Origin of the sequence: Actinophytocola xinjiangensis (genome assembly GCF_001921215.1) — a bacterium.
Lineage (GTDB): Bacteria > Actinomycetota > Actinomycetes > Mycobacteriales > Pseudonocardiaceae > Actinophytocola > Actinophytocola xinjiangensis.
Map to the genome: position 1 here is coordinate 1 of NZ_MSIF01000018.1, position 168,913 is coordinate 168,913.

At 72.4% G+C, this 168,913-nt stretch carries 127 protein-coding genes, 3 tRNA genes and 1 riboswitch; of the genes, 66 read left to right on the forward strand and 64 right to left on the reverse strand.

Features of this window, described 5'->3' with window-relative positions; all coding sequences use genetic code 11:
* The 4 genes from BLA60_RS29115 to BLA60_RS29130 all read right to left on the reverse strand — a co-directional run.
* On the reverse strand, window positions 1-1,723 hold a 1,723-nt coding region (locus BLA60_RS29115), incomplete at its 3' end, for a xanthine dehydrogenase family protein molybdopterin-binding subunit (protein WP_075136226.1).
* Window positions 1,720-2,433 carry a GntR family transcriptional regulator gene (locus tag BLA60_RS29120; RefSeq protein ID WP_075136227.1) on the reverse strand — a complete coding sequence of 238 codons (714 nt, stop codon included), beginning with the start codon at window positions 2,431-2,433 and terminating at the stop codon, window positions 1,720-1,722. The genes BLA60_RS29115 and BLA60_RS29120, both read right to left, overlap by 4 nt.
* Window positions 2,434-2,504: 71 nt before the next feature.
* Entirely contained in the window at window positions 2,505-3,344 is an 840-nt protein-coding gene (locus BLA60_RS29125) for an ABC transporter permease (protein WP_075136228.1), read from the reverse strand.
* Window positions 3,341-4,162: an ABC transporter ATP-binding protein gene (locus BLA60_RS29130; RefSeq protein ID WP_075136229.1), complete on the reverse strand. Its 822-nt coding sequence runs from the start codon at window positions 4,160-4,162 to the stop codon at window positions 3,341-3,343. The genes BLA60_RS29125 and BLA60_RS29130 overlap by 4 nt, the downstream gene beginning before the upstream one ends.
* Before the next feature lie 226 nt (window positions 4,163-4,388).
* On the opposite strand from BLA60_RS29130, the gene BLA60_RS29135 reads away from it, so the two are divergent.
* The gene (locus BLA60_RS29135) at window positions 4,389-5,732 is read left to right on the forward strand and encodes an amidase family protein (RefSeq protein ID WP_075136230.1); all 1,344 of its coding nucleotides are present in this window, start codon (window positions 4,389-4,391) and stop codon (window positions 5,730-5,732) included.
* Window positions 5,733-5,786: 54 nt separating this feature from the next.
* Here BLA60_RS29135 and BLA60_RS29140 read toward each other — a convergent pair whose 3' ends face one another.
* Together BLA60_RS29140 and BLA60_RS29145 are read right to left on the reverse strand one after the other, a co-directional pair.
* The gene (locus BLA60_RS29140) at window positions 5,787-7,268 is read right to left on the reverse strand and encodes an MFS transporter (protein ID WP_075136231.1); all 1,482 of its coding nucleotides are present in this window, start codon (window positions 7,266-7,268) and stop codon (window positions 5,787-5,789) included.
* 59 nt (window positions 7,269-7,327) lie between these two features.
* A complete protein-coding gene (locus tag BLA60_RS29145) occupies window positions 7,328-8,224 on the reverse strand; it encodes an ABC transporter substrate-binding protein (protein ID WP_075136232.1) in 897 nt (298 codons plus the stop codon).
* 176 nt (window positions 8,225-8,400) lie between these two features.
* On the opposite strand from BLA60_RS29145, the gene BLA60_RS29150 reads away from it, so the two are divergent.
* Genes BLA60_RS29150 through BLA60_RS29165 form a run of 4 tightly spaced genes read left to right on the forward strand, consistent with a single transcriptional unit; the run spans window position 8,401 to window position 13,403 of the window.
* The gene (locus BLA60_RS29150) at window positions 8,401-9,984 is read left to right on the forward strand and encodes an ABC transporter substrate-binding protein (protein WP_075136233.1); all 1,584 of its coding nucleotides are present in this window, start codon (window positions 8,401-8,403) and stop codon (window positions 9,982-9,984) included.
* Window positions 9,981-10,955: an ABC transporter permease gene (locus BLA60_RS29155; protein WP_075136234.1), complete on the forward strand. Its 975-nt coding sequence runs from the start codon at window positions 9,981-9,983 to the stop codon at window positions 10,953-10,955. The genes BLA60_RS29150 and BLA60_RS29155 overlap by 4 nt, the downstream gene beginning before the upstream one ends.
* Window positions 10,948-11,811: an ABC transporter permease gene (locus BLA60_RS29160; protein ID WP_075136235.1), complete on the forward strand. Its 864-nt coding sequence runs from the start codon at window positions 10,948-10,950 to the stop codon at window positions 11,809-11,811. Before BLA60_RS29155 ends, BLA60_RS29160 begins: the two co-directional genes overlap by 8 nt.
* Window positions 11,808-13,403, forward strand: coding sequence for an ABC transporter ATP-binding protein (locus BLA60_RS29165; protein WP_075136236.1), 1,596 nt, complete (start codon window positions 11,808-11,810; stop codon window positions 13,401-13,403). Before BLA60_RS29160 ends, BLA60_RS29165 begins: the two co-directional genes overlap by 4 nt.
* Here the strand turns inward: BLA60_RS29165 and BLA60_RS29170 are convergent, their stop codons facing one another.
* From BLA60_RS29170 to BLA60_RS29215, 10 genes are all read right to left on the reverse strand, one after another.
* On the reverse strand, window positions 13,404-13,880 hold the full coding sequence (locus BLA60_RS29170; protein WP_075136237.1) for an OsmC family protein: 477 nt from the start codon (window positions 13,878-13,880) through the stop codon (window positions 13,404-13,406).
* A gap of 83 nt (window positions 13,881-13,963) precedes the next feature.
* Window positions 13,964-14,317 carry a transposase gene (locus BLA60_RS29175; protein WP_075136238.1) on the reverse strand — a complete coding sequence of 118 codons (354 nt, stop codon included), beginning with the start codon at window positions 14,315-14,317 and terminating at the stop codon, window positions 13,964-13,966.
* Window positions 14,318-14,345: 28 nt separating this feature from the next.
* Window positions 14,346-15,413, reverse strand: coding sequence for a ribonucleotide-diphosphate reductase subunit beta (locus BLA60_RS29180; protein ID WP_075136239.1), 1,068 nt, complete (start codon window positions 15,411-15,413; stop codon window positions 14,346-14,348).
* A gap of 26 nt (window positions 15,414-15,439) precedes the next feature.
* On the reverse strand, window positions 15,440-18,187 hold the full coding sequence (locus tag BLA60_RS29185) for a ribonucleoside-diphosphate reductase subunit alpha (RefSeq protein WP_075136240.1): 2,748 nt from the start codon (window positions 18,185-18,187) through the stop codon (window positions 15,440-15,442).
* A 63-nt stretch (window positions 18,188-18,250) separates the two neighbouring features.
* Window positions 18,251-18,467, reverse strand: a riboswitch (cobalamin riboswitch).
* Window positions 18,468-18,515: 48 nt separating this feature from the next.
* Window positions 18,516-18,731, reverse strand: a complete 216-nt coding sequence (locus tag BLA60_RS29190) for a hypothetical protein (protein ID WP_075136241.1) — start codon at window positions 18,729-18,731, stop codon at window positions 18,516-18,518.
* Window positions 18,732-18,986: 255 nt separating this feature from the next.
* Window positions 18,987-19,619, reverse strand: coding sequence for a potassium-transporting ATPase subunit C (locus BLA60_RS29195; RefSeq protein WP_075136242.1), 633 nt, complete (start codon window positions 19,617-19,619; stop codon window positions 18,987-18,989).
* A gap of 2 nt (window positions 19,620-19,621) precedes the next feature.
* Window positions 19,622-21,706, reverse strand: a complete 2,085-nt coding sequence (gene kdpB, locus BLA60_RS29200; RefSeq protein WP_075136243.1) for a potassium-transporting ATPase subunit KdpB — start codon at window positions 21,704-21,706, stop codon at window positions 19,622-19,624.
* The gene (gene kdpA, locus BLA60_RS29205) at window positions 21,703-23,352 is read right to left on the reverse strand and encodes a potassium-transporting ATPase subunit KdpA (protein ID WP_075136244.1); all 1,650 of its coding nucleotides are present in this window, start codon (window positions 23,350-23,352) and stop codon (window positions 21,703-21,705) included. Before kdpA ends, kdpB begins: the two co-directional genes overlap by 4 nt.
* Entirely contained in the window at window positions 23,352-23,453 is a 102-nt protein-coding gene (gene kdpF / locus BLA60_RS29210) for a K(+)-transporting ATPase subunit F (RefSeq protein ID WP_075136245.1), read from the reverse strand. Before kdpF ends, kdpA begins: the two co-directional genes overlap by 1 nt.
* An 848-nt stretch (window positions 23,454-24,301) precedes the next feature.
* Window positions 24,302-25,567 carry a phospholipase D-like domain-containing protein gene (locus BLA60_RS29215; protein WP_075136246.1) on the reverse strand — a complete coding sequence of 422 codons (1,266 nt, stop codon included), beginning with the start codon at window positions 25,565-25,567 and terminating at the stop codon, window positions 24,302-24,304.
* Between the two features lie 100 nt (window positions 25,568-25,667).
* Between BLA60_RS29215 and BLA60_RS29220 the strand changes: the two genes are divergently transcribed.
* Window positions 25,668-29,273 carry an nSTAND1 domain-containing NTPase gene (locus tag BLA60_RS29220; protein ID WP_075136247.1) on the forward strand — a complete coding sequence of 1,202 codons (3,606 nt, stop codon included), beginning with the start codon at window positions 25,668-25,670 and terminating at the stop codon, window positions 29,271-29,273.
* 51 nt (window positions 29,274-29,324) lie between these two features.
* Window positions 29,325-29,720 (forward strand): hypothetical protein, encoded by a 396-nt coding sequence (locus tag BLA60_RS29225; protein ID WP_075136248.1) that lies wholly within the window; start codon window positions 29,325-29,327, stop codon window positions 29,718-29,720.
* A gap of 49 nt (window positions 29,721-29,769) precedes the next feature.
* Here the strand turns inward: BLA60_RS29225 and BLA60_RS43720 are convergent, their stop codons facing one another.
* Genes BLA60_RS43720 through BLA60_RS29235 form a run of 3 tightly spaced genes read right to left on the reverse strand, consistent with a single transcriptional unit; the run spans window position 29,770 to window position 30,520 of the window.
* Window positions 29,770-29,946: a hypothetical protein gene (locus BLA60_RS43720; protein ID WP_154814694.1), complete on the reverse strand. Its 177-nt coding sequence runs from the start codon at window positions 29,944-29,946 to the stop codon at window positions 29,770-29,772.
* 3 nt (window positions 29,947-29,949) lie between these two features.
* On the reverse strand, window positions 29,950-30,300 hold the full coding sequence (locus BLA60_RS29230; RefSeq protein WP_075136249.1) for a hypothetical protein: 351 nt from the start codon (window positions 30,298-30,300) through the stop codon (window positions 29,950-29,952).
* Between the two features lie 16 nt (window positions 30,301-30,316).
* Window positions 30,317-30,520: a hypothetical protein gene (locus BLA60_RS29235; protein ID WP_075136250.1), complete on the reverse strand. Its 204-nt coding sequence runs from the start codon at window positions 30,518-30,520 to the stop codon at window positions 30,317-30,319.
* Between the two features lie 94 nt (window positions 30,521-30,614).
* Here BLA60_RS29235 and BLA60_RS29240 point away from each other — a divergent pair, with 94 nt between their 5' ends.
* Window positions 30,615-32,162: a tetratricopeptide repeat protein gene (locus BLA60_RS29240; RefSeq protein ID WP_075136251.1), complete on the forward strand. Its 1,548-nt coding sequence runs from the start codon at window positions 30,615-30,617 to the stop codon at window positions 32,160-32,162.
* Window positions 32,163-32,167: 5 nt separating this feature from the next.
* Here BLA60_RS29240 and BLA60_RS29245 read toward each other — a convergent pair whose 3' ends face one another.
* Both BLA60_RS29245 and BLA60_RS29250 read right to left on the reverse strand, forming a co-directional pair.
* Complete coding sequence (locus tag BLA60_RS29245; protein WP_075136252.1) at window positions 32,168-32,959, reverse strand: FHA domain-containing protein; 792 nt, start codon at window positions 32,957-32,959, stop codon at window positions 32,168-32,170.
* Between the two features lie 66 nt (window positions 32,960-33,025).
* Entirely contained in the window at window positions 33,026-34,864 is a 1,839-nt protein-coding gene (locus tag BLA60_RS29250) for a serine/threonine-protein kinase (protein WP_075136253.1), read from the reverse strand.
* A gap of 175 nt (window positions 34,865-35,039) precedes the next feature.
* Here BLA60_RS29250 and BLA60_RS29255 point away from each other — a divergent pair, with 175 nt between their 5' ends.
* From BLA60_RS29255 to BLA60_RS29275, 6 genes are all read left to right on the forward strand, one after another.
* Complete coding sequence (locus tag BLA60_RS29255) at window positions 35,040-35,792, forward strand: polysaccharide lyase family 7 protein (RefSeq protein ID WP_075136254.1); 753 nt, start codon at window positions 35,040-35,042, stop codon at window positions 35,790-35,792.
* A 106-nt stretch (window positions 35,793-35,898) separates the two neighbouring features.
* The gene (locus BLA60_RS29260; protein WP_245812198.1) at window positions 35,899-36,852 is read left to right on the forward strand and encodes a cyclase family protein; all 954 of its coding nucleotides are present in this window, start codon (window positions 35,899-35,901) and stop codon (window positions 36,850-36,852) included.
* A gap of 274 nt (window positions 36,853-37,126) precedes the next feature.
* Window positions 37,127-37,195, forward strand: a tRNA-Trp gene (locus BLA60_RS29265).
* Window positions 37,196-37,349: 154 nt separating this feature from the next.
* Window positions 37,350-37,421 (forward strand) — tRNA-Gln (locus BLA60_RS29270).
* A 123-nt stretch (window positions 37,422-37,544) separates the two neighbouring features.
* Window positions 37,545-37,619: transfer RNA gene (locus BLA60_RS43725), tRNA-Cys, on the forward strand.
* Between the two features lie 105 nt (window positions 37,620-37,724).
* Window positions 37,725-38,039, forward strand: a complete 315-nt coding sequence (locus BLA60_RS29275) for an ArsR/SmtB family transcription factor (RefSeq protein WP_075136256.1) — start codon at window positions 37,725-37,727, stop codon at window positions 38,037-38,039.
* Window positions 38,040-38,118: 79 nt separating this feature from the next.
* On the opposite strand, the gene BLA60_RS29280 is transcribed toward BLA60_RS29275, so the two are convergent.
* From BLA60_RS29280 to BLA60_RS29295, 4 genes are all read right to left on the reverse strand, one after another.
* Window positions 38,119-39,864, reverse strand: coding sequence for a S8 family peptidase (locus tag BLA60_RS29280; protein ID WP_245812199.1), 1,746 nt, complete (start codon window positions 39,862-39,864; stop codon window positions 38,119-38,121).
* 796 nt (window positions 39,865-40,660) lie between these two features.
* Entirely contained in the window at window positions 40,661-40,783 is a 123-nt protein-coding gene (locus tag BLA60_RS44330; RefSeq protein ID WP_162293025.1) for a helix-turn-helix domain-containing protein, read from the reverse strand.
* 47 nt (window positions 40,784-40,830) lie between these two features.
* Window positions 40,831-41,259 (reverse strand): PPOX class F420-dependent oxidoreductase, encoded by a 429-nt coding sequence (locus tag BLA60_RS29285; protein WP_075136258.1) that lies wholly within the window; start codon window positions 41,257-41,259, stop codon window positions 40,831-40,833.
* Between the two features lie 348 nt (window positions 41,260-41,607).
* Window positions 41,608-42,096, reverse strand: coding sequence for a hypothetical protein (locus tag BLA60_RS29295; RefSeq protein WP_154814695.1), 489 nt, complete (start codon window positions 42,094-42,096; stop codon window positions 41,608-41,610).
* Between the two features lie 246 nt (window positions 42,097-42,342).
* Here BLA60_RS29295 and BLA60_RS29300 point away from each other — a divergent pair, with 246 nt between their 5' ends.
* A complete protein-coding gene (locus BLA60_RS29300; protein WP_211288887.1) occupies window positions 42,343-43,437 on the forward strand; it encodes a DUF3103 family protein in 1,095 nt (364 codons plus the stop codon).
* A gap of 44 nt (window positions 43,438-43,481) precedes the next feature.
* On the opposite strand, the gene BLA60_RS29305 is transcribed toward BLA60_RS29300, so the two are convergent.
* On the reverse strand, window positions 43,482-44,381 hold the full coding sequence (locus BLA60_RS29305) for an RNA polymerase sigma-70 factor (protein WP_245812201.1): 900 nt from the start codon (window positions 44,379-44,381) through the stop codon (window positions 43,482-43,484).
* The gene (locus BLA60_RS29310) at window positions 44,378-45,535 is read right to left on the reverse strand and encodes an NAD(P)/FAD-dependent oxidoreductase (RefSeq protein WP_075136261.1); all 1,158 of its coding nucleotides are present in this window, start codon (window positions 45,533-45,535) and stop codon (window positions 44,378-44,380) included. Before BLA60_RS29310 ends, BLA60_RS29305 begins: the two co-directional genes overlap by 4 nt.
* A 193-nt stretch (window positions 45,536-45,728) precedes the next feature.
* On the opposite strand from BLA60_RS29310, the gene BLA60_RS44940 reads away from it, so the two are divergent.
* From BLA60_RS44940 to BLA60_RS29365, 11 genes are read left to right on the forward strand one after another with little or no spacing between them, the layout of a single operon-like run.
* Window positions 45,729-46,166 (forward strand): cobalamin B12-binding domain-containing protein, encoded by a 438-nt coding sequence (locus BLA60_RS44940; RefSeq protein WP_075136262.1) that lies wholly within the window; start codon window positions 45,729-45,731, stop codon window positions 46,164-46,166.
* Window positions 46,163-47,455, forward strand: a complete 1,293-nt coding sequence (locus tag BLA60_RS29320) for a methylaspartate mutase (RefSeq protein WP_075136263.1) — start codon at window positions 46,163-46,165, stop codon at window positions 47,453-47,455. Before BLA60_RS44940 ends, BLA60_RS29320 begins: the two co-directional genes overlap by 4 nt.
* Window positions 47,455-48,447: an asparagine synthetase A gene (locus BLA60_RS29325; RefSeq protein ID WP_075136264.1), complete on the forward strand. Its 993-nt coding sequence runs from the start codon at window positions 47,455-47,457 to the stop codon at window positions 48,445-48,447. The genes BLA60_RS29320 and BLA60_RS29325 overlap by 1 nt, the downstream gene beginning before the upstream one ends.
* Window positions 48,444-49,703, forward strand: a complete 1,260-nt coding sequence (locus BLA60_RS29330) for a glutamate synthase-related protein (RefSeq protein ID WP_075136265.1) — start codon at window positions 48,444-48,446, stop codon at window positions 49,701-49,703. The genes BLA60_RS29325 and BLA60_RS29330 overlap by 4 nt, the downstream gene beginning before the upstream one ends.
* Window positions 49,700-50,932 (forward strand): MFS transporter, encoded by a 1,233-nt coding sequence (locus tag BLA60_RS29335; protein WP_075136337.1) that lies wholly within the window; start codon window positions 49,700-49,702, stop codon window positions 50,930-50,932. Before BLA60_RS29330 ends, BLA60_RS29335 begins: the two co-directional genes overlap by 4 nt.
* Window positions 50,925-52,349, forward strand: a complete 1,425-nt coding sequence (locus BLA60_RS29340; RefSeq protein WP_084735358.1) for an amidase family protein — start codon at window positions 50,925-50,927, stop codon at window positions 52,347-52,349. Before BLA60_RS29335 ends, BLA60_RS29340 begins: the two co-directional genes overlap by 8 nt.
* A 36-nt stretch (window positions 52,350-52,385) precedes the next feature.
* On the forward strand, window positions 52,386-52,595 hold the full coding sequence (locus BLA60_RS29345; protein WP_075136267.1) for an MbtH family protein: 210 nt from the start codon (window positions 52,386-52,388) through the stop codon (window positions 52,593-52,595).
* Window positions 52,596-52,635: 40 nt separating this feature from the next.
* Window positions 52,636-66,591: a non-ribosomal peptide synthetase gene (locus tag BLA60_RS29350; RefSeq protein ID WP_075136268.1), complete on the forward strand. Its 13,956-nt coding sequence runs from the start codon at window positions 52,636-52,638 to the stop codon at window positions 66,589-66,591.
* Window positions 66,588-76,520, forward strand: coding sequence for a non-ribosomal peptide synthetase (locus BLA60_RS29355; RefSeq protein WP_075136269.1), 9,933 nt, complete (start codon window positions 66,588-66,590; stop codon window positions 76,518-76,520). The genes BLA60_RS29350 and BLA60_RS29355 overlap by 4 nt, the downstream gene beginning before the upstream one ends.
* Window positions 76,517-76,885, forward strand: coding sequence for a nuclear transport factor 2 family protein (locus BLA60_RS29360; RefSeq protein ID WP_075136270.1), 369 nt, complete (start codon window positions 76,517-76,519; stop codon window positions 76,883-76,885). Before BLA60_RS29355 ends, BLA60_RS29360 begins: the two co-directional genes overlap by 4 nt.
* A 29-nt stretch (window positions 76,886-76,914) precedes the next feature.
* Window positions 76,915-77,970 (forward strand): branched-chain amino acid aminotransferase, encoded by a 1,056-nt coding sequence (locus BLA60_RS29365; RefSeq protein ID WP_075136271.1) that lies wholly within the window; start codon window positions 76,915-76,917, stop codon window positions 77,968-77,970.
* An 8-nt stretch (window positions 77,971-77,978) separates the two neighbouring features.
* Here BLA60_RS29365 and BLA60_RS29370 read toward each other — a convergent pair whose 3' ends face one another.
* Both BLA60_RS29370 and BLA60_RS29375 read right to left on the reverse strand, forming a co-directional pair.
* Entirely contained in the window at window positions 77,979-78,389 is a 411-nt protein-coding gene (locus BLA60_RS29370) for a hypothetical protein (protein ID WP_154814696.1), read from the reverse strand.
* Between the two features lie 12 nt (window positions 78,390-78,401).
* Window positions 78,402-79,652: a helix-turn-helix domain-containing protein gene (locus tag BLA60_RS29375; protein ID WP_075136273.1), complete on the reverse strand. Its 1,251-nt coding sequence runs from the start codon at window positions 79,650-79,652 to the stop codon at window positions 78,402-78,404.
* A 215-nt stretch (window positions 79,653-79,867) separates the two neighbouring features.
* On the opposite strand from BLA60_RS29375, the gene BLA60_RS43730 reads away from it, so the two are divergent.
* Window positions 79,868-80,038, forward strand: coding sequence for a hypothetical protein (locus BLA60_RS43730; protein ID WP_154814697.1), 171 nt, complete (start codon window positions 79,868-79,870; stop codon window positions 80,036-80,038).
* Window positions 80,039-80,042: 4 nt separating this feature from the next.
* Here BLA60_RS43730 and BLA60_RS29380 read toward each other — a convergent pair whose 3' ends face one another.
* A complete protein-coding gene (locus tag BLA60_RS29380; RefSeq protein WP_245812202.1) occupies window positions 80,043-82,997 on the reverse strand; it encodes an AfsR/SARP family transcriptional regulator in 2,955 nt (984 codons plus the stop codon).
* A 299-nt stretch (window positions 82,998-83,296) separates the two neighbouring features.
* Between BLA60_RS29380 and BLA60_RS29385 the strand changes: the two genes are divergently transcribed.
* On the forward strand, window positions 83,297-83,674 hold the full coding sequence (locus BLA60_RS29385) for a nuclear transport factor 2 family protein (protein WP_075136274.1): 378 nt from the start codon (window positions 83,297-83,299) through the stop codon (window positions 83,672-83,674).
* On the opposite strand, the gene BLA60_RS29390 is transcribed toward BLA60_RS29385, so the two are convergent.
* From BLA60_RS29390 to BLA60_RS29400, 3 genes are all read right to left on the reverse strand, one after another.
* Window positions 83,607-84,830: an FAD-dependent monooxygenase gene (locus tag BLA60_RS29390; protein ID WP_075136275.1), complete on the reverse strand. Its 1,224-nt coding sequence runs from the start codon at window positions 84,828-84,830 to the stop codon at window positions 83,607-83,609. The two genes, BLA60_RS29385 and BLA60_RS29390, sit on opposite strands and share 68 nt — an antisense overlap.
* A complete protein-coding gene (locus tag BLA60_RS29395) occupies window positions 84,830-85,396 on the reverse strand; it encodes a TetR/AcrR family transcriptional regulator (RefSeq protein WP_425427102.1) in 567 nt (188 codons plus the stop codon). The genes BLA60_RS29390 and BLA60_RS29395 overlap by 1 nt, the downstream gene beginning before the upstream one ends.
* Before the next feature lie 308 nt (window positions 85,397-85,704).
* Window positions 85,705-86,964: an endonuclease/exonuclease/phosphatase family protein gene (locus BLA60_RS29400; protein WP_162293026.1), complete on the reverse strand. Its 1,260-nt coding sequence runs from the start codon at window positions 86,962-86,964 to the stop codon at window positions 85,705-85,707.
* 192 nt (window positions 86,965-87,156) lie between these two features.
* Here BLA60_RS29400 and BLA60_RS42465 point away from each other — a divergent pair, with 192 nt between their 5' ends.
* The 6 genes from BLA60_RS42465 to BLA60_RS29430 all read left to right on the forward strand — a co-directional run bounded on the left by BLA60_RS42465 (window position 87,157) and on the right by BLA60_RS29430 (window position 101,465).
* On the forward strand, window positions 87,157-89,346 hold the full coding sequence (locus tag BLA60_RS42465) for an RCC1 domain-containing protein (protein WP_084735362.1): 2,190 nt from the start codon (window positions 87,157-87,159) through the stop codon (window positions 89,344-89,346).
* A gap of 185 nt (window positions 89,347-89,531) precedes the next feature.
* A complete protein-coding gene (locus BLA60_RS29410; RefSeq protein WP_245812204.1) occupies window positions 89,532-90,332 on the forward strand; it encodes a DUF4132 domain-containing protein in 801 nt (266 codons plus the stop codon).
* A 1-nt stretch (window position 90,333) separates the two neighbouring features.
* Window positions 90,334-95,175, forward strand: a complete 4,842-nt coding sequence (locus tag BLA60_RS29415) for a hypothetical protein (RefSeq protein WP_075136278.1) — start codon at window positions 90,334-90,336, stop codon at window positions 95,173-95,175.
* Window positions 95,172-96,323: an ATP-binding protein gene (locus BLA60_RS29420; protein ID WP_075136279.1), complete on the forward strand. Its 1,152-nt coding sequence runs from the start codon at window positions 95,172-95,174 to the stop codon at window positions 96,321-96,323. Before BLA60_RS29415 ends, BLA60_RS29420 begins: the two co-directional genes overlap by 4 nt.
* The gene (locus BLA60_RS29425; RefSeq protein WP_245812205.1) at window positions 96,304-99,729 is read left to right on the forward strand and encodes a DUF5682 family protein; all 3,426 of its coding nucleotides are present in this window, start codon (window positions 96,304-96,306) and stop codon (window positions 99,727-99,729) included. Before BLA60_RS29420 ends, BLA60_RS29425 begins: the two co-directional genes overlap by 20 nt.
* On the forward strand, window positions 99,726-101,465 hold the full coding sequence (locus BLA60_RS29430; protein ID WP_075136280.1) for a hypothetical protein: 1,740 nt from the start codon (window positions 99,726-99,728) through the stop codon (window positions 101,463-101,465). Before BLA60_RS29425 ends, BLA60_RS29430 begins: the two co-directional genes overlap by 4 nt.
* 22 nt (window positions 101,466-101,487) lie before the next feature.
* Here the strand turns inward: BLA60_RS29430 and BLA60_RS29435 are convergent, their stop codons facing one another.
* Entirely contained in the window at window positions 101,488-102,123 is a 636-nt protein-coding gene (locus tag BLA60_RS29435) for an SRPBCC domain-containing protein (RefSeq protein WP_075136281.1), read from the reverse strand.
* 63 nt (window positions 102,124-102,186) lie between these two features.
* Window positions 102,187-103,332 carry a glycosyltransferase gene (locus BLA60_RS29440; RefSeq protein ID WP_075136282.1) on the reverse strand — a complete coding sequence of 382 codons (1,146 nt, stop codon included), beginning with the start codon at window positions 103,330-103,332 and terminating at the stop codon, window positions 102,187-102,189.
* A gap of 349 nt (window positions 103,333-103,681) precedes the next feature.
* Here BLA60_RS29440 and BLA60_RS29445 point away from each other — a divergent pair, with 349 nt between their 5' ends.
* Window positions 103,682-104,620, forward strand: coding sequence for a terpene synthase family protein (locus BLA60_RS29445; RefSeq protein WP_154814698.1), 939 nt, complete (start codon window positions 103,682-103,684; stop codon window positions 104,618-104,620).
* Window positions 104,621-104,631: 11 nt separating this feature from the next.
* On the opposite strand, the gene BLA60_RS29450 is transcribed toward BLA60_RS29445, so the two are convergent.
* Window positions 104,632-105,294: a TetR/AcrR family transcriptional regulator gene (locus tag BLA60_RS29450; RefSeq protein WP_245812207.1), complete on the reverse strand. Its 663-nt coding sequence runs from the start codon at window positions 105,292-105,294 to the stop codon at window positions 104,632-104,634.
* Between the two features lie 377 nt (window positions 105,295-105,671).
* Here BLA60_RS29450 and BLA60_RS29455 point away from each other — a divergent pair, with 377 nt between their 5' ends.
* A complete protein-coding gene (locus BLA60_RS29455) occupies window positions 105,672-107,252 on the forward strand; it encodes a PEP-utilizing enzyme (RefSeq protein WP_084735363.1) in 1,581 nt (526 codons plus the stop codon).
* A 52-nt stretch (window positions 107,253-107,304) separates the two neighbouring features.
* Here the strand turns inward: BLA60_RS29455 and BLA60_RS29460 are convergent, their stop codons facing one another.
* From BLA60_RS29460 to BLA60_RS29480, 5 genes are all read right to left on the reverse strand, one after another.
* Window positions 107,305-107,919: a GTP-binding protein gene (locus tag BLA60_RS29460; protein WP_075136286.1), complete on the reverse strand. Its 615-nt coding sequence runs from the start codon at window positions 107,917-107,919 to the stop codon at window positions 107,305-107,307.
* Window positions 107,900-108,280, reverse strand: a complete 381-nt coding sequence (locus BLA60_RS29465; RefSeq protein ID WP_075136287.1) for a DUF742 domain-containing protein — start codon at window positions 108,278-108,280, stop codon at window positions 107,900-107,902. The genes BLA60_RS29460 and BLA60_RS29465 overlap by 20 nt, the downstream gene beginning before the upstream one ends.
* Entirely contained in the window at window positions 108,277-108,714 is a 438-nt protein-coding gene (locus BLA60_RS29470; RefSeq protein ID WP_075136288.1) for a roadblock/LC7 domain-containing protein, read from the reverse strand. Before BLA60_RS29470 ends, BLA60_RS29465 begins: the two co-directional genes overlap by 4 nt.
* Window positions 108,715-108,731: 17 nt before the next feature.
* Entirely contained in the window at window positions 108,732-111,161 is a 2,430-nt protein-coding gene (locus BLA60_RS29475) for a sensor histidine kinase (RefSeq protein ID WP_162293027.1), read from the reverse strand.
* Between the two features lie 273 nt (window positions 111,162-111,434).
* Entirely contained in the window at window positions 111,435-113,045 is a 1,611-nt protein-coding gene (locus BLA60_RS29480) for a pyruvate, phosphate dikinase (RefSeq protein WP_075136289.1), read from the reverse strand.
* A 90-nt stretch (window positions 113,046-113,135) separates the two neighbouring features.
* On the opposite strand from BLA60_RS29480, the gene BLA60_RS29485 reads away from it, so the two are divergent.
* The 7 genes from BLA60_RS29485 to BLA60_RS29515 all read left to right on the forward strand — a co-directional run bounded on the left by BLA60_RS29485 (window position 113,136) and on the right by BLA60_RS29515 (window position 120,693).
* Entirely contained in the window at window positions 113,136-113,726 is a 591-nt protein-coding gene (locus BLA60_RS29485; RefSeq protein WP_075136290.1) for a hypothetical protein, read from the forward strand.
* 177 nt (window positions 113,727-113,903) lie between these two features.
* A complete protein-coding gene (locus tag BLA60_RS29490; RefSeq protein ID WP_154814699.1) occupies window positions 113,904-114,758 on the forward strand; it encodes a DUF4253 domain-containing protein in 855 nt (284 codons plus the stop codon).
* A 184-nt stretch (window positions 114,759-114,942) separates the two neighbouring features.
* Entirely contained in the window at window positions 114,943-115,203 is a 261-nt protein-coding gene (locus BLA60_RS29495; protein ID WP_075136292.1) for a hypothetical protein, read from the forward strand.
* 104 nt (window positions 115,204-115,307) lie between these two features.
* Window positions 115,308-116,291, forward strand: a complete 984-nt coding sequence (locus tag BLA60_RS29500) for a hypothetical protein (protein ID WP_075136293.1) — start codon at window positions 115,308-115,310, stop codon at window positions 116,289-116,291.
* Window positions 116,292-116,358: 67 nt separating this feature from the next.
* Window positions 116,359-118,692, forward strand: coding sequence for a penicillin acylase family protein (locus tag BLA60_RS29505; protein ID WP_245812209.1), 2,334 nt, complete (start codon window positions 116,359-116,361; stop codon window positions 118,690-118,692).
* Between the two features lie 90 nt (window positions 118,693-118,782).
* Window positions 118,783-119,787: a DUF3558 family protein gene (locus tag BLA60_RS29510; protein ID WP_084735365.1), complete on the forward strand. Its 1,005-nt coding sequence runs from the start codon at window positions 118,783-118,785 to the stop codon at window positions 119,785-119,787.
* An 84-nt stretch (window positions 119,788-119,871) separates the two neighbouring features.
* A complete protein-coding gene (locus BLA60_RS29515) occupies window positions 119,872-120,693 on the forward strand; it encodes an alpha/beta hydrolase (protein WP_075136296.1) in 822 nt (273 codons plus the stop codon).
* 104 nt (window positions 120,694-120,797) lie between these two features.
* Here BLA60_RS29515 and BLA60_RS29520 read toward each other — a convergent pair whose 3' ends face one another.
* Genes BLA60_RS29520 through BLA60_RS29540 form a run of 5 tightly spaced genes read right to left on the reverse strand, consistent with a single transcriptional unit; the run spans window position 120,798 to window position 125,640 of the window.
* Window positions 120,798-121,616, reverse strand: coding sequence for an NAD-dependent epimerase/dehydratase family protein (locus BLA60_RS29520; RefSeq protein ID WP_075136297.1), 819 nt, complete (start codon window positions 121,614-121,616; stop codon window positions 120,798-120,800).
* A gap of 15 nt (window positions 121,617-121,631) precedes the next feature.
* Window positions 121,632-122,666 (reverse strand): TRAP transporter substrate-binding protein, encoded by a 1,035-nt coding sequence (locus BLA60_RS29525; protein ID WP_084735367.1) that lies wholly within the window; start codon window positions 122,664-122,666, stop codon window positions 121,632-121,634.
* Between the two features lie 21 nt (window positions 122,667-122,687).
* Complete coding sequence (locus BLA60_RS29530) at window positions 122,688-123,980, reverse strand: TRAP transporter large permease (protein WP_075136299.1); 1,293 nt, start codon at window positions 123,978-123,980, stop codon at window positions 122,688-122,690.
* Window positions 123,977-124,498: a TRAP transporter small permease gene (locus BLA60_RS29535; RefSeq protein ID WP_075136300.1), complete on the reverse strand. Its 522-nt coding sequence runs from the start codon at window positions 124,496-124,498 to the stop codon at window positions 123,977-123,979. Before BLA60_RS29535 ends, BLA60_RS29530 begins: the two co-directional genes overlap by 4 nt.
* Complete coding sequence (locus BLA60_RS29540; protein WP_211288888.1) at window positions 124,495-125,640, reverse strand: hypothetical protein; 1,146 nt, start codon at window positions 125,638-125,640, stop codon at window positions 124,495-124,497. The genes BLA60_RS29535 and BLA60_RS29540 overlap by 4 nt, the downstream gene beginning before the upstream one ends.
* Window positions 125,641-125,768: 128 nt before the next feature.
* Between BLA60_RS29540 and BLA60_RS29545 the strand changes: the two genes are divergently transcribed.
* Window positions 125,769-126,707: a LysR family transcriptional regulator gene (locus BLA60_RS29545; protein ID WP_075136302.1), complete on the forward strand. Its 939-nt coding sequence runs from the start codon at window positions 125,769-125,771 to the stop codon at window positions 126,705-126,707.
* A gap of 186 nt (window positions 126,708-126,893) precedes the next feature.
* Here the strand turns inward: BLA60_RS29545 and BLA60_RS29550 are convergent, their stop codons facing one another.
* The 3 genes from BLA60_RS29550 to BLA60_RS29560 all read right to left on the reverse strand — a co-directional run bounded on the left by BLA60_RS29550 (window position 126,894) and on the right by BLA60_RS29560 (window position 129,135).
* Window positions 126,894-127,907 carry a CehA/McbA family metallohydrolase gene (locus BLA60_RS29550; RefSeq protein ID WP_211288889.1) on the reverse strand — a complete coding sequence of 338 codons (1,014 nt, stop codon included), beginning with the start codon at window positions 127,905-127,907 and terminating at the stop codon, window positions 126,894-126,896.
* A gap of 349 nt (window positions 127,908-128,256) precedes the next feature.
* Window positions 128,257-128,427, reverse strand: a complete 171-nt coding sequence (locus tag BLA60_RS29555) for a hypothetical protein (RefSeq protein WP_154814700.1) — start codon at window positions 128,425-128,427, stop codon at window positions 128,257-128,259.
* Between the two features lie 81 nt (window positions 128,428-128,508).
* Window positions 128,509-129,135: a nucleotidyltransferase domain-containing protein gene (locus BLA60_RS29560; RefSeq protein WP_075136305.1), complete on the reverse strand. Its 627-nt coding sequence runs from the start codon at window positions 129,133-129,135 to the stop codon at window positions 128,509-128,511.
* Between the two features lie 116 nt (window positions 129,136-129,251).
* Here BLA60_RS29560 and BLA60_RS29565 point away from each other — a divergent pair, with 116 nt between their 5' ends.
* The 9 genes from BLA60_RS29565 (at window position 129,252) to BLA60_RS29605 (ending at window position 136,888) form a co-directional block, all read left to right on the forward strand.
* Window positions 129,252-130,583: a hypothetical protein gene (locus BLA60_RS29565; protein ID WP_211288890.1), complete on the forward strand. Its 1,332-nt coding sequence runs from the start codon at window positions 129,252-129,254 to the stop codon at window positions 130,581-130,583.
* Between the two features lie 78 nt (window positions 130,584-130,661).
* Window positions 130,662-131,849 carry an AAA family ATPase gene (locus BLA60_RS29570; RefSeq protein ID WP_075136306.1) on the forward strand — a complete coding sequence of 396 codons (1,188 nt, stop codon included), beginning with the start codon at window positions 130,662-130,664 and terminating at the stop codon, window positions 131,847-131,849.
* Window positions 131,846-133,054 (forward strand): vWA domain-containing protein, encoded by a 1,209-nt coding sequence (locus BLA60_RS29575; protein ID WP_075136307.1) that lies wholly within the window; start codon window positions 131,846-131,848, stop codon window positions 133,052-133,054. Before BLA60_RS29570 ends, BLA60_RS29575 begins: the two co-directional genes overlap by 4 nt.
* Window positions 133,055-133,103: 49 nt before the next feature.
* Window positions 133,104-133,448 carry an aldo/keto reductase gene (locus tag BLA60_RS46595; RefSeq protein ID WP_425427103.1) on the forward strand — a complete coding sequence of 115 codons (345 nt, stop codon included), beginning with the start codon at window positions 133,104-133,106 and terminating at the stop codon, window positions 133,446-133,448.
* 114 nt (window positions 133,449-133,562) lie between these two features.
* Entirely contained in the window at window positions 133,563-134,378 is an 816-nt protein-coding gene (locus BLA60_RS29585; protein ID WP_075136308.1) for a hypothetical protein, read from the forward strand.
* A 93-nt stretch (window positions 134,379-134,471) separates the two neighbouring features.
* Entirely contained in the window at window positions 134,472-134,774 is a 303-nt protein-coding gene (locus BLA60_RS29590; RefSeq protein WP_154814701.1) for a hypothetical protein, read from the forward strand.
* Window positions 134,775-134,781: 7 nt separating this feature from the next.
* On the forward strand, window positions 134,782-136,119 hold the full coding sequence (locus BLA60_RS29595; RefSeq protein ID WP_154814702.1) for a putative T7SS-secreted protein: 1,338 nt from the start codon (window positions 134,782-134,784) through the stop codon (window positions 136,117-136,119).
* The gene (locus BLA60_RS29600; protein WP_075136311.1) at window positions 136,116-136,610 is read left to right on the forward strand and encodes a hypothetical protein; all 495 of its coding nucleotides are present in this window, start codon (window positions 136,116-136,118) and stop codon (window positions 136,608-136,610) included. Before BLA60_RS29595 ends, BLA60_RS29600 begins: the two co-directional genes overlap by 4 nt.
* Entirely contained in the window at window positions 136,607-136,888 is a 282-nt protein-coding gene (locus tag BLA60_RS29605; protein ID WP_075136312.1) for a hypothetical protein, read from the forward strand. The genes BLA60_RS29600 and BLA60_RS29605 overlap by 4 nt, the downstream gene beginning before the upstream one ends.
* Before the next feature lie 7 nt (window positions 136,889-136,895).
* Here BLA60_RS29605 and BLA60_RS45780 read toward each other — a convergent pair whose 3' ends face one another.
* The 10 genes from BLA60_RS45780 to BLA60_RS29655 all read right to left on the reverse strand — a co-directional run bounded on the left by BLA60_RS45780 (window position 136,896) and on the right by BLA60_RS29655 (window position 147,023).
* Entirely contained in the window at window positions 136,896-138,152 is a 1,257-nt protein-coding gene (locus BLA60_RS45780; protein WP_075136313.1) for a CHAP domain-containing protein, read from the reverse strand.
* A gap of 22 nt (window positions 138,153-138,174) precedes the next feature.
* Window positions 138,175-138,477, reverse strand: coding sequence for a hypothetical protein (locus BLA60_RS29615; RefSeq protein ID WP_075136314.1), 303 nt, complete (start codon window positions 138,475-138,477; stop codon window positions 138,175-138,177).
* A 15-nt stretch (window positions 138,478-138,492) separates the two neighbouring features.
* Window positions 138,493-139,938, reverse strand: coding sequence for a WXG100 family type VII secretion target (locus BLA60_RS29620; protein WP_075136315.1), 1,446 nt, complete (start codon window positions 139,936-139,938; stop codon window positions 138,493-138,495).
* On the reverse strand, window positions 139,935-140,264 hold the full coding sequence (locus tag BLA60_RS29625) for a type VII secretion target (protein WP_075136316.1): 330 nt from the start codon (window positions 140,262-140,264) through the stop codon (window positions 139,935-139,937). Before BLA60_RS29625 ends, BLA60_RS29620 begins: the two co-directional genes overlap by 4 nt.
* Window positions 140,261-140,665, reverse strand: a complete 405-nt coding sequence (locus tag BLA60_RS29630) for a YbaB/EbfC family nucleoid-associated protein (RefSeq protein WP_245812211.1) — start codon at window positions 140,663-140,665, stop codon at window positions 140,261-140,263. The genes BLA60_RS29625 and BLA60_RS29630 overlap by 4 nt, the downstream gene beginning before the upstream one ends.
* Window positions 140,652-141,395, reverse strand: a complete 744-nt coding sequence (locus BLA60_RS29635; RefSeq protein WP_245812213.1) for an ESX secretion-associated protein EspG — start codon at window positions 141,393-141,395, stop codon at window positions 140,652-140,654. Before BLA60_RS29635 ends, BLA60_RS29630 begins: the two co-directional genes overlap by 14 nt.
* On the reverse strand, window positions 141,392-141,736 hold the full coding sequence (locus BLA60_RS29640; protein WP_075136318.1) for a hypothetical protein: 345 nt from the start codon (window positions 141,734-141,736) through the stop codon (window positions 141,392-141,394). Before BLA60_RS29640 ends, BLA60_RS29635 begins: the two co-directional genes overlap by 4 nt.
* A complete protein-coding gene (locus BLA60_RS29645) occupies window positions 141,723-142,829 on the reverse strand; it encodes a WXG100 family type VII secretion target (protein ID WP_084735370.1) in 1,107 nt (368 codons plus the stop codon). The genes BLA60_RS29640 and BLA60_RS29645 overlap by 14 nt, the downstream gene beginning before the upstream one ends.
* Before the next feature lie 91 nt (window positions 142,830-142,920).
* Entirely contained in the window at window positions 142,921-145,137 is a 2,217-nt protein-coding gene (locus tag BLA60_RS29650; protein WP_075136319.1) for a helix-turn-helix domain-containing protein, read from the reverse strand.
* 86 nt (window positions 145,138-145,223) lie between these two features.
* Complete coding sequence (locus BLA60_RS29655) at window positions 145,224-147,023, reverse strand: eCIS core domain-containing protein (RefSeq protein WP_084735371.1); 1,800 nt, start codon at window positions 147,021-147,023, stop codon at window positions 145,224-145,226.
* A 472-nt stretch (window positions 147,024-147,495) separates the two neighbouring features.
* On the opposite strand from BLA60_RS29655, the gene BLA60_RS29660 reads away from it, so the two are divergent.
* From BLA60_RS29660 to BLA60_RS29700, 9 genes are read left to right on the forward strand one after another with little or no spacing between them, the layout of a single operon-like run.
* Window positions 147,496-148,350: an IclR family transcriptional regulator gene (locus tag BLA60_RS29660; RefSeq protein WP_084735373.1), complete on the forward strand. Its 855-nt coding sequence runs from the start codon at window positions 147,496-147,498 to the stop codon at window positions 148,348-148,350.
* Window positions 148,347-149,612 (forward strand): FAD-dependent oxidoreductase, encoded by a 1,266-nt coding sequence (locus BLA60_RS29665; RefSeq protein WP_154814703.1) that lies wholly within the window; start codon window positions 148,347-148,349, stop codon window positions 149,610-149,612. Before BLA60_RS29660 ends, BLA60_RS29665 begins: the two co-directional genes overlap by 4 nt.
* A gap of 44 nt (window positions 149,613-149,656) precedes the next feature.
* Complete coding sequence (locus tag BLA60_RS29670; RefSeq protein WP_075136322.1) at window positions 149,657-150,928, forward strand: ABC transporter substrate-binding protein; 1,272 nt, start codon at window positions 149,657-149,659, stop codon at window positions 150,926-150,928.
* Entirely contained in the window at window positions 150,925-151,806 is an 882-nt protein-coding gene (locus BLA60_RS29675) for a carbohydrate ABC transporter permease (RefSeq protein ID WP_075136323.1), read from the forward strand. The genes BLA60_RS29670 and BLA60_RS29675 overlap by 4 nt, the downstream gene beginning before the upstream one ends.
* A complete protein-coding gene (locus tag BLA60_RS29680) occupies window positions 151,803-152,636 on the forward strand; it encodes a carbohydrate ABC transporter permease (protein ID WP_075136324.1) in 834 nt (277 codons plus the stop codon). Before BLA60_RS29675 ends, BLA60_RS29680 begins: the two co-directional genes overlap by 4 nt.
* 3 nt (window positions 152,637-152,639) lie before the next feature.
* A complete protein-coding gene (locus tag BLA60_RS29685) occupies window positions 152,640-155,429 on the forward strand; it encodes a family 78 glycoside hydrolase catalytic domain (protein ID WP_084735374.1) in 2,790 nt (929 codons plus the stop codon).
* Between the two features lie 6 nt (window positions 155,430-155,435).
* Window positions 155,436-157,016, forward strand: coding sequence for an alkaline phosphatase D family protein (locus BLA60_RS29690; protein ID WP_075136325.1), 1,581 nt, complete (start codon window positions 155,436-155,438; stop codon window positions 157,014-157,016).
* The gene (locus tag BLA60_RS29695; protein WP_075136348.1) at window positions 157,016-158,488 is read left to right on the forward strand and encodes a mannitol dehydrogenase family protein; all 1,473 of its coding nucleotides are present in this window, start codon (window positions 157,016-157,018) and stop codon (window positions 158,486-158,488) included. The genes BLA60_RS29690 and BLA60_RS29695 overlap by 1 nt, the downstream gene beginning before the upstream one ends.
* A complete protein-coding gene (locus BLA60_RS29700) occupies window positions 158,485-158,790 on the forward strand; it encodes a hypothetical protein (RefSeq protein ID WP_075136326.1) in 306 nt (101 codons plus the stop codon). The genes BLA60_RS29695 and BLA60_RS29700 overlap by 4 nt, the downstream gene beginning before the upstream one ends.
* Before the next feature lie 155 nt (window positions 158,791-158,945).
* Here the strand turns inward: BLA60_RS29700 and BLA60_RS43740 are convergent, their stop codons facing one another.
* Complete coding sequence (locus BLA60_RS43740) at window positions 158,946-159,377, reverse strand: hypothetical protein (protein ID WP_154814704.1); 432 nt, start codon at window positions 159,375-159,377, stop codon at window positions 158,946-158,948.
* Between the two features lie 502 nt (window positions 159,378-159,879).
* Between BLA60_RS43740 and BLA60_RS29710 the strand changes: the two genes are divergently transcribed.
* From BLA60_RS29710 to BLA60_RS29725, 4 genes are all read left to right on the forward strand, one after another.
* Complete coding sequence (locus BLA60_RS29710; protein ID WP_075136328.1) at window positions 159,880-161,505, forward strand: PP2C family protein-serine/threonine phosphatase; 1,626 nt, start codon at window positions 159,880-159,882, stop codon at window positions 161,503-161,505.
* A complete protein-coding gene (locus BLA60_RS29715) occupies window positions 161,502-162,554 on the forward strand; it encodes a cobalamin B12-binding domain-containing protein (protein ID WP_075136329.1) in 1,053 nt (350 codons plus the stop codon). Before BLA60_RS29710 ends, BLA60_RS29715 begins: the two co-directional genes overlap by 4 nt.
* A 77-nt stretch (window positions 162,555-162,631) precedes the next feature.
* Window positions 162,632-163,303: a TetR/AcrR family transcriptional regulator gene (locus BLA60_RS29720; protein WP_075136330.1), complete on the forward strand. Its 672-nt coding sequence runs from the start codon at window positions 162,632-162,634 to the stop codon at window positions 163,301-163,303.
* 12 nt (window positions 163,304-163,315) lie between these two features.
* The gene (locus tag BLA60_RS29725) at window positions 163,316-164,506 is read left to right on the forward strand and encodes a cytochrome P450 (RefSeq protein WP_075136331.1); all 1,191 of its coding nucleotides are present in this window, start codon (window positions 163,316-163,318) and stop codon (window positions 164,504-164,506) included.
* A 54-nt stretch (window positions 164,507-164,560) separates the two neighbouring features.
* Here the strand turns inward: BLA60_RS29725 and BLA60_RS29730 are convergent, their stop codons facing one another.
* From BLA60_RS29730 to BLA60_RS29745, 4 genes are all read right to left on the reverse strand, one after another.
* A complete protein-coding gene (locus tag BLA60_RS29730) occupies window positions 164,561-165,271 on the reverse strand; it encodes a potassium channel family protein (RefSeq protein ID WP_084735375.1) in 711 nt (236 codons plus the stop codon).
* Window positions 165,264-166,631, reverse strand: coding sequence for a TrkH family potassium uptake protein (locus tag BLA60_RS29735; RefSeq protein WP_245812214.1), 1,368 nt, complete (start codon window positions 166,629-166,631; stop codon window positions 165,264-165,266). The genes BLA60_RS29730 and BLA60_RS29735 overlap by 8 nt, the downstream gene beginning before the upstream one ends.
* Before the next feature lie 123 nt (window positions 166,632-166,754).
* Entirely contained in the window at window positions 166,755-168,365 is a 1,611-nt protein-coding gene (locus BLA60_RS29740) for an ABC transporter permease (protein ID WP_075136334.1), read from the reverse strand.
* On the reverse strand, window positions 168,362-168,913 hold a 552-nt coding region (locus BLA60_RS29745), incomplete at its 5' end, for an AAA family ATPase (RefSeq protein WP_154814705.1). The genes BLA60_RS29740 and BLA60_RS29745, both read right to left, overlap by 4 nt.

The window sequence follows — 168,913 nt, forward strand, 5'->3', positions numbered from 1 at the left end:
CCGCGCCGAGCAGCTCGCGCAGTGCCGCGCGGCCGGCGTCGACGGCCTGCCCGACGGCCAGCCGCACGGCCGATCCGGCGACCACCGCGCTGCGGCTGGCGAAGCTGCCCAGGCCCTGCGGCACGGCGTCGGTGTCGGCGACGGTCACCTCGACACCGGCCAGCTCCACCCCGGCGGCGTCCGCCGCGACCTGCGCGAACACCGTCCGGTGGGCCTGGCCGGACGGCCCGGTACCGGTGGCCACGGCCAGCGTGCCCGTGGGGGTGAGCCGCACCCGCGCGGTCTCCGGCTCGGCCGGGCCTCGGGCGGTCGCCTCCATGTAGACGCCGACACCGAAGCCGACGCGCTCGTGTGGCAGCGCCGCGCGCTTGAGGTCGGCCAGGTCGTCCTCGCCGACCAGGTCCAGGGCGGCGGTGAGCACGCGGGCGTAGTCGCGGCCGTCGTAGACGACGTCCACGCCGTCGCGGTAGGGCACGCCCTGCGGGTGGGGCAGGTCGTCGGGCCCGAGGATGTTGAGCTGGCGCAGTTTGGCGGGTGTGACGCCCAGGCGCCGCGCGGCGTGGTCGAGGCTGCGCTCCAAGGCGAAGGACGCCTCCGGGCGGCCGGCGCCCCGGTACTGGGCGGTGGGCGTCTTGTTGCTGAACACCGCGCGCCCGGTGATCCGCACCGACGGGATCCGGTAGGCGCCGAGCAGGTGCATGGCGGTGTTCGCCACGACCCCGACCATCCAGAAGTTGTGCACCCCCAGATCGACCAGGAAGTCGTCCTCCCAGGACACGATCCGGCCGTCGCCGTCCACGGTCAGCCGGGTGCGGTGCAGGTTGTCCCTGGCCTGGGTGGCGGCGGTCAGGTTCTCGTAGCGGTCCTCCAGCCACACCACCGGCCGCCCGAGTTCGTGCGCCAGCCAGGGGACGACCACCTCCTCGGCGTAGACCGACGCCTTGGGGCCGAAGCCGCCGCCCACCTCGGGCGCGCGCACCCGCACCCGCTCCGGCTCCCAGCCGGTGGCCGCGCACAGCAGCTGGCGCAGGATGAACGGCACCTGGGTGGAGCTCCACACCGACAGCCGGCCGTCCTCGGGCTGGGCGAGCACGCCCCGGCACTCGATGGACAGCCCGGTCTGCCGGGCGATCCGGTACTCCCCCTCGACGACGACCAGGTCCTCGCCACGGGTGACCGGGTCGCCCTTGGCGAGGGTGAGCGAGACGGCCAGGTTGTCGTCCAGGTCGGCGTGGACCCGGGGCGCGTCCGGGGCGAGCGCGTCGTCGAGGCCGGCGACCGCCGCCCGCTGCTCGTAGTCGACCGACACGAGCGCGGCGGCGTCCTCCGCGAGGTAGCGGTCGGTGGCCACCACGGCGGCCACCGCCTCGCCGACGTAGCGCACCTCGTCGACCGCCAGGCACGGGATCTGCCGGGGGTGCGAGATCACCTGGTAGAAGTCGCGGAACCGTTGCGGCGCACGGCTGTTGGCTGGCGGGCGGATCGGCGCGACGTGGCGGGCCAGTTCGGCGCCGGTGAGCACCCGCACGACGCCTGGCGCGGCCTTGGCCTCGGCGGGGTCCACCGACACGATCCGCGCGGAGGCCAGGCCGCTGCGGACGAACGCGACGTGCAACGCGTCCGGCGGCACCAGGTCGGCGACGAACGCGGCGCTGCCGTCCAGCAGCCCGGCCACGTCGACCCGGTCGACGCCCTCGCCGACGAACCGCCCGCCGCCGCTCATGCCGGTGCTCTTCCCGGTACCCGCCCGGGCGAGAGCCAGTACTCGCCGGCGGTCTCGGCCCGTTCGGCCAGTCGCATCACCCGGCGCAGGGCGTCCAGCACGTGCAGGCGCATGGCCTCGGTGGCCGCCTCGCCGTCGCCGTCGGCGACCGCGTCGGCGACGGTCACGTGCTGGCCGGCGGAGATCGAGAGCTGGCCGGGCTGGCTGAGGTTGCGGAAGCGCAGCAGGCGAACCCGGCCGTCGATCACCGACAGGGTTTCGGCCAGCGGCGCGGACTCGGCCATGTCGAGCAGGATCGCCCGGCGCTCCTCCAGGCAGCCGATGTACTTCTCGACGTCGTCGGTGTGCGCGATCTCGACCAGTTCCTGGACCTTCTCCCGGTAGGCGGTGCGCCGGGCGGGGGTGGCGCGTTCGGCCGCCCAGCCGGCCATCAGGGGTTCGATGGCGACCTTGATCCGGTAGATGTCCTTGGCCTCGGCGGGGGTCACCCGCCGGACGAACGCGCCGACGCGGGGGCTGACGGTGACCAGCCCTTCCCCGGCCAGTTGCCAGAGGGCGTCGCGGATCGGGGTGCGGCTGACGCCCAGCTGCTCGGACAACGCGCCGATGGACAGTTTTCCGTCCTCGTCGAGGTCACCGGAGTGGATGATGGCGCGAATGTGTTTCACCGCGAACTCCTTCGCGGACAGCAGCTCACTGTGGCTCTCCATCCACCCAACCTAACATGTGATATTTCAGCGATCATGACCGTGCGCGTCCGGGCCGACCGGCCGCCGGGAGGTCAGTCGACGCTTCCCGACCAGAAGGTCAGCCGGCTCTCCAGCCACGCGACGCCCCGGGTCAGCAGCACGGCGATCACCGCGATCACGCCGATCGCGGCCATGGCGTGGTCCATCTGGAAGTTGGACGTCTCGGCCTGCACCACGTAGCCCAGCCCCTCGGTCCCCATGAACAGCTCGGCCACGATCGCACCGACCAGCGACCGGGCGACCGCCTGGCGGAACCCGGCGAGGATGTAGGGCATCGTCCCGGGCAGCGACACCGACCACAGCGTCTTGAGCCGCGACGAGCAGAACACCCGCGAGACCTGGAGGTAGTTGGCGTCGAGGTTGCGCGCCCCGGCGACCACGTTGATCAGCAGCGGGAAGACCGCCGCCCACACCACGATCACCAGCCGGGCGGTGTCGTCGATGCCGAACCAGAAGATGATGATCGGCAGGAACACCACGAACGGCACCGAGTACATGATGCTGATCAGCGGTTCGGCCAGGCCGTGCAGGACCGAGCTGCGGCCGATCACCAGCCCCAGCGGCACCCCGATGACGATGGAGATGAGGATCCCCAGCCCGACCGACGTCAGCGTCGAGAAGGTCGGCTCCCACAGCATGCCGGACTCGGCGAGGTAGCCGATGCCCTCGATCGCGCCGAGCGGGGAGCTGGCGAACTTGTCGTCGACGACCCCGACCCAGACCAGGGTCTGCCAGCTGGACAACACGATCAGCCCGCCGATCAGGCCGAGCAACAGGCTCTTGTGGCGGGCGAAGAAGGTCGGCCGGCGGTCCAGCTCGGTGAGCGGCCGACTCTCGATGACGGGCGCGCCGCGCTCCACGGTGTCGGTCACGACTCCACCTCCTGACGCAGGCCGGACTGCCGCATCACCAGGTCGAGCAGGTACTCGGTCTGGTCCATGAACTCCGGGGACCGCTTGACGTCACGGTTCCTCGGCCTCGGCAGGTCGATGGGGACCGACTCGACGAGACGGCCTGGCGAGGCGGAGAACACCAGCACCCGGTCGGCCAGGAACACCGCCTCCGGCACGTCGTGGGTGATGAACAGGGCGGTCTTGCCGGCGCCGGCCTCGTCGGCCTGCCAGATCCTGGTCAGCTCCTCCTGCATGACCTCGCGGGTCTGGGCGTCCAGGGCGGCGAACGGCTCGTCGAGCAGGAGCAGGTCGGGGTCGGTGGCCAGCGCGCGGGCCAGGTTGACCCGCTGGCTCATGCCGCCGGAGAGCTCCCGGGGGTACTTGCCCTCCTTGCCGGCCAGGCCGACCAGCTCGATCAGGTCGGCCACCCGCTGACGGCCGGCCGCGTCCAGCCGGCGCTGGGCCTCCAGCCCGTAGGCGATGTTGGCCGCGACCGTGCGCCACGGGAACAGCGACGCCTGCTGGAAGACCAGCGACCGGTCCTCGGCCGGGCCGGTGATCGGCGCGCCGTTGAGCTCCAGCGTGCCGTGGGCGATCGGCAGCAACCCGGCCACGGCCGAGAGGAAGGTCGTCTTCCCGCAACCGCTCGGGCCAACGATCGCGATGAACTCGTTCTCGTGGATCTGGAACCCGAGATCCTGCACCGCCGCGAAGAACGAGCCGCTGCGACGGTCGCGGTACCCGATGCACACGTCACTGACGTCGAGCTTGACCGGCCGTCCCGTGGCGTCGTCCACTGATCCAGTTCCTTCATCGGCACCGGCCGCGCCGCGGCCGCGCGATCCCACTGCAGACCTCAACGTTGAGCTCCATCCTTCGTCGGATTGCTCTTGTCAGCCGATCCAGAGAATCGGCTCTACTGTCGACACTTTTGGGTGGCCGTCAGTGAAACATCAGGATCCGTCGTTGTCTACCACAGACAGTGTCGACAACTGGTTCGATTCTAATATGTAATGTATCAGTATGAGCGTCCTGTCACCCCCAGCGCCGACGTCGTTCCAGACCGCGACCGCCCTGTTCACCACCGGTGCCGACACCCCCAGGGAGTTCCTCGAACGGGCCCTGGAACGGCTCGCCGAGACCGAACCCCGGCTGCGTGCCTTCGCCGCGCTGGACCTGCCCCGGGCCAGGATGGCGGCCGACGCCGCCACCGCGCGCTGGCGCGCCGGCCACCCCAGGTCCCCGGTCGACGGCATGCCGGTCGGCCTCAAGGACGTCATCGACGTGGCCGGCCTGCCCACCGGCGCCGGCTCACCGGCGCTGGAGGGCTTCCGCCCGTGGCACGACTCGGCCGCCGCGCACGCGCTGCGCCTGGCCGGCGCGGCGATCGTGGGCAAGACGACCACCACCGAGCTGGCCCTGACCTATCCCCCCGACACCCGCAACCCGCACGACCCGGCCCGCACCCCCGGCGGTTCCAGCTCCGGCTCGGCCGCCGCCGTCGGCGCCGGGATCCTGCCGGCGGCCCTGGGCACCCAGGCCATCGGCTCGGTCCTGCGCCCGGCGAGCTTCTGCGGCACGTACGGCTTCAAGCCGACCTTCGGCGCGCTCAACCGGGGCGGCACCCGGGACTTCCACAGCCAGAGCTGTCTGGGGGTGCTCGCCGCGAGCCTGGCCGACGTGTGGGCCACGGCGGGCGCCATCGCCACCCGCGCCGGCGGCGACCCCGGACACCGTGCCCTGCGCACCGGCGAGTTCCCCGCGCCGGCGGCCCCGCGCGCGGTGGCGTTGCTGGAGACCGAGGGCTGGCCGGCGGTGACCACCGAGGCCGGTGCCGCCCTGGACCAGTTCCTGTCCCGCACCGGTGTCCGCGTGCTGACCCGGCACAACCACCCGGCCCTGGCCGCTCTGGAGACGCTGCTCGCCGGCGCCCTGGACCGGGCCCGCCAGATCATCAACCACGAGTCCCGCTGGCTGGTCGACGCCCTCGCCGACCGCGACCCCCACGGCCTGAGCCCCACCCTGCTCGACCGCGTGGACCGGATCCGCTCCCTCACCGACGACGACTACGCCGCCCTGCTCGACTGGCGCACCAGCCTGCGCGCCGCCTACGAGCAGGTCCTCCGCGACGCCGACGTCGCGGTCACCCTCAGCGCCCCCGGCCCCGCCCCCGTCGGCCTGTCCACCACCGGCGACGCCGCGCTGACCGTGCCCGCCTCCCTGCTGGCCGTCCCGGCCCTGTCCCTGCCGGTGTTCACCGTGGACGGTCTCCCCCTCGGCCTGCAACTCCTGGGCACGCCCCACCGCGACCCCCACCTGGTCGCCATCGCCTCCTGGGCCGAGGAGGTGACTCGGCCCAACGCGTAGCCGCGCCCCGGCGCCAGCGACCCGGCCGGTCGTGTCGACACCGGCGCCGGGCCACTACCGTGCGGACGCCGGGGACGGCGCGGTCGTGGAGCGGGTCGCACGCCGGGACCTGGTCCGGCGACGCAGGTCGGCCAACGCCACCGCCAGGGCGGCGAGCAGGAACAGGCACGCGACCACGGTCGCCAGGTCGAGGGCGTCGCGGTGCAGGCCGGCGGGGGCGTCGGTCAGGGTGTGCCCGGTGGCGTAGACGGTCGAGTAGTAGGCCATCGACGCGCACGCCACCCCGACGCTGTTGCTGATCCGCTGGCCGAGCTGACCGATCGCGCTGGCCGCGCTGCCCTGCGCCGGCGGCACGTCCATCAGCATCATCGAGTGGTTGGGCGAGACGACCAGGCCGCCGCCGAGGCCATAACCCAGTTGCAGCAACGGGATCAGCGTCAGCACGGCCGGGGTCGGCAGCGCGGTGTGCAGCAGCACCACCGTCGCGAGCGTGCTGGCCAGCACCAGCAGCATGCCGGTCGCGGTCAGTACCCGACCGAGGCGGCGGACGTACCGGCCGCCCAGCCACGCGCCCAGCACCGAGGTCGCCGAGGACGGCAGCAGCACGACCCCCGCCAGGAACGGGCTGATCTCCCTGGCCTCCTGCAGGTACACGGTCAGCGCGAGCGCGATGCCCGGCCCGGCGGCGAACCAGGTCAGCGACACCAGGACACCGTTGCGGAACGAGCCGACGCGCAGCAGGCCGGGGTCGATCACCCCGGAGCGCCCGGCCGCCGCACGCCGCCGCGAGCGCACCACGAACAGTGCCGCCAGCCCGGCCGCCGGGACCAGCGCCAGCCAGCGGGCGTCGAGATCGTCGGGCCGGCCGGTGGTGAACACCAACGGTGTCAGCAGCGCCACCAGGGCCAGGCTGCCCAGTGCCAGGCCGAGCACGTCGATGTCCGGCCAGCGACGCTCGCCGGGGTCGGGCAGGCTGGCCAGCAGGGCGTGCGCGGCGACCAGGACCGCCACCCCGACCGGCACGTTCAGCACGAACACCCCGCGCCAGCCCAGCGGTGTGGAAACCAGCAGCCCGCCGGCGCTGGGGCCCAGCGCGGTCGCCAGGCTCACGCACATGCCGTACACGCCGAACGCCCGTCCCCGTTCGGCCGGCGCGAACAGTTGCTGGACGATGCCCATCAGCTGGGGCATCAGCAGTCCGGCGGCGACCCCGAGCACGGCCCGCCCGGCGATCACCGACCCGGCGCCGGGCGCGACCGCGCACAGCACGCTGGCGGCGAGGTAGAGGTACAGGCCGGTGAAGGTGAGCCGCCGGCGGCGGCCGGCGTCGCCGATCCGGCCGGCGGGTACCAGCGTGACCGCGAAGCACACCACGTAGGCGGCCTGGATGAGCTGGATGCCGGCCGGTCCGGGGTGCAGCGCGCGTTCGATGGCCGGCACGGCGATGGACACCTTGTGGATGTCGAGCAGCAGGAAGCCCGCCGTGGTGCCGCACAACAGGAGTACGGCCCGGCGGTTGGCTGGGTGACTGGACATGGCGGGGACCTCGGCGGGCGGCGCGACGCCCGCGCCGCGCCGCCGTTCGCCGGGGTCGCTCAGGCCTCCTGGAGGATCCGGGTGGAGTCGACGAGCGTGCCGAACTCGTTGTCGGACTCGATCAGGCCCCAGCTGGCGACCCAGTCGAGCGTGCGGTTGTACTGGTCCTCGGGGTAGGGGCCGGGGTGGATGTAGCGCAGCCGGCCGAGGGTGAAGTCCTCGGGCACCAGCGCCTGGACCGGCGCCGCCTGCTCGATGAAGTACTTCAGGTAGGGCCGGATGTCCTCGTGGATCCGGTCGACGCCCCGGGTGACCGCCCGGTTGATCTTCGTGAAGGTCTCGGCGTCGAGGGTGTCGTTGGCGATCTCCGCGCCGTAGTAGTGCGCCTCGGCCAGGATCCGGAAGCCCTGCTTCTGTGCGACGGTGATCCACGGCTCCATCACCGCGACCGCGTCGATGTCCTTGTCGCGCAACGCTTCCAGACGTTCCTTGCCCTTGATGCCGACCAGCTTGATGTCCGCGCGCGGCAGGAAGCCCTCCAGCGTCTGCAGCACGAGGTAGTGCGAGCCGTGGTGGAAGTTGACGCCCACGCGGACGCCGGCCAGGTCGCCGGGGACGTGGTAGGGCGAGTCGGGGCGGACGATGATCGCCTGGCTGGCGACGGCGGCCCGGCGGGCGACGACCTTCCCGTTGACCTGGCTGTCCTGCGAGCGCCGCAGCTGGCCCCACTCGCAGGCGTTGTACAGCTGGGACGCGCCGGCCTCGAAGAGCTTGAAGCTGCTGAACGAGGACACCCGGCGCGGGTCCTCGATGAACCGCAGTCCGGTCTCCTCGGCCGGCCGGTGGCGGATGAGCTCGACGTCGAGCCCCTCGTCGGTGAAGTAGCCCTCTTCCTCCGCCACGTAGTAGGGCAGGTAGAAGACGGCGCTGGTGGCCTCGATCTTGATCTTTGACATGCGGGGTCCCTCGGGCCGGCTGTTAGAAGTTGTACGTAGAGGTACGCGTTCACATTAGATTTTCGAGCCGGATCCTCGTAGAAGTTTCACATGGCGGGACGTTATCCCACATTAGCTTTCGCGGCCTTACCGTCGTCAGCGCCCCTGCGGGTCCGAGACGAGAGTGAGTCCTGACGATGAAACGCCATCCCCGTGTCCTGACCGCCGTGGTGGCGGCCTGCCTCGCGCTGTCCGGGTGCGCCGCCGGCGCCGCCGGCGGCGAGGACACCGAGAGCGGATCACCCGTGCGCGGCGGGGTGCTCAAGTACCGCGCCGCCGGTGGTGGCAAGTCCTTCGACCCCGCCACCACCACCGGCTACGGCCTGGCCGTCCCGGTACGCGGCCTGGTCGACTCGCTGGTGTTCAACGAGCAGGACGGCTCGTTCGCACCGTGGCTGGCCACCGACTGGGAGGTCAACGAGAACGCCACCCGCTACACCTTCACCCTGCGCCAGGACGTCACCTTCAGCAACGGCGAGAAGCTCGACGCCGCCGCCGTGAAGCTGAGCTACCAGGCACTGCGCGACGGCGGCGCCAAGTACGCCGTGGCCAACCAGTGGATCGGCGCGCTGACCTCGATCACCACCCCGGACGAGCACACCGTGGTGTTCGACCTCGCCAAGCCGAACTCCTCGTTCCTGCAGGCCGCCTCCAGCACCGTGCTGGGCATCGTCGCGCCGCGGACCTCGGCACTGCCCTTCGAACAGCGCCAGGAAGGCCTCGGCATCATCGGCTCCGGGCCGTTCGTCGCACAGGAGAGCCGGGGCGAGGAGGGCTACACGCTCGTGCGCCGCGAGGACTACGCCTGGGCGCCCGAGCCGGCGCGGAACCAGGGGCCCGCCTACCTGGACCGGATCGAGGTGCACAACATCCAGGACAACAGCATCGCCGCCGCCGAACTGCGCTCCGGCGGCCTGGACCTGCTGCACAACACCGAACCCGCCGACAAGACCGAGTTCGCCGCCAACCCCGACATCACCATCCGCCGCGAGCCGCTGCCCGGCTCCGCGCTCGGCTTCGCCGCCAATGTCGAGTTCCCGGGCCTCGACGACCCGGACGTGCGCCGAGCGCTGTCGCTGGCCATCGACCGGGACGCGGTGATCGCACGCGCGTCGGCGATCGACATCCCACCCAAGGGCGCCTACACGGCGAGCAACCCGTACTTCACCGACCAGTCCGACAAGATCCGCACCGACGTCGACGAGGCCACCCGACTGCTCGACGAGGCCGGCTGGGCGCCGGGGTCGGACGGTGTCCGCGCCAGGGACGGCGAGCGGCTGTCCTTCGAACTGGTCTACAGCCCCTCGACGATCTCCCACGAACCCAACATCGCCGTGGTGCAGTCGCAGTGGAAGGACATCGGCGTCGAACTCCGGTTCGGCAGCCTGACCCAGGCCGAGCTCAACCAGCGCCTCCAGTCCGGCGACTACGCCTTCTCCTGGGGCTCGGGCACCCGACCGGACGCCGACGTGCTGCGCTCCACCTATGGCGGGATCAACCCCGAACTGGACACGGTCTTCGAGCAGATCCTCGCCGAGCCCGACATCGCCGGGCGCAGGGCGCTGGCCGCCAGGGCCTCGGAGATCATCCTCGACGAGGCCTACTACCTGCCGCTCTACGACTTCATCCAGCCGCTGGCCTACCGCAACAGCACCCATCTGCCGCTGCTGGAGGCCACCCACATCCCGTGGCTGGGCGACGCCTGGGTCGACGGGCCGTGACCGAGGTCGTGCGGACGGTCGCCGCCAAGCTCGCCCGCGCCGTGGTGGTGATCCTCGCCGCCTACTCCGCGTCGTTCTTCCTGCTGTTCGTCCTGCCCGGCGACGCGGTGCTGGCCCGCATCGGCACCACCGACACCATCGGCTCGGCCGACGTCGCCGACCTCGACCTGGAACTGCTGCGGGCCGAGGTCGGCCTGTCCGACGACCTGTGGACCCAGTACACCAACGGGATCACCGGTCTGCTGCGCGGCGACCTCGGCCACTCGCTGATCACCGAACAGCCGGTCACCGAACTGCTCGGCGAGGTGCTGCCCAACACCATCACGCTGACCGCGCTGTCACTGGTGGTCTCGGTGCCGCTGGGGTTCGCGCTGGCCGTGCTGGCCGTCAACCCCCGGTCGCGGGCGCTGCGCTCGTTCGCCTCGCTGCTGCCCTCGGCGTACGTGAGCCTGCCGGTGTTCTGGGTCGGCATCCTGTTCGTCTACCTGTTCTCCATCACCCTGGGCTGGTTCCCGTCCAACGGCAGCCAGGGCGTGGCGTCGCTGGTGCTGCCGACGGCGGTGCTCTCCCTGCTGGGCGCGGCGCAGTTCGCCCAGGTGCTGATCAGCGGCCTGCGCACGGAGCTGGGCAGCACCTACGCGGCGGTCACCGCGCCGGCCAAGGGCGCCGGCCGGTTCCACACGCTCTACCGGCACTGCCTGCGCAACGCCTCGTTCCCGTTCCTGGCGGTGTTCGGGCTGCGGATCGGGCAGCTGCTCGGCGGCGCGGTCGTGGTGGAGATGGTGTTCTCCCGCACCGGCCTCGGGCGGCTGATGGTCGACTCGGTCAAGGCAGTGGACCTGACCGTGGTGCTCGGCCTGGTCGTGGTGCTGGCCGGGGTGTACGTCGTGGTCAACGCCCTGGTCGACGTCGGCTACCTGCTGCTGGATCCCCGACTGCGCCGCCGGAACGTGGAGGTCGGCCATGACTGACACCGTCGAGCAGACCCTCGCCGTCGCCCCGCCGGTGGTCGGGACGCCGGCCCCGCGCCGACGGCGCCGGATCCGTGAGCTGCACGTCCACCTGGTACTGCTCGCGTTGCTGGTGCTGGTCGCGGCTGTCCCCGGTCTGGTGACCTGGCACGACCCCTACGAGCTGGACGGGCTGCCGTTCACCGCACCCGACGGCGAGTTCTGGTTCGGCACCGACGAGATCGGCCGCGACCTGTACTCCCGGGTGGTGCACGGGCTGCGGGTCTCGCTGTTCTCCGCGCTGCTCGCGGTGGCCGTGGCGCTGGTCGGCGGCGCGGTGGTCGGCGTGCTGTCCGGGCTGGCGCCCGGCGGGCCGGTCGACCGGGTGCTCGGCGTGCTCACCGAGGCGGTCATGGCGATCCCCGGGGTGCTGCTGGCGCTCGCGGTGATCACCACCTACGGGCGCGGCGCGTTCGTCGCGGCCGTGGCCATCGGCATCGGGGAGGCGACCGGGTTCGCCCGGCTGATCCGCGGCTGCGTGATCCGCGCCGGCACCCTGACCTATGTCGAGGCGGCCCGCACCTGCGGCGCCGGGCCGCTGCGGGTGGTCGTGCGGCACGTCGTGCCCAGCGTGTACCACCCGGTGCTGTCCTACACCGCGCTGCACTTCGGCCTGGCGATGCTGGCGATCGGGTCGCTGAGCTACCTCGGGTTCGGTGAGGCGCCACCGTCGGCGGAGTGGGGCGTGCTGATCGCCGGCGGCCAGAAGTACCTGGCGCACGCCTGGTGGGTCGCCATCATCCCCGGCCTGGCGCTGACCGCGGTGGTCGTGCTGCTCAGCCGGATCGCCTACCTGTCGCAGGAGGACCACTCATGACCCCGCTCGTGCGGATCGACGGCCTGACCGTCGCCTACGGCCACCGCGCTCCCGCGCTCTCGTCGGTGTCGCTGGACGTCCCCGCCGGTCAGGTGACCGCCGTGATCGGCGAGTCCGGCTCCGGCAAGAGCACGCTCGCGCACGCCGTCGTGCGGCTGCTGCCCCCGGCCGGCCGCGTGCTGGCCGGCCGGATCGAACTGTCCGGTGAGGACCTGGGTGGGCGCGGGGACAAGGCGTTCCGCGCGCTGCGCGGCCGGCACATCGGGTTCGTGCCGCAGGACCCGATCGCCTCGCTCAACCCGACCAAGACCGTCGGCGCGCAGCTGCGGGAGGCGTTCGCCCTGGCCGGCTCGCCGCTGACGGCCGCGCTGGTCGACGAGCGACTGCGCGCGGACCTGCGCGACGTCGGCTTCGCCGACCCGGACACGGTGCTGGCCGCCTACCCGCACCAGCTCTCCGGCGGCATGCGCCAGCGGGTCCTGGTGACCATGGCGTTCTCCCAGCGCCCGGAGCTGGTCATCGCCGACGAGCCGACCAGCGCGCTGGACGTGCTGGTCGGCCAGGAGGTGCTGCGCGCGATCCACACCGCCCGCGCCCGGCACGACACCACGGTCGTGCTGATCACCCACGACCTCGCCCTCGCCCGCCGCAACGCCGACCAGGTCGTGGTGCTCGACCGGGGAGAGGTGGTCGAGTCCGGCCCGATCGCCGAGGTGTTCGCCGACCCCCGGCACGCCTACACCAGGTCACTGCTGGCCAGCTCCCCCCGGATCGCCGCCGGTCGGGTGCGCTCGGTCGCCGAGACCTACCGACGCCGCGAGTCCCCGGCGGGTGACGCCGGGGAGCCGGTGATCGAGCTGACCGGGGTGTCCAAGCGGTTCGGGACGGCGCGGCGCGCGACGCTGGCCGTGGACGACGTGACGCTGAGTGTGCCGCGCGGCACGACCTTCGCGCTGGTCGGCGAGTCCGGGTCGGGCAAGACCACCACCAGCCGGCTGGTGCTCGGCCTGGAGCGGCCGGACCGGGGCGGGGTGCGGGTGCTCGGCCTGGATGTGCCGACGCTGCGCCGCCGGGGGCTGCGGGCGTTGCGCCGGCAGGCGCAGATCGTCTACCAGAGCCCGTTCGAGTCGCTCAACCCCCGGCTGTCGCTGCGCGGCATCGTCGGCGAGCCGCTGGAGGCCTACCGGATCGGCACCCGCGCCGAGCGCGCGGCCAGGGTGGCCGACCTGCTCGACCTGGTCCGGCTGCCACGGTCCTTCGTGGACCGGAAACCGGCCGAGCTGTCCGGCGGGCAGCGGCAGCGGGTGGCGATCGCCCGGGCGCTGGCGCTGGCGCCGAAGCTGCTGGTGCTCGACGAGCCGGTGTCCGCGTTGGACGCCACCATCCAGGCCGCCGTTCTGGGGCTGCTGGTCGAGCTCCAGCGTGAGCTGGGCCTCACGTACTTCCTGGTGACCCACGACCTCGCGGTGGTCGCCGAGGTCGCCGACCGGGTCGCGGTGATGCGCGCCGGGCGGATCCTCGAACAGGGCCCGGTCGAGGAGGTGATCCTGCGTCCGGGCCAGGACTACACCCGGGCGCTGCTGGCGGTGTGATCAGGCGGCGACCCCGGCGGGGGCGACCGCGCGGATGTCCACGTCCAGCACGGTCGACACGGCCGGCAGGACCCGGCACCCGGCCCGGTACCGCTCCAGCAGTGCGTCGGAGTCCTGCTCGGACAGTCCGTCGACCACCACCTCGACCAGCAGCCGGCCGACCTTGAGCCGGTTGGCCGGGTAGCGGGAGGTGCGGGCCCGCACCTGGACGACGCGATCGTGCTGACCGTCGGGCTGGTCGCCGGTCCCCGGGTCGCCGCCGGCGCGCAGCACGTTGAGCAGGTTGACCACCAGCGCGGAGACGAGCAGGTCCAGCGGCCCCGGCGCCCGGCCGGGCCCGCCGGAGGCGACCGACCCGTCGGCGAGCAGTTCGAAGGCCGGGCCCCGCACGGCGAACCGGCCACGGACCTCGGTGGTGCACCCGGTGATGGCGCTGACGTAGTCGTATCCGCTGTCGTATCCGCTGTATCCGGTCATCTGCACTCCAACAGGCTGGGACGGCGGGTCCCAGTGTGCGCCGAGGACGTTCGCGCGAACAGCGCGTCCGCCATCTGGACAGCTCAGCGCTTGGCCAGCTCCGCCGCGAAGATCGCCGAGGCCTTCTTCAGCACCTCGATCTCCTCCCCCATGACAGCGATCCGCTCGTGCGCGCCGGCCAGTTCGGCCTCCAGTTCGGCGATGCGCGCCAGCAGCCGCTCCCTCGGCGCCTGGCGCAACGCCGCGACCTTGCCGGCGCTGAACATCCCGTCGTCGAGCCGCTTCACCCAGATCCGCAGGGACTGCTCCCCGACCTCGAACTCCTCGGCGACCTCCCGCAGGATCGACCGGTTGCCCGGCTCCGCCTGCCGGCGCTCGACCACCCGGCGCACAGCGGCGTCCCGCACCTCGTCGCTGTACTTACGCTCGAACGCCATGCGCACAGCGTAACCACAGTGGGTCTGTTCAGTCCCAGGCGAGGGAGCCGCCGGACTGGTACTCGGTGACCCTGGTCTCGAAGAAGTTCTTCTCCTTGCGCAGGTCGACGGCCTCCGACAGCCACGGGAACGGGTTCTCGTCCTCGCCGAAGATCGGGTCGAGGCCGATCTGCTGGGCGCGGCGGTCGGTGATGAACCGCAGGTACTGCTCACACAGGGCCGCGGACAGGCCGAGCATGCCGCGCGGCATGGTGTCGTGGGCGTAGGCGACCTCCAGTGCGCACGCCTCGGTGAGCATCGTGGCTACCTCGGCCTGGAACCCCGGCGTCCACAGGTGCGGGTTCTCGATCTTGATCTGGTTGATGCAGTCGATGCCGAAGTTCAGGTGGATCGACTCGTCGCGCAGGATGTACTGGAACTGCTCGGCGATGCCGACCATCTTGTTGCGCCGGCCCAGCGACAGGATCTGCGCGAACCCCGTGTAGAACCACATGCCTTCGAAGATCACGTAGAACGCGACGAGGTCACGGAGGAAGTCCTGGTCGGTCTCGGTGGTGCCGGTGGCGAAGTCCGGGTTCTCCAGGTTGCGGGTGTAGCGCAGCGCCCAGGCGTCCTTCTCGGTGATCGAGGGCACCTCGCGGTACATGTTGAACAGCTCGCCCTCGACCAGGCCGAGGCTCTCGCAGATGTACTGGAAGGTGTGCGTGTGCACGGCCTCCTCGAACGCCTGGCGCAGCAGGTACTGGCGGCACTCCGGGTTGGTGATCTGCCGGTAGACCGCCAGCACCAGGTTGTTGGCCACCAGCGACTCCGCCGTCGCGAAGAAGCCGAGGTTGCGCCTGATCATCAGGCGCTCGTCGTCGGTCAGGCCGTCCGCCGAGTGCCACAGGGCGACGTCGGCCTGCATCGCGACCTCGGTGGGCATCCAGTGGTTCGCGCAGCCGGCGAGGTACTTGTCCCACGCCCAGTGGTACTTCAGCGGCAGCAGCTGGTTGACGTCGGCGCGGGCGTTGATCATGGACTTGTCGTCGACGCTGACCCGGTCGGCGCCACTGTCGATGGCGCCGAGGCCGGAGCCGTCGGAAACGGTGGTCATTCTGGTTCTCCTGGAAGGCAAGGGGTTCACTGGCAGGCTTCGCAGTCGGGGTCCTCGACGCGGCAGGCCGCGGGTTCGGCGACCGGCACGGCGTTGAGCCTGCCGTCGGTGCCGCGCAGGGTGCTCTTCTCCACCTGGGTGGCCGCCTTGGCACGCAGGTAGTACGTCGTCTTCAGGCCCCGGTGCCAGGCGTGGCGGTACAGCTCGTCGAGCACGCGGCCGCTTGGCTCGGCGACGTAGAGGTTGAGCGACTGCGCCTGGTCGATCCACTTCTGCCGGCGGGACGCGGCGTCGACCAGCCAGTGGCTGTCGATCTCGAAGGCGGTGGCGAACAGCCTCTTCAGGTCATCGGGGACGCGGTCGATCTCGGTCAGGCTGCCGTCGAAGTACTTCAGGTCGGCGACCATGACCTCGTCCCACAGGCCCCGCTCCTTCAGGTGCCGGACCAGGTGCTGGTTGGTCACGGTGAAGTCACCGGACATGTTGGACTTGACGTACAGGTTCTGGAACAGCGGCTCGATCGACTGGCCGACCCCGCAGATGTTGGAGATCGTCGCGGTCGGCGCGATCGCCAGCACGTTCGAGTTGCGCATCCCGGTGGTCCGCACCCGCTCACGCAACGCCGCCCAGTCCAGTGTGGACGACAGGTCGACGTCCAGGGCGTCGCCGGCGCGGGCCTCGGCGAGCAGGCCCAGCGAGTCGATCGGCAGTATTCCCTTGCTCCACAGGGATCCGGGGAACGACTCGTAGGCCCCACGCTCGGCCGCGAGGTCGACCGACGCGGCGATCGCGTGGTGGCTCAGGTGTTCCATGCTCCGGTCGGCGAACTCGACCGCCGCGTCCGAGGCCATCGGGATACCGAGGGTGAACAGCGCGTCCTGGTAGCCCATCAGCCCGAGCCCGACCGGGCGGTGGCGCAGGTTCGACCGCCGCGTCTGTGGGATCGTGTAGAAGTTGATGTCGATCACGTTGTCCAGCATCCGCACGGCGGTACGCACGGTGCGTTCGAGCCGGGCGGTGTCCAGGCCGTCCTCGGTGACGTGCCGGGCGAGGTTGACCGACCCGAGGTTGCACACCGCGACCTCGTCCGCGCTGGTGTTCAGGGTGATCTCGGTGCACAGGTTCGACGAGTGCACCACGCCGACGTGCTGTTGCGGGGACCGCAGGTTGCACGGATCCTTGAAGGTGATCCACGGGTGGCCGGTCTCGAACAGCATGGTGAGCATCCGCCGCCACAGGTCCACCGCGCGCACCGTGCGGAACACGGCGATCTCGCCCCGCGCGGCGGCGGCCTCGTGGTCGCGGTAGGCCCGGGCGAAGTCCGCGCCGTAGAGGTCGTGCAGGTCGGGGACCTCGTCCGGGGAGAACAACGTCCAGTCGGCGTCGGCCTCGACCCGGCGCAGGAACTCGTCCGGCACCCAGTTCGCGGTGTTCATGTCGTGCGTGCGGCGCCGGTCGTCGCCGGTGTTCCTGCGCAGGTCGAGGAACTGCTCGACGTCGATGTGCCAGGTCTCCAGGTAGGCGCACGCGGCGCCCTTGCGTTTGCCGCCCTGGTTGACCGCGACCGCGGTGTCGTTGGCGATCTTGAGGAACGGCACGACGCCCTGTGACCGGCCGTTGGTCCCCTTGATGTGCGCGCCGAGGCCACGTACCGGCGTCCAGTCGTTGCCCAGGCCGCCGGAGTACTTCGCCAGCAGCGCGTTGTTCCGGTACGACTGGAAGATCGCGTCGAGGCTGTCGGCCACCGTGGTCAGGAAGCACGACGAGAGCTGGGCGCGGGTGGTGCCCGAGTTGAACAGCGTCGGGGTGGAGGCCATGAAGTCGAACGTGGACAGCAGCTCGTAGAACTGGGCGGCGCGGGCCTCCCGGTCGTCCTCGCGGAGCGCGAGGCCCATGGCGACCCGCAGGAAGAACGCCTGCGGCAGTTCGAAGCGGGTGCCGTGCTCGTGCAGGAAGTAGCGGTCGTAGAGGGTCTGCAACCCGAGGAAGCCGAAGTCCAGGTCCCGCTCGGGGCGGATCGCCGAGGTGACCCGGTCCAGGTCGAACGTCGCCAGCTCGGGGTCGACCAGCTCCAGGTCGATGGCCCGGCGCAGGTAGTCGCGGAAGTAGCGGGGATAGTCCAGTTCGGACCGGCGGGCCTGGTGGTGGCCGGCGGACAGGTGGCTCAGGGCCTCGCCGCGCAGCTTGTCCAGCAGCAGCCGCGCGGTCACCGTCGAGTAGTTCGGCTCCTGCTCGACGAGCGTGCGCGCCGACATGACCAGCGCGGTCGCCAGCTCCTCGTCGGTGATCCCGGGGTACACGTTGCGCCGCGCCTCGGCGAGCACCCGCTCGGCCGAGACGTCCGCGACGCCCTCGACCGCGTCGGCGACCAGCCGCTCGACCCTGGTCCAGCCGGGTTCGGCCGGTTGTTCGGCCGGTACGGCTCGTGCGCGGGCGCGTTCCTCGCGGTACAGCACGTACGCGCGGGCGACCTTGTGGTGCCCGCCGCGCATCAGGGCCAGTTCCACCAGGTCCTGGACGTGCTCGATGTGCACGACGTCGGCCCGCGCGTGGCGGCGCAGCGACGACTCCACCTGGGCGGTCAGCTCGCCGACGACGTGGTGGCGGCGCGCGGACGTGGCGGCGCCGGCCCCCTCCACCGCCAGGAACGCCTTGCTCAACGCCACCGAGATCTTGTCCAGATCGAACGGCGACACGGTGCCGTCACGGCGGACGACACGCAGGGCCGTCCCGGTCGGCGCATGACTGTCTACAGTGGCCACAATGGGCGACACGACTCTCTCCTCGCGAGCTCGTACCACGCCCGGCCACCCGTCGCGGCCGGACGTCACCGCACCCGAGGGCGCGGGCTGGTGGCAGGTCTTCGGACTCGCGGGCACCTGCCGGACTCGGCAGACCTACTGGCCGTCGCTTCCCAGGCACACCGTGCCCAGTGCTTGATGACGGCTGTCGTTCCCACTTACCGCTGCGGGCCAGTCCCGGATTCACACCGGGTTCCCTCTTGCCTCGCGCCGACCGAACCGGCCGTCACGAACCACCAGCGCGCATGACACTACATGTTGTGCCAACCCCCGCAAACACCCCCACAACATGGGGCGTGTCTCAGTACCCGGGGGCCAGGTCGCGGCGCAGCAGGTCGTCCTCGGTCTCCCGGCGGACCAGCAGCGACGTCGCGCCGGCCCGAACGCCGACGATCGGCGGTCGCGGGACGGCCCAGCGCCACCCGCACCCGGGTGGCCAGCCCGGCGAGGTCGAACTCCGCGTCGCCCGGCCGGTAGGGCGCGGCGAACCCGCCGCCGAGGTCGAGCGGCGGGCCACAGTCCCGGGGTCACGCGTTCGTCCCTGGCCGCTGCGACACTGGGCAGTGTTTCCGACAACGTCACGGTTTCCTCCTCGACGAGACGTTCCTGGTTCGAGGAAAGCACTGCCACCACCCGATTTCCGCCATCCCTACCCGGAATTGACGCCCGGCACCGCGACCTTGTCGGGATCCCTACGCGTCGGGCGCGGGCCGGGCGCGGCCGCGGTTCTCCCACGGTCGCCCCGACCCGCGCCCGGCGGGTCGATCGGTCCTCACCCGGCGGCGGTGACCGCCAGGTTGAGCTTCAGGACGTTCACGCCCGGCTCACCGAGGACACCGAGGCCACGGCCGTCGGTGTTCTCCTCGACCAGTGCCCGGACCCGGTCCTCGGACAGGCCGGTCACCCGGGCGACCCGTGGCACCTGCAACTCGGCGTAGGCCGGGCTGATGTGCGGGTCCAGGCCGGACGCGGACGCGGTGACCGCGTCCGGCGGGACCTGGGACGGTTCCACGTCCTCGCGGTCGGCGATGGTGGCGCGGCGGTCCTCGACGGCCGCGACCAGGTCCTCGTCGAACGCGCCCTTGTTGGAGCCCATCGAGATCGACCCGTCGGCCGGGCCGAGGTTGTCGGCCGAGCCGTCGCCGTCGAGGTCCAGTGCCACGGCGGAGGGCCGGGTGTGGAACCACGGGTCGCGGGCGGGGTCCTCGGCCACCGGGTCGATGCCGATGAGGTCCGAGCCGACGGCCCGGCCGTCGACCTCGACCACCGAGCCCTCGGCGTTGGCCTGCAGACCGGGCAGCCGGCTGACCGCCCACACCCCGAGGGGGTAGAGGACACCGGTCAGCACGGTGAGCACCAGCAGGATCCGCAGGCCGGCGAGGCTTTGTTTCAGGAGTGCGTTCATGGTTATCCGATTCCGGGAATGAGACGGACCAGCAGGTCGATCAGCCAGATGCCGACGAACGGGGTGAGGATGCCGCCGAGGCCGTAAACGACCAGGTTGCGCCGCAGCAACGCGTTCGCGGTCGACGGGCGGTAGCGCACCCCGCGCAGCGCCAGCGGGATCAGCCCGATGATGACCAGCGCGTTGAAGATCACCGCCGAGAGGATCGCCGACTGCGGTGTCGCCAGGTTCATGATGTTCAGCTTGTCCAGCTGCGGGAAGATCCCGGCGAACATGGCCGGCAGGATCGCGAAGTACTTCGCCAGGTCGTTGGCGACGCTGAACGTGGTCAGCGCGCCCCGGGTGATCAGCAGCTGTTTGCCGATCTCGACGATCTCGATCAGCTTCGTCGGGTCCGAGTCGAGGTCGACCATGTTGCCGGCCTCCTTGGCCGCCATGGTGCCCGAGTTCATCGCGACCCCGACGTCGGACTGGGCCAGCGCCGGGGCGTCGTTGGTGCCGTCGCCGGTCATCGCGACCAGCCAGCCACCTTCCTGCTCGCGGCGGATGAGCGCCATCTTGTCCTCCGGTGTGGCCTCCGCGAGGAAGTCGTCCACACCGGACTCGTCGGCGATCGCCCTGGCGGTCAACGGGTTGTCGCCGGTGATCATGACCGTGCGGATGCCCATGGACCGCAGTTCGGCGAACCGGTCACGCATCCGTGGTTTGACCACGTCGGAGAGCCGGACCACGCCGTGCACCACGGGGGTGCCGGCCACCACCTCGGCGACCACCAGCGGCGTCGCGCCCTCGGCGCTGACCCGGTCGACGACCGCGCGGACCTCGTCGGCGGACTCGCCGCCCTGGTCGGTCACCCACGCCCGGACCGCGCTCGCGGCGCCCTTGCGCACCAGCCGCCCGTCCAGGTCGATGCCGCTCATCCTGGTCTGGGCGGTGAACGGCACGAACTCGCCGGCGGACTCGGCCTCGGTGGCCTCGGCGGGCAGGCCGTGGCGTCGCGCACACAGCTCGACGATGCTACGGCCCTCGGGGGTGCCGTCGGCGAGGCTGGACAGCCGGGCCGCCGCCGCCAGATCGTCCGCTGTGGACGTTCCGACGGGGATCAGCTCGGTGGCCCGGCGGTTGCCGAAGGTGATGGTGCCGGTCTTGTCCAGCAGCAGGGTCGACACGTCGCCGGCGGCCTCGACCGCGCGCCCGGAGGTCGCGAGCACGTTGCGCTGCACCAACCGGTCCATGCCGGCGATGCCGATCGCCGAGAGCAGCGCCCCGATCGTGGTCGGGATCAGGCACACCAGCAGCGCGGTCAGCACGATCACCGACTGGACGCTGCCGGAGTGGCGGGCGATGGGTTGGAGGGTGAGCACCGCCAGCAGGAAGATGATCGTCAGCGTGGACAGCAGGATCGTCAACGCGATCTCGTTCGGTGTCTTCTGCCGCCGCGCGCCTTCCACCAGCGCGATCATTCGGTCCACGAAGGACTCACCGGGTTTGGTGGAGATCCGCACGACGATCCGGTCCGACAGCACGGTGGTGCCGCCGGTGACCGAGGAGAAGTCGCCGCCGGACTCGCGGATCACCGGCGCGGACTCCCCGGTGATCGCCGACTCGTCGACCGTCGCGATGCCCTCGACGATCTCGCCGTCGCCGGGGATCACCTGTCCCGCTTCGACCACCACGAGGTCACCGATGCGCAACGACACCCCGGGTACCGTTTCCTCGGTGCCGTCGGGCGCCAGCCGCCGGGCGACGGTCTCCTTCTTGCCGCGACGCAGGGTTTCCGCCTGCGCCTTGCCCCGGCCCTCGGCGACGGCCTCGGCGAGGTTGGCGAACAGCACGGTGAACCAGAGCCACAGCGCCACCGCGATGGTGAACACGTCGGGGTCGCCGATCGCGAACACGGTGGAGAGCACCGAGCCGACCCACACCACGAACATGACCGGGTTGCGGACCTGGTGGCGCGGGTGGAGCTTGCGCAGCGCGTCGGGCAGCGAGGTGAGCAGCTGACGCGGGTTGAACACCCCCGCGCCGATCCGCCCGGTCCGTTCGGCGGTGTGCTGGGGGGCGGGCCGGTCTGTCGTGGTGGTCATGCGAGTGCCTCTGCGATGGGTCCCAGCGCGAGCGCCGGGATGAACGTCAACGCGGCGACCAGCACCACGGTGCCGGTCAACAGGGTGGGGAACAGTGCTCCCGTGGTCGGCAACGTGCCGGAGGTCGAGGGGACCTTCTTCTGCGCGGCGAGCGAGCCGGCCAGACACAGCACCGCCAGGATCGGGATCAACCGGCCGAACAGCATGCACAGCCCCAGCGAGGACTGGAACCACGGGCTGGTGACGGTGATGCCGGCGAACGCGGACCCGTTGTTGTTGGACGCGGAGGTGTAGGCGTAGAGCACCTCCGACCAGCCGTGCGGCCCGGAGTTGGCCAGATAGCCCGAGGTTCCGGGGAGCAGGATCGCGATCCCGGCGCCGAGCAGCAGCACGGTCGGCATCGCCAGGATGGTGACGGCGGCGGCGGTGACCTCGCGGCGCCCGAGCTTCTTGCCGAGGTACTCGGGGGTGCGGCCGACCATCAGACCGGCGAGGAACATGGCGATGATCGCCATCACCAGCATGCTGTACAGGCCGGTTCCGACGCCGCCGGGCGTCATCTCGCCGAACAGCATGTTCAGCATCGTGCCGCCCCCGCCGAGGCCGGAGTAGCTGTCGTGCATCGAGTTCACCGCGCCGGTCGAGGTGCCGGTGGTGGAGTTCGCGAACAGCGCCGAGCCGGCGATCCCGAACCGGACCTCCTTGCCCTCGGTGCCGGCGCCGGCCAGCAGTGCCGCCGGCCCGTTCGGGTGAGCCTCGGCCCACCAGATGACGGCGAGCATGGCGCCCCACAGCACGGTCATCACCGACAGCAGCGCGTAGCCCTGCCGGCGGTTGCCGACCAGGGTCCCGAACGTGCGAGTCAGCGAGACCGGGATGACCAGCAGCAGGAAGATCTCGATCAGGTTGGTCCAGCCGTTGGGGTTCTCGAACGGGTGCGCGGAGTTGGCGTTGAAGATGCCGCCGCCGTTGGTGCCCAGTTCCTTGATCACTTCCTGGCTGGCGGCCGGGGCGAGCGCGATGTGGTTGCTCCGCCCGTCGACGGAGGTGATGTCCACACCGGACCGCAGACTCTGCACCACGCCCAGCCCGACCAGCACGACGGCGAACAGGAAGGCCATCGGCAGCAGGATGCGGACGGTGCCGCGGGTGAGGTCGACCCAGAAGTTGCCGAGCCGGTCGGTCCTCGACCGGACGAACCCGCGCACGAGGGCCATGGCCACGGACAGCCCGACGGCGGCGGACAGGAAGTTCTGCACGGTCAGGCCGAGCATCTGCACGGTGTGTCCCATCACCGTTTCCGGCACGTAGGACTGCCAGTTCGTGTTGGCCACGAAACTGATCGCCGTGTTGAACGCGATCCCCGGCTCGACCGGGCCCCGCCCGAAGTCGAACGGCAGCACGGACTGCAACCGCTGTATCAGATACAGCAACACGATCGAGACGAACGAGAACCCGAGCACGCCGGCCGCGTAGGTCTTCCAGTGCTGTTCGCGGTCGGGGTCGACCCGCACGGCCCGGTAGACGACCCGTTCGACGGCCAGGTGCCGGGTGCTGGTGAACACCCGGGCCATGTAGTCGCCGAGCGGCTTGTGGACGGCGGCCAACGCCGCCAGCAGCACCCCGACCTGGAGCAGGCCGGCCATCAGAACTTCTCCGGCCTGGTCAGGGCCACGAACAGGTAGACGATCAGCAGCAGCGCGAGCACGCCACCGACCACGTTTGCCAGAACACCGGTGCCACTCACAGCTTCTCCAACCCCCGTAACGTCAACGCGAGCAGGAGAAAGCTGGCCACCAGCAGAGCGGCGAAGGCCAGATCGGCCATCGGCCCAGGCTCCTCACATCAGGGCCGCTCCGATGGCGGCCGTACGGGGTGAGTGTGGGCCCGGAGCAGGGACAACGTCCGCCACCATGACGGAACCTTGATACCGGCGGGGGTCACCTTTACGCGATCCTCACCCTCGGGTGATCCCTCCACTGTGGAGTTACAGGTGGGTCAGAGCCGGTGACGCACGGCGACCGGGGCCGGTGGTCGTGGGGTCGCCCGCCCGCCGCGTCGAGTCGACCGGCGGCCCTTGGAGACACCAACTACTGCGACCGGCGCCGCTTCTCCCTTGCTGCCCGACAGCACCGCCGCTACCCGACGCCACGATTCCCCATCGCCCGGCCTCACGGCCACCGCTCCCGACCTCGTCGCCGTGGCCTGACCCCAACCACGCTGCCCCTCCACGTCACCACAACCCCAACGCCACTACTCCACAACACGACCACTCCCAACAACACCGCCACACCCCGGCCCAGCGCGGCCAGTCCCCACAATGCCGCGGCAACCCGCCCTCAACACCACCGCTCCGCGGCATCGCCACGGCGACCTGGCCTCAACGCGATCGCTGTCCAAACCCCCGGCGTCGGGGATCCCCCCGATTTCCAGCCTAGTCGGGAAAAGGGAGGTTTTCGGTTTTGGTCTGGTGTCTGTGGACAACATCGATCGCGAACGGAAGTCCCGCCTTGGTGCGGCGGTCGTGTCGCGCGATGGTCGAAACGGGGTGCGCGGCCGCGTTGGCATGCGGCCGCGCACCAGCCCCCGGGGCAGCTAACTCTGTTGGCAGAAGGAACGCAGGTCGTAGAACCACGCCAGGTACTGGTCGTGCACGTCCCGACCCATGATCCGCAGGAACGAGTCGTCGGAGTTCTCCAGGTGGGAGAAGTTCGCGCTGCCGGTGTAGACGCGCGGCTCGATGTCGTCGTCGTAGAAGCCGTCGGTCATCATGACCTTGGTGTGGATGGTGACCGCGCGGCCGTCGACCGGCACCCGGCACGGGGTCACCTGCATGTACTTCCCGTTGCTGGCCTGGGTCGCCAGGACCTTGCGGACGTCGGCGTCGACGGACTTGACGGGGTCGTTGGCGGAGTCCTCGTAGTGCACGATGTCGATCCAGCAGTTCTCGCCGCGCAGCCTGAGCAGTTCCTTGGCGATCTGCAGGCGGTTCTTGTTGAAGATGGTCAGCGCTATCCGAACATCGGTCTGTCGCCGCACGCCATCGGTGTCCACATAGGAGCATTCGATGAGCCGCAGGATGTTCACGATGTGGTCACCGGTGCTGGTGGCCCGGGGCTGGTAGGTGGCCCGGTACTTCGAGCCGGTCGGCGTGCTCCAGAAGTAGCCGGGGTTGACCGCCGTCTTGCGGCCCGCCTGCAGGTCCCGGAAATAGGTCCGGAAGCCGGTGTAGATCGCGGCGTCGCTGACGGTGTAGGAGTCGTTGAACGAGTTGTACAGGTACCAGTCGGACAGGTTCGACGAGGTCTGGAAGACCACGTTGCTGTGCGTGACGCCGTTGACCACGACACTGGAGAACACGGCGAACTTGCTGTGCATGTAGTTCCGCGCGATGCAGCCCCGGTTCGCCGGGCAGCGCACGGCCCACGACCCGGCGGTCTCCACCGTCCCCAGCCCGGCGCTGAGCTGGGCGTGGATCGGGTCCCCGGAACCGTCCTCCAGGTAGTCGAGGATCACCTTGACCGCAACGCCGCGCTGGTGCGCCGCGACCAACTGGTCAGCCACCTCGGTGGACCGGACTCCCGGCACGAACGCGAACATCACGAAGTTGATTTCCGCGCCGGCCGGGGTGGCCTGGATGAGCCGGATCAGCTGGTTCATCACGGCCGCCTGGCGCTCGCTGGGCTCGGCGGTCCCCGACGCGACCGTGGGATCGTTGAACACCGGCGCGTTGATCACCGGCGGCCCGGTCACCGCCGCCGCCGAGACGTCGTCGTCGGCCCGGGCGGGCCCGCCGGTCAGCGACATGGCGAGCAGGCCGGCCAGTACCGCCGCCAGCGCGCGTCGTCCCTTGTCAGTCACATTCTCTCCCTCGCTCAGCGGTGCGACCAGCACGGTAACCAGCGGTCACATTGATAGGCAGCCACCGTTCGAGCTACCCAACAACTGCTTCAATGCAGGGATGGGGCGCACTGAGGGATCGTTGGACCCCGACGCGGGACCGGTGCAGCGGTTCGCGCACGAACTGCGGCTGTTGCGCCGCTCGGCCAACGGGATCACCTACCGCGCCATGGCCCGTCAGGCGGGGTACTCGGCGGTCGTGTTGTCCCAGGCCGCCGCCGGGGCGCGGCTGCCGACGCTGCCGGTGACCCTGGCCTACGTCACGGCCTGCGGCGGCGACCCCGACGAGTGGGAACGACGCTGGCGGCAGGCCAGCGCCGACGTCGCCGCGCTCGCCACCTCCCCGTACCTCGGGCTGGCGACGTTCGAGGAGACCGACCGGGACCGGTTCTTCGGCCGCGACAGGCTGATCGCCGAAATCCTGGCGCTGACCGCCCGGCACCGGTTCGTCGCCGTGGTCGGGGCGTCGGGCGCCGGGAAGTCCTCGCTGCTGCGCGCCGGGGTGCTGCCCCGGCTGCGGGAACGTGACCCCGCGACGGCCGTCGCGCTGTGCACCCCGGGCACGCTGACCGACCCCGGTGAGGGCACGGTGCTGGTGGTCGACCAGTTCGAGGAGCTGTTCACGCTGTGCGACGCCCGGGAGCGCGCGCGGGTGATCGCCGCGTTGATGGGGAGTCGGGCGCGGGTCATCGTCGCGTTGCGGGCCGACTTCTACGGCCGCTGCGCCGAACACCCCGCGCTCGCCGACGCCCTGTGCACGGCCCAGGTGCTGGTCGGGCCGATGACCGCCGACGAGCTGCGGGAGGCCATCGTCGCGCCGGCGACGGCCGCCGGGCTGGTCGTCCAGCGCGCGCTGACCACCCGGCTGGTCGACGAGGTGCTCGACGAGCCCGGTGGCCTGCCGATGGTGTCGCACGTGCTGCTGGAAACGTGGCGCCGGCGCAGGGGCCGGACGCTGACCGTGGCGGGCTACGAGGCCGCCGGCGGCGTGCACGGCGCACTCGCCCGCACCGCCGAACAGGTGTACGCCGCGCTGTCGCCCGGGCAGGCGACCACCGCCCGGCGGGTGCTGCTGCGGCTGGTCGTCGTGCCCACCGAGGACGCCCAGGCGACCCGCCGCCCGGCCCGCCGCGCCGAGTTCAGCGGCAGCGACGACACCAGCGAGGACACCGGCGACGACACCGGAACGGTGGTGGAGCGGCTGGCCGAGGCGCGGCTGGTCACCCTCGACGGCGACGCCGTGGACCTGGCCCACGAGGCGCTCATCACCGCGTGGCCCCGGCTGGCCGGCTGGATCCGCCAGGACCACCAGTGGCTGCGGGTGCACCGGAACCTGGGCGAGGCCACCCGTGCCTGGGAGGAGGTGCACCGCGACCCCGGCGCCCTGTACCGGGGCACCCGGCTGGCGATGGTCCGCGAATGGGTCACCGGCCACCGGGGCGAGGAGCTCAACGCCGCCGAGCGTGCCTTCGTCGCGGCCAGCGTCGACGCCGAGCGGACCGCGAGCAGCGCCGAGGCCCGGCGGCGGCGCCGGCTGCGGTGGCTGGCGGCGGGGCTCGCGACGGCGTTGCTGGTGGTCACGGCGCTGGCCGGGGTCACGCTGGCCCAGCACACCGAGGCGGTCGCGACCCGGCAGACCGCGATCTCCCGCCAGCTCGCCGCCGAAGCGCTGGCGCTGCGGGACACCGCGCCGGGCACGGCGATGCTGCTCGGGGTCGCCGCCTACCGCACCGCGTCGACCCCCGAAGCGCGCGGCGCGCTGCTGAGCCTGGCGTCCTACCAGGTCTACCAGGGCGAACTGTCCGGTCATGGCAACGCGGTCTCCGACGTCGCCTTCCGCCGGGACGGGGCGCGGCTGGCCAGCGTCGGCAAGGACGGCCGGCTCGTCGTGTGGGACACCCGGCGCCGCGCGCGGCTGGCCACACTGACCGCGCACCGGACCTGGCTGCGCGCGGTGGCCTACAGCCCCGACGGCCACACGCTGGCCACCGGCGGCGACGACGCCGATCTGGTGCTCTGGGACGCCGGCACCGGTGAGCGGGTGGCCGCGTTGTCCGGGCACACCGACCGGATCCGCGACGTCCGGTTCAGCCCCGACGGGCGGCTGGTCGCCACCGCCGGCAACGACCGGACGGCCGTCCTGTGGGACCGCGCCGCCGGGGTCGCGGCGCACCGGCTGACCGGGCACCGCGGCGTCGTGCAGGCCGTGGTGTTCAGCCCCGACGGGCAACGGGTCGCCACCGCTGGTGCCGACCGGACGATCCGCCTGTGGGACACCGCGACCGGGCGCGCGCTGGCCACCCTGACCGGCCACGCGGCGGCCGTGGACGGTCTGGCGTTCAGCCCCGACGGCCGGCTGCTGGCCAGCGCGAGCTCCGACCACACCGTCGGGCTGTGGGATCCGGTGACCGGGGCGCGGCTGGCGACGCTGTCCGGGCACACCGACGCGGCCAGGGCGGTGGCGTTCAGCCCGGACGGCCGCACGCTCGCCTCCGCCGGCCACGACGACACGGTGATCCTGTGGGACCTGCCGAGCCGGGCGGTGCGCGCGCGGCTCACCGGGCACACCAACAACGTCTACGCCCTGGCCTTCCACCCCCGGCTGCCGCTGCTGGCCTCCGGGGAGGAGCAGGGCCGCGTCCTGCTGTGGGACGTCGACCGCGCCCCGCTGCCCGGGCACGCCGGCACCGTCACCGCGACCGCGTTCAGCCGCGACGGGCGCACGGTCGCGACCGCCGGCACCGACGGGACGGTGGCGCTGTGGGACGTCGCCGGCCGGCACCCGGTGGCCACCGTCCGGTCGACCACTGGTCCGGTGAACGCCCTGACGTTCAGCCACGACGGCCGGACGCTGGCCGTCGCCACCGGATCGCCCCGCCGCACCACCGGGGTGGCCGACGGCGGTGTGCACCTGCTGGACGTCACCGACCGCGCCGCACCGGTGGTGCGGGCGACGCTCACCGGCCACACCGACGCCGTGCGCGACGCGGCGTTCACCCCCGACGACCGCACGCTGGCGACCGCGAGCAGCGACGGCACGGTCGCGGTCTGGGACGCGCGCCGGCACACCAGGCTCGACGTGCTGCCCGGCGACGAGTCGCTGAACTCCGTGGAGTTCAGCCCGGACGGGCGCGTTCTGGCCACCAGCAACGGAAACGCCCACCAGGTGGTCCTGTGGGACTTCCGCGCCAGGGCGCGGCTGGCGACCCTCACCCACACCGGGCTGCCCCGCGAGCTGGCGTTCAGCCCCGACGGCCGTACGCTCGCCACCGTCGCCGCGGGCCGGGCGGTGGTGCTGTGGGACGTCGAGCGCGGGACGCCGGTCCGCCGGTTCACCCACCACGACACGCTCAACAGCCTGGCCTTCAGCGCCGACGGGCGGCTGCTGGTGACCGGCGGCGCCGAGAACACCGTCGGCCTGTGGGACGCGGTCACCGGGGCGCGGCTGGCGACCCTGACCGGCCACACAGGACCGGTCGAGGCGGTGGCGATCGCCCCCGACGGCCGGACCGTCGCCAGCGCCGACAGCACCACGATCCTCTGGACCACCGACGAGAACCGGGCGATCCGGGAGATCTGCCGTGTCGTTGGCCGGGATCTGACCCGCGCGGAGCGCTCCCAGTTCCTCCCCGACGAGCATCCTCGGACCTGTCCGGCGTTCGCCTGACACCGGCCGGGCGGGCGTTTTCCTAGGTTTGAAGCGGAAAGGGGAACATCCATGCGTACGAAACTGAGAGTCACCGCGGCGTCGCTCGGCGCGCTGCTCACGCTCACCCTGATGCCGGGCACGGCGACCGCGTCAGTGTCCAACTGGTACAGCAACCCGGGGAACTGCACCAACGTCCGCACGGTCGCGGAGAACACGTCCGGCACCCGGTACGTCCAACTCCGCCGGGGCACGTGCGGAGGCGTCAGCTACGTCTGGGGCCGGGCGAACGACAACCGCGTCGTCTCGTTCGGCGTCTACACGAACTCGCCGTGGAAACTCATCGCCACGGACAAGACGCAGAACGGCAGCGGCAACACCCACTACACCAAGGGATACCGGGCTCAGGTCGGCAAGACCTACGTCGCCGACGCCGGCTCGGGTTTCGCCACGAGCTACTCGCCGTAAGGGTTTCCCGCCGTCCAGTTCGCGGTCCGCTCACCGCGAACTGGACACCTCACTCGGTGTCGAGGTCGAGAACGTCCAGGTCACCCTCGAACGCGACCACCACGATCCAGGTGCGGTCCCCGGCGAGGAAGTAGTGGTGCTCCGGCACCTCGAGCAGCGCGGCCGTCACCGCCACGGCCTGCTCCCCGGCGAACCGCACTCCGTAGGGCGACAGTCCGTCGCCCACGTGCTAGACCGTCGAGCCGGGTGTGACCCGCTCGCGGATCTCGGCGCAAGCACGCTCCACGAGCAGCTTCTCGTCCTCGATCCTCCAGTGCTGGTGCCGCCCGGTCACCCGATCCCAGGCGATCTTCCCGCCGGCCGAGGGGAAACGACGCCCCAGCCAGTCGAAGGCCACCAAGTCGGGTGTTCTCTCCAGGGACACCAGCGGCGGCCTGGAAAACACCTCCGCCTCCCAGTGGTCACCTGGGGACCGCTCCATCGCCTGGTGGTCGTCGGTCTGGGCGTGTTCGGACCGGACCTGGCCGCGTCGCGCGATCCACCGCCGCGCCGCCGCCATCAGTTCCGCGCCGCTGAGCACGCCGCACCTCCTTCACTCAGGGGTGGGCCTGTGCCAACCAGTCGAGAAATGCCGGAAGCCGGCGGTCAACGGTGAACGGATCGCATTCCGGGGGAATGTCGTCGAGCAGGCCCGGCCACATCATTCTGGCCGCGTTGACATAGGCCTGACCCTCCCGCTGGTCGGGGTGACGGCGGAGTGTCTCCGCGACGAGGTCGAGACAGTCGCTGAGCTCGTCCACCGAACCTCCCCGCCGAATCGTAGCGGGGACCCCTCCCGCGTTGTGGGGCAACACTGTGGTGCACCAGTGTTGGCCCGAGCCAAGGATGTCCGCGATGTACCTGCCGACGATCGCCGACGAGTCCGTGACGCCCACGCCGAGGGACCCGCTGGCGGTCGCCGTGGGGAACGCGTCGTTGTTGGGGGTCGGGTACCTGCTGCTCGGCCGGAGGGCGCTCGGTGTTCTCAGCGCGCTGGTCTCCCTCGCCCTGTTGGGAGTCGTGGGCGGTGTGGTGCACGCCGGCTGGGTGCAGTGGGTGCTGCTCGCCTGGTGGGCCGCCACCATCGTCCACGGCTGGGTCGCCGCGCGTCGGGGGGCGACCAGCACGATGGCCGGGCAGCGGGTCGGTGTCGCCGTGCTCGCGGTGGCGGTGCTCGGCACCCTCCTGGTCGTCCGGCTGGACCTCAACGGGCGCGCCGATGACGCGACCGCCGCCCACGAGCGCGGTGACTGCGACCGCACACTGTCGATCGCGGACGGTGTGGGGTTCTGGCAGCGGATCGGCGACGGGCCGGTCGCCGACGACCTGCTCGACAGCGCCGAGGCGTGCCGGCTCGTCCAACGCGCCCGCGGGCTCGCCAGGACCGACCGGCTGGCCGCCGCCGACACGATGGCCAGCTACGCGCTGCTGCCGGCCGCGCGCTGGAGCGGCGCGCGCCGCTACCACGAGGACCTGCTGCTCGACCAGGTCCGCGACGACCTGCGGACCGGCCTCGCCAACGCCGACCGGCCGGCCCTGGAACGCGGTTTCGACGTGCTCGCCACCGTCCGCACGGATTTCCCGAACCGCCAGCAGGACACCGACGCCGCACTGGAGGCGTTCCTCACCGGCCTGCCGACCGACGACGCGTGCCGCACCGTCGGCGTCACCGACTGGATCACCCAGCAGAAGACCGAGTCCGACGACCTCGACAGCGCGCGGACCGTCGCCGCCAAGGTCGCCCCGCTCGCCCTGCTGACCTGCGCGGACACCCGTCTCGCCGCGGGCGAGGCGGCCAATGCCCGCACCACCTACCAACAGTTCCTCGACACCTACCCCCACGACCCTGGCGCGCCGAGGGCCACCCGCGGCGTCACCCTGGCCACCTGGGCGATCCAACTGGCCGAGGTCCGGGGGCTGGTGACCACCAGCTACGCGGACGAGACACCGGCCTACTGCGACAACCCCAAGCCCTACGGCGCCGCCCGCCCCTACCGCGGGCGCGGCACCTTCCGCGCGATGATCTTCGGGCAGGACACGCAGCGCAAGGCCCTGCCGGGGAACTGGCGGGCCAGCGACCCGAAGAACGCGACGCTGATCATCTGCGCCGGCGAGGTCGAACACGGCGATGTCGCCCAGACCTGCACGTACTACAAGAACAGTGGCTACGGCGCGCCGGTCGCCGTCTCGTTCCACAAGCGCGAGACCCCGGTGCGGGTGTACGAGGTGCGCACCGGCCGGAAGCTGGCCGACTTCGGCCTCCAGATCGGCGGCGCGGCCTGCCGCCCGGAGTTCCTCAACTACCGCACGCCCGCCGGTGTCGACGTCGGCCCCGGCCCGCAGTACGTCCAGTCGTCCGATGAGGACATTCGGGCCGCCTACCGCACGATGCTCGTCCGCTGACCGGTTCAGGACTCCAGGTCGTCGAAGGCGCGGTCCAGTTCGTCGAGGTCCGGCGGGACCAGCGTGGTGGAGTCGACGAGCTCGCGCAGCAGGTTGTCCATCAGGGTGGCGTCGCAGGCGTCGTCGTCCTCGGCGCGCATCAGCTTGGCGCGCACCGAACCGCTCTCGTGCAGGCGACGGCGCACGGCCGCGACCCGGTCCTCGATCTTGCGCTTGGACCAGCCGAACTCGGGTTCCAGTACCCGCAGTTGCGCCACCGCCCGGCGGTACACCAGCGGCCGGGGCTCGGCGGCGTAACGCAGGTACTCCTGGCCCAGGATGATCAGCGCCAGCCGCTCGTCGTCGTGCAGCGGCCAGCGTTTCGGCGGGACGGTGAGGGCCGTTTCCTTCGGGTCGGGGCCGTTGTTGTCGTAGTCGGTGACGTACAGCTCGACCAGGTGCTCGCGGTAGCCCGAACCTCGGACGAACACCGGGGTGTAGCCGGCGGTCAGCGGCACGGGCTCGGTGGAGGTGTGCATCAGCTGGCCGCGTGGCAGCCGCAGCAGCTGCTGGCCGGTGTTGCGCAGCCACCAGCTCCGGTCCTGGTAGGTCAGCTCGCCGTGGCGGCGGCTGACCCGGGTGTCGTCGGCGCCGACCCGCAACTGGGTGTCGGGTTTGCCGCCCCGGCCGAAACGGACGGTGCGGCCGGGCTCGGGCACGACCTGGATGCCGCCCGCCAGGGACCGGGCGTGCAGCGTGCCCGGCCGCGACCGGGGGTCGGTCTCGTGGAGACGGGCGAGGCTGGGGGGACGGCTCATCACCGTGCTCCTTTCCGTGGGCGTCGATCCAGTCTTCGTCACCGCCCGGAGACCCCTCCCGGACCGTCAGAGCGGGGGCAGTTCCTCGGCGGCGGACGCGGCCAGCTCCCTGGCCATCACACACAACTCCGGCACGGGCCGCAGCCCGCCGACGTACACCCGCAGGATCTCGTAGGCGTTCGCGGAGGAGTTGCGGTCGCCGTAGCGCCGGTAGGGCAGGAACGCCGTGCAGGTACCCGCGTCGTTGCGTTCCGGCACGACGTACACGTCGTGGCCGCCGACGGACACCGGCTCCCTGTACTCCTCGGTGATCTCGTCGCGGTAGAACTTCAGCTCCGTCTCCAGGTCGTCGACGGTGCTGGACCACTTGCAGGTCCAGTTCGCCACCCCGACCTCCGGCGCGTTGACCATGATGCCCGGAACGGCCGCCAGCGAGTCGGCGTCGAGCAGCGCGCACGCGTCGGCCCACGCCAGCGACGTCTCCGGGTAGGGCGGGGACCGGCGCCGCATCGGGCCCCGGTCCAGGACCTCGGCCGCCGGCACGGCCGCCGCGTCGGCCATCGCGCACAGGGTCGCGGGGCCGGCGGCCAGCTCACCGTCCTCGACCTGGACGCGGATCCGGACGAGGATGCCGTCGTCGGTGCCGCCGTCGAGGGGCAGCAGGACCCGCCCGCACACCTCGTCGTCCTCCTCCTCCGGCTCCGGCAGCACACCGATGCCGCCGATGGTCCTGCTGGGGGTGGCGGTCTCGGGCGGCAGGCCGGGGCGGAACTGGATCTGCACGTCGATGCGGGTGTCGGCGTCCGGCTCGACGAGCACGTCGCAGCTGTCGAAGTTGCGGTACTCCGGGTCGACCTCGGCCTCGCCGAACGGGGCGAGGGCGTCGGCGTCGGCCAGGGCGCACAGGTCGGCGGTGCGGGGGTCACCGATCAGCGACCGGGTGTCCGGCGGGTCGGCCGGCGACCCGGTGTCCTGGGAGGCGTCGCCGTCGTCGCCCGAGATGACCAGGCTCAGCACCAGAGCGAGCGCGGCGGCGGCACCGACGGCCACCGGTAGCCACCGCCGGCGGTTCCCCGTCGCGGCCAGCGCCGGCCCCGGCCCGGCGGCGGCGGCGCGCAGCTGGCGGGCGGCCTCGGCGGCGTCCGGGCGTGTGCGGGGGTCGCGCTGGAGCATGGCGGTCAGCACCGGGTGCAGCGGGCCCACCGCGTCCCGGTCCAGCTCGACGAAACCCTGCTCGGCCTTCCAGTACGTCAGGCCCTCGTCGTCGTCCGGTTCGGTGCCGCGCGGCGGTGAGCCGGTGACCAGCGCGTGCAGGGTCGCGCCGAGACCGAACACGTCCGAGGCGGGCCGGGGGACCTGTCCCCGGGCGAGTTCGGGGGCGGCGTAGTCGGGGGTGAAGCTGAACGGGCCGTTGGCGGTGACGGTCTCGGCGCCGCCGACCCGGTAGGCGGCTCCGAAGTCGAGCAGTTTGGCGGTGCCGCGCCGGGTGAGCCCGGTGTTGGCCGGCTTGACGTCGCAGTGCACGACACCCGCCTCGTGCAGGGCGGCGAGCGCGTCGGCGAGCTGGGCGCCGATCTCGGCGGCCCGCTCGGGCGACATCGGTGGCTGGCGGTCCAGGCCCCGGCCGGGCACGTACTCCATCACGAACCAGTACCGGTCCCCCGGCGCCTCCACGACGTCGAACAGGGTGACGACGTGCGGGTGGTCGCGGAACTTGGCCATGGCGCGCGGTTCGCCGAGCAGCCGGCGCAGCGCGGTCTCCCGGTCGCCCTCGACGAGCTCCGGTTTGAGCGCGACGTCCTGGCCGACCACCGTGTCGTGGGCCAGCCACACGTCGCCGCCCCGCCCGGTGCCGACGACCTCCCTGAGGACGTAGCGGCCGACGAACGTGTCTCCGGGACGCACGGATCCCCCTCACCTGAGTCCGGAACGCGCAGGCAGGTCCAGGGTAACAAGATGCGACGCCCCGCATGCGTGCCGTCACGACCTGCTCCTACGCCGAGGACCAGGAGACCGGTCACGGCGGTTCCGCCTAGGTTTCGTCGTCGCCCCCGACCACGTTCGAAAGGACCGAAACCCCGTGGCACGTACCGTTGTCCTGGCCGCCGTCGCGCTGGTCGCCCTGGCCCTGCCGGCCCACGCCGACCACTCCCCCGCCACCGAGCGGTGCCCGTTCCCGGCGCGGGTCCTGGACCTCACCGGCTGGAAGATGACCCTGCCCACCGGCGGCGAGGAGGACCCCACCGAGATCACCCAGCCGGAACTGGACACCTTCAGTGCCAGGCCCTGGTTCCAGGCGACGAACAACTGCGAGGCGGTCCGGTTCCGGTCCCCCGTCAACGGCGTCACCACCGGCGGCTCCGCCTACCCCCGCGCCGAGTTACGCGAGATGACCGCCGACGGCTCGGACGAGGCAGCCTGGGACGCCACCGAAGGCACCCACACCCTGGTCGTCACCGAGGCGTTCATGGCTCTGCCCAACGACAAACCCCACCTCGTCGGCGCCCAGATCCACGACGGCGACGACGACGTGACGGTGTTCCGGTTGGAGGGCAACAACCTCTACATCACCTCCCCCGACGTCACCCACCACCACCTGGTCACCGACAACTACGTCCTGGGCACCGAGTTCGAGGCCAAGTTCGTCGTCGAGAACGGCGAGATCGACGTCTACCACAACGGCGAACTCCAGACCACCATCCCCCACACCCGCGACGGCAACTACTTCAAGGCCGGCGCCTACACCCAGGCCAACTGCACCAACTCCGCACCGTGCCACCACCGCAACTACGGCGAGGTCCACATCTCCGACCTCCAGGTGACCCATTCCTGACGGCCTGTCCCCACGAGGCGAGCGGACCACCCGGTCCCATCGGCCAGGAATCTCACGGGTGGACGTCCCGGCAGCGGTGTTCGGGCGGGCCGAATAACCTGTGGGGATGACGGCTGGGCGATCGGTGCCGACGCAGGAGGACGTGCTCGGGTACTTCGACACGTTGTCCAACTGGGGGCGGTGGGGTGCCGACGACGAGCGCGGCACGCTCAACCACGTCACCGACGAGGTGCGGGTGGCGGCGGCGCGGGCGGTGCGGCACGGCCGGAGCGTGTCGTGCGGGTGGGAGGTCGCCGTGCCGGCGGAGATGGAGCGGGCGACGACGACGTGCCCGTGTGCCGCCGACATGCCGGGGGCCGAGAACATGCCGCCGGCGTTCCACCGCGACCGGCGCTGGGGTTTCTCCAACGAGCGGCTCGGCCTCGACTACCACGGCAACACGATCACCCACGTCGACTCGCCGTGTCACCTCTTCTGGGACGGGCGGCTGTACAACGGGCGGTCGCACTCGTTGGTCGACGCCTCGACGGGGTCGGCGTGGGCGGCGGTCACCGCGGCGGCGGACGGTATCGTCACGCGCGGGGTGTTGTTGGACGTCGCGCGGGTGCGGGACGTGCCGTGGCTGGAACCGGGGCAGGGCGTGTTCCCGGACGACCTGGAGGAGGCGCAGCGGCGTCAGGGTGTGCGGGTGCGGCCCGGTGACGCGGTGCTCCTGCGGACCGGCCGGGGCCGGGTCCGGCACGAGGGCGGCGAGGCCGGCGGTGTCGAGCAGGCCGGCTGGCACGCGTCGTGCCTGCCGTGGCTGCACGAGCGGGAGGTCGCGCTGATCGGCGCCGACACCCCGCAGGACGTCCTCCCGTCGGGCTATGACGACGTGCTGATGCCGGTGCACGCCGTGAGCCTGGTCGCGATGGGACTGTGGCTGCTGGACAACTGCGACCTGGAGGCGTGCGCGTCGACGGCCGTAGAACTCGGCCAGTGGGAATTCCAGCTCGCGGTCGCTCCGGTGCGTTTCGCCGGAACGTCCGGGAGCCCGGTCAATCCGATCGCCACATTCTGACGTATTCGATTGACGCGGGCCGCGGCGTGCGCCATGATGAATGCGTCAACGAACGAGGGAGCATCATGACCGACCAGTGGACGCGAGGAGCGCGGTGCCGGTGTCACGCCGCCGCATCCGCCGCCGCCTGCTGGTCGGGCGGCGCCTGTTCGTGGGTTTCGTGCTGGCAGCAGGCTGGTCCAGGCTCCCCACCCTGAGGTAGGACCTCAGGTCGAGGGAGCCGCCCATCGGGTAACCGATCCGGGCGGCTTCTCTTTTTCGCGGCTGAATTCCTGTCGGCGAGCCACGGTGGCGCAACGGTCTCCAAAACCGTTTGCCGGGGGTTCGACTCCCTCCGCCGGTGCGCCGCATCGACTATTTCACTGGGTCGGTGCCGTTCATTTATATTTCCACAGTGGAGCATGACATTTCTCCAGGCTCGCCCCTGTCGCGACCACGGCACAGGGGCGGGCCAGTGGGGTCCGGTCGCCGACCGTGCGGCCGGACCCCCGAACGAATGCCCGTTGGTCCAGCCGGCAGGACGCCGCGCTCTGGTCGCGGAGACCGAGGTTCGAATCCTCGACGGGCAGCAACCCCCGCTACGGGGGCACGGGGGACGCGCCGGCGCGCAGACGATCCTCGCACGATCGTCGTGGTGGGTTCGACACCCACGTCTTCCACGACCACCGGCCGGCGTACGCGCCGGCCCCCGTGGCCCACCTCACGACGGTCGTGACGCGGCCTGCAAAGCCGTGGTGTTCCGGGTTCGACTCCCGGGTGGGTCTCCACAGTGTCCTGCTCCGCCGGCCCAGTCGTGCGAGCGTGCCGACATGGCCACACACCGACACGCAGCGTCACGAATTGTCTACAGAACGATGACGTACGATGCGCGGATGGGGCACTTCCACCCATCGGTCGATCAGCTGCGGATCGACACCGTGCTCGCGTCCCTCGGCCACCCCATCCGGCTGGCCATCGTGCGCGCCCTCGCCCACGGCGGCGACGACGGCCTCGCCTGCGGCACCATCGACCTCGGCGTCACCAAGGCGACGGCCACCCACCACTGGAGAGCCCTGTGCGAGGCCGGCGTCATCCGTCAGTGGCAGGTCGGACGCAACCACTACGTCGCGCTGCGCCGGGGCGAACTGGAATCCCGCTTCCCCGGCCTGCTCGACCTCGTCATCGCGGACGACCTGGCGCCGCCATGAGCGGCCGCGCCAGGTCGTCGGTGATCGGAAAACGCTGGCCGGTGGCCGCGTGGTGCACGCGGCCACCGGCCGAGGTGTTCTACAGGTCGAGCGTCCAGCTGGTCAGCTGGCCGGTGTCGGCGGTGGCCAGGTCACTGACGCGCAGGTTCCAGGTTCCCTTGACGAGCTCACCGGACAGGTCGACCGTGTACGTCTGGTCGATGTTGTCCGCGGAGCCACCGGTGCGGTTGTGCAGGTTGTAGGCGGTGCCGTCCGGGGCCACCAGGTCCACGACGAGGTCACCGATCCAGGTGTGCTGGATGTGCACCTCGACGGTCGCCTCGAAGCCGCCGGAGCCGGAGCACTTGATCGCGATCGGGCTGTTCACCGTGCTGTTGTCGGCGATGGCCTGGACCTTCTTGTTCGTCTTGGCGTTGCAGTTGGTGCTCGGCGGGAGCACCGTCCAGCCGAACGCGACGTCGTCGGACAGGCCGGCGCTGTCGGTGACGGTGGCCGTCACGTCGAACGAGCCGACGGTGGTCGGCGTGCCGGAGATCAGGCCCGAGTTGTCGATCGCCAGGCCGGTCGGCAGGCCGGAGGCCGCCCAGGTGAACGGGCCGGTGCCGCCGAACACGTTGAGCTGCACCGAGTCCGCGGTGTTGACGCTGCTGGTCTGCGCGCCGGGGTTGCCGGCCAGCGGGGCGCCGGGGTCACCGTCGGACGGCGTGTACAGCAGGCGGTTCGGCGAGCCGGGACCCGGATTGACGATCTTGTCCGGGGTGCTGTTGGCGACCAGCGCCGCCTGCACGGTGTCCGGCATGTCGGTCGGGTGGTCGGCCAGCCACAGGGCGGACGCCCCGGCCACGTGCGGCGCCGCCATGGAGGTGCCGCTGATGGTGTTGGTGGCGGTGTCGCCGGTGTTCCACGACGACGTGATGTCCACGCCCGGCGCGAAGATGTCCGAGCACGTGCCGTAGTTCGAGAACGTGGCGCGCGTGTCGGTGATGTCCGAGGCGTTCACGGTGATCGCCTCGGTCACCCGGGCCGGGGTGAAGTTGCACGCGTCGGAGTTCGAGTTGCCGGACGCGATGGCGTAGGTGACGCCGGAGGCGATCGAGTTGCGGACCGCGGTCTCGGTGGCCGGGTCACTGCCGTTCGCACCGAGGCTCATGTTGGCCACGGCCGGCTTCACCGCGTTGGCGGTCACCCAGTCGATGCCGGCGGCGACACCGGCGAAGCTGCCGGAACCCGCACAGTTGAGCACCTTCACCGCGACGAGCTGGACGCCCTTCGCGACACCGTACTCGGCGCCACCGATGGTCCCGGCGACGTGCGTGCCGTGACCGTTGCAGTCGGTGTCGTTGCCGTCCCCGGTGGTGTTGGTCCCCCAGGTGGCACGACCACCGAACGTGGCGTGGGTGGTGCGGATGCCCGTGTCGATCACGTACGCGGTCACGTTGGCCGCGGTCGCGTTGACGGCGTAGTTGTCGTCCAGCGGCAGGTCGCGCTGGTCGATCCGGTCAAGGCCCCACGACGGGGGGTTGGGCTGGTCGGTGGCCCGCACGACCGCGTCCTGCTGGACGTAGTCGACGCGCGGGTCGGCGGCCATCTTGCGGGCCTGCTCGGCGGACATGCTGGCGGCGAAACCGTTGAGCGCGTGGCCGTAGACCAGGCGCGTCTGGCCGCCGTACTCGGCGGTCAGCGTGCGGGCGCTCGACGCCGCCTGGGATCTCGGCGCGGCGTCGTCCTTCATGACGACGATATAGCTGTCCTTGATGGCGCCGGCACGATCAGCACCGACCACCTGTCCCTCAGCGGCGGCGGGCAGCGCCGCGACCACCATCATCGATGATGCCGCGGCAGCGGCGAACACCAGTCCGCCCAGCCGTCGTGACCAAGACGCGCGAACGTCTCCCATTACGGGGTTCTCCCTCGGTTGGAGGTACACACACGCCGGGCCACACCGGCGTGCGGAGCAGGGATAACGGGTGTCCGCGCGGACGAACTCGAGCCTAGCGACCTCGCCGCGATAGAACAATCTTCACCAAAAGGAATGACCATACGGAGAATTTTCACTACATCGTTCAGTGCAGTGACATGCTCCGAAGGGCCGCGTGGAGCCGTCCCGATCATGCCGGCGACCACGCCCCGAGTCGTTGGGTGGCAACGATTCTCGGCCATTCGGCTTCCACCGTTCCGCCGTTGCCCGGAACGGCATTCTCCCGCTCCGCCTCCGACGCCCGCCCTGGCCACGACCGTAGGCCCGGGACACCGGCCAAGCGCCGAAGATCAAGCCTTCCGATCCGGAAGCCATTTTTCCGGGCAATTCGGACCCACGAGAAAAAGAGGATACGACATCGGAAGACAATTTCAGGAATGGAGACGAATCGCGCGCGGAAAGGCGGCCTGACACGCCTCGACGCGCGGCGCTCGGCGGTGGATCTGGCCCTGTACCAGCATTCGAGCCGCCGGCGGCCGGCGACCAAGATCACCGAGGACGCCTCCGACGGCGAGCGGGCACCGGGAAGTACAGAATTCAACGAACAGCGGAGGAGAATTGATCGGATCAATCGACAACAACCAGATGTCCCCGCCCCAACGAGCCCACCGCACCAGCCCCGATGTCCACCGCCGTCCCATGGTCACGCCGGGTCCAGGCGGTAGCCGGCACCTCGGACCGTGTGGATCATCGACGGGCTGTGCGGCGCGGTGACGCGGTCGGCGACGGCGTCACGGGCGATCAGGAAACGTACCGTTCGCCCCACCGGGAGCTGAAGGTCGGTAGCGCCAACGGGTGGCCGCCGGCGGGTTCTCAGTTGACCTTGGCGCCGTAGACGTGGTCGACCGTGAGGGTGATGAGGACGTGGCGGTCGGCGACCATGGCCGCACGGTACTCGTCCCAGTTCGGGTGGTCGCCGGCGGCGGTGCGGTAGTAGTCGACGAGCGCCTGGACCTCGGGGCCGTTCGGGTCGGTGGACGGGCCGGTCAGTTCGGCCGTTCCCTCGGCGGTGGCCCAGGACCAGCCGTCGGGGCTGGTGACCTCCAGGGCGGCGCGGGGGTCCCGGCGCAGGTTGGCGATCTTGGCCGTCTCCACACTCGACACGTAGATGACGCCGGCCTCCTGGTGGTAGAAGGGCATCACCGGGGACAGCTGCGGTCGTCCGTCCTGTTTGATGGTGGCGAGGACACCGAGGCGGCTTTCCGCCAGCAGCTCGTGCGGGTCGAACGACGGAACGGTCATGTCATCAGTATGGCCGGCGGGTCGTGGACCGTCGGGGCGGCCGAGGTGTTCGGGGGACGGGCGCTGGCCGATCGGCCGCACCGGGGCCGTCCAGTGGTGGCATCTGGGGTTGCGTGGAGTTCCGGGGTCGCGCGACCGGCACATCGGGATCATGGCCGGCCGGATCATCGGCTGCCGGGACGATGACGCCCGGGCGACACCGCGACGAGCACCGGGACGGTGACCGCACCATCCACATCGGACCGAGGCCGGAGGACATCCTGGCAATCGTGGACGTGTCGACCTGTGAGCGCGATGAGGACACGGCGTTCGGCGACCACGGCCCCGCGGAGATGGTGCCGCGCGCGGTCAGGCCGCGAACTGGATGATGCCCTGGAGGGTCGGGGCGGTGGGGGTGCCGCAGCGTTGGGTGAAGGTGGCCTCCAGAGCGGTCAGACTGCCGGCGCTGTCCCGTTCGAGGTGGGTGATGGTGAACTCGCCGTAGTGGTCGGCGCAGCCGAGGCCGTTGGAGATGACCCGGAGGCCGGGGCTGGTGGGGTCACCGGGGTTGCGCGCTCCCGGGTAGGAGCCGGTGGCGAGGGGGGCACCGGCCGGGCCGTTGAGTTCGACGCGGATGAAGTCGGCGCCCGACCAGGTGGCGGCGTCGACCTTCACCACGGCCTCGTGTTCCCACACCCGAATCTCCCAGCCCGGCGTGGACCACGTGTCGGATCGGTTGTCGACCGGGTGGGCACCCGGTTCGGCGTCGAAGGTGAAGACCGCCGACGGTTCGGCGGCGGCCAGGGCGGGTGCGGTTCCGGACAGCGCCGCCAGCGCCATTGCGAGTGCGACCATCATGCGCCTCACCATTGTGTGCCTCCCCAGTTGCCGGTATCGAGGTCCAGGGTGTCAGTGGCGGCGGGTGCCGTCCAGGTCACGCCCGGTGTTCGGCGGAACGGGCGCTGGCCGATCGGCCGCACCGGGGCCGTCCAGTGGTGGCATCTGGGGTTGGCGCGTTGACAGTCAAACGTGAAACTTTGTCTACTTTTGGTGATCCTCACGATTCACGCTCACCCTGCACGTCGAGTCAAGGGGGCACAACCTGTGTCGTCGTCACGTTCGTTCCGTCTGGCGGTGTCGGCGCTCGGCGCCGTCATGGTCACCGCCGGTTTGCTCGCCGGACCGGCCAACGCCGAGCCCGACACGGCCGCGCCGCGCGCGACCGACCCGGTCACCGAGGTCACCGATCGTCTTGCCGCCCAACTGACCGGTCGCTACGCCGCCGAGGCGAAGCGGTTCGGCCTGTTCCCGACCACGGCCGAGCACGCCGTGAACCTCGCCGACGCGCCAGCCGACAGCGCGCTCGGCCGCGCGGTCCGGGCCGCCAACCGGGAAGTGCTGGCCGCCAAGGGTCTTCCGGCGGACAGCGCTCCCCTGCTGACCGTCCGGCTCGCCGACCCCAGCATGGTCGACGCGCTCCGGCGCGGCGTCACCCCACTGGTCGCGTCCTCACCGAGCGACGACGAGGCCACCAGCGTGACCGCCTACGGCCGCGACGCCAAGCGGGTCCTGCTCGACGCCGAGCGGATCCCCCACCGCCCCGTCTACCTGGTCGAGGTCGACAGCGCGGCGGCGCTGGCCGAAGGCATGGACGTCATCCAGTCGACACTCGCCCAGCACGGCCAGGCCCCGCAGGTGCGCGCCGCCGCCGGCTACTGGGCCACCCAGGTCACCTCGATCCGGCTCCGCGACGACGCCGAGCCGTGGCACAAGGGCAAGGCGGAGATCTTCGCCATCGCCGCCGGGTTCGGCCAGGACGGCAAGGTCAAGGTCGACACCGTCGAGATGCCCTACCTCGACCACGACGACACCACCTACTACCCCGGCCAGTTGCTGGTGCACTTCTCCTCCTACAAGTACAACCTGGCCGACCTCGTGCTGATGGAGGAGGACAGCGGCACGAACTACCGCGACCTCGCCCTGGCCCTGGCCCAGGCCCTGCTCACCATCGTCGACGGCGGCGTCTACATCCCCCTGGTCAACGCGATCCTCAACGCCCTGCCCGACGGCTGGTGGACCGACGACCCCGACTACGTCGACTCCTTCTACACCCTGTCCACCGCCACCGCCGGCACCCTCACCGGCGCCGCCAACAACGCCACCATGACCGTCGCGCCCTACTGGGTCGCCCCGCTCTGACCGCGACGTCCAGCTCCGCGAACCCTCGCGGAGCTGGACCCGTCTCATCTCCGGGAACCGAGTCGGTGGACGGTCCGCGTGGCGACGGCGTGGAGTTTGTCGGGGTTGGCGACGTTGTGCAGTGTGACGACGCGGCCGTTCTCGTCGAGGTCGAGGGTGAGGGTGGCGATCACGCGACCGTCGCCGCTGAACACCAGGCCCGGGGCGCCGTTGAGGTCGGTCAGCTCGACGGTCATCTCCGCGGGCAGGATGCCCTGGTACGGGCGGGTTCCCGTGGCCGCGACCCAGCGCGCCACCGCGTCCGCGCCGACGACCGGCCGCATGGCCTGGCGGACCTTGCCACCGCCGTCTGTCCACAGTGTCACGTCAGGGGCCAGCAGGGTCATCAACGTGTTGATGTCGCCGCCGGTCGCCGCCGCGAAGAACGTTTCGGTCACCTCGCGTTGACGGGCCCGGTTGACGTGGAAGCGGGGTCTCCTGGCCCGCACGTGGTTCCGGGCGCGGTGGGCCGCTTGGCGCACCGTCTCCTCGGACCGGTCGACGGCCTCGGCGATCTCGCCGTAGGTGAAGGCGAACGCCTCCCGCAGGACGAACACCGCGCGTTCCAGCGGGCTGAGCGCCTCCAGCAACACCAGCAGCGCCAGGGACACCGATTCCTCGGCAGCGGCGTCCTCGGCGGCGTCGGTCAGGATCGGTTCGGGGAGCCACGGGCCGACGTAGGTCTCGCGCCTGGCCTTGGCGGCGCGCAACCTGTCCAGGGCCAGGTTGGTCACGATGCGCACCAGGTATGCCTTGGGGTCGGCGACCTGGGAGCGGTCGGCCGCCGACCACTTCACCCAGGTGTCCTGCACGGCGTCCTCGGCGTCGGCGGCGCTGCCCAGGACGCGGTAGGCCACCGAGAACAGCAGGTTGCGGTGCTCGCCGAACGCCTCGTCGCCGGTCACCGCGTGTACCGGCCGCCCCGACGCCAGGCGAGAAGTCCGGCGTTGGGTGTCCTGCGCACCCTGGCGAACGTGGACCACGGGGAGCTGCTCACCGTTTCCTTGTACCAGACGGCCCGCCGGCCGGTGAGGTACCACCCCTTCGGCGAGTCGTCGGGGTGGGTGAACTGGATGACCGCGTCCTCGCGACCCAGACTCACCGGGACGTGCAGGTAGCCGAACCGGAACCGGCGGGGTTCCTTGCCACGCAGCTCGCGGGCGATGGACGCCGCGGCGTGCGCGCCGGTCGGCAGTCCGCTCTGGCAGGTACCGTGCAGGACCCCGAAGCTCTGCCGGATCGCGCCGGCGTCACCGACGACGTAGACCCGCGGGTGCGACACCGACCGCAACGAGGCGTCGGTGACGATCCGGCCCCGGTCGTCGACCTCGAGGCCGGCGGCCGAGGCCAGCGGTGACACGCGCACCCCGCTGGTCCACACCACGACGTCGGCCGCGACGCCGCCGCCGCCGGCGAGCTCGACCGAGTCCGGGGTGACCTTGACGATCTCGACGCCGACCCGGACCGCCACGCCCAACCGCTCCAGCACGGCGTCCAGGTGGGCCTTGGCCTTCGGCGTGAAGTGCGCCCCCGGCTCGTCCCTGCCCAGCAGGACCACGTCCAGCTCCGGATGCGCCTCGGCGATCTCGCAGGCCGCCTCCACGCCGGTCAGGCCGCTGCCGCACACCGCGACCGTGCCGTGCGACCCCGCCAGCCGGTGTGCCAGCAGACGGGCGGAGTCCGCGCTGTCGAGGGTGTGGGCGTTGTCCTCCACGCCGGGGACGGCGGCCGTGTCGGCGACGCTGCCCAGCGCGTACACCAGCGTGTCGTACTCCAGCACCCGCTCGTCGTCGACGCGGACGGTCCGCGCGGCGGCGTCGATCCCGGTGACCCACCCGCACACGAACTCCACCCCGGTACCGGCCAGCAGCTCGGGCAGCCGCAGGTCGGCCAGCCGCTGGCCGGCGGCGACCTGGTGCAGCCGCAGCCGCTCGGTGAACCGCTCGGCCGCGTTGACCACCGTGATCCGCACGTCCTCGCGGCGCCTGGTGCGCGCCGCCAGGCTCACCGCCGTCATCGTTCCCGCGTAACCCGCTCCCAGCACCACGATCCTGGTCATCACCGCCACCTTTCGCTCTGGTCGACGACCACCAGACGGGGCGGCACCGGCCGGACGTGAACCGCTGTGGCGCGGGACACAGTGTGGACGTTCGGGCACCAACTGCCGCCGATCTGCCGGTGCGACTGCCGGAGTGGTCGGGGCGGCGCTTCTACGTTTCAGGGCAATGCTTCCGTGACCGTGAAGGACTGCCATGAGCGAGAGGACCCCGGGGCTCGACGTCGTCGTCACGAGTCTGGCTTCTGATGCCCACACGTGGAACCTGGTGTACCTGCAGCTCGTGCTGGAGGAGCTCGGGCACCGGGTGGTGAACGTCGGTGCCTGTGTGCCCGACGAGTTGTTGGTCGACGAATGTGTTCAGTGCGCACCCGATCTCGTGGTGGTGAGCAGCGTGAACGGGCACGGGTTCCACGACGGGACCCGGGTGATCGCCGCGCTGCGGGCCCGCCCCGGGCTGGCCGCGACCGCCGTGGTCATCGGCGGCAAACTCGGCACCGGGGGTGTCGACGGCGCGCGGGAGCGGGCCGCGCGTCTGGTCGCCGCCGGGTACGACGCGGTGTTCGAGGACGGCACCGGCCTGGCCGCGTTCCGCACGTTCCTCACCCAGCTCCAGGCGGGAGTGCGGGTGTGAACGGGTTCGGGCGGTTCGTGGCCGAGGCGGACGGCCTGGTCGTCCAGCCGAGGATGGGGTTCGGGTCGCCGGAGCTGATGCGGCGCGGGCTCGCCGCGGTGCGGGACTCCGGCACGCTCGCCGTCGGCACCATCACCCTCGACAGCTACACCCGGGTCGGCAGCCACGACGTCGCCCGCGCCGCGCTCGCCGCCGGGGACGACCTCAACGGCTACCCGATCGTGGCCCACCCGGTGGACACCACCCTGGCCGTCGTCGACGGGATCGCCGGGGCGGGTTTCCCCGTCCAGGTGCGCCACGGCTCGGCGCTGCCCCAGGACATCGTCGCGGCGTCGATCGCCGCCGGGCTGTACGCCACCGAGGGCGGGCCGCTGTCCTACTGCCTGCCCTACAGCCGGGTGCCGGTCCGCGAGGCGGTGCGGGCGTGGCGGGAGTCGTGCCGGCTGCTGGCGCGGCTGCGGGAGACCGGCGCCGAACCGCACCTGGAGTCGTTCGGTGGCTGCATGCTCGGGCAGCTGTGCCCGCCCAGCCTGCTGGTCGCGATCAGTGTCCTGGAGGGCCTGTTCTTCCAGCGGCACGGCGTGCGCAGCGTCTCGCTGAGCTACGCCCAGCAGACCAACGCCGACCAGGACGCCGAGGCGGTGCACGCGCTGGCGACCCTCGCCGGCCAGCACCTCACCGGCCACGACTGGCACATCGTGATCTACACCTACATGGGGGTCTTTCCCCGCACCCCGCACGGCGCGAGCGCGCTGCTGGCGGAGGCGGCGCGGCTCGCGGCCCGCACGGGGGCGGCCCGGCTGATCGTCAAGACCGTCGCCGAGGCGCACCGCATCCCGACGATCGAGGAGAACGTCGCCGCGTTGCGCACGGCCGCCGACTCGGCGACCAGCACCACCTACGAACCGTCCACCCAGGACACCGGGATCCTCGCCGAGGCGCGGGCGCTCGTGGACGCCGTGCTGGCGCTCGACGACGCCCTGGACACCGCTCTGGTCACGGCCGTCGAGCTCGGTTTCCTGGACGTCCCCTACTGCCTGCACCCGGACAACCCCGGCCGCACACGCACGTTCGTCGACCACGACGGGCGGCTGCGCTGGTCGCGGCTGGGCGCGCTCCCGCTGCGGGGCATCGCCGACACCGGCGGGGACCACGACGTGACCGCCGCCGGACTGCTCCGCGCACTGTCCCATGTGGAGCGACGGTTCGACGACGCGGCCATCGAACAGGACCTGCACGCACTGCACCTCGACCGACCCTGCGAGCCGACCTCAGAGAGGAACGCCTGATGGACACCAGCCAGAACCTGCCCGCCGGCCCCCGCGAGCACCTGTCCTCCCCCACGACCCGGGCCGTGCTGCTGGTCCAGCACACGATGCTGACCGCGGCCAGGGAGTACCTGTGCGACCGGGGGTTCACCGAGCTGCTGCCGCCGATCATCGGCCCGGTCACCGACCCGGGCGCGCGCGGCGCCAAGCAGGTCGACGTGGACTACTACGGCCACCGCTACAAGCTGATGACCAGCGCGATCCTGTACAAGCAGGCATCGCTGACCGCGTTCGACCGGATCTTCTGCATCGCGCCGAACGTGCGGCTCGAACCGTTGGAGACCAGCAACACCGACCGCCACCTCGCCGAGTTCCACCAGATCGACGTCGAGTGGGCCGGGGCGTCGCGCGAGGACGCCATGGGGGTCGCCGAGGGACTGGTCGGGCACGTCGTCCGGCGGGTGGTCGAGCGTCGCGCCGCCGAACTGGAGGTGCTGGGCCGGGACCCGGACGCGTTCGCCGACCTGTTGTCCGGCGCGACGTTCGAGCACCGCACGCACGAGGCCGCGGTCGCCGACCTGCACGCGCTGGGCCACGCGCAGAGCGCCGACGCCGAGATCGACTGGGAGGGCGAGGCGATGCTCTCGGCGAAGGCCAGCCGACCGTTCTTCGTCACCGACTACCCGAAGGGCTCGCGCGGGTTCTACGACCGCGAGAGCGACCAGCGCCCCGGCTACCTGCGCAACTTCGACCTGCTGGCGCCCGAGGGCTACGGCGAGCTGTGCAGTGGCAGCGAGCGCGAGCACCGCTACGCCCAGATCGTGGCGCGGATGCGGGAGACGGGCGAGAACCCGGCCAAGTACGGCTGGTACCTGGCGATGGTGCGGGAGGGCATCCCGGCCAGTGCCGGTTTCGGCATCGGGCTGGAGCGGCTGACCCGCTACGTCGCCGGGCTCGACTCGGTGTGGCAGGCCAGCGCCTACCCGAAGGTGCCGGGGGTGGTCGCGCCATGAGCCTGTCCGCCCCCGGGTTCCCCCACGAGGCCGTGCGGGAACGGGCCAGGACCGGGACCGCCGCCGTGTTCCCGGACGTCTCGACCTACGGCACGACCCTGTACGGGGCGGGCGAGGCGGTGACCGGGGACGCGCTCGACGCGGCGGCCCTGGTGCCGCCGGTGTTCGTGCCCGAACGCCTGGAGAAGCTGATCGACCTGGCGCGGGAGCCGCTGCACTCCGACGTCGACCTGACCACCGACGTCGGCGGGTTCGCCTCGGCGCTGCCGGTGTACCTGTCGGCGTTCGGGTCGACACAGGTCGCCAGCGTGGACCTCGGTGTCGCGGCCAGCGCGCAGGCCGGCGCGCTGGGGGTGCCGATGGTCGTCGGCGAGAACATCGTGCCGGTCAGCGGGTACGGCCGGCTCGACGACGCGGGCGGCCGGTCGCTGCTGGCGCGGATCACCGCGTACGCGGACGCGGCGCCCGACGGGCTGGGCGGCGTGGTCGTGCAGCAGAGCACCGAGGACGCGGACGCCGAGGTGTGGAACCTCGTGTACAGCGACCCGGCGGCGCGCCCGCTGCTGGAGTCCGGGCGGCTCGGGTTCGAGCTGAAGGTCGGACAGGGCGCGAAGCCCGGGCTGGGCGGCCTGACGGTCGTGGCGCGCGAGGACGCGACCCGGCTGGCCGACCAGTTCGCGGTGGAGCCGGTGTTCGGCCGGGACGGTCCGCTGCTGCGCAGCGCGAGCCCCGGCACGTTCACCGAGGAGATCCTGCGCCAGCAGATCCGGTTGATGCGCAACAACTTCCCACGGGCCAGGGTGTGGGTGAAGCTGCCGCCGGGCCGGGACATCGGCGCGGCGACGCGGGTCGCGTGGGCGGCCGGCGCGGACTCGGTGACCGTCGACGGGGCGCAGGGCGGCAGCGGCTGGGCGCCCCGGGCGTTCCTCGCCGGGGTCGGGTTGCCGCTGGCCGAGTGCCTGAGCCGGATCGGTACCCCGCAGGGCTGTCTGCTGGTGTCCGGCCGGATCTGGGAGGGTCTGCGCGCGGTGAAGTGCCTGGCGGCCGGCGCCCGGGCGGTCGGGTTGGGCCGCGCGGCGCTGCTGGCGGTCGAGACGGACGCCCAGGCGGGCCTGCGGCGGTTGGTGGAGGCGCTGACGCTGGAGGCCCGACTGCTGGTGAGCGCACTCGGCAAGTACCGTCCGGCGGCGCTGACCCGCGAGGACCTGTGGTGGCCCGGCGAGGTCACCGCCGCCGAGCCGGTGCCGGTCCGGTGAGCGTGCGGACACCGGCCGCCCCCGGAACCCGGTCCGGTCCGCTCTCGGCGCGGTACCTGTCGTTCGTGGCGGCCGTCGGGTTGTCCGCGATCGGTGACGCGGCCTGGATGATCGCGCTGGCGTCCACGGTGGTCGGGGTGGCCGGGCCGGCCACGGCGGGCGCGGTACTGGCGCTCGCCGGGCTGCCGAGGATCGTGACGATGCTGGTCGGCGGTGCGGTCGCCGACCGGCGCGGGCCGGCGCGGGTCATGGTCGGCACCGACCTCGGCCGGTGCGTGGTGATGCTGGGCGCGGCGGGCGCCGTGCTGGTGACCGGACCGTCGGTGCCGGTGCTGGTGGCGGCGGCGGCCGGGTTGACGTTGCTCAGCGCGTTCTTCGTGCCGGCGTCCGGGGCGCTGCGACCGCTGCTGCTGCCGGAGCGGGACCTGGTGCGCGGCAACACCCTCTACCTGGTGGGTCTGCGTGCCGGGCAGGCGGCCGGCGGGCCGGTCGGCGCGTGGCTGGTCGGGCTCGGCGGGGTGGTGGCGGTCGCCGTGGCCAACGCGGCGAGCTTCCTGGTGTCGGCGCTGGCGGTGTCGCGGTTCCGGGAGAAGGCGCCGGAGCCGAGGACCACGACCGGGCCACGGTTCGTCACGCGGGTCGCCGAGGGCTTCCGGCACGTGATGGGCCACCGCGACCTGCGTCGGCTGGTGCTGGTGGTGGGCCTCGCGGAGCTGGCGAGCGCGGGCCCGGTGAACATCGGCCTGGTGCTGGTGGCCGACGAGATCGGCGCCGGACTGTCGGGCGCGGGGCTGCTGCTGACCGCGTTCACCGTCGGCGCCACCGTGGCGTTCGGCTGGGGGCTGGTGCGCCCGGTCGGCCGGCGGGCCGGGCCGGTGGCGCTGGTGAGCCTCGTGGCGCAGGCCGTGGTGCTGGTGGCGCTCGGACAGGTACAGGCGACGGTCGCCGCCCTGGCCTGCTACGGGCTGCTCGGCCTGCTCAGTGCCCAGCTCGGGGTGGTGCTGGTGTCCCAGATCCAGCGCGGCGCCGAGACGGCCGTGCGCGGGCGGGTCATGTCGATCATGTCGCTGGTGGTGTTCGCCGCGCCGCCGCTGGGCAACGCGGTGATCGGCGGCGCCATCGAGTGGTTCGGGCTGACCACGACCATGGTGGCGCACGGCGCGCTGGCGCTGGTCGCGGCCGCGGTCTACGGGTCGGCCCGCGCGTTGCGGGAGGCCCGCCTTGACTGACGACCACGCGGCGGTGTGGCCGTCGCTGCCGGAGTTGCGTGACGGGCTGCGCCGGGGGACGTGGCGGGCGGTGGACCTGCTCGCCCGCTGCCACGACCGGATCGCCGGGGTGGACCCGCTGGTGCGCGCGATCGTGGCGCTCGACCCGTCGGCCGACGCCGCCGCGCGCGAGAGCGACCGGCGGTTCGCCGAGGGTGCCGCGCGTGCGCTGGAGGGCGTGCCGGTGCTGGTGAAGGACAACATCGACACCGCGGGGCTGGCCACCACCGCCGGATCGCGGCTGCTGGCGGTGCCGCCGGTGGCCGACGCGGACGTGGTGGCGATGCTGCGGGCGGCCGGCGCGGTGGTGGCCGGCAAGACGGCCATGACCGAGTGGGGCAACTTCCGTTCCACGGCGGCGATCGAGGGCTGGTCGGGGGTGGGCGGGCAGACCGCGAACCCGTTCGCGCTCACCCACAGCCCGTGGGGTTCGTCGTCGGGGTCGGCGGTGGCGGTGGCGACCGGGATGGCGCCGGTCGCGTTCGGCACGGAGACCGACGGGTCGATCGTGTGCCCGGCGGCGGTGAACGGCGTGGTCGGGGTGAAGCCGGCACGGGGTCTGCTGCCGACCCGGGGCGTGGTGCCGATCTCGCCGGAGGTCGACACGGTCGGCGTGCTGTGTGGTTCGGTCGCCGACGCCACGTTCGTCCTGGCGGCACTCGGGATGCCGCCGGCGCCGCCGGTACGCGCCCCCCGCGTCGGGTACTGGCCGGGCCGGCGGATGGACGCCGAGGTGCTGGCGGTCGCCGACCGGGTGGTGGCGCGGGTCGAGCACGTGCCGGTGGAGCTGACGTTCGACGGGCCCATGCTGGTCGGCGCGCTGGACGCGTTGATCGCCGAGTTCCGGCCGGCGCTGGAGGGCTATCTGGCCACCCGGCCGGGCGTGCCGTCCACCGTGGACGAGCTGATCGCGGCCAACCGCGCGGATCCGGTGGCGCTGGCCCTGTTCGGGCAGGAGCTGTTCGAGCTGGCCGCCGCGGTGACCGGCGAGGACCGCGTCGCCGCACGGGCCAAGCGGGCCGCCGCGCGGGCGTGGGCCCGCGCCGAGGTCACAGCCGCACTCGGCGACCTGGACGCGATCGTCGCGCCAACGTGCGGCCCGGCCTGGCTGGTGGACCCGGCGGTGCCGCCGCCGATCACGCGCGCCACCTCCACCTACGCCGCCCTGGCCGGGCTGGCGAACGTGACCGTGCCGATGGGGTCGGTCGGCGGGCTGCCCGTCGGGCTGTCGGTGTTCGGGCCGGCCACCACCGGGGCGACGCTGGCGGTCGCCGGCGCCGTCGCGGCCGTGTGCGGTCCGCGACCCGTGCCGAACTGCCGCTCGACTGCCTCTTCGGCTGCCGTCGGCGCGGCCCCCGCGGCCGTAGTTTCTGAGTAACGACATTCCTTGCCCCGCAAGAAAAGGAGCGCTCGGATGAGCACCAACCCGTTCGAGGACAACGACGCCGAGTACCTCGTGCTGACCAACGACGAGAACCAGCACTCGCTGTGGCCCGCGTCGATCGCGGTGCCGCGGGGCTGGGCCACGGTGCACGGCCCGGACACCCGCGAGGCGGCCCTGGCCTATGTGGACGAGCACTGGACCGACCTGCGGCCGGCGAGCCTCGCCGCGCTGCGCGGCTGACCCTCCACCGCAGGCGACGACCCGGGAGACGGACGGCGAGATGAACGAGCAATCGACGGTGACCGGCGGCGTGCACGACGTGTTCGCCTCGGTCGCCCTCGCGGCCCCGGCCGCGACGGCACTCGTGACCGAGGACGGCACGGTCGGCTACGGCGAGCTCGACGGGCGGGCGAACGGGCTGGCGCACGCACTCGCCGGGCACGGTGTGGCGCCCGGCGCGGTGGTCGGGATCTGCCTGCCGCGCGGCGCGGACCTGGTGGTGGCGGTGCTCGCCGTGCTGAAGGCGGGCGCGGCGTACACGATGCTCGACCCGCGTTTCCCGGCGAGCCGCCTGGCGGCGGTGTGCGCGCGGGCCGGGGTGCGGGTCGTGATCACCGGGACGGTGATCGACGGGTGCACGGCGCTCGCGCCGGTCGCCGGTGTGGCCGACGCACCGCCGCCGGTGGCCGTCGGGCCCGACGACCTGGCCTGCGTCATGTTCACCTCCGGGTCCACCGGCACGCCCAAGGGTGTCGCCGCGCCGCACCGCGCGCTGACCGCCACCCTCCTCGGGCAGTCCTATGTGGACTTCGCGGCGGCCGACGTGTGGTTGCAGTGCTCGCCGGTGTCCTGGGACGCGTTCGCGCTGGAACTGTTCGGGCCGCTGCTGTCGGGCGCGGTGTGCGTGCTGCAACCGGGCGAGACCCCCGAGCCGGCGGTGATCGCGCGGCTGCTGACCGAACACCGGGTGACGACGCTGCACGTGTCGTCCGGTCTGCTGAACCTGCTGGTCGACGAGTACCCGCAGGCGCTGGCCGGGGTCCGCGAGCTGATGACCGGCGGCGAGGCGCCCTCCCGCGAGCACGTCGCGGCGCTGCTCGACCGGTACCCCGGGCTGCGGCTGGTCAATGGCTACTCCCCCGTCGAGAACACGATCTTCACGCTCTGCCACCGGATCACCGCCGCCGACACCGCGTTGCCGGCGATACCGGTCGGCCTCCCGCTGGCCGGCAAGGACGTCCACCTGCTCGACTCCGACCTGCGGCCGGTGCCCGACGGCACGGTCGGCGAGATCCACATGGCCGGTCCCGGCCTGGCCGACGGCTACGTCGGGCAACCGGGACTCACCGCCGAACGGTTCGTCGCCAACCCGTTCCGGCCGGGCACCCGGATGTACCGGACCGGTGACCTCGGGGTGCGCCGCGACGGTGTGCTGACCCTGCACGGCCGGGCCGACGACCAGCTCAAGATCCGGGGCTTCCGCGTCGAACCGGCCGAGGTGCAGGCCGCCCTGACCACGCACCCTCAGGTCCGGCAGGCTGCGGTGACCGTGTGGGAGCCGCGACCGGGCGACCGGCGACTGGTCGCCTACGCGGTGACCAGTCCGGTAACCAGCGCGGTGACCAGCGCCGACGGCGAGCAGCTGCGGGCGCACGTGGCCCAGCGGCTGCCCGAGCACCTGGTGCCCTCGGTCGTGGTGGTGCTGGACGCGTTGCCGCTGACGCCGACCGGCAAGCTCGACCGGGCCGCGCTGCCCGAGCCGCGGCTGGCGGCCGGGCGCGGCGGCGGGGCGCGCACCGACCACGAGGCCGTGCTGTGCGGACTGTTCGCCGAGCTGCTCGGGATGCCGGAGATCGGCGTCGACGACGACTTCCTCGCGCTGGGCGGGCACTCCCTGCTCGTCGCGACCCTCATCAGCCGCACCCGGGCCGCCCTGGGGGTTGAGCTGCGGATCGCCGACGTGTTCGCCACCCGCACCCCCGCCACGATCGCCGGACTCGTCGCCTCGGCCGGCGCCGCCCGCCCCGCGCCGGTCGCCGGGCCGCGACCCGAGCTGGTCCCGCTGTCCTCCGCGCAGGCCCGGATCTGGTTCTCCGACCAGGTCGAGGGTGGCGCGACCTACACGATCCCGATCACCGTGCGGTTCGGCGCGGGTGCGGACCTGGACCGGGCCGCGCTGCGGGCCGCGCTGGGGGACGTGGTGGGCCGGCACGAGGCGCTGCGCACGGTGTTCCCCGTCGTGGACGGCACCCCCGTGCAGCGGGTCGTCGACACCGCGCCGGTGTGGCACGAGCACGACACCGCCGCCGACCTGACCGGCCTCGCGTCGGCGCCCTTCGACCTCGCCACCGAGACACCGCTGCGCGCACACCTGGCGGGCGACACGCTGCTGCTGGTCCTGCACCACATCGCGGGCGACGGCTGGTCCACCACCCCGCTGCTGCGTGACCTGGCCGCCGCGTACCGCGCGCGGACCGGCGGGCACGCGCCGGGCTGGCCGGAGCTGCCCGTGCAGTACGCGGACTACGCGCTGTGGGAGCGGTCCACCGGCGACCTCGCCGCCCACGAGACGTACTGGCGCGAGGCGCTGGCCGGGATTCCCGGCGAGTGCACGGCCCCCACCGACCGGCCACGACCGGCCGTGCGGTCGGCGCAGGGCGACACCGTGCCGCTCACCGTCGACCCCGACCTGTACCGGGCGCTGCTCGACGTCGCCCGCCGCACCGGCACGACCCTGTTCATGGTGCTGCACGCCGCCGTCGCCGCCCTGCTCACCCGGCTGGGCGCGGGCACCGACGTCGTCATCGGCACCCCGGTCGCCGGGCGTACCGACGAGTCCCTCGACGACCTCGTCGGCCTGTTCGTCAACACCCTCGCGCTGCGCACCGACACCTCCGGCGACCCGACCTTCGCCGACCTGCTGGCCAGGGTCCTGGCGGGCGACCTCGCCGCCTACGACCACCAGGACCTGCCCTTCGACCGGCTCGTGGAGCTGGTGAACCCGGACCGCTCGCTGGCCAGGCACCCGCTGTTCCAGGTGATGCTGGTCCTGCAGAACACCCCGCCGGCCACCCCCGACTTCGGTCTGGCCGCCGAGCACCGGGTGGTGGACCTGGACGTCGCGAAGTTCGACCTGACGCTCGACCTGGCCGAGCACGACGGGATGCTGGCCGGCCGGCTCGCCTACGCGACCGACCTGTTCGACCGGGACACCGCGCTGCGGTTCGCCGAGGGGCTGCGCCGCGTGCTGGCGGCCATGACCGACCTCGACACGCGGCTGGGCGCGGCGGACCTGCTCGACGAGGACGAGCGCGGCCGGCTCGCGGCGTGGAGCGTCGGGCCGGAGCTGGCGCCGGTCACCCGCCGCCTGCACGACCTCGCCGCCACCGACGCGCTCGCGGTCGTGTCCGGGGCCGAGCGCGTGACCTACGCCGAGCTGGTGGCCAGGGCCAACCAGCTGGCCAACGAACTGCGCGCGCGGGGCGTGCGCCAGGGCGACGTCGTCGGGGTGCTGCTCGACCGGGACGTGTCGCTGGTGGTGGCGGTGCTGGGCACGCTCACCGCTGGCGCCGCCTACGCCGTGCTGGATCCGCGTTTCCCGGCCGAGCGCCTGGAGACCGTCGCGGCGGCGGCCGGGATGCGGCACGTGATCGCCGCCGAGGGCACCGCCCTCGGGTCGGCCGCTGTCGTGGCGCCGGCGGCGCCGCACCGGCCGGCCACCGCACCGAGGGTCGCGGTGTCGCCGGCCGACGCGGCCTGCGTGATGTTCACGTCCGGGTCGACCGGCCGGCCCAAGGGGGTCGTCACCTCGCACGCCGCGCTGGTCGGCACGCTCACCGGTCAGTCCTATGTGGACTTCGGGCCGGGCGAGGTGTGGTTGCAGTGCTCACCGGTGTCCTGGGACGCGTTCGCACTCGAACTGTTCGGCCCGCTGCTGTCCGGCGCGACCTGCGTCCTGCAACCGGGTCACGTCACCGACCCCGCCGTCATCGCCGGCCTCGTGCGCGACGAGCGGGTCACCACCCTGCACGTGTCGGCGAGCCTGCTCAACCACCTCGTCGACGAACACCCCGACACGTTCGCCGGTGTCCGGCAGGTGATGACCGGCGGCGAGGCCGCGTCGGTGCCGCACGTGCGCGCCCTGCTCGACCGGCACCCCGACCTGCGCCTGGTCAACGGCTACTCCCCGGTCGAGAACACGATCTTCACGCTGTGCCACCGGATCACCCGCGCCGACACCGACCGGGCCACCGTCCCCGTCGGCCGGCCGATCCCCGGCAAACGGGCCTACGTGCTCGACGCGAACCTCGCGCCGGTGCCCGTCGGAGTGCCCGGCGAGGTGTACATGAGCGGCGCGCTCGCCGACGGCTACCTCGGGCAGCCGGGGCTCACCGCCCAGCGGTTCGTCGCCGACCCGTTCCGGCCGGGCAGGCGCATGTACCGCACCGGTGACCTGGTGCGCCGCCGCGCCGACGGCGTGCTGGACCACCTGGGCCGGGTCGACGACCAGGTCAAGGTGCGTGGCTTCCGCGTCGAACCCGGCGAGGTGCTGGCCGTTCTGCTGACACACGAGCGGGTGCGCCACGGCGCGGTCGTGGTCCGCGACCAGCGGCTGGTCGCCTACCTGGTGGCCGACGCCGAGATCGGCGAACTGCGCGACCACGTCGCCCGCGTACTGCCCGAGCACCTGCGGCCATCCGCGTACGTCCTGCTCGACGCGCTTCCGTTGACCCCCAACGGAAAGCTCGACCGGGCGGCGCTGCCGGAGCCGTCGGTCACCGGCACCCGCCGGCAGGCGCCGCGCACCGCCCGCGAACGTCTCCTGTGCGGTCTGGTCGCCGAGGTGCTCGACCTGCCGGCAGACAGCGTCGGTCTCGACGACGGGTTCTTCGCGCTGGGCGGGCACTCGCTGCTCGCGGCCCGCCTCGCCGGGCGCATCCGGACCGTGCTCGGGGTCGACACCGGGGTGCGGAACGTCTTCACCGCCGCCACGCTGCACGACCTGGCCCGCACGCTCGACACCGCCGGCGCCGCCCGGCCGCCGCTGACCGCGTCGCCCCGGCCGCCGGTGCTGCCGCTGTCGCCGACCCAGGCCGGGCTGTGGTTCCTCCACCAGCTCGATGGCCCGTCCGCCACCTACAACATCCCGGTCGTGTGGCGGCTGCGCGGCGCCCTGGACGTGGCCGCGCTGCGGGCCTCGGTCGCGGACGTGGTGGCCCGGCACGAGATCCTGCGCACCACGTTCCCGGTGGTCGACGGCGACCCGTGCCAGCGGGTGGGCACCGACGTGCCGGACGTGCGTGTCCTGGACGACGCCGATCCGGTCGCGCTGGCCCGCGAACCGTTCGACCTCGCGACCGAGCCGCCGCTGCGGACCACGCTGGTGCGCGCCGGCGAGGACCACCTGCTCGTCCTGCTGCTGCACCACATCGCCGGTGACGGCTGGTCGCTGCGCCCGCTGCTGGCCGACCTCGCCGCCGCCTACGCCGCCCGGCTCGCCGGTGACAGTCCCGAATGGACACCGCTGCCGGTGCAGTACGCCGACCACGCGCTGTGGCAGCACCGGGTGCTCGACGAGGTCAGCGACGACCAGTACGAGCACTGGCGCACGACCCTGGCCGGCGCGCCGGCCGAGCTGGCGTTGCCCGCCGACCGGCCGCGTCCGGCGGTGCCGAGCCACCGGGGCGCGACCGTCCCGGTGGTGGTGACGCCGCAGCTGCACCGGGAGCTGACCGAGTTCGCGGCGGCCGAGCGGGTCACCCTGTTCATGGTGCTGCACGCGGCGTTCGCGGCGCTGCTGACCCGGCACGGCGCCGGCACGGACGTCCCGGTCGGCACCCCGGTCGCCGGGCGCGCCGACGCGGCCCTGGACGAGCTGGTCGGCTACTTCGTCAACACGCTCGTCCTGCGCACCGACACCTCCGGCGACCCCACCTTCGGTGAGCTGCTTGGCCGGGTGCGGGCCACCGACCTCGCCGCCTACGACCACCAGGACCTGCCCTTCGACCGGCTCGTCGAGCGGCTCAACCCGGTGCGGTCGACCGCCCACCACCCGCTGTTCCAGGTGATGGTGGCGCTGCGCCAGGACGTCGAGGACACCCTGCCCGACCTGCCGGGGCTGTCGGTGTCCACCGTTGACGCCCCGACGGGCGTCGCGAAGTTCGACCTGTCGCTGCTGCTCGACGAGCGGCGCGACGGCGGGGTCACCGGCGTGCTGGAGTACGCGACCGACCTGTTCGACGCCGCCACGGCGCAGGCGCTGGCGCAGCGGTTCGTGCGGTTGCTGACCGGTGCCGTGCGGTCGCCGGACACCCCGTTGGGGCGGCTGCCGGTGCTCGCCGACGACGACCGCGCCACACTGCTCGGGGCCCGCTCCGGGGTCGCGGTCCGGGGGTGCGGGCTACCGGTGCACGCGGTGATCACCGAGGTGGCGCGGCGGGCTCCGGACGCGACGGCGCTGGTCGACCAGGCCGGGTCGCTGTCCTACGGCGAGCTGGACGGGTCGGCCAACCGGCTGGCGCACGCGCTGGTCGCCGACGGTGTGCGGCCCGGCTCGGTGGTCGGGGTCTGCCTGCCGCGCGGGACGGACCTGGTGGTGGCGGTGCTCGCCGTGCTGAAGGCGGGCGCGGCCTACACGATGCTGGACCCGGACTTCCCGGCCGCGCGGCTGGCGGAGGTCGCGCGGCAGGCCGGGGTGGCGGTCGTGGTCGGCCAGGAGGTCGACGGCACCCGTGTGGTGCCCGTGGACGCGGCCGGGCCGGACACGGCACCCGAGGTGACCGTCGGGCCGGAGGACCTGGCGTGTGTCATGTTCACGTCCGGGTCGACCGGCCGGCCCAAGGGCATCGCCGCGCCGCACCGCGCGCTGACCGCCACCCTCCTCGGACAGTCCTATGTGGACTTCGCGGCGGACGACGTGTGGTTGCAGTGTTCACCGGTGTCCTGGGACGCGTTCGCGCTGGAACTGTTCGGGCCGCTGCTGCACGGCGCCGTCTGTGTGCTGCATCCCGGCCAGCGGCCGGAACCGTCGGTCATCGCGGACCTCGTCGCCGCGCACGGGGTGCGGACACTGCACGTCTCCGCGCGGCTGCTCGACCACCTCGTCGACGAGCACCCGGCCGTGTTCTCCGGGCTGCGGCAGGTGATGACCGGCGGCGAGGCCGCGTCGGTGCCGCACGTCGCGCGGCTGCTCGCCGACCACCCGGGGCTGCGGCTGGTGAACGGCTACTCCCCCGCCGAGAACATGATCTTCACGTTGTGCCGCACGATCGACGGCACCGACGTCGACCGGGGCGTGGTCCCCGTCGGCGTGCCGGTCACCGGCAAGCGGGTGTTCGTCCTGGACCACCGTCTGGAGCTGGTGGCGCCCGGGGTACCGGGCGAGCTGTACATGGCGGGCCCCGGCCTCGCCCACGGCTACACCGGGCAGGCCGCGACGACCGCCGAACGGTTCGTCGCCTGCCCGTTCCTGCCGGGCGCGCGCATGTACCGCACCGGTGACCTGGTGCGGATGCGACGCGACGGTGTCGTCGAGTTCCTCGGCCGCGCCGACGACCAGGTGAAGGTGCGCGGGTTCCGGGTGGAGCCGGCGGAGATCGCCGACGCGCTCACCGCGCACCCCGACGTGCGGCAGGCGGCGGTCGTGGTCCGCGACGACCGGCTGGTCGCCTACGTGGTGGGCCAGACGGCCGGGGCGCGCGAGTTCCTGGCCGCATGGCTGCCCGACCACCTCGTGCCCACCGCGTTCGTGGCGCTCGACGAGCTGCCGCGCACCGCCAACGGCAAGCTCGACCGGGCGGCGCTGCCCGAGCCGGAGTGGACCGGCGCCGGCACGGCGCCGCGCACCGCGCGGGAGGAGATCCTGTGCGAGCTGTTCACCGAGGTGCTCGGCGTGCCCGGGGTGGGCGTGGACGACGGGTTCTTCGCGCTCGGCGGCCACTCGCTGCTGGCCGCCAAGCTGATCGGCCGGGTACGGGCCACGTTCGGCGCGGAGCTGGGCATCCGGGACGTGTTCGCGACGCCGACCGTCGCCGGCCTGGCCACCCGCCTGGACTCATCGGCCGCCAGTCGGCCCGCGCTCGTGCCCGTCGACCGGCCGGAGCGCCCGCCGCTGTCGGCCGCCCAGGCCAGGCTGTGGTTCGCCGAGCAGCAGGAGGCCGCGACCTACAACGTCCAGTTCGCCGCCCAGGTCACCGGCCCGGTCGACACCGCCGCGCTGAGGGCCGCCGTCGCCGACGTGACCGGCCGGCACGAGGTGCTGCGCACCGTCTACCCGGAGGTCGACGGGACGCCCCACCAACGGGTCCTCCCGGAGGCGCACGCGGTCGAGGTGCTGACCCCGGCGGACCCGGCGGCGGTCATCGCCGCCGAGGCCGGGCACGCGTTCGACCTCGCGACCCAGACCCCGCTGCGGGTGCGGCTGCTGACCACCGGCGACCAGGAACACCTGCTGCTGGTGACCCTGCACCACATCGCCGGTGACGGCTGGTCGATGCGCCCGCTGCTCACCGACCTCGCCACCGCCTACGCCGCCCGGCTCGCCGGTGACAGTCCCGAATGGACACCACTGCCGGTGCAGTACGTGGACTACGCGCTGTGGCACCGGGGTCTCATCGACGCGACGGCGAAGGCGCAGCTCGCGTACTGGCGCGAGACCCTCGCCGCGGCGCCGGAGCTGGTGACCTTCCCGGCCGACCGGCCCCGGCCGGCGAGCGCGAGCCGCCGGGGCGCCACCCTGCCCGTCTCGCTGCCCACCCGGGTGGCCGAGCTGGCCAGGAGCACCGGGACAACCCCGTTCCTGGTGCTGCACGCCGCGCTCGCCACGCTGCTGTCCCGGCACGGCGCGGGATCCGACATCGTGATCGGCACCCCGGTCGCCGGCCGCACCGACCCGGCGCTCGACGACCTCGTCGGGTTCTTCGTCAACACCCTCGTCCTGCGCACCGACACCTCCGGCGACCCGACCTTCCGGACACTGCTGCACCGGGTGCGGGAGGCGGACCTGACCGCGTTCGACCACCAGGACGTGCCGTTCGAGCAGGTCGTGGAGGACCTGGCGCCGCGCCGCTCACCCGACCGGCACCCGCTGTTCCAGGTGATGCTGGCCGTGCAGAACGCCGGTGACTCGGCCGTCGACCTCGCCGGCACCACCTGTGTGCCGCGGCCGGTGCCCAACACCGTCGCCCGTTTCGACCTGACGCTGGCGGTCGCCGAGACCGCCGACGGACTGGACGGGTACCTGGAGTACGCCACCGACCTGTACGACCGGGCCACGATGGAGGCGCTGCTGACCCGCCTGGCCCGGCTGCTGGCCGTGGTCACCGCCGATCCGGACACGCCGGTCGCCGCGATCGACCTGCTCGACCCGGCCGAACACCGGCGGCTCACCGACGACTGGACCGGCACGCCGGCCGAGGAGGCCACCGCCCGGTGTGTGCACGAGCTGATCGCCGGCCACGCCGCCACCACCCCGGACGCGGTGGCGCTGGTCGCCGAGGACGGACCGGTCACCTACGCCGCGCTCGACACCCGCGCGAACCGGCTGGCCCACCGCCTGGCCGACGCCGGGGTGCGGCCCGGCGCGCTGGTCGCGGTGCGCCTGGACCGGGGCGCCGACCTGGTGGTCGCGGTGCTCGCCGTCCTCAAGGCGGGCGCGGGGTACACGATGCTCGACCCGCGGTTCCCGGCCGTCCGGGTGCGCGCCATCCTCGACGCCACCGACGCCGTGCTGGTGGTCACCGACACCGAGGGGACCACCTGGCTGGACCCGGGGGTGCCCGCGGTGGACGTCGACACCCTGCCGGCGGGGCTGCCCACCACCGCACCGGCGGTGAGCGTGACCCCCGAGGACACCGCGTGCGTGATGTTCACGTCCGGGTCCACCGGCCGGCCCAAGGGCGTGTTCGCGCCGCACCGGGCGATCACCGGCACGCTGCTCGGCCAGTCCTACGCGGACTTCGGCGCCGGCCAGGTGTGGTTGCAGTGCGCCCCGATGGCGTGGGACGCGTTCGCGCTGGAGCTGTTCGGGCCGCTGCTGCACGGCGCGGTCTGCGTGCTGCAACCGGGCTCGGTGCCCGAGCCGGGCCGGATCGCCGCGCTCACCGTCGAGCACGGCGTCACCACGCTGTTCCTGTCGACCAGCCTGTTCAACTTCCTGCTCGACGAGCACCCGGCGATGTTCGCGGGGGTGCGGCAGGTGATGACCGGCGGCGAGGCCGTGTCGCCAACGCACCTGGCGCGGCTGCGGCACGCGTACCCGGCGATGCGGGTGGTGCACGCCTACGGCCCGGTCGAGCACATGATCTTCACCAGCTGCCACGACGTGCGGGGGGAGGACACCGGCGGCACCACGGTGCCGATCGGCCGGTCCCTGGCCGGTAAGCGTTCCTACGTGCTGGACGCCCGGCTCACGCCGGTGCCGGCCGGTGTTCCCGGCGAGCTCTACGTCGCCGGGACCGGGTCCGCGCACGGCTACCTGGGCGAGCCCGCGCTGACCTCGGAACGGTTCGTGGCCAGCCCGTTCGAGCCCGGTGTCCGCCTGTACCGCACCGGCGACCTGGTGCGGTGGCTGGCCGACGGGACCCTGGAGTTCCTCGGCCGCGCCGACGACCAGGTGAAGATCCGGGGCTTCCGCATCGAGCCCGGCGAGGTCCGCGCCGCGCTCGCCGCGCACCCCTCGGTGCGGCGCTGCGCCGTGACGGTCCGCGAGGACACGCCCGGCGACAGGCGGCTGGTCGCCTACGTGGTGCCCGAACCGGGCCTCACGCCGGCGGCGCTGCGCGCCCACGCGAGCGAGCGGCTGCCCGACCACCTGCGCCCGTCGGCCTACGTCCTGCTCGACGCGCTGCCGCTCAACCCGAACGGCAAGCTCGACCACGCCGCCCTGCCGGCCCCGGAGCGGGAGACGGTCACCGCGACCGCGCCGCGCACGGCGCGCGAGGAGATCCTGTGCGGGATCTTCGCCGAGGTGCTCGACGTCGACGAGGTCGGTGTGGACAGCGGGTTCTTCGACCTGGGTGGGCACTCGCTGCTGGCGGCGCGGCTGGTCGGCCGGGTGCGCACGGCGCTCGGGGTGGCCGCCGGGGTCGCCGACCTGTTCGCGGCGCCGACCGTGCGGGAGCTGGCGGCGCGGCTCGGCGGCGCGCACACCCGGCCCCCGCTCGTCCCGGTGGAGCGGACCGGTGAGGTGCCGCTGTCCCCGGCGCAGAGCCGGTTGTGGTTCCTCGACCAGCTGCGCGGGCCGGACTCCGCCTATGTGGTGGCGCACGCCCTGCGGCTGCGCGGCGGTCTGGACGTCGGCGCGCTGACCGACGCGCTGACCGACGTGGTCGGCCGGCACGAGGCGCTGCGCACCACGTTCCCGGCGGTGGACGGCGTGCCGCACCAGGTGATCCGGCCCGCCGGCCAGGTGCGCCTGACGGTACCGGTGATCCCGGTGTCGGATGTGGACACCGCGGTGGCCGGGGCGGCGCGCTACGCGTTCGACCTGACCGCCGAGCTGCCCGTCCGGGCGACGCTGCTGCGGGTGGCCGAGGCCGACCACGTGCTCGTCCTGGTGGTGCACCACATCGCGGCGGACGGGTGGTCGATGGGGCCGCTGCTGTCCGACCTGGCCACCGCCTACACCGCCCGCCTGGCCGGCGACAGTCCGGAGTGGACACCGCTGCCGGTGCAGTACGCGGACTACGCGCTGTGGCAACGGGATCTGCTCGCGTCGGTCGCGCCGGCGCAGCTCGCGCACTGGCGGGACGCGCTGGCCGGACTTCCCGAGGCCGTGCCGCTCGCGGTGGACCACCCGAGGGGCGGCACTGGCCGGGGCGAGGTGGTGCCGGTGGCCGTGCCCGCCGAGGTGCGCGACGCGCTGGTTGGCCTGGCCCGCCGAACCGGGACGACGCTGTTCATGGTGGTCCAGGCCGCGTTCGCGACCCTGCTGACCCGGCACGGCGCGGGCACCGACGTCCCGCTCGGCGCCCCGGTCGCCGGTCGCGCCGACGCCGCCCTCGACGACCTGGTCGGGTTCTTCGTCAACACCCTGGTCCTGCGCACCGACACCTCCGGCGACCCCACGTTCACCGATCTGCTGGCCAGGGTCCGGGCGGCCGACCTCGCCGCGTTCGACCACCAGGACGTGCCGTTCGAGCACCTCGTGGAGGCGCTGAACCCGGCGCGGGCCGGCGACCGCAGCCCGCTGTTCCAGCACATGGTGGTGCTGCAGAACAACGCGGAGTCGGCGTTCACGCTGCCGGGGCTGGACGTGGCGGTGACCCCGGTGGAGACCGGCGCGGCCAAGTTCGACCTGGTCCTCGGGGTGAGCGAGTCCGGCGAGGGCATCACCGGCGGGCTGGAGTACGCGGCGGAGCGGTTCGACCGGGCGACGGCCGAGGCGCTGGTCACCCGGTTCGGCCGGATCCTCGCCGCCGTCGCGGCGGACCCGGACGTGCGGATCGGCGCGCTGGACCTGCTCGACGAGGACGAGCACCGCCTGCTGACCGCCGCCACCCCGGCGGCGCCGGAGACCGTGGCGTGCGTGCACGAGGTGGTCGCGGCCACCGCCGCCGCGACCCCGGACGCGGTCGCGCTCGTCGCGGACGGCGTGCCGGTCACCTACGGCGAGTTGGACGCGCGGGCCAACCGGTTGGCCCACCACCTGGTGGCGGGCGGCGTGCGGCCGGGGTCGCTGGTGGCGATCCGGCTGGAGCGCGACGCGGACCTGGTGGTCGCGCTGCTCGCGGTCCTCAAGACGGGCGCCGGGTACACGATGCTCGACCCGCGTTTCCCGAAGGCACGGGTCCGCGCCATCCTCGTGGCCACCCGCGCCCGGCTGCTCACCGACGTCGCGGTACCGCCCGGTCTTCCGGACACCGCGCCGGCGGTGGCGGTGACGCCCGGGGACATCGCGTGCGTGATGTTCACCTCCGGCTCGACCGGCGTCCCGAAGGGGGTCGCCACCCCGCACGGCGCCCTGACCGCCACCCTGCTCGGACAGTCCTATGTGGACTTCTCGCCGGATGACGTGTGGTTGCAGTGCTCACCCGTGCCGTGGGACGCCTTCGCGCTCGAACTGTTCGGGCCGCTGCTGACCGGGGCGACCTGCGTCCTGCAACCGGGCCACGTCACCGACCCGGCCGTCATCGCCGACCTGGTGCGCCAGCAGCGGGTCACCACCCTGCACGTGTCGGCGAGCCTGCTCAACCACCTCGTCGACGAGTACCCCGACACGTTCACCGGGGTACGGCAGGTCATGACCGGCGGCGAACCCGCCTCGGTCCCCCACGTGCGGACCCTGCTGGCGCGTCACCCCGACCTGCGGCTGGTCAACGGCTACTCGCCCGTCGAGAACACGATCTTCACGCTGTGCCACCGGATCACCGCCGCCGACACCGACCTGCCGGCCATCCCGGTCGGCACGTCGATCCCCGGCACCCGCACCTACCTGCTCGACGCCGGGCTGCGCCCGGTCCCGCCAGGGGTGCCGGCCGAGGTCTACATGGCGGGCACCCTCGCCCACGGCTACCTGGGACAACCCGCCCAGACAGCGCAACGGTTCGTCGCCGACCCGTTCCAGCCGGGCAGCCGGATGTACCGCACCGGTGACCTGGCCCGCCGGCGCCCCGACGGGGTCATCGACTACCTCGGACGCGCCGACGACCAGCTCAAGATCCGCGGCTTCCGGGTCGAACCGGCCGAGGTGGCGACCGCGCTCGCGACCTGTCCGGACGTGACGCGCTGCGCCGCGGTCGCCCGGGAGGACACCCCCGGCGACAAACGGCTCGTCGGCTACGTCGTCGGCGCACCCGGCCTGACCGCCGCCGCGCTGCACGAACACGCGCGGCAGGTACTGCCCGAACACCTGCGCCCGTCGGCCTACGTCCTGCTCGACGCGCTGCCGATCAACGCCAACGGCAAGCTCGACCACGCCGCCCTGCCGGCACCGGCCCACGACCGGCCCGCCGGCCGGCCCCCGGCCACCCCGAGGGAACAGGTCCTCTGTGGCCTGTTCGCCGAACTGCTCGGCGTGCCCGAGGTCGGGGTGGACGACGACTTCTTCGTCCTGGGCGGCCACTCGCTGCTGGTGTCGCGGCTGGTGAGCCGCGTCCGCGCCGCGTTCGGTGTCGAACTGTCCCTGAAATCCGTGTTCGAGACCCGCACGGTGGCCGGCCTGGTCGCACGACTGGGCACGGCCGAGCGGGCACGCCCGGCCCTGCGCCGCCGGGCCCGGCCCGAGGAGGCCCTGTGACCAGCCTGTCCATCCCCACCGCCCCGCTGTCCTTCGCCCAGCAACGACTGTGGCTGCTGCACCGGATGGACCCCGGCACGACCTACAACGTGCCGGTGGCGCTGCGCTGGCGGGCGCTGGACGTCGACGCGCTCACCGCCGCCCTCGGTGACGTGCTGGCGCGGCACGAGTCGCTGCGCACCGCCTACCCGGAGGTCGACGGCACACCCCACCAGGTCGTGCTTCCCGCCGAGGCGCCCGCGCTGGCGCCGGAGCCGGTCGAGGACCTCGACGCCGCGCTGGCGGAGACGAGTTCGGTGGTGTTCGACCTGACCTCGGCGCCGCCGGTGCTGACCCGACTGTTCGCCGTGGACGGTGCGCACGTGCTGCTGGTGGTGCTGCACCACATCACCGCCGACGGCGCGTCGGTCGCCCGGTTCGTCACCGACCTCACCACCGCCTACACCGCCCGGGCGGCCGGCGAGGACCCGTGCCTGCCCGAGTTGCCGGTTCAGTACGCCGACTACACCTACTGGCAGCAGGAGGTCCTCGGCGACCCCGCCGACCCGGACAGCCGCGTCGCCCGCCAGGTCACGTACTGGGCCGGGGCGCTGGCCGGGGCGCCGGAGGAGACCGGGTTCCCGGCCGACCGGGCCCGTGGCACCGACGCGGCGCACACCAGCGGCACCGTCACCGTGGCCGTCGACACCGCGACCCACCGGGCGCTGTCGGGGATCGCCGCCGGTGCTGGCACGACGATGTTCACCGTGGTGCGCACGGCGCTCGCCGCGCTGCTCACCCGCTACGGTGCGGGCACCGACCTCGTGTTCGGCACCGCCGCGCACGGCCGGGCCGACGAGGCGCTGGACGAGCTGGTCGGGTTCTTCGTCAACACCGTGGCGCTGCGCACCGACACCTCCGGCGACCCCACGTTCGCCGCCCTGCTGGCCAGGGTGCGCGACGCCGACCTGGACGCGTTCGCCAACCAGGACGTGCCGTTCGAGCGGGTCGTCGAACAGATCGCCCCGACCCGGTCCCTCGCCCGGCACCCGCTGTTCCAGATCATGCTGGTGCACACCGCCACCGGTGACACCGCGCCGGTCGACGGCGTCGAGGTGCTGGCGCTGGGCACCGGCACCGTCAAGTTCGACATGACCGTCGGTGTCCGCGAGGGCGGTGACGGCCTGCTGATCTCGTGGGACTACGCGACCGCGCTGTTCGACCACGCCACCGTCGAGGACCACGCGACCCGCCTCGTCCGGCTGCTCACCTCGGTGGCCGCCGCGCCGGACACGCGGATCGGCGACCTGCCGCTGCTGACCGCCGCCGAGCGCGCCGTCCGCGCCCCGCGAACCCGCGAAACCCGGTGTGTGCACGAGATCGTCGCCGCCCACGAGCCCGGCGCGACCGCCCTCGTCGGGGACGACGGGTCGCTCACCTACGGCGACCTCGACGCGTGGGCCGGCCGGATCGCCGCCGGGCTCGGGGACCGGCGCGGCGAGATCGTGGGCGTGCACCTGGACCGGGGCCCGGCGCTGATCGCCGCCCTGCTCGGTGTGCTGAAGGCCGGTGGCGCCTACACGTTGCTGGACACCGGTTTCCCCACCGAACGCCTGCGGTCGGTCCTCGCCCGGGCGAAGGCGCGCGCGGTCGTCGGCACCACCCCGTTCCCCGGCGTGACGCTGGTCGACCCGGACGCCGTGCCCGACTCCCCCGCGCCGGCCGTGACGGTGTCGCCGGACGATCCGGCCGTCGTGATGTTCACCTCCGGGTCGACCGGCGAGCCCAAGGGTGTTCTCGCGCCCCACCGTGCGCTGACCACCACTCTCACCGGGCAGGACTACGCCGGGTTCGGCGCGGACGACGTGTGGTTGCAGGCCGCGCCGGTGTCCTGGGACGCGTTCGCCACCGAGGTCCTCGGGCCGCTGCTGCACGGCGGGGTGTGCGTGCTGCACCCGGCCGGGCCGCCGGACCCGGACGCCATCGCCCGCCTGGCCACCACCCACGGCGTCACCGTGTTCAAGGCGTCGGCCAGCCTGTTCAACCACGTCCTCGACGAGCACCCGGCCGTGTTCGCCACCGCCCGGTGGGCGCTGACCGGCGGCGAGCCGGCGTCGGCGGCGCACGCGGCCAGGGCCCTGCGCGAGTTCCCACACCTGCGGCTCACCAACGGCTACGGCCCGGCCGAGAGCATGGGCTACAGCACGACCCACGCCATCACCGCCGCCGACACCACCGCCCGGTCGATCCCCATCGGCACCCCGGTCGCCGGCAAGGGCGGGTACGTCCTGGACGCGCGCCTGCGGCAGGTGCCGCCGGGCGGGACCGGCGAGCTGTACCTGACCGGCGGCGGCCTCGCCCTGGGCTACCTCGGCGCTCCCGGGGCGACCGCGCACCGGTTCGTCGCCGACCCGTTCCGGCCGGGGCAGCGCATGTACCGCACCGGCGATCTGGTGCGCCCACGGCGGGACGGGACGCTGGAGTACGTCGGGCGGGTCGACCAGCAGGTGAAGGTCCGGGGGTTCCGGGTGGAGCCCGCCGAGGTCGAGGCCACGGTCGCCGGGCACCCGGCGGTGGCCCGCGCGGCGGTGCTGGTGCGCGAGGACCGGCCGGGCGACCACCGGATCGTCGCCTACGTCGTGCCCGAGCCCGGCTGTATCGACCCGGCCGCGATCCGGCGCCACGTGGCCGAGCGGCTCCCCGAGCACCTGGTGCCCTCGGCGGTGGTGGTCCTGACCGAACTGCCGTTCACCGCGAACGGCAAGCTCGACCGAGGGGCGCTGCCCGCTCCCGGGCACACCGCCGGCGGCGCGGCACCCAGGACCGCGCAGCAGGAGATCCTGTGTGGACTGTTCGCCGAGGTGCTCGGCGTCGCCGAGGTCGGCGTGGACGACGGGTTCTTCGACCTGGGCGGCCACTCGCTGCTGGCACTGCGGCTGGTCAGCGCCGCCCGGCGGGCACTCGGGGTGGAGCTGGCGATCCGGGACCTGTTCGCCTGCCCGACGCCCGCGACACTCGCCACCCGGGTCGCCACCGCCGGCAGGGCACGGCCCGCGCTCCTCCCGTACGCCGACCGGCCGGATCCGCTGCCGCTCTCGCCGGCCCAACGCCGGCTGTGGCTGCTCGACCAGCTCAACGAGAGCTCGGCCGCCTACCACTCGCCGTGGGTGCTGCGGCTGCGCGGCGCCCTGGACGGCGGGGCGCTGCGCGCGGCGATCGCCGACGTGGTGGCCCGGCACGAAACCCTGCGCACGGTGTTCCCCGTCGTCGACGGGCAACCGGTGACGCGGATCCTGGCCGACGCCACCGTGCCGGTCGACGAACGCGCCGTCACGCCCGAGGACCTCGACGACGCGCTCACCTCGGCCGCCACCCGGCCCTTCGACCTGGCGGGCGACCTGCCGCTGCGCGTACACCTGTGGACCCTCGGGCCCGGCGAGCACGTGCTGGTCCTCGCCCTGCACCACATCGCGAGCGACGGCTGGTCCAAGGGCCCGCTGCTCGCCGACCTCGCCCGCGCCTACACCGCCCGCCTCGCCGGCCGCGCCGACGACACCCCACCGCCGGCCGTCCAGTACGCGGACTACACGCTGTGGCAACGGGAACTGGAGATCGAGGGCCAACTCGACCACTGGCGCGACACCCTCGCCGGGGCGCCAGAACAACTCGACCTGCCGACCGACCGGCCACGCCCGGCGACACCGTCGGGCCGGGGGGCGCTGGCCAGCGCCACGTTCGACGCCGGCCCGGTCACCGCGCTCGCGAAGTCCAGCGGCACCACCGTGTTCATGGTCCTGCACGCCGCGCTGGCCGCGCTGCTCACCCGGCTGGGCGCGGGCACCGACCTGCCCATCGGCGCCCCGGTCGCCGGCCGCACCGACGCCGCCCTCGACGACCTCGTCGGGTTCTTCGTCAACACCCTCGTGCTGCGCACCGACACCTCCGGCGACCCCACCTTCACCGACCTGCTGGCCCGCGTCCGGGACACCGACCTCGCCGCCTACGCCCACCAGGACGTGCCGTTCGAGCAGGTCGTCGAGGCGGTCAATCCGACGCGCTCGCTGGGCAGGCACCCGCTGTTCCAGGTGACCCTGGTGGTGCAGAACGCGGGCGGCGGCGCGGACGTCACGTGGCCGGGGCTCACCGTGTCCGACGTCGGCGCGGCCACCGGGACCGCCAAGTTCGACCTGGCCCTCGCCGTGACCGAACGCCCCGACGACCTGGTCGCGACGCTGGAGTACGCCACCGACCTGTTCGACGCGTCGACCGCGCACACCCTCCTCGCCCGCCTGGGCACCCTGCTCGCCGCCGCCGCGGCCGACCCGACGACGCCGATCGGGCGCCTGGACCTGCTGGGCGAGGCCGAGCGGGAGCGGCTGCTGTCCGACGCCGGCCCGTCGACCTCGCCCGCCTTCCGGACGGTCGCGGACGCGGTCGCCGGCCACGCCGCCACCACCCCACACCGTGGTGCGGTCGTCACCTGGCGGGGCCGGACACCGGACACCGTGGACTACGCGGGGCTCGACGCGGCCGCCAACCGCGTGGCGGCCCACCTCCTCGCGCGGGGCGTGCGACCGGGTGACCTGGTCGGCGTGTGCCTGCACCGGGGTCTGGACGCGGTCGCCGCGCCGCTGGGCGTGCTCCGCGCGGGCGCCGCCTACCTGCCGCTGGACCCGGACTACCCGCCGGACCGGCTGGCCTACATGCTCGCCGACGCCGACGCGGCGCTCGTGCTCACCGAGCCGTCCCTGCGGGACCGGGTCACCGCCGACGGCGTGCCGGTGGTGTGTGTCGGTGACCTGCCGGCCGCCGCGCCGGTGTCGGTCGCGGTCACCCCGGACGACGCCGCGTACGTGATCTACACCTCCGGCTCCACCGGCCGGCCCAAGGGCGTCGTCGTCGACCACCGGGGCCTGGCCGACCTGTGCGCGTGGCACCTGCGGGTGTACGGCACCGCACCCGGTGACCGCGGCGGGCAGATCGCCGCCCAGGGGTTCGACGCGGCCGTGTGGGAGATGTGGCCAACCCTGGTCGCGGGCGCCGAACTGCACCTGCCCGACCGCGCCACCCTCGCCGACGCGGACGCCCTGGTGGCCTGGATCGTCCACGCGGGCCTGACCACGTGTTTCCTGCCGACACCGCGCCTGGAGGTCGTGCTCGACGACCTGTCCGCAGCCGGTGGCGCGCTGCGCACCGTGCTCACCGGCGGCGACGCCCTGCGCCGCCGCCCCGGCCCGGACACCCCGTTCACGCTGGTCAACCACTACGGCCCGACGGAGTGCTCGGTCGTCGCGACGTGCGGGCCGGTCGGCACGGACACCGGCGTCCTGCCGCCGATCGGCCGGCCAGTGGACAACACGCGGGCCTTCGTGCTCGACCGCCACCTCGCCCCGGTGCCCGACGGCGTGACCGGCGAGCTGTACCTGGCGGCCGACGGGCTGGCGCGCGGCTACCTCGGCCGGCCGGGCGTGACCGCGCACCGCTTCACCGCCTGCCCCTACGGCCCGCCGGGGACGCGCATGTACCGCACCGGGGACCTGGTGCGCCGCAACGCCGAGGGCGACCTGGAGTTCGCCGGGCGCGCCGACCAGCAGGTGAAGCTGCGCGGGTTCCGCATCGAGCTGGGGGAGATCGAGTCGGTGCTCACCGGGCACGCCTCGGTCGCCCACGCGGCCGTGGTGGTCCGCGAGGACCGGCCGGGCCTGCCGATGCTGGTGGCCTACGTGGTGTCCCACGGCGACCTGGACGCCTCGGGGCTGCTGGCCGACCTGGGCCGGACACTGCCCGAGCACATGGTGCCCACCGTGGTCGTGCCGATGGCCACGCTTCCGTTGACCGCCAACGGGAAACTCGACCGGCGGGCCCTGCCCGCACCCGAGCTGGCCGACACCACGGGCCGGGCGCCGCGTGGGCCGCGAGAGGAGATCGTGTGTGGCCTGTTCGCCGACCTGCTCGGGGTCGCCGACGTCGGCGCCGACGACGACTTCTTCCGGCTGGGCGGGCACTCGCTGCTGGCGACCCGGCTCGTCAGCCGGCTGCGGACCGCGCTGGGCGCCGAGCTGACGGTCGCGGACCTGTTCACCCACCCCACGCCCGCCGGGATCACCGGCTGTCTGGACCGGGCCGCCGCGCCCCGGCCGCCGGTGGTGGCCATGACCAGGCCGGACGTGGTGCCGCTGTCGTTCGCGCAGCGCCGGCTGTGGTTCCTCAACCGGATGCCCGGCCCGTCCTACGCCGTGCCGCTGGCGTTGCGACTGCGCGGCCCGCTGGACGTGGCGGCGCTGGAGTCCGCGATCGGGGACGTCGTGGCCCGGCACGAGGCGCTGCGGACCACGTTCCCGGAGGTCGACGGCGAACCCCGGCAGCGGGTGCACCCCGCGGTGACCGTGCCGCTGCCCGTGGTCGACGCGGGCCGGGCGCTGACCGCCGAACCGTTCGACCTGACCACCGAGCCGCCGCTGCGGGCCGCCCTGGTGCGGGACGCGCCGGAGGACCACGTGCTGTTCCTGACCCTGCACCACATCGCCTGCGACGGCTGGTCGATGGGCCCGCTGCTGGGTGACCTCGGCACGGCCTACCGGGCGCGGACCGGCGGCCACGCGCCGGGGTGGGCGCCGCTGCCCGTGCAGTACCCGGACTACGCGCTGTGGCAACGGGATCTGCTCGGGGCCGAGTCCGACCGCCAGCTCGCGTACTGGCGGGACACGCTCGCCGGGCTGCCGGACGAGCTGGCCCTGCCGGCCGACCGGCCGCGCCAGGAGACCTCCGCGTACACCGGCGGCCGGGTGCCCCTGTGGCTCGACGCCGGGATCCGCGACGCGGTCACCGGCCTGGCCCGCCGGACCGGGACGACACCGTTCATGGTGTTGCAGGCCGGTTTCGCGGCTCTGCTCACCCGGCTGGGAGCGGGCGTCGACGTCCCGATCGGCACCCCGGTCGCCGGGCGCACCGACACCGCGCTGGAGGACCTCGTCGGGTTCTTCGTCAACACGCTCGTGCTGCGCACCGACACCTCCGGCGACCCCACGTTCACCGAGCTGCTCGACCGGGTCCGGGCCACCGACCTGGCCGCGTTCGCCCACCAGGACACGCCGTTCGAACGTCTGGTGGAGGTGCTGAACCCGGCGCGGTCGCTGAGCCGGCACCCGCTGTGCCAGGTGCTGATGACCTTGCAGAACTCCGGCGACGGCGCCCTGGACCTGCCGGGTCTGAGCGTCGAGCCGGTGCCGGTGGACAGCGGCTCGGTCGCCTTCGACCTGTCGCTCGGGTTGCGCGAGACCGCCGAGGGCATCGAGGGCGCGCTCGCCTACCGGGACGACCTGTTCGACGAGCGCACCGCCCGTGCCGTGGCCGACCGGTTCGTCCGCCTGCTCACCGAGGTCACCGCCGCTCCGGACACCCGTCTGTCCACTGTGGAGGTCCTGTTCGACGAGGAGCGGGACCTGCTGGACCACGGGAACGCCACCGCCCACCCGGTGCCGGCCACGACCCTGCCGGAACTGTTCGCCGGCCAGGCCGCCCGCACCCCGGACGCCGTCGCACTCGTCGAGGACGACGGCACGACCCACACCTACGCGGCGACCTCGGGCAGGATCGACCGGCTCGCCAGGGCGTTGCGGGCCAGGGGCGCCGGGCCGGAACGGGTCGTCGCCGTCCACCTGGAACGGTCGGTGGACCTGGTGGTGGCGCTGCACGCCGTGCAGCGGGCCGGCGCGGCCTACCTGCCGGTCGACCCCGGCTACCCGGCCGACCGGGTGGCGCTGATGATCGAGGACGCCGACCCGGTGCTGGTCCTCGACGAGCCGGCGCTACGCGCGCTGGAGTCCGCCGGCGCCGCGCTGCCGGCCCCGCACCCAGACGACCCCGCCTACCTGCTCTACACCTCCGGCTCCACCGGACGCCCCAAGGGCGTTGCGGTGACCCACCGGGCGATCGTGAACCGGTTGCTGTGGATGCAGGACACCTACCCGCTCGGGCCGGACGACCGGGTGCTGCAGAAGACCCCGTCGAGCTTCGACGTGTCGGTGTGGGAGTTCTTCTGGCCGCTGCACACCGGGGCCGCGCTGGTCGTCGCCAGGCCCGACGGCCACCGCGACCCCGCCTACCTGGCCGACCTCATCGACGCCCAGTCGGTCACCACCGTCCACTTCGTACCGTCCATGCTGGACGCGTTCGTCGCCCACCTTGAGGACACCGGGCGCCGCTGCCCGAGCCTGCGACGCGTGGTGTGCAGCGGCGAGGCGCTGCCCAGCGCCCTCGCCCGCCGGTTCGCCGCCGCGTGCGACGCCCGGCTGGACAACCTGTACGGGCCCACCGAGGCCGCGGTGGACGTGACCGCCCACCAGGCCACCGGTCGCGAGACGACGGCGACCGTGCCGATCGGGCGACCGGTGTGGAACACGACCGTGCACGTGCTCGACGCGGCCCTGACGCCGGTGCCGCCCGGCGTCCCCGGCGAGCTGTACCTCGGCGGCGTGCAGCTCGCGCGCGGCTACCACCGCCGGTTCGCGCTCACCGCGCAACGGTTCGTCGCCAGCCCGTTCCGGTCAGGCGAACGCCTGTACCGCACCGGGGACGTGGTGCGCTGGCTCGACGACACCGGCGGGCCCACGCTGGAGTACCTGTCCCGCGCGGACGACCAGGTGAAGATCCGCGGTGTGCGGATCGAACCGGACGAGGTCGCCGCCGCGCTCGCCACCCACGAGGACGTCGCCACGGCCGCGGTGATCGCCCGCGAGGGCCGGCTGATCGGCTACGTCGTCCCCGCCCGGCCGGTGGACCCGGACGCGGTCCGCGCCCACGCCAGGGAACGACTGCCGGAACTGCTGGTGCCCTCGGCGGTCGTGGTGCTCGACGCGCTGCCGCTCACCCCGAGCGGCAAGCTCGACCGCAGGGCCCTGCCCACCCCGGAGATCACCCGGGCCGCCCGGCGGGCACCGGCCACCCCGGCGGAGGCGGCGCTGTGCGCGCTGTTCACCGAGGTGCTCGGCCGCGACGCCGGCCCCGACGACGGGTTCTTCGACCTGGGCGGCCACTCGCTGCTGGCCACCCGGCTGATGGCCGCGATCGCCGGCCGGTTCGGGACGAGGCTGGGCGTGCGGACGGTGTTCGAGGCCCCCACCCCGGCCGCGCTGGCCCGCCGGCTCGACGGCGACACGCCGGCCGGGGACGCGTTCGGTGTGCTGCTCGCGTTGCGCACCACCGGTGACGCCCCGCCGCTGTTCTGCGTGCACCCGGCGGCCGGGATCGGCTGGGTCTACTCCGGCCTGCTGCCCCACCTGCCAGGCCGGCCGGTGTACGCGCTCCAGGCACGCGGCCTGTCCGAGCCGGGAACCCGCCCGGCCACCATGGCCGACCTCGTGAAGGACTACCTGGAGCAGATCCGCACCGTCCGCCCCGACGGCCCGTACCACCTGCTCGGCTGGTCGTTCGGCGCGAACGTCGCCCACGCCCTGGCCGCCGCGCTGCGCGAGGAGGGCGCCGAGGTCGGCCTGGTGGCCCTGCTCGACGGCTACCCGACCGCCCCGTCGGACCGGCAGTGGACCGCGCACGCCCCCGTCGTCCTGCGGGCGTTGCTGACCTCGCTGGGCTATCCCGCCGACCCCGCCCCCGACTCCCCCGCCGACGTCGCCGCCCGCGTGCTCGCCGAACCGGGGCCGCTCGGCGGGCTGTCACCGGAGAGGATCACCGCGCTCGCCGAGGTGTTCGCCGCGCACTGGAACGTCCTGGAACGCGGCACCGGCGCCACGTTCGACGGCGACGTGCTCGTCGTGGCCGCCACGGGGGACAAGACCGAACACTCCCCCGTCCCCGCCGGCTGGCGGGCCCACGTCACCGGGCACGTCCACACCCACGACCTGCCCTACCGCCACGGCGACCTCGCCACCCCCGGCCCGCTGGCCGAGATCGGCGCACTCGTCGCCACCCACCTGGAAGGAACCACGGCATGACCACCACCGAAACCACCGCCGCCGCCCTGGCACACGAGTTCTACGCCCGCGTCGACGCGGGCGACATCGACGGCCTCGTCGCGATGTTCACCGACGACGCCGAGTACCACCGGCCCGGCTACCCGCCGGTGCTCGGCCAGTCCGGCATGGACCACTTCTACCGGTTCGAACGCGTCATCGCCGGCGGCGCGCACACCCTCGACGGGGTCGCCGTCACCGGCGACGAGGTCGCCGTGCGGGGCTCGTTCGCGGGCACCAAACGCGACGGATCGCCGGCCCGGCACCGCTTCGCCGAGTTCTTCACCCTCGGCACCGACGGGCGCTTCGCCCGCCGCGAGACCTTCTTCTCCGCCCCGCTCGTCTGACCTTCCCCCACTCGCACAAGGAGATTCCGATGACCGCGCTGCTCAACAAGCCCGAGACCACCTCCCCCGGCCACGGCGACGCCTTCACCCGCAACCTCTACAGCCTGCGCTACAGCCCCGACCTCGGCTGGCACGGCGGCACGCTCGCGCCGATGACCGACCTGCGGATGCACCCGGCCACCATCGGCCTGCACTACGGCCAGGTGATCTTCGAGGGGATGAAGGCGTTCCGCCAGGCCGACGGGTCGATGGCGGTGTTCCGCCCCTACGAGAACGCCCGCCGCTTCCAGCGTTCCGCCGCGCGCCTGGCGATGCCGGAGCTGCCGGAGGAGCTGTACGTGTCCGGTGTGGACCAGCTGGTGGCCGCCGACCAGGTCGAGCTGTCGGACGACCCGGACCACAGCCTCTACCTGCGGCCGCTCATGTTCGGCACCGACGCCAACCTGATGCTGCGCCCGTCGCAGGAGTACCTGTTCCTCGTGATGGCGTTCGTGGCCGGCGGGTTCTTCGGCGACAAGGTCGAGCCGGTGTCGGTGCTGATCTCCCGCGACCAGGCCCGCGCCATGCCCGGCGGCACCGGCAACGTCAAGTGCGCCGCCAACTACGGCCCGTCCTTCGTCGCCCAGCGCAGGGCCCAGGAGGCCGGCTGTCAGCAGGTGGTGTGGCTCGACGCCGCCGAGCGCACCTGGGTCGAGGAGATGGGCGGCATGAACCTGTTCTTCGTGCGCGGCAACGGCGCCGGCGCGGAGGTGTTCACCACGCCGCTGACCGGCACGCTGCTGCCCGGAGTCACCCGGGACTCGCTGCTCACGCTCGCCGCTCAGCACGGCTACCGGGTCGGCGAGTCGCCGGTGTCGGTGGACCAGTGGCGCGCCGAGTGCGCGGCCGGCACCATCACCGAGGTCTTCGCGTGTGGCACCGCCGCCGTGGTGACCCCGGTCGGCCGGGTCCGCGACCGCGACGGCGACTTCGTGATCGGCGACGGCGAGATGGGTCCGGTCACCGGCACGCTGCGCTCGGCGCTGATGGCGGTGCAGCGCGGCACCGTCCCTGACCCGCACGGCTGGCTGCACCACGTCCGGTGAACCGGGTCCTACCAGGCCGGGTCGACGCCGGCGGCGGCGGCGAGGGCGGCGAGCGCGTGCGGTGTCGCCAGCGTGTGCTCGACCAGCCCCGCCCCCGGCCCGGCGCCCGGCCGGTGGCCGCCCGCGACCGCGTCGTCGACCGCCATCGCGGCGGCGAGGCACTCGGCCAGCGCGGGCGGTCCGGTGTCGGTCAGCAGCACCAGGGTGCCGCCGAGGTGGCCCTGCCCCAGCACGGTCAGCGCCCACAGCGCGGCACCGGTCACGTGGTCAACACCCTGGGCAGCGCCATCGACACCGCCATCGACACCGCCCTCGACACCGCCCTCGACCCGGAAGGCGGGCGCGTCGGAGGGCACGAACAGGCACAGCGGGTCCGCGGCGCCCAGGCGTCCCACGCCGATCCGCGATGGTCCGGACATACGGCGATCCCCTCACAGCAGGGCCCCGACGAGCACGGGCACGGCGAACCGGGACTGCCCGGCCGAATGACTGACCAGCAGCAGGCCGCGCCGCACCAGATCGCGGACCAGCCCACCCGCGTCCGCGACGGTGCGGCCGGTGCCGGCGGCGACCTCGGCGAGGGTGCGGGCGGCACCGGCCAGCCCGACCAGCGCCGCGCGGTCGGCGGGGGCGAGCGCGGCGACCCGGGCGGCCAGCCGGGACATGAGGTCGGCGCCGACCAGCGCGGCGGGGTCGGCGCGCAGCACCTCGCGCAGCGTCGGCAGGTCGTAGACCGCCAGCCAGGACGCGGCGGCGGCCAGCGCGGGCGGCAACCCGTCGGTCAGCGCGCAGACCTCGGCGATGTCGGGGGCGTCGGCGGCGGACAGGTGCCGGGCGGCGGCGACGTGGTGGACGAACAGGCGCACCGCGGGTTCGTCGGCGAGCACGCGGGGCTCGGTGGCCACCGGCACCGGCAGCGGCGCGAGCAGGAACGGCCGCTCGCCGGGCAGGCCGCACGGGCCGTCGGCGGTGACCAGCACCCGCAGGCGCGGGCAGTCGCCGAGCAGGCCCAGCAGCGCGTCGGCGCGGGGGCGGGCGCCGGTGACACCGTCGACCACCAGCAGGGTGTCGCGGTCCCCGACCAGCTCGGCCAGCGCGGCGCCACCCCCGCTCGGGTCGAACAACGCGGCGGCGACCGAGCCGACGACACCGGCGAGCCGCAGGTCACGCACGGGCTGGGTGAGCGGACCGTCGGCGTGCGGCGCGCTGACCCACAGCACCGGGGTGCCCGCCCGGTGCAGCCGCGCGGCCACCTCGGCGGCCAGCCGGGTCCTGCCGACACCGGGAAGGCCGTGCAGGGTCAGCAGCCGGCCCTCGCCGCTGTCCAGTTCCCGCACCACCGCACCGAGTTCGGCGTCGCGGCCGAACATCGGGGTGAGCACGGTCGGCGGCGCCGCGACGTGCGGGCCGTACTCCTCGCGCAACGCCCGGCCCGCCCGCACACCCGCCGCCAACTCCAGGTCCTCACTCGCGCACCGGCCCAGCCGCAGGGCGCCGGTGAGCAGCCGGACGGTGTCCTGCCGGGGCCGGGCCTTGCCGCGTTCGAGGTCGCGGATGGCGCGGACGCTCACGGTGGACAGGTCGGCGAGCATGCGCTGGGTCAGGCCGACCGACGTGCGGTGCCTGCGTAACAAGGGGCCGAACTGGGTCACGCTGTCGTCCGCCAGTGCGGTGTTGGCCATCACTCGTCCTCCCGGTCGCACGGTGTGCATGGCCCACTGTCGCGCCGGTCGGTTATCACCCCGGCATCCCCGGCTTAACCCCGTCACCAGCCACAACGCCGGACCGGGCCGAGCTGCCGGGGTGCAAACGCCGGGATAACCCCGGGATAAAGCCGGCCCATAGCGTCGAAGACGTCAAGCGAGACACCAGCCAGAATCCAGGGAGGAACCCCATCATGTTCCGCACCGTCGCCGCCGCCGCCCGCCTCGCCGTCGCCACCGCCGTCACCGTCGCCGCCCTCACCGCCGGCGCCGCCGCGATCGCCACCGCCGACGTCACCGACACCGTGCCCCCCACCACCAGCACCGACACGCCCGCCCCGCCGCCCAGCGACCCCTGGGACTGACCCGCTACTCCTCCGGCCGTCGCGTGCCGCTGATCCGCGCGAACATCCGGTCGGCGGCGACCCGCTCCCGCTCCATGCCCCGTTCGGCGAACACCGCCACCGCCTGCTCCAGCAACCCGGCCGCCTCCGCGGGCTCGCCCGTCCGCTCCAGGACGCCGGCGAGCGCGGTCCGGACCACCGCACCACCGCGGTGGTCCATGATCGTTTCGCGGACCTCCAGCGCCTCGGTGAACCAGCGTCGTGCCATCTCGTACCGGCCGGCCGCGGCCGTCACCTCGCCGAGGTTGAACAGCAGGTGCCCCTCCCCGATCACGTCCCGGCTGCGGCGCACCATCGCCAGCACCTCCACGAGCGTGCGCTCCGCCTCGTCGTGCGACCCGCTGCGGGCCTGCACCTGGCCGAGCCGGCGCAGCGCCCGCGCCACACCGCCCGCGTAGCCGACGCTCCGGTTGATCTCCATCGCGTCCGCGAGGTCGGCCCGCGCCGCGGCGAACTCCCCGCGCCGGCTCAGGATGTGCGCCCGCTGGGTCAGCACGGTCGCCCGGCCGACGATGTCCTCCACCCGCCCGAAGTCGGCGATCGCCTGCCCGTACAGCGACAGCGCCAGGTCGTCCTCTCCCGCCCGGCGGGCCAGCAGCGCGAGGTCGCGCCGGCACAGCCCGGCGCCGCGCGGTTCGTCCAGCGCCACGAAGTCGGTCAGCGCCGCGTTGAGCGTCTCGTGGGCGCGCGCGTTCTGGCCCCGGGTCAGGTACAGCGTCCCCAACGACCCGAGCAGCGCGGCCGTGCCCAGGATGTTGCCGGCCGCCCGGGTCGCGGTCAGCGCCGTCTGGTGGGTCTGCTGCCACTCGTCGAGGTGGCCGCGCAGCTCGCACAGCGTCGCGACGGTGACCGCCAGGTCCCAGCTCGCCTCGTGCAGCCCCGCGCCGACCGCCTGCCCGACGGCCGCGCACATGTTCTCCAGCTCGCCGGCCATCCAGTCGAGCGGGTCGGTCATCGCCTGGGCGACGTACTCCGGGTCCGGTTGCCAGCGGACGCCCGCGCCGTGCAGGACGGTGAAGTCGCCGCCGTACACCCGGCGGTGGGCCTGTTCGGCCAGCGCGAGCCAACCGCCGACGACCCGCTCCACCGCGCCGGCCCGGCGTGCCGGCGGGATCTCCGCGCCGGCCTTCTCCCTGGCGAACAGCCGCAGCATGTCCAGGAAGCGGTAGCGGAACTCGCCGGTCCTGGCCACCGACGAGACCTCCAGCATCTGGACGTCGACGAGCGGTTCGAGCAGGTCGGACGGGAAGGGTCGGTCGTCGTCGAGCACGGCACCGGCCAGCCAGCCGGGCAGTGACGGCCCGTCGAACTGGCTGAGCAGCGCGAACAGCTCGCGGGACCGGCTGTCCAGGCCGTCGTGGGTGAGCGAGAGGCTGGCCCGGATGGTCATCTCGCCGTGGGCGAGCTCGTCGAGGCGGTGCCGTTCGCTGGCGAGGCGGTGCACCATCGACGCGAGCGTCCAGTGCGGTCGCGCCGCCAGCCGGGCGGCGATGATCCGGACGGCGAGCGGCAGACCGCCGACGGTCGCGACGAGCGCCTCGGCCGCCGCGTGTTCGGCCGCCACCCGCTCGGTGCCCAGCACCGCGCCGAACAGCGCGAGCGACCGCGCGGCGTCCAGCACGGGCAGGTCGATGCGGTGCGCGCCGGGCACGCCGGTGAGCCGGGCGCGGCTGGTGACGATGACCGCGCAGGTGCTGCTGCCGGGCAGCAGCGGGAGGACCTGGCGTTCGCTGGTGGCGTCGTCGAGCACGACGAGGACCCGCCGCCCGGCGAGCAACGTGCGGTACATGTCGGACCGGCCGTCGAGGTCGTGCGGGATCATCGGGCCGGGGATGCCCAGGGCGCCGAGGAACCGGCCGAGCACGTCGAACGCGGCGCTCGGCTCGGCGCGGGTGCCCCGCAGGTCGCAGTACAGCTGGCCGTCGGGGAACTGCTCGGCGGCGACGCGGTGGCCCAGGTGCGCGGCGACCGTGCTCTTGCCGACCCCGGGCCGCCCGGTGATCACGACGACGCCGACCGCGCGGTGGCCGCCGGCCAGCACCGCCTGGGCGCCTGTCAGCACCGCCTGGGCGGCGTCCAGGACGGTGTCGTGGCCGACGAAGTCGGCGGTGTCGGCGGGCAGCTGGCGCGGGCAGGCGGTCCGTGACGCCGGTGGCCGCGGCTCGGGTTCCTCGGGTTCGCCGGCGGCGTCGGGGACGAGCAGGCGTTCGTCGCCGGCGAGGATCGCGTTCTCCAGCAGCCGCAGCTCCGGCCCGGGTTCGAGCCCGAGTTCCTCGATGAGCATGTCGCGGCTCTCGCGGTAGGTGTCGAGCGCCTCGGCCTGCCGCCCGGAGCGGTACAGGGCGATCATGAGCAGGGCTCGGAGCCGTTCCCGCAGCGGGTTCTCGTGGGTCAGGTGGGTGATCTCGCCGACGAGCGTGCGGTGGCGTCCGAGGTGGAGTTCGAGTTCGAGGTAGTCCTCGATGGCGCTGAGGCGTTCCTCGTCCAGCCGCAGCGCGCGGGTGCGCAGGGCGCGGCTCTCCATGCCGTCGAGGCAGCCGCCGCGCCACAACGCGACCGCGGCGCGCAGCATGCCGGCCGCCTCGGCGGTCCGCCCTTTCCTGGCGATGGCCCTGGCGCTGGTGACCGTGGTCGTGAAGGTGTGGGCGTCGAGGTCCTCGCCGGGGATCCGCAGCAGGTAGCCGGGCCGTTTGGTCTCGATGACGACGTTCACGCCGCCGATGGCGAGGTTCTTGCGCAGCCGGGACACGCAGATCTGGACCTGGGTGCGGGCGGTGTCCGGCGGGTCCTCGTCCCACAGCGCGTCGACGAGGTTGTCGATGCTGACGACCTGGTTCGCGTCCAGCAGCAGGAAGGCGAGGATCACCTGCTGGCGGCCGGGCGGGATGCGGACGGGGCCGTCGGGCCCTTCCACGTCCACCGGGCCGAGTATGCGGAAGGTGGGGTTCGGGTCCTGCGCAACCAATTCATTTGCCATTTCTCGACGAGCACACGGTTCGACGTCGCCCCGGCCAGAGGTGGACGATCCTTCAATCTACGTGGTAATGGCCGCGTCTGACTATCACTCCGGTGCCCCAACATGTGCGCCATCCGACACGAGGTGGATTCCCCCATTCGGGCCATCAAGGCCGGGCGCCGGGATAACACGAGGATATCGGCGGGATGCCGGGGGTCGGAAGTATCAACGACACGCCCCCGGTACCAGAGGAGAAATACCCCATGGCCGGCAGAACTCCCAGCCTCCCGCCGAGCGAGGCCCTGATGGCGGCCGGTGTGGACCACGTCCGCCTGCTGTACGCCTACCTGGACGCGGGGGAACTGGATGCCTACGCGTCGCTGGTGCACGAGCACACCGAACTGCGCGGTGTCGGCCCGCGTGACGCCGACGGCCGCGAGGACGCGGTCCGCGTGCTGCGCGCGCTTCCGCCGGGCGCGCACGATCTCCGCACGATCGAACCCGGCGACCGGACGGTCACCGTGACGGGGCAGTACACCACCCCGAACGGAACGGTCGGTTTCGCCGACGTCTTCACCCTCTCCGACTGCGGACTGATCCACAGTCACCACCGGCGTCCGCCGACGCCCGCAGGTTCCTGATGAGCGCGGTGGACTTGCCCGCGACGACCGCCGCGACGTAGCGGTTGACCACCGGCAGCCGCGCGGCCAGCAACGCCGCCCGCCGCACCCGCAGCTGTGTCGGCGAGGTCGGCAGGAACCACCGGGCGCCACCCCGGGCGGTTTTCTGCTTCTCCTCGGCGATCGGCCGCCACAGCCGTTCGTACTCGGCGAGCGCGTCACCGAGCGAGGGTGCCTGATCCACCTGGTGTGCCAACAGATAGGCACCGGCGATCCCCAACGACGCGCCCTGCCCGGCGAGCGGCGAGACCGCGTAACAGGCGTCCCCCACCAGCACGACCCGCCCCCGGCTCCAGTTCGGCATCACGATCTGGGCGACCTGGTCGTAGTACACGTCCTCGGAGGGTGGGCACCGGTCGAGCGCCTCCGGCACGACCCACCCCAGACCGCGACAGAACTCCCGAACGCCCGCCCGAAAGTCGCCTGGCAACGTCGGATCAGGTGTGCGGTGGACGGCGAAGGCGGCGACCCGCCCGTCGCGCAGGGCGTAGAAGCCCATCTGCCGCCCGACCGTGTCGGTCAGACAGAACTGTCCTCGGATCGCGTCGTGGATCCGCGGCGCGTCGAACTGATAAGCGGCGGTGTGGAATCCGAGATACCGCAGGAACCGTTTCTCGTCCCCGAACACCAACCGCCGCACCGACGAGTGCACACCGTCGGCGCCGACCAGCAGATCGGCCGCCAGCTCCGACCCGTCAGCCAGGCCCACCCGAACGGAGTCACCACGATCAACGACGTCGACGACGGCGGAACCGAACCGCAGTTCCACCGCCGGGGGCAGGTGCTCACGCAGCATCCGCTCAAGGTCGGGCCGCAGCACGCTGAGCAGTCGCCCCCCGACTGCCCCGGCGAACCGACCGAAGTCGATCCCCGCACGCCGGCGCCCCTGCCCGTCGAGCAAACTCGCCTCCTCCACCCGGTACGCGACGTCCTCCAGCGCGGGCAGCAGCCCCATCGCCTCGATGGCGTCGTAGCCGGCCCCAAAGAAGTCGATCATGTACCCCTGGGGCCGGGGTCCTGGCGACCGCTCCACCACCACGACGTCGTTGCCCAGCGACGACAACCGGTTCGCGATGGCCAACCCGGTGATCCCCGCACCACACACCACGACCTTCATCAGCCCTCCTCCCGCCCCACGAGCCGACGCACGACAGCGACCACTGCGGCGGGATCCGCGCCGACGCCCAGTCCCCGGTGCAGAAGCACCCCGTCCACACAGGCCGCCACGACCGAAGCCGTCTCCTCCGCCAACGGAACCCCCCGCTCCCCGAACCAACTCCCCAACCGCCGCCGAAACCCGTCAACGACCCCGACGATCTCCGCCCGGAGCCCCTCGTCGCGGGTGGCGGCCAGATAGGCCTCGACGAACAACAGTGAGGTCGGATCGTTCCCCGAGTACTGGTCGGTCGACCCCAGCAACACCTCAACGGCATCGGCCGGCGTGCGGGCGAGCCCGAGGATCCCGTCGACCCCGTCCAGCACCTGCCGCATGGCCCCCACCGCCGCCTCGTTCAACAACGCCCCCAGCGACGGGAAGTGGTAGTGCACCACGCTCGGCGTGACCCCGGCCCGTTCGGCCAGGACCCGCGTGCTCACCGCCGTCCACCCCCGCTCGGGAATGAGCTCCGCCGCGGCGGCCAGCAACCGCTGCCGCACCTCCTGTCCGCGCACCGCCGCCGTCACCGTACCTCCTACCAGGGCGATCGCCCTGAACACTCGTCCTGTACGACTGCCCTGATCGTAGCCCACCCGTCAACGACGGAAGCGCTGGCAACCACACTTCGGGGTGCTTCCGCTCGGTCAGGCTCTCCCCACACCTGACGGACCATCTCTGCCGGGAGAAGGCGCGACCCGGTACAGGGAGCGGATCCAGGTGACGCGGCGATGACCGACGTCGCCGGTGACCGGAGTCGACGACGAGGGCCCGCGGTTGGCCGTGGCGCTACTGCTGACGTTCACGCCCCGCGAACGCGCAGAAGCGCCGCTGGCGGCTACTCGATGACCGTGTAGGTGATGCCGTTCCATTCGGTGGGCCCGCTGGATCCCGCCGCCGAGAAGTGGATCTCGAAGTTCATCGTGGCGCCCTCGGGGGACAGGTCGCCCACGCCCTGGGTTTCGCAGTGGTCCTTGCCGCCGTCGATGCGTTCCTCGAACGTCTGGCCGTTGTTCGTGGCCTTGAGGTACGGGGCGAGGCTGTCGGCCGCGACGTCGCAGATGGTCAGGTCGTCGAGGTCGCGGCCGTGGTCGTCGTCGGCGTGGTCGTTCCACTCGACGGTGGCGACGATCTCGCCGTGGTGGTAGATGGGACGGACGTACCCGTCGGGTGTCTGGACCGTGAAGTCCTTGGCGAAGCCGCCGAGAACGGCGTGATGGTCCGAGCACGGCCCGCCGCACCCGTTCGGAATGGGCAGCACGTCGATCTCGTCGTAGCCACCGCCCAGGCGGTTCTCGCTGACGAACACGTAGTCGATCTTCTTGCCCCTGGCGCCGCATCCCGGTGGCGCCGGGTGGATGTCACGGTCGTAGTACTTGGTGAACTGGCCGTACCCGAGGCACGGGTAGCTGCCGTCACCGCCGGTCCTGTCGTCCAGCTCCCGGAACTCGCCGACGTTGTCCCCGTTGACCTCGGTGTCGACACTCGCGGAGTACAGCTGGTTGAGCCGTCCCTCGTGGGGTTGGGTGTTGAGATCCCCGGCCAGGACGACCACGTCCCCGGCACTGACGTACGAGTTCACCGTGGCGGCGACCTGGCCGACCTGCGTGTCGCGAACACCGTCGGCACCCGGGCTGATGTGGGTGGCACACATCTTGACGCTCGTGTTCGCCCGCAACATGACACAGCGCAAGGAAAACACCCGGTTCGCGAAGTCCGGATCGTTCACCAGCCTGGTCACCTCGGCGGGGCTGCTGGCGGCCAGCTCGTACCGGCTGTAGATCCCGGTGCCGACCGTCCCGGTCCCGTCGCAGCCACCCCGCCGATCCATGACGTCGAACCGCGAGTAGTTCGCGCCCTGCGGCCAACCGTTGCGTTGCAGCCAACCCTGCACGTTCTTGTACTGACCCTGACACAACTCGTTGAGCACCACGAAGTCCGGATCACGCTCGGCGATCACCGCCTGCACGGCCCTTGCCTGTTCGGTGACCGAACCGGCCGACAGACCGCCCCAGACGTTCCACTGCAGGACGGTGAACTTCCCGTCCGCGATCGAGGCACTGCCCGGCTGGGCCGGTGTCGCGACCAACCCCGCCACCACCAAGACCCCCGCCAGGACCCCACTGACGACCCGACGCCCCATGGTTCCCCCTCACGACACGACCCGCGAACCGGAAGCCACCCTAACCCGTGACCGATTGCCGGGGCAGCGTTTCCGTGCGAAGATCGACCGCCGACTCGGCGGGGGGCGCGGCACGGGGTTGAGTCGGATCCACCACTGGAGTGACCCATGTCGAGAAGCCGCGCGCTCGCCGCGTTCGTCAGCGGAGTCCTGTTCACGGCGTTGGTCGCCGTGGCTCCCTCAGTCGCCGAGGTCGCACCGGCCGAACGGGCGGCCGCCGGCGAAACCGGCGACAGCTTCGTCGCCCTGGAACCGAGGCGGGTGCTCGACACCCGCACCGGGCTCGGCGGGCGGACCGGTGCGGTGGGGCCGGGGCAGGCGATCGTCGTCGACCTGTCGTCCTCGGCGATCCCCGCGAGCACCACGGCCGTCGTGCTCAACGTGACCGTCGTGTCCCCCACCAGGGAGACCTACGTGACCGTGTACCCGGACGGGCAGGCGCGGCCGACCGTGTCCAACCTGAACGTCGCCGCCGGAGACATCCGGTCGAACCAGGTCACCGTCGCCGTCAGCGGCGAGGGCCGGATCGCCCTGTACAACAACACGGGCAACGCGCACCTGGTCGCCGACCTGAGCGGCCGCTACGAGCGCACCCTCGCCGGCAGGTTCACCGCGCTCACCCCCAGGCGCGTGATGGACGGCTACTCGGTCGGCCCCCGTGGCACCACCGTCCTCGACCTGACCGGCCGGGTGCCGGCGTCGGCGAGCGCGGTGACGTTCAACCTCACGGCCATCCGGCCGACCTCGGACACCTTCGTCACCGCCTGGCCGGCCGGCGCGACCCAGCCCACCTCGTCGAGCCTCAACATCGGCGCCGGGGACATCCGGCCGAACCTGGTGACCGTCCCGGTCGGCGGCAACCGCAAGGTGAACCTGTACAACCACAACGGCACCGTCGACGTGACCGTGGACCTCGCCGGCTTCTACAGCGCCGCGTCCGGCTCCTACTTCCTGCCGGTGACACCGACCCGCGTGCTGGACACCCGCACGTCCGGCGGCACGCTCGGCGCGGGCACCACCCGGGCCATCCCGGCGACCACACCGGACAACGCCACGGCGATGGTGCTGAACGTGACCGGTGTGCAGCCGACCACCGCCACCTGGCTCGGGGCCTGGACACCGCTGTCCGGCGACCAGCCCGTCCCCGTGGTCTCCTCGCTGAACCTCTCCGCCGGGGAGATCGCCGCCAACCTCGCCGTCGTCGAACTGCGTCCCGGCGCGAACCCGTTGGTGTACAACAACTCCGGCCTGACCAATGTGGTGGCCGACCTGTCCGGGGTGTTCGTCGCGCCGACGCCGTCCTGCGCCACCGGCTGCGCGTACACCTGGGGCGCCAACGAGCGGTGGCAGCTGGGCTCGGGCCTGCGGTACTACCCCGGACCGAGGCGGGTCGTCGACCTGTCCGGCGTGGTCGCCCAGGCCAGCGCGATCGACGACCTGTCCCGCTACGCCCTGCTGGCCAACGGCACCGTGGTCGCGTGGGGCGACAACCGCGCCGGCCAACTCGGCGGCGGCTGGACCGGCGGGATGTCCCCGACCCCGGTCGTGGTGACCGGCCTGACCGACGTCACCGCGATCGCGACCACCCACGGCACGGCCGTCGCGCTGCGCTCCGACGGCACGGTGTGGGCGTGGGGGTCGTCGGCCGCCGCCGGGCAGCCGTCCTCGGTGCCCGTGCGGGTCGGTGCGCTCAGCGGCGTCACCGCCATCGCCGCCGGCTGGTCGACGGTGTACCTGCTGCACAGCGACGGCACGGTGTGGGAGTGGGGCCATCGCAACAACAACAACGCCTGGACCCCGGTCCAGGTAGCTGGCCTGACCGACGTGGTCTCCGTGGCGGCGCCGCACGGCAGGGGAATCGCCGCCCGCGCCGACGGCACGGTGTGGACCTGGCCGCACGACGGCACCCCCACCCAGATCCCCACCCTCACCGACATCACCGAGGTGGCCGCCGGCGACCTCACCGGCTACGCCCTGCGCACCGACGGCACGGTCTGGGCCTGGGGTGACGGGCACTGGGGCCAACTGGGCAACGGCGTCGACTGCTCCGCGGGCAACCCACCCGGCTGCTACGTCGACACCCCGGTGCAGGTGGTGGGTCTGACCGACGTGGTCGCCCTGCCGACCGGCTACCTCCGACTCAACGGCTACGCCCTCCGAGCCGACGGCACAGCCTGGTCGTGGGGCGAGTGGGAGCACCTGGGCACCCCGGCCAGCCGGGACATGAGCACACCGGTACGCGTGGACCTGCCCTCCGGCGTCACCTCACTCAGCGCGGCGGGGGCCGTCGTCGGCTAGTGCCCTCAGCGGCGGTCACCGATACCGGAACAGGTCCCGAACGGCCCGACCCGCCGCCTGCCGGTGATTGTCGGGGTGCGCCGCTAGCCTTCAGCCGTCACGTCGCAGGGATGGTCAATGGAGGAAGCGTGGGCTGGCTGGACGCCGCATCCGGTTATCAGGTTCGGATCGGGGACGGTGGGCGGGTGCAGTGTCGCAACGCCAAGGGCAGGGTGCTCTCGTCGGTGCCGCCGGCGCTGAAGGAGGACCCGCAGGTGGTGCGGTTGCGCCAGCTGACGGAGTGGCTCGACCGCCACGAGGCGGCGTGCCGGGCGCGCGTCGACGAGTGGATGGTGCGGTCGTTACCGGTGCCCACCGCCCTGGTGGTCCAGGTGTGGGCCGACCCGGCGTGGGCCGCCGCCCTGCGTGACCTCGTGGTCGCGGCCGGGCCGGGCGAGGTCGGGTTCCTGCGGGACGCGGACGCCAGCCGCGGGTTGGGCGTGGTCACGCTCGACGGGGACACCGTGCGCCTGCGGCCGGAGAGCGTCCGCGTTCCGCATCCGGTGCTGCTCGACGACCTCGACGAACTACGCGAGTTCGGCGCCGAACTGGGGGTGGAGCAGCAGGTGCGGCAACTGTTCCGGCAGACCTTCGGCAAACCGGCGGAACTCCCGGCCGGACAGACGTCGGTCGCCGACTTCCGTGGGGGGCGGTTCGAGCAGCTCAACCACGCGTTCAGCCGGTGCCGCACGCTCGGCTACCCGGTGCGTGGCGGCGACGCCGTCCACACCGCCCACGAGAACGGTGTCGCGGTCGAAGCTCGGTTCTGGTTGGGCGGCGACCATCCGGAGGGCGAGACGTGGACGGGGGACCTGCGCTGGGCGCTGGCCGACGGCACGGCACTGCACCTCGCCGACGTTGGGCCGGTCGCGTGGTCGGAGGGAATGCGGATGGCGTCGTCGATCCACGCCGGCCGTGTGGTCGCCGAGGACGAGGCGGTGGCCTGAGATGAGCGGGAACGCAACGGCTCTGATCGCGGCGGGTGCCGTCCTGCCGGGCGACGTCGGGCCCGGCGACGACCGGGACACCATCACCGCCCGGCACTACACGCATCCCGCGCTCGACGGGCGTGTCGTGGTTCGGCTCGTGCCCGCCGTGCTCGGGGTGGCCGAGGACCTCACCTGCGAGTATCTCGGGTTCGACGCGCCGAGCGTCACCGCCGAGGTCGGGACGGGCAAGCGCAGCGCGCTCGGGTTCCCGGCGTGGGCGCTGGTGCACGACCCGGCCAACGGCCACCACGCGCTGAACCTCGTCAAGGACGTCGAGCGGCTGGCCCGCACCGCCAGGTCCAAGGCCGGTGCGGCCAAGGACGGGTTCACCGCGCTCGGCGACATGCTGGGCCGGTCCGCACCACACCTGCTGCCCACGTTCTACGAGCAGGCGGGCCGGATCTTCCTCGACCACGGCAACACCACCTACGCCGCGACCATGTTCGGCAAGGCACGCGAGGCCGAGGAGGTGCACGACCTCACCGTCGACCCGGACCGCCTGCGTGAGGTGTTCCTCGAGTTCGCGTTCGCCGGCGCGCTCACCGCGAAAGCCCTGTCGGCGCACGCGAAAGGGCTGGCCCGCCGGCACGACCCCGGCGAGGCCTACGAGCTGTTCCTGACGTTGTGCGTCGAACGGACCCGCGGCGGGCTTCCCCCGTACACCGGCCTGCCGGAGGACCTGCGGCGGCTGGCCCGCGCGGCGAAACGCAACCTCGCCGACGAGGACGAGCGGCTGCTGCGCGCGGTGCTGGACACCTCGGCGATCGACGGCGCGACCGCCGCGTTCTGGAAGTCCTACCGGGACGCGCTGGTCCGTCTCGCCGACCGGGACGACGCCGTGCGCGACCGGGTGCTGCGGTTCGTGCCGTCGTCGGTGGCGGCGTTGGACACGTGGCTGGACATCCTCACCGCGTGCGGCGCGACCCGGGCGCTCACCGAGCCGTCGACCGGCGAGCCGGGGGCGGTGTCGCCCGCCGGGTGGCTCTCGGCGGTGTGCCGGGTGCGCACCACGGGCTGGCGCCGCACGTCACGGTCGCGTCGGCTACTGGAGCTGGTCGAGGCCATGGCGACGCGCCTGGCCGCCGACGGCCAACCGGTGAACGCGCTGATGGGCTGGCGGAACAACGAGCTGGACCTGATCGACCTGTTGCTGGCGCACGGCGTCGAGGTCACCGGAGACAACGGCCGTCTGCGGTTCGAGGTCGACGGGTGGCTCGGCGACGAGGAGCCGGGCGGCCGTGACCTCGCCGCGCTGGGCGCCACCGGCCGGTACGCGGACGCGCTCGGCGACGGCCTCGTCGACCATCTGCGGTCCGGTGCCAGGGACGGGATCGCCGACCGGGACGCGCTCGTCGGCGCCCTGGCGGTGCCCGGGTTGCGGGCCGCGTTGGGCCGCTGGCTCACCGCCCGCGCCGGGCGGGCGCGACCGCCCGGTCTGCCGGGGCTGGCCGACCGGTTGGGGGAGCTGGCGGTGGCCGGGCACGGCGAGGCGTTCGCCGACGTCCCGGAGGCGGCCGAGGCGATCGCCGCCACGGACGTGGCGGCCGTGCTGCACACCACGCTGCGCGCCGGTCTGCTCGACGAGCTGGGCTGGCCGGCCCTCGACGACGCGGTGACGCGCCTGCGGGTGGGTGGCCGCAAGGACGAGCCGGTGGTGGTGTGCGGGGAGGGCTGGCCGGCACTCGTGTTGCGTCGCGGCGAGCACGTCGTGGTCGTCGGGCCGGACGGGGTGCTCGCCGAGCACGTCCTGCGCATCCCGCCGGACGTCCACCGCCACAGCTGGTCGTTCGCGCCGACCGTGTCGTGGTTCGACGGGCGGCTGCTGGTGCGCTGGCAGGATCGCGACGGCGTCTCGGCGTACTGGAGCGACGCGCCGAGCACGGTGTTCACCCCGGCCGGTGAGTCGCGTGGGTACCACCAGCGTGAGAACCACCGGCCGTCGATCGCGCTCGCGGACGGCGCCCGTTTCGGTGGCCATCGCGCCGTCCGGCCGGGTGATCGTGAGGTCACGACGGGCAGCGCGGCGTACGGCGACGGGACGACGGTGTGGACGCTGGCCCACCGCCGCGACCTGTGGCGGTGGGTGGAGGTCGATCCGGCGACCGGCGACCAGGGGCGTGCCAGCCTGCCGGCGTTCGTCGAGGACTTCGCCGCCGACGGCGCCGCGCTGGACCTGGTGACGTGCTCCCTGTGGCCGGCCGTTCCGGCCACGCTGGACAGTCCACTGGGGATGGCGAACGGCCTGCACGGGTGGCGGGTGCGCAAGGAGGCCGACGGCGGCCACCGGGGCGAGCGGGTGGACGGCCGCGTCGTGCGGTTCCCCGAGGGCCGGCCGACACCCGCCGGGCTGCTGACGTTGCCGGGCGGCGTGGAGTTGGCGTTCGGCGAGAACTACCACCAGGTGGTCCTGCTCGACGAGGGAGGCGAGCCGCTGGCCGAGGTGACCGCCAGGACCGCCCATCCCCTCTACGCGGCCGGCACCCCGCTGGTGGCGCCGCGCGGCTGGTGGCATCTGCTCCGGCCGCGCGACGAGGCGGGTTCGGCGGCGCTGCGGCAGGTGTCCCGCGCGGCGGTGGACGCCCTGATCGCCGCCGCCACCGAGGAACTCGACAACGAACGACCCGACTCCGCCGAGCGGTACGCCGCGCTCGTGGGCGGTGAACGCGACGCGCTCGCCACCGCGGTCACCGACGCCCTGCCCGGCCTGTCCCACCCGGCGCTGATCGCGGGGGTGATCGACGTGGTGGAGCTGGCGGCGTTGGTGCTGCGCGGCCACCGCGCGTTCGGTGCCGTCGCCCAGGCGGCGCGGGAGGCCGACCTCGACGCGCTCGCGCCGGCCGGGCCGGTCGTCACCGAGGACGAGCTGAACACCGCGCTGGGCTGGTACGAGGGTGCCCGCCGCTACTACGGGAACGCCAGCCCGTCGTCGACGTCCGCGTTGCCCGACCTGCTCGCCGCGCTCACCGAAACCACCACCCGGCTGCCCGCGCGGGAGCGGTCACTGCCGGTGAGCAACGACCGGTGGTACGGCGTGCTGCCGCACCTGGCGGCGCTGGCCCACCGCGCCGCCTCCCCGCTCACGCCCGACGACCACCGCGACGCGCTGGTCTTCGCGCTGCGGACCGTCGCCGACAGCGGTTTCGCCGACGACGACGGGCACTGGCGGGTGGTCACCGTGACCGCCCCGACCGACGGCGACGCGCGCACCGACGGCGTGGTGCCCACGCCCGACGGCTTCCTCGCCCTGTTCCACGCGAACCGGTACCGGGCCGAGGGGGCGTGGTGCACCGGGCTGCAGTACACCGCCGCCGCGGGCCGGTTCGCGCTGCCGCCTGGCTGGCGGCTGTCCGACTCGACCGGGGTGGCGCAGCCGTTCGGGCGCGAGCGGATCGCCCGCTTCCTGGACGTGCTCGCCGAGCGCGGGCCGGCGCCGTGGCGGCCCGAGGCGGTACCGGCGCTGGTCGAACGGACCGGGCTCGGCGCGGCGGAGGCGACCGTGCTGCTGGCCGGCATGCCCGAGGTGCGCGACTGGGCCGCCACCTATCTGGACGCGCCCCGGCGGAAGCTGCTGGGTCTGTCGGCGGCCGAGGCCAAGGCCGCCCGGCAGCGCCTGCGGGTGCTCAGCGACGAGTACCGGCACGCGCTGCTGGCCGCCGCCGTGCCGGAGGACCCGGCGCTGCTGTGGACCACCGGCCCGGACGTGGCCGCCGTCGCCGACGTGTGGACCGCGACACACGGGGTGCGGCAGGCCGTCCCGGACGACGTGCTGGTGGACGCCGCCAAGCAGCTGCCGTTGAACAACGCGACGGACCTGGTCACCAGCCTCGTCAACCCGGACACGACGGCGTGGCTCACCGAGGAACCGGACCAGCGGTTCGTCGAGGCCACGCTGACCAACCACAACGACCAGGCCCTCGCCGCCGCCACCCTGCGGGTGCTGCCGGGTGCCCTGCTGTGGCTGGCGCAGCGGCTGCCGGTCGGCTCGCCGTCGCGGGCCCGGTTGCCGGAGGCGCTCGACCTGGCCCGCCAGCGGGTGGCGTCCCCCGGTTTCGCGGTCGACCTCGGCCGGTGGAACACGGCCGAGCCGGTCTGTCGTCTGCTGGGCGCCGAACGGCCGCCCGAGGGCACGGTCGTCGACCATCTCCCGTGGCTGCACCTGGTCGGCAACCAGCACGGGTACTGCGGTGTGGTGGTGCGGCCAGGGCTCGCCGGCCCCGAGGACCGGCCGCTGCTCGCCGCGCTCGCGGAGATCACCGGCGACTCGTGGCTGCCCGAGGTGCTCGACGCCCTCGCCGACGACCGGACGACCGCGGCCTGCGCCGCGACCGCGCCGGCGGACACCGACCCGGCGCTCGCCCCGCAGGACCCGACGGTGACCGCCCCGGACCTGGTGCGGGAGGTCGCGGCCAGGTTCGGCCTCGACGAGGACGCCGCCGTGCTGTACCTGCAACTGCTGGCCCTGCCCGACCCGACCGACGCCAACACCGCGCGCTGGACGGGCTGGAAACCGGCGCGGCTCAAGGCGGCCAGGGCCGCGCTCGCCGCCACCGACCTGGTGCTGACCGCCAAACGGGCCAGGGCGGGCCGGTCGCTGTTCCTGCCAGGCGGCTGGCTCGCGCTGAACCGGCCGCACCTGCCGCTGGAGTCGTGGAAGGCGCCGATGTTCGGGTTCACCGACACGCCGGTGGGGGTGGTGGTGCCGAGGGAGCCGCTGGGTGACCTGTTCGCCCGCGCCTGGCAGCGGATCCTCGACGGCGACACGCCCGCCTACGAGCAGCTGCGGACCGGAGGCCGCCGATGAGTTCCGCCGCACGGCAGGTCGAGCCCGCCGAGGACGCGTTCGCCGAGGAGTTGGCGTTCCTCGCCGCCCACGACGACGGTCCCCGGCCGCCGGGTTGGCGGCTCACGCCGCGCGCGGCCGTCACGTTCGTCACCGGCAGCGGCGGCGACACCCTCGCCCTGCCCTCGGGGGTGACGGTGCCCGGGGTGCCGGCCCGGTTGGCGATCGGCCCGAAGTTCGTCGGCGAGCGCGCGCTGGTGGAGCGGGCGGTGGTCACGCTGGCGGGCGAGCGCGGGCTGCTGCTGGTCGGTGAACCCGGCACGGCCAAGTCGATGCTCTCCGAGCTGCTGGCCGCGGCCGTGTCCGGCGACAGCCAGCTCGTCGTGCAGGGCACCGCCGGCACCACCGAGGACCAGCTGCGCTACGGCTGGAACTACGCGCTGCTGCTCGCCGAGGGCCCGAGCCCCCGGGCGCTGGTGCCCTCGCCGGTGATGACGGCGATGCGCACCGGCGGTGTGGTGCGGGTGGAGGAGGTCACCCGCTGTCTGCCCGAGGTGCAGGACGCGCTCGTGTCGATCCTGTCCGACCGGCGGCTCGCGGTGCCGGAGCTGTCCGGCACCGACGGGGCCACGGTGCACGCCGCGCCCGGGTTCACCGTGATCGCCACGGCGAACCTGCGGGACCGGGGCGTGTCGGAGATGTCGGCGGCGCTCAAGCGCCGGTTCAACTTCGAGGCGGTGGGCCCGATCGGTGACCTGGCGCGGGAGATCGCGTTGGTGCGCCGGCAGGCGGTCACCGCGCTGGAGCGGGTGAACGCGCCGTTCGCGCTCGACGACGTGGTGCTTGAGGCGCTGGTGACGGCGTTCCGTGACCTGCGGGCCGGGGTGTCGGTGGAGGGCTGGTCGGTGGAGCGGCCCTCGACGGTGATGAGCACGGCGGAGGCGGTGTCGGTGGCGACCTCGCTCGGCCTGGCCGACGCGTACTTCCCCGGCGACCGCGACCCGCTGTCGCTGCTGCCGGGGCACCTGCTCGGCGTGGTCCGCAAGGACGACCCGAGCGACGCGGCCCGGCTGCTGGGTTACTGGGACGGCGCGGTGCGGCGGCGGGCCGAGACCGGTGCGCGGACCTGGCGACGGCTGTGGGAACTGCGTGACGTCCTCGACGGCTGACCCGGAGGTGGTCGGGCGGCTCGCGGCGCACCGCACGCCGTACCTGGTCGGCGTGCGGCACCACTCCCCCGCGCTCGCGGGCGTGCTGCCCGCGCTGCTGGACGCGGCCGAGCCCGACGTGGTGCTGGTCGAGCTGCCTGAGGAACTCGGGGAGTGGTTGCCGCACCTGGGTGATCCGGCGTTGACGGCGCCGGTCGCCCTGTCCGGCGCGCACCGCGACGGGTCGGGGTTGGCGTTCTACCCGTTCGCCGACTTCTCCCCCGAGTTGGCCGCGATCCGGTGGGCGCGCCGCGCGGGGGTGCCGGTGCGGCCGTGTGATCTGCCGCTCGCGTATCGCGACGGGTACCGGGCGGCCGGCGGCGGGGCGTCGCCGCTGGCCGACGCGTTGCGCCGCACCGTCACCGGCCGCGACGACGAGGACCTGTGGGACCGGCTGGTCGAGGCACCCGCGCCGGGGCAGGACCCGGAGTCGTTGCGGCGCACGGCGTTGATGGTCGGCTGGGCCCTGCGCGCGGACGCCGCCGGGTCCGCGACCGGGGTCGACCCGCATGACCTGCGCCGCGAGGCGTGGATGCGGCGCGTGGTCGCGGCGCAGGGTGACCGGCGGTGCGCCGCGGTCGTCGGCTCGTTCCACGCGGCCGCGCTGCTCGGCGGGCCGGCGGGCGAGTTCGCGCGGGTCCACGGGGAGGTCGTGACCTCGCTGGTGCCCTACGGGTTCGACCTGCTGGACGAGCGGTCCGGGTATCCGGCGGGGATTCGCGACCCAGAGTGGCAGCAGGCCGTGCTGGGCGCGGGTGGTGATCCGGCGGCCGTCGAGGCCGCCGCGGCGGCGGTGATCGTGCGGATCTGCGCCAGGATCCGCGAGTTGGGGCACCCGGCCGGTCCCGGTGAGGCGCGGGAGGCGCTGCGGCTGGCCGTGGACCTCGCCCGGCTGCGGGGGTTGCCCGCGCCGGGTCGCGGTGAGGTCGTGGAGGCGGTGCAGACCGTGCTGACCCACGCGGAACCGTGGGGGCGCGGCCGGGTCGTGGCGCGCGCGGCGGGTGACGTGCTGGTCGGTCACCGCACCGGTGTACTCGCTCCTGGCACGCCGCGCTCCGGTCTCGCGCCCGCTGTCGAGGCGTTGGTGGAGGAGCTGGGGTTGCCGGGGCCCGGCGCACGGGAGGCGGTGGCGCTGCGGCTGGATCCGCTGCGTTCCCCACTCGACGCCCGCCGCGAGCTGACCCTGCGGCGGTTGACCGTGCTGGGCGTGCCCTACGGCGAACCGACCGCGACCACCGGTGTCGGCGGCGCGGACGCGCTGACCACGCGGTGGACGGTGACGTGGACCCCGGCGACCGCCGCGACGCTGCCGGTGGCCGGGAGGTGGGGCCCGACGGTGGAGCTGGCGGCGCTCGGGACGCTGCGGGCCCGCCGGTCCGGTCGCGAACAGGGCGAGGGCCACACGCCCGCCGCCGTCCTCGCCGACCTGGCCGACGCGGCGGTGTGCGGGCTGCCTGACCTGGTCGGCGACCTGCTGGGTGATGTGGCGACCGTGCTGCCGGGCGCTGGCACCCTCGACGAGTCGCTGACCGCGCTGGACCTGGTCGACCGGCTGCGCGCCGGTCACCTGCCCGGTGTCCCGGCCGGGGTGCTGGACGCGCATCCGACGCTGTCCCGGGAGTTGGAGACCGCGGCGGTGGCCCAGGTGGCGGGGTTGGCGGGCGCGACCGATCCGGCCGACGCCCGGGCGCTGGTGGAGTTGGGGCTGCGCCACGACGCGCACGGCTCGGGGTTGCGGCTCGCGGCGGCCCTGCGGGCGCTGGCCGACGACGGCACGCCGCTGATCGCGGGCGCCGCGGGGGCGGTGCGGGTGCTGCTGGGTCTCGCCTCGGCGGGGGAACTGGGCGAGCGGATGGCGTCGTGGCTGGACAACGCGACCGGCCCGGACCGGCGGACCGTGCTGCGGGACGGTCTGACCGGGGTGCTCGCCGCGGCGAGTCCGCTGCTGGAGGCACCCGAGACGCTCGACCCGCTGCTGGACCGGGTGGAAGCCCTGTCCGACAAGGACTTCCTGGACCGGCTGCCCGCGCTGCGGGGCGCGTTCACGTCGATCGGTCCCGGCGCGCGGGCCCGGGTGCTGGCGGTGGTCGAGCAGCGCACCGGGGACCGTGTCGACGTGCCGCGCGCCGTCGATCCCGAGCAGCTGGCCGGGTGGCTGGCGGCCGAACGCACCGCGCTGGCAGCCCTGGACGCCCACGGCCTCACACCGTCCACTCAGGACTTCAAAACGGACCGGCCGGCACTTCGGACGTCCACTGTGGACGAAGCGGTCGAGCTGCCGGCCGGACTGCGGTGGCGGCTGGTGCTTGGCCGGCGTGGCGACCGGCCCCAGGGTGGGGCCCGGTACGCGGCGGCGCTCGACGAGCTGTACGGGCGGGAACGCGGCGAGGGCGCGGCCGGCGGCGACCTCGGCGCGGACCTGTCCGACCCGTTCCCCGACGTGCGCGAGTGGTCCGACGAGCTGGTGGCGCTGTTCGGCGAACGCGTGCGGGAGGAGGTACTCGCGGCGGCGGTCGAGGGCGGCCGGTTCGAGGCGGCGCTGGAACTCGATCCCGGCGCCGTGCGGCCGTCGGTCGACCTGCTGCGCAACGTCCTGTCGCTGGCCGGCGGGCTGTCCGAGTCGGCGCTGGCGACACTGCGGCCACTGGTGGCGCGGCTCGTGCGGGAGCTGGCCGACCAGCTGGCGACGCGGGTCCGGCCAGCGCTGCGCGGCCTGCTGCTGCCGACCCCGACCCGGCGGCCCACCGGTCGCCTCGACCTGCCACGCACGCTGCGCGCCAACCTCGCCACCGCCCGCCGGGGCCAGGACGGGCGGGTCGCGGTGGTGCCGGCGCGGCCGGTGTTCCGCTCGCGCGGCCGGCGCGCCAACGACTGGCGGCTGGTGCTGGTGGTGGACGTGTCCGGGTCGATGGAGGCCTCGACCGTGTGGGCGGCGCTGACCGCGTCGGTGTTCGCGGGGGTGCCGTCGCTCTCGACGCACTTCCTCGCGTTCTCCACCGAGGTCGTCGACCTCACCGACCGGGTGAGCGATCCCCTGTCGCTGCTGCTGGAGGTGCGGGTCGGCGGCGGCACGCACATCGCCGGCGCGCTGCGCCACGCCCGGTCCCTGGTGACCGTGCCGGAACGCACGATGGTCGTGCTGGTCAGCGACTTCGAGGAGGGCGGCCCGGTCGCGGCGCTGCTGGCGCAGGTGCGGGAGCTGGTGGCGTCGGGCGTGACGGCCCTGGGCTGCGCGAGCCTCGACGACACCGGCACGGCGCGGTACTCGACGTCGATCGCGGGTGCGCTGGTGGACGCCGGGATGCCGGTGGCCGCGCTCAGCCCGTCGGAGCTGGCCCGCTGGGTCGGGGAGAAGGTGCGCGGGTGACCGGTCTGCCCCCGGTGGCGCCCTCGGTGTTGGCCGACGTCCTCGACGACCTGCCGCCACGGCTGCGCACACGGGTCGACGCCGCGCTCGCCCGGGCGGCGGACTGGGTCGTGACCGTCGACGGCGACCAGGCCAGCGCTCCGCTCGACGACGAGACGACGGTGACGTGGCGGTTGAGCGGTGGCGTGCTGACCGCCTCGGACGCGCTGACCTGCTCGTGTCTGCTCGCACCCCGGTGCCTGCACCGCGGCGTCGCGGTCGCCGCCGCCCCGACCGCCGACCCGGTGTCCGTCGAAGCGCCACGGGAGGCCCCGGCCGAGATCCTGGCCGAGGACGTCACCGAGGACGTCACCGACGCCGAGCGCACGGCGGCGACCGCGCTGTGGTCGGCCGGGGCGACGGTGCTGCGGGCCGGCGCGTCGGGCAGCGGCACGGTGGTCCGGGCCGAGTTGCTGCGCGCGGTCCACCGGGCCCGGGTGGTGGGCCTGCACCGCGCGGCCGCGAGCGGGCTGCGGGTGGCCGCCGCCCTCACCGCCGCCCGCACGAGCGACCCGTCCTTCGACCGCGCGGAGCTGACCGAGGACCTGCTCGACCTGCTGCTGCTCTGCCACGACCTGCGCACCGGCACCGCCGCCCCGGCCCTGCTGCGCGGCACCGCCCGCCGCGAGTACCGCCCGGTCGGGTCGCTGCGGCTGTACGGGTTGTGCACCGAGGCCGTCGTCGCCGGCACGGGTCACGCCGGCGTGGTGACCCACCTGGTCGACGAGAGCGGGGTGCTGTGGAGCGTCCCGGCGATCCTGCCGGGAGGCGCGGAACGCGTTGCCACGGCGGCGAACGGCCCGGTGGCGATCGGCGAGTCCGGTCTCACCCACCGCGCGCTGGGCCGGTCGGGCCTGCTGCTGTCGGGCGGCACCGCGTCCCCCGACCACCGTCTTGGCGCTGGCCGCAAGGTCCGTGCGGTCGCCGCCCGGGGCGTCGGGTGGCACGAGGCGCCGGCGGTGAGCCTGTGGCAGGAGCCGCTGCCCGACCAGGTTTCGCGGGCGTTCGCCGCGCACACGCTGCCGGATTCCCACCGCCCGGCGGGCGCCGACCTGCTGTTCCTCGACGCGGAGGTCCTCGGCGCGGCGGGCCCGGCGCTGCGCGTGGCCACGGACGACACCCCTCTTGACCTGACCGGCGAGGACGACCGCACCCGCGAGAACCTGCGTGTCCTGGCCACCGCCACCGGTGCGCGGCTGCGCGTGATCGCCCGCCTGCTCCCCCACCACCCCGGCACCGCGGTGGCGCTCGCCGTCCAGGGCGATGCCCTCACCCTCCCGTCAGCGATGAACGGCACCGTCGATCTGGCACTGGACCGCCTCCAGCGCTCCCACGTCCCGACGGGCGAGGCCCGCGAACTCCTCCCACGCCGGCCGCCGGAGCAGCGGGTGCCGCCGCCGCTGCACCCGCTGCGCAACCTCGTGCACCGCATCGCCCTCGCGGGCCGCCCGGTGGCCACGGCCACGTCCGCCGACCGCGACACCGGTGCGCTGACCGCGAACGGCCTGGCCACCACGGCGTCCGTCCTGGCCACCCTGACCGCCACGACCCACGCCCGCCACCGGGACGCCTTCGGCCGCACCACCGACGACCACACCGACGACTTCCCCCGCGCGTGGCTGACCGCGGCCCTGCACCTGCGCGCGTTCACCACCGCCACCGCGCGGCAGGCCTGGCGGTCCCACACCGAGGCCTAGGTCGGTTCCCCTTCGGCCCCGCTCAGGCCGGGTCGGGGGCGTAGAACGCGGTGGTGGCCTCGACCGCGGCGGCGACGTGCGTCGGGTCGCCGCCGGCGGCCTGGTGGGCCTGTCCCCAGGCCGCGGCGCTGCGCCGGACGAACTCTGATGACTCGTGGTCGGTGTTCTCGTCGGTGTTGTCGTGACCGGCCAGCAGCCGGGCCAGGGACAGCAGACGCAGGTCCCAGCCGACGCCGCCGGCGCCGGGGCCGTAGGTCGGGAAGAGGGGCTCCTCGACGACCGCCGCGTGGATCAGCTCGAACTCGGTGTCGCCGGCCGGGCCGGGGGCCAGGCGCACCTCCACCTCGCTCGTGCCGGGCCAGGTGTCGGCCTCCGGCCCGTAGAGCCAGGACACCTTCAGCACACGCGGCGGCTCGCAGCGCAGGATCTCGCCGTGCTCGCCGCCGTCCAGCGCGAACGTCCCACCGGGCCGCAGGTCCCCGGTGACCGGTTTCAGCCAGCGGCGCAACCGTTCGGGGTTGGTCATCGCGTCCCAGAGGTCGTCGATCCCCGTGTCGTAGCGACGGCGCAGCTCGACGGTGTACGCGTCGCCGGCGGGCAGGTTGCCCGTGCCCATCGTGCGCCGCGTGGCGGCCAGTTCGTCCAGTACGTCCTTCATGTCATGTCCCTTCGCTGACGCGGGACAGAGCATAGCAGTCGTCACTTATATAAGCCCTCACTGTCAGACAAGCGCGGCGATGTCCTCGGCGAGCTGGTCGAAGCCGGGGCAGGCGCGGGACTGCCGGGACATCGCCGCCGCCCGGTGACGGTAGGAGCCCGCGAGCACCAGCGCGCAGCTCTCGGCGAGGGACGCCGGGGTGGCGGACTCGACGTCGAGCTGGAGACCGAGACCGAGACCCGCGATGCGGGCCGCGTTGTGCGACTGGTCGGAGAACATCGGCAGCAGCACCATCGGTGTGCCGGTGCGGATCGCCTCGGCGACGCTGCCGAAACCACCGTGGGTCAGGACGAGGTCCGCGGACTCCAGCAGCAACTGCTGCGGGACGAAGGACATCAGTCGCACGTTGCCCGGCCGCGACCCGGCCCACTCGTCGGGGTCGCTGCCCAACGCGACCACCGCGGTGCACGGCACATCGCCCAGCGCGGTGATCATCGTCTCCAGCACCTTCGGCGTCTCCGGCACGAACGTCCGCGCGACGCTGCCCAGACCAGCGAGGACCAGCGGCCGGTCGTCGGGAAGATCGAGCAGGGACGCGTCGAGCGGGCCCGCGAGCGGCGCCGGCCGGTAGTGGCGGGCCGTGGACACCCGCAGCTCGTCCGGATACCAGGCGGCCGGCACCACCCCGGCCAACAGGAAGCCCTCGGGGTGCCCCGGCTCGTCGACGGTGTCCAGCCCGAACTCGGCCCGCTGACCGTTCAGCGCGTCCCGCACCATCGGCAGGTTCAGGGCCGAGTAGGGAGAGGTGTCCAGCACTGCCTGCGGCAGCCCCAGCTTCTCGGCGGCCAGGTAACCGCCGAACTCCTTGCACTCGCGTACCAGCACGTCAGGCCGCCAGGACCGCGCCACCTCCAGGACGTCGCGCGCGAAGACTCCGGCCAGCGTCCCGGCGAAGGCGATCGTGAGCGAACCGGACGCCTCGCGCACGTCCCCCTTCGGCGCCGCCGCGCGACGGGCCACCAACTCGGTCAGGGTCAGGACGTTCGGCAGCGGCAGGTGCTCGATCCCGGCGGCGGCGAGATGGGGCGCCATGGCCGGCGCCGTGGCGACAGCGACCTCGTGCCCGGCGCGGCGCAGCGCCTTCGCCGCCGGTACCAGCACCGGAACGAGATGTGAGTAGAACGGCTGGCACGTCATGAGCACGCGCATGCGGAGTCTCCAGGGCTCTGTGTGCGAAGGACTGTCGCTGTTCGGACATCCAGGTAGGCCACCGTTGCACATCCCGCGCGGACGAGTTCTTCGGCCCCATACCTCATAAGTCCTTTGTGGACAGATCAACTGATGGTTGATCCACCCTGCGGCTGCCGCTAAGGTCGAAGTGATCAAGTTCGCCGCCCGACCGAACGTACACCCTGCCCCGTAAGCCATCTGGCCACTTCGATCGAACATCGGGCATCCCGTGAGGAGCCCGACGACGGACGGGAATCTCACTGTGACGGCAACTCGCTGGACTCCTGCGGTGCACTGGCCCGGGGAGCCGACGCCGGATTCGGACCTCGTGATCAGATGCCCTTTCCCCGCCCACCGCAGCCCCCATTTCGACCAGCTCACCCTCGACACCGAGCAGTGGTTCGCCGAACACAACGTCTTCTCCGGTCAGCAGGACGCCGACCGTCTCACCAGACAGTTCCTCAACCACCAGGGAGCCGAGGAACACGCGCGGATGTGGCCCGACGCCGACTATCCCGGTCTCTGGCTGGCCGGCCGATTACTCACCCACATGTCCTGCCTGGATGACTTCCTCGACGAGATCTGGGGCCCCGACCAGGACGAACACGCCATCCATGTCGTCGGACTGATCACCGACATCCTCACCGGCAAGGCCGCCGAGGACGCCGTGGCGGCCGAACCGCTGGCGGCGCTGCTGGACTCACTGTGGACCGAGACCCAGTCCGTCGCCCCGGACCACTGGCTGGACCGCACGGCGCGGATCCACGTGGCCTACCTGGAAACCAGCCTCGACGAGCGCATGCACCGGGCGGCGAGCTCGGTGCCCACGACCGCGCAGTACGTGACCTCCCGCCACTACAACGGCGGAATGTTCTACGCCGCGGCGCTCATCGAGCTGGCCAACGAGGCCTGGCTGCCCGAGGACGTGTCCGGCCGCCCGGAGGTCACCGATCTGGCGCTGCGCCTGAGCAACGCGAGCACGTGGGCCAACGACCTGTTCTCCTACCAGCGAGAAGCCGCCCACGGCACCGGTGCCAACCTGGCCGTCGTGCTGACCACGCACGAGGGCCTGACCGGCGACGAAGCGGTCACCAAGATCGTCGAGCTGGTCAACGCCGAACTGCTCACCCTGGACTTCCTGTGCGACGCCGCGGCCGCCCTGCCGGAACCGGCGGCCCGCTACGCCCAGGGCGTGCGCGCGCTGGCGTCCGGGCTGATGCACTGGATGGCCACGACCGCCCGCTACGCCTCCTCGGCGAGCTCCTGAGAAGGCGCGCGCTACAACGGTTCGTCGACGGGTACCGGGATCGAGGACATCCACCGCGCGCGCTGCTGGTCGACCGCGGTGTCGAGGGCGGCCAGGATGCTCCCGATGACGAGGTCGTAGATCTGGTCGGCGGTCAGACCTCGTTCGGCCACGGCCTTGGCCAGGGCCGGGTACCTCTCGGCGGCACCGTCGCCGGGACCGTCGCCAGGACCGTCGCCACGGGCCTCGTGCAGGGCGCTGCTGACGGCGAACGCCGCGAGAGCGTCGAGCAGGGGCATCACCACGGCACTGGGCACACCTTCGCGCATGAGCCGGGCGGCAGAGGCGTCCAACAGGTGTTCGCCGAAGCCGTGGGACCGCGACGCGACGAGGACCGGCAACAGCGCGGGATGGGCGAGCAGGGCACGGCGCAGGGCGCGGGCGTTGCCCGGCAGCCAGTCCCGCCAGGACACACCGGGCTCGCCGACCTCGCGCACCTCCGCCAGCACCAGGTCCGCCATACCGGCGAGGATGTCCTCCTTGTTCCGGAAATGGTGGTACAGCGACGCGCTGTTGACCCCCAGGGCGCCCGCGAGGCGCCGGATGCTCAGCGCTTCGAGCCCGTCGTCGTCGACGATCGCGAGCGCGACCTCCAGCGCCCTTCGCCTGGAGATCAACGGAACCTTGGGTCTCACCACGTGGTCTCCTCGCGGGTGTTCGCGCCGTCGGATCCGAGCTGTCGTCCTCGTCGACACCCGCCCGCCACGCTCCCAGCCGCCTTCCCTGTCAACTCGCCGTCAGCTTAACAAGTGCACCCCCGCTGACCAGGATTGATGGCACTGAGTCGCGTGTTTCGTAACCGTACGTTGCCGGATTATTACCCGACCTGTCGTCGAACAGCGATCCTTGCCCAGGTTGTCGCCGGGCGACCGGCTCTCTCGCCTCTATGCGGGCGTCGCGAGCGGGTCTAAGATCCGGCGGTCCCCCATAAACCAAACGATGATTGGTGTTGCTCATGCTTCCTCCCACACCAGGATCCGACCCGCTCGACAACGCGGCGTGCGATCCCGGCGTGACCTGGACCACCGGCAACGTCGCCGAAGCCTTCCCCGGCGTCTCCACCGCGCTCGGCTTCACCTTCATCCACCTCCCGATGGAGTTGGCGTTCCGCAAGATGTTCCGCGGCATGGGCGTTTTCGGTAAGGCCTCGCTGGCCGTCCCCGAGCGGATCGAGGACCAGTTCTGGACCGCCTTCGCCGGGCGCGCGGCGGCCAACATCAACCAGTTCCGCGCCGTGGCGGCCTTCATCCCGGGCACCTCGGCGACCGCCATCGAGCAACAGCTGTTCGGTTATGTCCGGGAAGGCACCGTCGACGAGAACTCGCTGCGCCGGTACCCGATCATCGGGGTGAAGGCACCGCGTGCCGTCATCACCCTGCCCAAGCGACACGACCGGATGTTCGCCGAGCTGCGCGAGTGGCGCCTGCGGACCCTGCCCACGATCCCCGGCGGGTCCGTCGCCGACAGCCTGGCGATCCTGCGTGACTCCCGGGAGCGCTTCGAGCAGATCATGATCCTCCACCTGCTGGTGGCGTTCGTCAGCTCCAGCCTGGCCGACCGGCTCACCGCCATGGTCGCCGACGCGAACGTGCCCAACCTGGAGTCCCGGCTGCTGTCCGGTGTCGGGTCGGACGAGAACGAGGTCGCCCAGGACCTGTGGCTGCTCGCCCACGAGCGCCTCGACCTGCCGACCTTCCTGGACCGCCACGGCTACCACGGCCCGCACGAGGGCCAACTGCACAGCACCTCGTGGCGCGAGGACCCGGCGCCGATCCTGGCCCGGCTCGACGACTACCGCACGGTGTCCGAGGACGACCCGAAGGCGCCACGCAACCGCGCCGCCGAGCAGACCCGTCTGCGGCACGCGGCCGCCGAGGAGCTCAAGAAGGCGGTCTCACCGCTCAAGCGCCGGTCGATCACGATGCTGACCAACCTCGCCGCCCGCTTCCTCGCGCTGCGCGAGCAGGGCAAGGCCGGCTACCTGCTCACCTTCGACGTCGCCCGCGCGGCTGCCCGCCGGGTCGGGGCCGACCTGGCCGGGCGGGGACTGCTCGACGACGCCGCCGACGTCTTCCACCTCACCTTCGACGAGCTGGTCTCCGGTGACGCGACCGACCGCCGCGCGCTGGTGACGCAACGCCGCGCCCAGTACGAGGACCGGTTGCGCTTCCGGCTTCCGCAGGCGTGGGCCGGGATGCCCGAGCTGATCGAGATCGGCGGCGACGCCGCGACCGACGCCCCGGTGGGCACCACGGTCACCGGTGTGGCGGCCAGCGGCGGCGTCGTCGAAGGGCGCGCCAGGGTGGTCCGCGACCCGGCGAACACCGAGCTGGACGACGGCGACATCCTCGTCTGCGAGACCACCGATCCCAGCTGGGTCTCCCTGTTCCTGGTCGCCGGGGCCGTCGTGACCGACTTCGGCGGTCTGCTCAGCCACGGCCCGATCGTCGCCAGGGAACTGGGTCTGCCGTGCGTGTGCGGGACCGAGGAGGGCAGCCGGCGCATCCGGGACGGCCAGCGGATCCGCGTCGACGGCGACCGGGGCGTGGTCGAGGTCCTGTCCCCCGTGCACGCCACCGAGCGCGCCACCTGACGACAACGACGCCGGCACCCTTCGGGGTGCCGGCGTCGTTGGCCGTCTCAGGTCACCAGGTCCCGGCTGCGGCCCCGGCCGTCGCGACGGTCATCAGGTACTCCAGCAGGCGCACGAGGACGCGCTTGCTCGACTCGCGGTCCCGCACGTCGCACAGCTGCACCGGCACGTGGTCGTCGATGGCCAGTGCCTGGCGCACCTCGACCTCGTCGTAGATCTCGGCGCCGTCGAAGCAGTTCACCGCCACGATGAACGGGGTGCCGCGTGACTCGAAGAAGTCGATCGCCCCGAAGGAGTCCTCCAGGCGCCGGGTGTCGGCCAGCACGACGGCACCGAGCGCGCCGACCGACAGTTCCTTCCACATGAACCAGAAGCGGTCCTGTCCCGGTGTCCCGAACAGGTAGAGCACCACTTCCGAGTTGATCGTGATCCGGCCGAAGTCGAGCGCCACCGTGGTCGTGGTCTTGCGTTCGACACCGGTCAGGTCGTCGACCCCCGCCCCGATCGCGGACAACCGCTCCTCGGTGCGCAGGGGCTTGATCTCGCTCACCGCGGTGACCAGGGTCGTCTTGCCGACCCCGAACCCACCGGCGACGAGGAGCTTGACCGCCCGCACCCCGGTCATTTCCGGGGAGCCGGCGCTCCGGTCAGAGGTTTCGAACGCCATCGAGTACCGCCTGCAACAGTTTGATGTCGGGCCTGCCCGAGGTGGGCGGAGGCGGCGACCGGAAAATGAGATGACCAGAACTGATGAGATCGCTGACGAGCACCTTCACCGCGGCCAGCAACAGGCCCATCTTGGCCGAGATCTCGGCGATGGAGAGCGGCCGTTGGTGACACATGCGCAGGATGTCCCCGTACTCCCGATCCAGCGCGGCGACGTCCGCCTCGGGGCGGACGGCGACCACCAACGTAATGATGTCGAGTTCGTGCAGGTCCTTGCCCGCCCGCCCGCGGGTGACCGCGAACGGGCGGATGAGCGGCCCGGGTTCGAACTCGAAAGGCTCGGGCTCCCCCGCGTATTTCATGGTGCGTGCGGAACCGGCATCTCCGTGGCCATCCCTCTCGGGGTCACCACCATGGTGTCACCGACCTGCTGCACGATCACGTTCATCTCGTAGGCGATCATGCCGAGGTCGGCGTTGGCCGAGGCCAGCAGCGCGAGGCAGGCACCCTCGCCCGCCTCGGTGACCACGAGGAAGCCGTACTCCAGCTCGACGACGGTCTGCTGGACAGCTCCCTTGTCGAACTGGGTACCCACCCCGCGGGCGAGACTGCGGAACGCCGAGGCCATCGCCGCGAGGTGCTCGCCGCTCTCGCGGTCCAGACTTCTGGACCGGCCAAGCAGCAGGCCGTCGGCGGACAGTGCGACAGCTCTCTCGGCTCCAGCCAGGCGTTTCACCAGATCGTCGAGCAACCAGTCCAGGCCGCTCGCGTTTCCCCTGACCACATTTTCGTTCATTGCCTGACCATTCGTGTTCATCGGTTGTGCTCAGACGGCCGGTCGCGCCCCTGGCGCGTTCCTCGCTGGAAGGACGACATCGAGTTGCGGGCCTCTTCGGGGGCGCGAACCCGCTTCGGCTTGCTGATCTTCCGCGTCTCCTGGGTGGTGTCCACCTGGAGCTGCGGCACGAGGTTCGCCTGGCGCTGACGCTGCGGTAACGGTGGCCGCTCGCGCCTGGGGGTACCCGGTGCCCGTTGTGCGGAACCCGGTGCCTGCTCGCGCCGGGGCTGGACCGGCGGCTGCTCGGGGGCACCGAACGGCGTCGCCGGTTCGAACGCCTCGAAGCTCGACAGGGCCGGCGGCAGGGCGGGCGGTGCCGCCGGTGCCGTGGGTGCCGCCGGTGGCGTGGGCGGTACCGCCGCCGGCGGCATGGTCATCTCCGACTCGGTCTCCGGCCACTGCCGGTGGGCCCCGTCGCCCTTGCGGGTCAGCCGAGGGACCGGATCCTGCGTCGGCTGCGGCACGTAGCTCGGCGGCTGGACCGCCTGGTGCCGGCCGGTGCGCGTTGCCCCGGACGTCGCCCCGGACGTCGCCCCTGACGTGGCCTGCTGCTGTTGCGGCTTGCGGTCCTCGGTCTCGGTGGCCGACAACGGGATGAGCACGATCGCCTTGATCCCGCCGTAGGCGGACTCCTGAAGACTGACCGAGATCTCGTGCCGCTTGGCCAGCTGACCGGTCACGAACAGACCGAGGTGCCGCTGCCCCGCCAGGGCCATCGCCTGGAAGTCCGGCGGGTTGCGCAGTGTCTCGTTGAGACGGTCACGTTCCTCGAACCCGATGCCGAGTCCCTGGTCCTCGACCTCGACCACCACGCCCTTGCCGACGATGTTGCCGCGCACGGTCACCGGCGCGTCCGGCGGCGAGAACGACGTCGCGTTGTCGACCAGCTCGGCCAGCAGGTGGATGAGGTCGGCGACCACGGCGCCCAGGACCTTCACGTCGGGCAGCCGGACCGCGCTGACCCGCACGAAGTCCTCGGTCTCGGAGATGGCGCTGCGCACGATCTCCTCCAGCTTCACCGGGGTGCGCCACTTGCGGCCCGGCTGGCCACCGCCCAGGATCACCAGGCTCTCGGCGTTGCGCCGCGCGTGCGTGGCGAGGTGGTCGAGCTGGAAGAGGAGTTCGAGGTGTTCCGGGTCGCCCTGCTTGGACTCCGCCACGTCGAGCACCTCCAGCTGTCTGTGCACGACGATCTGGCTGCGGTGCGCGATGTCCAGGAAGACCTTGTTGAAGCCGCCCCGGGTCTTCGCCTCGGCCGCGGCGGCGGCGACCGCGGTGCGCTGCGCGGTCTCGAAGGCCTCGGCGACCTGCCCGATCTCGTCGTTGCCGTGGTCGACCCTGGCCAGCTCGGCGTCGACGTCGACGTCCTGTCCCTCGGCGATGCGCGCCACCATCGCGGGGAGCTTCTCGTCGGCCAGTTCGAGGGTGTTGTTGCGCAGCCGGCGCAGCCGGCGCACGAGCGCGTTGGCCATCCGGACGGCGATGAGGAACGCCGTGCCGGACAACACGAGCACCAGCGAGCCGGCGATGATCGACTGCGTCAGCGAGGTGTTCGCCGCGTCCTTGGCCAGGCCCTCGGCGTAGCGGAAGTGATCACCCCACAGGCCGAGCAGTTCGGCGGAGACCTCCTCCTCGGCGGTGAGCCAGGCGGACAGTGAGACGTTGAGTTCGCCGCGCCGGGCAAGGCCGTCCTCGGCGGCCGTGGCGATCTGCCACGCCTCGGAGGCGATCAGGCGCTCGTAGCGCGCCTTCTCCTCGTCGGTCAGGCGGGTGGTCAGTGCCAGGAGCTGGTTGCGGTAGCCGCCGGTCAGCTGGGCGATGACCAGCCGGTCCGCTCCGTTCAGCTCGCCGCGCGCCACGCCACCGGCGGCGAGACCGACCGCCCGGGAGTGCAGGTCGGTGACCCAGAACAGGTCGACGGCGGTCGTCTCCTCGGCGGCGGTCGCCGCGTCCGGGGTGGTGCGCGCCGAGCCTTCCAGCCCGGTGATGACCACGCCGGCGAGCCCGGTGTAGAAGGCGTCGACGTCGGCGGCGGGGACCTGGCCCGAGTCCACGCCCTGGCGCGTGAGCGTCAGCTGGGCGGACAGCTCGGTGAACGCGGCGTTGGACTGGGAGACCGCGTCCGGGTTCAGGTTCTGCACCACCTCGGCGAGGCTGGCGATCTCGGCGAGCACCGCGTTGGTGGTGTCCCGCTGCGCCGCGATCCCGGCCTGTGCGTCCTCGTCACCGCCGAGGGCACGCAGGGAGATCGTGCGTTCCGCCTGGACCACGGACTCGAACTCGACCAGCGGGTCGATCGCCTGCCCGAGGTAGTCGGAGAAGTCCCGCGCCTCCAGGCCCTCCGAGATCAGGTAGCCGGCGACCGAGGCACCGGTGACCAGCAGAGCGGCACTGGGAATGAGCACGATCGCGAGAACGCGGTTGCGGATGCTCGTCGTTGATCGCCGGCGCGAGAACACCCGTCGCCAGCGTGGGCTCGCGTGGGATTCCTCTGCGTTTGACACGTGCAACTTGTTCGCCCTGTCCGCTGATTTCCTGGCATTGGCATCGGCAACGGCATCATGCCGGTGCGATGGCAAATCAAACCACACACTGTTCGGTTACGGAACACAGGTACTGGCTCGGAAGTTGTTGCGCCGCACCGCGAGGGCATCGTCACAGGTGGAGCAGCTTCGCCGTCAACGTCGCGCATGGATCGCCGCCAGCATCACCGGCAACGGATGGTCGGTACCGACTACGCGAACGCCGTCGCGCACGGCGTTCGCGACCGCCGCGTCGGACGAGACGTCCACATCGTGGACGATCTCGGTCCCCGCCGGCACCTCGTCCGGGCGCCAGGCCACCAGCGGCGAGATCGCCCGCGCCCACGATGTGAGAAGCCGCAGGTCGTCGTCGTCCACTTCGGACACCGCGCGGAGCGGAAGCTCGCCCTGGCGCACCTCACCGGTGTCGCCGCACACGGTCACCGTCGCGCCGGCCATGGCGGTCACGGTGCCCTCGCCGCAACCGACCACACAGGGCACCCCGAGTTCGCGGCTGACCACGGCCGCGTGCGAGGTCGCGCCACCGATCTCGGTCACGATGGCGTCGGCGGCGAGCATTCCGTGCAGGTCGTGCGGGCTGGTCGTGCGACGTACGAGCACCACCGACGCACCGTCGGCGGCCAGGGCCTCCGCCTCGTCCGGATCGGTCACGACGACCCCGGTCCCCACGCCGGGGCACGCCGGCGTGCCCTGCGCGACCAGGGCCGCCGAGGCGCGGGCGCGGGGATCAAGGCCGGGCACCAGCACGGCGCGCACCTGGTCGGCGCTCACCCGCGCGACGGCGTCGGCCGGCGAGATGAGCCCTTCCCGGCCCAGCGCGGCGGCGAAGGCGACCGCGCCACGCGGGGAACGTTTCGCCGAGCGCGTCTGCAGCAGCCACAGCCGGCCGCTCTCCACTGTGAACTCGATGTCCTGCACGTCGCGATGTCGCTGTTCGAGACCTCGCGCATGGTCGATGAGCTGGGTGTGGACGTCGGGCAGGAGCCGGGCGAGCGCGTCCAGCGGCTGGGGCTCGCGGGTGCCGGACACCACGTCCTCGCCCTGGGCGCGGGTCAGCCACTCACCGAACGGTTCCGGCTCACCGGTGGACGGGTTGCGGCTGAACAGGACACCGGTCCCGGAACGCTCGTCGAGGTTGCCGAACACCATGGCCTGCACTGTCACAGCGGTGCCGGCGTCGTCGTCGAGCCCGTACCGGCGCCGGTAGGCCACCGCCCGGGACGAACGCCAGGACCCGAACACGGCCGCGACCGCCAGCCGCAGCTGGTCCCACGGATCGACCGGGGGGTCGCCCCCGCCCACGACCTCGGAGAACAGCGCCTCGAAGCGGCTGCTGGTGTCGCGCGCGTACTCCGCGCCGTGGGTGCGCGCCAGCCCGTCGACGATCTCCTGGTTGAGCCCCAGGTTGAGAACGGTGTCCATCATGCCGGGCATGCTGGTGGCCGCGCCGCTGCGCACGGAGACGAGCAACGGCGCGTCGACCGAGCCGAACCCCTTGCCGGTCCGCCGCTCCAGGTGGTTCATCCCGGCACGGACCTCGGCCCACACCTCGTCCAGGACGCTGTCGCCGGCCACGAGGAACTCGCGACACAGCGAGGTGGACAACGCGAACGCGGGCGGCACCGGGAACCCGGCGGAGACCATGCGCGCGATACCGGCCGCCTTGCCCCCGACCACCACCGGGTCCGGTTCGACGGAGCCGTCGAGGATCAGTACCCTCGTCGGTCCGATCGCTGTCACGCTCATCGTCCGCTCCCGTGCTCGTCTGGCCGCAATCCTGCTCGCGACAAAGGAAGTGCGGGAGCGTACTCGCTCAGGGACCGAGGAGGAACACCGATGCCCGCCGATATCGCGGACCCGCTGCTGCACGTTCTCCGCATCAGGGGACGCGCCACCCCCGAGTCACTCGCCGCGGCACTCGACTCCACACCGGAGCGGGTTGGGGCAGCACTGCTGATTCTCGAGTCCACCGGCCTGGCCGAGAACACCGGAAAACCACGCCTCGGCTGGAAGATCACCCCCGACGGCACGGCGTCCGCCGAGAAGCGCATGACGCAGATCAGCCCCAGCGCCCAGGCCACCGTCGCCGACCGCTACGAAACCTTCCGAACCCTCAACGACGAACTGAAGCAGCTGTGCGCGAACTGGCAGTCCCGCGCCGAAACGCAGGGACCCGCGGACTTCGTCGCCCCACTTTCCGTGGTGGACAAGGAAGTTCAGCAACTGCTGGCGGAAATCACCCCGGGAGCACCACATTTCGCCGAGTACAGCGCCCGGTTCACCCGCGCCCTGGACCAGTTCGCGTCCGGATCGGACAGTCACCTGACCGGAGTCCTCGTCGACTCCTACCACAACATCTGGTTCGAGTGCCACGAGTGCTTCTACATCACCCTGGGCCGCTCCCGGCACGCGGAAGAAGCGCCCTGACACCACCGGCCGCTGTCGGCCGCTCATGGATCCCGGTCCTGGGGATCGGTTTCCCCGGGGTGGCTGATCAGCTCGTTGTCCACGGTCCGCGACGCCGTCCCCGGCGAAGATCAGATTGAACCGGCCGACAACCGAACCGTCCTCGGCGACCAGCACGTGGAATGGGACACTGTCGCGATGCGCGACGATCTCGATCTCATTCGGGCGGCGTTCGCCGGTTCGGCGTTGGCTGGGCTGCCGATCGGGCACGGGCCGGCGGGGACCGTCCTCGTCGGCGGTGTCGGGCCCGATCGGCTGCACGAGGCCTGGCGGGTGGCCGACGCCGTGGTGCCGGACACCGGGCGGTTGCCGGTCGTGGTCACCGACGACTTCGGTGACGCGCTGACGTTGCGGTCCGAGCCAGAGCCTGGCCCGTCGGAGTCGGAGTTACGGGCGTTCGTCGAGGCCGCCGTGGTGGCCGAGCCCTGGCTGGCGTTCCGCCACTACCGGGAGGACGACGAGGTCGACGAGGGTGAGGTCGAGGACTACGCGAGTGGGATGGCCGGCGTCGACCTGACGGCCCTGGCGTCGACCGTGCCGCTGCCGACTCCGCTCCCGACGCTGGAGCGGGCACTGTACGACCGGCTGCTCACCGACGCCGACCTGCACGCCGAGGTCCTGGACACCGTGCGGTTCGCGTCCCGGACCGACTACTGGTTCACGCCTGACCGCGTGCTGCTCATGTTGCTGCCCACCAGCGACGTCCGCGCCTGCGCGTACTGGGTCGACTTCTACGGTGCGCTCACCCGGGAGGACCAGCACCGGCTCGGCGAGGTGCTGGCGCAGTGGCGCGAGCGGTGGGATGCCCGCCTGGTCGCGTCGTGGGGCACCATGCTGCAGTTCCAGGTGGGTCGTCGCCCGCTGCCGGGTGACCAGGCGTGGGCCGCGGCCGGTCAGCTCCTGGCGCTCGCGCCGAACCTTCCCCTGACCCAGTGGGAGCTCGCGGTGGCCCTGCCCGCCGGCGACGCGTGGTTCGTGCACAACCGGCCGTGACCGACGCCCGTGCGCGGGACAAACCCCTGGCAGCGCGGGTGTCCGACCTTGTCCGCACTTGCCGGACCCGGTCCCGCGGTGCTGTGTGGAGGGTAGCGTCACCCGCGCGTCACGGTGGTCCGTGACGGTCGACCGGGGCCGAACCGGCACACCAGGTCAGGGGTGAAAGGGGTTTTTCTCCACCATGAAGATGTTGTTGGCCACACTGGGCTGGGCGCTCACCGTCGCCGGGCTCGGCCTGTTCATCGCGGCCGTCGTGGACGGCGTCGACAAGACCGAGAACGGGCCCGTCGTCGGTCCGGCCGCCACGTTCGTCCTCGCGGGCGCGGTGTTCGTGCTGGCGAGTCTGTTCGCCGGTCACCGGCCACCGGTCCCGACGACCGCTCCGATGCCGCCGCGACACCCGGGCCCGCCCGGGCCACCGTTTCCCGGCCAGTCCCGCTGACGCTCCGGGCGTCCTCAGCGTTGTCTCAGGGTCGATGGTCGACGCTGTGGGTGTGGGCGGCCGGTGACCGGGGCGGGCGCCGCTGAGCGGGGAGGGACGCGCGGGTGAGCACTGTCGGGGAGGCACCGCGGCGCGGGCCGGGGCGGCTGCGGGTCGCGGTGTGCTGGATCACGATCGGGTCCTGTGTGCCCTACCTGGTGCTCAAGGTGCTGTGGTTGTTCGGTTCCACCGCCGGTGCCGCTGATGCCGAGGGCGCGGCCGAGTTGTTGGACGTGCGACACATCGTGGGCGACGTGGTGACCGCGGCGATGGAACTGTTCGCGGTGGCGCTGGTGCTGGCGTTGACCTACCCGTGGGGTCGCCGGCTGCCCGCGGCGGTGGTCGCCGCGCCGATCTGGTTGGCCACCGGGTTGCTGGCGCCGATCGCGGTCGGGCTGCCGCTCGGTCTGGTGGCCCAGGCGTTCGCCGGCGGCACGCCGGCCCCGGCCGGCAACGGGCTCGACGGCTGGGTCTTCGCCCTCGTGTACGGGGGGTTCGTCGTGCAGGCGGTCGGGTTGCCGTTCGCGTTCGTCGCGCACGCGCGGGAGCGCTGGCCCCAGGTGTTCCGGTTACGTCTGAACCAGCCGCACCGCCCGGTGGCCGGTCCTCGCCGGCTCACGGTGGTCACGGTCGCGGTCACCGCCGGCTACGCGGCGATCCTGGTGGTGTGGTCGGTGACCGGGTCCCGCTGGGGTGGCCCGGCGGGATTCGACACCGTCGCCCAGCGGACCGCGTTGCTCTCGACCGGCCTGCTCGTCCTGTTCGGCGCCGTCGCGGTCCCGGTCCTGCTGTGGTGGCGAGGACCCTGGCCTGTCGTGGGACCGCTGGTCCTCGCGTGGATCGGCACCAGCGTGACGGTCACCGCGGGCCCCACCCATCTCGCGCTCAGCAACCACGGCACCGTGAGCGTGCCGCTGGTGTCGGTCTCGCTGGTCGCGACCGTGGCGGGGCTGGTGCTCACCCGCAGCGCGATCCGCGCGCTACCGCCCGCGGAGTTCGCGGGCGGGTCAGGGCGTTCCCTGATTCGGCGATCGGAGCCGGTCGGGTAGGAAAGTGGTCATGCGAAGGAAAATCCGGACCGTCGCGGTGATCTCTGCCGCCGCGACGGTGTTGACCATGGTTTCGGGGGTTGCCGCCGGTGCGCCGGCGCGCACCGAGTTACGGGAGGGGCACCGGCTCGCGGCCGACATCCGGTACACCGAGTACGGGATCCCGCACATCAAGGCGCACGACTTCGCCGGCGTCGGCTACGGCTACGGGTACGCCGCCGCGAAGGACAACGTCTGTGTCCTGGCCGACACGTACCTGACCGTCGACGCCCAGCGGGCCAGGTATCTCGGCGCGGACGCCCCGGGGAACTCGGCGTTCGGCTCGGCGCGCACCAGTCTCGCCAGCGACCTGCACTTCCAGCAGGTCAACGACTCCCGGGTGGTGGAGCGCGCCGTGGCCGCGCCGGCACCGGGCGGCCCGCGCGCGGAGGTCCGGGAGATCGTCCGCGGCTACGTCGCCGGCTACAACCGTTGGCTGCGCGACACCGGCCGCTCACGGATCTCCGACCCCGCCTGCCGGGGCGCCGAGTGGGTACGTCCGATCAGCGAACTCCAGGTGTACCGCCACTTCCACGCGCTGACCACAATCGCCGGCCAGGGTCAGGCGATCGACGGGATCGCCGCCGCGACACCGCCGTCGGCGCCCAGCGACCCCGCGCCGGTTCCCCCGGACGCGGCGCAGCGGGTCCGCTCCGCGCTCGGCGATCGCGCCGACATGGGCAGCAACGGCATCGCGGTCGGCCGGGACGGCACCGCGAACGGGCGAGGGCTGCTGCTGGGCAACCCGCACTACCCGTGGCACGGCGGCCGCCGGTTCTGGCAGGCGCAGCTGACCGTGCCCGGCAAGCTCGACGTCAGCGGCGCCAGCCTGCTCGGCCTGCCTCTGATCCAGATCGGCTTCAACAAGGACGTGGCGTGGACCCACACCGTCGCCACCCCGACCACCTTCGGCCTCTACGAGGTCAGCCTGGTGCCCGGCGACCCGACGAGCTATCTCGTCGACGGCCGGGCGGAGCGGATGACCAGCCGCCTCGTGCGGGTGGAGGTCCGCGACGAGGACGGGTCGATCGGCACCGTGGAGCGCACGCTCTACTCCACGCGTTACGGCCCGGTCCTGTCTCCGGTCTTCGGCCTGCCGCTGAACTGGACGACCGCGACCGCGTTCACGATCCGCGACGCCAACCAGGGCAACCTGCGCGGCCTGAACACCTGGTTCGACCTGGGCCGGACCCGCAGCACGAACGACGTCGTCGACGTGCTGTCGCGCACGCAGGGCGTGCCGTGGGTCAACACGATCGCCACCGACCAGTCCGGTCGCGCGCTGTTCGCCGACGTCCAGGTGGTCCCGCACGTGACCGACGAGTTGGCCGCCCGGTGCAACACGCCGCTCGGCCGGGCGATCTTCCCCGGCTCCGGGATCTCCGTGCTCGACGGCGCGCGGGGCGACTGTGCGTGGGGCCGCGACCGGGACGCGCTCGTGCCGGGGATCTTCGGTCCCGCCAGGATGCCGGTGCTCACCAGGTCCGACTACGTCGAGAACTCCAACGACAGCGCGTGGTTGTCCAACCCGCGCCAGCCGATCACCGGCTACCCGAGGATCATCGGTGACCTCGGCACCGAGCGCTCTCCCCGCACCCGCATGGGCATCACGGCGGTCGAGGAGGAGCTGGGGTCGTTCACCCGCCGGTCGATGCAGGATCTGTTGTTCGGTGACCGCAGCTTCGTCGGCGAACGCGAGGCCGGGCGGGTCGCCGAGCTGTGTGCGTCGCTGCCAGGCGGGCTGGCGCCGACGACCGGCGGCGGCACCGTCGCGGTCGGCGACGCGTGTACCGCACTGTCCCGTTGGGACGCGACGATGAGGGCCGGCAGCCGGGGCGCGCTGCTGTTCGAACGGTTCTGGTTGCGGGTGGAGGCGCATGACCTGTGGCTGGTCCCGTTCGACCCGGCCGATCCGGTGGGCACCCCCCACACGCTCGACACGGCGGACCCGTCGGTGGCGGTGGCTCTCGGTGACGCGATCGCCGAGCTGCGGGCGGCGGGCATCGAGCCGGACGCGCCGCTCGGGGAGAACTTCGTGGTCGTCCGTGACGGCGAGCGGATTCCCGTCCACGGCGGGCACAACTCGCACGGCGTCCTCAACATGATCATCTCCACGTGGGATCCGACGGCGGGCGGCGTCGAGGTGGTGCACGGGTCGAGCCACATCCAGGCCGTGTCCTACACCGGTGGCCGTTGCCCGGACGCGGCGACACTGCTGACCTTCTCGCAGTCGAGCGATCCCGGTTCGCCGCACTTCGCCGACCAGACGAGGTTGTTCTCGGACGGGAAGTGGGTCCGGTCCCGCTTCTGTGAGCGGGACATCCTGTCCTCGCCGGCGCTGAGGGTGGTTCGGTTGCGCTGACCGCGACCGTGCGCGGCCGTCGTCGGGCGGCCGCGCACGGGCCGGAGGGTTCCGGTTCCGGGGAGTCTCCTGGCTTGCCATCATGGGCGGATGCGGGATGCCTGGTGGGGAGATCGTGGGTGGCGGCGGTGGCTGGTGGGCGCCGTGGCGGCGCTGGTGTTGGCGGGGTGCGCCGACGGTGGCGACGACGGCGGGGACGGCGCGCCGCCGCCGGCGACGGTGGCCGAGCTCGACCCGTGTGAGCTGCTCACCGCAGGAGATCAGGCCGACCTGCGACTGCGGGTGTCCGACCGGGCCGAGGAAGGCCACCGGCGGTCGTGCTCGTTCGTGACGACGAACGTGCTCGACGATCCGTCGCGGTCGGGGATCAGCGGTCTGGAGCTCGTTCTCCGGGACAGTGCCGCGCCGAACCGGGTCGCCGACGCGCCACGGCTGGCCGAGACCTACCAGCGGGAACGCGACGCCGAGGTCACCACCACGACCGTCGAGGGCCGTACGGTTCTCCAGGTCGGGCCATCGACGCTGCCCGTCGGCTGCCGGCTGCTGTTCCAGGTGAACGCGACCTCGTCGCTGGAGGCCGCGCCGCGTGGCGGCGGGCAGGACTGCGGGTTCCCCGACCTCACCCGCCTGCTGGCGGCCACGCTGCCCGCCCCCGATTCCGAGGCTCCGCGCGCCGACCACGACCGGCCGGTCGACGTCCTCGGGCTCGACCCCTGCCAGCTGGTCCCCCAGGACCGGCAGGTCGCGCTGCGCCTGGGGAAGGGCACCGTCTCCGCCGAGGTCACCCGCTCCTGCCGCTACCACACCGGCGCCACCGCTCCCGGCGAACTCTCCCTCGTCAGCATCACCCTCTGGACCTCCGGCGCGGCGACCGGGGCGGACGACGGTGGGCAACCCACCCACGTGGTGAACGAGCGGACCGCCTACGAGACCCGGGACGACACCCGGTGCGCCTACCGGCTCGAGGTGACCGCGGCGACGTCCGTGGAGATCAGCAGCGTGGTGCTCGAACCGGGCGACGGCGAGACCGCGTGCCGCACCACCGCCGGTCTCGCCGCCGACATCGAGCCGGGACTGCCGCTGATCGCCACCTGACGGGCGGTACTGGGTGGGTGAGCTCGACCCGGGAGGCCGTGCGGGATGTTGACCGGCGGGCCTGTTGGCGCGAGGGTACGTGCCATGACGACGCTGTCCCAGGTTCCGGTGCGCGGTGGCGCCCTCACGGTGGCGCGGTGGGGCGAACCGGCGGACGGACCGCCGGTGCTCGCGATCCACGGCATCACCGCCAACCACCTGGCGTGGGGCCTGGTCGCGCCGCTGGTCACCGGGCCGGTGGTGGCGCCGGACCTGCGCGGACGAGGGGGCAGTGGATCGCTGCCCGGCCCGTACGGGATGGCCGCGCACGCCGCCGACTGCGTCGCGGTGCTGGACGCGGCGGGCATCGACCGGGCGGTGGTGGTCGGGCACTCGATGGGCGGGTTCGTGGCGTCGGTGCTCGCGCACCGGTACCCGTCGCGGGTGGCGCGGCTCGTGCTGGTCGACGGGGGCACTCCGCTGGCGCTGCCCGACGGTGTCGGCCTGGAGGCGGCGCTCGGTCCCGCGGTGGCGCGCCTGTCGATGACGTTCGCCTCCGCCGCCGACTACCACGACTTCTGGCGGCGGCACCCGTCGTTCGCCGTGTGGAACCCCGCCATTGAGTCCTATGTGGACTATGACCTCACCGGAGCGGCGCCGCGGCTGCGCAGCGGGGTGAACGGCGACGCGGTCCGCGCCGACTTCGTCGACCTGCACGAGGGCGCCGAACCCCTGGCCGCCTACACGGCCCTGCCGCCGGACACCGTGTTCCTGCGGGCGGAGCGCGGCATGTTCGACCAGCCGGAGGGCCTCTACCCGGACCCGGCCGCGATCGGTCTCGCCGTGCGGACCGTGCCCGGCACCAACCACTACACGATCCTGCTCGGCGAGCCCGGCGCGCGCGCCGTCGCCGACGCGCTGGCCTGAGGAAGACGTTCGCGAAGCGGGTACTGGTCCCCACCCTGGCGGTGTTCGCCCTGCTTCTCACCCCGCCGAACGGTCCTCCCCGTCCGACGGCGTGAGACCGGCGTTCACATCTGATGTTCGCCAAGGGGGGTGAAGCAGAACTTGCCACCCAGCAGTGTCTGCTCGGGCGCCTCGGGATCTCCGTCGAAGTTCGCCAGAACCTCCTCGGCGTACACCTCCGAGTCGTCCCGCGGGTGGTAGCCGATCTCGTGTCCTGCCTCCAGTGACCACCAGCGTCGGGTGTTGGCGGAGATGCCCCACACCACTCGGAAACCGGGGGTCGGTGTCGACAGGCACGCTTCGAACAGTCGCGCGCCGTCCTCGGGTGACAGCCAGGTCCACAGGGACCGCGGATCCCACGGTTTCTCGAAGCACGAGCCGATGCGCAGGCAGGTCACGTCCATCCCGAAACGGGAGTGGAACAGACTTCCCAGAGCCTCGACGGCCACTTTGCTGACGCCGTAATAGGTGTCCGGCCGGGGAAAGGACTCTGCCGCCAACCCGTTCTCGGGTGCCGCGCCGCGCTCGTGGAACCCGACCGCGTGGTTGCTCGACGCGAGCACGACCCGTCTGACGGCCGCGTCGCGCGCGGCTTCGAGGAGGACGCGGGTGCCGTCGACGTTGTTCGACAGGATGTCGGGCCACGGCGCCTCGACGCTGATCCCGCCCAGGTGAACGACCGCGTCGGCGCCGGCACAGGCGGCCAGCATCGCCCGCTCGTCGGTCACCGAGGCAGCGATCACCTCCACGGCCTCGCCCGGCGCGGGAGGATCCGGGTCGACCACGTCGACCAGGCGCAGCACCCGGCCCTGCCGGGCGAGCCGGGTACGCATCATGCGTCCGACCCCGCCGCTGGCGCCGGTGACGACAATGGTCTCAGTCATGCCGTTGGTTCCTTCTCACTCGCGCAGTTCGTCGATCTTGGCGAGGTAGTCGGCGAACTCGTCGCCGTACTTGTCGATGACCGGTCGGGCGGCGGCGCGCCACGGCTCGAGGTCGTCGATCTCGGTGATGGTGACGCCCTCCTTCTTCAACGCCGCCATGTCCTTGTCGACCTGCGCGTCCCACGTCGTGCGCTGGAACTCCGCGGCCTCGGTCGCGGCGTCCTCGATGATCGCCTGGTCATCGGCCGAGAGGCTGTCCCAGATGTCCCTGTTCATCACCAGGAGCTCGGCGACGCGCATGTGCTCGTCGAGCGTGAAGTTCTTGGCGACCTCGAAGTGGGACGCGGAGTAGTAACTCGGCGCGTTGTTCTCCGCGCCGTCAATCAGTCCGCTCTGCAGTGAGCTGTACACCTCGCCGTAGTCCATCGGGGTCGGCGAGGCACCGAGTGCCTCGATGAAGTCGATGATCACCTGGGACTCCTGGACGCGGATCTTCAGGCCCTTGAGATCGTCGGGGGACCTGACGGCCTTGTCGGTGGTGTAGAAGCTGCGCGCGCCGGGGTCCATGTAGGTCACCCCGTGGAACCCGGCGTCCGACAGCCCGTCGAGGAGTTTCTCGCCGCCGTCCTCGTCCTTGAGGAATCGCCACATGTGGTCGGCGTCGTCCCAGATGTAGGGGAGGCCGAACAGGCCCATCCCGGAGGCGAACTCGGTCATGGGTGCCGAACTCACCCGGGTCAGCTCGATCGAACCGAGCTGTACCTGCTCGATCGCGTCCGACTCCTCGCCGAGCTGCGCACCCGGGTACACGTCGATGGTGATCCGGCCGTCGCTCTTCTCCGCCACCAGTTCGGCGAACTTCTGGTCGCCCACGGTGGTCGGATAGTTCTCGGGATGCACTTCGGCAAGGCGCCAGGAGTACTCCGCCCCACCGCTTCCGCCACCGTCGTCGCCGCAGGCGGTGAGAACCAGGGACAGTGCGGCCGCCAGACCGACGAATCCTGTCCTCCGTCGCGTCTTCGGCGGCGTCATCGGGAACGGTGTTCTCATGGATCTCACCTTTCGTGATCTCTATTGGCCGAAGATGCTCGGTAGTGCCAGCGACAGGCTGGGAACGAAGGTGATGAGCAGCAGCACCACGATCATCGGGAGCAGGAAGATGGGCAGCGTCCTGGTGACGTTCTCGATCGAGGTCCGGCCGATCGCGCAGCCGACGAACAGGACGTTGCCGACCGGTGGGGTGATCAGGCCGATGGCCAGGTTGAGCACCAGCATGATCCCGAACTGCACCGGGTCCATGCCGAGGCTGGTCGCCACCGGCAGCAGGATCGGAGTCATGATCAGGATCAGTGGCGCCATGTCCATGACGGCCCCGAGGGCCAACAGCAGCAGGTTGATCAGCAGGAGGATGACGATCTTGTTGTCCGACAGCCCGAGCAGCGCTTCGGTGACCATCGCCGGGATCTTGAGGAACGCGAGGAAGTAGGCGAACGCACTGGCCGCACCGATGATGAACAGGACGACACCGAGGGTGCGGACGGTCTTGCGAAGGATCGGGATCATCGCCTTGACCGGAATGTCCCGGTAGACCACGAACGTCAGGATGAAGGCGTAGACACAGGCGATCACGGCCGACTCGGTTGCCGTGAAGACGCCGCTGAGGATGCCGCCGAGGATGATCACCGGCATCAGCAGGCTGAGCAGTCCGTCCCTGATGATCTTGGGGATCTCCGCGATGGGGACACTCTCCTCCTTCGGGTAGTTCCGCTTCACGGCGACCACGTACGCCGCGATCATCAAGGAGGCGCCGAGCAGGATCCCTGGCAGGATCCCCGCGGTGAACAGCGCGCCGATGGAGACGCCGCCGGCCGCCATCGAGTAGATGATCAGGTTGTGACTCGGCGGGATCATCACCGCCTGCGCGGCACCGGAGATGGTCACCGCGACCGAGTAGTCGGTGCCGTAGCCCTTCTTCTTCATCATCGGGATCGTCACCGAACCGACTGCCGAGACGTCGGCGACCGACGAACCGGACAGCGCCCCGAAGAAGGTACTGGCGCCGATGTTGACCAGTGCGAGACCGCCACGTAACCGGCCGACGAACAGCATCGCCAGGTTGATCAGTCGACGGGAGATGCCGCCGGCGCCCATGATCTCGCCGCCGAGGATGAACAGCGGGATCGCGAGCAACGCGAACGCGTCCAACCCGGCGACCATCCGTTGGCCGACGATGATCAGCGGGATCCCCAGGTAGAAGGCCTCGAAGACGGCGGACAGGGTGAGCGCGAGCGCGATCGGAACGCGCAGCGCGATCAGGAGGGCGAAACTGCCGATCAGGATGACGATGGCGAGGGGATCGGTCATGAGGCACCGTCCGCGCGGGCCTTGTCGATCGCCTCGTCGGTCTCTTCGTTCAACCGTGCGGTGTCGACACCGAGGATCCGCAGGGTCGTGTAGAGCACGATCATGAGCCCGGCCAGTGGCATCGCGACGTAGAGCATGCTGCGGGGAAGTCCGGTGCCCGGCAGGGTCGCGTGCCGGGTGTCGATGGCGAACTCGCTGCCCTGGACGATGAGGTACAGGCCGAACAACAGGACCAGCCCGGTGATCAACCACTCGATGGCGCGGCGGAGCAGTGTGGGAAAGCGGTTGACGAGGAAGGTGATCGCGATGTGCGCACCTTCGCGGAAGCCGATGGCCGCGGCCAGGAATCCGAGCCAGACCAACAACATCCTGGCCGTCTCCTCACTCCACGCCGGGGAGTTGCCGAGAACCTCGCGCCCGAAGACCTGCCACAGCAGGACGAAGGTCACCGCCACCAGACACGACACCGTGAAGCCTTCGAACACGGCGTCGATGGCACGCCAGACACGGCGAATCACGCGACACCCGCCGTCGCTCGGCTGGCCTCGGCGAGCAACGGCAGCCGGTCGGCGCCGGCGAGCCCGAGATGGTAGAGGTGAAACTGCTCGACGCCGACATCGCGGAGCGCGCTCAGGTGGCGCGGAAACTCCTCGGCCCTGGTCGGCGGCAGGACGGTCACGAAGGCCCCCGGCGTCGCCCGGCCCGCGACCGTCTCGGTCAGGCGCGCCGCGTTCTGGACGGACGCCGCGTCGGTGGCCCAACACTGTGCGACCACCGTGTCGACGTCGCCGGGGGCGGTGGCGGTGAGCCCGGGCAGGGCTCCGGTCTCCCACGGGTCGGGCTGGGCGTGCAGGATGATCCGCGGTGACCGGCCGGCCGCCGCGCGGGCCGCCCGGATGACCTCGGCGCGCAGGGCGTCGGTGGCGGCATGTCTGACGTCGAGCAGTGTTCGCAGCAGGTCCGGTGACGGCTGACTCGTCGCGCCGTGGCTCGTGGCGGCACGCAGGTCGGCGATCACCCTGTCGGCATCGAGCCCCCGACCGGTCCAGGCCTGCCGACAGGCCGGGCAGCAACAGATCGACAGGAGTCGGCGAGTTCGGTCGTCGTACGCTCCGGCCGTCTTCTCGTGGTGCCCGCCGTGCTGGATTCCGAGTTGTCCGCAGGCCTCGAGCACGATCGCCGAACTGGCGGTGTCCCGTAGTGCTTCGGCGGCCAGGGTCGCGGCGTACTCGCGAACCTCGCCGGACTGTGGGCACAGCGCGTACGGATAGGGCTCACCGAAGCAGTTGACGACCACGATGTCGGGGTTGGCCTCGCCGACTCGCGTGGAGTGGGTCAGGACGGTCCACGCCGCCACCTCGAGGCCGGCGTCGCTGAGGAGGGCGGTGGCGTTGCCGAACGGATCCGGGTCGTCGACCCAGTCGGCCTCGGCCGGGATCAGGCGGCCCGACCAGGCCCCGGTGCGCACCGGGCGGTAGAAGGCCGCGCCGCGCGCGTCGACCAGTCGCCGGGAGGGGTGAAAAGGCGTGGCGGCCCGGGTCGTGTGATACGCCGCCGCGACGGCGACGGTGGTGACTCCCAGCCCTCGCACTCGCTCGACGAACCCGGGATCGCCAAGCACGTCCCAGGGGTAGGCGTAGCCGATGACGTTCGCTGTCACGATCGCTCCCGTGGAAATGGGACAGGGTCAGCGTTGTGATGCTGGCAGGTGCGGCGATGCTTGCGCAAACCTCATATCGAATCGCACGATGCTCTGAAGGTATTGATGTCTTGCTACGGTGATGAGCCATGGCCCCCGTGACACTCGATCAGGTCCGCTGCTTCATCGCCGTGGCTGAGGAACTTCACTTCGGTCGCGCCGCCGAACGCCTGTCGATGACTCAGCCGCCGCTGAGTCGGCAGATCCAGAAGCTGGAAACAGCGGTCGGAGCGACCCTGCTGGAACGAAGCAACCGCACGGTCGCGCTCACGTCGGCCGGATCGGAGTTCCTGGAGGACTCCTATCGGATCTTCAACGCCCTGGACCAGGCCGTCGCGCATGCCAGAAGAGTCGAATCCGGCTCCGCCGGCACGGTGCACCTCGGCTTCACCGCCACGTCGGCGATCCGGATTCTCGGTCCGCTGTTGGTCAGCCTGGACAAGGATCTACCGGACGTGCAGGTCATTCTCCACGAGCGCGTCACGGGTGGGCAGGTCGACGGGATCCGACGTGGTGAACTCGACCTCGGGCTGGCCCGGCCGCCGTTCGACACCACGGTCCTCTCGTCGCGGGTGGTCGCGCGGGAACCGCTGTACGCCGTCGTGTCGGCCGCTCATCCGCTGGCGACCGTCGAAGGGCCGCTCGGCCCCGAGGACCTCGACGGTCTCCCCATCATCAGCTACCACCCGGTTCAGGCTCGGTACTTCCACGAGCTCACCGTCCGGTTCCTGGTCAACGGCCACTCCCGCATCGTCCAGCACGTCCAGCAGATCCTCACCGCGATGGTGCTCGTCGCCGCGGGAGAGGGGGTCGCTCTGGTACCAGCCAGCGCATCCACGCTGGGAGTCCCTGGCCTGGTCTACAAACGGCTCAACGACCTCGAAGGCGGGCATCCGGACAGTGATCCCGCCCGGCCGGTCGAACTGCACGCGATCTGGGCACGCGGCGAACTCACGCCCCTGCTCAGACACGTCCTGCACCACGTCCAGGAAGTGGCTACCCGCCACGACGATGCACTGAAGGTATGACGGTCCGCCCCGGTAGGCGGTGGACGAGCGCCGGGACCGGCGAGGCACCAACGCCTCGCCGGTCCCGTGCTGTCCGGCGCAAGGTCTCAGGACCTTTGGGGTTCCGAAGGACCGCCAACGTGCGACAACGGGACCGTCGCCTTCTCGCGGAATCGTGGGAGATGCGGTTCGAGCCGAGGCCGTGCGTCAGGTGCGAAGCCACCAGGGGCTGGCGTAGGCGATGCCGAGGTCGTTGCAGGGATGGCCGTCCGGGCCGGGGTGGTCGTTGGGTTGGGTGGGGTCGGCGACACGGAGCACGACCCAGTTGCCGTCGTCGGCCGAGAGCGGCACGGTGAACTCGGCGACGGTGCCCGACGTGGTGTCGACGACGTCGACCACCTCGGGTGCCGACTCGCCCGGCCGGAGGACCTGGATGGTCAACGGTTTCCCGGTCCAGTCCGGCCCCCGGTCGAGGTCGACGGCGAAGCGGATGTCGCCGCCTGCGACGGGCAGTTCGCCGCCCATGCGCACGCCGTTGGCCGTGGCGTCCAGGCGCAGTCCGGACGTCCGCGTGGCGAAGGAGCGGCGCGCCAGCATGGCGTCGAACACTCCCTGCCGGGTGTTCTCGGTGACCCACAGCCCGCTGCGGCCCTTGCCCTCCGGGAAACCCCAGTCGGTGCCGTGTTCGTCGGTGACGCCGGACAGCCCGGTGCGCCAGCCGGCGTTGAGACACTTCACCAGCGGGGAGGCCTTGCCGTCCGACCAGGCCTCGAACAGGTAGTCGTCGGTGCGGTTGAACATCTCCAGGCCGACCACCTGGTCACGGACACCGTCGCGGAAGGTGAACTCGTCGAACCGGCCCGGCTCACGACCGGGGTGGTTGAAGCTGGCCACCCCGCCGTGCTCGCCCAACCAGTCGAAGAAGTCGCCCATCCCGGAGGCGCCGAGCAGGTCGACGTACTCGTCGGTGAACCACACGTTGGCGTGGCCGAGCAGCGGATGCGACCACTCGAACCCGCGGATCGCCGTGTACTGGCCGGGATCGTTCGCCGCGTCGGCCAACTCCCTGGTGCGGTCCCACTCGCGGTCGCTGATCCCCTCGATCGAGAACAGCGTCGCGTGGTCGGTGAGGGCGGCGACGTCCAGCCCGGCGTCACGCATCGACACGAAGGCGAGCGCCGGATCGCCGTCCCCGTCCGACATGATCGTGTGGTTGTGCATGTCCGCGTGGACCAGCGTGGTGGCCTGGGTGATCCGGGACGCGCGGGACGCGCCGGGCCGCGGTGTCCGGGGTTCGCCCGAACGGGCCGTCGTCGCCTGTTGTGCCTGTGCGGTGCCGGGAAGCGCGGCAAGGGTCAGAAGGCCGGCAGCGCCAGCCAAAGCTCTGCGGCGACCTACCTTCGTGTCGTCCTGATCGCTGCTGGTGTGGTGATGATGGTGGCCCATACCCCCAGTCTGGTCCCGAGCAACCCCGCGACGCTGCGGTCATTCGTAGGAAAAATGACGTTGCCACCGCCCTGCGGCCGAGGTTCGGCGAGGGGTGGTCGCGACCTCGCGGGCCGCCCGGCCGCTACGACGCCTCCGCGCGGTGGGTCCGCAGCAGGCGCAGCCGTCGCGCCAAGGTCGTCTCCACTTCGGACAGCACGGCCAGCTGCCGGCGCACGGTCGCCAGCCTGCGCTCGTAGAGCGTGATCGCCTCCCGGCACGTGGGCACGTGCGCCAGGTCCTCGTCGTCGCTCAACGGACCAGGCCACGCCAGAACCTTGACGTCGGCGTCACGGTCAACCCGCGGTGACCACGTCATGGCCGGACCAGGCCGCCCTCACCGGTCAGGTGCGGCGGTGCGCAGCCTCGGGGACCACGGGTGGACGCCGTAGGTGTCGGCGATCGCCCGGTGCAGCCAACGGCGTTGGTCGGCCGACAGGTGTGGGAGGGCGGCCGTGAAGTCGATCTCGTCCTTCGGCCGGAGTCCTTCGGCCTTGTAGAAGAGCTGGATCTCGGGGGCGAGGTAGGGCGTTCCGTCGGCGCTGGTCCGGCCGACGGTCGCCAGGGGGCGGCGGAGGCGGGCACTGCGGCGGGATACCCAGTCGGTGCCGTGGGACTCGTCGAGCATGACCTGGATTCGCCAGGGCTGTTGGCTGGTGGGCCGGCACCAGATGTCGTGCACCTGGGGCGGCAGGGTTTCTCCCGGCTGCCAGGGCCGCAGCGTCCCTGGCGGGTCGGCCGCCCACCATTCCCAGTCGGCCAGGGCGCGCCGCACGGCGAGTTGGTCACGGCGCAGCACCAGGACGTCGATGTCGCCGTGGTCGCGGATCGGGTGGCCGACGGCGAGTTCGATGGCGTGGCCGCCGGCGACCCACCAGTGCACCGGCAGCCAGGAGAACAGCGCGACGACCTCGGTCAGGGTCGCCGGTTCCCATACACCCCACGGTGTGTGTGTCCTGACCATGAGCACATGGTCTCCCACCCAGGTGGGCCGGGGGTCGGTGTCGGTCCTGCTAGGCTTGCCGCGATGACTACCTCTCTGAACAGATCGGGGGTTCCGTTCGTCACAGGTGAGTGCTGATGCGCCCCCTGACCGCGAACGAGAATCTTCTCCTCTGGGCGCACGTGCGCGAGTTCGCCGTGCCGCCGTCCATGATCGAGTCAGCCGCGGCCCGGCGGGCGGTGGGTGACTGGGCCGGGGCCTGTGCCGCCGCACGTGTCGACGTCGATCTCAACCTGCGCGCCGTGCGCCGGGACCATGGCAGCTGGTTGGCCGCACAGGTCCGAGGTGATCTGCGTCAGCTCGCTCCTGACCTGCTTCGTTGGCATTTTCCGAGAGTCGGGCCGGAGGGCCTGCTGCGTCCGGGGCTCACGCTGTCCCTGGCCCGGTACCCTCCGACGGCCGACAGCGGCGACGAGACACACCTCGTGGCGCGCACGCCACCGGCGTGGGCGCAGGCCGGTCAGCGGATCAGCCTCGCGCTGTGGATGCCGTCCCGGCCCTCGGCCGGGGCGGGTCTTCACCCGCATCCCCGCCCCGACCCCCGGTTCCGTCTCGATCTGCACCGCCATCTGTGGGACGTGCGCAGGGTCGGTGAGTTGCGGGAGCGGTCCGGGCGTTGGCCCTGCGCCGGCGGTCTCGCGGCGGCCCGGCTCCCGGCCGGGGTGGGCGCCTGCGCGGTGGACCGGTGGCTGGCCGAGGCGACGCTGCTGCTGCGCGCGCGGGGATGTGGGGGCGATGTCGTCGCCGTGCGGCTGAGTACCCGACATCGGCTGACGCTGAACCTGGGGAGCCAGCCGGAGGTGACCGTCGGTGTCGGCGGCCGTGGGATGCCGGTCCTGCCCGACGCCGCGACCTGGGCGCTGCCCGACCTGCGGTTGCTCCACGCCGGCCTGATCGACCGCGACCAACTGCATCCGCTCGTCGCGGCGGGGCTCGGCCATCGGCCGGCCGGGTCACGAAGTCCCGACGGCGCGGGGACTTCGCGTCTGGTCGACTGCCGTGGCGCCACGCATCGAATCGGTGTGGTGAACGGGGCGCTCGTCGCACTGGACCACGACCCCGACGAGATCCGCCGCGAGGAACTGCTGGGCGCGTTGGGCGGCACCGAACTGCCGTGCCTGCGGGCGATCGACCAGACACATCGACATCCGGACACGCTCGCCGAGATTCGCGCCCGGTTGGACCACGGCGACACCGCCGGCGCGCTCGCCGCCGTCGAGGCGCTGCTCGGACCGGACGTGCCGCTGCGCGACGGCGCGCTGCGCGACGAGTTGGAGACGGCGGTGCACCGCCGGACCGCGCATCGGCTGTATCGGGCCGGTCTGGCCGGGCCAGCACCGCTTCGGTCCACACAGGACACCCGCCGTCGCGGGCCGCGGACCCGTCCGCGTCACGCGGCCGACCGCTGAAACACCCTTTCTCACTCACACCCCTGGCCGACACACGGCCCCGACTCGACCCCGAGGTGATCAACACTGTCCACCACCATGGAGAGCGCCGCCGATCTGCTGGCCCTGCTGCACGACACCACCACCGAACCGAGGGCCGACGCCCAACTCGACGCCCTGACGCTGGCCGTGTCCGCCGACCTGCCGGTGCTGCTGTGGGGCGAGCCGGGCATCGGCAAGACCGCGGCGCTCAACCAGCTCGCTGAGGAACTCCAACTGCCGCTGACCACGGTGATCGCCAGCGTGCACGAACCGTCCGACTTCTCCGGTCTGCCCGTGGTCGGCGACGACCCCGCGCGGCAGGGCGTGCCGATGGCCCCGCCGGACTGGGCCGTGCGCCTGGTCCGGGCCGGCCACGGGCTCCTGTTCCTGGACGAGTTGTCCACCGCGCCGCCGGCCGTGCAGGCCGCGCTGCTGCGCCTGGTGCTCGAACGACGCGTCGGCGCCCTGCGGCTGCCGCCGGGCGTGCGGATCGTGGCCGCCGCCAACCCGCGGTCCTCCTCGGCCGACGGGTGGGAGCTGAGCCCGCCGCTGGCCAACCGGTTCGTCCACCTGCGATGGACCTACGACCACGACGTCGTCGTGCGTGGCCTGGGCGGGACCTGGCCGAAGGCGGCGCTGCCCCGGCTGGACCGGGACCGGTTGCCCGAGGCCGTGACGTTCGCCCGGCGGGCGGTGTGTGGGCTGCTGGCCGCCAGGCCCGGACTCGTCCACCGGCTGCCGAACAACGAACTCGGCCGCGGCGGCCCGTGGCCCTCGCCACGCAGTTGGGAGATGACCCTGCGGCTGATCGCGTTCGCCACCGCTGCGGGCACCTCGCGGGAGGTGCTGTCCATGCTGGTGCGGGGCGCGGTCGGCGACGGGCCCGGTCTGGAACTGCTGGCCAGTCTGGACCGGATGGATCTGCCCGACCCCGAGACGCTGCTCGCCGACCCGGCGGCGGCGGTCCTGCCCGAGCGGGGCGACCTGCGCCAGACGGTGCTCGACGGTGTGGTGGCGGCGGTGCGCTCGCGGCCGGAACGGTCCCGGTGGGACGCTGCCTGGTCGCTGCTGGTGCTGGCGTTGGACACCGGAGCCCCGGACCTGGTGGTCGTGCCGGCGGCCACGCTCGCCGCGCTGCGCCGCGACGACTGGCCGGTGCCGGCGGCGATCGACCGACTGTCCACGGCGGTGTCGTTGTCCCGTCGGGCCGACCAGGCCACGCTCGGCGCGGGTGAGCACCGATGACGCCGGGGACCCTGGACGAGGAGAAGCTCTTCGCCGCCCGGCTGCACGCCGTCCGGCTCCGGCCCTATCTGGCGACGGCGTTGTTCGCGCTGCACGCGGTGGAGTCCTCGACGGTGCCGACGATGGCCGTGGACCGCCACTGGCGCTGCTACGTGTCGCCCGCGTTCGTGGATCGCACGCCGCTGGCGGAACTGGCCGCGGTCTGGGTGCACGAGGTCGCCCACCTGCTGCGCGACCACCACGGGCGCGGCGCCCGGTTCGCCGCGCACCACGGACTGACCGGGCCGGGCGAGCACCTGCGGATGAACATCGCCGCGGACTGCGAGATCAACGACGACGTCTTCGGCGCGGGGCTGCCCCGGCCCGAGGGCGCCGTTCACCCGGAGGTGCTCAGGTTGTCCGAGGGACAGCTGATGGAGGACTACCTGCGTCAGTTCCGGCTCGGGCCGTTCACCAACGCCTTCGCCTGGCTGGACTGCGGCAGCGGCGCCGACGGGCTGGAACGCCCCTGGGACCTGGGCACCGACGGCGCGCACGGGCTCAGCGAACAGGAACGAGACGCCGTCCGCTTCCGCGTCGCGCACGGCATCAACGGCAGCCCGGGAAACGTCCCGAAAGGCTGGCAGCGCTGGGCCGAGCAGGCGTTCCACCCGCCGGCGCCGTGGCGGGAACTGCTGGGGACGGCGCTACGCCACGCGATGACCGGGGCGGGCGAGGACTACACCTACGGCCGACCGTCGCGCCGGTCGGCCGGTCTGCCCGGCGTCATCCTGCCGAGCCTGCGGCGGCGACCGCCGCGCGTCTGCGTCATCGTCGACACGTCCGCGTCGGTGAGCGACGCCGAGTTGGGCAGCGCGATCCTCGAGATCGCCGCGATCGTCCGCGCGGTCGGCGGCCGGCGCGACCTCGTCTCGGTGCTGTCGTGCGACGCCGCCGCCCACCTCACCGGCCAACTGTGCGGCGCGCAGGGGATCCCCCTGGTGGGCGGCGGCGGCACGGACCTGCGCACCGGCTTCGCCACGGCACTGCGCGGCCGCCCGCTCCCCGACGTCATCGTGGCCCTGACCGACGGCCAGACACCCTGGCCCGACACCCGTCCGCCCGCCCGAACGGTCGTGGGCCTGTTCCCCCGCCCGCGACGGGAGCAGGACCGCCACGAGCCCGTCCTCCCGCCGGACTGGGCGCGGGTGGTCACCGTGGGCTGACCCCTTCGAGGCCGTCGTGCGCGAGCACCCGCGACTACTGTGGACCGACGTGAGTACTGAACCGTCGCTGAGCCTGGACCGGGTCGACGTCGTGAACCTGCGCCTGGGCGACCTCGACCGGGCCGCCGCTCCCTGGCGGGCGCGCTCGAGACCCTTGTGGGGCTGCGGGACGAGGGACCGATCCGGCGGTTCTCAGCCCCTCACCGCCGAACGGCTCGACGCGGTCGCCGCCCGCCACGGCGCGTCCGTGCAGCAGGTCGCGCTCGCCTGGCTGCTGGCCCGTTCGCCGAACGTGCTGGTCATCCCGGGCACCGGCTCGGTCGCGCACCTTGAGGAGAACGTCGCTTCCGGTGAGCTGGTGCTGACCGAGGAGGACATCGCCGAGCTGGGCTGACGTCGGGGTGGTCCGTTGCACCCGGAAAGTCCTGTACTCCCCGAGGAACCGACCCGGTCCGGCCGCCGTCAGGTAACGGATCCGTGCCGAAGGTCCTGTCCGCGAGGAGACATCATGAGATCCGCGGTCGTCGCGATGACCCTGCTGTTCCTCGGGGTCATCGCCCTCCCCTCCGCCGCGGCCGACGACGGCGGCACGCCCGCGGACGCGCTCATCCTGTCCGCACGCAACGAGGTCGACGCCCTCACGCCGCTGCTGTCAGGCACGACCGGCCCCACCCCCGGCCTCCGGGCACGGACGACCGCCGCCTCGGTGGCCCTGGCCGGCGCCCGCACCGTCACGACCCGATACCCGTGCCCCGCCGACGCCAAGGCGTGCCGCGACGCCCTGGTCGCCGCGCATGACCTGACCGGGTCGGTGATCAGTGACGTCAACGCGATCGCCGGTGTCGGCGCCGAGGTGGACCCGTCGTCGTGGGACACCCTGGTAGCGCGGTACACCACCGACGCCGCCGCGTTCCACGCCGCGTGGGACGAGTTCCGCGCGGCCTACCGTGAGGCACACTCCGCCGGGTCGGGCCTGAGCGCCACCACCACCTGGCTGCTCGTCGCCGGGGCCGTCGTGGTGAGCCTCGCGCTGACGACCGCGCTGGGGCTCTGGGCGCGCGGGGCCCGACCGCCGGGCGACGACCGGTTGGTGACCGCACGGCGAGCTCTGGTCACGGCGTCGGCGCTGCTGTCGTGCGTCGTCGTCGGTGCCACGGTGACGATCCTGGTCGTCGACGGACTCGACGCCTCCCCCAGCGGCCGAGCCGGCGGCAAGGCCGCCCTGGTGGTGCTGCTCGTGCCGGTGGCGGTGCTCAACCTGATCTGGGCGACCGTCAGATATGCCCGCGCGCGCAAGAAGTTCGGCGCCACGCGGTTCGCATAGGCAAGTTCCTGTGTTCGGCTCCCACGAATGTGGAATGTCGCGTCGCGACCGCGTGCCAGGATTGTCGCCCTCGCAGAAAGAACGGGGATGGCCGTGAGTGATGGGGAACGGGACTACCAGGTGGATCCCGGTGAACTGCGCGTCGCCGGGGGGAACGTCGCGGACGCGGTCGGGCCCGCCGACGGCGTCGACCTGGTGACCAGTGGCGAGAACGCCTACGGCGTCGGCGATGTGCACGCCGGACTCGCGCGGTTCTGTGCCACCTGGACGATCGCGATCGGTGCGCTGTCCGCGCGCGCCGACTCCGCCGCCGCCGCGTTGGTGGCCGCCGCCGACACCTACGACGCGCAGGAGGCCGAGGCGGCGCGGTCGGTCACCTCGGTCGCGGGTGGGTGAGCCGGTCGTGGACGTGAAGGAACTCGGTCAGACGACCGTCGTGAGCGAGTTGGTTCCCGGCGCGCCGGAAGCGGTGGCGTTCGACGCCGAGGCACTGCACGCGAGCAGCGACACACTGCTCGACACCTACCGGGCGGTCAAGGCGATCGACACGCCGAGCTGGTCCGGCCGGGGCGCCGAGGCGTTCTGGGAGCGGTTCGCGCCGGAGGCCGAGCACTGGCACGACGCCCGGCTCGCCACCCTGCACGTGACGCGCGCGCTGCACGAGTACGCCGAGGCGCTGCGCACGGCGCAGCTGCGCGCCCAGGAAGCCGTCGCGCAGTGGGCGCTGGCCGACGTCGTGGAGGCGGAAGCCGCGGCCGCCTACGAATCGGCCCAACCCCAGGACCCGAACGTCACGGTCACCGCGACCCCGCCGCCGCCCCCGCCGTCCACGGTGAGCGAGCCGTACCGCACCGAGGCCAGGACCATTCTCGGCGACGCGCGTGCGCGACTGGCCGAGGTGGCGCTGGCGACCGGGGAGGTGATCGCGGCGGAGAGCGGCACCGGTGACGGCGCCCCGACCTGGCTCGTGTCGGCGGCGGTCGCGGCGAGCCAGCACCTCACCGAGCACGGCACGGCCGCGGTCTCCCGCACCGAGCACCAGTTCCTCGACGGCGACGTCTCGGTGACCGAGTTCGGCGAGCAGCCGCCGGCCACCACCAGCGAGGACGACGCGCCCAGTGTGCGGGCGACGCTGGCCGAATGGGACGTCGCCGTCGAGGCCGCCCTGTTCGAGACGGGCGCGGACGGCAGCGTCCAGCTCGGCGACGTGCGGCTCGCCGGGTCGGTCGAGGTCACCGTCGGCGCGCAGGCCGGCGCTGGGATCACGCTGTCCACCGACGGCCTCGACGCGAGCGCGAACGCCTCCGTCGGGGTGCGGGTCGACGCCGAGGGCTCGGTCACGGTCGGCTCCGTCGAGGCGACCGCGAGCGCCGAGGCCGGTGTCCTCGCCGAGGCCGAGGCGACGCTGTCGGTCGGCCCCGACGGCGTGGAGATCGAGGCCGGCGCGTTCGCCGGGGCCGAGGTGACCGGTGCCGCCGCGGTGGAGGTCGCCGGGGTCACCGTGGGCGCCAACGGCGAACTCCGCGCGGGCGTCGGCGCTCAGGTCGGCACCGAGGTGTCGTTCGAGGACGGCCGGTTCGTCGTCGGCGGTGAGGTGGCCGCCGTGCTCGGGGTCGGTGGTCAACTGGGCTGGGAGGTCACCATCGACGTGGACGAGTTCAACGACGCCGTCCTCGAGTACTACCAGGACGGCGGCGTCATCGGCAGGATCTCCGATCTGTTCGACGGGCCGTTGCGATGAGCGCGCACCTGCCGATCCCGATCACCTTCCGGCTGCCGGAGGGCTGGGTGGCGACCGACCCCGACCAGGCCGGTGCCCCGCAGGCGGCGTTCGTGGCGATCGATCCCCGTTCCGGGGACGGTTTCACGCCCAACCTCACCGTCGCGGCGAGGCCGAAGCGACCGGAGTGGTCGATGATCGAGGCGGCCGAGGCGTCGGTCCGCACCCTCGACGATCACGCCGACGTCGCCGTGACGCACCGTTGCCTGTTCGGCTCCGGCGCCGCACCGGGCCTGACCCAGAGCGTGCGGCTGAGGACGACCGTGGGCGAGGTCCGCCTCGACCTGGTCCAGGTGCACCTCCTGATGACGTTGCGCGACACCGGGAACACCACGAAACAGGCCCTGCTCACGATCGTCCTGACGGCGACGGCGGACCAGGCCCCGGTGGCGGTCCGGGACTTCGACCGGTTCGTCGCCACCCTGCGGGCCAAGGCCAGAGGAGCGGCATGACAGAGGTCCTGCCACCGTACCGCCGGGTGAGCGCGGAGACGTTGCGGCTGGCGACCGAGGCGACCGGCGCCCCGCGACACCTGCGTGGTCTGGCCAGAGCGGTCCGCGACGGCCGGACGACCTGGGCGGACATCGTCGAGGGGCGGGCCGACCACCTGCCGGAGGCACGGGCGGCCAACGCCGTCGTCGCGGCGCGGGCGCGACCCGAACGACCCGAACCGGACGACGACGACGGCGAGGAACCGCTGGCGGGCAGGGTGTTCAGCGGCCAGTGGTGAGACCGGGCTACCGCGGGTGTACGCCGCCGTAGAACTTTCCGCTGGACAGGCTGTGGTCGACGCGCTGGACCCGGTCACTGGAGTTGCCCTCGATCAGCGTGACCTGGTCGCCGTTGACCGACTCCACGATGCCGATGTGGGTGCTGGTGCTCGTGGACTCCGGGCCGGTGCCGAACAGCAGCACGTCGCCGGGTCGGGCCTGGCCGAGGTCGCCGGCGTCGTAGGCCAGGCCGCGTTCCTGGCCCCAGGTGTAGACATCACCGGTGAACGGCAGCGACGGAATGTCCACACCGGACTCACGCCAGACCCAGGTGGCGAACGACGAGCACCACGCGTCAGCCGGACCGTACTTGTTCTGGTCGCCGGGGCCCTCCTCGAAACCGAGCTCGCCCCGGGCGACGTCGAGGATCCTGCCCTCGGCCCCGGCGTCCGGAGCCGATTCACCCGGCGGGACCTCCCCACCCGGCGGGACCTCCTCGCCCGGTGCCTCACCGGCGGGCGGAGCACCGCCCGGGGGTCCGCCACCGGGCGTTTGCCCAGGGGGCTCACCGGGAGTGCCGCCGGGCGCCTCGCCCGGGGCTGTGCCGCCAGGTGACCCGCCGCCTGGTGACCCGCCGCCCGGTTCCTGGCCGTCTGGGCCCGGTTGTTCGGGAATGGTGGGGATCCACTCCAGCGGCTCGCCAGGCGTCGGCGCGAACGTGCCGGTGTCCGGGCCGGGCATCGTGGAGAACCGGGGGTTGACGCCCTCCAGCAGGCCCGAGAGCGCCGACGCGGCGTCGGTCAGCGCCGAGCCCGCCAGCTCGACCTGTTCCTCGACCTGCGGCCGGTACCGCGCGACCGTCTCGTCGACCTGCCGCTCCAGTTCGCCCTCCTCCGCCGGGCAGCCCATCGCCTCCACCTCGGTCACGAGGTTGGCGAACACGCCCTCCAGCGCGTCCCGCGCGCCCTGCACCGTGCCGCCGGCGTTGCGCAGGTCCGACGCCGCGTTGGTCAGGGCGTCGGTGACGGCCAGGCCGGCGGCGGTGAACGTGTCCATGTAGGCCACGAAGCTGTCGGCGGACGTGCCGTCCCACGCGCCGTCGACCTCACCGATCACCGACCTGACCTTGTTCGTCACCACCGCGGTCCGGCCACCGGCCTCGGTGAACCTGGCGCCGAGTTCGTCGAACACCCCGCCGTCGGCCGTCACGTAGACCGGGTCGGCCAGGGCCGCCAGTCGCGGCGCGCTGCCGGGCAGGGCGCTCGCGTCGTCCTTGTGTGTCATGGTGTCCGCACCTCCTGCGGTGTCAGGCCGGGGTCAGCGACCTGGCCCGGTCACGGTCGGTCTCACGGACGCTGTCGATCACGGCCTCGACCGCGACCCCGACCTGGGTGAGCCGTTCGCTCGCCGTGTCGATCTCGTCGCGGGCGGCGTAGGACAACGCGGTCACCGCGTCGGCGAGCGCGCCGGCCCCGGCGAGGTCACCGAACGAGCCGGCGCTGACCCCGGTGGGCAGGCCGTCCCCGGCGGCGGCCATCGGCCCCGCCTGACCGGACAGCTCGGTACGGCACTGTTCGAGAGCTTCGTAGTTGACGGTGAATCCGTCCATGGCCATCTCCAGCGGTCAGGACCGGGTGATCTCCGGCGGGTTGGTGAAGTACACGTCGTCGGGGTTCTCGGCCACCGGCTCGGCGGCCGGCACCTCCTGCTCGACGTCCTCGGGCAGGACCCGGCCGAGGTCGAAGACCTCGTCATGGCGCTGCTCGACCAGCGGATACCTGCGCTGGTGGTCCGCGTCGGCGCCGCCGGCCGGTCGAGCGCCGCCCATGAGACCGCCGCCCATCGGCATCCCGCCCGCCGGGACGGCGCCGGGCACGGCCCCGCCGAAGGGCGTGCGGACCGCCTGCTGCTGGCTGCCGCCCTGGAGCGCGCCACCGCGGGCGTGGCCCGCGCGGGCGGCACCGGCGCCCGCCGGGACACCACCGCCGTAGCCACCGCCGAAGCCACCGGCCGTGGGCGCCGCGCCACCACCGGTGTGCCCGGCCGCCCGCGACACGTCCGGCGCGGCGCCGGGCGGCGGCGGCGTGAGGCCGGACGTGGTGGTGCCGCTCGTACCGACCGGCGCCGACAGTCCACTCGGGACGGACCCGCCGCCGTACCCGCCGGGGGCGGAGGCCGGCGAGCCCGAGGCGTCCCCGCCGCCTCCTCCGGAGGAGGACGCCGCCGAGGGCGAGGTGTCCCCGGCGACCACCGGGGTGTCCGGCACCGGCGCGGACGCCGCCCCGCCACCCGGCCGCGCGGCCGCGTCCTCACCGGAGGCCTCGGTGGCGACACTGGTGCGGCTGATGCTGTCCATCGCGGTCCGCAACAGCTCCACGACGGCCATGCCGCCCTTCACGAGCTTGAGCAGGTTGTCCCCGCTGGCCACCAGCGCCGCCAGTTTCGCGGCGATCCGCAGCGCGTACTCCACGGCGATCCCCACGCACGGCGGGATGGCCTCCACCACGCTCTGGCCGAAGGTCTCCCCCGCCCGCGCGATCGCCTGGGTCAGGATCGGCACGATCTGGGCGACGGCCTGGGCGATCAGCTCGGTGATCTCGGCGATGGCCTGGGCCACCACCTGGGCGGCCCCGATGATCGAGCTGGCCACCGTGTTGCTCGCCTCGCCGAGCCCCTCGACGCCCTCGGCGTGCACCGCACCGGACTCGCGGTACCGCGTCGCGGCGTCGCCGGACCAGTCGGAGGTCTGGGCGCTGGTCGAGGCCCGGTAGTCGCCGGCGACCCGCGCGATGTCCCCGCCCGCCGAACCGAAGTCCTGCGCCCCGGACATCACCGAGGACGGGTTGCCGCCCTGGAGCTGTTTGAGCGGTTCGTCGAGGAACGACACGAGCGGCATGAACCAGGACAGGCCGGCCGCCGCGAGCCCGGACAACGGGGTGCCCAGGCTGCTCAGCAGGCCCAACGGCGCGCCCGGCACGCCAAGCCCCGGCGCGACCCACCCGTTGGCGCGCACGGCGGCGTCGGTCTCCCGCAGGTCGGTGACCATCTGGGCGGTGTTCAGGTCGGTCATCGGGGAAGCTCCCGGTTCAGATCGGTCAGGGTGGCGTCGTTGTTCTCGTCGGTGTACTGGTAGCCGGCGGCGGTGCGGGACATGCCGGTGCTCATCTCGGCCACCGACGTCGCCGCGTCCGTGACCGTGTTCGCCACCTGGGTCATGGCGCCCTGCAGGCCGGCGGTCAGGAACTGGGTGAACAGGCCGAGGGCGAGGTCGGCCAGGCCGCTGGGCAGCCGGCCGCCGATCGCGGACAGCTCGTCGGCGACGTCACCGAGGTTGCCGGCGTGGCCACGGAGCTGGTCGGTGTCGACGTCGAACTGGGCGTTGGTCGCGTAGGTCATCGCGTGATCTCCGGCGGGTTGGCGAAGTAGTCGTCGTCGTCTGGGTCGTTGCCCGCCGGCACACCGGCCGGCAGGTGCTGCCTGATCACCTCGAGCGCGGGGCCCTCACCGAGGTACCGGGTCGAGAGGCCGTCGATCTGGACGCTGACCTCGCGCCGCGCCCGGCGGGTGGTGTCCAGGATCAGCCGCGCCAGCTCGTCGGACTCCAGGCCCCGGGCGGCGGGTGTGAGGGTGAGATCCTCCAGCGTGCCGCTGGCGCTGACCCTCACGGTGACCTCGCCGCGCGGCGAGGACGCCGTGCCGCCGACCTGTCGCAGGCGCGCGCTGGCGTCCTTGGCGCGCGACGCGACCTCGGCCAGCCGCTTGTCGTACTGCGCGAGCCACTGTTCAGGATCCATCATGTTCCCTTCTGGCGACCATGGCCACATTGCTGAGCGCATAGCGCATTTCGTTGCGGGTCAACGAGTTGACGCTGACCCACCCGTCGTCTCCCCGATCCACCCGCACCCTGCCACGTGGACCGTCCAACCAGGACAGTTCGAGTTCGGCCCGGCCGCCGACGCGGTGGGTGGCGCCCAGCTGTCCGGCGCCGAGCAGTTCGGGAAGCACGGCACCGATCTCGTCGAGCGCGAACGGGTCGCCGCCGTCGGGCGGCAGCGTGATCGGCATGGTGACCACGCCGCGCACGTCGGGCACGATCCTGAGCAGCTCGTCGACCAGCGCGTTCTGGGCGACCCGCCGGATCCGCACCCCGGTGGTCGCCGGGTCGCCGGTGAGCGACTGACGGCAGAGCAACGCCCAGGACCGGTAGACGATGGCCGCCACCCCCAGGGCCTCCCCCGGACCGGTCAGCACCAGGTCGACGGAGCCCCGGCACTCCCGCAACGCGGTGACCACCTCCGCCGCGACACCCAGCGGGCCGCGCTCACCGGCGAGCCCCCTGGCCCGCATGGTCACGCCGGCCGCCGCCAACAACACCGCCCGCTCGTCGGCGATCCGGCCGAACTCCGGCACCCGCAACGGGAACGGGAACCGCGCCCCGGCGTGCGCGGCGAGCAGGTCCAACTCCACGAGTCCGAACAGGACACCGTCGTGCCCGGTGCGGGTCGCGGCCACGGGCGCGGCGCTCACGTCGAGGTCTCCTCGTCGGTGAACCGCAACGAGGCCTCGGTCTCGCCGCTCTGGTAGTGCCGCACGGTGGCGTCCAGCGCCCGGTGGTAGCTGGCCAGTTCGGTGTCGGCGGCGCTCACCTCGCCGGTGAGCCCGGACGGGCCGGCCGCCTCGAGCAGCCGCATCGCCAGTTGCAGCGCGGGCGGCGCGGTTCCCAGCGGCGGCTGGCGTTCGGCGAGCAGCCGCGCCGTGGAGACCAGGCCGTTGGTCTCGCCGCCGATGCCGACCAGCGCCCTGATCTGTCCGGTCAGCTCCTCGGCCAGCACCTCGAAGTCGTCGCCGGTTGGCTTACTGGAGACCACTGTCGCGCTCCCTGTCCGTCACGTCGCCGATCACCGCGGCGCTGCTGCGCTCGTCCACCGCGAAGAGCCGGTTGTCCACGTTGGGCAACCGGGTCTGGTACGACCTGTCCCGGTCCTCGTCGCCGCGCATCGGGGCGGCCATCGGACCCATGAAGCCCCCGGCGCCCATTCCTCGTCGCATCGCCTCGGACAGCGCGGCGCGCTCGGCCGCCAGCACCTGCCCGACGCCTCCCGGGGCGCTGCCGACCAACGCCCCGGGAGGCCCACCGGAACCAGGCGTGCCCGTGCCGCCGACCAGCCGCGACCACGGCACCCCGCCGCCGCTTCCGGACGAGCCCCCCGACGGGCCGCCGGTGATCGCCGAGGACGGGCTGGTCGACGCCCCCGCCACCCCGTCCGCCCGGTAGGTCCTGGACGTGGTCGCGTCGGGGCCGGCGGGCACGACCTGGTTGGCACTGCTGAGCAGGCTCTGCTCGTAGCGCTGCATGACCCGCACCGCGTCGGCCTTGGACGCGCCGGCCACGGCGTCGGCGGTGAACACCCGCAGGCCACCCACCAGCACCGCCTCCACCGGCGAGATCGGCCCGGCGCCCACGGCGCTGGTCGCGATCGTCATCGGGTCCGGCGGCGGCGGGGGCATGGTGTTGCGCGCGAGGGCGAGCGCGTCGCCGGCCTCACCGGCCGCCTTCTGGACCGTGCCCGCCCGGGCGCCGGTGTTCCAGATCCGGTCGGACAGTTCGTCGAGCCGGTCGGCTGCCAGGTCGGCGGCCCGGCCCTGCCAGTTCGACCGGAGCGCGGCGCCCTCCCGGCGCAGTTCGTCGGCGAAGGCGGCCAGCGCGACGCTGTGCCGGCCCCACTCGGCGGCGACGGCGCTCACCTCGCCGACGTCGGCGCCCTTCCAGATCATGTCGTAGAGCTGTTGGTGGCTGTAGGCGTTCCAGTTCGTTCCGCCGGACACGGTCGACGCGCCGAACAAGGCCGCCCACACGCTGTCCAGCGCGTCGGTCAACGTCAGTGCCAACGTCCCGAGCGGCCCGTCCGGACTCACCAGTCCGGTGACCACTCCCACGAGGTCCTCGACAGTCTCGAACACGGCACCGACGATCTCGCCGCCCGGCCCCGATGGCCACGACCCGCATCGGTCATCCACCGGACTTCTGTGTCCGGTCGGGCGAAACCGCAGGTCAGGCGGTGTTGGCCAGGTGCGCCTGGAGCCGGGCGTGGCGGAACTGGTACACCGCCCCGACCTGACGCAGCACCCCGCGCCGGCACGCGTCGTCGAGGAAGGCGGCCACCGACCACGGCAACCGGCCGGTCAGCGGCAACCAGATCCTGGCGAAGATCAGCCACTGCCCCCACGCGGTCATCCCGATCCCGATCGCGAGCCCGATCACCGGTCCCAGCACCAGGTCCAGGACGAGCCCGGTGGGGAACAGGTAGCCGAGCGTGAGCGTGGTCATCAGCAGGTGGGCGAGCCCGAGCACGAGCCCCAGGCCGAGGAACTCGACGACCACGACCAGCCGGTTGGTGCGCAGCGTGTCGGCGGGGCCGACGGCGGAGGTGAGGTCGACCGTCGTCTCCAGGCCCGCGAGCAGGCCCCAGCCGAGACCGGCCAGCGTCCCCAGGGCGGTCCCGGCGGCCAGGCCGCCGAGGAACCCGGCCCCCGGCAGGCCCATCGGGGGGATGCCGGCGGCGCCCACGAGCCCCAGCACCAGCCCGAGACCGACCCCGCCGCCCAGCCCGATCAGGGCCCGTGGACCGAATCTCGCCCGCAGGTGCCGGGACCCGCCGCTGGCGCGCAGCTGGACCCGGGACGGCTCGAACGCCCCGCTGCCCAGCGTGATCCCCACTCCATGGGCGAGTCCGGTGGCCAGGCCGAACCCGAGCCAGTACCCGCCGGTGGTCAGCAGCGCGGCCAGCCCGCTTCCCCCGTTGAGCGCCTCCACCAGCCAGGTCATCGCCCCGGTCGACAGGCCGACGGCCAGCCCGCAGACCAGCCCGACGACCGTCATGCGGGTGCGCCGGCGCATCGTGACGCCCAGGCGCCACCACGCCAGGTCGTGGGTGCCGAGCCGGTCGAGGTGGCGGGCGAGGTACCCGAGCCAGGCCCGCGCCCGCCCGGCGTCCCAGCGGGACCGCTGGTCGAGGTAGACGGTGGGGATGAACCGGCTCAGCAGGTGGTCCTCGATCTCGTGCTGGCTGCCGAACCGGGTGGTGTCCAGCAGCTCCGCCGGGTCGGGGCCGGTCGCGTCGCTGTAGACGGCGCGGGCGAGACCGACCATCAGCGGGGTGGTCAGCACGGTGCGGAGGTTGGTGCTGGCCGGCCTTTCTGGGTGGTCGCGCAACTGGGCGAGGACCGGGTCCCACACGGTGCCGCCCGCGCCCCGGCGGGTGGTCCTCGGCAGGTAGTCGACCAGGTCGGCCACGACCAGGTCGGTCAGCCGGATCGCCGCCGCGGCGGTCAGCGCGTCGACGCTGGCGACGTCCCGGTACTCGCCGGGCCGGCTGGTCAGCAGCAGCGGGAGGTCGGTGGTGTTGAGCGCGTCCAGCGCACGCCGGTGCTGGCCGACGGCGAGTTCGTCGAAGCCGTCCAGCACCGGCAGGATCCGGTCGGCGTCGACCAGCGCGGTCGCCAGGTTCGACCGGTTGGGGCCGCGTGCGGCCAGACCGGGATGGTCCCGCAGCAACTGCCCGACCAGCCAGTCGCGGAAGGTCGTGGTGGTCGGGTTCCAGGACGCGATCCCCAGCGCGACCGGCACGGCGTCACAGCGTCCTCGGGTCCGCAACAGGTCCAGGACGAACCGCGCGGCCAGGACCGACTTGCCCGACCCCGCCCGACCCAGCACCACCAGCCGCCCCGACGGGATACGCCGGTAGATCTCGACGATCTCGGGCAGCCGCCCGGCCAGGTCCAGCGGCGCCGCCTCGCCGTGCGGGACCCGGCGGATGTTGGCCCACTGGTCCATGACCCCGTCGGGCGCCGGCTGCCACCGGACGGGCAGGGGGAACGGGTCGTGGATGCGCCGCAGTTCCTCCTCTTTCTTGAGGCGCGCGTGGACGGCGTGCGCGAGGTCGTCGGCGGCGTCGGCGAGCAGGCGTTCCAGCGCCGACTCCGGCCGCCGCTCGACGACCTCGACCGGCCCGGCGGGTCCGTCCGGCTCCTCGGGTTCGACGGGCTCCTGTCCGCCCGCGACGGTGAGGAACGTGGCCCGCACGTCCGGCTCGAGCCCGAGCCCGTCGGCGAGCAGCCGCACCGTGTCCAACTGGGGGTTGGCACTCGCCCCGGACTCCAGCCGGCCGATGGTCCGCACGGCCAGGCCGGTGCGTTCCGCCAGATGCTCCTGTGTCAACCCCGCCTCGCGCCGCAGCCGCCGGAGCAGTGCGGTGAACTGGACCGTCACGCATCGCACCCTAGCGAACGCGGTCGGCTACCGGTCGCCTTTCGGATGAACACCGGCGCCGGTTCCGGCCGGAGCCGCCGGTGCGGTCAGGTGGTGGTGGGTGCCTCTGATGGTTCGGGGCCGCCCAGGGCCTCGTACATTTCCAGGACCGACTCGTCGTAGGTGCGGCCGTAGACGCGACCCAGGAAGACCTCGGCGACGAACTCGCGGGGGTTTTCCGTGGCGTAGCCGCTCACGGCGGTGGCGGTGCGGCCCCTGCCGGGGGCGAACTGGGTGAAGTTCAGGTCGTGGTAGCGGCCTCGGTTCAGTTGGTAGTGCAGGAAGTGACCCAGTTCGTGCACCATTGTTCCGGTTCCTTCGGGGGCAACCTGGGTGGACAGGAAGTAGTCCGGATCGCCGGACTTGGTCAGTGGGTTGCCGACTCCTTCGGGGCTGGCGACCACGTTGTCGGTGGGGATGTACTCGGCGCGTTGAGCTTTGCGACCGCCCGCGTCGAGGATTCCGTCGGTCGTGATGGTCAGTCGCCGGCCGTACCTGGGGAGGTGCACGGTCAGGTTCGGCAGGGGGAAGCCGGCTTCCAGCACCTTGCGGATCGCGCCCTCCAGCATGGTCACCCGCTTCTCCTTGAGGGCGTCGGTGCGGTCCCAGTGGATGGTGACCCGGGTGTCCCCCACGTCTCGGACCACCGTCTCCTGGTTGTCGGGGAGCGCCGTGTCGGTACCGGACTCGCCGGCCCCGCTGGCCAGGTAGGACTCCACTTCCGGGAACTGGGTCCCGCCGGTGACCGGGTTCGGGTGCTCCTTCATGAGCTCACGGGTCCGCTCCTCGGTGACGCCCTGCGCGGTCACCTCACCCCGGCCGGCGATCGTGAGCTGGTCCTCCAGCCGTTCGCTCGCGAGCTGGTCCAGGATGGCGAGGGCCTGCTCGGTCAACCGGCCCTGGTCGTCGTGGTCGATGAGAGCCTCGTGCATCCGGTTGTTGTCCGGGTCGACCGTGACTCCCTGGGAGGGTCGTGCGGCGTAGCCCACCAGCCGTGGATCGAGGACCGAGTACTTCGCCTTCAGCTGCTCCTGCTCGGTCCGGCGACGCTGCCGGGCGTCGACCTCGGCGAGCGCGGCGCCTACCTTCGCCTCCAGTTCGTTGATGGCGTCGTCGCGTTTGCTTTTCTCGGTTTTCGTGGCGCGCCAAGCGGTGATGGCGGCCAGTACGGCGTTGAGCTCGTTCCGGTTGGCGTCCAGGTTGCCCTGCATGGCGTAGCCGCCACCCAGCCACGCCCGCACGGCCACGTCGATGGCCTTGAGCGCGCTGGAGCGGCGGACGGCCGACACCGCGGACGTGTCCATCCAGCCGGCGAGGTAGGCCTGGAGACCGTCCGCGGCCGACTGGGGCGGGTCGTCGGTGCGCTGCACCGTGTGCACGCCGTCGTGCGAGAGGCCCGGCGGTGGGGTGGTGGGCGATGGCGGCGCGCCGGACATCGCCTGGGTGGCAACGTGTTCGGCCTCGCGTTCGGCGTGGTCGGCGGGGTCGCTGATCCTGAGGCCGTCGGCGGTCTCGGTGCCGGGCACCGGGCCGACGCTCTGCTGGACCACGTGGGTCAGCTCGTGCGCCCAGGTGTGCTTGTCGGCACCGCCGTGACCGATCACGACGTGGTTGTCCGACGTGTACGCCCGCGCCCCGACCTCCGCCGCGGAGCGCCGCGCCGCCGGGTCGTCGTGCACCCGGACGCGGGAGAAGTCCGCACCCAGCCGGGCTTCCATCTCCTGGCGCAGGGCCGCGTCCATCGGACGTCCGGGCGAGCTCAGGACGTCGCGCACCGACGCGTTCCGCTCGGACTCGACCATCCTGGCCACCGCACGGTTGCCCACCGTCCGCTGTAGATCGAGCATGTCAGTCCGTTGTGGACTGTCGTGCTGATCCGCCCGCGCGGCAGGGGATCGCCGCTGGGACTCCTCCGGCAGGTCGCGTTCACGCACCTACCACTGACTACCAGAACCGATCCCGGTGCGGGCAGTGCCACCGAGGCAGTGGCGTTCGCCCCTTCGGGCAACGACCGCCTACAACGCGAGCATCGCCGCGGCGACCTCGTCGACGGCCGAGTCGGGGATCGCGGTCGCGGCCTGGTCGAGCACGAGCAGCCGTGCACCACGGATCTCGTGCGCGAGTACCGCACCGTCGCGACCACATCGTCACCCTTCCGTCACGGCCCACGCCACCCGCGCTCGTCTCGACATTGTCGCCACGTGTTCGACATCATCATCAGATGTCTCTGTTCCGTCTCGGTCGTTGACCCCTGACGGGGGCGTATCTAAATTCCTGCCTGACGAGGTCGAACGGTGTGCGACATAACGGAGTGTCTGCGTGTCTGATCCAACTGACGTGACGAGCACGACCAAAGATCAGATCACCGCGGTCGGGCCACGGAGTCAGATTCAGGCGCTTGACCGGTCGGTGGCCCTGCTCGACGCGGTCGCACGCTCGGGCCCGGGCGGCGCCGCCCTGCGCGAGCTCTGCCAGACCGTGGGCCTGCACCAGTCGACCGGCAGAACGATCCTCGCCGCCCTCGTGACGCACGGCCTGGTCGCCCAGGACGAACGGTCCCGCTACTACCGGCTCGGCGCCCGCGTCTTCACGCTCAACCAGATGTACCTCGCCCAGACCGACCTGACCGTCGTCTCCGCCCCGGTCATGCGCGCGCTGTGGGAACAGACCGCCGAAACGGTGCACCTCGCCGTCCTGCAGGGCGCCAGACGGGTGAACATCGCGGTGCTGGTCAGCCCGCAGTTGCTCAACATCAACCCCAGCGGCCGGGCGAACGACGCCTCCCTGGTGCCCCTGGAGAAGACCGCCGCCGGCAAGGTGCTGCTCGCCGCGCTGGAGCCCGACGAGCTGTCCGCGATGCGCCGCAACGCCGACTGGGAGTACTTCGCCGCGCATCCGCGGCCGCTGACCGAGACGTTGCAGGACGAACTCCGCGAGGTCCGGGCCGACGGCTACGCCACCAACGTCGAGGAAGGCGCCATCGGCGTGTGCGGGGTCTCCGCCCCGGTGTGGGACCAGTCCGGTCGGGCCGCCGCCGCGCTCGCCGTCGGCTACCCGGCCGCCCGGTACAGCCCCGACTACGCCGAGGCGATGCGCAAGGCGGTCTGCGACGCCGCGGCCGAACTCTCCGCGATCATGGGTGGCCGCCCCGCCGGGTCCTGGGGAACGCCGTGACCAGGCACTACGACGTCGTGGTCGTCGGCGGCGGGCCCGCCGGGTGGCCGGCCGCCGTCCAGTCCGCACGGTTGGGCGCACGCACCCTGCTCGTGGAGAAGAACGGCGCGCTCGGCGGCACCACCACCGTCGCCGGGGTGGCGCTGCCAGGCCTCTACCACGCCTGGGGCAAGCAGGTCATCGGCGGGATCGGCTGGGACGCGGTGCGCGACAGCGCCGAGCGGGCCGGCATACCTCTGCCCGACTTCACCGCCTGGGACCAGCCGCACTACCGGCTCCAGGTGCCGGTCAACCCGGCGGTCCTGGCCGCGGTCATCGACGAGTTCGTCGCCTCCGCCGGCGTCGACCTGCTGCTGCACACCATGTTCGCGACGGTCGTCCGTCAGCGGGACCGGTGGCGTGTCACGTTGTGCGCCAAGGAAGGCCTGGTCGAGGTCACCGCCGCGTGCCTGGTCGACTGCACCGGCGACGCCGATGTCGTGGCGCGCGCGGGGTTCACCCGGCTGGTGAACGAGAAGCGGCAGCCAGGCACCCTGATGGTCCGATTCGGTGGGTACGACAACGACGCGCTCGACCACCCGGCGCTGAGGTCGGCCTACGAGGCGGCCGTCGCCGACGGCTCCCTGCTCCCCGAGGACCTGGCCGGCGGCAGCGACCCGGTCGCCGCCTTCCTGCGCACGGGAGGGGAGAACCGGATCCACATCAACGGCGCCACCAGCGGCACGAGCGGCGAGCGGACCGCGGCCGAGGTGGCGGGCCGCCGGGCCATGATGCGGATCTTCCGGTTCTTCCGACAGCAGCCCGGGCTGCACGACCTGACCATCCAGCGATGGGCGGTCGAGTGCGGGATCCGCGAGTCGTACACGATCGACGGTCTCGCCAGGATCACCGCCGCCGACTACACCAGCGGTCGGGTCTGGCCGGACGCGCTCAGCTACAGCTTCTACCCGATCGACGTGCACGACCCGGACGGGGACGGCATCGACATCCGGCCGCTGCGTCACGGCGTCGTTCCCACCATCCCGCGTGCCGCGATGATCCCTCGCGGCGCGACCAACCTGATCGTCGCCGGCCGATCCGTCAGCGGTGACCAGGAAGCCAACTCCGCGTACCGGGTCCAGGCCTCCTGCATGGCGATGGGCCAGGCGGCCGGCGTCAACGCGGCGCTGGCCGCCCAGCACGACCGCGACCTTCTCGAGGTGGGCGTGGCCGAGATCAGGAGCACCCTGCGCGAGCAGGGCGCCATCGTTCCCGGCGACTGACCGCGCCTGCCAACACACCACGCATCACATTTCCAGGAGTAGCCATGAGTCCTTCGACCAAACGGACGCTCGCGGTGGCCCTCGCCACCGTGCTGACCGCCGCCGGGTGTGGTTTCGTCAACTCCGACGACGAGGACGCCGGCGCGTCCGGCAAGGTCAGCGCGTTCGTCAGCACCGAGCAGCAACTCGGTCTCTCCTCGCTCCACCCGAAGTTCGAGCAGTCCGCCGGCGTGACCTTCGACCTGACGGCGGCGCCGACCGCGGACCTCAACGAGCAGTTGCGGGTGCAGCTGACCTCGGGCACGGCGGCCGACATCTTCCGCGTCTCGCCCGGTCTGAGCAGCCCGGTTGCGGTTGGCGTGCTCGGCGGTCAGGGGGAGCTGGCCGATCTGTCCACCGCGGACTGGACGAAGTCGATGTCGGCCGACATGCGCGGACTGGCCAGTGTGGACGACAAGGTGTACGGCTTCCCCGTCGGACAGAACGCGATCGTGATGGCCTACAACAAGAAGGTGTTCGCCGAGGCCGGGGTCGAACCGCCGCGGACCTGGAGTGAGCTGCTCACCGCGTGCGACAGGCTCAGGGCCGCGGGCGTCGTGCCGATCTCCGCGGGGTTCACCGGCGGTGTCTACCTGCAGTTCTGGGTCTACGCGTTGGCGGCGTCGCTGGTGTACGGACCGGAGGCGGACCTGAACGACCGGATGCTCGCCGGTGAGGTCGACTTCGCCGATCACGCGGCGTGGACCACGACCTTCGAGAAGTTCCTGGCGTTGCGCGAGTACATGACGCCACAGGCCAACGGCGTCTCCTCGGACCAGTCGACGGCCGACGTGGCCCAGGGAAGGGCGGCGATGCAGCTCATGGTGTCCTCCGGTCTGCCCGCGCTGTTCGACGGCTCCGAGGGCGGTGCCGCCGACTTCGGCGTCTTCGCGTTACCAGCCACCGACGACGCCACCGAGACCCGGCTGCCGGTCGCTCCGGACTTCCTCGCGGTGAACAAGAACACGAACAACCTCGACCAGGTCAACGAGTTCCTCGACTTCCTCGCCGAGCCGGCCAACGTGAAGTCCTATGTAGAGACACTGGGGATGTTGCCGGCCCTGGATGTCGTCGACGACGCCAAGCTGGACTCGCTCGAACCGGTCTTGTCCTACGTCAAGGACAAGCGCACCACGCCCTTCGCCAACTACCTGTGGCCCAACGGAGACACCCAGCAGCGGCTGCTGCAGAGCGGGCAACAGCTGCTGGCCGACGAGATCGGCATCCCGGACCTGCTTGGCCAGTTGGACGCCGAGTTCGACAAGGGGACTCCGTGACCCTGGGACGGTCCCGGCAACGGTTTCCGTACTGGTTTCTCGTACCCGCCCTGGTGGTGTACGGCGTGGTGGTCATCTATCCGACCATCGCCGGCGGGGTGTACGCGTTCACCGACTGGACGGGTTCCCGGGACGGCGCGAACGTGACGGGTCTGGCGAACTTCGGTGCCATTCTGGAGGACCCGGACGCGATGGCGGCGCTGCGCAACACCGTCGTCCTCGCGGTGGCGGTGACGATCGTGCAGACCGTGCTCGGACTGGGTCTGGCCATCACGCTGCACACCCGCCTCGCGACCCGTAACGTGTTGCGCACGCTGTTCTTCCTGCCCGCCGTGCTGCCACCGGTGATCATCGGGTTCCTCTGGCAGTACCTGCTCACCCCCAGCGGGCCGGTCAACGAGGTGCTCGGGAACCTCGGCCTTGGCGGACTGGCGCAGAACTGGCTCGGCGACTCCTCCGTCGCGTTGTGGAGCGTGGTCGGGGTGATCGTCTGGCAGAACGTCGGCCTGACGATGATCATCTACCTGGCCGGGCTCGAGGGGATCCCCGTCGAGCTCAACGAGGCGGCGGCCATCGACGGGGCCGGCTGGTGGCGGCGGTTGCGTGGCGTCACGCTTCCCCTGCTGATGCCGGCCACCACGATCGTGGTCTCGCTGACCCTGATCTCCAGCCTCAAGGTCTTCGACCAGGTCTTCGTGATGACCGGAGGCGGTCCTGGCTACGCCACGGAAACCCTCTCCCTGACCATGTACAAGGAGGCGTTCGTCTCCGGACAGTTCGGTTACAGCGCTGCGGTCGCCCTGGTGCTGACCATGCTGGTCGCGGCGTTCGCCCTGGTCCAGCTCGGCGCCACGCGCCGCTTCGAGGTGCGGACATGAGGGCCAGCAAACCCCGGCTGCTCCGGCTCGGCGCGGGCGAGCTCGTGATGGTCCTCGTCGCGCTCGCCTTCGCCTTTCCCGCCTACGTGTTCCTCAACGTCTCGTTGAAGGACCCCCAGGAGGCCTCGGCCTCACCGCTCGCGCTGCCGAGTTCGGTCAGCCTGGACAACTATGTCGAGGCGTGGCGGCGGGCCGAGCTCGGCGGCGCGATGATGAGCAGCGTCGTCGTGGCGGTGATCAGCGTCGCCCTGCTGGTCCTGCTCGGTTCGTTCGCCGCGTACGTGCTCGCCCGCCGGGCCACCCGGCTCAGTTTCGGCCTGTTCGTGCTGTTCCTGCTGGGCTTGATGATCCCCACCCAGCTGGGCATGGTCCCGCTCTACCAGCTCATGCACGACGCCGGCATGTTGCGGACCTGGACCTCGCTGATCATCGCGCAGGTCGGCCAGCAGCTGCCGCTCACCGTCTTCCTCTACGCCGGCCTCACCCGTGCGCTGCCACGTGAGTACGAGGAGGCGGCCTATGTGGACGGCGCGGGACCGCTGACGGCGTTCCGGCGCGTGGTGTTCCCGATGCTCCGGCCGATCACCGGCACGGTGATCGTCCTGTCCGGAATCAACATCTGGAACGAGTTCCTGTTGCCGTTGCTCTACACCGGAGGGAGTGCGCAGCAGACGCTGCCGGCGGCCGTCTACTCGTTCCGTGGCGAGTACACCACCGAGTGGGGCCTGCTCTTCGCCGGCATGATGATCTCCATCCTCCCCGTTCTCGTCGGGTACTTCCTGCTGCAGAAGCGAATGATGCGTGGTTTCGCCAGCGGACTGAAGGGATAGCCGATGAGCGCCATCGCCACACCGACGCGCCCACGGGTCGAACACTGGACCAGCGGAGAACGTGTTCTCGGGATCGGCGTCGCGAGCCCGCGGCTGTCCTGGACCGTCCCTGACGCGGGCACGGGGTTCCGGCAGGTCGCCTACGAGGTGGAGGTCGCCGGCCCCGGTGGGCGGCAGGTCCACCTCGTCCGGTCCGCCGACCAGGTGCTGGTGCCCTGGCCGACGACACCTCTGGTCTCCCGTGAGCGGGTGACGGTGCGGGTCAGGGTCAGGGACACCGAGTGGTCGCCGTGGAGCGACCCGGTGGAGGTGGAGACCGGTCTGCTCACGCCGGCCGACTGGTCCGCCGCGTTCGTCTCACCCGTGCCAACCGGCGAGGCGGACACCTCGTCCCCGGAGCTGACCTGCCGGATCACCGCGCCCGAGGACCTCGCCGCCGCGCGGCTCTACCTCACCGCCCACGGTGTGTACGTGCCGTTCCTCAACGGTGTGCGGATCGGCCAGGACCTGTTCGCACCCGGCTGGACCAGCTACGACCACCGGCTGCGTTACCAGACCTACGACGTCACCGAACTGCTGTGTCCCGGCGACAACACCCTGTCGGTGCTGCTCGGCAACGGCTGGTACCGGGGAAGACTCGGGTGGCGGGGTCAACGGGCGCTCTACGGCGACCGGCTGGCGCTGCTCGCCCAACTCGAACTCACCACCACGACCGGCGAGCGGCACGTTCACGGCACCGACGACACCTGGGTGGCGACCCCGAGCGGCATCCTCGCCGACGACCTCTACGACGGTCAGCGAACCGATCTGCGCCCACCCTCGGCCCGGCCGGCGGCGGTCGAACGGATCGACGCGGACCTGACCAGGCTGGTCGCACCGGACGGGCCACCCGTGCGGGCGACCGAGACGCTGGCGCCGGTCACCGTCACCACCTCGCCGGCCGGCCGGACGGTCGTCGACTTCGGACAGAACCTGGTCGGCTGGGTACGGCTGCGGGTGCGCGGCGCCGCGGGCGACGAGGTGACCGTGCGGCACGCGGAGGTGCTGGAGAACGGAGAACTCGCGACCCGCCCGCTGCGCTCGGCGAAGGCCACCGACAGCTACCTGCTCGCGGGTGACACCGACGAGACCCTGGAGCCGCTGTTCACCTTCCACGGCTTCCGCTACGCCGAGATCACCGGAACGGGGCCGATCGCCGCCGAGGACGTCACGGCCGTCGTGATCGGCACGGACCTGCTCCGCACCGGCTGGTTCTCCTCGTCCAGCCCGACGCTCGACCGCTTCCACGAGAACGTGGTGTGGAGCATGCGCGGCAACTTCCTCGACGTGCCGACGGACTGCCCGCAGCGCGACGAACGCATGGGCTGGACCGGGGACATCCAGGTCTTCGGCCCGACCGCCACGTTCCTGTACGACTGTGCCGGCATGCTCACCTCCTGGCTCGCCGACCTCGCCGCGGACCAGCTCGAGGACGGTTCCGTGCCGTTCGTCGTGCCCGACGTGCTGCGCGACCGCAGTGCGTCGGCGGCCGCGTGGGGCGATGCCGCGGTGGCGCTGCCGTGGACGCTCTACCAGCGCACCGGTGACCTCGACCTGCTCGCCCGGCAGTTGCCGAGCATGTGCGCCTGGGTGGACCACCTCGCCGCCCTCGCCGGCGAGAACCATCTGTGGACCGGCGGGTTCCAGTACGGTGACTGGCTGGACCCCGACGCGCCGCCACAGCAGCCGGGGTTGGCCAAGGCGCACCCGGACGTCGTGGCCACCGCCCACCTGGCACACAGCGCCGAGATCCTCGCGCTGGCGTCGGCGGTGCTCGGCGAGGCCGACGCGGCCACCCGGTACGGCGGGATCGCCGCCGCGGTCCGCGAGGCGTTCGCCGCCGAGTACGTCACGGCCCACGGTCGCGTGCTCAGCGACTCGCCGACCGCCTACGCCATGGCCCTGTGCTGGAACCTGTTGCCCAGCGCGGCGCAGCGCGCCCACGCGGGTACACGGCTCGCGGATCTGGTGCGCGCCAGCGGTTTCCGGATCAGCACCGGGTTCGTCGGCACCCCGCTGATCTGTGACGCGCTGGTCTCGGCCGGCCAGTCGGAGTTGGCCTACCGACTGCTGACCCAGACCGGCTGCCCGTCGTGGCTGTACCCGGTGACGATGGGTGCCACCACGATCTGGGAACGGTGGGACAGCATGCTGCCCGACGGGTCGATCAATCCCGGTTCGATGACCTCGTTCAACCACTACGCGCTCGGCGCGGTCGCGGACTGGCTGCACCGCGGTGTCGCCGGGCTGGCGCCGGCCGCTCCCGGCTACCGCGCCATCCTCATCCGTCCGACCCCCACCCGCCAGCTCGACTTCGCCTCCGCCACACACCACACGCCCTACGGCCAGGCACACGCGTCCTGGCGGCGAACCGGCGATCAGCTGACGGTGCTGGCGACGGTTCCGGTCGGTGCGACCGCCACCGTCCACCTGCCGGGTGAGCCGGCCCGGCGGATCGTCGGACCCGGCCGGTACGAGTGGCGGCTGCCCGATCCGACGCCGGTCCCGCGGCCGCCGGGGCCGACGAGCACGATCCGGGACGTCTTCGACCACGTCGACACCTGGACGAGCGTGGTCGCCGCCGCGTGTGCCACGGAAGTCGTGTCCGGTGAGGTGGAACTGGCCAGGCGCCTGGCCCCGTACCTGGACGCTCCCGCGTCCGAACTCGTGTCCTGTCTGACCCGCGATCGTCCCGCCCCGGGCTCCGACGAGCTTCGAACGGCGCTCCACCCCGTTGTCCCGCAACGAGATTGAGGACTCATGAACAGTTCCCTGTCCCGCAGGTCGATCCTCACCGCAGGCCTGGGCGTCGGCGTCGGTCTCACCGTCGGGTCGACGCTGGCCGGCGCCGACGCCTGGGCCACCGAGCCCGCGCCACAGGGCTCCCGCGCCCTGCCGGGTGACCCGTTCACCCTCGGCATCGCGTCGGGCGACCCGTCGCCGGACGGGTTCGTGCTCTGGACCCGGCTCGCGCTTGACCCGCTGGCCGACAACGGTTTCGGCGGCATGCCTGGGCGCGACCTCGTGGTGTCGTGGCAGATCTCCGACGAACCGTCCTTCCGCCGCGTGGTTCGGGCCGGCGCGGCGACCGCACGGGCGGACGCGGCACACAGCGTGCACGTCGAGGTGGCCGGGCTCGATCCGCGTCGGGACTACTGGTACCGATTCCGGCAGGGCAGGCATCTCTCGGCGGTCGGTCGCACCAGAACCGCACCCGCCGTCACCGACGGCGGCCCGGTCGCCCTCGCGCTCGCGTCCTGTTCGCACTGGGAGGAAGGGCTGTTCACCGCGTACGGCCACCTGGCGACCGAACCGGTCGACGCGGTGCTGCACCTTGGTGACTACATCTACGAGTACGCGCCGAACCCGAAGAACCCCGTACGCCAGCACGTCGGCCAGGAGAGCCGGGATCTGGCGGGCTACCGGCTGCGGCACGCGCTGTACAAGACCGACCAGGACCTCCAGGCCGCGCACGCCGCCGCACCCTGGATCGTCACCTGGGACGACCACGACATCGACAACGACTGGGCGGGCACGGAACCGGGCGTGCCAGAACCGGGCTTCATGGCGCGGCGTGCCGCGGCGGCGCAGGCGTACTACGAGAACATGCCGTTGCGCCGCACGTCGGTGCCCAGCGGGCCGGACATCCAGCTGTATCGCAGGCTGCGGTACGGCGGTCTGGTGAACCTGCACATGCTCGACACCCGCCAGTACCGGGACGACCAGGCGTGCGGCGGTGGCGGGCAGGCGGGCTGCGAGGCCCGGCTCGACCCGGCGCGCACGATACTCGGCGACGCCCAGGAGGCGTGGACGCTGGCCGGGATGGCTGCCTCCGATGCCCGTTGGGACGTGCTGGGCCAGCAGGTCTTCTTCACGCAGCGGGACGTGACCGCGGGTCCGGTGCAGACCGTGTCGATGGACACCTGGGACGGCTACGTGGCGTCCCGACAGCGGCTGCTCGGCGGGATCGCGGTGCGGGACGTGGAGAACCTGGTGGTGTTCACCGGCGACATCCACCGCCACTTCATGAGTGAGATCACCACGAACTTCGACGACCCCGACGCGCGGCGGGTGGGCGTCGAGGTGGTCACCACGTCGATCTCCTCGGGCGGCAACGGGGCCGACCGGGACTCCACGACCGACACCTACCTGCGGGAGAACCCGCACCTGAAGTTCGTCAACTCGCAGCGGGGGTACGCCGTGACCCGGTTCACCGACGAGCACATGCACACCGACTTCCGCATTGTGCCCTATGTGGACACTCCGGGGGCTCCGGTGTCGACCAGGGCCTCGTTCGTCGTCGAGTCCGGTGAGTCCGTCGCACATCGGGTGGGTGCGTGATGGCTGTCCCGCTGACCGACGCGACCGTGTCCGGGCTGAACCGTTCGGTCGCGGTGCCGAGCTATGACCGTTCCACACTGACGCCGGGTATCGTCCACATCGGAGTCGGCGGATTTCACCGCGCCCATCAGGCGATGTACCTCGACCGGCTGCTGGAGCAGGGTCGCGCGCGCGACTGGGCGATCCGGGGCCTGGGTGTGCTGCCGTCCGACGCCCGGATGCGTGACGCACTGACCGCGCAGAACGGTCTCTACACCCTGGTGGTCAAACATCCCGACGGGACGACGGAACCGCGGATCATCGGCTCCGTCGTGGATTGTCAGCTGGCGTCGGACGACCAGCAGGCCGCGGTCGAACTGCTGGCGAACCCGGCGACGAGGATCGTGTCACTCACCATCACCGAGGGCGGTTACCACGTCAACCCGGTCACGGGCGAGTTCGATCCGTCGGACCCGCGGATCGCCGCGGACCTCGGCCAGAACGCGTTGCCGGTCACCGCCTTCGGCTACCTGACCGAGGCGCTGCGGCGGCGGAGGGATCGCGGGATCAGCCCGTTCACGGTGCTCAGCTGCGACAACATCGCGCACAACGGCGACGTCGCGGCCCGGATGCTGGTCGCCTTCGCCACCGCCCGCGATGCCGCGCTCGGCGCGTGGATCAGGGCGAACGTGCCGTTCCCGAACTCCATGGTCGATCGGATCACGCCGGCCACCACGGACGCCGACCGGGAGTCGCTGGCCAGCGGGTTCGGGGTCGAGGACCGGTGGCCGGTGGTGTGCGAGCCGTTCACCCAGTGGGTGATCGAGGACCGGTTCGCGTGCGGGAGGCCGCCGTGGGAGGAGGTGGGGGCGCAGATCGTCGCGGACGTCACGCCGTACGAGCTGATGAAGCTCCGCCTGCTCAACGCCAGCCACCAGGCGCTCTGCTATTTCGGTTACCTGGCCGGGTACCGGTTGGTGCACGACGTCTGTTCCGACGAGCTGTTCTCGTCGTTTCTGTTGGCCTACATGGGCCGGGAGGCGAGGCCGACCCTGCCCCCGGTGCCCGGCGTCGACCTCGACGCCTACCAGACCACGTTGATCGAGCGTTTCTCCAACATCCACATACGAGACACGGTCGCCCGACTGTGCGCGGAGTCCTCCGACCGGATTCCGCAGTGGCTGTTGCCCGTGGTGCGCACCAATCTCGAGCGAGGCGGCGAGATCCGCCTGTCGGCGGCGATCGTGGCGAGTTGGGCGCGCTACGCCGAAGCCGTCGACGAGCAGGGACAACCGATCGAGGTGGTGGACCGCCTGGCCCCCCGCCTACGAACCGCGGCCCGCGCTGACGGCCTGACCTTCCTCCGCGACCGCGAACTGTTCGGCGACCTCGCTGACGACGACCGCTTCAGCACGGAGTACCTCCGGGCCCGCGAGTCCCTCAACCGCCACGGCGCCCGCGCGACCCTCCGAGGGCTGATGAGCACGGGGTGATCCGGGACATCGCCGGCGCGACGGATCGAGGCCGCCAAGGGACCGTCGCCAGGATCGCCGTCGAGGAGATCGGCGACCAGTCCCTGCATCGGGAGAAGAGCGACGCGACGCCTGTGCACCAGGATCAACCTGATGAAGCCGTAACACTTCCGCTCACCACGGAAACACGGCGCGCGGTGACCCTGTCCCCCATCAGCATGGACGACGAAGTACTCGCTCCAGCTGCCCATGCGGTCGCGCAGCAGGTCGTACTGCTCGGGGTCGCGGCGGGCGTCGGCCATGGTCTCGGGGTTGGCAGGTGATCGTGATCGGGGAGTGAGACCCGTTCATCGTCATTGTGACTACCGAGCGTGCCCGACGTCCGCTCCTCGAACCGCGGATCACGCACTGCGCGGTTGACCAGGTGTGCGGGCGGCGGGAGCCGCATCTGCTGCCACAGCCACGTCCGGGTGGATGCTCAGGCGAGCTCGAACAACTCGGTCTTGGTGTCGAATCTGACTACGGAATCACTGTCACCGGGCGATGCGGTATATCCGAATCGGACGCCATAGACTGCCGCGGCTCGCACGACTCCCTCATCATCGACAAATACGAACACCGTACCCATCGTGTTGAGGTACGAGGGCGGCAGATCCAACGAATAGCCCACTTCGTCCTCAACCGACTCAGGGATGAGCGATTCCATATCAAATACATGGACGGCAGTCCAGTCACCAGGGACCAAATCCTTCATGCGTTGCTGTCCGCCATTATTGCGAATTGTATCCAACTGTTCGGCGAGCGCTTCGGGATCGTTCTCGACTGGCGCACCCGCCGACGCACATGAAACTCCGCACAGTCCTGTGGCCACCATGACGACAATTTCCACCACAAGGGTTCGCCAGTTCACACTTCTCCTAGTCGTACCCATATCCGCCTTCGTGATATTTCTCCAACACCGCCAGCCAGTCTACTTCATCACCAGCGGCCTGACTGAAGGCATATTGGTCACCACGGATAGCCGTGCGGCCATTGTTGGAACTCTCAATCTTCGGCCCCTTTGGGCCGTCAGGAATGCGTCCGGCATCAAACGTCGCCTTTTCAGCTGCCGCCGGTCGCCCTGACGAGGGTAGGCGTGCTCGGTGGCGCGGCTGGCGGGAACGGTCTCGGTCACCGGCTCTCGTTCGCGAGTACACGTGGACCTCGCGCTGATCACCGCGCGGCTCACCGGCGCCGACGTGATCCACTGTGGACTGTCTGGCCACGACACCCGCCCGCCAGCCAGCACACCCGACCGCGCTCACGCAGATGACTCCGCTCGTGACACACCGGCGTCGTTGGTGGTCTTTGATACAAAGGACGTGAAGGAACGGGACGGGTGGAGGTGAAGCGGCTCCCGCACGGGCCGTCACGTGAACAAGGGCGAACTGGACGTCACGCCGGGCCTGGCGAGTTCCGGTCCGGGTTGGTCGGACGTGCCGGTGCCGGTCGTGGTGGTCGACCACGGCGGGACCGTCAGCGAGGTGAGCCCCGCCGGGCGTGACCTGCTGCCGGAGGTGGCCGTCGGCTCGGCGCTCGTGGAGGGTGTTCCAGCCTGGTTCTGGGACGCCCACCTCCGTGTTTCAGCTGGTCACGACGTCGCGGATGCCGCGACAGGACCCCTCGGTGAGCGTGTGGTCACCGCCCACCCGGTGCGGCACGCGGGCGGTGTCGCCTGGTGGCTCGCCGATTCCACCGCCCAGGAGCACCTGCGGCTTGAGCGCCGACGCACGGAATTCCTCACCGCCGCGTCATCCGCCCTGCTCGCGTCCCTGAACCCGGACCGGTGCATGGAGATGACCGCCGAGCTCGCCACCACCTACCTCGCCGACGCGGCACTGGTCATCACCCCCGGCCACCAGGGCGCCCACACGATGGTGTCGTGCTCGCGGGGCGAGCGGCCGGTGCGTGACCGGCGTGTCATCGACCCCGAGGTCGTGCCAGGCCTCGGCGAGGCACTCAGGGGGTTCCCCACCGTGCCGCCTCGGTGGATCGAGCCCTCCGGCGCCCCGGAGTGGCTGGTACCACCCGGTGTCGGCGCGGTCGGCTCGCTGGTCGTGCTGCCGTTGCCGGGCCATGGGGCGCCCGCGGGTGCGCTGGTGCTGCGGCGCCGTCAACTGGCCGCGTTCAGCGAGGACGAACAGCTGTGTGCTCGGTTGTTCGCGGCCAGGGCGGGGGCCGCCCTGGCCGCCGTCCACGTCCACGCCGAGCAGGCCGCCATCACCGAGGTGCTGATGCGTGACCTGTTGCCGCCCCCGTTGCGGGAGGTCGGCGGGATCGAGTTCGCTGGCCGGTACCGCGCCGCGCTGGACACCGACCAGGTCGGCGGCGACTTCTACGACGTGCACCCGGTCGACGACGAGCGGGCCGAGACCCTGGCCGTCCTCGGCGACGTGTGCGGAAAGGGCCTGGAGGCCGCCGTTCTCACCGGTAAGATCCGCACCACTCTGCGGGCACTGCTGCCGGAGGCCGACGATCACGGACGTCTCCTGACCCTGCTCAACGACGCGTTGTTGAGCAGCGGCAACACCCGGTTCGCCACGCTTGTGCTGGCCTCGGCGGTCCGTGACGGCACCAGCGTGCGCCTGCGGCTGACCGCGGCCGGACATCCGCCGCCGATGGTGGTGCGGGCGAGCGGCGAGGTCGAGGAGGTCGACACCAGCGGCATGCTGGTCGGCCTGGTGCCGACCGTGCGATCACGCACCGCGACCGTGACGCTGGCGCCCGGCGAGACCTGCCTGCTCTACACCGACGGCATCACCGAGGCTCGGGGCGGGCCGTTCGGCGCCGAGGTGTTCGGCGAGGAACGGCTGCGTGAGGCACTCGCGGAGTGCGGCGGCCTACCCGGTGAGGCGATCGTCGAGCGGATCCACATGCTCGCGACGCAGTGGGCGGGCAACCGCGTCCACGACGACGTGGCGCTGCTCGCGATCACCGCCGCCCGCAGCCAGCACCTCAGCGCGGTCGGCGGGCACGGACCGGGGCGCTTCACCAGATGACCACCCCGGTGGGCGCGACGGCGCCGACGGACCTCTCCGACCACCTGTGGGACGCGGTGATGGCCGGCGACGAGCACGCGGCCCGTGACGTCGTGCTCGCCGCCCTGGACGCGGGAACGAGCGCGGAGTCCGTGCTGCTCGACGTCATCGGCGGCGTGCAGCGTCGGGTCGGCGCCGCGTGGGCGTCCGCGCACATCGACATCGCCCAGGAGCACGCGGCGACCGCGATCAACGAACGCGTGATCGCCGCGCTCGCCGCGAGCGCACCGCGCCCGGCGCGCGGTCTCGGCCGCGTCACGGTGGCCTGTGTGGACGGTGAGTGGCACGCCCTGCCCGCGCGGCTGCTGGCGGAAACCCTGACGATGCGCGGATTCTCGGTCGACTACCTCGGCGCCCAGGTCCCCACCCCGCACCTGATCGCACACCTGCACCGCACGGCACCCGACGCCGTCGCGTTGTCGGGTTCGATCGCCACCCGTCTGCCGGTCGCGCACTCCACCATCTCCGCCTGTCAGGCGGCGGGAGAGCCGGTGATCGTCGGCGGCGCCGCTTTCGGCGCCGACGGCCGCTACGCCCGGCTGTTCGGCGCCCAGGCCTGGGCGCCCGACGCTCGAACGGCGGCCGACCGGCTCACCCGGGCGCCGCTCCCCCGCCCCCAGGGTGCTCACCAGCCGGTCGACGACCTGCCGCACCTGGCCGACCAGGAGTACTCCCTGGTCGCACGTTCGGCGACGTCACTCGTCGCCTCGATGCACGCGGGCCTGTCCACGCTCCCGCCCGTGACGCGCGGCCACGACGATCAGCAGCGCCGACAGACCGCCGAGAACCTCACCCACATCGTCGAGTTCCTGGCCACGGCCCTGTACGTGGGTGAGGACGGCCTGTTCACCGAGTTCATTACCTGGAGTGCGGACGTCCTCAACGCGCGCGGGATCCCCCCGCTGGCTGTGCGTGCCGCCCTCGATCTGCTCGCGGCCGAACTGCGTGACCTCCCCCGAGCCAGCCGGCTCGTCGTGGCCGGGATCGGTCAGCTCGACCAGCTCAGGTGACGCCCCGCGTGCCGCGGTTCCGGAACACGGCGCACGATACGGTTGTATTGTAATCTGTACAGACGTACAGTGAGCTCATGGGTTCGATCCTCAGTCCCGACGATCGGCCGGCGACGGACCTCACGGCGCGCGCCCGGATCAGGGACGCGGCGCTGGCGCAGTTCGCCGAGCACGGAACCAAAGGCGCCACCCTGCGCGGGATCGCCGACGCGGCTGGTGTGTCACTCGGCCTGGTGCAACACCATTTCCGTTCCAAGGAGGGTCTCCGTGCGGCGTGTGACGACGCCGTCGTCGAGGCGTTCCGCGGGCGGCTGACCCGCGGAACCGCCGAGGGAACACTCGGCGAGCCGGGCCTGCTCGGTGACCTCTTCGCGACCAGCGGCCCGTTGCTGCGCTACCTCGCGCGGGCGTTGGTGGACGGTTCCTCCACCGCGGCAGCGATGTTCGACGAGCTCGCGGCCGGCGCGGAGGATTTCCTCAGCCGCACCTGGCCCGACCGCTACCCACCCGACTCGCCCCGGGTCCGGGATGCCGCGTCGGTCATGGCCGCCATGCACAGCGGAACGATCGTGCTGCACGGCTACCTCGCCCGCCGGTTCGGCGACGATCCGCTCGACCGCGAGCACGCGACCCGGATCGGCCTGGCGATGCTCGACGTCTACGCCTCCGTCGGCGAGTTCGCCGTCTCCCCCACCGGCGACCAGATCCGGGAGACCGCGACCAGGCTCCGCGACCACCCCGACACCTGAGAAGGGACCCCGATGCACCCGTCCCCGCTGCCGATGACACGTCGCGACCCGTTCGATCCGCCCGAGGAACTGGCCTCGCTGCGCCGCGACCACCCACTCAGCCCTCTGGCCTACCCCGACGGTCACACCGGTTGGCTGGTGACCACGCACGCCCTCGCGCGCACGGTGCTCGCCGACCCGAGATTCAGCGCGCGGTCCGAACTGACCCACCGTCCGGTCTTCGAGAACGAACTCCAGGCCCAACCTCCACAACCGGCGCCACCGGGCATGTTCATCACCATGGACCCGCCCGACCACACCCGCTACCGGAGCCTGCTCACGGGACAGTTCACGGTGCGCCGGATGCGCCAACTCGCCGACCGCATCGACGGGTTCACCACCGAGCGGCTGGATTCGATGGAACGGCACGGCCCACCGCTGGACCTCGTGGAAGCGTTCGCCCGCCCGGTCCCCGCGCTGGTGATCTGCGAACTGCTCGGCGTCCCCTACGCCGACCGTGACCGGTTCCAGACCGACCTCACCACACTGACCGACACCCGATCCACCTCCGAGCAGGCCATGGCCGCCGTCGTCGACATCAGCACCTACCTCGGGGAACTGGTCGCGGCGAAACGCCGCGCCCCCACCGACGACCTGCTCGCCGGCCTGGTCGGCGGCGGTGAACTGACCGATGTCGAACTCACCAACATCGCCTTCATGTTGCTTGGCGCGGGCCTGGACACCACCACCCACATGCTCGCCCTGGGAACCTTCGCCCTCCTGCGTCATCCCCACCAACTCGCCGCACTCCGCGACCAGGACGACCCGGAAACCACCGATCGGGCCGTGGAGGAGTTGCTGCGCCACCTGAGCATCGTCATGGCCACGGTGCGCACCGCGACCGAGGACCTCGAACTGGCGGGCCACCTCGTCCGCGCCGGTGAGTCGGTCACCATCTCCATCGCCGCCGCCAACCGCGATCCCGACCGGTTCGACGACCCCGACACACTGGACCCGCACACCTCCGCCAGAGGTCATCTCGCGTTCGGTCACGGTGTCCACCAGTGCCTCGGGCAGCAACTCGCCCGCGTCGAGATGCGGGTCGCCTACCCCGCCCTGCTACGCCGGTTCCCCACGCTGCGCCTGGCGGTCGACCCCGACCAGGTGCCGGTCCGGGAGAACATGCTGATCCACGGCGTGCACCAACTCCCCGTCGCCTGGTAGCACGACCGCGTGCCCGGACCGTCCCGGTAGGACTCCGGCAGATCCCGTTCGGGGTCAGTCGGCGTCGACGAAGCGTTCGAGGTCGTGGATGGTGCCGACGACGAGGATGTGGTCGCCGTACATGAGGGTGGTGTCGGCGGTGGTGTGGGTGTAGGTGGCGTCCGGTCCGTCGGTCTCCTTCTTGACCGAGACGATCGTGACGCCGTACCTGGCGCGGATGCGGGAGGCGCTGAGCGGGACGCCGACGAGTTCCTGCGGCGGCGTCGTCTTGACCATCGCGTAGTCGGTGTCGACCTCGACGTAGTCGAGCATGCGGCCGGAGAGCAGGTGCGCGACGCGTTCGCCCATCTCGTGTTCGGGGAGCACGACGTGGTGGGCGCCGACACGGCTCAGGATGGTGCCGTGGTCTCGGCTGATGGCCTTGGCCCAGATGTCGGGGAGGTCGAGGTCGACGAGCAGCGAGGTGGTCATGATGCTGGCCTCGATGTCGGTGCCGATCGCGATGACGGCCCGGTGGGCGTCGCCGACGCCGAGTTGCCGCAGTGTCTCGATGTCGGTGGTGTCGGCGGCGACCACGTGCGGCAGTCGGTTGGCGTAGGCCTGGACGGTCTTGGGGTTGACGTCGATGGCCATGACCGAGTGGCCCAAGTTGACCAGTTCCAGGGCGAGCGCTCCGCCGAAGCGCCCGAGGCCGACGACGACCACCGTCTCGTCGTTGAGGCCGGCGCGTGGCCGGCCCGTGGATCGTCCGGGTTTCCTAGCCAACGATGGTTCTCTCCTCCGGGTACTCGAAGCGCCTGGTCCGTTGGCGCAACGCCAGCGCCGAGGCCAGGGTGAGCGGGCCGACCCGCCCGATGAACATCAGTGCGATCAGCAGCAGGTGTGCGGCCGGCGGCAGGTCGGCGGTGATGCCGGCGGAGAGCCCGACGGTGCCGAAGGCGGAGACGGCCTCGAACAGGACGAGGTCGAGGCTGTGCCGGGTCATGATCAGCAGGGTGAACACGGCGACGGCCACGGCACCGATGCCCAGTAACGCGATGGCCAGGGCCTGGCGCTGGTTGCCTTCGGGGATGCGTCGCCGGCCGACGTTGACCCTGGTCTCGCCGCGCATCTCCGACCAGATCACGACCGCGAGCACCGCGAACGTGGTGACCTTGATCCCGCCCGCTGTGCCGCCGCTGCCGCCGCCGATGAACATCAGCAGGTCGGTGGCGAACAACGTCTCCGGGCCCAGGGCGGACATGTCGATGCTGTTGAACCCGGCGGTCCGCGCCATCGCCGAGTGGAAGAACCCGGCCAGCAGTTTCCCCGGCCCGGACAGCGGGCCGAGTGTGTCCGGATTGGACCGTTCGGCCAGGATCGTGATCACCGTGCCGACCAGCAGGAGCACGGCGGTCACCCCCACCGTGATGCGGGTGAGCACCATCCACCGGGACGGCCTGCGCCAGTTCCTGGCGAGGTCGAACACCGCCGGGAAACCCAGTCCGCCGACGATGACCGCGACGGCCACCGGCAGGCTGACCAGCGGGTCGGTGACGTAGCCCATGAGGCTGTCGCTGTTGAGGGAGAACCCCGCGTTGTTGAACGCCGAGACCGCGTGGAACACCCCGTGGTAGAGCGCCCGGTCGAACGGCATCGCGGGTTGCCCCGCGCCGCCGGTGGCGAACCGGGCGGTCAGCACGGTCGCGACGACCGCCTCGCTGGCCAGGCTGAACAGCACGATGTTGCGCACCAGACCGCCGATGCCGGACAGTCCCAGGGTCTTGGTCTCGGCCTGGGCCAGCAGGCGCCGGCGCAGGCCGAGCCGGTGGGCGACCAGCACGGTGAACAACGCGGCGAGGGTCATGATGCCCAGACCGCCCACCTGGATCAGCGCGAGGATGACCACCTCGCCGAAGGTCGACCAGTACCCGCCGGTGTCCACGGTGACCAGCCCGGTGACGCACACCGCCGACGTGGCGGTGAACAACGCGTCCACCAGCCCGGCCCCCGTCCCGGACTCGGTGGCGACCGGCAGCAGCAACAACACCGTGCCGACACCGACGGCGGCGGCGAAACCGGCCGCCACCACCCGGGTCGGGTGCCGGAACCGGTTCGCGCCCGACCGCCCGCGCGAGAACGTCACCGCCGGCATCCCCCCGTCGCACCCCGAGCGGACGGCTGCGATCGCCGTCCCGGCTGACGGTAGACGCTAGGTCGCCGGTCGACACGCTGACAGCGTCTTTACGGAATCCTGATGCCCACCCGCTCAGGTGACGTTGACCTCCCGTTTCCCGAACGCGACCACCCCGGCGGCCGCCAGCGCGACGGCCAGTCCGGTGAGGACCACCAGCGGCGTGACGTTCAGGTCCGCGGTCGGCAGTTGGGGGACGTGCCCGAACGGTGAGAGGTCGTTCAGCCAGTCCGGGAACTGGAGGATCTGCCCGAGGTAGCCGACGAGGAACGACCACAGCGGCACGATCCAGGCCACCATGACCGCCCTGGGCCAGAACCCGTACAGGACGACGGCGACCCCGGCCGTCACCCACAGCGCCGGCAGGTAGGCCAGGGCGGCGCCGATCAGGGTGCCGACCATGGCGGCGTCGCCCGTCGACGCGGCGCCCATGATCCCGAAGCCGGCGCCGCCGGCGAGCATCATCACCGCCGAACCGGCCAGGACCACCGCCAGATGACTGCCGAGCCACCCGGCCCGGGACAACGAGGCCACGAGAACCGGTTCGGCCCGTCCGGCGTTCTCCTCGCCCCGGGGCCGCAGCGAGGCCATGACGACGTAGATCGACGCGATGATCGCCACGATCACCATGATCATCGACGCGAACGACTCGGCGACCGTGGCGCCGCCGATCTCGGCGATGGCGTCCTGGAACACCTCGATGCCCGCCAGCATGTCCTCGGCCTCACCGAGGATCGAGCCGTAGGCGGCGCCGAGCAGGAGCATCGCCACCCCGAAACCGACCATCAGGCCCCGGTGCAGCCGCAGGGCGAACCCGACGGGCCGCACGAGCCCGTTCGACGCCCTGGTGGCACCGGGACGCGGCTGCCGCAGGCCGGCGCCGACGTCGCGGCGGGTGCTGAGACCGAACCCGACGGCCACCAGGGCGACGGTGAGGGTGAGGGCGAGCAGCAGCGGCCACCAGCGGTTCTCGAGGAACGCCCAGGTGGCCTGGACCCAGCCGATGGGCGAGAGCCAGGACAGGACGCCGTTGCCGAGGTCGCCGGCGGCGCGCAGCACGTAGGCGACGCCGACGGCGGCCAGCGCCAGCCCGGACGCTCCCCGCGAGTGCTCGGTGATCTGCACGGCCACCGCCGCCACCCCGGCGAAGACCAGTCCGGCCGCAGCGTGGGCCACGCCGTAGAGCAGGGCGCCAGGCCAGGTGATGCCCTCCAGCCCCAGCCCGCCGAAACCCAGCGTGATGAGCAGGGCCAGCAGCAGGTTGGTCCCCGCGACGACGGCGAGCGCGGCCGTGAGGTGGGCATGCCGGCCGACGACGTTGGCCCGAACCAGTTCGGCCCGCCCGGTCTCCTCCTCGGCACGGGTGTGCCGCACGACCGTCAGCACGCTCATCAGCCCCACCATGATCGCCATGAAGCCGAGCATCTGGTGGCTCATCATGGCGCCGAGGGTGTAGTCGGTCAGGTAGTGCTCCGGTCCGGTCATCGCGAGCCCGGCCGGGGTGCCCATCGTCTTCGCGACCTGGGCCCGGTTCGCCGCATCGCCGTAGAGGTCCTGGAAGCTGCGCGCGGTGGCGACCGTGGTGAGGGTGAGCGCGGCGAGCCAGACCGGCAGCCGCACCCGGTCCCGTCGCAGGATGAACCGGGCGAGCGACCAGGTGCCGACCAGCGGGATCGTGGCGGTCATCGGGCGCTCCCGGAGGCGGTGCCGCCGTAGTGGCGCAGGAACAGCTGTTCGAGCGTGGGCGGCTGGCTGACCAGCGCGCGGATGCCCAGGCCGTGCAGATGACCGATCGCCGCCTCGAGGTGCTCGGTGTCCACGTCGAACCGGACCTGGCCGTTGTCGATGGACAGGTCGTGCACGCCGTCGAGGGCGGCGAGCGTGGTGGCCGGCCGGACCGTCCGCGCGGTCACGGTGGTGCGGGTGAGGTGCCGCAACTGCGACAACGAACCCGATTCCACGATGTGGCCCAGCCGGATGATCGACACCCGGTCACACAACGCCTCGACCTGGGCCAGGATGTGGCTGGAGAGCAACACCGTCCGGCCGGCGGCCTTCAGTTCGCGCACGCACTCGGCGAAGACCGACTCCATCAGCGGGTCGAGGCCGGCCGTGGGTTCGTCCAGCACCAGCAGTTCGACGTCCGAGGCGAGCGCGGCCACGATCGCGACCTTCTGCCGGTTTCCCTTGGAGTAGGTGCGGCCCTTCTTGGTCGGGTCGAGGTCGAACCGCTC

Coding starts and splice junctions, on each gene's coding strand:
- BLA60_RS29245 (WP_075136252.1), bottom strand. CDS start 32,959: ATGAGCCGTCCCCCCAGCCTCGCCCGTCTCCACGAGACCGACCCCCGG.
- BLA60_RS29150 (WP_075136233.1), top strand. CDS start 8,401: ATGAAACGCCATCCCCGTGTCCTGACCGCCGTGGTGGCGGCCTGCCTC.
- BLA60_RS29360 (WP_075136270.1), top strand. CDS start 76,517: ATGACCACCACCGAAACCACCGCCGCCGCCCTGGCACACGAGTTCTAC.
- BLA60_RS29415 (WP_075136278.1), top strand. CDS start 90,334: ATGAGCGGGAACGCAACGGCTCTGATCGCGGCGGGTGCCGTCCTGCCG.
- BLA60_RS29370 (WP_154814696.1), bottom strand. CDS start 78,389: ATGTCCGGACCATCGCGGATCGGCGTGGGACGCCTGGGCGCCGCGGAC.
- BLA60_RS29470 (WP_075136288.1), bottom strand. CDS start 108,714: ATGAACGAAAATGTGGTCAGGGGAAACGCGAGCGGCCTGGACTGGTTG.
- BLA60_RS29165 (WP_075136236.1), top strand. CDS start 11,808: ATGACCCCGCTCGTGCGGATCGACGGCCTGACCGTCGCCTACGGCCAC.
- BLA60_RS29220 (WP_075136247.1), top strand. CDS start 25,668: ATGGGGCGCACTGAGGGATCGTTGGACCCCGACGCGGGACCGGTGCAG.
- BLA60_RS29240 (WP_075136251.1), top strand. CDS start 30,615: ATGTACCTGCCGACGATCGCCGACGAGTCCGTGACGCCCACGCCGAGG.
- BLA60_RS29350 (WP_075136268.1), top strand. CDS start 52,636: ATGAACGAGCAATCGACGGTGACCGGCGGCGTGCACGACGTGTTCGCC.
- BLA60_RS29135 (WP_075136230.1), top strand. CDS start 4,389: ATGAGCGTCCTGTCACCCCCAGCGCCGACGTCGTTCCAGACCGCGACC.
- BLA60_RS29575 (WP_075136307.1), top strand. CDS start 131,846: ATGACGCCGGGGACCCTGGACGAGGAGAAGCTCTTCGCCGCCCGGCTG.
- BLA60_RS29285 (WP_075136258.1), bottom strand. CDS start 41,259: ATGACCGTTCCGTCGTTCGACCCGCACGAGCTGCTGGCGGAAAGCCGC.
- BLA60_RS29260 (WP_245812198.1), top strand. CDS start 35,899: ATGACGGCTGGGCGATCGGTGCCGACGCAGGAGGACGTGCTCGGGTAC.
- BLA60_RS29685 (WP_084735374.1), top strand. CDS start 152,640: ATGAGCGCCATCGCCACACCGACGCGCCCACGGGTCGAACACTGGACC.
- BLA60_RS29510 (WP_084735365.1), top strand. CDS start 118,783: ATGCGGGATGCCTGGTGGGGAGATCGTGGGTGGCGGCGGTGGCTGGTG.
- BLA60_RS44940 (WP_075136262.1), top strand. CDS start 45,729: ATGAGCGAGAGGACCCCGGGGCTCGACGTCGTCGTCACGAGTCTGGCT.
- BLA60_RS43730 (WP_154814697.1), top strand. CDS start 79,868: ATGTTCCGCACCGTCGCCGCCGCCGCCCGCCTCGCCGTCGCCACCGCC.
- BLA60_RS29655 (WP_084735371.1), bottom strand. CDS start 147,023: ATGCTCGATCTACAGCGGACGGTGGGCAACCGTGCGGTGGCCAGGATG.
- BLA60_RS29695 (WP_075136348.1), top strand. CDS start 157,016: ATGGCTGTCCCGCTGACCGACGCGACCGTGTCCGGGCTGAACCGTTCG.
- BLA60_RS29625 (WP_075136316.1), bottom strand. CDS start 140,264: ATGACCTACGCGACCAACGCCCAGTTCGACGTCGACACCGACCAGCTC.
- BLA60_RS29460 (WP_075136286.1), bottom strand. CDS start 107,919: ATGGCGTTCGAAACCTCTGACCGGAGCGCCGGCTCCCCGGAAATGACC.
- BLA60_RS29160 (WP_075136235.1), top strand. CDS start 10,948: ATGACTGACACCGTCGAGCAGACCCTCGCCGTCGCCCCGCCGGTGGTC.
- BLA60_RS29680 (WP_075136324.1), top strand. CDS start 151,803: ATGAGGGCCAGCAAACCCCGGCTGCTCCGGCTCGGCGCGGGCGAGCTC.
- BLA60_RS29545 (WP_075136302.1), top strand. CDS start 125,769: ATGGCCCCCGTGACACTCGATCAGGTCCGCTGCTTCATCGCCGTGGCT.
- BLA60_RS29375 (WP_075136273.1), bottom strand. CDS start 79,652: ATGGCCAACACCGCACTGGCGGACGACAGCGTGACCCAGTTCGGCCCC.
- BLA60_RS29600 (WP_075136311.1), top strand. CDS start 136,116: ATGAGCGCGCACCTGCCGATCCCGATCACCTTCCGGCTGCCGGAGGGC.
- BLA60_RS42465 (WP_084735362.1), top strand. CDS start 87,157: ATGTCGAGAAGCCGCGCGCTCGCCGCGTTCGTCAGCGGAGTCCTGTTC.
- BLA60_RS29465 (WP_075136287.1), bottom strand. CDS start 108,280: ATGAAATACGCGGGGGAGCCCGAGCCTTTCGAGTTCGAACCCGGGCCG.
- BLA60_RS29480 (WP_075136289.1), bottom strand. CDS start 113,045: ATGAGCGTGACAGCGATCGGACCGACGAGGGTACTGATCCTCGACGGC.
- BLA60_RS29525 (WP_084735367.1), bottom strand. CDS start 122,666: ATGAGAACACCGTTCCCGATGACGCCGCCGAAGACGCGACGGAGGACA.
- BLA60_RS29520 (WP_075136297.1), bottom strand. CDS start 121,616: ATGACTGAGACCATTGTCGTCACCGGCGCCAGCGGCGGGGTCGGACGC.
- BLA60_RS29620 (WP_075136315.1), bottom strand. CDS start 139,938: ATGACCGACCTGAACACCGCCCAGATGGTCACCGACCTGCGGGAGACC.
- BLA60_RS29120 (WP_075136227.1), bottom strand. CDS start 2,433: ATGGAGAGCCACAGTGAGCTGCTGTCCGCGAAGGAGTTCGCGGTGAAA.
- BLA60_RS29195 (WP_075136242.1), bottom strand. CDS start 19,619: ATGAACGCACTCCTGAAACAAAGCCTCGCCGGCCTGCGGATCCTGCTG.
- BLA60_RS29365 (WP_075136271.1), top strand. CDS start 76,915: ATGACCGCGCTGCTCAACAAGCCCGAGACCACCTCCCCCGGCCACGGC.
- BLA60_RS29280 (WP_245812199.1), bottom strand. CDS start 39,864: ATGATGGTGGTCGCGGCGCTGCCCGCCGCCGCTGAGGGACAGGTGGTC.
- BLA60_RS29145 (WP_075136232.1), bottom strand. CDS start 8,224: ATGTCAAAGATCAAGATCGAGGCCACCAGCGCCGTCTTCTACCTGCCC.
- BLA60_RS29720 (WP_075136330.1), top strand. CDS start 162,632: ATGGGTTCGATCCTCAGTCCCGACGATCGGCCGGCGACGGACCTCACG.
- BLA60_RS29585 (WP_075136308.1), top strand. CDS start 133,563: ATGAGATCCGCGGTCGTCGCGATGACCCTGCTGTTCCTCGGGGTCATC.
- BLA60_RS29385 (WP_075136274.1), top strand. CDS start 83,297: ATGGCCGGCAGAACTCCCAGCCTCCCGCCGAGCGAGGCCCTGATGGCG.
- BLA60_RS29175 (WP_075136238.1), bottom strand. CDS start 14,317: ATGGCGTTCGAGCGTAAGTACAGCGACGAGGTGCGGGACGCCGCTGTG.
- BLA60_RS29565 (WP_211288890.1), top strand. CDS start 129,252: ATGCGCCCCCTGACCGCGAACGAGAATCTTCTCCTCTGGGCGCACGTG.
- BLA60_RS29345 (WP_075136267.1), top strand. CDS start 52,386: ATGAGCACCAACCCGTTCGAGGACAACGACGCCGAGTACCTCGTGCTG.
- BLA60_RS29420 (WP_075136279.1), top strand. CDS start 95,172: ATGAGTTCCGCCGCACGGCAGGTCGAGCCCGCCGAGGACGCGTTCGCC.
- BLA60_RS29225 (WP_075136248.1), top strand. CDS start 29,325: ATGCGTACGAAACTGAGAGTCACCGCGGCGTCGCTCGGCGCGCTGCTC.
- BLA60_RS29630 (WP_245812211.1), bottom strand. CDS start 140,665: ATGATGGATCCTGAACAGTGGCTCGCGCAGTACGACAAGCGGCTGGCC.
- kdpB (WP_075136243.1), bottom strand. CDS start 21,706: ATGACCACCACGACAGACCGGCCCGCCCCCCAGCACACCGCCGAACGG.
- BLA60_RS29725 (WP_075136331.1), top strand. CDS start 163,316: ATGCACCCGTCCCCGCTGCCGATGACACGTCGCGACCCGTTCGATCCG.
- BLA60_RS29740 (WP_075136334.1), bottom strand. CDS start 168,365: ATGACCGCCACGATCCCGCTGGTCGGCACCTGGTCGCTCGCCCGGTTC.
- BLA60_RS29485 (WP_075136290.1), top strand. CDS start 113,136: ATGCCCGCCGATATCGCGGACCCGCTGCTGCACGTTCTCCGCATCAGG.
- BLA60_RS29530 (WP_075136299.1), bottom strand. CDS start 123,980: ATGACCGATCCCCTCGCCATCGTCATCCTGATCGGCAGTTTCGCCCTC.
- BLA60_RS29390 (WP_075136275.1), bottom strand. CDS start 84,830: ATGAAGGTCGTGGTGTGTGGTGCGGGGATCACCGGGTTGGCCATCGCG.
- BLA60_RS29490 (WP_154814699.1), top strand. CDS start 113,904: ATGCGCGACGATCTCGATCTCATTCGGGCGGCGTTCGCCGGTTCGGCG.
- BLA60_RS29495 (WP_075136292.1), top strand. CDS start 114,943: ATGAAGATGTTGTTGGCCACACTGGGCTGGGCGCTCACCGTCGCCGGG.
- BLA60_RS29615 (WP_075136314.1), bottom strand. CDS start 138,477: ATGGACGGATTCACCGTCAACTACGAAGCTCTCGAACAGTGCCGTACC.
- BLA60_RS29605 (WP_075136312.1), top strand. CDS start 136,607: ATGACAGAGGTCCTGCCACCGTACCGCCGGGTGAGCGCGGAGACGTTG.
- BLA60_RS29295 (WP_154814695.1), bottom strand. CDS start 42,096: ATGATGGTCGCACTCGCAATGGCGCTGGCGGCGCTGTCCGGAACCGCA.
- BLA60_RS45780 (WP_075136313.1), bottom strand. CDS start 138,152: ATGACACACAAGGACGACGCGAGCGCCCTGCCCGGCAGCGCGCCGCGA.
- BLA60_RS29330 (WP_075136265.1), top strand. CDS start 48,444: ATGAGCCTGTCCGCCCCCGGGTTCCCCCACGAGGCCGTGCGGGAACGG.
- kdpA (WP_075136244.1), bottom strand. CDS start 23,352: ATGGCCGGCCTGCTCCAGGTCGGGGTGCTGCTGGCGGCGTTGGCCGCC.
- BLA60_RS29550 (WP_211288889.1), bottom strand. CDS start 127,907: ATGCACAACCACACGATCATGTCGGACGGGGACGGCGATCCGGCGCTC.
- BLA60_RS29690 (WP_075136325.1), top strand. CDS start 155,436: ATGAACAGTTCCCTGTCCCGCAGGTCGATCCTCACCGCAGGCCTGGGC.
- BLA60_RS29670 (WP_075136322.1), top strand. CDS start 149,657: ATGAGTCCTTCGACCAAACGGACGCTCGCGGTGGCCCTCGCCACCGTG.
- BLA60_RS29275 (WP_075136256.1), top strand. CDS start 37,725: ATGGGGCACTTCCACCCATCGGTCGATCAGCTGCGGATCGACACCGTG.
- BLA60_RS29715 (WP_075136329.1), top strand. CDS start 161,502: ATGACCACCCCGGTGGGCGCGACGGCGCCGACGGACCTCTCCGACCAC.
- BLA60_RS29570 (WP_075136306.1), top strand. CDS start 130,662: ATGGAGAGCGCCGCCGATCTGCTGGCCCTGCTGCACGACACCACCACC.
- BLA60_RS29170 (WP_075136237.1), bottom strand. CDS start 13,880: ATGACCGGATACAGCGGATACGACAGCGGATACGACTACGTCAGCGCC.
- BLA60_RS29560 (WP_075136305.1), bottom strand. CDS start 129,135: ATGGTCAGGACACACACACCGTGGGGTGTATGGGAACCGGCGACCCTG.
- BLA60_RS29515 (WP_075136296.1), top strand. CDS start 119,872: ATGACGACGCTGTCCCAGGTTCCGGTGCGCGGTGGCGCCCTCACGGTG.
- BLA60_RS29440 (WP_075136282.1), bottom strand. CDS start 103,332: ATGCGCGTGCTCATGACGTGCCAGCCGTTCTACTCACATCTCGTTCCG.
- BLA60_RS29310 (WP_075136261.1), bottom strand. CDS start 45,535: ATGACCAGGATCGTGGTGCTGGGAGCGGGTTACGCGGGAACGATGACG.
- BLA60_RS29140 (WP_075136231.1), bottom strand. CDS start 7,268: ATGTCCAGTCACCCAGCCAACCGCCGGGCCGTACTCCTGTTGTGCGGC.
- BLA60_RS29435 (WP_075136281.1), bottom strand. CDS start 102,123: ATGAAGGACGTACTGGACGAACTGGCCGCCACGCGGCGCACGATGGGC.
- BLA60_RS29325 (WP_075136264.1), top strand. CDS start 47,455: ATGGACACCAGCCAGAACCTGCCCGCCGGCCCCCGCGAGCACCTGTCC.
- BLA60_RS29505 (WP_245812209.1), top strand. CDS start 116,359: ATGGTTTCGGGGGTTGCCGCCGGTGCGCCGGCGCGCACCGAGTTACGG.
- BLA60_RS29180 (WP_075136239.1), bottom strand. CDS start 15,413: ATGACCACCGTTTCCGACGGCTCCGGCCTCGGCGCCATCGACAGTGGC.